Source organism: Streptomyces erythrochromogenes (assembly GCF_036170895.1).
Lineage (GTDB): Bacteria > Actinomycetota > Actinomycetes > Streptomycetales > Streptomycetaceae > Streptomyces > Streptomyces erythrochromogenes.
This window is the reverse complement of record NZ_CP108036.1, coordinates 7,090,131-7,319,997: the sequence shown is the minus strand read 5'-3', so window position 1 is coordinate 7,319,997 and position 229,867 is coordinate 7,090,131. Positions and strand designations below refer to the sequence as shown.

General features: G+C 73.5%; 193 protein-coding genes and 4 pseudogenes (1 of these 197 running past the window's edge). 103 read left to right on the top strand and 94 right to left on the bottom strand.

The annotated features are described in order from the left end of the window. Positions 1–39: 39 nt before the first annotated feature. Positions 40–675, bottom strand: coding sequence for an alpha-ketoglutarate-dependent dioxygenase AlkB (locus OHA91_RS33445; RefSeq protein ID WP_328740588.1), 636 nt, complete (start codon positions 673–675; stop codon positions 40–42). Between the two features lie 58 nt (positions 676–733). Next, positions 734–1,948, bottom strand: a complete 1,215-nt coding sequence (locus OHA91_RS33440) for an MFS transporter (RefSeq protein WP_328740587.1) — start codon at positions 1,946–1,948, stop codon at positions 734–736. Between the two features lie 366 nt (positions 1,949–2,314). Between OHA91_RS33440 and OHA91_RS33435 the strand changes: the two genes are divergently transcribed. The 7 genes from OHA91_RS33435 (at position 2,315) to OHA91_RS33405 (ending at position 9,507) form a co-directional block, all read left to right on the top strand. Next, positions 2,315–2,542 (top strand): CbtB domain-containing protein, encoded by a 228-nt coding sequence (locus tag OHA91_RS33435; RefSeq protein ID WP_030759459.1) that lies wholly within the window; start codon positions 2,315–2,317, stop codon positions 2,540–2,542. Between the two features lie 12 nt (positions 2,543–2,554). Beyond that, positions 2,555–3,385, top strand: a complete 831-nt coding sequence (locus OHA91_RS33430; protein ID WP_037633758.1) for a CbtA family protein — start codon at positions 2,555–2,557, stop codon at positions 3,383–3,385. Positions 3,386–3,504: 119 nt separating this feature from the next. After that, positions 3,505–3,855 (top strand): ArsR/SmtB family transcription factor, encoded by a 351-nt coding sequence (locus OHA91_RS33425; protein ID WP_031156960.1) that lies wholly within the window; start codon positions 3,505–3,507, stop codon positions 3,853–3,855. Between the two features lie 169 nt (positions 3,856–4,024). Next, positions 4,025–5,437 (top strand): MFS transporter, encoded by a 1,413-nt coding sequence (locus OHA91_RS33420; protein WP_328740586.1) that lies wholly within the window; start codon positions 4,025–4,027, stop codon positions 5,435–5,437. Positions 5,438–5,489: 52 nt separating this feature from the next. Then, a complete protein-coding gene (locus OHA91_RS33415) occupies positions 5,490–6,914 on the top strand; it encodes a hypothetical protein (protein ID WP_328740585.1) in 1,425 nt (474 codons plus the stop codon). A gap of 98 nt (positions 6,915–7,012) precedes the next feature. Next, a complete protein-coding gene (locus OHA91_RS33410; RefSeq protein WP_031156953.1) occupies positions 7,013–8,254 on the top strand; it encodes an AAA family ATPase in 1,242 nt (413 codons plus the stop codon). After that, positions 8,251–9,507, top strand: a complete 1,257-nt coding sequence (locus OHA91_RS33405) for a vWA domain-containing protein (RefSeq protein ID WP_031156950.1) — start codon at positions 8,251–8,253, stop codon at positions 9,505–9,507. Before OHA91_RS33410 ends, OHA91_RS33405 begins: the two co-directional genes overlap by 4 nt. Positions 9,508–9,514: 7 nt before the next feature. Here the strand turns inward: OHA91_RS33405 and OHA91_RS33400 are convergent, their stop codons facing one another. Both OHA91_RS33400 and OHA91_RS33395 read right to left on the bottom strand, forming a co-directional pair. Continuing rightward, complete coding sequence (locus OHA91_RS33400) at positions 9,515–10,624, bottom strand: CPBP family intramembrane glutamic endopeptidase (RefSeq protein WP_245240268.1); 1,110 nt, start codon at positions 10,622–10,624, stop codon at positions 9,515–9,517. Positions 10,625–10,686: 62 nt separating this feature from the next. Continuing rightward, positions 10,687–12,717: a PAS domain S-box protein gene (locus OHA91_RS33395; RefSeq protein WP_078959578.1), complete on the bottom strand. Its 2,031-nt coding sequence runs from the start codon at positions 12,715–12,717 to the stop codon at positions 10,687–10,689. A 149-nt stretch (positions 12,718–12,866) separates the two neighbouring features. Between OHA91_RS33395 and dhaL the strand changes: the two genes are divergently transcribed. Continuing rightward, complete coding sequence (gene dhaL, locus OHA91_RS33390; protein WP_266503799.1) at positions 12,867–13,481, top strand: dihydroxyacetone kinase subunit DhaL; 615 nt, start codon at positions 12,867–12,869, stop codon at positions 13,479–13,481. Beyond that, positions 13,478–13,909 carry a PTS-dependent dihydroxyacetone kinase phosphotransferase subunit DhaM gene (locus OHA91_RS33385; protein ID WP_051893714.1) on the top strand — a complete coding sequence of 144 codons (432 nt, stop codon included), beginning with the start codon at positions 13,478–13,480 and terminating at the stop codon, positions 13,907–13,909. Before dhaL ends, OHA91_RS33385 begins: the two co-directional genes overlap by 4 nt. Positions 13,910–13,967: 58 nt before the next feature. Here OHA91_RS33385 and OHA91_RS33380 read toward each other — a convergent pair whose 3' ends face one another. Continuing rightward, on the bottom strand, positions 13,968–14,357 hold the full coding sequence (locus OHA91_RS33380) for an RNA-binding S4 domain-containing protein (protein WP_328740584.1): 390 nt from the start codon (positions 14,355–14,357) through the stop codon (positions 13,968–13,970). 152 nt (positions 14,358–14,509) lie between these two features. Between OHA91_RS33380 and OHA91_RS33375 the strand changes: the two genes are divergently transcribed. The 3 genes from OHA91_RS33375 (at position 14,510) to OHA91_RS33365 (ending at position 18,156) form a co-directional block, all read left to right on the top strand. Then, positions 14,510–14,905 (top strand): TOBE domain-containing protein, encoded by a 396-nt coding sequence (locus OHA91_RS33375; RefSeq protein WP_266503792.1) that lies wholly within the window; start codon positions 14,510–14,512, stop codon positions 14,903–14,905. Positions 14,906–15,121: 216 nt separating this feature from the next. Then, a complete protein-coding gene (modA, locus tag OHA91_RS33370; RefSeq protein WP_328740583.1) occupies positions 15,122–15,937 on the top strand; it encodes a molybdate ABC transporter substrate-binding protein in 816 nt (271 codons plus the stop codon). Positions 15,938–16,266: 329 nt separating this feature from the next. Next, on the top strand, positions 16,267–18,156 hold the full coding sequence (locus OHA91_RS33365; protein WP_328741195.1) for an ABC transporter permease: 1,890 nt from the start codon (positions 16,267–16,269) through the stop codon (positions 18,154–18,156). A 445-nt stretch (positions 18,157–18,601) separates the two neighbouring features. Here the strand turns inward: OHA91_RS33365 and OHA91_RS33360 are convergent, their stop codons facing one another. The 3 genes from OHA91_RS33360 to OHA91_RS33350 form a co-directional block, all read right to left on the bottom strand. Further along, positions 18,602–20,683 (bottom strand): SpoIIE family protein phosphatase, encoded by a 2,082-nt coding sequence (locus OHA91_RS33360; RefSeq protein ID WP_328740582.1) that lies wholly within the window; start codon positions 20,681–20,683, stop codon positions 18,602–18,604. Between the two features lie 119 nt (positions 20,684–20,802). Continuing rightward, a complete protein-coding gene (locus tag OHA91_RS33355; RefSeq protein WP_266503783.1) occupies positions 20,803–21,018 on the bottom strand; it encodes a hypothetical protein in 216 nt (71 codons plus the stop codon). A 409-nt stretch (positions 21,019–21,427) separates the two neighbouring features. Continuing rightward, positions 21,428–22,201 carry a maleylpyruvate isomerase family mycothiol-dependent enzyme gene (locus OHA91_RS33350; protein ID WP_266503780.1) on the bottom strand — a complete coding sequence of 258 codons (774 nt, stop codon included), beginning with the start codon at positions 22,199–22,201 and terminating at the stop codon, positions 21,428–21,430. Between the two features lie 133 nt (positions 22,202–22,334). Here OHA91_RS33350 and OHA91_RS33345 point away from each other — a divergent pair. After that, positions 22,335–22,741 (top strand): annotated as a pseudogene (locus OHA91_RS33345) (hypothetical protein); the annotation flags it as partial. A 25-nt stretch (positions 22,742–22,766) separates the two neighbouring features. Continuing rightward, positions 22,767–23,030 (top strand): hypothetical protein, encoded by a 264-nt coding sequence (locus OHA91_RS33340; RefSeq protein ID WP_031156927.1) that lies wholly within the window; start codon positions 22,767–22,769, stop codon positions 23,028–23,030. Between the two features lie 401 nt (positions 23,031–23,431). Here the strand turns inward: OHA91_RS33340 and OHA91_RS33335 are convergent. Next, positions 23,432–24,029, bottom strand: a pseudogene (locus tag OHA91_RS33335) (response regulator). Between the two features lie 85 nt (positions 24,030–24,114). Next, positions 24,115–25,284 (bottom strand): sensor histidine kinase, encoded by a 1,170-nt coding sequence (locus tag OHA91_RS33330; RefSeq protein WP_031156921.1) that lies wholly within the window; start codon positions 25,282–25,284, stop codon positions 24,115–24,117. A 126-nt stretch (positions 25,285–25,410) separates the two neighbouring features. Between OHA91_RS33330 and OHA91_RS33325 the strand changes: the two genes are divergently transcribed. Next, on the top strand, positions 25,411–25,650 hold the full coding sequence (locus OHA91_RS33325; protein WP_031156915.1) for a hypothetical protein: 240 nt from the start codon (positions 25,411–25,413) through the stop codon (positions 25,648–25,650). A gap of 671 nt (positions 25,651–26,321) precedes the next feature. Here OHA91_RS33325 and OHA91_RS33315 read toward each other — a convergent pair. Next, positions 26,322–27,599, bottom strand: a pseudogene (locus tag OHA91_RS33315) (DUF6777 domain-containing protein); the annotation flags it as partial. Between the two features lie 60 nt (positions 27,600–27,659). Here OHA91_RS33315 and OHA91_RS33310 point away from each other — a divergent pair. Next, positions 27,660–28,943, top strand: coding sequence for a streptophobe family protein (locus OHA91_RS33310; RefSeq protein ID WP_328740581.1), 1,284 nt, complete (start codon positions 27,660–27,662; stop codon positions 28,941–28,943). A 16-nt stretch (positions 28,944–28,959) separates the two neighbouring features. On the opposite strand, the gene OHA91_RS33305 is transcribed toward OHA91_RS33310, so the two are convergent. After that, positions 28,960–29,628: an SH3 domain-containing protein gene (locus tag OHA91_RS33305; protein WP_328740580.1), complete on the bottom strand. Its 669-nt coding sequence runs from the start codon at positions 29,626–29,628 to the stop codon at positions 28,960–28,962. Positions 29,629–29,633: 5 nt separating this feature from the next. Continuing rightward, positions 29,634–32,018, bottom strand: a complete 2,385-nt coding sequence (locus tag OHA91_RS33300) for an FHA domain-containing protein (RefSeq protein WP_031156905.1) — start codon at positions 32,016–32,018, stop codon at positions 29,634–29,636. A 180-nt stretch (positions 32,019–32,198) separates the two neighbouring features. On the opposite strand from OHA91_RS33300, the gene OHA91_RS33295 reads away from it, so the two are divergent. The 5 genes from OHA91_RS33295 (at position 32,199) to OHA91_RS33275 (ending at position 37,414) form a co-directional block, all read left to right on the top strand. Beyond that, on the top strand, positions 32,199–33,206 hold the full coding sequence (locus tag OHA91_RS33295) for a cation diffusion facilitator family transporter (protein WP_031156904.1): 1,008 nt from the start codon (positions 32,199–32,201) through the stop codon (positions 33,204–33,206). A 30-nt stretch (positions 33,207–33,236) separates the two neighbouring features. Then, entirely contained in the window at positions 33,237–33,719 is a 483-nt protein-coding gene (locus OHA91_RS33290; protein ID WP_031156901.1) for an NUDIX domain-containing protein, read from the top strand. Positions 33,720–33,767: 48 nt separating this feature from the next. Beyond that, entirely contained in the window at positions 33,768–35,018 is a 1,251-nt protein-coding gene (locus OHA91_RS33285; protein WP_031156898.1) for a Tm-1-like ATP-binding domain-containing protein, read from the top strand. 153 nt (positions 35,019–35,171) lie between these two features. Continuing rightward, a complete protein-coding gene (locus tag OHA91_RS33280; protein WP_031156896.1) occupies positions 35,172–36,791 on the top strand; it encodes a serine/threonine-protein kinase in 1,620 nt (539 codons plus the stop codon). Further along, complete coding sequence (locus OHA91_RS33275; protein ID WP_266503748.1) at positions 36,788–37,414, top strand: hypothetical protein; 627 nt, start codon at positions 36,788–36,790, stop codon at positions 37,412–37,414. Before OHA91_RS33280 ends, OHA91_RS33275 begins: the two co-directional genes overlap by 4 nt. Before the next feature lie 202 nt (positions 37,415–37,616). On the opposite strand, the gene OHA91_RS33270 is transcribed toward OHA91_RS33275, so the two are convergent. Further along, positions 37,617–38,906, bottom strand: a complete 1,290-nt coding sequence (locus OHA91_RS33270; RefSeq protein ID WP_031156892.1) for an ATP-binding protein — start codon at positions 38,904–38,906, stop codon at positions 37,617–37,619. A gap of 160 nt (positions 38,907–39,066) precedes the next feature. Between OHA91_RS33270 and OHA91_RS33265 the strand changes: the two genes are divergently transcribed. Both OHA91_RS33265 and OHA91_RS33260 read left to right on the top strand, forming a co-directional pair. Then, positions 39,067–40,521 carry a glycosyltransferase family 39 protein gene (locus tag OHA91_RS33265; RefSeq protein WP_266503743.1) on the top strand — a complete coding sequence of 485 codons (1,455 nt, stop codon included), beginning with the start codon at positions 39,067–39,069 and terminating at the stop codon, positions 40,519–40,521. Between the two features lie 175 nt (positions 40,522–40,696). Next, on the top strand, positions 40,697–41,461 hold the full coding sequence (locus tag OHA91_RS33260) for a trypsin-like serine peptidase (RefSeq protein WP_328740578.1): 765 nt from the start codon (positions 40,697–40,699) through the stop codon (positions 41,459–41,461). Positions 41,462–41,498: 37 nt separating this feature from the next. Here OHA91_RS33260 and OHA91_RS33255 read toward each other — a convergent pair whose 3' ends face one another. The 6 genes from OHA91_RS33255 to OHA91_RS33230 all read right to left on the bottom strand — a co-directional run bounded on the left by OHA91_RS33255 (position 41,499) and on the right by OHA91_RS33230 (position 47,378). Beyond that, positions 41,499–42,707 carry an acyltransferase family protein gene (locus OHA91_RS33255; RefSeq protein ID WP_078959577.1) on the bottom strand — a complete coding sequence of 403 codons (1,209 nt, stop codon included), beginning with the start codon at positions 42,705–42,707 and terminating at the stop codon, positions 41,499–41,501. Positions 42,708–42,827: 120 nt separating this feature from the next. After that, complete coding sequence (locus tag OHA91_RS33250) at positions 42,828–43,313, bottom strand: NUDIX hydrolase (protein ID WP_031156888.1); 486 nt, start codon at positions 43,311–43,313, stop codon at positions 42,828–42,830. A 35-nt stretch (positions 43,314–43,348) separates the two neighbouring features. Further along, positions 43,349–44,992 carry an apolipoprotein N-acyltransferase gene (gene lnt, locus OHA91_RS33245; protein WP_328740577.1) on the bottom strand — a complete coding sequence of 548 codons (1,644 nt, stop codon included), beginning with the start codon at positions 44,990–44,992 and terminating at the stop codon, positions 43,349–43,351. 61 nt (positions 44,993–45,053) lie between these two features. Beyond that, positions 45,054–45,569, bottom strand: a complete 516-nt coding sequence (locus tag OHA91_RS33240; protein WP_031156886.1) for a hypothetical protein — start codon at positions 45,567–45,569, stop codon at positions 45,054–45,056. 68 nt (positions 45,570–45,637) lie between these two features. Further along, on the bottom strand, positions 45,638–46,201 hold the full coding sequence (locus OHA91_RS33235; protein ID WP_266503734.1) for a dihydrofolate reductase family protein: 564 nt from the start codon (positions 46,199–46,201) through the stop codon (positions 45,638–45,640). An 88-nt stretch (positions 46,202–46,289) separates the two neighbouring features. Next, positions 46,290–47,378 (bottom strand): FAD-dependent oxidoreductase, encoded by a 1,089-nt coding sequence (locus OHA91_RS33230; RefSeq protein ID WP_051893713.1) that lies wholly within the window; start codon positions 47,376–47,378, stop codon positions 46,290–46,292. A gap of 86 nt (positions 47,379–47,464) precedes the next feature. Between OHA91_RS33230 and OHA91_RS33225 the strand changes: the two genes are divergently transcribed. Both OHA91_RS33225 and OHA91_RS33220 read left to right on the top strand, forming a co-directional pair. Next, entirely contained in the window at positions 47,465–48,055 is a 591-nt protein-coding gene (locus OHA91_RS33225) for a TetR/AcrR family transcriptional regulator (RefSeq protein ID WP_031156878.1), read from the top strand. Then, the gene (locus OHA91_RS33220; protein WP_266503730.1) at positions 48,052–48,984 is read left to right on the top strand and encodes an ADP-ribosylglycohydrolase family protein; all 933 of its coding nucleotides are present in this window, start codon (positions 48,052–48,054) and stop codon (positions 48,982–48,984) included. Before OHA91_RS33225 ends, OHA91_RS33220 begins: the two co-directional genes overlap by 4 nt. On the opposite strand, the gene OHA91_RS33215 is transcribed toward OHA91_RS33220, so the two are convergent. Both OHA91_RS33215 and OHA91_RS33210 read right to left on the bottom strand, forming a co-directional pair. Next, positions 48,954–50,633, bottom strand: coding sequence for an ABC-F family ATP-binding cassette domain-containing protein (locus OHA91_RS33215; RefSeq protein WP_408059204.1), 1,680 nt, complete (start codon positions 50,631–50,633; stop codon positions 48,954–48,956). The two genes, OHA91_RS33220 and OHA91_RS33215, sit on opposite strands and share 31 nt — an antisense overlap. A gap of 254 nt (positions 50,634–50,887) precedes the next feature. Then, entirely contained in the window at positions 50,888–51,679 is a 792-nt protein-coding gene (locus OHA91_RS33210) for a glutamate racemase (protein WP_031156871.1), read from the bottom strand. A gap of 629 nt (positions 51,680–52,308) precedes the next feature. On the opposite strand from OHA91_RS33210, the gene OHA91_RS33205 reads away from it, so the two are divergent. From OHA91_RS33205 to OHA91_RS33185, 5 genes are all read left to right on the top strand, one after another. Then, positions 52,309–53,481 (top strand): glycosyltransferase, encoded by a 1,173-nt coding sequence (locus tag OHA91_RS33205; RefSeq protein WP_328740574.1) that lies wholly within the window; start codon positions 52,309–52,311, stop codon positions 53,479–53,481. A 247-nt stretch (positions 53,482–53,728) separates the two neighbouring features. Next, on the top strand, positions 53,729–54,232 hold the full coding sequence (locus OHA91_RS33200) for a DUF6643 family protein (protein ID WP_031156867.1): 504 nt from the start codon (positions 53,729–53,731) through the stop codon (positions 54,230–54,232). 52 nt (positions 54,233–54,284) lie between these two features. After that, positions 54,285–55,109, top strand: coding sequence for an MOSC domain-containing protein (locus tag OHA91_RS33195; RefSeq protein WP_031156864.1), 825 nt, complete (start codon positions 54,285–54,287; stop codon positions 55,107–55,109). A gap of 259 nt (positions 55,110–55,368) precedes the next feature. Beyond that, positions 55,369–55,980 carry an Rv1733c family protein gene (locus OHA91_RS33190; protein ID WP_031156862.1) on the top strand — a complete coding sequence of 204 codons (612 nt, stop codon included), beginning with the start codon at positions 55,369–55,371 and terminating at the stop codon, positions 55,978–55,980. A gap of 146 nt (positions 55,981–56,126) precedes the next feature. Then, positions 56,127–58,586 (top strand): right-handed parallel beta-helix repeat-containing protein, encoded by a 2,460-nt coding sequence (locus OHA91_RS33185; RefSeq protein ID WP_328740573.1) that lies wholly within the window; start codon positions 56,127–56,129, stop codon positions 58,584–58,586. Here OHA91_RS33185 and OHA91_RS33180 read toward each other — a convergent pair. Then, positions 58,537–60,939 carry a hypothetical protein gene (locus tag OHA91_RS33180; protein ID WP_328740572.1) on the bottom strand — a complete coding sequence of 801 codons (2,403 nt, stop codon included), beginning with the start codon at positions 60,937–60,939 and terminating at the stop codon, positions 58,537–58,539. The two genes, OHA91_RS33185 and OHA91_RS33180, sit on opposite strands and share 50 nt — an antisense overlap. A gap of 232 nt (positions 60,940–61,171) precedes the next feature. Between OHA91_RS33180 and OHA91_RS33175 the strand changes: the two genes are divergently transcribed. Continuing rightward, complete coding sequence (locus tag OHA91_RS33175; RefSeq protein ID WP_266503715.1) at positions 61,172–61,660, top strand: SRPBCC family protein; 489 nt, start codon at positions 61,172–61,174, stop codon at positions 61,658–61,660. Positions 61,661–61,672: 12 nt separating this feature from the next. After that, positions 61,673–61,807 (top strand): annotated as a pseudogene (locus OHA91_RS33170) (winged helix-turn-helix transcriptional regulator); the annotation flags it as partial. Between the two features lie 19 nt (positions 61,808–61,826). On the opposite strand, the gene cds1 reads toward OHA91_RS33170, so the two are convergent. Then, on the bottom strand, positions 61,827–62,990 hold the full coding sequence (gene cds1, locus OHA91_RS33165; protein WP_031156853.1) for an L-cysteine desulfhydrase Cds1: 1,164 nt from the start codon (positions 62,988–62,990) through the stop codon (positions 61,827–61,829). Positions 62,991–63,188: 198 nt separating this feature from the next. Between cds1 and OHA91_RS33160 the strand changes: the two genes are divergently transcribed. Next, positions 63,189–63,737, top strand: coding sequence for an ATP-binding protein (locus OHA91_RS33160; RefSeq protein ID WP_328740571.1), 549 nt, complete (start codon positions 63,189–63,191; stop codon positions 63,735–63,737). Between the two features lie 4 nt (positions 63,738–63,741). Here OHA91_RS33160 and OHA91_RS33155 read toward each other — a convergent pair whose 3' ends face one another. Together OHA91_RS33155 and OHA91_RS33150 are read right to left on the bottom strand one after the other, a co-directional pair. Then, a complete protein-coding gene (locus OHA91_RS33155) occupies positions 63,742–65,019 on the bottom strand; it encodes an ROK family protein (protein WP_031156849.1) in 1,278 nt (425 codons plus the stop codon). 43 nt (positions 65,020–65,062) lie between these two features. Beyond that, the gene (locus tag OHA91_RS33150) at positions 65,063–65,719 is read right to left on the bottom strand and encodes an alpha-ketoglutarate-dependent dioxygenase AlkB family protein (RefSeq protein ID WP_031156847.1); all 657 of its coding nucleotides are present in this window, start codon (positions 65,717–65,719) and stop codon (positions 65,063–65,065) included. Positions 65,720–65,757: 38 nt separating this feature from the next. Between OHA91_RS33150 and OHA91_RS33145 the strand changes: the two genes are divergently transcribed. From OHA91_RS33145 to OHA91_RS33135, 3 genes are all read left to right on the top strand, one after another. Then, positions 65,758–66,501, top strand: coding sequence for a maleylpyruvate isomerase family mycothiol-dependent enzyme (locus OHA91_RS33145; protein WP_031156845.1), 744 nt, complete (start codon positions 65,758–65,760; stop codon positions 66,499–66,501). 151 nt (positions 66,502–66,652) lie between these two features. Beyond that, positions 66,653–67,198, top strand: a complete 546-nt coding sequence (locus OHA91_RS33140; RefSeq protein WP_328740570.1) for a hypothetical protein — start codon at positions 66,653–66,655, stop codon at positions 67,196–67,198. 44 nt (positions 67,199–67,242) lie between these two features. Further along, positions 67,243–67,710 carry an Mth938-like domain-containing protein gene (locus OHA91_RS33135; protein ID WP_245240265.1) on the top strand — a complete coding sequence of 156 codons (468 nt, stop codon included), beginning with the start codon at positions 67,243–67,245 and terminating at the stop codon, positions 67,708–67,710. A 12-nt stretch (positions 67,711–67,722) separates the two neighbouring features. Here OHA91_RS33135 and OHA91_RS33130 read toward each other — a convergent pair whose 3' ends face one another. From OHA91_RS33130 to OHA91_RS33120, 3 genes are all read right to left on the bottom strand, one after another. Next, the gene (locus tag OHA91_RS33130; protein ID WP_031156839.1) at positions 67,723–68,187 is read right to left on the bottom strand and encodes a hypothetical protein; all 465 of its coding nucleotides are present in this window, start codon (positions 68,185–68,187) and stop codon (positions 67,723–67,725) included. Between the two features lie 98 nt (positions 68,188–68,285). Then, positions 68,286–69,242 carry a spherulation-specific family 4 protein gene (locus OHA91_RS33125; RefSeq protein ID WP_328740569.1) on the bottom strand — a complete coding sequence of 319 codons (957 nt, stop codon included), beginning with the start codon at positions 69,240–69,242 and terminating at the stop codon, positions 68,286–68,288. A 167-nt stretch (positions 69,243–69,409) separates the two neighbouring features. After that, positions 69,410–70,108, bottom strand: coding sequence for a TetR/AcrR family transcriptional regulator (locus tag OHA91_RS33120; protein ID WP_031156835.1), 699 nt, complete (start codon positions 70,106–70,108; stop codon positions 69,410–69,412). A 171-nt stretch (positions 70,109–70,279) separates the two neighbouring features. Between OHA91_RS33120 and OHA91_RS33115 the strand changes: the two genes are divergently transcribed. Further along, on the top strand, positions 70,280–70,741 hold the full coding sequence (locus tag OHA91_RS33115) for a nitroreductase/quinone reductase family protein (RefSeq protein ID WP_031156832.1): 462 nt from the start codon (positions 70,280–70,282) through the stop codon (positions 70,739–70,741). 126 nt (positions 70,742–70,867) lie between these two features. Here the strand turns inward: OHA91_RS33115 and OHA91_RS33110 are convergent, their stop codons facing one another. Then, a complete protein-coding gene (locus tag OHA91_RS33110; RefSeq protein ID WP_051893831.1) occupies positions 70,868–72,076 on the bottom strand; it encodes a geranylgeranyl reductase family protein in 1,209 nt (402 codons plus the stop codon). A 325-nt stretch (positions 72,077–72,401) separates the two neighbouring features. On the opposite strand from OHA91_RS33110, the gene OHA91_RS33105 reads away from it, so the two are divergent. Together OHA91_RS33105 and OHA91_RS33100 are read left to right on the top strand one after the other, a co-directional pair. Next, positions 72,402–73,766 (top strand): dipeptidase, encoded by a 1,365-nt coding sequence (locus OHA91_RS33105; RefSeq protein ID WP_031156827.1) that lies wholly within the window; start codon positions 72,402–72,404, stop codon positions 73,764–73,766. Between the two features lie 114 nt (positions 73,767–73,880). Further along, positions 73,881–74,576 carry an MBL fold metallo-hydrolase gene (locus OHA91_RS33100; protein WP_328740568.1) on the top strand — a complete coding sequence of 232 codons (696 nt, stop codon included), beginning with the start codon at positions 73,881–73,883 and terminating at the stop codon, positions 74,574–74,576. A gap of 44 nt (positions 74,577–74,620) precedes the next feature. Here the strand turns inward: OHA91_RS33100 and OHA91_RS33095 are convergent, their stop codons facing one another. Then, a complete protein-coding gene (locus tag OHA91_RS33095; protein ID WP_031156822.1) occupies positions 74,621–75,658 on the bottom strand; it encodes an NUDIX hydrolase in 1,038 nt (345 codons plus the stop codon). 197 nt (positions 75,659–75,855) lie between these two features. On the opposite strand from OHA91_RS33095, the gene OHA91_RS33090 reads away from it, so the two are divergent. Continuing rightward, positions 75,856–76,842 (top strand): LacI family DNA-binding transcriptional regulator, encoded by a 987-nt coding sequence (locus OHA91_RS33090; RefSeq protein WP_245240289.1) that lies wholly within the window; start codon positions 75,856–75,858, stop codon positions 76,840–76,842. Positions 76,843–76,932: 90 nt separating this feature from the next. Here the strand turns inward: OHA91_RS33090 and OHA91_RS33085 are convergent, their stop codons facing one another. From OHA91_RS33085 to OHA91_RS33065, 5 genes are all read right to left on the bottom strand, one after another. Next, positions 76,933–78,231, bottom strand: a complete 1,299-nt coding sequence (locus OHA91_RS33085; protein WP_031156818.1) for a DUF6986 family protein — start codon at positions 78,229–78,231, stop codon at positions 76,933–76,935. 182 nt (positions 78,232–78,413) lie between these two features. Further along, complete coding sequence (locus OHA91_RS33080) at positions 78,414–79,376, bottom strand: electron transfer flavoprotein subunit alpha/FixB family protein (protein ID WP_031156816.1); 963 nt, start codon at positions 79,374–79,376, stop codon at positions 78,414–78,416. Positions 79,377–79,435: 59 nt separating this feature from the next. Next, a complete protein-coding gene (locus tag OHA91_RS33075; protein WP_031156814.1) occupies positions 79,436–80,224 on the bottom strand; it encodes an electron transfer flavoprotein subunit beta/FixA family protein in 789 nt (262 codons plus the stop codon). A 200-nt stretch (positions 80,225–80,424) separates the two neighbouring features. After that, positions 80,425–80,964, bottom strand: coding sequence for a flavin reductase family protein (locus tag OHA91_RS33070; RefSeq protein WP_266503699.1), 540 nt, complete (start codon positions 80,962–80,964; stop codon positions 80,425–80,427). A 283-nt stretch (positions 80,965–81,247) separates the two neighbouring features. Further along, complete coding sequence (locus tag OHA91_RS33065) at positions 81,248–81,547, bottom strand: TlpA family protein disulfide reductase (RefSeq protein ID WP_266504308.1); 300 nt, start codon at positions 81,545–81,547, stop codon at positions 81,248–81,250. A gap of 301 nt (positions 81,548–81,848) precedes the next feature. On the opposite strand from OHA91_RS33065, the gene OHA91_RS33060 reads away from it, so the two are divergent. Continuing rightward, positions 81,849–82,571 (top strand): lysophospholipid acyltransferase family protein, encoded by a 723-nt coding sequence (locus OHA91_RS33060; protein ID WP_053632438.1) that lies wholly within the window; start codon positions 81,849–81,851, stop codon positions 82,569–82,571. A gap of 55 nt (positions 82,572–82,626) precedes the next feature. On the opposite strand, the gene OHA91_RS33055 is transcribed toward OHA91_RS33060, so the two are convergent. The 7 genes from OHA91_RS33055 to OHA91_RS33025 form a co-directional block, all read right to left on the bottom strand. Next, positions 82,627–83,031, bottom strand: coding sequence for a hypothetical protein (locus OHA91_RS33055; protein ID WP_266503694.1), 405 nt, complete (start codon positions 83,029–83,031; stop codon positions 82,627–82,629). Positions 83,032–83,319: 288 nt separating this feature from the next. Next, positions 83,320–83,919 carry a transglutaminase-like domain-containing protein gene (locus tag OHA91_RS33050; protein WP_031156805.1) on the bottom strand — a complete coding sequence of 200 codons (600 nt, stop codon included), beginning with the start codon at positions 83,917–83,919 and terminating at the stop codon, positions 83,320–83,322. Between the two features lie 89 nt (positions 83,920–84,008). Then, positions 84,009–85,070: a threonine aldolase family protein gene (locus tag OHA91_RS33045; RefSeq protein WP_031156804.1), complete on the bottom strand. Its 1,062-nt coding sequence runs from the start codon at positions 85,068–85,070 to the stop codon at positions 84,009–84,011. Continuing rightward, a complete protein-coding gene (locus OHA91_RS33040; protein ID WP_031156803.1) occupies positions 85,067–85,828 on the bottom strand; it encodes an SDR family NAD(P)-dependent oxidoreductase in 762 nt (253 codons plus the stop codon). The genes OHA91_RS33045 and OHA91_RS33040 overlap by 4 nt, the downstream gene beginning before the upstream one ends. Before the next feature lie 26 nt (positions 85,829–85,854). Further along, complete coding sequence (locus OHA91_RS33035) at positions 85,855–87,261, bottom strand: DUF6421 family protein (protein ID WP_031156802.1); 1,407 nt, start codon at positions 87,259–87,261, stop codon at positions 85,855–85,857. A gap of 81 nt (positions 87,262–87,342) precedes the next feature. Continuing rightward, complete coding sequence (locus OHA91_RS33030) at positions 87,343–88,407, bottom strand: alpha/beta hydrolase (RefSeq protein WP_328740567.1); 1,065 nt, start codon at positions 88,405–88,407, stop codon at positions 87,343–87,345. Continuing rightward, complete coding sequence (locus OHA91_RS33025) at positions 88,407–89,528, bottom strand: LLM class flavin-dependent oxidoreductase (RefSeq protein WP_328740566.1); 1,122 nt, start codon at positions 89,526–89,528, stop codon at positions 88,407–88,409. Before OHA91_RS33025 ends, OHA91_RS33030 begins: the two co-directional genes overlap by 1 nt. Before the next feature lie 82 nt (positions 89,529–89,610). Between OHA91_RS33025 and OHA91_RS33020 the strand changes: the two genes are divergently transcribed. Further along, positions 89,611–90,216, top strand: coding sequence for a PadR family transcriptional regulator (locus OHA91_RS33020; RefSeq protein WP_328740565.1), 606 nt, complete (start codon positions 89,611–89,613; stop codon positions 90,214–90,216). A 191-nt stretch (positions 90,217–90,407) separates the two neighbouring features. Beyond that, positions 90,408–91,100 carry a glycerophosphodiester phosphodiesterase gene (locus OHA91_RS33015; RefSeq protein ID WP_328740564.1) on the top strand — a complete coding sequence of 231 codons (693 nt, stop codon included), beginning with the start codon at positions 90,408–90,410 and terminating at the stop codon, positions 91,098–91,100. A 21-nt stretch (positions 91,101–91,121) separates the two neighbouring features. On the opposite strand, the gene OHA91_RS33010 is transcribed toward OHA91_RS33015, so the two are convergent. Beyond that, entirely contained in the window at positions 91,122–91,667 is a 546-nt protein-coding gene (locus tag OHA91_RS33010; RefSeq protein WP_031156797.1) for a GNAT family N-acetyltransferase, read from the bottom strand. Positions 91,668–91,797: 130 nt separating this feature from the next. Here OHA91_RS33010 and OHA91_RS33005 point away from each other — a divergent pair, with 130 nt between their 5' ends. From OHA91_RS33005 to OHA91_RS32985, 5 genes are all read left to right on the top strand, one after another. Next, positions 91,798–92,367, top strand: coding sequence for a DUF5134 domain-containing protein (locus tag OHA91_RS33005; protein WP_408059203.1), 570 nt, complete (start codon positions 91,798–91,800; stop codon positions 92,365–92,367). A gap of 82 nt (positions 92,368–92,449) precedes the next feature. Further along, entirely contained in the window at positions 92,450–93,388 is a 939-nt protein-coding gene (locus OHA91_RS33000) for a M56 family metallopeptidase (RefSeq protein WP_031156794.1), read from the top strand. Positions 93,389–93,458: 70 nt separating this feature from the next. Continuing rightward, the gene (locus tag OHA91_RS32995) at positions 93,459–94,085 is read left to right on the top strand and encodes a phosphatase PAP2 family protein (protein WP_245240263.1); all 627 of its coding nucleotides are present in this window, start codon (positions 93,459–93,461) and stop codon (positions 94,083–94,085) included. 263 nt (positions 94,086–94,348) lie between these two features. After that, positions 94,349–95,404, top strand: coding sequence for a hypothetical protein (locus OHA91_RS32990; RefSeq protein ID WP_031156789.1), 1,056 nt, complete (start codon positions 94,349–94,351; stop codon positions 95,402–95,404). A gap of 155 nt (positions 95,405–95,559) precedes the next feature. Next, the gene (locus OHA91_RS32985) at positions 95,560–96,192 is read left to right on the top strand and encodes a TetR/AcrR family transcriptional regulator (RefSeq protein WP_031157654.1); all 633 of its coding nucleotides are present in this window, start codon (positions 95,560–95,562) and stop codon (positions 96,190–96,192) included. 11 nt (positions 96,193–96,203) lie between these two features. Here the strand turns inward: OHA91_RS32985 and OHA91_RS32980 are convergent, their stop codons facing one another. Then, complete coding sequence (locus OHA91_RS32980) at positions 96,204–97,700, bottom strand: LVIVD repeat-containing protein (protein ID WP_051893704.1); 1,497 nt, start codon at positions 97,698–97,700, stop codon at positions 96,204–96,206. Positions 97,701–97,763: 63 nt separating this feature from the next. On the opposite strand from OHA91_RS32980, the gene OHA91_RS32975 reads away from it, so the two are divergent. The 3 genes from OHA91_RS32975 (at position 97,764) to OHA91_RS32965 (ending at position 101,134) form a co-directional block, all read left to right on the top strand. Next, the gene (locus OHA91_RS32975; RefSeq protein WP_245240262.1) at positions 97,764–98,465 is read left to right on the top strand and encodes a DUF305 domain-containing protein; all 702 of its coding nucleotides are present in this window, start codon (positions 97,764–97,766) and stop codon (positions 98,463–98,465) included. 52 nt (positions 98,466–98,517) lie between these two features. Next, complete coding sequence (locus OHA91_RS32970) at positions 98,518–99,882, top strand: FAD-dependent oxidoreductase (RefSeq protein WP_031156783.1); 1,365 nt, start codon at positions 98,518–98,520, stop codon at positions 99,880–99,882. Between the two features lie 574 nt (positions 99,883–100,456). Then, positions 100,457–101,134 (top strand): MSCRAMM family protein, encoded by a 678-nt coding sequence (locus OHA91_RS32965; protein WP_328740562.1) that lies wholly within the window; start codon positions 100,457–100,459, stop codon positions 101,132–101,134. A 30-nt stretch (positions 101,135–101,164) separates the two neighbouring features. Here the strand turns inward: OHA91_RS32965 and OHA91_RS32960 are convergent, their stop codons facing one another. From OHA91_RS32960 to OHA91_RS32950, 3 genes are all read right to left on the bottom strand, one after another. Then, positions 101,165–101,512 (bottom strand): ArsR/SmtB family transcription factor, encoded by a 348-nt coding sequence (locus OHA91_RS32960; RefSeq protein WP_031156779.1) that lies wholly within the window; start codon positions 101,510–101,512, stop codon positions 101,165–101,167. A 131-nt stretch (positions 101,513–101,643) separates the two neighbouring features. Further along, positions 101,644–102,753, bottom strand: coding sequence for an NADH:flavin oxidoreductase/NADH oxidase (locus OHA91_RS32955; RefSeq protein ID WP_031156776.1), 1,110 nt, complete (start codon positions 102,751–102,753; stop codon positions 101,644–101,646). 79 nt (positions 102,754–102,832) lie between these two features. After that, positions 102,833–104,176 (bottom strand): wax ester/triacylglycerol synthase family O-acyltransferase, encoded by a 1,344-nt coding sequence (locus OHA91_RS32950; protein WP_031156773.1) that lies wholly within the window; start codon positions 104,174–104,176, stop codon positions 102,833–102,835. A gap of 226 nt (positions 104,177–104,402) precedes the next feature. Here OHA91_RS32950 and OHA91_RS32945 point away from each other — a divergent pair, with 226 nt between their 5' ends. The 3 genes from OHA91_RS32945 to OHA91_RS32935 all read left to right on the top strand — a co-directional run bounded on the left by OHA91_RS32945 (position 104,403) and on the right by OHA91_RS32935 (position 107,203). Beyond that, positions 104,403–105,494, top strand: coding sequence for a WD40/YVTN/BNR-like repeat-containing protein (locus OHA91_RS32945; protein ID WP_031156770.1), 1,092 nt, complete (start codon positions 104,403–104,405; stop codon positions 105,492–105,494). A gap of 11 nt (positions 105,495–105,505) precedes the next feature. Beyond that, positions 105,506–106,192 (top strand): uracil-DNA glycosylase, encoded by a 687-nt coding sequence (locus tag OHA91_RS32940; RefSeq protein ID WP_031156768.1) that lies wholly within the window; start codon positions 105,506–105,508, stop codon positions 106,190–106,192. A gap of 96 nt (positions 106,193–106,288) precedes the next feature. Beyond that, complete coding sequence (locus tag OHA91_RS32935; RefSeq protein ID WP_078959572.1) at positions 106,289–107,203, top strand: sirohydrochlorin chelatase; 915 nt, start codon at positions 106,289–106,291, stop codon at positions 107,201–107,203. A 67-nt stretch (positions 107,204–107,270) separates the two neighbouring features. On the opposite strand, the gene OHA91_RS32930 is transcribed toward OHA91_RS32935, so the two are convergent. The 3 genes from OHA91_RS32930 to OHA91_RS32920 all read right to left on the bottom strand — a co-directional run bounded on the left by OHA91_RS32930 (position 107,271) and on the right by OHA91_RS32920 (position 110,394). After that, positions 107,271–108,344 (bottom strand): lactonase family protein, encoded by a 1,074-nt coding sequence (locus OHA91_RS32930; RefSeq protein WP_031156764.1) that lies wholly within the window; start codon positions 108,342–108,344, stop codon positions 107,271–107,273. A gap of 55 nt (positions 108,345–108,399) precedes the next feature. Further along, positions 108,400–109,536 (bottom strand): nitric oxide synthase oxygenase, encoded by a 1,137-nt coding sequence (locus OHA91_RS32925; RefSeq protein WP_031156762.1) that lies wholly within the window; start codon positions 109,534–109,536, stop codon positions 108,400–108,402. 270 nt (positions 109,537–109,806) lie between these two features. Next, positions 109,807–110,394, bottom strand: a complete 588-nt coding sequence (locus OHA91_RS32920) for a GNAT family N-acetyltransferase (RefSeq protein ID WP_031156760.1) — start codon at positions 110,392–110,394, stop codon at positions 109,807–109,809. 93 nt (positions 110,395–110,487) lie between these two features. On the opposite strand from OHA91_RS32920, the gene OHA91_RS32915 reads away from it, so the two are divergent. Then, positions 110,488–112,833 carry a HelD family protein gene (locus OHA91_RS32915; RefSeq protein WP_408059202.1) on the top strand — a complete coding sequence of 782 codons (2,346 nt, stop codon included), beginning with the start codon at positions 110,488–110,490 and terminating at the stop codon, positions 112,831–112,833. Here the strand turns inward: OHA91_RS32915 and OHA91_RS32910 are convergent. After that, a complete protein-coding gene (locus OHA91_RS32910) occupies positions 112,823–114,325 on the bottom strand; it encodes an FUSC family protein (protein WP_328740561.1) in 1,503 nt (500 codons plus the stop codon). The two genes, OHA91_RS32915 and OHA91_RS32910, sit on opposite strands and share 11 nt — an antisense overlap. Positions 114,326–114,695: 370 nt before the next feature. Here OHA91_RS32910 and OHA91_RS32905 point away from each other — a divergent pair, with 370 nt between their 5' ends. Beyond that, the gene (locus OHA91_RS32905; RefSeq protein ID WP_031156754.1) at positions 114,696–115,166 is read left to right on the top strand and encodes a MarR family winged helix-turn-helix transcriptional regulator; all 471 of its coding nucleotides are present in this window, start codon (positions 114,696–114,698) and stop codon (positions 115,164–115,166) included. 141 nt (positions 115,167–115,307) lie between these two features. Next, positions 115,308–118,352, top strand: coding sequence for an AfsR/SARP family transcriptional regulator (locus OHA91_RS32900; RefSeq protein WP_078959570.1), 3,045 nt, complete (start codon positions 115,308–115,310; stop codon positions 118,350–118,352). A 147-nt stretch (positions 118,353–118,499) separates the two neighbouring features. Here OHA91_RS32900 and OHA91_RS32895 read toward each other — a convergent pair whose 3' ends face one another. Next, positions 118,500–118,706, bottom strand: coding sequence for a hypothetical protein (locus OHA91_RS32895; protein WP_031156750.1), 207 nt, complete (start codon positions 118,704–118,706; stop codon positions 118,500–118,502). A 201-nt stretch (positions 118,707–118,907) separates the two neighbouring features. On the opposite strand from OHA91_RS32895, the gene OHA91_RS32890 reads away from it, so the two are divergent. The 6 genes from OHA91_RS32890 (at position 118,908) to OHA91_RS32865 (ending at position 127,979) form a co-directional block, all read left to right on the top strand. Continuing rightward, positions 118,908–120,782: an AfsR/SARP family transcriptional regulator gene (locus OHA91_RS32890; protein WP_328740560.1), complete on the top strand. Its 1,875-nt coding sequence runs from the start codon at positions 118,908–118,910 to the stop codon at positions 120,780–120,782. Between the two features lie 90 nt (positions 120,783–120,872). Continuing rightward, positions 120,873–124,163, top strand: coding sequence for a non-ribosomal peptide synthetase (locus OHA91_RS32885; RefSeq protein ID WP_328740559.1), 3,291 nt, complete (start codon positions 120,873–120,875; stop codon positions 124,161–124,163). Between the two features lie 54 nt (positions 124,164–124,217). Continuing rightward, positions 124,218–125,618, top strand: coding sequence for a serine hydroxymethyltransferase (locus OHA91_RS32880; protein ID WP_328740558.1), 1,401 nt, complete (start codon positions 124,218–124,220; stop codon positions 125,616–125,618). Then, the gene (locus tag OHA91_RS32875; RefSeq protein ID WP_266503659.1) at positions 125,615–126,304 is read left to right on the top strand and encodes a DUF2461 domain-containing protein; all 690 of its coding nucleotides are present in this window, start codon (positions 125,615–125,617) and stop codon (positions 126,302–126,304) included. Before OHA91_RS32880 ends, OHA91_RS32875 begins: the two co-directional genes overlap by 4 nt. Beyond that, positions 126,301–127,371 carry a threonine aldolase family protein gene (locus OHA91_RS32870; RefSeq protein ID WP_245240260.1) on the top strand — a complete coding sequence of 357 codons (1,071 nt, stop codon included), beginning with the start codon at positions 126,301–126,303 and terminating at the stop codon, positions 127,369–127,371. Before OHA91_RS32875 ends, OHA91_RS32870 begins: the two co-directional genes overlap by 4 nt. Positions 127,372–127,397: 26 nt before the next feature. After that, positions 127,398–127,979 (top strand): GNAT family N-acetyltransferase, encoded by a 582-nt coding sequence (locus tag OHA91_RS32865; RefSeq protein WP_030657532.1) that lies wholly within the window; start codon positions 127,398–127,400, stop codon positions 127,977–127,979. A 67-nt stretch (positions 127,980–128,046) separates the two neighbouring features. Here the strand turns inward: OHA91_RS32865 and OHA91_RS32860 are convergent, their stop codons facing one another. The 15 genes from OHA91_RS32860 to OHA91_RS32790 all read right to left on the bottom strand — a co-directional run bounded on the left by OHA91_RS32860 (position 128,047) and on the right by OHA91_RS32790 (position 153,171). Further along, positions 128,047–129,192, bottom strand: coding sequence for an acyl-CoA dehydrogenase family protein (locus OHA91_RS32860; RefSeq protein WP_031156734.1), 1,146 nt, complete (start codon positions 129,190–129,192; stop codon positions 128,047–128,049). Beyond that, positions 129,189–130,379 carry an acyl-CoA dehydrogenase family protein gene (locus tag OHA91_RS32855; protein ID WP_051893692.1) on the bottom strand — a complete coding sequence of 397 codons (1,191 nt, stop codon included), beginning with the start codon at positions 130,377–130,379 and terminating at the stop codon, positions 129,189–129,191. The genes OHA91_RS32860 and OHA91_RS32855 overlap by 4 nt, the downstream gene beginning before the upstream one ends. Positions 130,380–130,458: 79 nt before the next feature. Continuing rightward, positions 130,459–131,865, bottom strand: a complete 1,407-nt coding sequence (locus OHA91_RS32850) for a condensation domain-containing protein (protein ID WP_328740556.1) — start codon at positions 131,863–131,865, stop codon at positions 130,459–130,461. Next, entirely contained in the window at positions 131,865–135,221 is a 3,357-nt protein-coding gene (locus tag OHA91_RS32845) for a non-ribosomal peptide synthetase (RefSeq protein ID WP_266503651.1), read from the bottom strand. Before OHA91_RS32845 ends, OHA91_RS32850 begins: the two co-directional genes overlap by 1 nt. Then, positions 135,214–139,299, bottom strand: a complete 4,086-nt coding sequence (locus OHA91_RS32840) for a non-ribosomal peptide synthetase (protein ID WP_328740555.1) — start codon at positions 139,297–139,299, stop codon at positions 135,214–135,216. Before OHA91_RS32840 ends, OHA91_RS32845 begins: the two co-directional genes overlap by 8 nt. A 177-nt stretch (positions 139,300–139,476) precedes the next feature. Beyond that, the gene (locus OHA91_RS32835) at positions 139,477–140,754 is read right to left on the bottom strand and encodes an MFS transporter (RefSeq protein ID WP_051893683.1); all 1,278 of its coding nucleotides are present in this window, start codon (positions 140,752–140,754) and stop codon (positions 139,477–139,479) included. A gap of 119 nt (positions 140,755–140,873) precedes the next feature. Next, complete coding sequence (locus tag OHA91_RS32830; protein WP_031156720.1) at positions 140,874–141,905, bottom strand: winged helix DNA-binding domain-containing protein; 1,032 nt, start codon at positions 141,903–141,905, stop codon at positions 140,874–140,876. Between the two features lie 12 nt (positions 141,906–141,917). Then, on the bottom strand, positions 141,918–142,565 hold the full coding sequence (locus OHA91_RS32825; protein WP_328740554.1) for a 4'-phosphopantetheinyl transferase family protein: 648 nt from the start codon (positions 142,563–142,565) through the stop codon (positions 141,918–141,920). Then, positions 142,565–146,503, bottom strand: a complete 3,939-nt coding sequence (locus tag OHA91_RS32820; protein WP_328740553.1) for an amino acid adenylation domain-containing protein — start codon at positions 146,501–146,503, stop codon at positions 142,565–142,567. The genes OHA91_RS32825 and OHA91_RS32820 overlap by 1 nt, the downstream gene beginning before the upstream one ends. Before the next feature lie 15 nt (positions 146,504–146,518). Further along, positions 146,519–147,733 carry a cytochrome P450 gene (locus tag OHA91_RS32815; RefSeq protein ID WP_031156712.1) on the bottom strand — a complete coding sequence of 405 codons (1,215 nt, stop codon included), beginning with the start codon at positions 147,731–147,733 and terminating at the stop codon, positions 146,519–146,521. Position 147,734: 1 nt separating this feature from the next. After that, the gene (locus OHA91_RS32810; protein WP_076043097.1) at positions 147,735–147,938 is read right to left on the bottom strand and encodes an MbtH family protein; all 204 of its coding nucleotides are present in this window, start codon (positions 147,936–147,938) and stop codon (positions 147,735–147,737) included. Between the two features lie 16 nt (positions 147,939–147,954). Next, positions 147,955–148,701, bottom strand: coding sequence for a thioesterase II family protein (locus tag OHA91_RS32805; protein WP_051893677.1), 747 nt, complete (start codon positions 148,699–148,701; stop codon positions 147,955–147,957). A gap of 3 nt (positions 148,702–148,704) precedes the next feature. Continuing rightward, positions 148,705–150,537, bottom strand: a complete 1,833-nt coding sequence (locus OHA91_RS32800) for a non-ribosomal peptide synthetase (protein ID WP_328740552.1) — start codon at positions 150,535–150,537, stop codon at positions 148,705–148,707. Next, positions 150,534–152,045: an aldehyde dehydrogenase family protein gene (locus OHA91_RS32795; RefSeq protein WP_328741194.1), complete on the bottom strand. Its 1,512-nt coding sequence runs from the start codon at positions 152,043–152,045 to the stop codon at positions 150,534–150,536. The genes OHA91_RS32800 and OHA91_RS32795 overlap by 4 nt, the downstream gene beginning before the upstream one ends. A 127-nt stretch (positions 152,046–152,172) precedes the next feature. Further along, the gene (locus tag OHA91_RS32790; protein ID WP_051893676.1) at positions 152,173–153,171 is read right to left on the bottom strand and encodes an AfsR/SARP family transcriptional regulator; all 999 of its coding nucleotides are present in this window, start codon (positions 153,169–153,171) and stop codon (positions 152,173–152,175) included. Between the two features lie 175 nt (positions 153,172–153,346). Here OHA91_RS32790 and OHA91_RS32785 point away from each other — a divergent pair, with 175 nt between their 5' ends. From OHA91_RS32785 to OHA91_RS32775, 3 genes are all read left to right on the top strand, one after another. After that, positions 153,347–154,948 carry a tryptophan halogenase family protein gene (locus OHA91_RS32785; RefSeq protein WP_031156696.1) on the top strand — a complete coding sequence of 534 codons (1,602 nt, stop codon included), beginning with the start codon at positions 153,347–153,349 and terminating at the stop codon, positions 154,946–154,948. Positions 154,949–155,032: 84 nt separating this feature from the next. Continuing rightward, the gene (locus OHA91_RS32780; RefSeq protein WP_063835641.1) at positions 155,033–155,653 is read left to right on the top strand and encodes a flavin reductase family protein; all 621 of its coding nucleotides are present in this window, start codon (positions 155,033–155,035) and stop codon (positions 155,651–155,653) included. Then, positions 155,640–156,917: a cation:proton antiporter domain-containing protein gene (locus tag OHA91_RS32775; RefSeq protein ID WP_328740551.1), complete on the top strand. Its 1,278-nt coding sequence runs from the start codon at positions 155,640–155,642 to the stop codon at positions 156,915–156,917. The genes OHA91_RS32780 and OHA91_RS32775 overlap by 14 nt, the downstream gene beginning before the upstream one ends. Before the next feature lie 35 nt (positions 156,918–156,952). Here OHA91_RS32775 and OHA91_RS32770 read toward each other — a convergent pair whose 3' ends face one another. The 4 genes from OHA91_RS32770 to OHA91_RS32755 all read right to left on the bottom strand — a co-directional run bounded on the left by OHA91_RS32770 (position 156,953) and on the right by OHA91_RS32755 (position 160,147). Further along, positions 156,953–157,462, bottom strand: coding sequence for a GNAT family N-acetyltransferase (locus OHA91_RS32770; protein ID WP_031156688.1), 510 nt, complete (start codon positions 157,460–157,462; stop codon positions 156,953–156,955). A gap of 38 nt (positions 157,463–157,500) precedes the next feature. After that, positions 157,501–157,926, bottom strand: coding sequence for a universal stress protein (locus tag OHA91_RS32765; RefSeq protein ID WP_031156686.1), 426 nt, complete (start codon positions 157,924–157,926; stop codon positions 157,501–157,503). A 9-nt stretch (positions 157,927–157,935) separates the two neighbouring features. After that, entirely contained in the window at positions 157,936–159,444 is a 1,509-nt protein-coding gene (locus OHA91_RS32760) for an APC family permease (protein ID WP_031156684.1), read from the bottom strand. A 109-nt stretch (positions 159,445–159,553) separates the two neighbouring features. After that, entirely contained in the window at positions 159,554–160,147 is a 594-nt protein-coding gene (locus OHA91_RS32755; protein ID WP_031156682.1) for a histidine phosphatase family protein, read from the bottom strand. A 24-nt stretch (positions 160,148–160,171) separates the two neighbouring features. Between OHA91_RS32755 and OHA91_RS32750 the strand changes: the two genes are divergently transcribed. From OHA91_RS32750 to OHA91_RS32730, 5 genes are all read left to right on the top strand, one after another. Then, the gene (locus OHA91_RS32750) at positions 160,172–160,975 is read left to right on the top strand and encodes a YoaK family protein (protein ID WP_328740550.1); all 804 of its coding nucleotides are present in this window, start codon (positions 160,172–160,174) and stop codon (positions 160,973–160,975) included. 25 nt (positions 160,976–161,000) lie between these two features. Next, positions 161,001–161,480 (top strand): Lrp/AsnC family transcriptional regulator, encoded by a 480-nt coding sequence (locus OHA91_RS32745; RefSeq protein WP_031156677.1) that lies wholly within the window; start codon positions 161,001–161,003, stop codon positions 161,478–161,480. 54 nt (positions 161,481–161,534) lie between these two features. Continuing rightward, positions 161,535–162,221, top strand: coding sequence for an HAD family hydrolase (locus OHA91_RS32740; protein WP_031156675.1), 687 nt, complete (start codon positions 161,535–161,537; stop codon positions 162,219–162,221). A 77-nt stretch (positions 162,222–162,298) separates the two neighbouring features. Further along, a complete protein-coding gene (locus tag OHA91_RS32735; RefSeq protein ID WP_328740549.1) occupies positions 162,299–163,672 on the top strand; it encodes a cytochrome P450 in 1,374 nt (457 codons plus the stop codon). 40 nt (positions 163,673–163,712) lie between these two features. After that, positions 163,713–164,813, top strand: a complete 1,101-nt coding sequence (locus tag OHA91_RS32730) for an FAD-dependent oxidoreductase (RefSeq protein WP_328740548.1) — start codon at positions 163,713–163,715, stop codon at positions 164,811–164,813. 204 nt (positions 164,814–165,017) lie between these two features. On the opposite strand, the gene mltG is transcribed toward OHA91_RS32730, so the two are convergent. Then, positions 165,018–165,863: an endolytic transglycosylase MltG gene (gene mltG, locus OHA91_RS32725; RefSeq protein WP_031156668.1), complete on the bottom strand. Its 846-nt coding sequence runs from the start codon at positions 165,861–165,863 to the stop codon at positions 165,018–165,020. A gap of 64 nt (positions 165,864–165,927) precedes the next feature. After that, positions 165,928–167,790, bottom strand: a complete 1,863-nt coding sequence (locus tag OHA91_RS32720; RefSeq protein ID WP_051893673.1) for an ABC transporter ATP-binding protein — start codon at positions 167,788–167,790, stop codon at positions 165,928–165,930. 133 nt (positions 167,791–167,923) lie between these two features. On the opposite strand from OHA91_RS32720, the gene OHA91_RS32715 reads away from it, so the two are divergent. The 4 genes from OHA91_RS32715 to OHA91_RS32700 all read left to right on the top strand — a co-directional run bounded on the left by OHA91_RS32715 (position 167,924) and on the right by OHA91_RS32700 (position 175,186). Continuing rightward, positions 167,924–168,376, top strand: a complete 453-nt coding sequence (locus OHA91_RS32715) for a MarR family winged helix-turn-helix transcriptional regulator (protein ID WP_030963570.1) — start codon at positions 167,924–167,926, stop codon at positions 168,374–168,376. Positions 168,377–168,416: 40 nt separating this feature from the next. Continuing rightward, positions 168,417–171,353, top strand: a complete 2,937-nt coding sequence (locus OHA91_RS32710; protein ID WP_031156664.1) for an FAD-binding and (Fe-S)-binding domain-containing protein — start codon at positions 168,417–168,419, stop codon at positions 171,351–171,353. A 159-nt stretch (positions 171,354–171,512) separates the two neighbouring features. Continuing rightward, complete coding sequence (locus tag OHA91_RS32705; RefSeq protein ID WP_031156661.1) at positions 171,513–173,408, top strand: ABC transporter transmembrane domain-containing protein; 1,896 nt, start codon at positions 171,513–171,515, stop codon at positions 173,406–173,408. Then, positions 173,405–175,186 carry an ABC transporter ATP-binding protein gene (locus tag OHA91_RS32700; protein WP_031156659.1) on the top strand — a complete coding sequence of 594 codons (1,782 nt, stop codon included), beginning with the start codon at positions 173,405–173,407 and terminating at the stop codon, positions 175,184–175,186. Before OHA91_RS32705 ends, OHA91_RS32700 begins: the two co-directional genes overlap by 4 nt. Positions 175,187–175,205: 19 nt before the next feature. Here the strand turns inward: OHA91_RS32700 and OHA91_RS32695 are convergent, their stop codons facing one another. Together OHA91_RS32695 and OHA91_RS32690 are read right to left on the bottom strand one after the other, a co-directional pair. Then, positions 175,206–175,991 (bottom strand): hypothetical protein, encoded by a 786-nt coding sequence (locus tag OHA91_RS32695; protein WP_328740547.1) that lies wholly within the window; start codon positions 175,989–175,991, stop codon positions 175,206–175,208. A gap of 65 nt (positions 175,992–176,056) precedes the next feature. Beyond that, positions 176,057–176,848: a metal-dependent hydrolase gene (locus OHA91_RS32690; RefSeq protein ID WP_328740545.1), complete on the bottom strand. Its 792-nt coding sequence runs from the start codon at positions 176,846–176,848 to the stop codon at positions 176,057–176,059. A 142-nt stretch (positions 176,849–176,990) separates the two neighbouring features. Between OHA91_RS32690 and OHA91_RS32685 the strand changes: the two genes are divergently transcribed. Genes OHA91_RS32685 through OHA91_RS32675 form a run of 3 tightly spaced genes read left to right on the top strand, consistent with a single transcriptional unit; the run spans position 176,991 to position 180,899 of the window. After that, the gene (locus OHA91_RS32685) at positions 176,991–179,513 is read left to right on the top strand and encodes a DEAD/DEAH box helicase (RefSeq protein ID WP_328740544.1); all 2,523 of its coding nucleotides are present in this window, start codon (positions 176,991–176,993) and stop codon (positions 179,511–179,513) included. Positions 179,514–179,565: 52 nt separating this feature from the next. Further along, positions 179,566–180,489 carry an acyl-CoA thioesterase gene (locus tag OHA91_RS32680; protein WP_266503606.1) on the top strand — a complete coding sequence of 308 codons (924 nt, stop codon included), beginning with the start codon at positions 179,566–179,568 and terminating at the stop codon, positions 180,487–180,489. A gap of 8 nt (positions 180,490–180,497) precedes the next feature. Further along, entirely contained in the window at positions 180,498–180,899 is a 402-nt protein-coding gene (locus OHA91_RS32675; protein WP_031156647.1) for a YchJ family protein, read from the top strand. On the opposite strand, the gene OHA91_RS32670 is transcribed toward OHA91_RS32675, so the two are convergent. Both OHA91_RS32670 and OHA91_RS32665 read right to left on the bottom strand, forming a co-directional pair. Continuing rightward, entirely contained in the window at positions 180,863–181,711 is an 849-nt protein-coding gene (locus OHA91_RS32670) for a DUF6397 family protein (protein ID WP_051893672.1), read from the bottom strand. The genes OHA91_RS32675 and OHA91_RS32670 overlap by 37 nt on opposite strands. Before the next feature lie 140 nt (positions 181,712–181,851). Next, on the bottom strand, positions 181,852–182,250 hold the full coding sequence (locus OHA91_RS32665; protein ID WP_030657457.1) for a roadblock/LC7 domain-containing protein: 399 nt from the start codon (positions 182,248–182,250) through the stop codon (positions 181,852–181,854). 106 nt (positions 182,251–182,356) lie between these two features. Between OHA91_RS32665 and OHA91_RS32660 the strand changes: the two genes are divergently transcribed. Continuing rightward, entirely contained in the window at positions 182,357–182,794 is a 438-nt protein-coding gene (locus OHA91_RS32660; RefSeq protein ID WP_266503596.1) for a PPOX class F420-dependent oxidoreductase, read from the top strand. 23 nt (positions 182,795–182,817) lie between these two features. Here the strand turns inward: OHA91_RS32660 and OHA91_RS32655 are convergent, their stop codons facing one another. The 5 genes from OHA91_RS32655 to OHA91_RS32635 all read right to left on the bottom strand — a co-directional run bounded on the left by OHA91_RS32655 (position 182,818) and on the right by OHA91_RS32635 (position 187,969). Then, positions 182,818–183,531, bottom strand: coding sequence for a GTP-binding protein (locus OHA91_RS32655; protein WP_245240258.1), 714 nt, complete (start codon positions 183,529–183,531; stop codon positions 182,818–182,820). Further along, positions 183,531–183,914, bottom strand: coding sequence for a DUF742 domain-containing protein (locus OHA91_RS32650; RefSeq protein ID WP_031156636.1), 384 nt, complete (start codon positions 183,912–183,914; stop codon positions 183,531–183,533). Before OHA91_RS32650 ends, OHA91_RS32655 begins: the two co-directional genes overlap by 1 nt. Positions 183,915–183,931: 17 nt before the next feature. Then, complete coding sequence (locus tag OHA91_RS32645; protein WP_031156633.1) at positions 183,932–184,375, bottom strand: roadblock/LC7 domain-containing protein; 444 nt, start codon at positions 184,373–184,375, stop codon at positions 183,932–183,934. Beyond that, on the bottom strand, positions 184,375–187,032 hold the full coding sequence (locus OHA91_RS32640; protein WP_328740543.1) for a sensor histidine kinase: 2,658 nt from the start codon (positions 187,030–187,032) through the stop codon (positions 184,375–184,377). The genes OHA91_RS32645 and OHA91_RS32640 overlap by 1 nt, the downstream gene beginning before the upstream one ends. Before the next feature lie 157 nt (positions 187,033–187,189). Beyond that, positions 187,190–187,969: an MHYT domain-containing protein gene (locus OHA91_RS32635; protein ID WP_031156628.1), complete on the bottom strand. Its 780-nt coding sequence runs from the start codon at positions 187,967–187,969 to the stop codon at positions 187,190–187,192. 177 nt (positions 187,970–188,146) lie between these two features. Between OHA91_RS32635 and OHA91_RS32630 the strand changes: the two genes are divergently transcribed. After that, positions 188,147–188,746: a class I SAM-dependent methyltransferase gene (locus OHA91_RS32630; RefSeq protein WP_031156626.1), complete on the top strand. Its 600-nt coding sequence runs from the start codon at positions 188,147–188,149 to the stop codon at positions 188,744–188,746. 49 nt (positions 188,747–188,795) lie between these two features. On the opposite strand, the gene OHA91_RS32625 is transcribed toward OHA91_RS32630, so the two are convergent. Further along, the gene (locus tag OHA91_RS32625) at positions 188,796–189,710 is read right to left on the bottom strand and encodes an oxygenase MpaB family protein (RefSeq protein ID WP_328740541.1); all 915 of its coding nucleotides are present in this window, start codon (positions 189,708–189,710) and stop codon (positions 188,796–188,798) included. A gap of 135 nt (positions 189,711–189,845) precedes the next feature. Here OHA91_RS32625 and OHA91_RS32620 point away from each other — a divergent pair, with 135 nt between their 5' ends. From OHA91_RS32620 to OHA91_RS32610, 3 genes are all read left to right on the top strand, one after another. Further along, positions 189,846–190,625, top strand: coding sequence for a hypothetical protein (locus OHA91_RS32620; RefSeq protein ID WP_031156621.1), 780 nt, complete (start codon positions 189,846–189,848; stop codon positions 190,623–190,625). A 92-nt stretch (positions 190,626–190,717) separates the two neighbouring features. Next, positions 190,718–191,173, top strand: coding sequence for an SAM-dependent methyltransferase (locus OHA91_RS32615; protein WP_328741193.1), 456 nt, complete (start codon positions 190,718–190,720; stop codon positions 191,171–191,173). A gap of 192 nt (positions 191,174–191,365) precedes the next feature. Further along, a complete protein-coding gene (locus OHA91_RS32610; protein WP_031156617.1) occupies positions 191,366–192,364 on the top strand; it encodes a polyprenyl synthetase family protein in 999 nt (332 codons plus the stop codon). 133 nt (positions 192,365–192,497) lie between these two features. Here OHA91_RS32610 and OHA91_RS32605 read toward each other — a convergent pair whose 3' ends face one another. Next, on the bottom strand, positions 192,498–192,680 hold the full coding sequence (locus tag OHA91_RS32605) for a hypothetical protein (RefSeq protein WP_031156614.1): 183 nt from the start codon (positions 192,678–192,680) through the stop codon (positions 192,498–192,500). Positions 192,681–192,807: 127 nt separating this feature from the next. Between OHA91_RS32605 and OHA91_RS32600 the strand changes: the two genes are divergently transcribed. The 4 genes from OHA91_RS32600 to exaC all read left to right on the top strand — a co-directional run bounded on the left by OHA91_RS32600 (position 192,808) and on the right by exaC (position 200,159). Continuing rightward, positions 192,808–195,789 (top strand): DEAD/DEAH box helicase, encoded by a 2,982-nt coding sequence (locus OHA91_RS32600; protein ID WP_328740540.1) that lies wholly within the window; start codon positions 192,808–192,810, stop codon positions 195,787–195,789. Beyond that, on the top strand, positions 195,786–197,105 hold the full coding sequence (locus OHA91_RS32595) for an SWF or SNF family helicase (RefSeq protein WP_328740539.1): 1,320 nt from the start codon (positions 195,786–195,788) through the stop codon (positions 197,103–197,105). Before OHA91_RS32600 ends, OHA91_RS32595 begins: the two co-directional genes overlap by 4 nt. Positions 197,106–197,270: 165 nt before the next feature. Further along, positions 197,271–198,581: a GAF domain-containing protein gene (locus OHA91_RS32590; RefSeq protein ID WP_328740538.1), complete on the top strand. Its 1,311-nt coding sequence runs from the start codon at positions 197,271–197,273 to the stop codon at positions 198,579–198,581. A 54-nt stretch (positions 198,582–198,635) separates the two neighbouring features. Continuing rightward, positions 198,636–200,159, top strand: a complete 1,524-nt coding sequence (exaC, locus tag OHA91_RS32585; protein WP_328740537.1) for an acetaldehyde dehydrogenase ExaC — start codon at positions 198,636–198,638, stop codon at positions 200,157–200,159. A gap of 160 nt (positions 200,160–200,319) precedes the next feature. On the opposite strand, the gene OHA91_RS32580 is transcribed toward exaC, so the two are convergent. Beyond that, positions 200,320–200,856: a hypothetical protein gene (locus OHA91_RS32580; protein WP_328740535.1), complete on the bottom strand. Its 537-nt coding sequence runs from the start codon at positions 200,854–200,856 to the stop codon at positions 200,320–200,322. 127 nt (positions 200,857–200,983) lie between these two features. After that, complete coding sequence (locus OHA91_RS32575) at positions 200,984–201,484, bottom strand: carboxymuconolactone decarboxylase family protein (RefSeq protein WP_266503573.1); 501 nt, start codon at positions 201,482–201,484, stop codon at positions 200,984–200,986. 99 nt (positions 201,485–201,583) lie between these two features. Between OHA91_RS32575 and OHA91_RS32570 the strand changes: the two genes are divergently transcribed. Continuing rightward, complete coding sequence (locus OHA91_RS32570) at positions 201,584–202,549, top strand: pirin family protein (protein ID WP_328740534.1); 966 nt, start codon at positions 201,584–201,586, stop codon at positions 202,547–202,549. A gap of 35 nt (positions 202,550–202,584) precedes the next feature. After that, positions 202,585–202,953: a GNAT family N-acetyltransferase gene (locus OHA91_RS32565; protein ID WP_266503571.1), complete on the top strand. Its 369-nt coding sequence runs from the start codon at positions 202,585–202,587 to the stop codon at positions 202,951–202,953. Positions 202,954–203,107: 154 nt separating this feature from the next. On the opposite strand, the gene OHA91_RS32560 is transcribed toward OHA91_RS32565, so the two are convergent. Beyond that, complete coding sequence (locus OHA91_RS32560) at positions 203,108–204,427, bottom strand: hypothetical protein (protein WP_266503570.1); 1,320 nt, start codon at positions 204,425–204,427, stop codon at positions 203,108–203,110. 374 nt (positions 204,428–204,801) lie between these two features. Here OHA91_RS32560 and OHA91_RS32555 point away from each other — a divergent pair, with 374 nt between their 5' ends. Then, entirely contained in the window at positions 204,802–205,560 is a 759-nt protein-coding gene (locus OHA91_RS32555; protein ID WP_266503568.1) for a response regulator transcription factor, read from the top strand. Between the two features lie 66 nt (positions 205,561–205,626). Here OHA91_RS32555 and OHA91_RS32550 read toward each other — a convergent pair whose 3' ends face one another. Then, a complete protein-coding gene (locus OHA91_RS32550; protein WP_328740533.1) occupies positions 205,627–209,106 on the bottom strand; it encodes a BTAD domain-containing putative transcriptional regulator in 3,480 nt (1,159 codons plus the stop codon). A 233-nt stretch (positions 209,107–209,339) separates the two neighbouring features. Here OHA91_RS32550 and OHA91_RS32545 point away from each other — a divergent pair, with 233 nt between their 5' ends. The 7 genes from OHA91_RS32545 to OHA91_RS32515 all read left to right on the top strand — a co-directional run bounded on the left by OHA91_RS32545 (position 209,340) and on the right by OHA91_RS32515 (position 218,500). Beyond that, complete coding sequence (locus tag OHA91_RS32545; RefSeq protein WP_266503564.1) at positions 209,340–210,560, top strand: ROK family transcriptional regulator; 1,221 nt, start codon at positions 209,340–209,342, stop codon at positions 210,558–210,560. Between the two features lie 12 nt (positions 210,561–210,572). Continuing rightward, complete coding sequence (locus OHA91_RS32540; RefSeq protein ID WP_328740532.1) at positions 210,573–210,671, top strand: putative leader peptide; 99 nt, start codon at positions 210,573–210,575, stop codon at positions 210,669–210,671. 241 nt (positions 210,672–210,912) lie between these two features. Continuing rightward, positions 210,913–212,475, top strand: a complete 1,563-nt coding sequence (locus tag OHA91_RS32535) for an ABC transporter substrate-binding protein (protein ID WP_266503562.1) — start codon at positions 210,913–210,915, stop codon at positions 212,473–212,475. A gap of 4 nt (positions 212,476–212,479) precedes the next feature. Continuing rightward, positions 212,480–213,424, top strand: coding sequence for an ABC transporter permease (locus OHA91_RS32530; RefSeq protein WP_328740531.1), 945 nt, complete (start codon positions 212,480–212,482; stop codon positions 213,422–213,424). A 2-nt stretch (positions 213,425–213,426) separates the two neighbouring features. Beyond that, positions 213,427–214,272 (top strand): ABC transporter permease, encoded by an 846-nt coding sequence (locus OHA91_RS32525; RefSeq protein ID WP_266503559.1) that lies wholly within the window; start codon positions 213,427–213,429, stop codon positions 214,270–214,272. Further along, positions 214,269–216,164 (top strand): ABC transporter ATP-binding protein, encoded by a 1,896-nt coding sequence (locus OHA91_RS32520; protein WP_381701186.1) that lies wholly within the window; start codon positions 214,269–214,271, stop codon positions 216,162–216,164. Before OHA91_RS32525 ends, OHA91_RS32520 begins: the two co-directional genes overlap by 4 nt. Next, entirely contained in the window at positions 216,161–218,500 is a 2,340-nt protein-coding gene (locus tag OHA91_RS32515; RefSeq protein ID WP_328740530.1) for an arylsulfatase, read from the top strand. The genes OHA91_RS32520 and OHA91_RS32515 overlap by 4 nt, the downstream gene beginning before the upstream one ends. 262 nt (positions 218,501–218,762) lie before the next feature. On the opposite strand, the gene OHA91_RS32510 is transcribed toward OHA91_RS32515, so the two are convergent. After that, positions 218,763–220,028 (bottom strand): hypothetical protein, encoded by a 1,266-nt coding sequence (locus OHA91_RS32510; RefSeq protein ID WP_328740529.1) that lies wholly within the window; start codon positions 220,026–220,028, stop codon positions 218,763–218,765. Between the two features lie 214 nt (positions 220,029–220,242). After that, a complete protein-coding gene (locus OHA91_RS32505) occupies positions 220,243–221,151 on the bottom strand; it encodes a LysR family transcriptional regulator (RefSeq protein WP_031156599.1) in 909 nt (302 codons plus the stop codon). A gap of 246 nt (positions 221,152–221,397) precedes the next feature. On the opposite strand from OHA91_RS32505, the gene OHA91_RS32500 reads away from it, so the two are divergent. From OHA91_RS32500 to aspA, 5 genes are all read left to right on the top strand, one after another. Further along, the gene (locus OHA91_RS32500; RefSeq protein WP_031156597.1) at positions 221,398–222,189 is read left to right on the top strand and encodes a gamma-glutamyl-gamma-aminobutyrate hydrolase family protein; all 792 of its coding nucleotides are present in this window, start codon (positions 221,398–221,400) and stop codon (positions 222,187–222,189) included. 31 nt (positions 222,190–222,220) lie between these two features. Further along, positions 222,221–222,952 carry a FadR/GntR family transcriptional regulator gene (locus OHA91_RS32495; protein ID WP_078959562.1) on the top strand — a complete coding sequence of 244 codons (732 nt, stop codon included), beginning with the start codon at positions 222,221–222,223 and terminating at the stop codon, positions 222,950–222,952. After that, positions 222,949–224,388, top strand: a complete 1,440-nt coding sequence (locus OHA91_RS32490; RefSeq protein ID WP_031156592.1) for an amino acid permease — start codon at positions 222,949–222,951, stop codon at positions 224,386–224,388. The genes OHA91_RS32495 and OHA91_RS32490 overlap by 4 nt, the downstream gene beginning before the upstream one ends. Before the next feature lie 90 nt (positions 224,389–224,478). Continuing rightward, positions 224,479–225,501, top strand: coding sequence for an asparaginase (locus OHA91_RS32485; protein WP_037633741.1), 1,023 nt, complete (start codon positions 224,479–224,481; stop codon positions 225,499–225,501). A 71-nt stretch (positions 225,502–225,572) separates the two neighbouring features. Then, positions 225,573–226,982: an aspartate ammonia-lyase gene (gene aspA, locus OHA91_RS32480; protein WP_031156587.1), complete on the top strand. Its 1,410-nt coding sequence runs from the start codon at positions 225,573–225,575 to the stop codon at positions 226,980–226,982. Between the two features lie 27 nt (positions 226,983–227,009). On the opposite strand, the gene OHA91_RS32475 is transcribed toward aspA, so the two are convergent. Together OHA91_RS32475 and OHA91_RS32470 are read right to left on the bottom strand one after the other, a co-directional pair. Then, positions 227,010–227,438 (bottom strand): nucleoside deaminase, encoded by a 429-nt coding sequence (locus OHA91_RS32475; protein ID WP_031156585.1) that lies wholly within the window; start codon positions 227,436–227,438, stop codon positions 227,010–227,012. Then, positions 227,435–228,298, bottom strand: coding sequence for a TIGR03619 family F420-dependent LLM class oxidoreductase (locus tag OHA91_RS32470; protein ID WP_031156583.1), 864 nt, complete (start codon positions 228,296–228,298; stop codon positions 227,435–227,437). The genes OHA91_RS32475 and OHA91_RS32470 overlap by 4 nt, the downstream gene beginning before the upstream one ends. A gap of 94 nt (positions 228,299–228,392) precedes the next feature. Between OHA91_RS32470 and OHA91_RS32465 the strand changes: the two genes are divergently transcribed. Next, positions 228,393–228,860, top strand: a complete 468-nt coding sequence (locus OHA91_RS32465) for an Lrp/AsnC family transcriptional regulator (RefSeq protein ID WP_031156581.1) — start codon at positions 228,393–228,395, stop codon at positions 228,858–228,860. Between the two features lie 640 nt (positions 228,861–229,500). Here OHA91_RS32465 and OHA91_RS32460 read toward each other — a convergent pair. Next, on the bottom strand, positions 229,501–229,867 hold the 3' portion of the coding sequence (locus tag OHA91_RS32460) for a DNA glycosylase AlkZ-like family protein (protein ID WP_408059201.1). Its footprint extends 17 nt past the window's final position; 367 of the gene's 384 nt are visible here — the last part of the coding sequence; its start codon lies off the right edge, out of view; its stop codon occupies positions 229,501–229,503.

Sequence of the window (229,867 nt, the reverse complement as noted above, 5' to 3'; positions counted from 1 at the left end):
CGCAACCGCCGGTACGGGAGCGGGGTGCCGGACCGCGGGTCAGCGCACGCCCCGGGGCCGGAACTGGACGCTGATGCGGGGCCCGACGGCCCGCGCCGACTTCGGTACCGCGTGTTCCATCGTGCGCTGGCAGGAGCCGCCCATGACCACGAGGTCGCCGTGGCCCAGCGGCAGCCGCAGCAGGGTGGGCCCGCCGTCGCGGGGGCGGAAGGCCAGGTCGCGGGGGTCGCCGACGGAGACGATGGCGACCATGGTGTCCTCGGTCGAGGAACGGCCGGTCCTGTCACCGTGCCAGGCGACGCTGTCCCGCCCGTCGCGGTACAGGCACAGCCCGGCGGTGGTGAACGGCTCGCCCAGCTCGACCGCGTAGTGGGCGCTCAGCGCATCGCGGGCCTCGACGAGCGAGGCGTCCGGCAGGACCTCGTCCTCGCCGTAGAAGGCGAGCAGCCGGGGCACCTCGACCTCCCGCTCGTACATCTGCCGCCGCTCGGCACGCCAGGGCACGTCGGCGGCCAGCCGCTCGAAGAGCGCGTCGGCGCCGCGCAGCCAGCCGGGCAGGTGGTCGACCCAGGCCCCGGCGCCGAGCTCGGTCCGGCGCAGCCCGGCGAGGGGGCCGAGACCGATCTCGTCGCCCTGGTCGAAGAGGGAGCCCTGTAGACCCTGGACAGCACGCATGGATCCAGCCTAGACCCATAACCGAACACGTGCACGAATAAGTGCGATGCGACCGTCATCACGGCCGGTCGCCGCTCGCGGTGCGCAGCGGCCGGTTGAGGAGGGTGACGGCGAGGGAGGCCGCGGCGGCGAGGGCGATCGCCGCGCCCGCGCCGAGGTACTGGGCGAGGCCGCCGGCGATCGCGGCGCCCAGGCCCTGCCAGGTCATGCGTCCCGCCGATTCGACCCCTTGGACCTGCCCGCGGATCGCCTCGGGGGTCAGTTCCAGGAGCCGTTCCTGGAGCGGCAGGGTGGCCGCGAACCCGGCACTGGCGAGGAACACCGCGACCGCCAGAACGGGAGCCGGCGGGTGGACCGCGAAGAGCAGGAAGGGGGCGGCGAGCAACAGCCGCAGGGCCAAGGCGTGGCGGCGGCGCCGTCCGGCGGTGAGCAGCCTGCCGACGACCAGGTCGCCGAGAAGCATGCCGGCGGATCCGGCGGCCAGGAAGGTCCCGGCGTGAGGGGGGTCGTAGGAGATGAAGAGGGCCTCGCAGCCGACGATCAGACCGCCCGGGACCCACAGGGCGAGCAGCAGGGCCCGCCGGCCGGGGTGGGCGAACAGTTCGGCGTTCGTCCGCCATGTCTGCCGCAGGCCCGGACGGCGGGTGAGCCGGACCGAGTGCTCCCGGACGGTGGCCGCCACCACGGCCGCGCCGAGGGCCGTGAGGCAGGCGGCGACGGCGAAGACCCCCTGGGGGCCCGCGTACCGCAGCAGTACGGCGCCGCCGGCGTAGCCGAGAATCGCCGTGCCGCCCGCGGTGATGTTCATCAGCGAACGGGCAGGCGCGTAGTCGGCGGCCGGCACGACCTCGGCGAGCAGCCCGAGCCGCGCGCCGGTCCCCAGGGACTGGAAGAAGCCCAGGAAGAGGAGGAGGGCGAAGCGGGCAGCGAGCGGCAGTCCGGGGACGGCCTGGGCGCAGACGCCCGCGAGCGAGGCGAGTTGGAGCAGGAGGAGGGTGCGGCGGGGCCGTTTCCCGTCCGCGACCGACATCAGCGTCAGCGCGCCGAGGACCGTCGCGAAGGTGGCTCCGTACATGCTCACGGCGGTCAGGAACGGCGAACCGGTCTGCCGGTCGACCAGTGTGCCGAGCGCGATGCCGGAGAGGGAGCTCGCGGCGGCGGTGAGGCTGAAGCTGACGTACAGACCGCCGAACTCAGTGGTGCGGAGCAGCTTCCGGTAGCCGGCGGAGGGGGTCGGGGTGGGGTCAGGGCTGGTGGTCGGGTGCGAAGGCATGAAAAAAGCCTCCGGACGTGTGCACGGAGCACGTACGCCGAAGGCCAACGACGGGGATTCTAGCAGTACTCACGGCCCGCTCGCCGGGCATCCCCGCTCCCCGAAACGGTCCGGAACGGCATTACCGCAGCGTAGCTGTGTGATCAGGGACTCACGGTCTTGGCCGCGGGCCCGCCGCACGGTAGCGTCACCGCGACATTTCCACATAGCGACGACGGCGAGACGGAAGCCCGGTGTGAATCCGGCATGGTCGCGCCACTGTGTGCTGCGGTGGCCTCCCCCGGGGGGCGTCGCGGCGAGTCAGACCCGAGGACCGTCGTCCTGCACCACCGTATGGGACGCGTTGTTCCCCAAGGAGGTTCCATCATGGCCGAGGCTGTCGCTTCCGCTGCCGTATCCACCCCCGCCGTCTCGCCGTCGGCTCCGCTGCCCGTGCGCGCGGTCCTGCCCTGGGCGGTCTTCGTCGGTCTCCTGATGCTCGTGGCCCTCTACTTCGTCGGTGCCGAGCAGGGCGCCACCGCCGTGTTCGCCGGCGAGGGCGTGCACGAGTGGGTGCACGACGGTCGCCACCTGCTCGGCTTCCCCTGCCACTGAGAGGCCACGCACATGTACGCCTCTACTGTCAGAGGTCTGCTGGTCCGCGGCATGCTCGCGGGCCTGATCGCCGGGCTGTTCGCCTTCGCCGTCGCCTACGTGGTGGGTGAGCCGCCGGTACGGGGTTCCATCGCCGTGGAGGAGGCCGCCGCCGCGAAGGACGCCGCGAGCGCCCCGAGCGGTCACGCCGGGCACGGTGGTGACGCCGCGTCGGGCGAGGCCGCCGAGGAGGAGGAAGAGCTCGTCAGCCGTCCGGTCCAGTCGACCGTCGGCCTGGCCACCGGCGTCCTGGTCTACGGGGTCGCGCTGGGCGGCATCGCCTCGCTCGCGTTCTCGTTCGCCCTCGGCCGCGTCGGCGGGTTCAGCCCGCGGGCCACGGCCGCGCTCACCGGGGCGGGCGCGTTCGCCCTGGTCTACCTGGTGCCGTTCCTCAAGTACCCGGCCACCCCGCCGGCGGTCGGCAACCCGGACACGATCGGGCAGCGCACCACGCTGTTCTTCCTGATGATCCTGCTGAGCGTGCTGCTCGGCGTCGGCGCGATCATCCTCGGGCGACGGCTGGCACCGCGCCTGGGCAACTGGAACGCGACGCTGGCCGCAGCCGGCGGCTTCATCGTCGCCACCGCACTGGCGTTCGTGTTCCTGCCGGACAACAGCGACGCGGTCCAGCCCGGTTTCCCCGCGGCCCTGCTGTGGGAGTTCCGGGTGGCCTCGCTGGCCGTCCAGCTCGTGCTGTGGACGGTGTTCGCCGTCGTCTTCGGCGTCCTGGCCCAGAAGCTCCTGGACACGCGCACCGACGGCGCGGAAGTGACGGCTCAGCAGCAGGCACCCGCCCTCGGCTGATCCCACCGCCACGTCCGTGCACGGGCCCCGCGCCCCCCAGGGGGTTGCGGGGCCCGTGCGCGTTCGCATGCGTGCGCAAAGGCGCACGCATCCCACTCCTGCCGCCCTACGATGTCCACATGAGCTCAGGCACGCGTCCGGCAGGTGCGCGGGACTCGCAGGTGCGGAGTGACCGGCTGGAGGTCGCCGCGTCCGTTCTGGCCCTGCTCGCCGACCGCACGCGCCTGGCGCTGATGGAGCGGCTCGGCCGGGGCGAGGCCGACGTCACCACGCTCACCGAGGCGTGCGGGGCGGCCCGACCCTCCGTCAGCCAGCACCTGGCCAAGCTCCGTCTCGCCGGGCTGGTCACCACGCGCAAGGACGGGCGCCGCGTCGTCTACGCCCTGCGCCACGGGCACCTGCGCCGACTGGTCGACGAGGCCATGAACGTCGCCGACCACGAGATCGGCTCGCTCCCGCCGCACGACTGAGCCCGGCCACGGGGACCCGGTTCCGGCCGGACCCGGTGCGGCCGGACCCGGCCCGGTTCCCGCTCGGATACGTGCACAGGTGCGCACATGCTGGCTACGCTGGAATCGTGTCGTCGATCCGCCGACCGGAACGGGGCCGCCCTTGCCGTCCTTGCCTTCCGCGCCTTGCGTGCCGTCCGCGCTGTCGGTTCTGCGCAACGGCACCTACCGCCGCCTGTTCACCGCCCAAGTCGTCGCCCTGGTCGGCACCGGGCTCGCCACCGTCGCGCTGAGCCTGCTCGCGTACGACCTCGCCGGCGACGGCGCCCCCGCGGTCCTCGGCACCGCGCTGGCGATCAAGATGATCGCCTACGTGACCGTCGCGCCGCTGGTCACCGCCGTCGCCGACCGGGTGCCCCGGCGCGTCCTCATGGCGGCGACCGACCTCACCCGCGCCGGTGCGGCCCTGGCTCTCCCCCTCGTCACCGAGGTGTGGCAGATCCACGTCCTGATCTTCCTGCTGCAGGCGGCTTCGGCGGCCTTCACCCCGGCCTTCCAGGCCACGATCCCCGAGGTCCTGCCCGACGAACAGGACTACACCCGGGCCCTGTCGATGAGCCGGCTCGCCTACGACCTGGAGAGCCTGTTCAGCCCGGTCCTGGCCGCGGCGCTGCTCACCGTCGTCTCCTACGACCGGCTGTTCGCCGGCACCGTCGTCGGTTTCCTCGCCTCCGCCGCGCTCGTGACCGCGACGGCGCTGCCCCGCCCAGCCCCCGTCGAGCGGACCGGCGGTATCTACGCCAAAGCCGCTTTCGGCACCCGCCTGTTCCGGGCCACTCCGCGGCTGCGGGCCCTGCTCGCCCTCGACCTGGCGGTCGCCGCCGGCGGAGCCGTCGTCTTCGTGGACACCGTCGCCGCCGTCCGCGGCCACCTCGACCGCCCGGCCGGGGCGGTCTCGGTCGCCCTCGGCGCGTACGGCGCCGGATCCGTGCTCACCGCACTCGCCCTGCCGCGGCTCCTGCTGCGTTCCACCGACCGCACCGTGATGCTCCGGGCCGCCGCCTCCCTCCCCGTGGTCCTCACCGCCGTGGCCGTGCTCACCGCGACCGCCCCCGGCTCCTGGTCCTGGCCCGCGCTCCTGGGGGCGTGGGTGGCGATCGGGGCCGCTTCCTCGGCCGTCCTGACACCCGGCGGGCGCGTGGTCCGCCGCTCCACCGCCGACGCGGACCTGCCCGCCGCCTTCGCCGCCCGGTTCTCCCTCTCCCACGGCTGCTGGCTGCTCACCTACCCGCTGGCCGGGTGGCTCGCCCCGTGGGCCGGCCTGCCGCTGACCGTCGCGGCCCTGGGGGCCGTCGCCCTGGCCGCGACCGCCGCCGCCGCGGTGACCTGGCCGGTCCGCGACCCGGACCGGCTGGACCACGTACACCCGGACCTGCCGCCCGGTCACCCGCACCTCGCCGACGCCCGTCCGGCCGGGGGCGGTTGGCTGCACGGCCACCACTACGTCATCGACCAGCACCACCACCACTGGCCCGGGCGGGACGGCACGCACCGGAAAACCCCTGGCCGGTCGCCGCAGGGGTCGCTACGATCACCGCGATGACCACTCATTCCACTCACGGATCGGAGGTCCCCACCGCGCAAGGTGAGTGCTGATGCTCACTCGGACCGCGAACAGGGACTCCCGCCTCGCCCTCTGGCTCCGCGTACGCGAGTACGCCGTGCCGGCGTCCATGATCGAGACTGCGACCGCCCGCCGCCACGCCGGCGACTGGTCCGCGGCATGCGCCGCCGCAGGCTTCGACGTCGATCTCAACCTGCGTTCCCTGGCCCGCTCGCACGGCCGCGACCTCGCGGACCGGATCCGGGCCGACCTCCGCCACCTGGCTCCCGATCTGCTGCGCTGGCACATGCCGCGCGTCGCTCCCGACGGGCTGCTGCGCCCGGGCCTGACCGTCACCCTGGCCCGCTACGACACCGCCGGTCCCGATGACACGGCGCCCCCGGTGCACCTCGTGGCCCGCACCCCGCCCGCCTGGGCGGACGGCGGGCAGCGCATCGGCCTCGCCCTGTGGGACGGTTCCCGCTCCGAGGCCGGGGTCGCGGGGGCCGATCCGCGCCGCGGGTCCCGCCCCGACCGCCGCTTCCGCCTCGACCTGCACCGCCACTTGTGGGACGCGCGCAGGACCGACGAGCTACGGGCCCGCTCCGGGGCCGACCGGCCGCCCTGCGACGACCCGCCGGGAGGAGATCCGGAACTCGCCGGAGCGCTGCCTCCGGAGCACCGCTGCGCCGTCGACCGGTGGGCCGCCGAGGCCGGGATCGTGCTCCGGGCCGAGGGACGGGACACCGGCAGCGTCACCGTCCGGCTCGGCGCCCGGCAGCGGCTGGTCCTGGACCTGGTCGCGGGCGGCGACGGGGACGGGCAGGGCGCCTGGATGCCGTCGCTCCGGATCGGGGCGGCCCCCGCGGACGGCAGCGCCCACGCGTTGCCGGTCCTGCCCGACGCGGCGGCCTGGGTGCTCCCCGACCTGGAACTCCTGCGCACCGGCTCCATCGGGGCCGACCGGCTGCACCCGCTGGTCGCCGCCGCCCTCGCACCGGACCGTGCACCGGCCGCGCCGTCGCGGACCTCGGAAGCGGAACCGGGTCCGGGTCCGGGCCAGCCGCGCTTCGTCGAATGCCGCGGATCCCGGCACCGCATCGGCCTCGTCGACGGGGTGCTGACCCCGCTGGACCACGGACCGGCCGAGGTCCGGCGCGAGGAACTGCTGGCGGCCCTGTCCGGGACTCCCCTGCCGTGCCTCCAGGCCATCGACGCGGCCCACCGCCGGCCGGACTGCCTCACCGGCGTCCGCGAACGCCTGGACCACGGAGACATCGCCGGGGCGCTGGCCGTCGTCGAGGGCCTCCTGGGCCCCGGCGCGACCCTGCGCCCGGGCCCGCTGCTGGACGAACTGGAGGCGGCCGCCCGACGGCGCATCACCTACGGGCTGTTCCGCGCGGGCCTGGCCGGGCCGGGGCCGGGCCGCCTCCCTCCGAAGCCCAGTCGCTCCCGGCACGACCGCCGGGCCGCCTGAGTCCCGGCGAACTGCCGCCGGCCGGGACCGCCCGGCCGTGCCCCCTCACCCTTCACCCCTCACCCCTGCCCCTTCACGAACCCCACAGGTGACCACACATGCCCATGGACATGCCCGCCGTCTCCCAACTCGACGTCGCCGGCGATCTGCTGGCCCTGCTCGGCGAGACCACCACCGAGCCGCGCCCCGACAACCAGCTCGAAGCCCTCACCCTGGCCGTCGCCGCGGACCTGCCCGTCCTGCTGTGGGGCGAGCCGGGGATCGGCAAGACCGCCGCCCTGACCCAGCTCGCCGCCTCCCTGGACCTGCCGCTCACCACGGTGATCGCCAGCGTGCACGAACCGTCCGACTTCTCCGGGCTGCCCGTCGTCGGCGACGACCCCGCCGAGCAGGGCGTCCCCATGGCCCCGCCGGACTGGGCGGTGCGCCTGGTACGGGCCGGACGCGGGCTGCTCTTCCTCGACGAGCTGTCCACCGCGCCCCCGGCCGTGCAGGCGGCCCTGCTGCGCCTCGTACTGGAACGGCGGATCGGTGCCCTGCAACTGCCGCCCGGGGTGCGGATCGTGGCGGCCGCCAACCCGCGGTCCTCGGCGGCCGACGGCTGGGAACTGAGCCCGCCGCTGGCGAACCGGTTCGTCCACCTCCAGTGGACCCACGACCACGATGTCGTCGTACGCGGTCTCGGCGGAACCTGGCCGCGGGCCACCCTGCCGCGCCTCGACGCGCAGGAGCTGCCCGCCGCCGTGGACTTCGCCCGGCGCGCGGTGTGCGGGTTCCTCACCACCCGGCCCCCGCTCGTACACCGCCTGCCCTCCGGTGAGACGCGGCGCGGCGGCGCCTGGCCGTCGCCCCGCAGCTGGGACATGACGCTGCGTCTGATCGCTTTCGCCACCGCGGCCGGCTCCTCCAGGGAGGTGCTGTCCATGCTGGTCAGGGGAACCGTCGGGGACGGTCCGGCGCTGGAGCTGCTCGCCGCGCTGGACCGGATGGAACTCCCGGACCCCGAGGCGCTGCTCGCCGACCCGGCCGGCGCCGACCTGCCCGAGCGGGGCGACCAGCGCCAGGCCGTCCTGGACGGGATCGTGGCCGCGGTCAACCGCCGCCCGGAGAAGTCCCGTTGGGACGCGGCGTGGACGATCATGGTCCGGGCGCTGGAGACGGGGGCTCCGGACCTGGTGGTCGTCCCCGCGACCTCGCTGGCCGCGCTGCGCCGGGAGGAGTGGGACGTGCCGGCCGCGATCGAGCGGCTCGCCGGGGTGGTGGACCTGTCCCGGCGAGCGGATCGGGCGGCGGAGCGGACCGCGGTCCGTACGGGCGTCCCCGCGGGGGCACGCCCGTGAGCGCCGGGGCGCCGGGGGCGCTGGACCTCGACAAGCTCTACACCGCCCGGCTGCACGCCGCGCGGGTCCGGCCGTACCTCGCGACGGCGCTGTTCGCCCTGCACACCGTGGAGTCGCGGCAGGTGCCGACGATGGCCGTCGACCGGTACTGGCGGGTCTACGTCTCCCCGGGGTTCGTGGACCGGACGCCGGTGGAGGAGCTGGCCGGGGTCTGGGTCCACGAGGTGTCGCACCTGCTGCGCGACCACCACGGGCGCGGTGACCGGGCCGCGCGGCTCCAGGGGCTGGAAGGCCCCGGGGCGCGACTGCGGATGAACATCGCCGCGGACTGCGAGATCAACGACGACGTCTTCGGCGACGGGCTGGTCCGGCCCGCAGGCGCCGTCACCCCGCAGCACCTCGGGCTGTCCGGGGGCGAGCTGATGGAGGACTACCTGCGGCAGTTCGGGCTCGGACCGCGGACGCAGGGCCTGGTCTGGCTGGACTGCGGCAGCGGCGCCGACGGGATGGACCGCGAGTGGGACCTCGGGCCGGACGGCGCGCACGGCCTCAGCGAGCAGGAGCAGGACGCGGTCCGGTTCCGGGTGGCGCAGGGCATCAACGGGCGCCCGGGAAACGCCCCGAAGGGATGGAAGCGGTGGGCGGAGGAGGCCTTCCACCCGCCCCAGCCGTGGCGGGAGCTGCTCGGAGCGGCGGTCCGGTCGGCGGCCTCCGGCGCGGGAGCCGGTGAGGACTACAGCTACGGCCGGCCCTCCCGGCGCTCGGCCGGGCTGCCCGGCATCGTCCTGCCGAGCCTGCGGCGCAGGCCGCCGCGGGTCTCCGTGGTGATCGACACCTCCGGGTCGGTCAGCGACGCCGAACTGGGCAGCGCGCTCCTGGAGGTCGCCGCGATCGCCCAGGCCGTGGGCGGCCGCCGCGACCTGGTCACCGTGGTGCCGTGCGACGCGGCGGCGCGGATCGTGCACCCGCTGTGCCAGGGCGAGGGCATTGCGCTGCTGGGCGGCGGCGGTACGGACCTGCGCGCGGGTTTCGCCAAGGCGCTGCGGTCGGGGCCCCGGCCCGACGTCATCGTGGTCCTGACGGACGGGCAGACGGCCTGGCCCGCCGTCCGGCCGCCCTGCCGGGTGGTGGTGGGCCGCTTCTCCCGTCCCAAGGTCCCGCGGTGGGACGAGGACGATCCGTACTACCGGCCGGACCCGACACCGCCCTGGGCCCGGGTGGTGGAGATCGGATCGGCCACCGCCGGCCGGTGAGCCGCGCCTACACGGCGGGCTCCGCACGCTCGGCCGGCTCCACCCGGCCGGTCGGCTCCGCACGCTCAGCCGGCTCTTCCGGGCTGCGGCGTCGTACGCCGTGGGCGGTGGCGAGCTTCGCGATCAGCAGGCAGTACGCCGGTGCGGCGACGAGTTCGAGGACGAGCGCCTGCCACGGGGCGTCCGCGGCGTTCCCCGATTCCGCCAGTTGCCCCAGGGCGACGGTGATGGCGTAGGCGGTCATGTTGTTCGCCACGTGCACCGCGATGACGGCCTCGAGGCCTCCGGTGCGGATGGTCAGCCATCCCCACCACAGGGCGGAGTAGAAGAGCAGGGCGAATCCCGACCACTCGCCGAAGCCGTGGGCGACGGCGAAGAGGGCGGACGCGATGACGATGCCGGGCCAGGGGGACTTGAGGAATCCGCCGAAGAACTGGGCGAGCCAGCCCCGGAAGACGAATTCCTCGGCCGCGGCCTGAAAGGGGATCAGCGCCCACAGAACGGCGAGTCCGAGCACGAACCCGGACCAGCCGGGGAAGTCGCCGGCGAGGGACTCCTCGCCCTCGCTGAGGTAGCCCCACAGCGCCAGCCCGCCCATCTGGAGCACGATCAGCGGGAAGGCGACCGCCGCACAGCGGGCCAGCCAGCCCCAGCGCAGCCGGCCCACGACGGAGGCCGCGGTGCCGCCGGGGCGGCTGCCGCACCAGCGGGCGGCGAGCAGCACGACGGGTATGCCGGTGGCTATGGAGAGCAGGCCGAGCGCCTCGTCGGCGAGCGGGTCCCCCAGGATCCGGTCGCCGCCCTCGGGTGCGAAGTCCAGCCCCAGTACGTACCAGGCGAGGGCGCCGAACGCGATGACCACCAGCGGTACGGCCAGGTTCCCGACGAGGACGAGGAGGAACTCCCCGATGCGCTGCGGGGCCTTCTGCCGTCCGTTGCGGGCCTGTTCGTGGTAGGCGCTGCCGGCCGGGGCAGTCTCGGTCCGCGGTCGCGGCGGCCCGGCGGCGAAGGGGGAACCGCCCGGGGCGGTGGGCGGCCATCCCTGCGCCGGGGCCGGCCATTGCGGAGCGCCTTCGGGCGGCGCGGCCCACACGTTCGGCGGGGGCGTATCTGACACAGCGGGACCCTTTCCGTCACGGCCGTTCACACGCCCATTCGATCACGTGGCCGCCCGGGGGCTCAGTCCGTTTTCGCGCGGGGGTCCGCCGGGGGCCCGCCGGCCGCGCACCCGGCCTGCCGGTTCGGAGGAGGGGCGGGGCGTGGGGCGGGCAGGGGCAGCGAGAACCATACGGCTTTGCCCTCGGCCGTCGGGAGGGTTCCCCAGGAGGAGGCGAGGGAGTCGACGAGGAGCAGTCCCCGGCCGGATTCGGCGTCGGGGGCGGCGAAGCGGGCCTGTGGCAGCACCGGGCTGCCGTCGCAGACCTCGACGCTGAGTTCACGGCCGGCCTGGCGCAGGCGGAGCCGGACGGGGCCGCGGCTGTGGTTCACGGCGTTGGACAGCAGCTCGGAGGTGAGCAGGCAGGCGGTGTCGCGCAGGTGCTCGTCGTCCTTGCCCCACAGGGCCAGGGTGGAGCGCAGGAACCGCCGTCCCGCGCCGACGCTGCTCGGGTCCGCGGCGAGGAGCATGCTCTGCGAGGTCACCGGCGTATCGGGGATGCGGACCAGCAGGAGGGTCACGTCGTCGGGGTTGTCGTCGGCGTCGGGCAGCAGTTCGGCCAGAAGCCGGTCGGCGGCCCCCTCCAGGCCGTCCGACGCGGCGACGGCCTTCTCCAACGCCGCCGCGAGGCCGTCCACCTGGCCCTCGATGTCGCTGTCCGGCGTTTCTACCAGGCCGTCCGTGTAGAGCGCGAGCACCGATCCGGGCTGGACGGTGTGCCGGGTCTCGTGGTGGGGCACCTCCCCCACGCCGAGCGGCACGCTCACCTCGCCGGGCAGCCGGGTGACCTCGCCGCCCGGGGCGACGAGCAGGACCGGCAGGTGTCCGGCCGAACACATGGTGATCTCGGCGGAATCCGCGTCCACGACCAGGTAGCAGCAGGTGACGAACTGGTCCGGCAGTTCGCTGACGACCGCGTCCAGGGCGCGCATGAGCTGCCAGGGCGGCATCCCGGTCTTGGCCAGGGCGTGGGAGGCGGATCTGAGCTGGCCCATGACGGCGGCGGCGTCCAGGCCGCGCCCCATCACGTCGCCGACCATCACGCCGACCCGGCCGCCTCCCAGCGGGATGAGGTCGAACCAGTCGCCGCCCACCCCGGCCCCCTGCCGGGCCGGGAAGTACCGGCTCGCCGTGGGCATCCCCGGTACGTCCGGCGGGGATCCCATGAGGCTGCGCTGGAGGGTGAGCGCGACGTGGCGCTGCTGCTCGTAGAGCTTGGCGAGCATCTCCTCGGCCGACTTGCGTTCGGTGACGTCGCGGATGGCGGCGGAGACCAGCGTGCCGTCGGGGGTGTCCAGCGGGCTCAGGCTGATCTCCACCGGGAACTCGCCGCCGTCGCGGCGCAGGCCGTACAGCTCCAGGCCCGCTCCCATGGGACGGGTCTTGCGGTTGACGAAGTAGCCGTGCCGGAAGCCGGAGTGGTGCCCGCGGAACCGTTCCGGTACGAGCACCTCCACGGGTCTTCCCAGCAGGTCCTCCCGCGCGTAGCCGAAAAGGGCCTCGGTCTGCGCGTTGACCAGCTGGATCGAGCCGCTCTCGTCGACGATCACCATCGCGTCCGGTGCCGCCTCGAGCAGTGCCCGGAAGCGTTCCTCGGCGGCTCTGCGCTCGCTCACGTCGCGCACGGCCGCCGAGATCAGCAGGCCCTCCGGGGTCTCCAGCGGGCTCAGGCTGATCTCCACCGGGAACTCGCGCCCGTCCCGGCACAGGCCGTACAGCACCAGGCCCGCGCCCATCGGGCGGACCTGGCGGCTGGCCGCGTAGCCGAGCCGGTGGCCCGGGTGCTGGCCGCGGAACCGCTCGGGGACCAGGACCTCGATGTGGCGGCCCAGGAGTTCCCGCCGGGGATGGCCGAACAGGGCCTCGGTCTGCGCGTTCACCAGCCGGATCACCCCGGCGTCGTCCACGATGACCATCGCGTCCGGTGCCGCTTCCAGCAGAGCCCTGAACGGCTCTTCAGTCGTCGCTGCCACGCTGCGCCTCGCACTCGTCGAATCCCGCAGAAGCAGACATCCGACCACGTGGCCGAATCTCGCGCTTCCGGTTGACCGCATGCGGCGCCAATTGACCGATTCTGCGCGCCCGCGGCGCTGTCGGCGTCCGCGCGGGTTGACGCGCCCGTACGGACAGCGGCGCCGCGGCGGGGACGCTGATCTATGGTGGCGGAAGGACTGGCCGGGCGGACGCGAGGCGAGGAGATCCGGTGCGTGACGCAGAGTTCTTCCGGAACTGGATGGCGGCCGCCGCGGCCGCCGTGGAGCGTGAGGCGGACCGGCTCACGGAGCTCGACTCCCCCATCGGGGACGCCGACCACGGGAGCAATCTGCTGCGGGGCTTCACGGCCGTGCGCACCGCCTTGGACGCGGAGGCCCCGGCGGCGCCGGGCGCGGTGCTCCAGCTCGCCGGGCGGACGCTGATCTCGACGGTCGGCGGTGCGTCGGGACCGCTGTACGGGATGCTGCTGCGCCGTACCGGCAAGGAGCTCGGGGAGGCGCCCGAGGTGTCCGACGAGGAGCTGCGCGAGGCCCTGGACCAGGGGGTCGGCGCGGTGGCGCAGCTGGGCGGGGCGGCGCCGGGCGACAAGACCATGTTGGACGCGCTGCTGCCGGGCGTGGCCGCGCTGGCCACGTCCTACCGGGCGGCGGCGGACGCGGCGGAGAACGGGGCGCTGGCGACCGTACCGATGCAGGCCCGCAAGGGACGGGCCAGCTACCTGGGCGAGCGCAGCATCGGGCACCAGGATCCGGGCGCGACCTCTTCGGCGCTGCTGCTGGGGGCGCTCGCGGACGTGGCCGAGCGGGCGGAGGGCGCACGGTGACGGGCGGACACGGCGACGGCGGCACGCAGCCGGCCCTGGTCGGGGTCGTGCTGGTCTCACACAGCGGGCCGGTCGCCGAGTCGGTGGCGGAGCTGGCGCGGGGCCTGGCGGCGGGCGGACCGGTGGCTCCGGTGGCCGCTGCGGGCGGCACGTCCGCCGGCGGGCTCGGCACGAGCGCGGAGCGGATCATGGCGGCCGCGCGCGAGGTGGACCGGGGTGCCGGGGTCGCGTTGCTCGCGGACCTCGGGAGCTCGGTGCTGACGGTGAAGACGCTGCTGCTGGAGGACGAACTGCCGCCGGAGTCGCGGCTGGTGGACGCGCCGTTCGTCGAGGGCGCGGTGGCGGCTGTGGTCGCCGCGTCCGCGGGCGCCCCGCTGGCACAGGTCGCGGAGGCCGCTGCCGAGGCGTACGCCTACCGCAAGGTCTGAGCGTCCGGCCCGAACCGCCGCGCGGCGGTTCGGGCCTCCCGGCCTGCCGGGAGCGGCGTCAGCGTCCGCGCAGGGACTGGATCTCGCGCCGGTCGCGCTTGGTGGGGCGGCCCGTGCCCCGGTCGCGGATGCCGACGATAGCGGCCTCCACGGGGGTCGGCGGCGGCGGGCTCTTGTCGATCAGGCACTCGGCGGCGACGGGCGCGCCCACCCGCTTGGACACGGGCCGCTTGACGACGACGATCCGCTCGCGCCCCGCGTGGAAGAGCCGTACCTCGTCGCCCGCGCGGATCGCCTGCGCCGGCTTGGCGCGCTCCCCGTTGACCTTCACATGGCCCGCCCGGCAGGCCGTCGCCGCGATCGAACGGGTCTTGGTCAGACGCACGGACCAGATCCACGCGTCGACCCGCACCGTGCCCGCTTCCGTCCCCGATACCTCATCTGCCATGCCCCGACTCTAGTGCCGTGGCGATCCGGGCCCCTCGGGACGGAACGACTTTCCCCGTCCTTTGGCAGATGCACCAATGCCCCTGGCACCTACCATGGCGATCTCCCCAAGAGAATTGCAAATGCGCCACAGGTGCCCCTACCTTGTCGCACATGCAGTCCTACACCATCGGACAGGCTGCGCGACTGCTGGGCGTCAGCCCGGACACCGCGCGGCGCTGGGCCGACGCCGGCCGGGTCGTGACCCATCGCGACGAGGTCGGCCGGCGGCTGATCAACGGCCGCGATCTGGCCGCCTTCTCCGTGGAGGTGGGCCAGGGCGCCCACACCGAGGACGGAGAGCCGTACACCTCGGCGCGCAACGCCTTTCCGGGCATCGTCACGGCCGTCAGGCTCGGCGACGTCTCCGCCCGGGTCGACATCCAGGCGGGTCCCCACCGCCTGGTCTGCCTGCTCACCCGCGAGGCCGTCGAAGAGCTCGGGCTGGAGGTCGGCACGCGGGCCACCGCCCGCGTGAAGTGCACGAGCGTGCACATCGACCGCGCCTGAACCCACGGGCGCCGCCGCCGCGCGCCGCCGCGCGCCGCCCGCGGTTGCTCCCGACCCGCCCGCGGCCCCCCGCACCACCGCTCGGCACCACCGCCCGGCACCACCGCTCAGCACCACCGAACCGTCCCCACCCGCTCCGCCCGTCACCGGCGCGGGTCACCACCGCGCGGATCCGGCACCCGGCCGGCCGCCGACCCGACCGAGGAGCCCGGGCTCATGTCCCCGACCCTGACCCGCCGCCGTACCGTCGCCGCTGCCGCCCTGTCCGCCGCCCTGTTCGCCGGGCTGACCGCCTGCGGCAGCGGCGACGACAAGCCCGCCGCCTCCGGCACCGGCTCGGCGGCGCCTTCGGCGTCCGCCGCGCCGCAGGCGAACCTCACCGTCCTGGCCGCCTCCTCCCTCACCGACGTCTTCAAGACCGCGGGCGAGGCATACCAGAAGTCCCACCCCGGCACGAAGGTCACCTTCTCCTTCGCCGGTTCGCAGGAGCTCGCGGCCCAGGTCAAGCAGGGCGCCCCGGCCGACGCGCTGGTCACCGCCGACACCAAGACCATGGACGGGCTGAAGGCCGAGACCGGCGAGGCCAAGATCATCGCGAAGAACCGCCTGGTCATCGCGGCCGGCAAGGGCAACCCGTTCAAGATCGAAGACCTCAAGGACCTCGCCGACACCAAGGTCAAGGTCGTGCTCGCCGCGCCCGAGGTGCCCGTCGGCCGCTACAGCAAGCAGATCCTCGACGCCCAGAAGGTCGAGGTGAAGCCGGTCTCCCAGGAGCCCAACGTCCGCGCCGTCCTGAGCAAGGTCGAGCTGGGTGAGGCGGACGCCGGCCTCGTCTACAAGACGGACTCCGCCAAGTCGGGCGACAAGGTCGTCACCGTGGAGATCCCCGACGACCAGAACGCCGTGGCCTCCTACCCGGCCGCCACGCTGAAGCAGTCCAAGAACGCCGGGGCCGCGGCCGCGTTCGTGGCATGGCTGAGCACCCCCGAGGCGCAGAAGATCCTCCAGGACGCGGGCTTCCAGCAGCCGTAGGCCGCGCCGCTCCCCGTAGGTGAGCCGGGGGCTGTCCGGTCCGGGGGGACAGACAGCCCCTTCGGCGTGCCCGCGCGCACCCGCGTACGCCGGCCGCCCCCGCATACGCTTCCCCCTTGCGCCCCCTGCCCTGCCCGACAGCTCCGCCCCGCCACCCGGCCACCCGGCCACCCGGCCACCCGGCCCGGCAACGCCCCGACCCGGCAACGCCCCGACCCGCCCGGCCATGCCGGCCCCAGCCAGGAAGTCCCGTGAGTAGACTCCGTACCCGCACCCGGCCCCCGGTTGCCCTGGCGCTCCCCGCGCTGCTCGCCGTCGCGTTCCTGCTGATGCCGCTGATCGGGGTCCTCGTCCGCACTCCGTGGGGCGACCTCGGAGAACACCTCGGCAGCCCGGGCGTGGTCGAGGCCCTGAAGCTCTCGCTCGTGGTGTCCCTGTGGGCGCTGGGCCTCTCGCTCGTCCTCGGCGTGCCGCTGGCCTGGCTGCTGGCCCGGGTGAGGTTCAAGGGCAAGGCCCTGGTCCGCTCGCTGGTCCTGCTCCCCATGGTGCTGCCGCCGACCGTGGGCGGTGTCGCCCTGCTCCTCGGCTTCGGCCGGCGCGGACTGCTCGGGCCCTGGCTGGAGGACTCCTTCGGGATCACCCTGCCCTTCCACACCTCGGGTGCCGTCGTCGCGGCGACCTTCGTCGCCATGCCGTTCCTGGTCATCAGCCTGGAGGGCGCCCTCGGCGGCCTCAAGCAGAGCTACGAGGAGACCGCGGCCTCGCTCGGCGCGTCGCCGGTCCGCGTCTTCTTCACGGTGACCCTGCCGATGGTGGCGCCCGGTCTGGTCGCGGGCGCCGCCCTCACCTGGGCCCGCGCACTGGGCGAGTTCGGCGCGACCATCACCTTCGCCGGGAACCTGCCCGGCACCACCCAGACCCTGCCGCTCCAGGTGTACCTGCTGCTCCAGGACCGGCCCGAGGCCGCGACCTCGGTCTCGCTGCTGCTCCTGGCGATCGCCATGGCCGTACTGATCGCACTGCGCGGCCGCTGGACGGGCACCCCGGTCGACCGCGGGGCGGTCACGGCTCCGCAGCCGGCAACGGAAGAGGCGCCCTCCCCCGTCCCCGGGCCCGTCGAGGATCCCGGCGCGGCCGGCGCCGGGCCGCCACCGGAGTCCGCGGCGCACGACGCGGAGCCGGAACACTGGCCCCTGCACGCCACCGTCACCGGCTTCAACCGCCTCACCCTGGAGGCCGAACCGGGCACCACCATCGCCGTCGTCGGCGAGAACGGCGCCGGCAAGACCACCCTGCTGCGCGCCCTGCTCGGCCTGACCCCGCGGGCCCACGCCGACCTCCGGCTCGGCGACGCCGACGTCACCGCCCTGCCGCCGCACAAGCGGCAGGTGGCCTGGGTCCCGCAGGAGGGGGCGCTGTTCCCGCACCTGAGCGCCCTGGCGAACACCGCGTACGGGCTGCGCGCCCGCGGGGTGCCGCGCGCCGACGCCCGCCGCGAGGCGCGGGCCTGGCTGGACCGGCTGGGCGTCGGCCACCTCGCGCACCGCAAGCCGTCCCAGCTCTCCGGCGGCCAGGCCCAGCGGGTCGCCCTCGCCCGGGCCCTGGCCGCCCGCCCGCGGCTGCTGCTGCTGGACGAGCCGCTCGCGGCCCTCGACCAGACCACGCGGGCCCACGTCCGGCACACCCTGCGCACGCACCTGGCCGGCTTCGGCGGGGTCTGCCTCATCGTGACCCACGACCCCGTCGAGGCGGTGTCGCTGGCCGACCGGGTCCTCGTACTGGCCGACGGCCGGGCCCTCCAGGACGCGCCGCCCGCCGAGGTGTCCCGGCACCCGCGGTCCCCGTGGGTGGCCCGCATGCTCGGGCGCAACGCCTGGCCGGGCATCGCCTCGGCGGACGGCCTCGCCCTCGCGGCGGGCGGCCGCCTGGTGGTCGCCGAGGCCCTGCCCGAGGGGGCCGAGGCCCTGGCGATCATCGCCCCGGAGGCGGTGTCGGTGCACCGGGACCGCCCGGGCGGCAGCCCCCGCAACGTGTGGCCGGGCACCGTACGGGAGATCACCGCGGTGGGCAGCCGGCTGCGCGTGCTGATCGCGTCGCCCGAGGCGCCCGACCTGGTCGCCGAGATCACCCCGGACGCGGCGGCCGAACTGGGCCTGGCCGACGGCTCCGCGGTGTGGACGAGCGTGAAGGCCACCGAGGTCACGCTGGTACGCCTGTAGGCCCCTTCCGGGGTGGGCGGCGGTGTCGGCGGCGTCCCCCGTAGCCTGCGGCCGTGACCCCCACCGAGCCCCTGGAGGGCGGCCGCGGCACCGGACTCCCACGGGTACCTCGCGCTGATCGACGAGATGCTCGTCGGGCCCTTCCCGGAGACGGACTCCCCCGGCGCCACCGGGTGGGGCGGACCGGGACACCGGGTGCGCATCCTGCGGGTCGGCCGCGATTTCCGGAACGACGAGGACGGGCGGGGCCGCGGGGCCGGGACGGGTCGTGGGCGCAGATGCAGGCCTGGCTCGACGCCCTCGTCAGCGCTCTGGTCCGCGCCGGGGCGATCCGGTCGTCGTCGATCCGGGGCCGTACCTCGTCGCCGCCTCCAACGGCGAGGACGTGCCCAAGCCGCTCGACCCGCTCAGCCGACAGACCGTCATCATGCAGGCGTGGCCCATTCTAGGTCAGCTCGTCGGTGCCCTGCGGGGCGTTCACGGCGAACTCGCACCACACGCACTTGCCGCCGCCCCGAGGCTCCACGCCCCACGCGTCCGCGAGCTGCTCCACCAGCATCAGGCCGCGCCCCGAAACCGCCCAGTCGTCCGCCTCGCGCCGACGCGGGAGGGCGCTGCTGGAGTCCTCGACCTCGACCCGGATCCGGCCCTGCGGGGTGATCCGCATGCTGATGTGGCCGCCGCCGTCCGTGTGGACCAGGGCATTCGTCATCAGCTCGTCCGCCGCCAGCTCGATCTCGTCCGCCCGGTCCCGCGCGCCCCAGGCGGACACCGCCGCCCGGATGAGGTGCCGGGCCAGGGCCGGGGCCCCGGCGTCCCCCGGGTCCAGGCGCTGGCGCAGCGGCCCGCCGCCGCGCCCGGTGGGCGTACCGCGGCGGCGCAGGACGAGCAGGGCCATGTCGTCCCCGCCGCCCGAGTCCCCGACCAGGTCGCACAGCACGTCGGCGAGTTCCTCGACGTCCGCGGGTCCGCTGTGGACCGCCGCCATCAGTTCGCGCATACCGGTGTCGGGGTCCGCTCCGGGGCGTTCGATCAGGCCGTCCGTGCACAGCACCAGGGTGTCTCCGGGGTGCAGTTCCAGGCTGGTGACGGGGTAGCCGGAGCCGGTGGCCGCGGAAGGCTCGCGGGGCGGCAGCCCGAGCGGCAGGCCGCCCGCCACCCGGATCCGGTGGCAGCTGCCGTCACCGCGCCGCACGACCGGGTCGAGGTGGCCGGCGCGGACCATCTGGAGCGTTCCACTGGTGAGGTCGATCTCGGCGTATGTGCAGGTGGCGAAGCGTTCCGTCTCCAGTTCGCGCAGGAAGGCGGAGGCCCGGGCCATTGCCGCGCCGGGCGTGTGCCCCTCGACCACGTACGCGCGCATCACGATGCGCAACTGCCCCATTACGGCGGCCGCGTCCGTATCGTGCCCTTCGACGTCGCCGATCATCACGCCGACCCGGCCGCCGCCGAGCGGGACCACGTCGTACCAGTCGCCGCCGATGTCCCGCCCCATCCGGGCGGAGCGGTACCGCACGGCGATCAGCGCGCCCGGCACTTCGGGGATCCGGCGCGGCAGCATGGCCCGCTGGAGCCCCTCGGCGAGGTCGTGCTCCTGCTCGAAGAGGATGGCGCGCTGGAGGCTCTGGGCGACGCCGCTGCCGAGCGCCATCAGGAGGTTGCGTTCCTCGGCGGTGAAGTCGCCCTCGCGTTTGTAGAGCAGCCCCAGGGCACCGACGGGCCGGCCCTGGGCGATCAGCGGCAGGTAGACCCCGCTGTGGACGGACAGCGGCTCGATGTAGGGCCACAGTTCCGGGTAGGAGTCCTGGAACTCCTGGCGGGAGACGATGAAGACCGGCTGCATGGTGCGTACGGCGACGCTCATCGGGAACCGCGCATCGATCCGGGTGTACTCGATCTCGGGTACGTACGTGCCGAGCTGGCCCTCCGCGACGAGGTGGATGCGGACGCCGTCGACGACGCCCAGCATCACGCTGACCGCGCCGAGGTGGCCGAGGGCCTGCGGGTCCTTGAGGATGTCGGTCACGTCGTTGACGGTGCGGGCGTGGGCGAGGATGGCGGTGGTCCGTTCGACGACGCCGGTCATCCGGCGGCGCCCCTCGTCCCGTTCCCCGGCGGCTCCGGGATCTCCCGGGTCGTGGGCGGCGTCGCGGAGGATGCCGATGACGCGGTACGGGCGGCCGCCCGGGTCCCGCAGGATGTGCCCCTGGATGTGGGTCCAGGCCGGTGACCCGTCGCGGCGGCGGCTGCGGACGTAGGCCCCGTAGTGGCTGCGGCCGTCCTTGATCGCCTGGGCTACCCGGGAGTCGAGCCGGGCCTCCTCGGCGGGGCCGATGCGCGCGCGGAGCCCGGCGGGCGTGCCGCTGTACTCGTCCGGGCGCAGGTCGAGGACCTCGAGGGCGGTGGGATCCAGGTGCATCCGCCCGCTGTCGAGGTCCCAGTCGAACGTGCCCATGTGGTTGAGCGCAAGGCTCGTGTCCGGCCGCGCGGGCCAGTCGACCTCGGGAACGTCTCCCCTACGGGCCATGCAGCCAGGGTCTCACTGTCCCCCGCCGGTGTCCCTGTGGGAGCGGTCGGCGGTGGGGCTGCGGGGGGGGACACGACACTGTGCGGCCCGTCGCGCGGGCCGCACAGCGTGCGGTGGTGTCAGCAGCCGCGGCCGTGGCCTCCGCCACGGTAGTCGTCGTCATCGTCGTACCAGCCGTGGTGGCCGCCCCTGTCATGGTCCCAGCCTCCGCCGCCGCTCACGTAGGAGACGGGCTGGGTGGGGGTCGCCGCCGAGGCGGTGCTTGCGGCTCCCAGGGCGCCGCCGGCCATCAGAACGCCGATGGCGGACGCCGCGAAGAGGCGCTTGACTCTCATTGCTCGCATGGTTGAGAACCCTTCTCGTTGCTATGGCACGAAAATTTGTTCTTCCTCCTCAGCAAGTGATGTCCACGGCTGTACCTGTGGCCGTACAGGTGTGTTGAGTAGCGCGCATCCCCCGTCAACGCGGCCTCGTCGGGCCACGGACCTTGTGGGCCGGTGCGATATTTCGCACGCCTCGCGCTCTGGCGTATTCACCGCGGGTCAAGGGTGTGATTCCCACAGTTGCCACAGTTACCTACGGATGATATTAGTCACCGCGCCACCGATCGGCATCTCGGGCGCACCCCGGATCCGGCCGAACGACCCGCAATTCCGGTGCATCAACCATCCATTCGGTGCGCCCGCCCGGCCACCGGAACGGGCTCGGGGGCCACAACCGACAGAGGCGTCACAAGTGCGCGGTCTACTGGTTCGGGTCCCAGTCTGCGAGCTGCTCCATCGGCTCGGTGTCGCCGATGGTTTCCAGGCCGTCGAGCGGGACGCGCGCATAGAAGTAGAGGACCAGTTCGCTCGCTGTGCCTCGCATCGCCAAGTCGCCCGGCTCCGCGCCGGCGGCGAGGTCGTCGCAGCGGACGCCGTCGGCGTCGAGGGTCAGGCGCCAGGAGCGGCCCTCGGTCGCGTGCAGGTCGATGGTCGCAGGCTTGAACGGCCAGGGGACGGTGGTCGCCGAGACGGTCGTCAGGAACTCGTCGACGCCCTCGACCGCGACGTCCGTCGGCAGCGGCTGTGCGGCCCCCTGGGTCAGCTGGACGTCGTAGGTGTGGACGGCGATCTCCTGGATCTGGTGCCGGGCCACGGCTCCGCTGGTCTCCGGGGCCTGCGAGCGGCCCCACCAGGTCCAACAGCCGCGGTCCGGGCCGGCTTCGCGCATCGCGTCGAGCATGAGCTCGGTCGACTCGGCGAGCCAGGCGTCCAGGGCTTCGCGGTCGCGGGGCGCGGTCGGGGCGCCCTTGGGGTCCGTCCTCGCCGGGGGCTCAGCGCCCGGGCCCGCCGCGACGATGGCGGCCTGGCGGCGGCGGCCGTCGCCGAGGTGCTGCGCCAGTTCGCGCAACGTCCAGTCCGGGCAGGTCGGGACCTGGACGTCAAGGTCGGGGGCGGACGCGATCGCGGCGCGGAACGCGGCCGAGCGGTCTTCGATCAGCCGCAGGACCTCGGGGAACTCCAAAATGATCTCCACCTCGGCTGTCTATCACGGTGCTCCGACCGCCGGGTAGCGAATTTGTCGGACGCACGCGTCGACGGCCGGGCGGAGCGCCGGCGCCGCAGCCGCCCACTCGCGCGGTTCAACTGATCGGTGACAGGCTGCGGTTATGGATCGAGCTGAGGTATTGCTCATCGGAGGGCGCGCCGGCGTCGGCAAGCCGACGGTGGGATGGGAGGTCTCGGCACGACTGCGTGCTGGGATGGTTGCCCACTGCGCGATCGAAGGCGACTTCATGGGGCAGGCCCATCCCGCTCCGGAGGGGGACCCGCGCCGCAGGAAGATCGCCGAGCGCAACCTGCCGGCGCTCTGGTCGAACTATGCCGAGCTCGGGTATCACCGTTTGATCTACACGCACACGGTGAGCGTTCTGGCTGAGAACGAGGGCATGCTCCGGCGCGCCATGGGTGCGAACGTAGGATCGTCCGGGTGGTGCTCACCGCGTCCGATGCCACCGCTCGTGAGCGGCTGACCGGTCGGGAACTGGGGTCGGAGCTGGAGCACGAGTTGGAGGGTGGACGTTCGCGCTTACCGTAGGCGTGTGAACGGCATCAACACCGAAACCCTTGGGTGGCACCTCATCGGCTGGGACGGCGACGAGCAAGCCTCACATATCACCGATCTCAACCGAGTTGAGATTCTGAGGATCAGAGACCTGTTCCCCGGCCGGGACGATGACTTCCTTGAGACCGCGGTCTACGAGGTGCCGCCCGCGCTGTACTCGGCGATGCAGAGTGCCATCCCGCACCTGGAGTTCCGTGAGGGGCTGGAATACCAGATCGGTGGATTCCTCCTATCAGTCTGAGCTTGCCGGCCGCCAATGCGTCGGGGCTTAGCGCCGACCTTGTGGTGTGCGGGTCGGGTGCAGGACTCGCCGGTTGCGAGGGGTGAGTCTGTTCGGTTCGGCCGACCGCTCCCAAGGCAGACGGAGGTCCCGTGCGAGCGGGTGGGCGAGGCGGAGCTGAGCGTGGGCTGCCAGGACGAGCCACTTCCAGCGATCGGCGGCCCGCGAGTCCCGCATCTTTGGCCGGGTCCAGCCGAGGGTCTGCTTGAGCAGCCGGAAGGTCTGCTCCACGTCGAAGCGGTGAAGGAACGCCTGCCAGCACCGGTCAACGCCGTCCGTGGCAGCGCCGGTGCCCGACCGGCACAGCCAGACGGGCTTGTTCACCCCGCCGCTGGGCAGCCTCTCGACCGTCGGGCGGACGGTCAGACCGGTTCGTCCGCGTCGTGGACCAACAGGGCGATCTGGACGCGGTTGTTGAGGTCGAGGCGGGTCAGGATCCTGGACACGTGGGTCTTCACCGTGGGCAGTGCCAGGTGGAGTTCCCGTCCGATCTCCGCATTGGACAGGCCCCGCCCGACCGCCGTCGCCACCTCCCGTTCGCGCCCGGCCAGCAGTGCCAGCCGGGCGCGCGGTGGCCGCCCGCGATCCCTGGCCGGTACCGCCCGCCACCTGGTCGATGAGCCGGCGGGTGACGGCCGGTGAGAGCACGGGGTCGCCCGCGGCCACCGTGCGGATCGCCGTCACGATCTCCTGCGGCGGGGTGTCCTTGAGGAGGAACCCGGCCGCGCCGGCGCGCAGTGCCCGCAGGACGTGCTCGTCGGTGTGGAAGGTGGTCAGGACGAGCACCTCCGGGGCTCCCGGCCGGGCGCGGAGCGCCTCGGTGGCGGCGAGCCCGTCGACACCGGGCATCCGGACGTCCATCAGCACCAGGTCGGGCCCGTGCGCGGCGACCAGCGCCGGCACCTCGGATCCGTCCGCGCCCTCGGCGACGAGCTCGATGTCCGGGGCGCCGCCCAGCATCAGCCGCAGTCCGGCGCGGACGATCGCGTCGTCGTCGACCAGCAGTACGCGGATCACCCGGCCCTCTCCCCTCCGCCCGTTCCGATCAGCTCTGCCAGGGTAGCCAGGCGTGCACCCGGAAGCCTCCGTCGGCCGGGAGGACGGTGAGTTCCCCGCCGGCCAGCCGGGCGCGCTCCGCCAAGCCGATCAAGCCCTGCCCGCCGCCGGGTTCCGGGCCCGTACCGCCGTCGGCGGGGGCTGCGTCCGGTCCGGGCGGCCGGGCATTGCGGACGTCCACCGTCAGTCCGTCCCCCGGGCCGCCGGCCACCCGTACGTCGACGGCCGCGCCGGGCGCGTGCCTGCGTACGTTGGTCAGCGCCTCCTGCACGATCCGGTACGCCGTGCGCCCCACCAGGGCCGGCGGCGCGGCGCCCCCGGGCGGGCCGGTGAGCTCGATCCGCCCGCCCGCGGCCCGTGCCTCCGCGACCAGCCGGTCGAGGTCCGCGAGCTCCGGCTGCGGCCGCTCGCCCTCCTCGGGCCCGGAGCCCGAGCGCAGTACGCCGATCACCTCGCGCAGGTCGCGCAGTGCCAGGCCGGCGCTCTCGCGCATCACCCCGGCGGCCCGCTCGACCTCCTCCGGCGGGGCGCCGGGGTTGAACTCCAGGGCGCCCGCGTGCACGCTCAGCAGCGTCAGCCGGTGGCCGAGCACGTCGTGCATCTCGCGGGCGATCTCCTCCCGCACCTCCATCCGGGCCCGCTCGGCCCGTGACTCCGCGTCCGCCTCGGCGAGTTCGGCGCGCGCCCGCAGCGAGGCGATCAGCTGTGCGCGCGAGCGCCGGAACAGCCCCCAGCCGATGGCCCCGGCGATGAGGGCGAAGTAGGTCAGGGCCGAACCCGCCCGGTCCTCGGGCAGGTCCGGCAGCTGCCACAGGAAGACGGGCAGCGGGGCGAAGACCAGCGCCGCCACCCAGGCCGTGGCCCGCCACGGCCTGGTCGCGGCCACCGTGAAGACCGCCACCATCGCCGGACCGGTCATGTAGTGGGTCTGGCTGCCGGCCAGGATCAGGGCCACGGCCAGGGGCACGGGCCGGCGCCGTCGCAGGAGGAGCGCGGCGCAGCCCAGCCCGCCGGCCACCTGGTCGGCGGTCCGCCACCCCTGGCCCAGGTCCTCCGGCACCGGGATGGACTGCGAGCTGACTGCGGCGAAGCAGGCCGCGAAGAGGACCAGGGCGAGGTCCACGGCCCAGTCCCGGCCGGTGCGGTGAATACGGCGCATGTCCGGGAAATCTACGCGGGCCCGCACGTCGCCGGGCGTCCGCGGCAGTCATCGGATACTTAAGTACGACCCCGGGCAGCCTTCGGACGGATCCGCCGCCGCGCGCCGCGCGCCTACCGTCGGACCATGACCTCCACCCCTGCGAAATCCCCGCTGGCAGCCGTTTCGGGGCTGCTCTGCTTCGTCCTGGTCGTCGGCGGCGCGAGCGGCCTGCTGCACGAGTGGCTCGGCTGGATCCACTTCATGGGCTTCGTCCGCTTCCTCGTTCCCGAGGGCTACGAGATCTACGGCTACGTCGTCATGGTCGCCCTCGGCGCGGCGGTGGGCGCGGCGGGCGACTCGCTCGCCCGCCGCGCCCGGAGCTGACCGGCTCGGCTCTCCGCGGCCGGCTACTGGTTGCCGCCGTCGCCACCGTTCCCGCCGTCGCCACCGTTCCCGCCGTCTCCGCCGTCTCCGCCGTTCCCGCCGCCGTCCTCGCGGGGCTGCTCCGCCGGCGGCGGAGCCTCGGGCTGCGGTTCGATGGCCGTACGGGCCGGTTCCGGTTCCGGCTCCGGCGCCACCGGTGACTGGGGAGCCGGCGGCCTGCTCGGCAGCGACGGCGTGCGGTCGGTCGGCGGCGGGGTCCGCGACGGCAGCGAGGGCGTGCGGTCCGTCGGGGGCGGCGTCCGCGACGGCAGCGGGGGCGTGCGGTCGGTCGGCTGGGGCGAACGCGCCTCAGAGGGCGACGGTGACGGCCTGGACGAGGGCGATGCCGCCGGGGACCCCGAGGGGGAACCCGACGGCGAGGGCGGTCCCGACGGTGATCCCGAAGGGGGCTTGGACGGGGTCGGCGGCGACACCGAGGCCGTCGGTGTCGGCGAGCCCGGCGCCGACGGCGTCGGCGAGGACTTCGGCGAGACCGACGGGGTTCCGGACGGGGTTCCGGACGGAGTTCCCGACGGCGGCTTCGACGGGGTCGGCGACCCGGACGGGGGCTTCGACGGGGACGGCGTGCCCGAGGGCGGCGTGGACGGGGACTCCGACTTCGAGGGCGACTTCGACGGCGACTTGGTCGGCGACTTCGACGGCGACTTGGTCGGTGATTCGGAGCCGGACGGCTTCGGAGAGGTCGTGGGCGACTTCGACCCCGACTGCGTGGGCGACTTCGACCCCGACTGCGTGGGCGACTTCGACGGCGACTTCGTCGGCGGCTTCGTCGGCGGCTTCGAGCCCGTGTGCGTGGGCGACTTCGACGGCGGTCCCGTCGGCTTCGGCCCGGTGTGCGTCGGCGTGACCCACGGGCTCGGCGTGGTCGGCGGCGTCGGGATCACCGGCGGCGGGATCGGCCGGTCGGGCTTCCGCTCCTGGCGGGGGCCCTTGTCGCGCTCGAACCAGTGCCGGTTCTGGTGGTCGTAGATCACTATCTTCTTCACGGGCTCCACGGCCGGCGCGATGACGACCACCTTCGCCGGCTGGTACGAGGGCCACGTCTGCCCGTAGCGCTTCGGCGCGGCCTTGAGCGGCACCGGCGGACCGAGCGGGTTGCCGCAGGCGCAGCGCACCCGCGGCACGCCCCGGTCGTCCACGAGCACGGCCGTCCCGGCCTGGAGCACGGCCTGGTAGCTGGTGACCTTTCCGTTCTGGAAGCCGTGGTTCGTGACCCGGGTGTCCAGCCGCAGCTGCACCGGGGTCAGCGAGCGCAGGTACGCGGGCACGGCCGCCGGCCGGATGCCGAGCGTCGCCGCGAAGGCGTCGTTCTTGGCGGGCTCCGCGGCAAGCACCTTGATCTGCTTCTCGACGTCGCAGCTCGCCACGTCCTGGGTGCCCCCGTACACGCCCGGGGCGGAGCCGTTGACGCTCCTGGTGCCCGTGGCGGTGCCCTGGGTGGTGGGGGCGGCGCCGGTCCCGGTGGGGGACGGCGCCGGGCTCTCGGGCGGCGGCGCGTCCTCCTTCACCACGGTGGACTCGGTGAAGGGGTCGGGGCCGGCCGCGGCGGCCGGCTGGAGGAACACCTCGGCCCCGGCGCTCGGTGCGCCGTCGGGCCGGGTCAGCACCACCACCAGGGCCACGGCCGCCACCACCGCGACGAGCGCGGTGGCGAGCCGTGGAACGGACCGCCACCAAGGACCCTTGCCCGGTCCCGGACCGCCGGGACCGGGCGGACCGCCGGGACCGGCCGGACCGCCGGGCGGCCCGGTCGGCGGCGGGGGAGGAGGCACCTGCTGCCCGCCCGACAGCGGCCCGGAAGGCGGCCCGGTGGGTCGCTCTGACGACGGCTGCCTACCGGAGGGATGTGTGCTCACGGGCTCTTCTTCCCAGGAGGAGGGAGTTCCCATCGGACCATTGTGTGCGCCATCCGGGTGGTGCCCGCAAGCCGGGAGTGCCACGGTTGCAGGGTGAGCCAGACACCGAGATCGGCATCGCCCGGGGGCTCCGCAAGGGCTTGGCGCGACGCCCTCGTCGCCGTCGTCGCCGGCTTCGCGGCGATGATCGCGGTCGCCGCGGCCGGCCTCGCGTGCGCGGGCGCGGGCGACCTTCCGGAAGGGGCGTTCCCCCACGTGCTCGCCGCGGTCGTCGTGATGGCGGCCGGCGGTACGGTGGAGGTGTCCGGCGACGCCGGCCTGCTGGCCGGCGCGGACGCGAGCCTGTCGGTGCTTCCGCTCTCGGTGAGCCTGGCGGGCGCCCTCGCGGCCGGCTACTGCTTCCTGCGCCCGCTGCACAACCGGGCCGTCGCCGGGCCCCGGGAACTCCTCGGCCGGGCCGTCCCGTTGGTCGTGCTGTGGCTGCTCGCCCTGATGGGCGCCGCGGCCCTGGCCCGGCAGGACTTCGGCATCTCCACCGGCGATTCCCCGCTCGGGGTGATCGGCGAACTCCTCGACTCCGCGCCGAAGGTGGGCTTCCGCGCCGACGTGCCCGCCACGCTCCTGTTCGGACTGGTGTGGATCCTCGGCCTGTTGCTGATCGCCCTGCTGGTGTCCCGGCGAGCGCCGCTCCCGGCCGGACTGGTCCGCTTCCACACCGCGGTGCGTCCGGCCGCCTTCGCCACGACGCTGCTGCTCCTCGCGTACGTCGCGATCGGCGTCGTCGTCGGCCTGGTGGTGGCCGCCACCCAGGGAGACGCCGGCCGGACCCTCGCCGTGGTCCTGCTCGGGCTGCCGAACCTCGTCTGGATCGCGCTCACCCTGGGCTTCGGCGGCGCCTGGGAGGCCCGGGTCGAAGGAGCCTTCGGGCTGCCCATGCCGCAGCTGCTGGACGAGGTGCTGCGCGATGCCGACGGGGCTCCGGTGGACGTGGCGTCGTTCGCCGCGCGGGACCCGCGGGCGTGGTGGCTGGTGGTGGTGGCCGCCGTGCTGCTGCTGGGCACGGGCGTACTGGCGGCCGTACGGTCCCCCGCGCACGTCCGGCCCTGGCAGCACGCCCTCCATCTGGGCGCGGCCCTCGCCCTGGCCACCCTCGCGGTCTGCCTGCTGTCCCGGGTCCAGGCGCAGTACGGGCTGTCCCTGCTGGGCATCGGCGAGGTGGACGCCCTCGGCGGGGAGGTCCTGCTGGACCCCGTGCTGTGGCGCACGGTCGGCCTGGGCCTGCTCTGGGGGGCGGTGGCGGGCTTCCTCGGCGGCGTCATGGCCCGCCCGCTGCACCGCCGCGGGCGGGTCGAGGAGCCCGCCGCGACGCGCGGCTGAACCGGCACCCTCCGACTCACTCCAGTTCGGGGTCGTGCGTGTCCACGATGCGGGTCGGAGTGGCGCCGTCGGTCCCGCCCGCCTCCGGGCCGGCGGGCGGCGCGGCCGGCCCCGCGCCGGCCCCGCCGGCGTCCACCGGATCCACCTCCGCGGACCCCTGCCCGGGCGCGGTCCCCAGCCCCTCGATCACCGCGTAGGTCGCGAGGCGGGTCCCGTCGCCGTACATCCACCGTCCGGAGGTGTCGTCGTAGAGCCAGACCGACTCCCCGTCGACGACCACGCCCACCCGCAGCCCGCGCAGGGAACGCCGGAAGGCGTCGGTGTCGACCCGGCCGGAGGCGAGCTCGTCCACGGCGTGCCGGTAGCGCTCCAGGGCGTCGGCGCCGCGCTCCAGCAGCGGTCGCGGGTCCTCGGCGCGTACCGACGGCCGCTCCCCCGTGGTCGGCGGCGGCTGCGGGACCGAGACGAGGAGCCGTCCGTCGACCCAGGCGCTCCATCCGTTGGCGCACAGGATCTCTCCCCACTCCCCGCGCCGGGACAGCAGCTGCACGGGCAGGAAGGCGTCCAGGGCCGCGGTCGGCCGGGAGACGTCGGGGGCCTCCCAGGCGGAGAGCCCCGGCGGCGGCACCACATGGGTGGGCCGGAAGTCCGCCACGGCGAGGCCGGGATCCATCGAGCTGCTCATGAGGCCTACTTCCGCATGATCACGGGCTCGTGCCGGCGCAGCAGCCGCGCGACCAGCACCCCGCACAGGACGGACAGGACCACCAGCATGCCCAGATTGAGCAGCCACACCGCGGGGCTGTGCGCGAACAGCGGGTCGTCGGTGAGGGTGCCGGGCACGATCGCTCCGAGGTCGATGGTGCCCGCCATGGCCCCGAGGGCCCAGCGTGAGGGGACCAGCCAGGCCAGCTGCGCGATGACGGGCACGCCGTCCAGCTCCAGGAGCGCGCCGCAGAAGACCACCTGCACGATGGCGAGGAGGACCAGCAGCGGCATGGTGACCTCCTCCTTGCGGACCAGCGCGGAGACCAGCAGCCCGAGCATCATCGCGCTGAACGCCAGCAGCGCCACCGCAATGGTGATCTCGACGAGGGGTCCCAGGAGCACGCCGTGGCCGCCCGGGGCGTTCAGGTCCACGCCGTAGAGGGCCACCAGGGTCAGCACCACGGCCTGGGCGACGGTGACGGCGCCCAGCACCACGACCTTGGACATCAGGTAGGCGGAGCGGGAGAGCCCCACCGCCCGTTCCCGCCGGTAGATGACGCGTTCCTTGACCAGTTCGCGCACGGCGTTGGCGGCGCCGGTCAGGACGCCGCCGACGGCCAGGATGAGCAGGGCGTTGATCGCAGTCTCCTGGGTGAGCCTGCTGCCGGCCAGCGCGCGGGCCATGGCGCCCATGACGAACGGCAGCGCGATCATGATGGCGAGGAAGGTCCGGTCCGCGGCGAGCGCTGCCGCGTACCGCCGTACGAGGGTGGACAGCTGGGAGCCCCAGCTCTGCGCCTTGGGCGGCGGCGGGGGGACGGCGTCGGCCGGGGAGGCGGCCTCGGCGGCCGCCCCGTACGCGCCGCCGTACCACGGCTGGCGGGCCGCACCGAGGACGTACTTGCGGTGGGCGGTCGAGGCGGCGTACTCCCCCGCCCAGTCGCGGCCGCGCTGGTTCTCGAAGGCTTCGAAGGCCTCGGGCCACTGGGAGAAGCCGAAGTAGCCGAGGGTTTCCCCGGGCGGCCCGTAGTAGGCGATGCGCCCGCCCGGGGCCAGGACCAGCAGCCGGTCGCAGACGTCGAGGCTGAGGACGCTGTGGGTGACCACGATGACGGTGCGGCCGTCGTCGGCGAGGCCGCGCAGCATGTGCATCACCGAGCGGTCCATGCCCGGGTCGAGGCCGGAGGTGGGCTCGTCCAGGAAGAGCAGGGAGGGTTTGGTGAGGAGCTCCAGGGCGACGGACACCCGTTTGCGCTGGCCGCCGGAGAGGCTGTGGATGGGCTGGGCGGCGCGCTGGTCGAGGCCGAGTTCGCCGATCACCTCGTCCACCCGCCGCCGGCGTTCGGCCTTCGCGGTGTCCTGCGGGAAGCGCAGTTCGGCGGCGTACACGAGGGCGCGCCGGACGGTGAGCTGGGAGTGGAGGATGTCGTCCTGCGGCACGAGCCCGATGCGGCTGCGCAGTTCGGCGTAGTCGCGGTAGAGGTCGCGGCCGTCGTAGAGGACGGCCCCCCGGTCGGCGGGGCGCAGGCCGGTGAGGGCGCCGAGCAGGGTGGACTTGCCGGCTCCGCTGGGGCCGATGACGGCGAGCAGGCATTTGGCGCCCACGGGGAAGGACACCTCGTCGAGGAGGGTCTTGCGGCCGCGGTCGACGGCGACGGTGAGGCCCTGGACGTCGAGGGTGACCTCGCCCGTGTCCTCGTACTCCTGGAGCCGGTCGCCGACGAGGCAGAAGGCCAGGTGGCCGATGCCGACGATGTCGCCCTCGGTGAGGGGGACCGCGCCCGTGACGGGGGCGCCGTTGAGGTAGGTGCCGTTGTGGCTGCCGAGGTCGGCGATCTCGTAGCTGCCGTCGGCGAGGGCCCGCAGTTCGGCGTGCCGGCGCGATACGTCGAGCTCGTCGATCACGAGGTCGTTGTCGACGGCGCGGCCGATGCGCACGGCGGTGCGGGCGGGCAGCGGGAGGACGGCGCTGGGCTGCCGGAAGGTGGTGGTCATCGACGGGTTGGAGACCCGGGCCGGCCGGGCTCCGGCCGCCGCGGGCCCGGGCCCCGGAGCGGTGAGGACGGCCCGCGGGCCGTCCTGCGCGTCGCCGAAGCGCAGTTCGCTGCCGGCGCCGACGCTCCACTCGTGGACGCGGTGGCCGTCGGCCCAGGTGCCGTTGGTGCTGTCCTCGTCCTCGACCGTCCAGTGGTCGCCGTCGGGGCGCAGGACCGCGTGGTGCCAGGAGACGCGGGCGTCCTCGAAGCAGATCTCGCAGTGGGGGTCCCTGCCGACGTGGTACGTCCGGCCCGGGCTCATCGGTGTGGAGCCCGTCGCTGTTTCCAGGACGAGCTCTGGCGCGGTCGGCACACCGGGGCGCTGGACCATGAACAGATTTTCCCACGATCACACCAGCCCGGCAGCGGCCCGACAAAACCGCAGGTCAGTGGCCTCTTATAGGGAATGACAACGGTCCCCGTTGCAGCCTTTGCCCATCTCGCCGGGGTGCGCTTCACTTCACGCGACGGGAACCGAACAAACGGCTGCCGCGACGAGACGGGGGATGCCATGACCGGGCACGACCACGGGCACGACGACCACGGCCACGGGCCCGGAGGCCACAGCCACGGTGTGGCCGCCGACGCCGACCGCCGCTGGCTGGCCATCGCGCTCGGCCTGATCGGCGGGTTCATGGCCGTCGAGGTGGTCATCGGCGTCATGGCGCACTCGCTGGCCCTGATCTCCGACGCGGCCCACATGCTGACGGACGCCGTCTCGATCGTCCTCGCGCTGATCGCCATGCGGCTGGCGGCCCGCCCGGCCCGCGGCGGTTTCACGTACGGCCTCAAGCGGGCGGAGATACTCTCCGCCCAGGCCAACGGCCTGACGCTGCTCCTGCTGGCCGCGTGGCTGGCGTACGAGGCGGTGCGCAGGCTGATGGACCCGCCGCCGGTGGAGGGCGGGCTGGTCCTGGTGACGGCGCTCGCCGGCATCGTCGTCAATGTGGCCGCGGCCTGGTGCATATCGCGGGCGAACCGGTCCTCGCTGGCGGTCGAGGGCGCCTACCAGCACGTGCTGAACGACCTGTTCGCCTTCATCGGAACGGCCGTCGCCGGTCTGGTCGTCATGACGACCGGGTTCCGGCAGGCCGACGCGATCGCCACGCTCGTGGTCGTGGTGCTGATGGTCAGGGCGGGCTACGGTCTGGTCCGCGACTCCGGGCGGATCTTCCTGGAGGCCGCGCCCGCCCACGTGGACCCGGACGCGGTCGGCGACCGGCTCGTCGGGCACCCGCCGGTCACCGAGGTGCACGATCTGCACATCTGGACGATCACCTCGGGGCAGGCCGCGCTCTCCGCGCACGTGCTGGTCGAGCCGGCGGGCGACTGCCACGCCGTGCGCCGGGAGCTGGAGCAGCTGCTGGACAAGGAGTACGGGATCACGCACACCACCCTCCAGGTGGACCACACGCAGGACTCCCTCCTCTCCGTCGGCCGGCGCGGCGAGGCCTCGTACGACCCGCACTGCGCGGACGCGCACGGACCGGTCCACCGGGAGGGCCCGCACGACCACTGACCGGCGCCGGTGCGGGGCATGTATGGGCCCATGACGTACAAGCGCAGCGCCGGACTGCTCCTCTTCCGGCGGACGGACGGCTCACGGACGGAGCCCGGGGTCGAAGTCCTGCTCGGGCACATGGGCGGCCCGTTGTGGTCGGGGAAGATCTCCGGGGACTGGGCCATCCCCAAGGGCGAGTACGGGCCGGAGGAGACTCCGCGCGACGCGGCCCGCCGGGAGTTCACCGAGGAGATCGGCCTGCCCCCGCCGGAGGGCGAGTACCTGCCGCTGGGCGAGGTACGGCTCTCCAGCGGGAAGCTGGTCACCATCTGGGCGGTGGAGGCGGACCTCGATCCGGCGCTCATGGTGCCGGGGACCTTCACCCTGGAGTGGCCCCCGCATTCGGGGAACGTACAGGAGTTCCCGGAGCTGGACCGGGTGGCCTGGTGCACCCCCGAGATGGCTCAAAGCATGCTGATGCCCTCACAACTCCCCTTCCTGGAGCGGCTGTTGGTGCTGCTGAAGGCTTAACCAGAGCTCGTACTTGCCAACATCCGCGCCTGCCCGGACATTGCACGTATGACGAACGTCGTGCTGGTGGGAACCCTGGACACCAAGGGTGTGGAGTACGGCTGGCTGCGCGAGAGGCTGCTGCGCGCCGGCGTCGAAGTGGTACTGGTCGACACAGGAATCATGGGTGAACCCCGGGTGGCCGCGGACGTGTCGCGCGCCGCGGTGGCCCGGGCCGCGGGAACCGAACTGTCCCTCCTGCGATCGGCCGCCGACCGTGGCGCGGCCGTGACCACGATGGCCCGGGGCGCCGAGGCGACCCTGGTCCGCCTGCACGCCGAGGGCCGGCTGCACGGGGTGCTCGCGATCGGCGGCAGCGGCGGCACCTCCATCGCCACCCGGGCGATGCGCGCCCTGCCGCTGGGCGTGCCCAAGCTGATGGTCTCGTCCATGGCGTCCGGGGACACCGCCCCGTACGTGGGCTCCTCGGACATCACGATGATGTACAGCGTCGTGGACATCGCGGGGATCAACAGCGTCTCCGCGCCGATCCTGGCGAACGCCGTGGCGGCCATCGCCGGGATGGCCGGATCCTTCGCCCGCGCCTCGGCGGAGCGCCCGCCGCGGCTGGGGACGGGCCCCCGTCCGCTGGTCGCGGCGAGCATGGCGGGCGTGACCACGTCCGGCGTGGACGCGGCGCGCGAGCGGCTGACCGAGCTCGGCTACGAGGTCCTCGTCTTCCACGTCAGCGGTACCGGCGGCCGCACGCTGGAGACCCTGGCCGCCCAGGGGATCTTCGCCGGGGTCCTCGACCTGACGCTCAGCGAGCTCGCCGACGACCTGTGCGGGGGCATCCTGACCGCGGGTCCCGACCGGCTCAGCGCGGCCGGGCGGGCGGGCGTGCCGCAGGTGGTGAGCCTGGGCGCACTGGACATGGTGAAGTTCGGCCCGCTGGAGTCCCTGCCCCAACGGGTCCTGGACCGGGGTGTCCACGTGCACAACCCGTCGATCACGGTGATCCGGACGAGCGAGGCCGAGTGCGCGGAGCTCGGCCGCCGGGTCGCCGCCAAACTCCGCGCGGCGACCGGGCCCACGGCCGTCTGCGTCCCGCTCCGTGGACTGTCCACGCTCGGCGCGCCGGGCGGCCCGTACCATGACCCCCGCGCGGACCGGGCACTGTTCTCGGCACTGCGCGAGGGCTTGCGGGGCAGCGCCGCGCGGCTCTACGACTACGACACGCACATCAACGACCCGGCCTTCGGGCGGGCGGCCGCGGACCGGCTGCACGCCATGATCGGCGCGGTGTCTGCCGCGGCCTGAGACACCGGGCGCGGTTGGGAACCAGCCGTGGCGCGAACCACGTCCCATGGGGAGTCCGGTCCGGGCCGGCCGGTGAGCGGCCGGCCCCGGACCGGCCTCCGACATGGACGGATCCGGCGCCGCACGGCAGGCAGCAGGCAGGGGGCAGGAACGATGGACGACACTCGGGCGGCATGGTCGGTCCCCGGTTACACGGAGGTCCGTGAGCTCGGCTCCGGCGGCAGCGGCCGGGTGGTGCTCGCCGTCCACGACGCCACGGGCACGGCGGTCGCCGTCAAGTACCTCAGCGACCGGCTGCGCGAGGACCCCGCCTTCGTCGGGGAGTTCCGGGCCGAGGCCCGGCTCCTCGGCGGGTTGGAGTCCCCGTACGTGGTGCGCCTGTACGAGTACGTGGAGGCGCCCGGCGGCGCGGCCATCGTGATGGAACTGGTCGACGGCATCTCCCTGCGCTCGCTGCTGAAGCAGTCCGGGCGGGCCGACGCCGAGGCGGCGCTGGTGGTCCTGAAGGGGTCCCTGCTGGGGCTGGCGTCGGCGCACCGTGCGGGCGTCGTCCACCGGGACTACAAGCCGGAGAACGTGCTGGTCGCGGCCGACGGCTCGTCGAAGCTGGTGGACTTCGGGATCGCGGCGAACCGCGGCAGCACGCCCGGTGTCGCCGGCACCCCCGCCTACATGGCGCCCGAGCAGTGGCAGGGCCGGCCGGCGTCGCCCGCCGCCGACGTGTACGCGGCGACGGCGACCTTCTTCGAGTGCCTCACCGGGCGCAAGCCGTACGACGGGGAGAACTTCGCGGAGCTCGCGGTCCAGCACATCGAGGCCCCGGTGCCGGAGACCGAGGCCCCGGAGCCCGTGCGTCCGCTGATCCGGCGCGGCCTCGCCAAGGCGCCCGAGCAGCGGCCGGAGAACGCCGAGGCGTTCGTGGCCGAGCTGGAGGACGTGGCGCTGGCCGCGTACGGGCCGGAGTGGGAGGAGCGCGGGCAGCGCAGGCTGGCGGCGCTGGCCGCGCTGCTGCCGCTGCTGTTCCCGTCGGCGGGCGCGCCGGCGGCGGGCACCACCGCGGTGGCCACGACGAAGCTGGACGGCGGCTCGGGCTGGGCACCAGGCAAGCGCGGCTGGATCGCGGCGGGGACGGCCCTGGTCCTGGGGGCGGTGCTGGTGTTCACGACGGACGCGATCGGCGCCGCTCCGGGCGGGGCGTCGGCGCTCAGCGCCTTCGCCACGACGAGCGCTGCCCCTCCCGGGTCGGCCTCCCCCACCCCTGGTGCGTCCGCTTCCGCTTCGCCGTCGCCCAGCCCGAGCGCCTCGGCCTCGCCGAGCCCTTCGCCGTCCGCGTCCGCGTCCGCTTCCCCGTCCGCGTCGGCCTGGCCTTCGCTGTCACCGAGTCCCACCACCCCGAAGCCGACGGTGAGCTGGTCTCCGACGCCGAGCCCCACGCCGACGCCCACCCTGCGGGTCACGAACGTCGCCGTGTCCCTCAAGACCGGCGTGTACCGGGGCGATGCGGCCATCACGGTCTCCTCCCAGGGCACCGGGCCGGTGACCGTGGTGGTGGAGTGGTTCCTGGGCGGTGCGCAGGGCTCGTTGTCCGTCCCCGACGGCAGCGAGTCGTTCACGGTCCAGGCCGGTTCGACCGTCACCACGAACAAGGTGCACACCTTCAGCCGTGACCGCGGCTGCTACGGCGGGGTCCGGGTGACCACCAAGCCGGCCGCCGGCAACAAGTCCGCGTCGGCCTCGCAGTACCTGCCGCGCTGCGTGGAGGTACCACGATGAGCGATCCCCGCGCCCCCGAGGGCGACGACTACAGCGCGACCGTCCTCGGGAGCCACTGGTTCAGCGGGCCGCCCGCGCCGGCGGAGCCGGTGGCGCCCGACCGCGTCGAGGGGTCCGTGCTCCGCTTCGGGCCCGGGGTCACCGCCGCCATGCCCGCGCCGTTCCCGCTGGACGCCGCCGTGGCCGTGGCGGCCGCGCCCCGGCGGCGTCGGGGTGCCGGGCTGCGCCGGTACGCGCTCGCCGCGGTCGTGCTGGCCGCGGTCCTCGCGTACCTCGGATGGCAGCGGTTCGGTCCGGGGATCCAGGTCGGCGACGTGGCCGTGAGCACCGATCCGGCCGGTCCGGCGTGCGACGCGACCGCCGACGTGGTGGCCGTCGTGGCCACCGACGGCCGACCGGGGACGCTCACCTACCGCTGGGTCCGCAGCGACGGCACCAAGTCCGAGGAGCTGACCGAGCGGGTTCCGCGCGGGCAGCGCGAGGCCCGGCTGCACCTGCTGTGGACGTTCCAGGGGACGGGCGACTACCAGGCGAAGGCCGAGCTCCAACTGCTGTCGCCGGCGCAGCGCACGGCTTCCGTGAACTTCACGTACCACTGCTCCCGCCAGCCGGGAGCCGGATGACGGCCCGTCCGCCGTCGAGGTGGGCCATCGCGGTCAGCAGCAGAGCGAGGCCGGGGAGGGTCGTGAAGATGACGAAGCCCATGCCCCGGCGGTAGCCGACCCGGCCCGCCCGGCCCCCTGACGGGGGCCGGGCACCGGCGTTGGTCCCGTCCCCCGCCGCAACCGGGGGACGGAGTTCAGAAGCGCGGTTCAGAAGCTCGGTTCAAAAGCGCGCGTGCGCGGTGATGTCCGCCTCGAACTCGCCGGTCATCGCCGGGGTCACCGTCGGCCTGCACTGCCGGACGGCCTCCAGGTAGTCCCGCGTGGTCGCGCCGAGCTGCGCGGCCGCCGCGCCGCGCGCGCCCACCGCCTCCAGGTCCCGTTCGAAGGACACCTGTGCCGCGATCCGCGCCGCGTGCTCGATGTCGGCCGGGGTGAACAGTTCGGTCGCCCCGACCAGGGCGCTGACGTCGACGTCGGCGCGGCCCGCCGTGTAGCGGGCCCAGATCGCGGCGCGGGCCCCGGCGTCAGGGGTGCCGATCGGGATGAGGTAGTCGAAGCGCCCGGGCCGCAGGAAGGCCGGGTCCAGGGAGCGGATGGAGTTGGTGGCGCACACGAGGAGCCGTTCGTCGCCCTCCCGGAAGCCCGGTATCAGCTTCAGCAGCTCGTTCGTGACGCCGTGGATGCCGCCGGGCTGCGCGGGCTCGGTGCGCACCGGGGCGATCTCCTCCACCTCGTCGATGAAGACGAGGACGCGCTCCAGTTCCGCGATCCGGGCGAAGGCGTCGCGCAGCGCCGCGGCCAGGTTGCCCTCGTCGGCGAGCCGTGAGGGCAGCAGTTCCACGAAGGGCCAGCCGAGCCGGGAGGCGATGGCCCGGGCGAAGGTGGTCTTCCCGGTACCGGGCGGGCCGAAGAGGGTGATGGCGCGCGGCGGCCGCACTCCGTGCGAGGCGGCGCGCTCGGGCTCGGCGAGCGGCAGCACCACGCGCCGCTCGATGAGGTCCTTCTCCTTCTCCATGCCGGCGACCTTCGACCACAGGTCGTTCGGCAGGAAGCGGCCGCCGAGGTCGTCGAGGAGGCCGGCGGCCGGTCCGTGGAGCGGCTCGGTCTTCTCGAAGTAGGCGACGGCGGGCTGCCGGGTGTAGCCGGCGTTGAGGAGGCCTTCGCCGAGCAGGTCCTCCTCGGGCAGGACGTAGGCGATGCGGCCGACGCGGGCGGCGATGAGCCGCCGTTCCAGCTCGACGAGGAGGGCGCTGGCGAGTCCCCGGCCGCGCCAGCCGGCGGCGATCGCGATGCGCATGACCCAGGCGCGCTCGCCGGTGACGCAGGCGAGGGCCGCGCCGATCGGGACGCCCTGGTGGACGGCGACGACGCAGGGCTGCCGGCCGGTGAGCGCGCTGATGCACTCGGCGAGCGAGAACACGGACTCCTGGCCGAGTTCGGCCGTGGTGTCGATCAGGTGGACCACCGCTGCGAGATCGCTCTCGCGGTAGTCGTGGATGAGCCAGTTCACCGGGTACCGCCCCTCGTTCGTGCTCCTTGCGGCGAGGCTAGGTGCGGGCGGGCCCGGCGATCTCGCTCCGCGGTGCACAACAGGCGGTCCGGAAACCCTCCGTGGCGTCCATAGACTGTGGTTTCCGCCCGAACGCCAGACCGAGGATCCCAGCACTTTCATGCGTTGCCACATACCCGCGGCCCGACGCGGGCCGCTCCTCTGTCTCGTCCCCTTCCTCTGGACCCTGGCGCTCGGTCTGTGGGGGCTCTCCCGGCAGGACAGCGTGTGGCGCGACGAGGCGGCGACCTGGCAGGTGGCCGGGCGGTCGGCGGGCGAGATCTGGCGGATGCTCGGGAACGTCGACGCCGTCCACGGGTTCTACTACCTTTTGATGCACGGCCTCTTCGAGGTGTTCGGGGCGAGTACGACGACCCTGCGGCTGCCCTCCGTGCTGGCGGTGGCGTGCGCCGCGGTGTGCGTGGCCGTCATCGGGCGGCGCCTGGCGGGCTGCTGGGCGGGGCTCGGGGGCGGGCTGGCGCTCGGGCTGCTGCCGGCCGTCCAGTTCTACCTCCAGGAGGGCAGGCCGTACGCGCTGGTCGCGGCGGGGGCCGGGCTGTCGGCCCTGCTGCTGGTGTCGCTGCTGGAGGACCGGCCCGGGCGGCGGACGTGGCCGCGCTGGGCGGCGTACGGGGCGGTCGTGCTGGTGTGCGCGCTGCTGAACTGGCTGTCGCTGCTGGCCCTGCCCGCGCACGCGGCGACCCTGTGGTGGGTGCGGGCGCGGCGCGGGGTGTGGCTGCGCTGGGCGGCGTACGGATCCGGGGCGGCGGCGGGGGCACTGCCGCTGGTCCTGTTCAGCCGGGGCCAGTCCGACCAGGTGTCCTGGATACCGCCGCTGACCTGGCACATGCTGATCGGCCCGGGGATCCTGCTGGCGATCGGCGCGCTGGGGGCGTGGGCGGACCGGCCGGACCGGTCGCGGCTCTCGGCGGCGGCGGTGGGGCTGCCGCTGCTGGCGGTGCCTCAGCTCGGGCTGATCGCGCTGTCCCTGGTCCAGCCGCTGTTCCTGGACCGGTACGTGCTGTTCGCCATGGTGGGTCTGGCGCTGCTGATCGGCGCGGCCCTCGGGGCTGCCGTACGGGCCTGCGCGCCCCGGTTCCCGAAGGCGTCGGCCCTGCTGGTGCCGGGGGTGGTCGCCGTCTCGGTGCTGGCCCTGCTGCCGGTGGAGCTGGGCAGGCGTGCCCCGGCCAGCCGGGTCGACGACGTGCTGGCGGTGGCCGGAGAGGTGGCCCTGCTGAAGCGGGACGGTGACGCCGTGCTGTTCGTACCGGCCGCGCGGCGGGACACGGCGCTGGTCTCCCCCGGCGCCTTCACGGGCCTGACCGACCTGGCGCTGGCCGAGAGCCCGGTGGCCTCGGCCACCCTCAAGGGCGAGGAGGCGCAGCCGGCGCGGATCCGGGAGGCGCTGCTGGAGCAGCGGCGGGTGCTGCTGGTGACGGACTCGGCGGAGGTCGCGAAGGCTCCTTCGGCGGAACGGGACAAGGCGAAGACGGCGGTGCTGCGGGAGCGGTTCGCGGTGGTGGAGGACCGGCAGGTGCGGGGGCGCCGGGTGACGGTGTACGAGCGCCGCGACTGATCCCGCGGCGGTGCGCGGCACGGGCGTCTCGTCCGGGGCTGTGTCGTTCGGAACCGTCTCGTCCGGTCATGGCCGGGGTTTCACGACGCCTTCACGCGATTCACAGGAGATTCATACGGAACTCCGCCCTCCGGTCATAGGTTCGGCGGGCAGGGTGGAAATCATGATCCACGACATGCTCCCCCGAACGGCCCGGCGCTCCCGTGCGCGGCGGGCATCACGGATCCTGCTCGCGCTGACCGCGATGGCCGCGCTGATCGGTGTGGACCTGCCCGATGCCGCCTCCGGCCCGCCTCTGGGCATCACTGCGTGGGCTCGGCCCGGCGCCGAGGCAGACCGGGTGGGCGCGCTCTTCGCCGGCGGCCTCGACGGCGGGCACTTCTGCACCGCCGCGGTGGTGCGCAGCGACGACCGGGACGTGATCGCCACGGCGGCCCACTGCGTGGAGAGGACGGACACCACCGTCTTCGCACCGGGGTACCGGGACGGGAGCGCCCCGTACGGCCTGTGGAAGATCACCGGCGTGTTCGTGGCGCCGGAGTGGACGGCCGGGCAGGACCCGGACGCCGACATCGCCTTCGCGACGGTGGCCCCGGTGGACGGCGGGCAGACCCGCCGCGTCGAGGACCTCGTGGGCGGCTTCCCGGTCGCGGCCGAGCAGCCCGCCGGGGCGAGGGTGACGGTCATCGGCTACCCGAGGACGATGGAGGCCCCGCTGCGCTGCGCCAACAGCACCGGCCTGCTCTCCCCGACCCAGCGCCGGATCGGCTGCCCCGATCTCAGCGGCGGCACCAGCGGCAGCCCCTGGCTGGTGGACGGTGCCCTGGCCGGGGTGCTCGGGGGCTACGAGGGCGGAGGAACCGTACCGGAGATCTCGTACAGCGCGGTGATGGGCGATCAGGCGGTGGAGCTGTACCGGGAGGCCGCGGTCGACGGCTGACCGGCCTACGCCCGACGCGGGCGGCACGAGGAGTGCTTCAGCGGCGTCCCGCCGGGATGCGTTCCGCCTCGGGCGCGGAGGGCTGTACGGGCAGCCGCCCGAGCGGCGCCGGCCGCGGGGTCCCCGAGCGGATGTCCTGCACCCCGCGCCGCAGGCCGTCGCGCAGTACGCGGCCCAGCGGGCGTTCCACGAGCCGGTGGACGAGCCAGGCGAGCACCACCATGAGGGCGGTCACGCCGATGGCCAGCGGGACGGGCGCGACATCGCGGCGGAAGTGGTGGATGAAGGTCAGCCCGGCCATCATGTGGATCAGGTAGAGCGGGTAGGTGACCGCTCCGGCGTGCGGGAGCCAGCCCCACCGGACGCGGTCGAGGACGCCGAGCGCGATGGCCGCCATGAGGGCGAAGCCGAGCAGGATGATCACGTGGGCCGGCCAGGCGGGCGTCTGCTCGGTGGCCCTGCGGCCCAGGCTGGAGACCATGCGGGCGTGCACGTGGTGCTGGGCGAGGAGGAACTGCACGCCGACCACGGCCCACAGGACGGCGTTCGGCCGGAAGCGGCGCATCAGGTAGAAGGCGATGCCGGCGATGAAGTACGGGGACGCCGACGACACCGCGAAGAAGGAGAGCAGGCCGTTGTCCACGGCCGGGGCCACGGCGCCGGCGAGGGTCCAGATCCCGCAGAAGAGGACGCAGTTGCGGTAGGTCACGCCGCGCATGACGACGACCGCGAACAGTACGTAGAACTTGAGCTCGACGAAGAGCGTCCAGTACGCGTCGTCCACGTGGGGGACGCCGATCCCTGCCTGGAGCATCGAGAGATTCACCACGACGTCGCTGACCGACCCGACCTTGCGCATCTCGGGCCAGGCGAACAGCACGAGGGAGGTGAAGGCCACCGCCGCCCAGTAGGCGGGGAAGAGCCGGGAGACCCGGGAGACCGCGAAGTCGCCCACGGTGCGGCCCCAGGCGCTCATGCAGATGACGAAGCCGCTGACCAGGAAGAAAATCTCGACGCCGAGCCAGCCGTAGACGGCCAGTGCGTGCGCGCCGGGGAAGACGTCCTCGGCCGGCTCGCCCCAGGCGCTGTCGAGGGCCGCGTAGTGGTAGAAGAGCACGGAGAGCGCGGCGAGCACCCGGACGGCGTCGAGGGCCGCGAGGCGCGGGCCCGGTGTTCCTGCGGGCGGCGCCGCGGTGTCTGCGCGCCCGCCCGCCCGCGGTATTCCGGCCGCTCCGCCTGCGCTCATGCCTCGACCGCCCCCTGAAGTAGATGACGGTCCGATTGACGCCGTCGGGTCAGCGGAACCCTACAGCTCACCCGCGGCAGGTCCAGTCGGCCGGACCGATCATGATCGACAAGGCTCGCCCTACTCCGCGATCGCGGCGGGGACCTCGAACCAGGTGGGTTCCTCGCGCAGGGCCCGGTGGATCCGGTCCAGGGCGAAGGACTCCAGCGGGGGCAGCGCGTCCACGTCGAACCAGGCCACTTCGAGGGACTCGTGGTCGTTGGCCCGCGCCTCGCCGCCGGTGGCGCGGCAGCGGAAGGTGATGTCCTGGAACTGGCAGACGTCGCCGTTGGGGTAGGTGATCGGGGCGAGCATCTGGACGAGGACCACCCGCTCGGGCACGCAGCGCACGGCCGTCTCCTCGTACACCTCGCGCACGGCGGTATCGGCCGGCTGCTCGCCCGGCTCGGCGATGCCGCCGACCACGGACCACCGCCCGGTGTCGGAGCGCCGGCCGAGCAGCACCCTGCCCAGGTCGTCGAGGACGATGGCCGTGACCCCGGGCAGGAGGAGCAGCTGGTGCCCGGCGGACTCGCGGATCCGCCGGATGAAGTCAGGTGTGGTCATCCCCCGACCCTACGAGGCCGGGGGCCGGTCCCGTCTCAGGCGGCGCGGCGGGCGCGGATCCGGCGGGCGGCGAGTACGCCGAACCCTCCCGCGGCGAGCAGCAGCAGGGCGTACTCGGGCAGCGGCCCGAGCACGGTGGCCGGGGTGCGGCCGGAGCGCAGCGGGATCTCGGCGACGAGCGCGTCCGCGGTGAACATCTTCGTCTCCGAGACGATCCGGCCGTCGGGGCGGATGACGGCACTGACGCCGCTGGTGACGGGGACGAGTACGGTGCGGCTGTGCTCGACGGCGCGGACCCGGTCCATGGCGAGCTGCTGGTAGGTCATCTGCGTGCGGCCGAAGGTGGCGTTGTTGCTCGGTACGGCGATCACCTGGGCGCCGTCCTGGACGGTGGAGCGGACGGCGTCGTCGAAGGCGGCCTCGAAACAGGTGACCATGCCGACGCCGGTGCCGGCCATGTCGAAGACGCCGGGGTCCTTGCCGGGGCCGAAGTCGCGGCGCACCCGGTCCACGTCGGAGCTGAAGAGCCGGACGAAGGAGCGCATCGGGATGCGCTCGCCGAAGGGCTGGATCTTGCGCTTGTCGTAGGTCTCGGTGGGGCCCGCGACGGGGTCCCAGAGGATCATCGTGTTGCGCAGCGGGCCCGTCTCGGGGGCGACGACCGCGCCGATGGCCACGGGCACGCCGATGGCCTTGACCGCCTTGTCGATGACGGCGTGGGCGTCGGGTTCGGCGTACGGGTCGAGGTCGGAGGAGTTCTCGGGCCAGACGACGAAGTCGGGCTTGGGCGCCCGGCCGGCCTTGACGTCCTCGGCGAGCTGGACCGTGCGCTTGACGTGGTTGTCGAGGACGGCACGGCGCTGGGAGTTGAAGTCGAGGCCGAGGCGGGGCACGTTGCCCTGGATGACGGCGGCCACGACGGTGCCGTCCTCGGGGGCGTCGGAGACCAGGGGGCGGGCGGCGAGGGCGGCGCCGATGGGGGCGGCGACGGTCAGCGCGGTCAGCGCGGCGGTGGTGCGGCCGGGGTGGCGGCGGGCGATGCGGAGGGCTTGGTAGAGGCCGAATCCGCAGAGGGCCACGCCGAAGGAGAGCAGCGGTGTGCCGCCGAGGGCGGCGAGCGGGGTGAAGACGCCGTCGGCCTGTCCGAAGGCGAGCTTGCCCCAGGGGAACCCGCCGAACGGTGCCCGGGCGCGCAGGGCCTCGCCCGCGACCCAGACGGCGGCGGCGAGCACCGGCCAGGCCGGGAGCCGGCTGACGAGGGCGATGCCGAGGCCGGTCAGGCCGATGAAGAGGGCTTCGAGGGAAGCAAGCGCCAGCCAGGGCACCGGGCCGACCTCCTCACCGGTCCACACCAGGAGCGGCAGCAGGTAGCCGAGGCCCGCGAGGGTGCCGAGTCCGAAGCCCGCCCGCGGACGACGGCCGTGGAGGCAGCCGGCGAGGAGGGCGAGGGCGAGCGGGGCCAGCCACCACAGGGGGCGGGGCGGGAAGCTGAGGTAGAGCAGCACGCCGGACAGCGCGGCGAGCACGGGCCGGACCAGCCGGGCGCCCCTGCGCAGCGGCGCGGCCGTCGCGGCGGGGGTGGCGGGGGGCGTCGCGGAGGGGATCCTGGGCTCGGCCGGTCCGTCGGCGGGCCGCGGGGGCTCGTTCGAGGAGGCCTCGCGCGTCACACTGCTGCTCATCTGGCGGAGTGTACGTCCCCGCGCCCTCGGATCCGGTAAGCGCCTCGGTCCGCCGGCCGTCTCAGCCTGCGAGGGTGCGCAGGTGGGCGCGGATGACGCGGACGGCGTTCTCGGCGTCGTCGACGGTCACCGTGAAGAGGTTGCCGTCGACCAGCCTCAGCTCGAAGCCCTCGCCGCGCCGGACGATCACCGCGGTGCCCTTCTCGGGGCGCCAGCGGCAGCCCCAGCCGCCCCAGTGCTGCGGGGTGATCCGGGGGAGGAACTCGGCCGAGGCCACGTCCGCGAGCTCGATCCTGCGGCGCGGGAGGCCTATGTGGCCGCAGCGCACCACGAGGGCCTGGGCGTCGATGGTGACGGCGACGTACACGAAGGCGATCGTGCCGTAGACCATGAGCAGTCCGGCGGCGAGGCAGCCGGTCACCGCCATGAGGAGCGGGACGAAGCCTGAGGTCCACGCGTTGTCGACGGCCAGCTCGATGCCGAGCGCCACGCAGGCCGCGCCGGCCGCCGCGAGCAGCCACTGCAAGGGGTTGGAGGCCCGGCCCGTCCAGAGCGGACCAGGGGGGTGACCCGTCATACGTAGCAGCGTACCCACGTTCCGGAAGGACACCACCGTCGCGCGCCCGAACGCCCGGCGGAGAGGGCCTAGCGCTTCACGCGGTAGCGGAGGTGGACGATCTTCGAGGCGAAGGTGCGGGTCCCGACGAGTTCGAGATCGACCCGGCGCCCCTCCTGGGGGAAGAACGCAATGCCGCCGCCGACGAGCACCGGGTAGACCATGACCCGGTACTCGTCGATCAGGTCCAGCGCGGCCGCCTCGGCGGCGAGGGTCGCGCCGCCGATCGCGATGTCGCCGTCCCCCGGCTGCGCGCGCAGCCGCTCGATCTCCTCCGCCAGGCCGCCGGAGGCCAGGCGGGCGTTGCCCTGCACCGCCGACAGGGTGCTGGAGAACACCACCTTCGGGAGCGGGTTCCAGACCGAGATCCATTCGAGTGAGGCGGCGTCGAGCGACGGGTCCTGGTCGGCGGTCTCCCAGTACAGCATCGTCTCGTAGAGCCGCCGCCCCAACAGGTGGACGCCGAGGTCCCGGGTCTCCTCGATCCAGAAGCGGAAGACTTCTTCCTCGGGCGCCGTCCAGTTGAAGTCGCCGTCCAGCCCGACGATGTAGCCGTCGAGCGAGGCGCTCATCGCATAGGTGACGCGTCGCATCAGGAGTCCTCCTCGGTGAGGATTCGACCCTACGGCCGCCGGTCGCCGCGGAGCCCGTCGCGACGCGCGCGAACCCCGCCCGAGGGTGTCAGCCGGGGAGCATCCGCAGGAGCGCGTCGCGCAGGGCCGGGCGGCGGGCGGTCATGAAGCGGTGCAGGTTCCGGGAGCCGAAGGCGACGCGCTGGGCGCTGCGGCGGCGCTCGGCGTCGTACGCGCGAAGGGCGCCGGGCAGCCCGTCCGGGCCGCCGGCGGCGACGGCGCGGGTCAGGGCCTCGGCGTCGAGCAGGGCGGTGCAGGCGCCCTGGCCGAGGTTGGGCGTCATGGCGTGGGCGGCGTCGCCGACGAGGGCGACCCGGCCGTCGGCGACGAAGCGGGGCAGCGCGGGGTGGAGGTGGCGCATCTCGTACCGGATCCAGGTTTCGGGGTCGGTCGCGGCCAGGACGCGCGGGATCGGGTCGTGCCAGTCGGCGAAGGCGTCCCGCACTTCGCGCGCGGTGGTGGCCGCGGGCACGGTGGCGTACCAGTTGGTGCGGCCGGGCTCGACGGGGGTCATTCCGAAGAAGCGGCCCCCGCCCCAGGTTTCGCCGTACAGCCCGGTCTCGAATCCGGCGATGCCGATCCAGGCGACCGTGCCGATCGGGCGGGGGCCGCTGCGGCTGCCGAAGTACGCCGTGCGCACCACGCTGTTGATGCCGTCCGCGCCGACGACCAGGTCGGCGCCGAGTGCGCCCGGGTCGGTCAGGGGCTGCCCGTACGCGATCCGCGTGCCGCCGAGCCGGTCGAGCTCGGCCAGCAGGGCGTCGATCAGGTGCGGCCTGGCCACGAGCAGTTCCGGCCGTCCCGCCTTGCGCTCGATCCGTTCCAGCGGTAGGGCGGCCAGGACCGTGCCGTCGGGGCGCCGGATGCGGGCGTCCCGGTACGGGACCGCGCGCGCCCGCAGCGCGTCACCCAGGCCGAGGCGGTCGAGCGCGGTCTGCGCGGTCGGGTGGATGCCCAAGGCGGTTCCGTAGCGTTCGGGGGCGGCCCGCCGCTCCAGGACGGTCACCGTCCAGCCCGCGCGGCTCAGGCCGACGGCGGCGGCGAGGCCGCCGATCCCGGCCCCGGCGACAACGGCCCTGCCGGCCTCCCGCCCGCTCGGCGTACCGGTTCCGTTCACGATCACGCTCTCGCCGTTCATGGCTCACCCCTCCGCCCGCACCGACCACAACCACCACAGCCGTGGTACTACATCTGTGGTACCACGACTGTGGTTATGCTGGCAACGTGAATCAGGACCGGAGGGACCGGCTGCGGGACGCGGCCGTCGCCGTACTGGCGGAATCGGGCGGGCGCGGGCTGACCCACCGGGCCGTCGACGCGGCCGCCGACGTGCCGACGGGCACGGCCAAGAACTACTTCCCCACGCGTGACGCGCTGCTGCGGGCGGTGGCCGAGCGCTGCCTGGAGCAGTACCGGGCGCTGGCCGCCTCCCTGGCGGGGGCCGGGCCCGGGCCCGCCGACGCGGAGCAGCTCGCGGCACTGCTCGCCGGGCTGCTGCGGGACGTGGCGGGGCCCGGGCGCCCCCGCGTCCTGGCCTATCTGGAACTCCAGACCGAGGGGACGCGGCGGCCGTGGCTGGCCGCGCTGCTGGACCCGATCGCGGCGGGGGACTTCGCCGCGCACGCGCACCTGCTGCGCACGGCCGGGCTGCCGGCCGGACCGGAGCGGGCCCGGGCTCTGACCCTCGCCCTGCACGGCACCATCCCCCACCTGCTCACCGGCGCCCCGGCCACCCTGGCCGCCGCCGGCCTGGACGACCTGGACCGGTTCGCCCGCGGACTGCTGGCCGCCGTATGCGCCGAGGAGGCGCGGTGACCGCGCCCACCCGGCTCGACCGGGCGGTGGGCGCCGTGCTCGGGTCGGCTGCCGGTGATGCACTCGGCGCCCCGTACGAGTTCGGGCCGGCCGGGCAGTTGAGCGCGCGGGGCGCGGAGATGCGCGGGGGCGGCGGCTGGGATCCGGGCGAGGCGACGGACGACACGCAGATGGCCGTCCTGGTCGCCGAGTCGCTGCTGGAGCGGGACGGCCTCGAACTCCCCGACATCTTCGGCCGGTTCCAGCGGTGGGCGGCCGGGCACCCGAAGGACATCGGCCTGCAGACGGAGGACGTGCTCACCAACGGCGAGCCCTGGGATCTCGCGGCGGCCGTGCACTTCCAGATCAACGCCCGGGCGGCCGGCAACGGTTCCCTGATGCGGGCCGCCACCTCGGCCGTGTACTTCTCCGCCGCCGGGCGGGAGGCCACCATGGACGCCGCGCGGCGGATCGCGGCGCTGACCCACGGCGACCGGGCCGCATGGGAGGGGACCGCGATCCTGCACGAGCTCGTCCGCGTCGCCCTGGACGGCGCCGATCCGCTCGCGGCCCTCCCGGCCGCGCTCGACGCGGTGCACCCGGACCACCGCGAGCGGTACGGCCGGGTGCTCGCCCCCGACTGGCACCCCGACCTGGCCACCGAGTTCAACGGGGCGGTGTGGCCCTGCCTCGGCTCGGCGGTGTGGGCGCTGCGGACCACCACCGGGTTCGCCGAGGCCGTACGGGCCGCCGTGGACCTGGGCGGGGACACGGACACGGTGGCCGCGGTGACGGGCGCCCTGGCCGGCGCGCGGTACGGGCAGGGCGCGGTGCCCGCGCACTGGACGGCCCCGCTCCACGTGCCGCTGCCCGGATTCGGCGAGCGGGTCCTGGACGCGGACGACCTGCGTGCGCTGGCTCAGCGGCTCGTGGCGGCCGGCTCCCGCTGAAGTTCCAGGCGGCGGCCCCGGAACCCCGCACGCAGCCGCCGGTCGTGGGTGACCACGACGAGGGTCCCGCCGAAGTGGGCCAGGGCCGCCTCCAGTTCCTCCACCACGGCCGGGGCCAGGTGGTTCGTCGGCTCGTCCAGCAGGAGCAGGCCCAGGGGGCGCGCCACCAGCCGGGCCAGCTCCAGCTTCCGGCGCTGGCCGGCCGAGAGGGTGCGCACCGGCCGGGTCAGGTCGGCCGGGGCCAGCAGGCCGATCCCGGCGACGAACCGGTCGGCGTGCTCCTGCCCGAACAGCTCGACGGCAGAGCGGGGTTCGCCAGCCCAGGGGTCGTCCTGCCGCAGCAGCCCCACGCGCGCGGGCGTCCGTACGAGGCCCTGGGCGGGCTCCAGTTCGCCGGCCAGCAGGTGCAACAGGGTCGACTTGCCGGCCCCGTTGGGTCCGGTGACCAGCAGCCGCTCCCCCGGTGCGAGTTCCAGCGTGACCGGTTCGAGCCGTCCCGGCACCGCCGCGTCGGCCAGTTCCACGGCTCCGGCGGCGGCGCCTTCGGTGAACCGCCCGGTGAAGGTGAGCGGCCGCGGGGGCGGCGGGACGGGGTTCCCGGTCAACCGGTGCAGGCGCTCGCGGGCGGTGCGGATGCGGCTCGCGGCGCCGTGGGTGCGCGACCGGGCCCGAAAGGCGCCGGCTCCGCTGAAGCCGCGGGGCAGCTTGCGCGGGATCGCGGCGATCCGCCCGGTGTTGGCGTCGGCGAGCCGCTCGGCGCTGCGCACCTCCTCGCGCCACTCCTCGTACTCCCTTTCCCGGCGGGCCCGTTCGGCGGCGCGGCCGGCCAGGAACCCGCCGTAGCCGTTGCCGAAGCGGCGTACCGTCCGGCGGTCCGCGTCGACCTCCAGGACGGCGGTCGTGACCCGGTCGAGGAAGAGCCGGTCGTGGGTGACGGCCACGAGGGTTCCGCGGCGGGCCCGCAGGTGCTCCTCCAGCCAGGCGACGGCCTCGTCGTCGAGGTCGTTGGTCGGCTCGTCGAGCAGCAGCAGTTCCGGCTCGGCGGCCAGGGTGGCGGCGAGGGCGAGCCGGGAGCGCCGGCCGCCGGACAGGGTGCCGAGCCGACGGTCGGGGTCGAGGTCGGCGCGTTCGCCGAGGCGGCGCAGGGTGGTCGCGACCCGCCGGCGGGCGTCGCGGCCGCCGCGCGCCTCGTAAGCGGCGAGGAGTTCCCCGTAGGCGGTGAGCTCCTCGGGGCCGGCCCGGTGCAGGAGGGCTTCGGCGGCGCGGATACGGCGTTCGAGGGCCCGCAGGTCGGCGAGCGCGAGGTCGACGGCCTCGCCGACGCGGGCGTCCGGGGGGAGGTCGAGGGTCTGGGCGAGGTGCCCGGTGCCGCCGGGGGCGGTGACGGTGACCTCGCCGTGATCGGGGCGTTCCCGTCCGGCGAGGAGCCGGAGCAGGGTGGACTTGCCGGAGCCGTTGTCGCCGACGACGCCGACCCGCTCGCCGGGCCGGACCGTGCAGCTGACCCGGTCCAGGACGACGCGGGTGTCGTAGCTCTTGGTGACCTCGGACAGGACGATCTGGGTGGAGGCGAGTGGAGCGCGCAAGGGCGGTTCCTTCCGAAGGACCAGAGGAGACGAGACGGACCGTCTCGTTCCAGTGGGAAACATAGCCCATGTCCGAGTGCCGCACAAGACGGTTCGTCTCGCGATGGGTGGGGACGTTGCCCGCCCGGACTCCGGGCCCTGATCCTGCACGTCGGACGGGCGCCATGACCGGCGACGGCACCGGCGGAGCGCGACACGCCGGTCTCCCCCGTCCCGGCTGAGCAGTGCGGCGACGCGTGGGCACGACGACCTGCATCGCACGGGCCGCGGCCGCTGCCGCGGTGCGCGCGGCGGCCGGGACGACGCCGCAGCAGGCGTCAGCCGACGGGCGCGCCCTGGCCCGACAGCACTCGGCCCTCCGCGTACGCGAACGCGGCGGCGGGCAGGGCCGCCTCGCGGCCGCTGTGCAGGACGGTCAGCCCGCCCGTACGGGGCAGGCCGGGCTCGGCGGTGACGCCGAGGCGGCGCAGCGCCTGGAGGGCGACGGGCTCGGCGGAACCGTAGTAGACCAGGTCCGCTCCCCCGGTGCGCGCGGCGAGGGCGGCCCGGATGGGGGCCCCGGTCAGCTCGTAGTGGGTGCACCCGAGCACCACGTCGGTGACGTCGGCCGGGGTCAGCGCGGCGGCCGCGGCGACGGCCGCGGTCACGGCGGCGTCGTCGGCCGCCTCCACGGCATCGGCGAGTCCGGGGCAGGGCACTTCGGTGACCCGGGCGCCGGTGGCGAAGTCGCGGATCAGCCCGCGCTGGTAGGGGCTGCCGGTGGTGGCGGGGGTGGCCCAGATGGCCATCCGGCCGCCGGCCGCCGCGGCGGGCTTGATCGCCGGTACGGTCCCGATGACCGGGATGGCCGGCTCCAGCTCCGCCCGTACGGCGTCCAGGGCGTGCACGGTGGCGGTGTTGCAGGCAACGATCAGCGCGTCGGGGCGGTGCGCGGCGGCGGCCCGGGCCACGGCCAGCGCCCGCCCGGTGAGGTCGTCGGGGGTCCGCGGTCCCCAGGGCATCCCGTCGGGGTCGGAGGAGAGGACCAGATCCGCGTCCGGCCGCAGCCGCCGCACCGCCGCGGCCGCCGCGAGGAGGCCGATTCCGGAGTCCATGAGCGCGATCTTCACCCGGCCACCTTAGTCGACCCCGGCTCCGGCCGGACCCGGCACCGGCCCCGTCCCACCCCCACGCGCCGCCGGCCGGGCGCCCCGCCCGGCCGGCGGCGCACAGCCACGACGGCCCGCGCCCCGCCCCTCCCCCCGCCCGCCTGCGCCCCCGGGGCGGACGGGCACGGCCGCAGGCCCGCGTCCGCCGCGAACCGGGAAGCCGCGTACCGCCGCGCTCGCCGGCCCCGGTGAACTCGCAAGCCTGAGGCGGCTCCGCCCGCCTGCACCCCCGTGGGCCGCGCACCATCTGCCCGCCCACGCCACGGCCCCCGCGCGCCGCCGAGCCCGCGGACCGCCTTGTCCACCTGAGACCACCTACACCCCCCACGTCCGCCCCCGGCCGGGAGCCGCGTACCGCCTACTGCCCCGCGCGCACCCGCACCCCCTCGCGCCATCGTGCCCGCCCGCACCCCGGGGCGGACGGGCACGGCCGCGGGCCCGCTCGCGCACCGGCCCCTGCTGGCCGCCGGGTCCGCCCGGACCGCCACGGGGTCACCGCGACTCCCGTATCCGTCTGCCCCCGGGAAGGGCGCCGCACCGGGAGCAGACGGGTACGCGACACGGCACCCGCGGCCGGGCACACTGCCGCCATGGGCCTCCTCACCGCCGCGTCCTTCGCCTCCCTCGCCGCCTGGCTCTGGCTCACCCTCGCCCAGGGCATGTTCTGGCGCACCGACGTCCGGCTCCCCGCGCGCACCGCCCCCGCCCACTGGCCGTCCGTGGCGATCGTCGTACCCGCTCGGGACGAGGCCGAGGTGCTGCCCCTGAGCCTGCCCTCGCTCATCGCCCAGGACTATCCCGGCGAGGCCGAGGTCGTCCTCGTCGACGACGGCAGCACGGACGGCACCGGCGCCCTCGCCCTGCGCATCGCCGCCGAGCAGCCGGGGCTCCCGCTCACCGTCGCCTCCCCCGGCGACCCCGCCCCCGGCTGGACCGGCAAGCTGTGGGCGCTGCGCCACGGCATCTCCCTGGCCCGTACCACGCACGCCACCGAACCCGACTTCCTCCTGCTCACCGACGCCGACATCGCGCACGAACCGGACAGTCTGCGCGAACTGGTCTCCGCCGCGACCTCCGCCGACCTCGACCTCGTCTCGCAGATGGCCCGGCTGCGCGTCGCCGGCCCGTGGGAGCGGCTCGTCGTACCGGCCTTCGTGTACTTCTTCGCCCAGCTCTACCCCTTCCGCCGGATCAACCGGCCCTCCGCACGGACCGCCGCGGCCGCGGGCGGCTGCGTACTGCTGCGCACCAGCGCCGCCGTCCGGGCGGGGGTCCCCGACCGGATCCGCCAGGCCGTCATCGACGACGTCTCCCTGGCCCGCGCCGTCCAGGACTCCGGCGGCCGGATCTGGCTGGGGCTCGCGGAGCGGGTGGACAGCATCCGCCCCTACCCGGCGCTCGCGGACCTGTGGCGGATGGTCTCGCGCAGCGCGTACGCCCAACTGCGCCACCAGCCCCTGCTGCTGGCCGGGACGGTCGCCGGGCTGGCGCTCGTCTACCTGGTGCCCCCGGCAGCCCTCCTGGCGGGCCTCGCCACCGGGCACCCCGCCGCCGCCTGGGCCGGCGGCCTCGCCTGGCTGCTGATGGCCGGCACGTACCTGCCGATGCTGCGGCACTACCGCCAGCCCGCGACGCTCGCCCCGCTGCTTCCGTTCACGGCGCTGCTGTACCTCCTGATGACCGTCGATTCGGCCGTCCAGCACTACCGCGGGCGGGGAGCGTCGTGGAAGGGCCGCACCTATGCCCGCCCGAGCGACGCCTGAAACGACGAACCACCGCCCGGACCCGCGTCATCCGAGGTCACCGCATTGTGACGCTGCGTCAGCAAGAAGTCGGTGCAACGCGCAACCGGTAGGTACGAGTTGGGCCAAGGTGGGATGGAAGTGGCGAAATCGTGCACGTGAACGCCAAGTGAAAGCTGTGGCTCTGACCTGCGAATATGCAGGTCAGCGCGGTGTTGACGGCACCTTGCTATGGACCCGGTGAATTCGTGGGCTTAACTTATGTCTCATGACCTCCCCCCGCTCCACTTATGGCGGCGGTTACTACTCCGCGCCCTCCTTCCCGGACACCCCCATCTACGACTCCCTCGTCGCCGAACGCGGCACTCCGCAGATCGCCCCGATCCGCGTCCCGGCCGCCTACGAGTCCCCGAGCGCGGGTTATTCGAGCGGTGGGTACCTGCCGGCCCTCCCGTCGGCCCTGCCCGCACTGCCCCCTGCCACCCCTCAGCAGCAGGCTCCGGCGTACGGGTACCCGTACCAGCAGCAGGCTCCGCAGCCGATGCCGCTGCAGAACGCGCCCGCTCCCTACATTCCGCAGCAGCAGCCGGTAGCGGCCCGCACCGGGTACATGCCGCAGCCCCAGCCGCAGCAGCCGCGCCCGGCGGCCATGGCCACCGGCTACGAGGCGATGCGTCCCGCCGCGCCGCGCCCCATGCAGGTGCCGGCTCCGGTGGCGGGCGCCTCGTACGAGGATCCCTACGGCCGCCCCTACCAGGGACGCGGCTACTGACCGGGCCCCTCACGCGCGCCGGGACGGCGGAGCGGGCTGGCAGTATGCCCCCATGTCGAAGTTGCACGTTCAGGCGCTCCACGTCCACCCCGTCAAGTCGGTAGCGGGGACCGCTCCCGACGAGGTGGCCGTGGAGCCCTGGGGCCTGTCCGGGGACCGGCGGTGGGCCCTGATCGATCCCGAGGGCACGGTCCTCACCCAACGCCGCCATGCCCGCATGGCCTTGGCTTCGGCGCGCCCGCTGGGCGGCGACCGGATCGCGGTGACCGCTCCCGACATGGCGGAGCTGGTCGTGGAGGTGCCCGATCCGGGTCCGCTGGAGCCGGTGTCGCTGTTCGGAAAGAAGGTCGAGACCGTGGTCGCGGCGAGGGCCGCGGCCGACTGGTTCAGCACGTTCCTCGGGGTTCCGGTTCGACTGGTGCACCTGGACGACCCGGCCGTACGTCGTCCGGTGGACCCCGACTACGCACTGCCGGGCGAGACGGTCAGCCTGGCCGACGGCTATCCGGTGCTGCTCACCACGCTGGCCTCGCTGGACGCGCTCAACTCGCTGATCGCGCAGGGGGACCATCCCGAGGAGGGTCCGCTGCCCATGAACCGTTTCCGTCCCAACGTGGTGGTCTCGGGGGCCGAGGCCTGGGCGGAGGACGGCTGGCAGCGCATCGCGATCGGCGACGCCCTCTTCCGCGGCGCGAAGGAATGCGGCCGGTGCGTCGTCACCACCACCGACCAGCGGACGGCCCAGCGGGGCAGGGAACCGCTGAAGACCCTGGCCCGGCACCGGCGGATCGGCAGGTCGCTGGCCTTCGGGCGGCTGCTGGTGCCCCTGCGGCCGGGCACCCTGCACGTCGGCGACGAGGTCCGCATCCTCGCATGACGGGTCGCCCCCGAGTGGCGACCGGACCACCGGAATGACACCTTCGGGGGGCTCCGTCCCCCAGCTGGAACCAACCGGCGTGACCAGGCCGTTGGAGCAGTCAGAACAGGTGGGTACCCGCACGGGCAGTGACACCGGACGACCGGTTCCGGATCGGGTGGCACATGTCTCGTGCGCCCCGGAACGCGTCCCCCGGGGCATGCGGAAGGCGTGGGCGCGCAGACAGACGGAGACTGGCGCAAGTAGGGGGAGCCGGACCGTGCGGACAGCAATGGGTGTGTGGCGCTGGCGGCGCAATCCGCTGCGCCGGCCGACCGATCTCTTCGAGGCGTGGGTGGCGTTCGCCGCGCTGGTGTGCGTCGTGGTGGTGGCTCCGGCCGTCGGCTGGGTCGCGGGCCTGCGCGTGGACGGCACGCTTCAGCAGGCCGCGTACGAACAGCGGCAGGAGCGGCACCTCGTCCCGGCCGTGGTGGTCCGGCCCGCCCCGGCCCCGGCCGAGGAGGTGTCCGCCGACCCTTCGGCACAGCGGACGGCCCCCCGGCGCACGCAGATCGTGGCCTCGTGGACCGCGCCCGACGGCAGCAGCCACGAGGGCACCGTGCCGGCCGCGGAGGAACCGCCGCACCCCGGCGACCGGTTCCGCCTGTGGACCGACGCACGGGGGCGTCTGGTGGGCCGGCCGCTCGACCCGTCGGCCGCCTCCTTCCACGCGGGGACGGCGGGCCTGGCCGCCGCGGCCGGGGTGGCCGTCATGGCCGTGACGGTCCGCCGCCTGGTCGTACGACGGCTCATGCATCGTCGGTACATACGTCTGGACCGGGCGTGGGCGGCGGCCGGGCCGGACTGGGGCCGGGCGGACGCCGGTGGCTGACCTGGCAGCTCATCCGCTCCGCGCGCGCTACGGTGGAGCCGCCGGACCGGTCGCTCCTGTGGCAGCAGCCTCTCGAGTGGCCTCGGACATCAGCGGCTCCGGCCGCATCGGCAGCGCGAGCACGAGGGTGGGGGCACGACAGCACCATGGTTCAGGGCACGGTCCAGGTGACGCACGGCGGATCTTCGCGGTGGCGGCGCCGCTCCGGTGAATATCCGACGCTGACCGCCGCGCTCGCCGTCGCGGGCGACGGAGACGTGCTGTCCATCGCCCCGGGCACCTACCGGGAGAACCTGGTGCTGCACCACGCCGTCACCCTGCGCGGGCCCGAGGACGGCTCGGGCTCGGTGCGGATCGCGCCGCTCGACGGCGTCGCGCTGACCCTGCGCGCCTCGGCCGTGGTGCAGGACCTCCACCTGGAGGGCCAGGACCGGGCGGCGCCGGCGCTGCTGGTGGAGGACGGCTCCCCCGAGCTCACCGACCTGCGCGTGAGCACCCACTCGGCGGCCGGCATCGAGGTGCGCGGCCCCGGCGCCCGGCCCCTGGTGCGCCGCTGCACCGTGGAGAACCCGGCCGGCGTCGGCATCGCCGTACTGGACGGCGGCGGCGGGGTGTTCGAGGAGTGCGAGGTCGTGGCCTCGGGACAGACCGGGTTCTCGGTCCGCGGCGGCGGCCGCCCCCGGCTGGAGCGCTGCCGCATCCACCACTCCACGGGTGCGGGCATCGCGGTCACCGGCGAGGGCTCGGGCCTGGAGGCCCTGGGCTGCGAGGTGTACGAGGTCAGGGGCGCCGGAGTGCAGATCGCCGCGCGCGCCGCAGCCCGCCTCACCGACTGCGCGGTGCACCGCACCACGGCCGACGGGGTCACGCTCGACACCGACGCCGTGCTCACCCTGGCCGGGTGCGACATCCACGACATCCCGGAGAACGCGGTCGACCTGAGGTCGCGTTCGGTGCTCACCCTCAGCCGCACCTCGGTGCGCCGGTTCGGGCGCAACGGCCTGTCCGTGTGGGACCCGGGCACCCGGGTGGACGCCGAGTCCTGCGAGATCCACGACAGCACGGGCGACTATCCGGCGGTGTGGGTCAGCGACGGGGCCACCGCCTCCCTGGACTCCTGCCGGGTGCACGACGTGCCCGACGCGCTCTTCGTGCTGGACCGGGGGTCGGCCGTCGAGGTCACCGACAGCGACCTGTCCCAGGTCCGCAACACCGCGGTCTCGGTGAGCGACGGGGCCACCGCGCGCCTCGACGACTGCCGCATCCGCGAGGCGGGCACCGGGGCCTGGTTCCGCGACCACGGCAGCGGCGGCACCCTCGCCGGCTGCACCATCGACGCCGTGCAGACCGGTGTGATCGTCACCAAGGGCGCCGACCCCGCCCTGGAGCAATGCACGGTCACCTCCCCCGCCGAGGCCGGCTTCTACGTGTCGGCGGGCGGCCGCGGCACCTTCACGGCCTGCCGGGTGACGGACAGTTCCGGTTTCGGCTTCCACGTCCTCGACGGCTGCCGCACCACGCTGACCCGCTGCCACACGGAGCGCTGCGCCCGCGGCGGCTACGAGTTCCCGGAGGACGGCCCCGTCGTCGAGGAGTGCACCGGCGACGGGTCGGGCCCGCGGCAGGCGGCCCAGCCCGCCCCGGGCGGCGGCTTCACCGGCGCGCAGAGCGGGGTCCGTACGGTCACCGCGGCCCGGAGCCCCGTGGCGCAGCCGGCCCCGGCCGCCCGGGCGTCCGTACCGCGGCCCGCGGATCCGGCGGACGCCGGAGCTGCCGCGGCGGCCGCGCGGGAGTCGGGGGCGGTGCTGGGGCAGCTCGACGGGCTCGTGGGCCTCGACAGCGTCAAGCGCGAGGTGCGGGCTCTCACCGACATGATCGAGGTGGGCCGGCGGCGGCAGCAGGCGGGCCTCAAGGCCGCCTCGGTGCGCCGCCACCTGGTCTTCACCGGCTCCCCCGGTACGGGCAAGACGACGGTCGCCCGGCTGTACGGCGAGATCCTCGCCTCCCTCGGGGTGCTGGAGCGCGGGCACCTGGTCGAGGTGTCCCGCGTGGACCTGGTGGGCGAGCACATCGGGTCCACGGCGATCCGCACGCAGGAGGCCTTCGAGCGGGCGCGCGGCGGGGTGCTGTTCATCGACGAGGCGTACGCGCTGGCCCCGGAGGACTCGGGCCGGGACTTCGGGCGCGAGGCGATCGACACGCTGGTGAAGCTGATGGAGGACCACCGGGACGCGGTGGTGGTGATCGTCGCCGGATATACGGCCGAGATGGAGCGCTTCCTGACCGTCAACCCGGGTGTGGCCTCACGGTTCTCCCGGACCATCGCCTTCGGCGACTACGACCCCGGGGAACTGCTGCGCATCGTGGAGCAGCAGGCGGAGGAGCACGAGTACCGCCTCGGGGAGGGCACCCCCGAGGCCCTGCTGACGTACTTCACCGAGCTGCCCAAGGGTCCCGGCTTCGGCAACGGCCGCACCGCGCGCCAGACCTTCGAGTCGATGGTGGAGCGGCACGCGGGGCGGGTGGCCCAGCTGTCGGAGCCGAGCACGGACGAGCTCACCCTGCTGTTCCCGGCGGATCTGCCGACGCTGCCCACCCCTTGCTGACGCCGGGGCGCTGAGCCGGTACTTCCCCGGCTACCGCCGGACCGGGCCCCCCGACCCGTGCGGCCCGATCCAGTCGGGCGAGCAGGGCGGCACGTTCGGCGGCGAAGGCGGGGTCCGCCTGGTAGTCGGCGTGGCCGAGGATCGGCGCGGGCAGCGGGTGGCGGGCGCTGCGCCCGTAGGCGAGCGGGTCGGCGAGCGGGCCGCGGTCCACCTCCGGTGAGTCGGGGCCGGGGAGTGCGGGTCCGCCGATGGGGTCGGTGGCCCGCCAGAGGTTGCGCCAGCAGTCGACGTCGCGGTGCAGGGCGCTGAGCGGTCCGGGGCCGAAGTAGGCGGGGAACCAGCGGCCGTAGAGGCGGGCGAGCGGGGATCCGTACGTGAGCAGCGCGACGCGGCGGCGGACGGGCGGCGGCAGTTGCCAGACGGCCGCCGCGGCGAGCACGCTGCCCTGCGAGTGGCCGGAGATCACCAGCCGGCCGCCGGTGCGGCCGGTCCAGCCGGCCATCCGCCAGGTCAGGTCCGGGACGGCGCGCTCGGCGTAGCAGGGCGGTGCGAAGGGGTGGGCGGCGCGCGGCCAGAAGGTGCCGACGTCCCAGAGGATCCCTATGGTCCGCCGGGCGGCCGGGTCCCGGTAGGCGCGGCGGCCCCAGGCGACGAAGAGGGCGATGCCGAGGCCGATGAGCCAGGAACCGGCGTCCTGGGCGGCGCGGGCGGCGGCCTCCAGCAGCGGCGGGGCCCCGCGGGCGGCCTCGCCCGGGACCTGTCCGCTGAGCCAGGCCCCGGCCAGTGCGCCCGCGCCGAGCACCAGGGTGATCCCGGAGACGGCCGCGACGAACCAGGGCGCTGAGTCGGTGAGCGCGGCGGCCGTCCGCGCCCCGGCGATTCGGCGGCTGCGCGCCCGGTCCGGGCTCTCACCCGGGTATTCGGCGGCGACGGCCGTGGCGAGGCGGCGCCGGGTCCGGGCCGCGCGCACCGCGAACCAGGCGGCGAGCAGAGCCAGTACGAGGAGCAGCGGGGGCAGGACGGCGGCCTGCCAGGACAGCAGGACGGGCGGCCCGGGCATCGGTGAGCCCGCCATCCCGGGGGTGGCTCCGCCGTCCATCCAGTCGGCGACGCGCTGGGCGACCCCGCCCGACATCACGCCGCCGAGGGCGCAGCCGAGCATGGCGACGGCGGGGCCGCCGAGGCCGCGCAGGGCGGCCGCCGGATCGGGGGCCCTGCGGTGCAGATGGCGGGCGACGACGGCGAGGGCGAGCACGCAGATGCCCTGGCCGAGCATGATCACACCGAAGGCGAAGTCGCCGGGGAGCCGCCCGGTGGAGGTCCAGCCCGGTCGTGACCAGCAGGCGTGCAGGAGGACGGCGGCGAGCAGGGCGAGGGCGGCGCCGGGCAGCAGGTTGACCGCGGCCCGGTCGAGGCGGTGGTCGGGGCGGTCCTCGCTGCGGCCGCGCCGGCAGACGACCCAGGCCACGGTGACGGCCCCGGCGGCGAGGAGGGCCTGGGTGATCCAGCCGAGGACTTCGAGGGCGGGGGCGGCCGCCGCGGTCCGGCGGTCGTGGGCGGCGGTCGGCGCGGAGACGGCCACCGCGACGGTGAGCAGCCCGGCCGCGGTGTGCGCGGCCCGAAGCCGGGCCACGATGCGGCGCCCGTACCAGAATCCGGGGCGGCCGAGCGCGGGCGCGGTGTCGGAGGCGGTGTCTGGGTCGGCGGCTCCGGCGGGCGGCGGCTGGGCTTCGTAGGCGCTCCAGGTGCGGTTCGACAGGTACCAGAGCAGCCCGGTCAGCGCGGTGGGGACGAGTGCGCCGAGGACGAGGCGGCGCCCGGGCTGGGACCACCAGCCGCCGCCGTCGGGCGCGAGGAAGCCGAGCCGGGAGCCGGTGGCGGTGCAGGTCGCGTGGCCCGCGCACTGCCAGGCGACGAGGTCGAGCGCGACCTCGCAGGCGGCCGCGATCAGCAGGACGGTCAGGCTGAGCGCGAGGATCCGTACGAGGACCCCGTACGTGCGCACCGCGCGCGGCGCCGGGTCGGCGGCGTGCCCGGTGGGGGCGGCCGGCCGGGCCCAGTGGGCGAGGTTGGCCACCATGAAGGGCAGGAGCAGCAGCCACAGGGCGCGGGCGCCGTTGCCGGAGGTGAGCCGGGACCAGCAGTAGGCCTCGGGGACGGGCAGTCCCGCGTACCGCTCGGGGTGGGCTTCGGCGTCGGCGTCGTCGGTGCGGCGGAACACGGCCGCGGTGGAGTCGCCGGTGACGCGGACGGTGCGCGGGTCGCCGAGCAGCTCGGCCGGGGAGGCTCCGGCGACGCCGTGGACGAGGAGTTCGAGGGCGAGGGGCGGGTCGGTGTGGGGGCGGTCGGGCACGCAGGCCTCCGCTCGCGTGGGGATCGGCGCTGCTCCAGGATCCCGCGCGGCGGCGGTACTGCCCAGGCCCCGTACGGGGGAACCGCCGGCGGAAACCGGGGCGTACGGCGCACGAGCCGGCGTAGGCGACGTCCGGCGGGGAAAACACGGGCGGATCGCAGCGGACATCTCGCGGGCGCACGGCTATGGTGACGCGCACGTCCGTCCGGTTCACCGCCCAGGAGGTACCGCCATGGCTCGCCGACTCCGCCCGGTGGGGCTGGACTTCATCGACGACGCGCCCGTCCGGCTGGTGTTCGCCGCCGAGGCCGCGGCGCCGCCCGAGGCCGTGTACCAGGCGCTCGCCGAGGAAGTGGAGGGCTGGCCCGGCTGGTTCAGGGCGGTGACGCTGGCCCGCCCCACGTACGGCGGGGGCGGTCGCGAGATCAAGCTGCTGGGCGGGGTGCGCATGGAGGAGACGATCATGGCCGCGGATCCCGAGAAGCGTTACGCGTACCGGGTCGACACCACCAACGCCCCCGGGGTGCGGGCCCTGCTGGAGGAGTGGCGGCTGACTCCGGCCGGCTCGGGTACGCACGTCCGCTGGACCTTCGCCGCGGACGGCCCGGCCGCGTTCCGCCTGGCCCTGACCGTGGCCCGCCCGGGCCTGGGCCACTCCTTCCGCACGGCGGTCCGCACCTTGGACGCCCGCCTCAGCGCCCGCCGCGCCACGGGGCGTTGACCTCGGCGAGGCGTGCGTACTGCCCAGTGGACCCGGGCGGGCGTCATCGAGCGCCACCGCACCCCCGCCTGGCCGCCCCGGGTCCGCTACGTCCTCACCGGCCGGGGCCGCGCCCTGGAACCGGTGGTGCACGGCATGTGGGAGTGGGGCAGCGCCCAGGGGTGTCTCAGGCGGTCGGTTCGCGCCAGACGCCGGTCGTCAGCAGCGTGTCGAGGGTCTTCGCGTACGGGGCGAGGTCGAGCCCCTGCGCCGCCACCCACTCGTCGGAGTAGTACTTGTCCAGGTAGCGGTCGCCCGGGTCGCACAGCAGGGTGACGACACTTCCGGTCCGGCCCTCCGCCACCATCTCCGAGACGATCTTCAGGGCGCTCCACAGGCCGGTGCCGGTCGAGCCGCCCGCCTTGCGCCCTATGGCCGTCTCCAGCGCGCGGCAGGCGGCGACGCTCGCCGCGTCCGGGACCTTCATCATCCGGTCGATGGCGCCGGGCACGAAGCTCGGTTCCATCCGCGGGCGGCCGATGCCCTCGATGCGCGAGCCGCAATCGCTGCTCGCGTCCGGGTCGTTGCGGGTCCAGCCCTCGAAGAAGCAGGAGTTCTCCGGGTCCGGCACGCAGATGCGGGTGTCGTGCTGCATGTAGTGCACGTAGCGCGCGATGGTCGCCGAGGTGCCGCCGGTCCCGGCGGTCGCCACGATCCAGGCGGGCTCGGGGAAACGTTCCAGCTTGAGCTGCTGGTACATCGACTCCGCGATGTTGTTGTTGCCGCGCCAGTCGGTGGCCCGCTCCGCGTACGTGAACTGGTCCATGTAGTGCCCGCCGGTGCGGGCGGCGAGCTCCGCCGACTCCTCGTACATCTTCATCGGGTCGTCCACGAAGTGGCATTCGCCGCCGTGGAATTCGATCAGCCGACACTTCTCCGGGCTGGTCGTGCGCGGCATGACGGCGATGAACGGGACACCGATCAGCTTGGCGAAGTACGCCTCGGAGACGGCGGTCGAGCCGGACGAGGCCTCGATGACGGGGCGGCCCGGCCGGACCCAGCCGTTGCAGAGCGCGTAGAGGAACAGCGAGCGCGCGAGGCGGTGCTTGAGGGAGCCCGTCGGGTGCGTGGACTCGTCCTTGAGGTAGAGGTCGATGCCCCACGCCTCGGGGAGCGGGAACTTCAGCAGGTGCGTGTCCGCCGAGCGGTTCGCGTCGGCCTGGACCTTGCGCACGGCCTCTTTCAGCCAGGCGCGGTAGTCCGCGTCGCTGCGGTCGACATCGACGGTCGTGGCGGTCGTACCGGTGGTGGTTCCGGTGCCGGTGATGCCGGTAGTGCCGGTGGTGCTCATGCGCCGCGCTCCTTCATGTGTCTTTTTCGCCCCTCCTTTCGCAATGTACCCCTCCCACCTGCACAAACAGTCACTTTGGGTATCCATATGGATCGCTTTCGATCGCGTTCGGTTGCACTGCGGCGCACCGTGGGTGACCCTGGTGGAGGATTACCGAGGGTGCAGCACCCGTAACACTCATGTCGGGGAGTCGCAGCCGTGATCAGTCATTCCCGCAGGCACTGCGTCGTCGAACTGCAGGCCTTGCCGTCGCGGATCGGCCAAATCCGCAGAATCGTCTCGGCCCAGCTGCGCCACTGGCAGCTCGATCCGCTCATAGACCGGGCTGCGCTCGGCGTGACGGAGCTGCTGGGCAACGTCCACCGCCACGCGCAGCCGGACAAGACCTGCGTCGTCGAGATCGAGCTGCGGCTCGGGCGACTGACGGTCTCGGTCATCGACAGCGATCCGCGGCTTCCGGTGCTGCGCCCGGCACAGGCCGGGCCTCTGGAGACCAGCGGACGCGGGCTCGCCCTCGTGGAGGCCCTCAGCGAGGCCTGGGGGGTGCGCGAACGGTCCGACGGACCCGGCAAGGCCGTCTGGTTCTCCCTGACGGCGGCACCCGCGCCGGTGGCGCCGACGCTCCCGGTCTCGATCGCGGCCAGGCCCGTACCGGAACCCGCGCGCACGGTCGTCGTGGCCGTCGATCCGGGCACCGTCCCGGCCGCGCTGCCCGCGCCCTCGCCGGTCGCCGTCCGCCCCGGCTGACGGCTCAGGCGAGGGCTCCCAGCGGGTCGTCGAGCACCGGCTGCCAGGCCAGTTCCGCCGCGCCGACCAGGCTGTTGTGGTCCAGGGTGCACGGCAGGATCGGCACGCCGCCGCTGCGTCCCCACAGGCTGCGGTCCGCGACGACCGCCCGGAGCCGCTCCGGGTCCGCGTACAGCAGTTCCCGGTGCAGCCCGCCCAGGATGATCCGGTCCGGGTTCAGGATGTTCACCAGGCCCGCGAGGCCCAGGCCGAGCCGGTCGATCAGCTCCTCCGTGGCCGCCCGTACGGCCGGCTCCTCCGGTTCCTCGCGCAGCAGGTCACGGGCCTGCTGCAGCAGCGACACCTCGGGGCCGGGGCTGCGGCCCGCCGCGGTGAGGAAGGCCAGCGGGTCCGCCTCCACGTCCAGGCAGCCGCGGCCGCCGCAGTGGCAGGCCCGCCCCTCGGGGTTCACGGTGAGGTGGCCGACCTCCAGGGCCAGGCCCGAACTGCCGCTGTGCAGGCGGCCGTCCAGCACCAGGGCCCCGCCGACCCCGCGGTGCCCGGTGGCCACGCACAGCAGGTGCTGCGCGCTGCGCCCGGCCCCGTGCCGGTGCTCGGCGAGCGCCGCCAGGTTGACGTCGTTCCCGGTCAGGGCCGGGCCGTCGATCCCGGCGTCCTTCACGCACTCGGCGAAGATGTCCCGTACGGGTGAACCGGCCGGCCAGGCCAGGTGCAGCGGGTTCAGCGCCGTGCCGTCCGGCTCGGCGACCGCCGACGGGACCGCGAGCCCGGCTCCGACGCAGCGGCGGCCGCTGTCCGCGAGCAGTTCCGCGCCCGCCCGCACGACCGCGCCGAGCACCTGGGCCGGATCGGCGGAGACGGTGACCTTGCCGGGGGCGGTGGCCACGATCCGGCCGCCGAGGCCCACCAGGGCGGCCCGGAAGCCGTCCGAGTGCACCTGGGCGGCGAGCGCCACCGGCCCGTCCTCGGCCACCGAGAGGCGGTGCGACGGGCGGCCCTGGCCTCCGCCGGTGCCGCCGGCACCGCCCGAGGCTCCGGGGCGGGAGTCGACCCGGATCAGCCCGAGCGCCTCCAGCTCGGCCGCGACCGCGCCGGCGGTGGCGCGGGTGACCCCCAGCTCGGCCGTCAGGACCGCACGGGTCGGGGCGCGGCCGGTGTGGACGAGCTCCAGCGCCGGCCCGAGCGCGCCGCGACCCCGTTCCAGTTTGGTCCGCGCGCCCGTGCTCGACACCGATGGCGTGGTCGCATCCCCCACCCGCGGCGGGGCCCCGTTGCCGTTCATGGCATCGATCCTCGCATGATCGGAGGGTGTCGTACGCCTCCCCTCAGCCCAGCCCGCCGACCCGCAGCGTGATGTTGAGCCGCCCGGTCAGCCCGAGTGCCCGCGGACCCGTGCCCGGCAGGACCTTCGGCACCCCGTGGTAGGCCGACCGGCTGGGGCCGCCGAAGACGAAGAGGTCCCCGCTGCGCAGCTCGACGTCCCGGTACGGGCGCCCGCGGGAGTCGGTGTTCCCGAAGCGGAAGAGGCAGCTGTCGCCGAGGCTGAGCGAGACCACCGGCGCCGGGGACTTCTCCTCCGCGTCGCGGTGCATGCCCATGCGGGAGTCCCCGCCGTAGAAGTTGATCAGCGCGATGTCGTAGGCGGCCGCACCGGGATCGGGGGGCACCCCGTAGGCGGCGGCCACCGCCTCCCGCCCCAGCTCGGCGAGCCAGTCCGGCATCGGCTTGACCGGTTCCCCGTCCCCGTCGACGGCGGTGCGGGCGTAACCGTACGGGTACCAGTGCAGGCCCAGGCACACCTGCCGGGCGGTCATCACCCCGCCGCCCGGGGTGCGGACGGTGCGCAGGCCGGCCGGCGGTCGGGCCCACTCGCGGCAGGCCGCCAGCAACTCGCCCTGCCGGCGGGCCCCGAGCCAGTCGGGCACGTGCACCGCGCCGGGGGCGATCACGGTCCGCTCGCGCGCGAAGAGTTCCCCGTCCATCCCTCCATTGTCGGCGCCGGGGCTGCAAGACTCCCGATATGGAGATCACTGAGTACGTGAAGACCCTCGCCCGGGAGGGCGAGCTGCTCGCGGAGGTGGCGGAACGGTCCGGTACGGACGCCTTCGTCCCCTCCTGTCCGGGCTGGCACGTCACCGACCTGCTGCGGCACACCGGGTCGGTGCACCGCTGGGCCGCCGGGTACGTCGGGGAGCGGCAGCTGGACCCGACGGGCTTCCCGGAGGCGCCCGAGCTGGTCGGCGGCGAGCTCCTGGCATGGTTCCGGGAGGGCCACGCGGACCTGGTGCGGACGCTGACCGAGGCTCCGGCCGACGTGCAGTGCTGGACCTTCCTCCCGACCGCCCCGCCGTCGCCGCTGGCGTTCTGGGCCCGGCGCCAGGCCCACGAGACCACCGTGCACCGGATGGACGCGGAGGGCGCGCTGGGCGTCGCCTTCTCCCCGTTGGCGCCGGAGTTCGCGGAGGACGGGGTGGACGAACTGCTCACCGGCTTCCACGCGCGGCCGCGCAGCCGGGTGCGGACCCCGGAGCCGCGGACGATGCGGATCCGCGCCGCCGACACGGGCGCGGCCTGGACCGTACACCTGTCGCCGGCACCGGCGCGCACGGTACTGGGCGACACGGGCGACCCGGTCGACTGCGAGGTGACGGGCGAGGCGGCCTGGCTGTACGCGGCGCTGTGGAACCGGCTGCCGCTGGCGGGTCCGGGAGTGACGGGCGACCTGTCGCTGGCCGCACTGTGGACGGAGACGGCCGGAATCTGACCCCGTCGGCGGGGGCGGGCGCCGACGGACGTCCCGCACGGCTCGCCCGCCCTGGCCACCCGCCCCTGGCCACCCGCCGCGCACCCCCGGCCGCGGACCTGCGCTGACGAGCGGTTATGGTCACATCTTCAAACGATCACGGGGGTGGCACATGTTCGGTTCCACGGTGCGCGGCACGGCGGTGGCCGCGGTGTTCCTGGCGGGGTTCGCGGTCTCCTGCGACGCGGAACCGGCCACGCCTGCCGCCGCACCCGCGGCCTCCTCCGCGGCAGCCGCGGAGTCCGCGACCGCGGCGCCGTCCGCGTCCTCGCCGCCGGGCTCGTCGACTCCGGGCCCGGCGGCGCCCGCGGCGAGCGGCGGACCGGGCGCCTCCGCCCTCCCCGGCTCCCCGCCGGAGAAGGTCCGGGACGCCTTCGCCGGACTTCAGGCGACGCTGGACGGCTCGTGCACGCCTTCCGAATGCGCCTATTTCCTCGGGCGCGTCTACGACGAACTGCACGGCCTGGACGCGGCGATGAAGGCGGACCCGAAGGGCCCCGGGCACTTCCCCGAACCGATCGCGCTGATCGCGAAGCTCGACGCGGAGCTCGGCGGCGACCGGAGCTTCAAGAACCTCAAGGCGCACCAGACCCTGCTGATCGGCACCCGCGACAAGATCAACACCTGGATGCAGGGCCACCCGGACGACTACCGCTGACCCGGACGGCCGGGGCGGTCCCACTCCGCGAGAAGCCCGCCCGCGTGATCATCGAGGCTGCGATGCTGGGCCGCATGACCACCACCGATCCCGACACCGCCGACGACGCCTCCGGCCCGGCCGGGGGCACCGAGCCGTCGGACGCGGTCGCGTCGCCGAGGGTCCGCCGCCTGGAATGGGGCCTGATGGAGATCGAAGGCCTCGCTCCCGGCAAGGACTTCGTCCTGTATCCGGGCGGCGGCCACCTGTGGAACTGGGCCACGCACGGCACCCGCCACTCCCCCGGGATCCAGCCCGGGGACGTCCGCGAGCTGCTGGAGCGCGGCGCGGCGGTCGTCGTCCTCGGCCTCGGCATGGAGGAGCGGCTCGGGATCGCACCGCCGACCCTGGAGCTGCTCCGGCAGGCGGGCGTGGAAGTGCACATGAAGGAGACCCGGGCGGCCGCCGCGCTGTACAACACCCTGGCGGCCGCGGGCCGGCCCGTGGGCGGCCTCTTCCACTCGACCTGCTGACCCCCGGTACTCCTAGAGGCTGCCGCGGGCGGTCACGACGAAGGCGTCGATCAGCTCCCGGGTCGCGTCCCGCCGGGTGGCGAGCCCGGGAAGGTCCTGCGCGCGGTCTATCGCACCGACCGCGGTGAAGGCGTCGGCCGCGGCGGCGCCGAGACCGGTGTCGTCGGTGATCAGCTGGAGCCGGAACAGGGCCTGCTGCGCGCTGGAGCGGGTCTCGAACGAACGCCCGCGCAGGGCGACTTCGTCCTCGGCGTCGCGGCCCTGGTGCACGCAGAACCAGTGGTGCAGCATGGCCTGGCGGAACTCCACGAGCAGGCCCGCGTACGCGCCGTAGGCGTCGAGGCGTTCCTGACGGCGCTGCGCATCGAGGGCGTTGCGCTCCGTGCGCCGCGCGGAGCGCTGCTGGAACGCATGCGTCACCACCGAGCCGAGCAGCGTACCGAGCACGGCGACGAGGCTGGTGATCATGGCGGTCATGGGGCCATGCAAGCAGACCCTCCCCGGTGCCCGCTGCCGCATTCCGCATTCCCGGCCCCCGGCTTCACCGCCGGGTTCGCGGCGCTGGACCCGCCGCCCTAGCCGAGCGTGGCCGCGTACCTGGTCTGGGAGGTGTACTTCCATGTCGGGCCCGTGTTCCAGGGGTTGGGCATGACCGTGTCGGTGGCGTAGGCGTAGCCCGCGCCCCGGTCGAAGGCCGTGCGGAGGGTGGCGCGCATCGCCGTGTCGTCGGGGACGTCGTGGACCAGGTGCCAGAAGGCCGTTCCGCTCGGGTCGAGTTCGGTGCCGGGCCGGTAGCCGGAGTCGTGGTCGAAGACGTTGCCCCCGAGCCAGCCGGCTCCGGTGTACGCGGCGTAGGTGTCCTCGTAGGTGACGAAGACGTCCGCGGTGCGCCGGCCGGGCTCCAGGTAGCAGTCGGCTATCGCGGTGCCGGGGTTGTTGACGACGAGGTCGGGAGCGGCGGGGTCCACGGCGTTCATGGTGTCCTGGACGTAGCGGCGCAGCTCGGCGTAGTGGTCGCGGGTGGCGTCGGCGGGGCCGCAGTCGCGGCTGACGACGTCGAAGAAGATGCCGTCGACGTGGAGGCGGCCGTCAGCGGTCTTGAGGTAGTTGTCGACGGAGGCCTTGACGGCGGCGATGTCGCGGTTGCCGTGGTCGGTGTGGACGTAACCGAGCACCTTGGTCCGCTCGCCGGTGGAGGTGGTTCGGGCGCGGAGCGCGTCGGCGCGGGCCCGCCAGGGGGCGCCGAAGGGGGCGTCTCCGTTGCCGGGGTTCAGTACGACCACGGAGGGGGCAGGACCGGTGGCGGTGAGGTCGGTCAGCATGCGGTCGTTCGCCATCACGTACGCGGGGACGCCGATCTCCAGGCCCCGTACGCCGGGCATCCGGGGGGTGGGGGGCGGGTCGGGCGCCGGGGCGGCGGCCGGAGCGGGCCCGGTGGGCGCTTCGCGCGGCGGCGTGCCGGCGGACGGCGCCGGCGCGGCCAGTAAGACGGTGGCCAGGACGGCGTACAAGGCCTTCTCGGCGCGAGGCATGAACGTTTCCTCCTCCGGTGGAGGCGGGGCGGGGGACCCGAGGAACACTAGACGGACGGCCCGTCGTTCAAGGCTGGACCTCCCGTATTGGTATGAGGAACAGACGAGCGAGCCATCGCCCCATCATGTGAATTCCCGGAGGGACGCACCCCGCCCCCGCCCTCCTGTCATACGGCGGGCAGACCGACCCCGTGCGCCAACTGCCCCGCCGCGTGCGTGAAGAAGGCGGACCGTTCCTCGACGACGCCCTTGAACTGGCCGAACAGTTCGAAGGAGACGAGCCCGGCCAGCTGCGCCCAGGCAGCGACGAGGGCGGCGACGACCGCCGGGGGCAGGCCTTCGGCGAAGTCGGCGGCCATCCGGCCGGCTTCGGGGCCGAGGGCGGGCGGCAGCGGCGGGAGGGCGAGGCCGCGCCCCTCGTAGGCGGCGCGGACGACGCCGATGAGGACGTTGCCGACCCGGGAGGCGGGGCCGATGGTGTCGGCGGGGGCGCTGTAGCCGGGGACGGGGGAGCCGTAGACGAGGGCGTACTCGTGCGGGTGCTCCAGCGCCCACGTGCGGACGGCCTCGCAGGCGGCGATCCAGCGGTCGCGGGGCGCGGCGCCGGCGGCGAGGGCCCGGGCGTCGGCCTCCTCGGCGGCGGCGCCGAGGCTGTCGTACGCGTCGATGATGAGCGCGGTCAGCAGCTCGTCGCGGCTCGGGAAGTAGCGGTAGAGGGCGGAGGAGACCATGCCGAGCTCGCGGGCGACGGCGCGCAGGGAGAGCTTCGCGGCGCCCTCGGCCGCGAGCCTGCGGCGCGCCTCGTCCTTGATGGCGGCGGTGACCTCGATGCGGGCCCGTTCCCTGGCCCCTCGCACGGTGTTCATGCGGGCCAGTGTGCCACGCGGGCGGAGCACTGCCCATGAAACAGACTGCCGCTCTATTTCGAGAGCACTGCTCTTGCTTTGGTGCACCGATCCGATGCACACTGGATCGAGCGAGAGCAGTGCTCTCCCGATACAGACGACGGCAACGCAGAAGACGGCCCGGAGGTCCTCGTGAACGCGCCCACCCCGTACTACGTCCAGGCCGGCCCGCTCGTCACCCGCTTCAACTCGCTCTTCGGCAAGCTGGCCCGCGCCGGCATCAGCCTGGCCGGCAGCGCCGAGCTCTCGGTGCGCGGTCGCACCTCCGGCAAGATGCAGCGCATCCCGGTCAATCCGCACACGTACGAGGGTGCCGAGTACCTCGTCTCGGCGCGCGGCCACTCCCAGTGGGTGCGCAACATGCGGGTCGCGGGCGGCGGCGAGCTGCGCGTGGGACGCAAGGTGCGCGCGTTCACCGTCGACGAGATCACCGACCCGGTCGAGAAGGCCGCGATCCTGCGCGCCTACCTGGAGAAGTGGGGCTGGGAGGTCAACCAGTTCTTCCGGGGCGTCGACGCGAAGGCCTCCGACACGGAGATCCAGGCGATCGCCGGCGACCACCCCGTGTTCCGGATCGTCCCGGCGTCGAGCTGACACCGCCCCGACCCGGCGGCGGCGCCGGATCGGGGTGGTCGAGCGGACCCGCCGGACCCGCTCCCCGTGGAGCCCGGGCCCGGCGTCGTCCGGGTCCTCCCGCGCGGCTCGCCGCCGCGGCAGGCCCTACGCCCCGTCCCCGGCGCCGTTGCGGGCGGCCGCCGCCTGCCGCGCGTCCAGCACGTGCAGCGCCTTGCGCGCCAGCGGGTACGTGCGCACCATGTCGGCCAGGGTCGTCGCGCCCCGCGTGATGCGGGCGAAGGCCCGCCAGGCCGGACGGAACCCGGTGATCGCCGCGTGCAGCAGCCCCGGCCGGGCCTCGAAGACGGTCAGCATCCGCTTGCCGACCCCCATCTCCACACCCAGCCCGGCCTTCACCGCGAAGGCGTAGTTGAGGGCCTGGCGGCGCGCGTCCACCGCGTCCTGCGCTTCGGCGATCTTCACCGCCCACTCCCCCGCGAGCCGCCCCGAGCGCAGCGCGAAGGAGATGCCCTCCCGCGTCCACGGCTCCAGCAGTCCGGCCGCGTCGCCCGCGACCAGGACCCGGCCGCGGGAGAGCGGCGAATCGGGCTTGCGACACCGGGTCAGGTGCCCGGAGGAGACGGCCGGTTCGAAGCCGGCGAGTCCGAGCCGGGCGATGAAGTCGTCCAGGTACCGCTTGGTCGCGGCTCCTTCGCCCTTGGCCGAGATCACCCCGACCGTGAGGGTGTCGCCCTTGGGGAAGACCCAGCCGTAACTGCCGGGCAGCGGGCCCCAGTCGATCAGCACCCGCCCCTTCCAGTCCTCCGCCACCGTCGCTGGGACGGGGATCTCCGCCTCCAGGCCGAGGTCCACCTGGTCCATCTCGACACCCACGTGCGCGCCGATCCGGCTCGCGCTGCCGTCCGCGCCGACCACCGCGCGCGCCAGGACGGTCTCCCCGCCGGCCAGCACCACGGCCACGGTCCGCCGGTCGGGCACGGCCGCGCCGTGCTGTTCCACGCGGGTCACGGCGGTGCCCGTACGGACGGTGGCGCCGGCCTTCTCCGCCTCCGCGACCAGGCCGGCGTCGAACTCGGGCCGGTTGATGAGCCCGAAGAGCATGTGCTTCGAGCGCCGGGTGCGGGTCAGCTTGCCGTCCATCGAGAAGGTGACCGCGTGGATGCGGTCCTTGAGGGGCAGGACGAAGCCCGGCGGGAGCGCGTCGCGCGAGGGGCCGATGATGCCGCCTCCGCACGTCTTGTACCGGGGCAGTTCGGCCTTCTCCAGCAGCAGGACGCGGCGCCCCGCCGTGGCCGCCGCGTGCGCGGCCGAGGAACCGGCCGGCCCGGCTCCGACCACGACCACGTCCCACACTTCGCCGGATCCCCCGGCCACCTCGTCGCCCGCCCCCTGCTCGGCCGGGCCCGCGCCCGTGCCCACGCCTGCGTCTGCGTCGGCACCCATGCCTTCGCCTGCATCCGCACCTGCGTCGCGTACGTCGTCGTCGCTGCTCACGATGTGTTGCTGCTCCTGATCACCCGGTTGCTCCGATGCCGGGGAAATCCTACGGCGAGACACCGCCCCACCCTCGCTGTGCGAGGATCAAGACTGTCTTTTGCCGTACCCGGCATACGCACGCCCCGCACATGCGCGGGGTCGCGTACACGGATACAACGTCGCACCCAAAAGGAGCGTGCCCATGTCCCAGAATCCGATCGCCGAGACCATCGCCTCGCTGATGCCCCGCGCCAAGCAGGAGCTGACCGAGCTGGTGGCCTTCCAGTCGGTGGCGGACTGGGCGCAATTCCCGCAGAGCGAGAGCGAGGCCGCGGCGAACTGGGTGGCCGACGCCCTGCGCGCCGAGGGCTTCCAGGACGTGGCACTGCTCGACACCCCCGACGGCACCCAGTCGGTGTACGGCTTCCTGCCCGGCCCCGAGGGCGCGCCGACCGTCCTGCTCTACGCGCACTACGACGTGCAGCCGCCGCTGGACGACGACGCCTGGATCTCCCCGGCCTTCGAGCTGACCGAGCGCGACGGCCGCTGGTACGGGCGCGGTGCGGCCGACTGCAAGGGCGGGTTCATCATGCACCTGCTGGCGCTGCGCGCGCTGAAGGCCAACGGCGGTGTGCCGGTCAGCGTGAAGGTCATCGTCGAGGGCTCCGAGGAGCAGGGCACGGGCGGCCTCCAGCAGTACGCGGAGGCGCACCCGGAGCTGCTGGCCGCCGACACCATCGTCATCGGCGACGCCGGCAACTTCCGTCTCGGCCTGCCCACCGTGACCGCCACCCTGCGCGGCATGTGCCTGCTGAAGCTCAAGATCGACACTCTGGGCGGCAACCTGCACTCCGGCGTGTTCGGCGGTGCCGCGCCCGACGCGCTGGCCGCGCTGATCCGCGTACTCGACTCGCTGCGCGCCGCGGACGGTTCGACGACCGTGGACGGGCTCGCGTCGGACGCGGTGTGGGAAGGCCTGCAGTACCCGGAGGCGGACTTCCGCTCCGACGCGAAGGTCCTGGACGGGGTCGAGCTGATCGGCGAGGGCACCATCGCCGACCGGCTGTGGGCGCGTCCGGCCGTCACCGTGCTCGGCATCGACTGCCCGCCGGTGGTCGGCGCCACGCCGTCGGTGCACGCGAGCGCGGGCGCGCTGATCAGCCTGCGCGTGCCGCCGGGCGTGGACACCGGCCAGGCCGTCAAGCTGCTGCAGGCCCACCTGGAGGCGCACACGCCGTGGAAGGCGCGCCTCGAACTGGAGGTCGTCGGCCAGGGCCAGCCTTTCCGGGCGGACACCGACAGCCCGGCGTACGCGTCGATGCGCACTGCCCTGGAGGCCGCCTACCCGGGCCAGGAGATGCAGATCACCGGCATGGGCGGGTCGATCCCGCTGTGCAACACGCTGACGTCGCTCTACCCGCAGGCGGAGATGCTGCTGATCGGGCTGAGCGAGCCGGAGGCGCAGATCCACGCGGTCAACGAGAGCGTGTCGCCCGAGGAGCTGGAGCGCCTGTCGGTGGCCGAGGCCCTGTTCCTCGTCGGCTACGCGGAGTCCAAGCGCGCCTGACCCGGGCCGGCGCCGGCCGCTCCGTTTACGCCCAGGGCGCAGTGCGCCCTGGGCGTACTGCGCTCACGGTGAAGTCACGCGCCCGGGGCGGCGGGCCGTCCGTACGTTCACCGTATGGATCTTGTCGAAGTACTCCCGAACCGGCTCCACATGCTCCGCTTCCCCATCGGCCAGGCCTACCTCTGGCAGGACGGCGAAGCCCTCACCCTCGTCGACGCGGGCAACGTCGAATCCGCCGCGGAGATCGAAGGGGCGATACGTTCCCTCGGGCTGCTGCCCGAGCGGCTGGAGCGGATCGTCCTCACGCACTGCCACCGCGACCACGTGGGCGCGGCCGGTGAACTCGCCGCCCGCTGGGGGGCACGGGTGCTCGCGCACCGGCTGGACGCGCCGGTGATCCGGGGCGAGCGGCCCGTCCCCGAACCGGTGCTCCTGGACTGGGAGATCCCGCTGTACGCGCACGGCCTGACCGTCCCCGAGGCCCCGCCCACCCGGGTCGACCGGGAGCTGGAGGACGGGAACGCGCTGGGCTTCGGGGACGGGGCGTACGTCGTCCACGCCCCGGGCCACACGGACGGCAGCATCGGCATCCATCTCCCGCAGCACGGCGTGCTGTTCACGGGGGACTGCATCGCCGCCGTCGGCCCGCTGATGCTGGGCGTCTTCAACGTCGACCGCGGCCGGGCGGTCGCGTCCTTCCGGCGGCTGGCCGCACTCGCACCGTCGGTCGCCTGCTTCGGCCACGGCGACCCCCTGGTGGTGGACACCGCTCCCGCCCTGGCCAAGGCCGCCGCCGAAACGCCCGCCTGACCTCGCGGGCGAGCAAGCCGAGCCCCGAAAAGAAGGGATCCGCTTCAGCCGGTGGGGACGCCCGCCTCCAGGTAGAGGGGGCGGGCGCGTTCGCGGGCGCGCAGGGCCCAGCGCAGGCGTTCGTACCGGTGCTGCGGCAGCAGTTCGGCTGCCTCGGCCTCCGTCACGAAGCGCCAGGCCCGCAGCTCGGGGCCGGGCAGCCGGAGGCGGGCCGCTGCCTCTTCGGTGAGGCGGCCGCCGTCGAAGAGCAGGCGCAGCCCTCCGTAGCCGGGGTGCAGCGGGCGTTCCCAGTCGACCACGAGGAGCCCCGGCATCCGGTCCAGTACGAGGCCGAGTTCCTCCGCGACCTCCCGTACGCCGGCGCAGGCGGGCGCCTCGCCCGCTTCGACGACGCCCCCCGGGAACTCCCAGCCCGCCTTGTACGTCGGGTCCACGAGCAGCACCCGGTCCTGCTCGTCGAAGAGCAGTACCCCGGCCGCCACCGTCTCCCGCGTGGGCTCCGGGGTCTGCACGATGTCGCAGATCCGGGCGGTCTCCGAGCGGACGGCTTCGGCGATCCGCTCGGCGGTCTCCCGTACGGTCAGGAGCCCGTTGTCGATGACGTGCGCGTCGCCGGTGAGCCAGCCGAGGGCCTCCTGGTAGGCGGGGATGTGGTCGTAGGCCCACTGTCGGACGCGCACGTCCACGTCCTCGGGCGCCCCGGGCTCCGTACGGGTCGCGATCCGCTCCCGAAGGATCGTTTCCGCAGGGGCGAGCAGCACGTGCCGCACCGGGATCCGCCGCGCCGCCAGCCCGCCGAAGATCTCGTCCCGGTACTCCTGGCGCAGCAGCGTCATCGGGACGACGAGCACCCCGCCCACCTCGGCGAGCATCGCCGCGGCCGTGTCCACGACCAGCCGCCGCCAACTCGGCAGGTCCTGGTAGTCGGCGACCTCGGCCAGCCGTTCGGGCGGCAGCAGCACCCGCAGCGCGTCGCCGATGAACTCCGGGTCGAACAGGGTGCTGTCCGGGAGGATTCCGGTCAGTTCACGGGCCGTGCTGGTCTTCCCGGCGCTGAACGTGCCGTTGATCCAGACAATCACGTCTACCCCTCTCCCCATGGCTCGTCCGGAGCCCCCAGTGGCCTGCCCGCCCCACCCTGCCACGAAAACCTCACTATCGGCCGAGTGCTTATCCTCAAGGTCACGAGCCCGCACGCTCGCCCGAGTACTAGGGAGGATTCACGACCGTGCCCCACAACCACCGCCCGTCCGACCCCCGCTACGGCAACCGGCCGACCATGAAGGACGTGGCGGCCCGGGCGGGGGTCGGCCTGAAGACGGTGTCCCGGGTGGTCAACGGCGAGCCGGGTGTCACCCCCGAGACGGAGAAGCGGGTCCAGGAGGCCATCGAGGCCCTGGGTTTCCGCCGCAACGACAGCGCGCGGGTGCTGCGCAAGGGCCGTACGGCCACCGTCGGCCTGGTCCTGGAGGACCTCGCCGACCCCTTCTACGGTCCGCTGAACCGGGCGGTGGAGGAGGTGGCCCGCGCGCACGGGGCCCTGCTCATCAACGGCTCCAGCGCGCAGGACCCGGACCGGGAGCGGGAGTTGGCGCTCGCGCTGTGCGCCCGCCGGGTGGACGGCCTGATCGTGATCCCGGCCGGGAACGACCACCGCTACCTGGAGCCGGAGATGCGGGCGGGCGTGGCCACGGTGTTCGTGGACCGGCCGGCCGGCGGGATCGACGCCGACGTGGTGTTGTCGGACAACTTCGGCGGGGCCCGCGGCGGTGTCGCGCACCTGATCGCGGGCGGCCACCGCCGGGTCGGCTTCATCGGGGACCACCCCCGCATCCACACGGCGACGGAACGTCTGCGCGGCTACCGCGCGGCCATGGCGGAGGCGGGCCTCCCCGTGGCCGGATCCTGGGTCTCGCTCGGCTCGACGGAGCCCGGCCGGGTCGCGGCGGCGGCACGGTCGATGCTCGCGGGCCCGGAGCCGGTGACCGCCGTCTTCGCCGGCAACAACCGCGTGACGGTCACGGTGGTACGCGTCCTGGCCTCCCTGGAACGCCCGGTGGCCCTGGTGGGCTTCGACGACTTCGAGCTGGCGGACCTGCTGCGCCCGGGCGTCACGGTGGTCGCCCAGGACCCGGCGGCACTGGGCCGGGTGGCCACGGACCGCCTCTTCCAACGCCTGTCGGGCACCAACCTCCCCCCGACCCGCACCGAACTCCCCACCCGCCTCATCCCCCGCGGCTCGGGCGAACTCCCGCCGACGGGCTGACCCACCGGATGGGCCCGCGCCGTCCGGGCACCGACACGGCGGCGGCCCGGCCCCGGTGGAACGGGGTCGGGCCGCCGCCGTGCGATCGGGTCAGGCGGTGGCCGTCAGGGTGGCCGAGCGGCGCGGGATGGCGAAGGCGTCGAGTTCGGCGCGGGTCAGGCCGGTCAGGGCGGTGACCTCGTCGGCGCCCACCGCGCCGCAGTCGAGGCCGCGGACCAGGTAGCCGGCCAGGGCCTTGGCGGTCGCGGGCTCGTCCATCACGTCGCCCTCGATCTTGGCCACGTACGCCTTCAGGCGTGCGGCGGCGGCCTCCAGACCCTCGCGGTAGAAGGTGAAGACGGCGGCGTAACGGGTCGGCAGGTGCGCCGGGTGCATGTCCCAGCCCTGGTAGTAGGCGCGGGCCAGGGCGCGGCGGGTCAGGCCGTAGTGGAGCTTCCAGCCCTCGTGGACCTTCTCGGTGGTGCCGATCGGCAGCACATTGGTGGAGCCGTCCGAGACGCGTACGCCGGTGCCGGCGGCCGCGACCTGCATGATCGCCTTCGCGTGGTCGGCGGCGGGGTGGTCGCTGGCCTGGTACGCGGCGGAGACGCCGACGCAGGCGCTGTAGTCGAAGGTGCCGTAGTGCAGGCCGGTCGCGCGGCCCTTGGAGGCCTCGATCATCCGGGCGACGGTGGCGGTGCCGTCGGAGGCCAGGATGGACTGGCTGGTCTCGATCTGGATCTCGAAGCCGATCCGGCCCGGGCGCAGGCCGCGGGTGGTCTCGAAGGCCTCCAGCAGCTTGACGAAGGCGCTGACCTGCTCGGCGTAGGTGACCTTCGGGAGCGTCAGGACCAGGCCCTCGGGCAGGCCGCCGTGCTCCAGCAGACCGGAGAGGAAGATGTCGGTGGTGCGGATGCCGCGGTCGCGGACGTTGGATTCCATGCACTTCATGCGGATGCCCATGTACGGCGCGTTGGTGCCGTTGGAGAAGGCTTCCGAGACGAGGCGGGCGGCGCGGGCCGCGGCCTGGTCCTCCTCCTCGTCGGAGCGGACGCCGAAGCCGTCCTCGAAGTCGACGCGGAGGTCCTCGACGGGCTCGCGCCGGAGCTTGGCCCGGACGCGGTCGTAGACCGGTACGGCCAGCTCGTCGGAGATGCCGAGGACCTTGGCGAAGGTGGCGGCGTCCGGGGCGTGCTCGTCGAGCGCGGCCAGGGCCTGGTCGCCCCAGGAGCGGATGGTGTCGGCGGCGAAGACGTCACCGGGCACGTAGACCGTGTGGATGGGCTGCCGGGTGCCGGGGTCGCCCGGGTAGTGGCGCGCGAGCTCCGCGTCCACCGGCGCGAGGGAGGCGCTGATGCCCTCGCTGACCGCGCCTGCGAGGCTCGTCGCCACCTTCTCCTGCTGACCCATCGTGCACTCTCCTCTTTTCCGCTTCACGGAAGCTTAGATCCGCATAGCAGAATTTAGTCACGGGGTTCCGCTCCGTCAATGGTCCCTCGGCCGTCCCGGGCAAACGACTCGGGGCCGCGCGGTGAGAATCACCACACGGCCCCGAAGAAGCAATGCTACGAAGAGAAGCGCAGGTCAGGCGGTCAGCCCTTGCGCGCCTTGATCTCCTCGGTCAGCTGCGGGACGACCGCGAAGAGGTCGCCGACCACGCCGTAGTCGACGAGGTCGAAGATCGGGGCCTCGGAGTCCTTGTTGATGGCCACGATGGTCTTCGAGGTCTGCATGCCGGCCCGGTGCTGGATCGCGCCGGAGATGCCGGAGGCGATGTAGAGCTGCGGGGAGACCGACTTGCCGGTCTGGCCGACCTGGTTGGTGTGCGGGTACCAGCCGGCGTCGACGGCGGCGCGCGAGGCGCCGACGGCCGCGCCGAGGGAGTCCGCGAGCTCCTCGATGATGCCGAAGTTCTCGGCACCGTTGACGCCACGGCCGCCGGAGACGACGATCGCGGCCTCGGTCAGCTCGGGACGGCCGGTCGACTCGCGCGGGGTGCGGCCGGTGACCTTGGTGCCGGTGGCCAGGGCGCCGAAGGTGACGGCCAGCGCCTCGACGGCGCCGGCGGCCGGAGCGGCCTCGACCGGGGCCGAGTTCGGCTTCACGGTGATGACCGGGGTGCCCTTGGAGACGCGGGACTTGGTGGTGAACGACGCGGCGAAGGCCGACTGCGTCGCGACCGGACCCTCGTCACCCGCCTCCAGGTCGACGGCGTCGGTGATGATGCCGGAGCCGATGCGCACGGCCAGGCGGGCGGCGATCTCCTTGCCCTCGGCGGAGGACGGGACGAGCACGGCGGCCGGGGACACGGCCTCGTACGCGGCCTGGAGCGCGTCCACCTTCGGCACCACGAGGTACTCGGTGAACTCGGGGGCGTCGGCAGTGAGGACCTTGACCGCGCCGTGCTCGGCGAGCACCGCGGCGGTGGCGTCGGCACCGGCGCCCAGGGCGACGGCGACGGGCTCGCCGATGCGGCGGGCCAGCGTCAGCAGCTCGAGGGTGGGCTTGCGGACGGCGCCGTCCACGTGGTCGACGTAGACGAGAACTTCAGCCATGGGACTGCTCTCCTGCGATTGCGAAGTGTCTGGGGGCTACTGAGGGGTGGCCGAAGTTCTTAGATGAACTTCTGGCCGGCCAGGAACTCGGCCAGCTGCTTGCCGCCCTCGCCCTCGTCCTTGACGATCGTGCCGGCAGTGCGGGCCGGGCGCTGCGCCGCGGAGTCGACCGCGGTCCAGGAGCCTTCCAGACCGACCTCGTCGGCCTCGATCTCCAGGTCCTCCAGGTCCCAGGACTCGACCGGCTTCTTCTTCGCGGCCATGATGCCCTTGAAGGACGGGTAGCGGGCCTCGCCCGACTGGTCCGTCACCGAGACGAGCGCGGGGAGGGAGGCCGCCAGCTGCTCGCTGGCGGTGTCGCCGTCACGGCGGCCGGTCACGGTGCCGTCCTCGACCTTGACCTCGGAGAGCAGGGTGGCCTGCGGGACGCCCAGGCGCTCGGCCAGGATCGCCGGGAGGACGCCCATGGTGCCGTCGGTCGACGCCATGCCCGTGATGACCAGGTCGTAGCCGGCCTTCTCGATGGCCTTGGCGAGCACCAGCGAGGTGCCCATGACGTCCGTGCCGTGCAGGTCGTCGTCCTCGACGTGGATGGCCTTGTCGGCGCCCATCGACAGCGCCTTGCGCAGCGCGTCCTTGGCGTCCTCGGGGCCCACCGTCAGAACGGTGATCTCGACGTCGTCGTCCGAGTTCTCGGAGATCTGCAGCGCCTGCTCGACGGCGTACTCGTCGAGCTCCGACAGCAGGCCGTCGACGTCGTCACGGTTGACGGTCAAGTCCTCGGTGAACTGCCGGTCGCCAGTGGCGTCGGGCACGTACTTCACACAGACAACGATCCTCAGGCTCACGCCGGCTCTCCTACCGCATCGTCTTTTCGTGTACCGCCTTATGCAGGCAGCATAGGCGCCTTGTCGGGCGGATCCCGATCGGGGCGGCCCGCGCCCCGAAGGGAATGTTACTCGTCAGTACACCGTGGGTCCCACCAAGTCGCAAGGTCGGCGAACTGTGATCTGCCCAACGCGGCCCGGCCCGCCCCAGCAGGGACGATTCAGTCGCGCAGCGCGTTGAAGCGCCCCTGGTGGTACAGCAGCGGACGGCCTTCTCCGGCCGGATCCCCCACGACCGCCTGGGCGATGATCACACGGTGCTCCCCGGCGGGCACCCTCGCCACCACCCGGCAGACCAGCCACGCCAGTACGCCGTCCAGCACCGGAATCCCGTGCGGGCCGACGGCCCAGCCGGTGTCCGGCCCGAAACGGTCGGCTCCGCTCCGCGCGAACAGGCCGGCCAGCTCCCGCTGGTGCTCGCCGAGTATGTGGACGCCGAGGAACTCGCTGTCGCGCACCGCGGGCCAGCTGGAGGCCCCGGTGCCGATCGTGAAGGACAGCAGCGGCGGATCGGCGGAGACGGAGTTCAGCGAGGTGGCGGTGAAGCCCACCGGCCGGCCGCCGTCCTGGGCGGTGATCACGGCGACCCCGGCGGCGTGCTGCCGGAAGACGGAGCGCAGGAGGTCGGGCGAGCCGGGACGGCCGGCACCGGAAAGAGGGGAAGCGGCCGTCGGGACCGTCGGGGCCGTCGGAGCACTCATCAGGGTTCTGCCTTCTGCCGCAGGACACGCGGGCACAGTCGGGATCAGGGACGGGGCGTTCAGTGATCCGGACAGCGCGCGCTCGCGTGGCGGACGAGGTCCACATGGAACCGTCCGTAGAGCAGGAGTTCATACCGCATACCGTCAGCCTGGCGATCTCCCGTGGACCCAGTCAAGCGGGATCGGGCAGATGTCAGGCGCGTCACGCGGTGTGCGGGCGTAAGCACCGGCGCGTCCGGTCCCCCGGACCCGGGCCCGCCCCCGCCTTCGGTCGCACCCCTCGTCATACGGCGGCGCCGAGCGCGGCTATCACGTCGACCTTGCGCGGCATGCCGGCCGCCCGCCGCACGATGCGGCCCGTGGCGTCCAGTACGAGCACGGTCGGGGTCTTCTCGATCCCCAGGGCCCGCACCAGGTCGAGCCGCTCCTCGGCGTCGATCTCGACGTGCGCGACGCCCTCGACCATCGCCGCGACCTCGGCGAGGATCCGCCGCGTGGCCCGGCAGGGCTGGCAGAAGGCGCTGGAGAACTGCACCAGGCTGGCCCGGCGCCCCGGCTCCGCACCCAGCTCCGCGGCGCCCAGGCGCGCCGGCCCGCCGCCGGTCCGGTCGTCGAACCCGTCGTCCCGCCCGTCTTCCCGCCCGAGCACCCGCACTCCCGTCACACCATCGCCTTCGTCTACGCACATGATCGTCGTACGCTCGTACGTGGATGGGACACCCGGCGGGCCCACGGCATTCCCGGCGTGACGAGAATCTCCCCGGGCACGGGCGTCTGGACTGGCCAGCGGCCCTCGTTTGGGGCACCATCCCCAATGGTCGCGTACCTACGCTTCCGTAACTTCCGGCCGGGAGCACCTCCCCAGGCAGAAAGCGGGTCTCCCCATGGCTGAGCTCGTCTACCCTCCGGTGATCGGCGCCGCGCACGGGCTGTTCCGCGCGCTCGACATCCGCATCGACATGAAGGGCACCGAGAACATCCCCCGCAAGGGCGGTGCGGTCCTGGTGTCGAACCACATCGGATACCTCGACTTCATCTTCGCCGGCCTGACGGCGCGGCCGCAGAAGCGCCTGGTGCGCTTCATGGCGAAGGAGTCGGTGTTCCGGCACAAGGTGTCCGGCCCGCTGATGCGCGCGATGAAGCACATCCCGGTGGACCGCAAGCAGGGTGAGACGGCGTACCAGCACGCGCTGGAGTCGCTGCGTTCCGGTGAGATCATCGGTGTCTTCCCCGAGGCGACGATCTCCCAGTCCTTCACCCTGAAGAGCTTCAAGTCGGGTGCGGCCCGCATGGCGCAGGAGGCCGGCGTCCCGCTGATCCCGGTGGCGCTGTGGGGCACGCAGCGGCTGTGGACCAAGGGCCGTCCGAAGAACCTCAAGCGCAGCCACATCCCCGTGACGATGCGGGTGGGCGAGCCGATCGAGGCTCCCACCGACCAGTACGCCGGGGCGATCACGCGGCGGCTGCGCGAGCGTGTGCAGGAGCTGCTGGACGCGGCCCAGCGCGCCTACCCGGAGAAGCCGCGGGGCGCCGAGGACTCCTGGTGGCTGCCGGCCCACCTGGGCGGTACGGCGCCGACCGCGGCCCAGGTGCGCGAAGCGGGCTGAGCCCCTCCCCGCAGCATGGTGCGGCTCCGCCCCCGAAGGGGAGCGGAGCCACGGCTCAGCCGGGATGGGTCCGGCCGTCCTCCGTGGTGGTGCGGGGCGGACCGCAAGGGGCGGTGATGCACTGCCACTCCGGGTCCTTCGGGACGTGCACCCCGTCGTCGGAGCCGCCCTTGCCCGGGCGCTTCTTGCCCCACTTGTCACCCTTCTTCCACGTGCCGTCGCTCCCCTTGCCCGACCGGTCCTTATCGGGGCCGATCTTGATGCGGCCGTCGCCGCTGGGCGAGGTCCACAGCAGGGTGGAGTCACCGCTCCGGTCACCGCTCCCGCCGTCCGTCAGGACCGCGTGCGGGGCGGCCGGGGTGGCGGCGAATGCGGTCGTCGGCACCACCACGGCTCCGGCGGCCAGGGCGCCCGCGGCCGCGAACAGGACCAGGCGGCGCGTTCGAAAGGGGTGGGTCATGGCGGTTCTCCTCCGGCGAGAGAGCGGAATGGACATCTCCAGTACGCCCCGCCCCTCGCCGCCCGTCACGCCCCTGCATCTCGTGGCTTGACAGCCCGTCGTGGCGTACCCGCTCGCCGCCCTCTGCTCGTACGAGGCCTTCCAGGGGCTGCCGGACGGCCTGCACCTGCGTACGGGTACGCACGGGGCCTTCCGGTTCGAGGGGTTCCGGTAGCCGGTAGGTAGGTAAGTAGCCATGCATATGCCAAGCCGACCAAGAGGTCTGACAAGAAGGTTTCCCATCAGCCCCTAGAGCTCGGTCGGCAGCCTCCGCCACAGCTCCTGCCGGTCGGCGGATTCGCGGAGGGCCGTGAGCACGGCCGGGTGCGGGGCCGCGTGCAGCCCGGGGTAGTCGGCCTCGCCCAGCTCCGGCCGGACGGGGAAGGCCAGGCGCTCTTCGGCGAGATCGAACCGCGCGTCCACCCCGGGCTTGTTGCCGCGCGGGTCGAGCCGGCTCCAGCGGTCCCCGCCGGGCAGGCGCAGGGCGATCAGTCCGTGGACGAGGGGGTTCGAGCCGTCGTCGTCGGCGAGGCGCTGGTAGCACAGCCCGGCCGGGATCCCCTGGGCGCGCAGCAGGGCGACGAGGGCGTGGGACTTGGCGTGGCAGATGCCGTTGCGCGTGTCCAGTACGTCGGAGGCGCGCCAGGAGACCCGCGGGTCCCCGGAGTCGGCCGAGTGCGGGACGGTGTCGCGAACGAACTCGAATGCCGCTTCGGCGTATGAGTATGCATCGCCGGTGGTGGACCAGAGGGCGTCCGCGGTTTCCTGCACGAGGGGATGCCAGTGGTCTATGGCTTCGTCCGAGGCCAAGTACGCGAAGACGTCAGGGTTTTGCCGGATCAGCTGCATGGTCCGGAGCATAGGCTTGCCACCCACCATTGATCAATAGATTTACGATGGGTGGCATAGCTATGCAATTGCGTGGGGAGGTCGACCGACTAGCGGGCGAGCTCCTCCTTGAGGGCCTGGAGGAAGCCGTCCACGTCCTCCTCCTGGGTGTCGAAGCCGCACATCCAGCGGACGTCGCCCGCGGCCTCGTCCCAGAAGTAGAAGCGGTAACGCTTCTGCAGGCGCCGCGACACCTCGTGCGGCAGCCGTGCGAACACCGCGTTCGCCTGCACCGGGTAGAGGATCTCCACGCCGTCGGTCTCGCGGACACCGGCGGCCAGCCGCTGCGCCATGTCGTTGGCGTGGCGGGCGTTGCGCAGCCACAGGTCCTTGGCGAGCAGCGCTTCCAGCTGCACCGACACGAAGCGCATCTTCGACGCGAGCTGCATCGACATCTTGCGGATGTGCTTCATCTGCCGGACCGCGTCCGGGTTGAGCACGACGATGGCCTCGCCGAACATCATGCCGTTCTTGGTGCCGCCGTAGGACAGCACGTCGACGCCGACCGTGTTCGTGAAGGTGCGCATCGGCACGTCGAGCGAGGCCGCCGCGTTGGCTATCCGGGCGCCGTCGAGGTGGACCTTCATGCCGAGCCCGTGGGCGTGGTCGCAGATGGCCTTGATCTCGTCCGGCGTGTAGACCGTGCCGAGCTCGGTGTTCTGGGTGATCGAGACGACCTGCGGCATCGCGCGGTGCTCGTCCTCGAAGCCCCAGGCCTCCTGGTCGATCAGCTCGGGCGTGAGCTTGCCGTCCGGGGTGGGCACGGCGAGCAGCTTGAGCCCGGCCATCCGCTCCGGCGCGCCGCCCTCGTCCACGTTGATGTGGGCGCTCTTGGCGCAGATCACGGCGCCCCAGCGGTCGGTCATCGCCTGGAGGGCGGTGACGTTCGCGCCGGTGCCGTTGAAGACCGGGAAGGCCTCCGCGTACGGGCCGAAGTGGCTGCGGATGATCTTCTGCAGGTATTCGGTGTACTCGTCCTCGCCGTAGGAGATCTGGTGACCTTCGTTGGCGAGGGCGAGGGCCTCCAGGATCTCCGGATGGACCCCCGCGTAGTTGTCGCTGGCGAAGCCGCGCACTGCCGGATCGTGGTGCCGGCGGGCATCGGTCTTCACGGTTGCGGAGTGAGCCACAGACGCTGTCCGTTCACATCGATGGCGGGCCGCTCCCACACGCCGGCGATGGCCTCGGCCAGCTCCTTCACGTCGGTGAAGCCCGCGAACTTCGCATTGGGACGCTCGGCGCGCATCGCGTCGTGCACCAGTGCCTTGATGACCAGGATCGCAGCTGCCGCGCCGGGACCCTCGTCACCCCCCGCCTTGCGGAAGGAGTCCGCCATGGCGAGGGTCCAGGCCTCGGCGGCCGCCTTGCCCGCGTTGTACGCGGCGTTGTTCGCGACCGGCTTGTGCGCGCCGGACTGGCTCACCAGGACGTAGCGCCCGCGGTCGCTGCGCAGCAGCCCGTCGTGGAAGGCCAGCGAGGTGTGCTGGACCGTGCGGATGAGGAGCTTCTCCAGGAAGGCCCAGTCGGCGAGGTCGACGTCGGTGAACGTCTTGCTGCCGCGCCAGCCGCCGACGAGGTGGACCAGCCCGTCGATCCGCCCGAACTCCTTCTCGGTGTGCTCGGCCCAGGCCTTGGTGGCGTCCAGGTCGAGCAGGTCCACGGTGTCACCGGTGATGGTGGCGCCGCCGTGGGCGTAGCGTGCCGCGTCCACGGCTTCCGCGAGCCGCGCCGGATCGGCGTCGGACGCGACGACCACCGCACCCGCCTCGGCGAGGCGGAGCAGGGCGGCGCGGCCGGCGGGCCCGCCGGCCCCGGCCACCGCCACCACCGCTCCGTGCAGCTTTCCGTTGCCGTTCCCGGAGCCGTTCATCTGTGCAGCCTCCTGAGGGCGAGTGCTCACGCGGCGACCCGCTCGGCGTGCTCGGCGTTCAGAGCGGTGATGCCCTTGGTCGAGGCGATGGTGCCCTTGAGCTTCTTGGCGAGCGCCTCAAAGAACATGCTGAGCGGAAACTCGTCCGGAAGCACGTCGTCGACGAGCTTGCGCGGCGGCTGCGTCAGGTCGAGCGCGTCGGCGCCCTTGGCCCACTTGGAACCCGGGTGCGGGGCGAGGTACGTCGAGACGAGCTCGTAGGCCTTGAACCAGTGGACCAGCTTCGGGCGGTCGATGCCGGCCCGGTAGAGGTCCTCGATCTCGGCGCAGAGCTGGTTGGTGACCTGCGGGGCACGCATCCAGTCGATCTTCAGCTTGTTGTCCGTCCAGCGCACGACGTCGTGCTTGTGGAGGTAGGCGAAGAGCAGCTGGCCGCCGAGGCCGTCGTAGTTGCGGTTGCGGTCGCCGGAGACCGGGAAGCGGAACATCCGGTCGAAGAGGACGGCGTACTGCACGTCACGGCCGTGCTCGTTGCCCTCGGACTCCAGCTTCACGGCCTCCTTGAAGGCGGTGAGGTCGCAGCGCAGCTCCTCCAGGCCGTACATCCAGAACGGCTGGCGCTGCTTGATCATGAAGGGGTCGAACGGCAGGTCGCCGTGGCTGTGGGTGCGGTCGTGGACCATGTCCCACAGGACGAAGGCCTTCTCGCAGCGCTCCTGGTCGTCGACCATGCGCGCGATGTCCTCGGGCAGGTCGATGCCCAGGATGTCGACGGCGGCCGCGGTCACCTTGCGGTAGCGGGCGGCCTCGCGGTCGCAGAAGATTCCGCCCCAGGTGAAGCGCTCGGGGGCCTCGCGCACGGCGATGGTCTCCGGGAACAGCACGGCGGAGTGCGTGTCGTAGCCGGGGGTGAAGTCCTCGAAGGTGATGCCGAGGAAGAGCGGGTTGTCGTAGCGGGTGCGCTCCAGCTCGGAGAGCCACTCGGGCCACACCATCTTCAGCACGACGGCCTCGAGGTTGCGGTCCGGGTTGCCGTTCTGCGTGTACATCGGGAAGACGACGAGGTGCTGCAGGCCGTCGGCGCGCTCGGCGGCCGGGTGGAAGGCCATCAGCGAGTCGAGGAAGTCCGGCACGCGGAAGTCGTCCGCGGCCCACTTGCGCAGGTCGGCGATGAGCGCCCGGTGGTACGCGGTGGCGTGCGGGAGCAGCGGGGACAGCGCCTCGACGGCGCCGATCACGCGCTCGACCGCGGCCAGGACGGTGGCGCGGGCGTGCGCGCCCTCCGCCTCGAAGTCGATGGAACCGTCGGTGGCCTGCCAGGGGCGGATCTCCTCCACGGCGGCCTTGAGCTCGGGCCACGCAGGGTGGTCTACCACCCGCGCCCCAGCGGATATCACGGCACCGCCGACGCCCGGCACAAGAGTTTCCGTCATGTCACTTCCTCCACAGGAGAACCTCACGTCCGCACAGCGTATGCGCGCGAGGCTCTCCTACTCAAGAGGCGATTCGGGAAATTATCCTGCGTCACCCCCCGCTTCACCGAAAGTCTTCCCGTTCGCCAGGGTGGAACTGATAGCTCCGCCCAGTCGCGCCAAGGCTTCACATGCCTGTGGCAGTACCCCGGCCAGCCCCAGGAAGCCGTGGAACATGCCGGGGTGACTGTCCAGAACCGAGCGGATCCCGGCCCGCGCCAGCCGGCGGTGGTACGCGCGGCCGTCGTCCCGCAACGGATCGCACCCGGCGACCACCAGGTGGGCGGGCGGCATACCGGTGAGGTCCGCACGCAGCGGGGAGGCCAGCGGGTGCCGGCCGTCGCCGCCGGGGCCGAGGTACTGCTCCCAGAACCAGCGCATGTGCGCGGCGGTCAGGAAGCAGCCCTCGGCGGCGGTCCGGTACGACGCCCGGTCCTGGGCCGCGTCCAGCGCGGGATAGACCAGCGCCTGGAGCGCGACGGCCGGCCCGCCGCGCTCCCGGGCGAGCAGCAGCGAGGCGGCGGCCAGGTTGCCGCCCGAGCTGTCCCCGGCCACGACCAGAGCGCCCGGATCGCCGCCCAGCTCGTCCAGGTGGTCGCCGGCCCAGCACAGCGCCGCGTGGGCGTCCTCCGCCGCCGCCGGGAAGCGGTGCTCGGGGGCCCGCCGGTACTCAACGGAGACCACGGCGGCGCCGGCCGCGCGCGACAGGTGGCGGGCGGTGGTGTCGTGGGTGTCCAGGTCGCACAGGACCCACCCGCCGCCGTGGATGAAGACGACGGTCGGACGGGGCCCGGGCCGGCGCTCGGGGTCGGGCAGGTAGATCCGCACGGGTACGGGCGGGGCCCCGGGCGGACCGGGGACGGTCCGGTCCCGGGTGGCTCCGACGCGCGGCCGGCCGACGGGCGGGCGGGCGGCGGCCGCCAGGATCCGCCGGGCCTCGTCGGCGCTGGTGACGCCGCGGCCGAGGTCGGGGAACGCGGCGGTGAGGGCGTCGACGTAGGGCACGGCGGCCGGGTCGAGGCGGTCCCGGGCCCGGCCCTGGCCCCTGCGCCCGCGCCGGCCCCGGTCCCGGGCGGTGGTCGCGGCAGGCTCCGGAGGCTCGGCCATCACCGGCTCCGGAAGTGCGGGATGACCTTCTCGCCCCACTGGCGCAGGGTCTCCATACAGGCTTCCTGCTCGACCGTGCCCATCTGGACCAGGCACATGATCTCGTCGGCCCCGGCATCCCGGAGCCGTTCCACGTAGGCGATGGCGTCGTCGGCGGTCCCGTAGGCGTGGTCGGCGTTGAAGGTGGCCGTCGAGGTCGGCCGGACCGGGATGTCCAGCTCGTGCAGCCGCGCCACCACCTGCTCGGCGGCCCTGCGCATCTCCCCCGCCTCGTCGGCGCCCGCGACCACGGCCTCGTCCGGGACGCCGGCGCCGCCGTACCAGTGGCCGATGGACTGGGCGAAGAAGCGCTGGCCCCGGATGCCGATCCGCCGCGCCTGTTCGCCGTCGTCGAGCACGATGGTCGGGCAGAGCACGGAGAAGTGGTCGTTCACCGCCGTCGACACGAACCGGCTCCCGTCCCGCCCGGCGATCGCCGCGTCGTAGACGGACCTCATCTGCGCGATCGAACCGGGCCCGGCGAAGCCCATCACCAGTGCCCCGATGCCCAGCTCGGCCGCCCGGACCAGGGTCTCGCCGCGGCTGCACGCCAGGAACAGCGGCGGGTGCGGGGTCTGCCGCGGCCGCGGCAGGATGGGGTGCGGATCGATGTCGATCAGTTCGCCGTGGTACTCCAGCTCCTCCTCCTGCCAGGCCCGGCCGATGATCCGCAGGGCCTCCTCGACCTCCGCCGCGGTCCGCTCCTTGTCCACGCCGCACAGCGAGGTCTCCTGCTCGGTGCCGCCGCGCCCGGCGCCGAGGTCGAGGCGGCCGCCGGAGAGCAGGTCGAGCATCGCGGCCCGCTCGGCGACCCGCACCGGGTGGTTGAAGTTGAAGGGCATGCACACCACGCCGTGCCCGATGCGTATGGTGTTCGTCCTGGCCGCGACCCACGTCAGGAAGACCTCCGGAGCGCTCATGTGGGCGTACCACTTCAAGGAGTGGTGCTCAACGGCCCAGATCCGGTCGAATCCCATGCGTTCGGCGAAGACGGCCTGCTCGACGCAGTCGCGGATGAGGCGGTGCTCCCGCTCCACCGTCGGGTCGGCCAGCTGGGCCTCGAAGATCACGGAGAATTTCACGGTGCCTCCAGGGTTGCCTCGCGTGCCCGGTGCTACTTCAATTCGGAATATGACTAGTAGTCATACGTCGAAGAAGCAAGAGATGAAGCAGGGCCTTCCGGCGACCGCGTGGGCCGTTCTCGGCCTGCTGTCCTTCCCCGGCGAGCGGACCGGCTACGAGCTGAAGAAGTGGGCGGACTCCTCGCTGCGCTTCTTCTACTGGTCGCCGGCCATCAGCCAGATCTACGCGGAGCTGCGCCGTCTGGAGGAACTCGGGTACGCGTCCTCCGCGCGCTCGGGGCCGGAGGAGCCGCGGGCCAAGCGCCGGTACGCCATCACCGGGGCCGGGCGCGAGGCCCTGTCCGGCTGGGCCGCCGACACCGCGGAGGCCGGCCCCCCGGTGCTCAAGCACGGGCTGCTGCTGCGGATCTGGCTCGGCCACCTGGCCGAACCGGCGCGGCTGCGCGCGATGGTAGGCGAGCACCTGGAGCGCACCCGGGGCGAACTGGCCGCCGTACGGGAGGCCGTCGCGCAGGCGGCCGATGTACCGGAATGGACCTTCCCGCGCCTCGCGCTGCGCTGGAGCGAGCGGCAGCACCTGGCCGAACTGGAGCTGGGGGAGGCCTTGTTGGCCGACCTGGAGGAACTCTCCCCGCAGCACGGGGCGGTCGGGCGTCAAGCCGGCGGGGACGCGCCCACGCCCGGGTGACGCGGCACGGCCGCGGGAGGCCTCCCGGGGGCGCACAACCCTGGCGGGAAGCGGTCGGTGGCGCTTCCGCGGGGCCGTGCACGGACGGTCCCTATCCACGGGCGGCGCACTAGCATGCGACCTCATCGCGCGCGGCCGGTAGGGACACCGCGACCGCGCGGGGAGCCGCCGTCGACGGAAGCGAGAGAACCTTGACTTTCCTCACCATCGGTCACCGCGGGGTCATGGGCGTCGAACCGGAGAACACCCTCCGGTCGTTCGTCCGAGCGGAACGTTCCGGCATGGACGCCATCGCCCTGGACCTCCGGCTGAGCAAGGACGGCGCCCTCGTCGCCGTGCACGACCCCGAGGTGGACCGGACCACCGACGGCTCGGGGGCCGTCGCCGACCTGACCCTGGCCGAGCTGCGCGGGCTGGACGCCGGCCAGGGCGAGCGCGTCCCGGTGTTCGAGGAGGTGCTGGACGCGGTCCGGTCACCGCTCCACGCGTTCGTCGGGGACCGGGCCGCGGTCGGCGTGCTCGCGGAGCTGATCCTGCGCCGCGACCTGGTCCCGCGGGTGGAGATCGCCTCGGCGCACGAGGCGGTGCTCACCGAGGCCGCCCGCCGGGTGCCGGGCGTGCGGACCACCCTGTTCGTGCGGTCCCCCGACGGCGACACCGAGGCGGTCGTGGGCCGGGCGGTGGCCGCGGGTGCGGCGGCGATCGCCCTGGACGTCCGCCGGATCGCGCTGGAGACGGTGGAGGCGGCGCACACGGCGGGCCTGCGGGTGACGGGCCTCGCGGTCAACACCCTCGACCAGCTGCGGCTGGCGCGGGCGCTCGGGCTGGACGGCGTGGCCACGGACTTCCCGGAGATCCGCAGCACGGGCCGCTTCACCGCCTGAGCGGACCAACGGGCGGGCGGCTCACGGCTGGAGCGGCTTGACCAGCAGTTCGAAGGCGAGGTCGTCGCGGAGCGGGATGCCGAAGCGCTCGTCGCCGTACGGGAAGGGGCTCAGCTCGCCGGTGCGCCGGTAGCCGCGGCGCACGTAGTAGGCGATGAGCTCCTCCCGCACGTTCACCACCGTCATCCGCATCTCCCGGGCACCCCACGTCTCGCGGGCGCGGCGCTCCGCCTCGGCGAGGATCTCCTTGCCGAGGCCGCCGCCCTGGAGCCCCGGACGGACGGCGAACATGCCGAAGTAGGCGTGGTCGCCGCGGTGTTCGATGTGGCAGCAGGCGACGAGCTCGCCCGAGCGCTCGACGACGAGCAGGACCCCGTCCTCGCTGTCGATGACGGCGCGGACCCCGTCCGGGTCGGTGCGCTGTCCGTCCAGGTAGTCCGCCTCGGTGGTCCAGCCGGCCCGACTGGCGTCCCCGCGGTACGCGGACTCCACGAGCACCACCAGTTCCGGTACGTCCGCCTCGACGGCGCTGCGGAAGCTGAGGGCTGCGGGCTGGGCGGTCGACATGGGCGCTCCGTTCGATGCGGCGGCATATGACAAGCCTGGGACGGCAGGGAGAGCCTATCCCGGAGCCGAGTGGGGGCCGCGTGAGAAGGGCATCTCTCCCCGTGACGCCGACGAACCGGGAGGTTCCGCCGTGCACGGATCCGCCTCGCCCCTCTCCGCCTCCGTCTCCTCCTGGCTGCTAATGATCCTGTGTGCGGTGAGCGGTGCGTACTGCCTGCGGCGGGCGCGCGGACGGGGCGGGGCCGCCGCCGGGGAGGCGGTGATGGGGTTCGGCATGGCGCTGATGGCGGTGCCCCTCGGGGACGGCGGCGCGTGGCGGCCGCCCGTGCTGGGCGCGGTCTTCTGCGCCGCGGCCGTGCACGCCCTGTGGCTGCTGCGGGGCGGGGCGCACCACGCGCACCACCTGGTGGGTTCGCTGACGATGGTCTACATGGCAGCCGCAGCGGGTCCCGGCGGCGGGCACGGACACGGGCAGGGCGCGGGGCTGCCGCTGCTGACCGGGGCGCTCCTGCTCTACTACGCCGGCTACGTGGTGCTCGGCGGCACTCGGCTGATCACCGCGGGCGGTGCGGTCCCCGCGCCCTCGTCCGCCCTCCCGTCCGTGCCGCCCGCGCCCGTGCACGTCATGTCCACGGAGCTCGTCAGGGCCTGCCGACTCGCCATGGGAATGGGGATGTTGGCGATGCTGCTGTCGATGTGACCGCCTCCGGCAAACGTGTCCTGCGTCACCAATGCCCCCGTCTCATACCCGCAGGTAGGCCGGCGCTCATAGGCTGGTGGCCATGATGGTCCCCGCCGCCCTCCTTGTGCTCGGCGCCCTGACCGCGGTGCTCGCCCCCCGCCTGCTGGCCCGGGCCCAGTGGCCCGAACGAGAACCGGTCGTGGCCCTGTGGGTGTGGCAGTGCGTCGTCGGCGCGGTGCTGCTGTGCTTCGGGCTGTCCATGCTGCTGAGCGCCGCCGCGGCCTGGCAGGCGGTCCGGGGCCGGCTCTTCGCCGCCGCCCCGCACGGGGTGGTCGACGCGTACGCGCTGGGCGCTTCCGGCGGCCCGTGGGCCGCCGCCACCGCGCTCGCCCTCGCGGGCGGCGGCCTGTGGACCGGGGCGATGCTGACCGGGGAGGTGCTGCGGGCCCGGGCCCGGCGGCGTGCGCAGGGCAGCGAACTGCTGGAGCGGGCCCCGCTGCTGCCCGGGGAGGACCCGGTGGGCGCGCGGCTCGTCGTACTGGAGGGTCCGCGACCGGAAGCCTGGTGGCTGCCGGGTGCGGCCCCGCAGCTGGTGGTCACGACGGCGGCGCTGGGCCGGCTCAAGGGCAGCCAGCTGGATGCCGTGATGGCGCACGAGCAGGGGCACGCGACGGCCCGCCACGACTGGCTGCTGCACTGTTCGCGGGCGCTGGCCCGGGGGTTCCCTCAGGTGCCGGTCTTCGCGGCCTTCGAGGCGGAGATGCACCGGCTGGTGGAGCTGGCCGCCGACGACATGGCCTCGCGGCGGTTCGGGCGGCTGACGGTCGCGCTGGCGCTCGTCGGACTCAACGAGGACCGCGGGGTGTTCGCGGCCTCCTCGGCGCCGGAGGCGCACGTCCCGCAGCGAGTGCGCAGGCTGCTGTCGGCCGCGCCCCGGCTCTCCCCCGGCCGCCGGCTGCGGCTGACCGCGCTGGCCACGCTGGTACCGGCGATCCCCCTGCTGGTGGCCTTCGTACCGGGACTGAGCGCGCTCACGTAGCGCGAGCCCGGCTCCGCCCGGCCGCCGCCGGTGCGAGGATCCCCTTATGCGGAACGATCTATTTCGGTGGATGGGGATCGGCTGCGCGCTGCTCGGGGCGGTGCTGACCGCCCTGGTGGTCGCGGGCTGGCAGCCCCTGCTCGCCTGGGACGAACGGGTCGCGCGGGACCTGCACGCCCATGCCGTCGCCCACTCCGGGGTCACGCAGTCCATGCGGGTGCTGTCCGACTGGGTCTGGGACCCGTGGACGATGAGGGTGCTGGCGACCGCGGCCTGCTTCCTGCTGTGGTGGCGGGGCGACCGGGAGCGGGCACTGCGGGTGGCGCTCGCCGCGGTGGTGGCCACGCTGGTGCAGCAGGGGCTGAAGGCGGCGGTGGGGCGGGAGCGCCCGGTGTGGTCGGACCCGGTGGACTCGGCGCACTACGCGGCCTACCCGTCGGGCCACGCCCTGACGGCGACGGTGGTGTGCGGGATGCTGCTGTGGCTGATCCCCGGCCCGGCTCCGAAGTGGGCCCCGGCCGCCTGGGCCGCGGCGGCCGTGACGGTCCTCGGCGTCGGCTTCACCCGGCTCTACCTCGGCGTGCACTGGTTCTCGGACGTCCTGGCGGGCTGGCTCCTGGGCGCGGCCCTGGTGGTCCTCGCGGCATCGGTCTCCGTCGGCGGCCGCAGACCTGCCCCGCGCCCGCAGGAGCGGTGAGGGGTCGTCCGGGGGGGGCGGCCGCCCGGGGGCCGATCGGCGTAGTTGCCACATCGTTTCTCCGGTGAACCTCGTCGGCCGGCCGAGCGAGTTGCCGTGCAGGCGCGCCCGGCTCCTGCCGACCCTCGTCGTGCAGCCGTGACGTGAGCGAGGGAGGCCCGATGGCGGACGCGAAGGATGGGCCACCGGTCGACAAGGGGTGGCTGAGGCAGACGAAAGGGTGGCTCCGCGTCCGGTTGCCGTTCAGCGCCTCCCGCGGAGAGATGGGCCCGTGGGAGCAGAAGGAGGGGCTGCACGCGAGGATCTCCGAGCTGGAGGCCATCCTGGACGCCCTGTTGACACGGGCGCTGGCCGACCCGGAGCGACGCGACCTGGCACCGGCCTACGCCGAGAAGGCCGTCGAGGGGCTCCGGCAGGCCCGGTCCGTGCTGGAACACCACTCGCATCCGCGCGTACGGCGGGCAGCGCACCTCGGGGTCGCCCAGTCACACGTCGACACGACCTTGAACCTCATGGTCTGGATGGCCTCCGGCGAGGACATCAAGGCCCTGCTCCCCCAGATGCTGGCGCTGATCGACGAGCACTTCGCCGCCGACGACCCGCGTCGCATCCGTGCGGCGGAGCTCGCGCGCAAGATCCAGCACGACGAGCTCGATCCGGGCGCGACCGCCGTCAGCCTCACGCCGAGCGAGCGTGCCTTCCTCGCCGAGACGGTCAGCCATGCCAGACGACTCCTGCGGAGGGAGACCCTCCGCGTCCGCAGCTTCGTGTGGATCGTCGCCTCCGTGACCGGAGCCCTGTTCCTGGCCGCGGTCCTGGTCGCGGTCCTGACCTTCGCGTGGAAGAACGCGATTCCGCTGTGTTTCACCCCGGAGAGCGGCGGCGAGTACGAGGTGGTGTGCCCGTCGAACAGCAGGGACACCGGGACGACTCCACCGACCACCGCCATGCTCGCCGCGACCGCTCAGAAGTACGACTACATCGTCGTCGAGACCGTGGGTGTCGTGGCCGCGGCCATTGCGTCCGCTGCGACCCTGCGGCGGATCAGGGGGACCGCACTGCCCTACAACGTGCCGGTCGTCCTGGCCCTCCTGAAGCTGCCGACGGGCGCCCTCACGGCTCCGCTGGGGCTGCTCCTCATGCGCGGCGGCTTCGTGCCCGGCCTCAGCGCTCTCGACTCCACGGCTCAGATCATCGCGTGGGCGGTCATCTTCGGGTACTCCCAGCAGCTGTTCACCAAGTTCGTGGACAGCCAGGGGCAGGCCGTCCTGGACGCCGTCCGCGGGCCGAACGGTATGCCGGCGACTCCCCAACCCTGACACCGGGCCTGATGCGCGACGCCCTGCCGAGCCCCTGGAACCGAGGCCGGCCGCGAGTGGCGTGGCCTGCCCTGGATGATCCCCCGTGTCACCCAGAGCAGGCGACCCCGTGCGCTGAGTATATTGGCTGTGAGCCAGTCAACGCAGGAGTAAGCATGTCCCCGCGCAGCGCATCGGTCAATGAAGAATTGCGCAGACGTTCCCGGGAGCGGCTGCTGCAGTCCACGGTGGAGCTCGTCGCCGAGCGCGGCTACGAGGCCACGACCCTCGGCGACATCGCCGACCGGGCGGGCGCTGCGCGCGGCCTGGTCTCGTACTACTTCCCGGGCAAACGCCAGTTGCTGCAGTCGGCCGTGCACCGGCTGATGCACCTCACCCTGGGCGCCGCGCTGGAGCGGGAGCCCCGCAGCGAGGACGGGCGGGAGCTGCTGGCGCGCGCCATCGACGCGATCCTGGGGCTCGCCCGGGACGAACCGCTGCTGATGCGGACGCACATGGCCGGCATCCTCACCGCCGACGGGTTCGTGCAGTGCCCGGAGCAGCGGCGGCTGGCCGAGCTGCTGCGGGACACCGTCGCCCGGTACGGCTCGGCGGACGTGGACGCGGACTACCCGCTGCTGCGCGCCCTGCTGATGGGCGCGGTCGTGGCGGTGCTGCTGCCCGGGGCCCCGATGCCGGCCGTGCGGCTGCGGGCGGAGCTGTTCCAGCGCTACGGGCTGGACTGGGAGCTCGGTGTTCCGCCGGACGGCGGGCTGCCGCCCGGCGGAACGTTTCCCTCACACCCCTGACCTCACTCGGTTCAGCGGTACTCGGGCTGGGTCTGTACGTTGAGCCGGTCCATGCGGACCCGCTTGGCGCTGTCCGTCCGCCGGTCGTCGAGCCGCAGCACGTCGAGGCCCTTGGCGATGTCGTTCGAGTAGATGTGCCCGTTGTAGTAGTACGCCGACCAGGAACCGCCGAGGCCCAGCCGGTCCGTCGTCAGCGGTCCGCGCTCGAAGTAGGCGATCTCCCTGGGCCGGGCCGAGTCGGTGAACTCCCACACCGAGACGCCGCCCTGGTACCAGGCCTGCACCATGATGTCGCGGCCGCCGCCGACCGGGACCAGCGAGCCGTTGTGCGCCACGCAGTTCTCGGTGTCGGCCTGGTGGCGCGGGATCTTGAAGTAGCTGCGGAAGGCGAGTTTGCGCTGGTCCCCGCGGCCGGTGATGTCGTAGATCCCGTCGGCGCCCCGGTTGGGGCCGGTGGCCTCGTTGCAGGTGGCGCCGCCACCGCCGCCGAGTTCGTCGGTGAACACCACCTTGTTCGCGCGCTCGTTGAAGGTGGCCGAGTGCCAGAACGCGAAGTTCACGTTGTCCTGCACCCGGTCGATGACGCGCGGCTGCTCGGGCCTGCTGATGTCGAAGAGGATGCCGTCGCCCATGCAGGCTCCGGCGGCCAGGTCCTTCGACGGCAGCACGGTGATGTCGTGGCAGCCCGTGGTCTTGGAGACGCCGGGGTTGGTGGGCGCGCCCGGGTTGCCGCCGTCGGGGAAGAGCACCGGGAAGGCCACGACCGCGGCATTCGTCGGGCTCTTCTTCGGGACCTTCACCACGGAGATGCCGTCGTGCGGCGGCTTGCAGTCGGGGAAGGCCTCGTTCGGGGAGTAGGAGGAGACGTAGAGGTAGATGTCCTTGCGGCCCGGGACCAGGGTGTGGGTGTGGGAGCCGCAGGCCGTCTCGACGGACTTGATGTACCGGGGGTTCTTCTTGTCCTTGATGTCGAAGATCTTGATGCCCTCCCACGAGGACTTCTCCGTCGCGGGCTGCGAGACGCTGTTGCAGGAGTCGTCGCTGCGGGAGGAGTCGGTGGAGAGGAAGAGCAGGTCGCCGTCGACGGAGATGTCGTTCTGCCCGCCGGGGCAGAGCACCTCGGTGACCTTCTTCGGAGCCTTGGGGTTGGCTATGTCGTAGATCGTGAAGCCGTTGTAGTTGCCCGCGTAGGCGTACCTGCCCTGGAACGCGAGGTCCGAGTTGATCACTGTGGGGTCGGTGGAGGGGATGTTGGCCAGGGGTTTGATGTTGGCGCTGTGCACGATCTCGTCCTGGCCGGGGATGGTGCCCGGGGCGAGTTCACCGCCCTCCAGGATGCCCGCGCTCTGATGGTTGCCGTGGCCGGGCGTCAGGTCGCCCGGGTCGGGGGTGGCCGCGGCCGGTCCGGCCGCGAGGAGGGTCGTGAGGAGTCCGGCCGCCGCGACGACCACCCCCACCCTCCTGTTGCCCGCTCTCCTGGTGTGTAGCGAGGTCACTGTGCCTCCCATGGGAGCCCGATCGGTTCCGTCCGCAGGGGAACGGAACCAGGACCCCGGCAGTATCTTCCCTTCATGGACATGGCAAAAGACCTCCGGGGCCGCAAGGCCTTGACCGCGCGGCCCCTCCGGCTCGCCGCGGCGACGGCCACCGCCGGCCTCCTGCTGACGCTCGCCGCCTGCCAGGACGGCGGTGCGGACCGGGCCGACGACGGGCAGGCCTCGATCGTCGCGCCGGGCAGGCCGGGCGAGAAGTCCCGCACGCTCACCCCCGAACAGGCCGCCAAGGCCAAACCCGACGACAGCCCGAACGCCGCCGACCAGTCCTACGTGCAGCGGATGATCGAACACCACCGGCAGGCGCTGACGATGAGCGCCTTGGCTCCCGAGCGCGCGGCGGCGGACCCGGTCAAACGGCTCGCGGAGCGGATCTCGGCCGCCCAGAAGCCCGAGATCGGCGCGATGCAGAAGTGGCTGGCCCTCCATCCGGCGCCGACGGCGGGCTCCGGCACGACCGCCCCCGGGCACGGACACGACCACGACCACGGATCGATGCCGGGCATGGCGACCGAGCAGCAGCTCAAGGAGCTGGCCGACGCCAGGGGCGCCGACTTCGACCGGCTCTTCCTGAAGCTGATGACCGCCCACCACGAGGGGGCTCTGACGATGGCGGGCGAGGCGCTGGCCGGCGGGAACAACCCGGCCGTCGAGGAGATGGCCAACGAGGTGGTGGCCACGCAGAGCGCCGAGATCCACCGGATGCGCGCGATGGGCTGACTCCGCAAGGAGCCGGTGTCATGCTGGGACCACCTGCGGGAGGAGCTCCGCCGTGCTTCGTGTCGCCGTCGTCGGATCGGGCCCCAGCGGGGTCTACGCGGCCCAGACGCTGGTCCAGCAGCGCGAGGTGCCCGGGGTGCGGGTCGACGTACTGGACCGGCTGCCCGCCCCCTACGGGCTCGTGCGCTACGGGGTCGCACCGGACCACGAGAAGATCAAGTCGCTGCAGGGCAGTCTGCGCACCGTGCTGGAGGACGAGCGGATCCGCTTCCTCGGGAACGTCGAGGTCGGCGGGGCGGCCCTGCCGGCGCAACGGCTGCTGGAGCTGTACCACGCGGTCGTGTACTGCGTGGGCGCGGCGCGGGACCGGCTGCTGGGGATCCCCGGCGAGGAACTGCCCGGGGTGCACTCCGCGACGGCCTTCGTGTCCTGGTACAGCGGGCACCCGGATGCCGCCGCCGAGGTCTTCGACCTGCCCGGGGTCGATTCGGCGGTGGTGGTCGGGGCGGGCAACGTCGCGGTGGACGTGACCCGGATCCTGGCCCGCGGCACGGCCGAGCTGGCACCGACGGACATGCCGCAGCCGGCGCTCGGCGCGCTCGCGGACAGCGGGGTGCGCAGGGTGTCGATGGTGGCCCGACGCGGCCCCTCCCAGGGCAAGTTCACCACCAAGGAGCTACGGGAGCTGGGCACGCTGCCGGGTGTGGACGCCTGGGCGGACCCGGCCGAGCTGGCGCTGGACCCCCTGTACACCGATCCGGGCGCGGCCGCCGCGCTGCCGGCGGTGGCGCGGCGCAACCTGGAGGTCCTGCGCGGCTGGGCCGGTGAGGCCCCGGGCGCCGGGCCGCGCCGGATCGCGCTGCGGTTCTACCTGCGCCCGGTGGAGGTCCTGGGCGGGCCCGACGGCCGGGTCGCCGGGATGCGCTTCGAGCGGACCGCTCCGGACGGCCTCGGCGGGGTCACCGGGACGGGCGTCCACGAGGACGTCGAGGCGCAGCTGGTGCTGCGCTCGGTCGGGTACATGGGCGTGCCCCTGGCCGGGCTGCCCTTCGACCCGGCGAAGGGCACGGTTCCGCACGCGGCGGGACGGGTGCTGCGCGCGGGCCGGGCCTCGGTCGGCGAGTACGTGGCGGGCTGGATCAAGCGGGGCCCGACCGGGGTGATCGGCACGAACCGGCCGTGCGCCAAGGAGACCGCGTCCTCGCTGCTCCAGGACGCGGGGGCGCTGGCCCGGCGCGAACTGCCCGGCGATCCGCTGGACGCCCTGCGGGCGGCGGGCCTGCACCCGGTGGAGTGGCCGGGCTGGCTGGCCATCGAGTCGGCCGAGGCGGACCTGGGACGCTCCCTGGGCCGACGCTCCGTCAAGATCCCGGATTGGACGGGCCTGTTGGGCGCGGCGGACGTGGGGCAGGCGTAGCCGGCCCGCTTCGGCGCGGGACGGATCCGGGCCGGGCACTGGCAGGCGCGGGCCGGTGCCCGACGGTGCGCACGGCCGCCCTGTGCGCGTCCACCGGCCTCGCGGCGGCCGTCCCGCCCGGTGGGCGAGCGGTGCCCTCCAGGAAACACGGATGCAGCCCTTCGCACCCGTACCCGCTCGCGCCGGCCGTGGCGCTTCCGGGTGGTCGTCCCGGCGGACCGCCCCCGTGCGGGAGTGTCGCCGCTCCGGGCCGCGTACGCGGCCCGATCATGTGGCGGGAGCGGAACCCCGGAGCGGCAGCGGATGGAGCGGCATGGCACCGAACGAATTGCGCCGGTCACGGGCCGGCTGGCGGCCCTGGGTCCTCGGGACGGCGACCACGGCGCTGGTGCTCTCGGTACCCGCGGTCGCCGCGGGGGCCGAGGCGGGCGCTGTCGTCCGCGACCGGCCGGCCGTCGCTGAGCAGGCCGCCGGGAGCGCCGCCCCATGCCCGGACCACGCCGTGGCCGCCGGGTGGGAATGGTGCCCGCCGCCCCGCTGCGACACGGGACCTCCTGGGTGCGAGGGGCCCGGTGTGCCCCTCGGTGACGCCCGGGTGGTCAAGGAGGACGCGGCGACGGGCAACCTCCTCGGCGGAGCCGTCTTCCAGCTCTGGGAGGAGACCAACGGCATCCCGGGACTCCAGAACACCGGCAGCGACCCCGACACCCGGATCGGCGACACCTGCACCACCGCGGCCGACGGCACCTGCACCCGCACCCTGCCGACCGGCGTCTACTACTGGCAGGAGACCCAGGCCCCGCCGGGCTACGACCTGCCCTTGAACCCCGTGTTCGGCCCCCTGGTCCTGACCGAGGAGAACATCACCGAGGGCGTGACCGTGACCGCCGAGAACACACCCACGCCCCCCGCCACCGGGGACGTCACCGTGGTCAAGCAGGACGGGCCGACCGGTGCGCCACTGGAGGGCGCCGTCTTCCAGCCCTGGGAGGAGACCAACGGCATCCCCGGGCTCCAGACCACCAGTGGCAACCCGGACACCCCGATCGGCGGCCCCTGCACCACCGCGAACGACGGGACGTGCACCCGCACCCTGCCGACCGGCGTCTACTACTGGCAGGAGACCCAGGCCCCGCCCGGCTACGACCTGCCCTCGAACCCCGTGTTCGGCCCCCTGGTCCTGACCGAGGAGAACATCACCGAGGGCGTGACCGTGACCGCCGAGAACACACCCGCGCCCGTCTCCCCGTAGTCCGACGGGGGCGCCGGCGGCTGGAGCGGCTCAGGACGTGAGGCGGGCCGCCTCGGCCGCGGCCGCCCTCAGGACGCTGTCGAGCAGGCCCGGGAACAGGGCCTCCAGGTCGTCGCGGCGCAGGGCGTTGAGCTTGGTGGTGCCGCGGTAGGCCTGGCGTACGACACCGCTCTCGCGCAGGACGCGGAAGTGGTGCGTGGTCGTGGACTTGGTGACCGGCAGGTCGAAGTGCGAGCAGGCCAGGTCGTCCGCCGAGCCGGCCAGGTCCAGGACGATGGAGAGCCGCACCGGGTCGGAGAGGGCGTGCAGCACGCCCTCCAGGCGGATCTCGGCCGTCTCCGGGTGGGCCAGGGTGCGGGAGGTGTCCCGATCCGTCATGTCCCTGCTCCGCTCACTCGGCTTGGTCCGGGCCCCCATGGTACGAGAGTCGTCGAAGGAGGCGTGGGGGTCGCCGGCATCGGCGGGGACGGGGGTGCGGCCGCGGCCCGGTGGCCGCGGCCGCACCGCCGTCACCAGGACCGGTGGTACTGCTCGGGCGTCCGGATCGACGCGCCCAGCTCGTCGGCCGCGCGGCGGGCCCAGAACGGGTCGCGCAGCAGCTCGCGGCCCAGCAGGACCGCGTCGGCCTCCCCGTTGGCCAGGATCTTCTCGGCCTGCTCCGGCTCGGTGATCAGGCCGACCGCGGCCACGGGGAGGGTCGTCTCGGCCTTCACCCGGGCGGCGAACGGCACCTGGTAGCCGGGGCCGACCGGGATCGTCACGCCGGGCGCGAGGCCTCCGGTGGAGACGTCGAGGAGGTCCACGCCGTGCTCCTGGAGGAGTTGGGCGAGGCGCACGGTCTCGTCGGCGGTCCAGCCCTCCTCCTCCAGCCAGTCGGTGGCGGAGATCCGGAAGAGGAGCGGGAGCTCCTCGGGCCACGCCGCCCGTACGGCGTCGACGACCTCCAGGGCGAAGCGGGTCCGGTTCTCGAAGGATCCGCCGTAGGCGTCGGTGCGCTTGTTGCTGTGCGGGGAGAGGAACTCCCCGATGAGGTAGCCGTGGGCGCCGTGGATCTCGACGACCTCGTAGCCCGCCGCGAGCGCCCGCCCGGCCGCGGCCGCGAACTGGCCGGTGATCTCGGCGATCTCATCGGCCGTCAGCTCGTGCGGCACCGGGTGGCCCTCGGCGAACGGCACGGCGCTGGGCGCGACCGGCTGCCAGCCGTGCGCGTCGGCGCCGACCGGTCCGCCGCCGTTCCAGGTCCGGTCGGTGGACGCCTTGCGGCCGGCGTGGGCGATCTGGATGCCGGGGACGGTCCCCCGGGCCTTGAGGAAGCCGGTGATCCGGCGCAGGGCCTCGACTTGGGTGTCGTTCCAGATGCCGAGGTCGTACGGGGAGATCCGGCCCTCCGGGGAGACCGCGGTGGCCTCCTGGACGATCAGGCCGGTGCCGCCGGTCGCGCGGGCGGCGTAGTGGGCGAAGTGCCAGTCGGTGGCCACGCCCGCGTTCGGACCGAAGGCCTCGGCGCTGTACTGGCACATCGCGGCCATCCAGACGCGGTTCGGGACGGTGACCGATCGCAGGGTGTACGGCTCGAACAGGGCGGCGAAGGCGGCGGGTACGGCGGGGGCAGCACTCATCGGGGCTCTCCAGAGGTCACCGGGCGCGCCGGGATCGGCGGCTAAGTACGAGAATCACCATACTACGAATCTCCTCGTACTACGAGACTTCTCGTACAAGTGCGTCGAGCTCCGCGCGCAGCGCCCCGGCCAGTGCCGCCAGGTCCGGGACGGCGGCCCCGTCGGCGACCAGGCCGTAGTGGACCGTCCCCTTGTAGGTGGAGACGGCGACGGCCAGCGACTGGCCGCGGGCCAGCGGGGCGAGCGGGTAGACCTCGTGGACCCGGCTGCCGCCGAGGGAGAAGGTCAGACCGGGCAGCGGGACGCTGGTGACGAGGATGTCGTAGAGCAGCCGGGCCGCCTGGGCGACGAGGGGGCCGCCGAGCCGGTGGCCGAGCGGGTGGACGTGGTCCGCGAGCAGGGCCACGGCCCCCGCGCCGCGGGCGGGCCCGGCGTCCTTGTTGCGGTCCATGCCGGCGCGTACGCGGTCCAGCCGGCGCAGCGGATCGGGCTCGGCGAGCGGCAGCCGGAGCAGGTAGCCCGAGAGCCGGTTCCCGGCGCCTTCGCCGCCCCGGGGCCCGCGGCGGCGGGACACGGGGATCAGGGCCCGCGGACCGGCGCCCAGGGGCTCGGGGTCGCCGCGCTCGGCCAGCCAGCGCCGCAGCGCGCCCGCGACCAGGGTGATCAGCACGTCGTTGACGGTGCCGCCGGCCCCCTTGCGGATCAGGTTGACCTCGTCCAGGTCGAGCGCGAGACCGGCGACAGTACGGCCGCCCGCGCCGGCCGGACCGGCCGTGAGCGCGGCCGGAACCCCGAGCGGCAGCCCGCCGCGGGCCACGGCGGCACCGATCTCCAGGGCTTGGCCGACACCCTGGACCCGGGCGGCCAGGGCTCCCGGGAGCCGGCTCAGGACGGTGCCGGCCCGCTGGCCCGGGACCGGGCGCACGGGGGCCCGCGGACCCGGGACCTCGTCGAAGAGCGCGGCCGCGAGGGCGAGGGCGCCCAGGCCGTCGGCGAGGGCGTGGTGGAACTTGAAGAGCACGGCGAAGGAGTCCGGGTCCGGGCCGGCCAGGACGTGCGCCTCCCAGGGCGGCAGCTCCCGGTCCAGGGGGCGGGCCATCAGCGGCCCGGCGGCGTCGAACACGCAGGTGCGGTCCGTGCGGACGAGGAAGACGTGCCGCGCCGGGTCGAAGCCGGGGTCCGTCGACCAGGCGGCGGCACCGAGGGGCAGCAGCACGTCCCGGATCCGGCGGCGCAGGCCCGGCACGGACGCGCAGCGCGCGGTGAGGAGGGCGGCGGCGCGCTCGGCCGCGTGCCCGTCGCCGGAGCCGCGGGGTGCGGCGGCGGCGCGGAAGACGGCGAGGGCACCGAGGTGCATGGGGTGGTCGGCGGTTTCCATCCGCCAGAAAGCGAGGTCGAGCGGAGACAGGTGCTCGGTGGCCACATACGTCCTCTCACGTGCGGCAAGCAGTGGCTTGAAGTCAACCCACTGCGAACACCCCCATGCAAGGCGCAATCATTTCCGGGCGGTAAATGATCGGTATAGATCATCCGATGTGAGGTGCGCGGCGCCCACCGGGCCCCTGTCGGTGGTGGGGTGCAGACTGGCCGGAAAGACGCTCTGCAAGGAACGAACCGCGCAAGGACGACGAGGTCCGGAGGTGCCGGCCATGGCCGACGTACTGCTGCTCGTGGGAACCCGCAAGGGACTGTTCATCGGCCGCCGCCGGGGGGACGGGCCGTGGGAGTTCAGCGAGCCCCACTTCAACGCCCAGGCCGTCTACGCCGTCGCCGTGGACCGGCGCGGACCGGCTCCCCGGCTGCTGGTCGGCGGGGACAGTACCCACTGGGGGCCGTCCGTCTTCAGCTCCGACGATCTGGGAGCCACCTGGCGGGAACCGGCCCGGGCCGCCGTGAAGTTCCCCCAGGACACCGGCGCCTCGCTGGAACGGGTCTGGCAGCTGCAGCCGGCCGGGCCGGAGGCCCCGGACGTGGTCTACGCCGGGACGGAGCCGGCCGCGCTCTTCCGCTCGACGGACCGGGGCGAGTCCTTCGAACTGGTCCGGCCCCTGTGGGAGCACCCGACCCGCGGGAAATGGGTCCCCGGCGGAGGCGGCGAGGGCCTGCACACGGTGCTCACCGATCCCCGCGACCCGGACACGGTGACGGTGGCCGTCTCCACCGCCGGGGTGTTCCGGACCGAGGACGGCGGCGCGAGCTGGAAGCCGTCCAACCACGGCGTCTCGGCGGTGTTCCTGCCCGACCCGAACCCCGAGTTCGGCCAGTGCGTCCACAAGATCGCCCGGGACGCCGGGGACACGGACCGGCTGTACCTGCAGAACCACTGGGGCGTCTACCGCAGCGACGACGCGGGAGGCCGCTGGACCGACATCGGCGGCGGGCTGCCCTCCGACTTCGGCTTCGCGGTGGCGGCCCATCCGCACCGGCCGGACACCGCCTACGTCTTCCCGCTGAACGCCGACTCCGACCGGGTCCCTGCCGAGCACCGGTGCCGGGTCTTCCGCACCGAGGACGCGGGCGCCACCTGGGAGCCCCTGACGCACGGACTGCCCGACTCCGACCACTACGGCACGGTGCTCCGGGACGCACTCTGCACGGACGACGCGGACCCGGCGGGGATCTACTTCGGCAACCGCAACGGCGAGCTGTACGCCAGCCACGACGACGGCGACAGCTGGCAGTTGCTGGCCGAGCACCTGCCGGACGTCCTCTGCGTGCGGGCGGCGACGATCGGCCAGTAGAGTGATCCACCGTGGCAGCACGACCGTTGAACGAGATCGTCGAGCCGGGCTGGGCCCGTGCTCTGGAGCCGGTGGCGACGCAGATCGCCGCGATGGGCGACTTCCTGCGAGCCGAGATCGCGGCGGGGAGGACGTACGTCCCCGCCGGGGCCAATGTGCTGCGCGCATTCCAGCAGCCCTTCGACGAGGTCAAGGTCCTCATCGTGGGGCAGGACCCGTACCCCACCCCGGGACACGCGGTGGGCCTGTCCTTCTCGGTGGCCCCCGACGTACAGCCGGTGCCGCCGAGCCTGGACAACATCTTCCTGGAGATGCACCGGGACATAGGGACCGGCCGGCCCGCGAACGGCGACCTGACCCCGTGGACCCGGCAGGGCGTGCTGTTGCTCAACCGCTCGCTCACGACCGCGCCCCGCCGGTCGAACGCGCACCAGGGCAAGGGCTGGGAGGCCGTCACCGACCAGGCCATCCGTGCGCTGGCCGCCCGCGGCAAGCCGCTGGTCTCCATCCTGTGGGGCCGCGCGGCGCGGAACCTGCGGCCGCTGCTCGGCGACCTGCCCGTGGTGGAGTCCTCACACCCCTCTCCCAAGTCGGCCGATTACGGATTCTTCGGGTCCCGGCCGTTCAGCAGGACGAACGAGCTGCTGGTGGGCCAGGGTTCACAGCCTGTGGACTGGCGCTTGCCGTCAGTCAGTTGAGCGTATCTGCAATTCACCGGATAAATACGGACAGATGCGGCACCAGAAGGCCCTGCCCGAACACCTTGTTCCGATAAGCCAGTAGCATGCGGCGCCATGAGCTCCCCCACTGGCCCCGCAAATGGCCTGCCCGTACGAATGCCGCGACCCCGCCCGACCGGACGGCACCGCCGGCCCGAGCCCGCGGCTGCGCCCGAGGGCGCGCCCGCGCTGGTACTCGCCGTGCCCGGTGCGCCGTCGGCCGCCTCGCGGGGGCTCGCGGAAGAGATCATCAGCATCGGCCGCTCCGAGCTGCCGGGCCTCGACGCCCGCATCGGCTTCCTCGAGGGTGACGACGCCACGGAGTTCCCGTCCCTGTCGGGCGTGCTGAGCGCCGTCGCGGCCGACCGGACCGCGCGCGCGGAGTTCGCCCGCGCCGCCGGCCACGAGGTGCCCGAGCAGTCCGGCCCGGACGCCGTTGTCGTCCCGCTGCTGGCCGGCCCGGACAGCGACCTGCTGCGCCGGATGCGCCAGGCGCTGATGGACTCCTCCGCCGCCGCCGAGCTGGCCGACGTCCTCGGCCCGCACCCGCTGCTGGCCGAGGGCCTGCACGTGCGCCTCTCCGAGGCCGGCCTGGCCCGCGCCGACCGCGCCCGCCTCTTCACCGTGACCACCGCCGCCGACGGCATCGTCCTGGCGACCACCGGTGGCGAGGAGGCCGTGCAGGCCGCCGGGATCACGGGCATGCTGCTCGCCGCCCGCCTCGCCGTGCCCGTCCAGGCCGCCGCGCTGGACCAGGAGGGCTCGGTGGCCGCGGTCGCCGAGCAGCTGCGCCGCGAGGGTTCCACTCAGCTCGCGCTCGCCCCGTACCTGATCGGCCCGGAGGCCGCCGACGGGCTGCTGGACACCGCCTGCAAGGAAGCCGACTGCGCCACCGCCGAGGTGCTCGGCGCCTACCCGGCACTCGGCAAGCTGGCCGTCGCGCAGTACACCGCGGCCCTGGGGATCCCCCAGGGCTCGCCCGCGCACTGACCCGCCCGACACGTCACGAAGGCCCCCGCCGCACCGGTGCTGCCCGCCGGCGGGGGCCTTCGCGCGGTTACGGCTGCCGGCCGAGGACCACGCAGGTGGCGGCGGGCACGGCCAGCGAACCCGCCCTGTGCGGCTGCCCGGTCAGCGGGTCCACGTCGAACCAGGTGACGTCGCCCGAGTGCTCGTTGGCCGCGTAGAGGCGGCTCCCGGCGGCGGCCAGGGCGAGGTCCCGCGGCCAGGCTCCGCCGCAGTCGACGGTGCCGGTGAGCCGCGGCCTGCCCGGTCCGTCGGCGAGCGACAGCGTGACCAGGACGTCGGCCCCGCGGACGGCCGCCCAGACGAACCGTCCGTCGGGTGAGGCCACGACCGCCGAGGGGTACGCCCGTACGGCCCCTGAAGCCCCCGCGGAGGCCACCGGAACCTCGCCGACCGGTTCCAGGTGTCCGGAAGTGCCGTTCCAGCGGCAGACGGTCACCTGCGGCTCCAGCTCGTGCAGGACGTAGACCGTGCCGCCCTCAGGGTGGAAGACCAGGTGGCGGGGTCCGGTCCCGGCGCGCAGCGCCGTCTCGGCGTGCACCCGCAGCTCCCCCGTGACCGGGTCGGGGGCGCAGACCCGTACCGAGTCGGTGCCGAGGTCCACGCTGAGCACCCAGCGGCCGGTCGGGTCGGGCAGCACCTGGTGGGCGTGCGGACCCTCCTGCCGGGCGGTGTCGGGTCCGGAGCCGCGGTGTGCGAGCACGCGGGCGGGGCCGTGCGGGCGGCCGTCGGCGGCCAGCGCGAGGCTGCTGACGCTGCCCGAGGTGTAGTTGGCGGTGAACAGGCGGCGTCCGGCCACGCTGACGTGGGTGGGGCCGGAGCCCCCGACGCGCACGGGTGCACCGAGCGGGGCGAGGCCGCCGGCGGTGGGCCGGAAGGCCGCCACCCCGCCCCGCTCGGTCTCGCTCACCGCGTAGAGGACGCCGGCGTCCCGGGCGAGGGCGAGGTACGACGGATCCTCGGCGGTGGCGACCGAGAGCGGGGTCAGCGCCCCGGTCTTCGGATCCACGGCCGCGATGGTCACACCGCGGCCGCCCCCCGAGGTGAAGGAGCCGATGTAGGCCCGGTGTTCGCCGCTTCGGTCCGTGCTGTCCGCGCCGCCCACAGGAAACCCCTCTCACCGCTGTCGGATCCGTCCGGAGCCGACGGTAACAGAAGGTCTAGACCAAATCCCGTCCCTGGGCCCGTTCCTGCGCGCCGGGGTGGTGGACGTAGGCCGTGCTGCTGGGGCGGTCCTCGTAGGTGCGGTGGAAGACCGGGGTCGCGGCGCCGGAGATCGGCGGCACGATCCAGGACCAGTCCGCGCCGACCTCGCGGCCCTTGCGCTCCTCCCGTTCCATGTGGGAGAGGAAGCGCCGGGACTCGCTGTGGTGGTCGGCGATCGTGACCCCGGCACGGTCGAAGGAGTGCAGGACCGCCCGGTTGAGCTCGACGAGAGCACGGTCCTTCCACAGGGAGCGGTCGCTGGAGGTGTCCAGGCCCAGGCGGCGGGCGACGGCCGGCAGGAGGTTGTAGCGGTCGGTGTCGGCGAGGTTGCGGGCTCCTATCTCGGTGCCCATGTACCAGCCGTTGAAGGGCGCGGCCGGGTAGTGGATGCCGCCGATCTCCAGACACATGTTGGAGATGGCGGGTACGGCGTGCCAGCGCAGGCCCCAGTCCGCCCAGCCGTCGCCGTCGGGGTGGCCGATCGGCACCTCCAGGACGGCGTCCGCGGGTGTGTCGAACCACCGGGGTTTGTCGTCGACGCCCTGGACCACCAGCGGGAGGAGGTCGAAGGGGGTGCCGGCGCCGCCGGACCAGCCGAGCCGGAGCAGGGCCTCGGTCAGCGGGGCGTTGCGGGAGTCGCCGACCGTTATCGAGGGGTGGTCGCCGTAGCCGGCGTACCGGACGAGCTGCTCGCTCCAGATCACCGGCCCCGGGCGGTCCGGGGCCTCCGGGGCGAACACCGTGATGGTGGGCCTGACCCGGCCGCCGTTCGTCGCCTCGCGCAGGTGGTCGAAGCACTCGGCGGCGATGGTGTCCGCGTCGGTGAGTCCGCGGCGGTCGCGGACCCGCAGCGAGTTCCAGTAGAGCCTGCCTATGCAGCGGTTGCTGTTGCGCCAGGCGACGCGCGCCCCGTGGACCAGCTCCTCCTGCGTGTGCACATAGGTACCGGTGTCCGCGAGTTCCGCCCTCACGGCGGCGAGCCGGGCGCGCGGATCACCCGCGCCGGCGTTCTCCCTGTGGAAGAGTCGGATGAACTCCTCGGCCGCCTGCCACACCTGAGCGGTGGTGGAGCGCTGTTGAAGAATTTCCATTCCGGCGGGTTACCCCCTGTCCGACCAGATCCACCCTGTACGTGCCGGATGAATGTGCAGTAAACAATTACCCGTTGTACCTGCCGCAGGTCAGCGGCGTGTGGCATGAGCTCCCGGAACACTCCTCCGGGTGATCCTCATGGATCGGGCTGCGGACGGGGGGCGCGCAGGCGTAAAATCCGGCACACCGGGCGACTTGACGGCCCGTCAGAAGCTTTTCGCGCGCCGGCGCGCGCGGGTCCTGCGAGACGGCCGGCGGGTCGAGACGGGTCAGCGGCAGGGCCGGCTCATGAAGAGCGCCCGCTCGCCCGCGGAGGGAGTGCCCCCGTAGAGGGCGGTGTCGAGGCCGCAGAAGCCGAACCCCATGCGCCGGTAGGCGTGCACGGCGGGGGCGTTGACCGAGCTGACCTCCAGCCAGAGGTGGTCCGCGCCCCGTTCGCGGGCGAACTCCGCGGCGCGCTCCATCAGGGCGCTGCCGATCCCGCGGCCCCGGTGGCCGGGCGCGACCTCGATGTCCTCGATCGTCAACCGCCGGTTCCACGCGGCGTAGCCGACGGCGGCGAACCCGCAGAGCTCGCCGCCGTCGAGGGCCACGAAGGTGCGCGCGTCCGCGTCCACATCGGGGCCCCTGGAGCCGGCGAACCCCTGCTCGTCGTGCTCCTCGGGCGGGAACGCCTTGTATACGGGCGGGTCCACGGGGACCTCGCGGAGCAGGAAGCCGAAGCCGTCGGCGGAGGCGGCCACCTCGAAGACGGTGGGGGTGGTGAAGGAGCTGTCCAGGGCCTCGATGGCGCCAGCGTCCTCGGGGCGGGCGAGGCGGTAGACGATTCCGTCGGCGGGGCCGTGTGCGGTGGTCATGGGATCCACCGTACGCAAAAAATCCCCCGGCCGAATTCGGCTCCGAGGGAGGAGAAGGCGTATATTAAATATTTCGCGACTTCACCTTGAGTGATGACGCAAGAAAGCTTACGAGGACACTGTAGCGCGGCAGGAGTGCAATTGTCAACCGAGGAATTCCGGAAAGAGCAGCAATTCGTCACCGATCTCTATCGGCGCCTCGACGACCTGCGCGACCAGGCCGAACAGGCGGTCGAAGGGGCATTGCGCGACGTCGGAACCGGATTTCAGGCGCGCCTGGAGCGCGACGTCCTGGTGGCCGAGCAGTCCGGTCTGCTCTCCGCCCTGAATGCCGGTGAGAACGGCCTCTGTTTCGGGCGTCTGGAGTTCTCCGACGGCCGCGACCACCACATCGGCCGCATCGGGATCCGCGCCGACGACGCGGAACGCACTCCCCTGGTCCTGGACTGGCGGGCCGAGGTCGCCCGCCCCTTCTACCTCGCCACCGGGCACACCCCGATGGGGCTGCGCCGCCGCCGGCACATCAGCAGCCGGGGCCGGGTCGTCACCGCCCTGCACGACGAGATCCTCGACCTGACCGACGCGGAGCGCACCGGCCACGAGGGCGCCGACGCGGACGCCGTGCTGCTGGCGGCGCTCGACGCCGCCCGGACCGGCCGCATGCACGACATCGTGCGGACCATCCAGGCCGAGCAGGACCGGGTCATCCGCTCCACGCACCGGGGGGTGCTGGTCGTCGAGGGCGGACCCGGCACCGGCAAGACCGCGGTGGCCCTGCACCGCGCCGCCTACCTGCTGTACGCCCACCGCGAGCTGCTCGCCAAGCGCGGGGTGCTGATCGTCGGACCGGGTCCGGCCTTCCTGGGCTACATCGGCGGGGTGCTCCCCGCGCTCGGGGAGACGGGCGTACTGCTGTCCACCCCGGGCGAGCTGTTCCCCGGGGTCCACGCCACCGGGACCGACCGCCCCGGAGCCGCCGCCGTGAAGGGCCGCGCCGCGATGGCGCAGGTCCTCGCCCGGGTGGTGGCCGACCGGCAGTCCCTGCCGGAACACGTGCCGACGGGCACCGGAGAGGAGTACGACACCGTCCCCGAACCCGCGCTGGAGATCGACCACGACGACTACGGGACCCTGCTGCTGGACCGCACGATGGCCCACGAGGCGCGCGACCGCGCCCGGGCCACCGGGCTGCCGCACAACCAGGCGCGGCCGACGTTCGCCTTCCGGATCATCGACGCGCTCACCGCGCAGCTCGCCGACCGCCTGGGCGCCGATCCGTACGGCGGGCCGAACCTGCTCGGCCCCGACGACGTCGCCCAGCTCGGCAAGGAGATCGCGACGAGCCGCGCCGTGCACGCGGCGATCGACTCGCTGTGGCCCTCGCTCACCCCGCAGCGGCTGGTCGCCGACTTCCTGGCCGAACCCACGCACCTGCCCGCGGACGAGGCCCGGCTCATCCGGCGGGCGCCGTCGGCCCGGCCCGACTGGACCCCGGCCGACGTGCCGCTCCTGGACGAGGCGGCGGAGCTGCTCGGGGAGGACGACAGTGCGCTGCGCGCCGCCGAGGAGCGGCAGCGGCAGCGGCGCATCGCGTACGCGCAGGGCGTGCTGGACGTGTCCGCGGGTTCGCAGTCGTACGAGTTCGAGGACGAGGAGAACGAGTACCTCGCGGCGCACGACATCATCGACGCCGAGCGGATGGCGGAGCGCCACGAGGAGGCCGACCACCGCAGCGCCGCCGAGCGCGCCGCGGCCGACCGCACGTGGGCCTTCGGGCACGTCATCGTGGACGAGGCGCAGGAGCTGTCGGAGATGGCGTGGCGGCTGCTGATGCGGCGTTGCCCGACCCGCTCGATGACGCTGGTCGGCGATCCGGCGCAGACCGGTGACGAGGCGGGCTGCGGGTCCTGGGAGCGGATCCTCTCGCCGTACGTCGGCGAGCGCTGGGAGCTGGTCCGGCTCGGGGTCAACTACCGTACGCCGGCCGAGATCATGGAGGTGGCGGCGGCCGTGCTGCGCGAGCGCGATCCCGGTTTCGAACCGCCGCGGTCGGTACGGGCCACCGGGGTACGGCCGTGGGCGCGGGCGTCCGACGACCTCGCCGGGGCGGTCGCGGAGGCCGTGGAGCGGGAGCGGCCGGCCGAGGGGCGGCTCGCGGTGATCGCGCCCCGGGATCTGCACGGGGCGCTGGCCGGCGTACTGCCGGGGGTGCGGGAGGGCGCCGAGCCCGATCTGACGCGGGAGGTCGTCCTGCTGGATCCGCGCCAGGCCAAGGGGCTGGAGTTCGACACGGTGATCGTGGTGGAACCGGCCGACTTCGAGCCCAGCGACCTGTACGTGGCGCTGACCCGGGCCACCCAGGCCCTGGGGGTCGTGCACTCCCCCGGCCGGCCGCCCTCGGGGCGGGCGCCGGCCTGGGGCGGGCTGCTCAGGCGCTGATGACGAACGGCGCCTTCGGGTCGCTGCCGAGCGGGGTGGCCAGTTCGGCGAGGGCCCGCTCCAGGCCCTGGAGGTGGGCGAGCGCGGGCTCGGCGGTGGCGGCGGGCGACGCGGTGGCGCCCGCCGCGGCGGGCTCTTCGAGCTCCCGCTCGCCGGCGGTCAGCGCCTGCACCGCCGCCTCGACGCGCCAGCATGCGGCGGCGAGGCGGGCGTCGTGTCCGGCGTCCGGGTCGGCGGCGACGGTCACCAGTCCGCGCACCTCGCGGGCGCAGTCGTCCAGCAGGGCGATGACCTGGCCGGCGCGGGCCTTGCGGGCGCGGAACGGGCTGAGCGGGTGGACCAGCGGCGCGAGCGCCATCCGGACCCGGGCCAGCAGGGTCTCCAGCTCGGCGGCGTGCGGGGCGGGGTCGGCCGTCGGGGAGCCGGCGAGGCGGGCGGTGGCCTGGGCGGTGGCGGCGTGCACGCAGCGCAGGGCGCGCTGGATCCAGGCGTCGTTCGTGGCGTGGGTGGTGACCGGCAGGACGAGCACCACGGCCAGCGCGGCGCACACGGCCCCGACGGCCGTCTCCTCCAGGCGGAGCACGAGCAGGCCGGGGTCCAGCACGCCGAGGAGGCCGTAGAGCAGCCCCGCCATCAGCGTGACCGCGAGGATCATCCAGCTGTACGAGACGGCGGCCGTGTAGAAGATCCCGAAGACGCAGACCGCGACCAGGAGGGCGGTGGGTACGGGCGCGCCGTCCAGCGGGATGGCGATCAGTACGCCGGCGGCCACGCCGACGACGGTGCCGAGCACCCGGCGGAAGCCGCGGACGAGCGTTTCGCCGCGGGAGGCGGTGTTGACGAAGATCCACCAGGCGGTGCCGACGGCCCAGTACCAGCGGTCCTCGGAGAGCACTTGGCCGACGGAGAGGGCGACGGCGCACGCGGCGGTCGCCTGGAAGGCCTGGCGGGTCGTGTGCCGGGCCAGGCCGCGGCCGGGCAGCGGCGCGGGGGCGGCGGACGGCGGGGTGCGCCGCTCGATGGGCCACAGCAGGAAGCGCACGGCCGCGGCGGCGCCGAGGGCGAGGCCCACGGCGGCGTACAGCTCGGGGAGCTGGGCGGGGAGGGCGTGCAGGAACTGCGTGATGAAGAAGTTCATGAACGCGAAGATCCCGAGCGCGTGCCCGCGGGGGCCCCAGCGGCGGGCGTAGACCCCGCAGAAGACGACGAGGACGAAGGCGGCGTCCCGGAGCGGGGTCACGCCGTGCAGGGCCGTGGCGAGGGCCAGGACCGGGAATCCGGCGGCGGGCAGCAGGGCGGTGGTGACGGCCTGGCGGCGCACGGTCGGGTCGGTGACGGTGAAGAGCGCGAGCAGGGCCGCGAGTCCGCCGGTGATGGAGGCGGTCAGGGAGAGACCGCACATTTCGGCGAGGGCGACGGCGGCGCCGACGCCGATCACGGCGCGGGCCGAGGTCCTGAGCCTCAGACGCCCCGGATCCGGAGCTACGAACATCCTCTTCACAGCGGTGTGCCGCCCCCCTGCAGTGGTGCGCGCCGGCCCGGCGCCGCCCGGGGGTGGTGGGCTGCGGACGGGCACAGCGAAGGCGCCGCGCTCCGGAACCGGCCTCGTTGCCGTCCGGCGCTGCGCGGCGCCGTAAGTACATGGATACGACACAGATAAGCACCTGGGGGCCCACTGGCTCAACTCGCGCGCGGTGGGCAGGGCCATTGGCAGGGTTACCCATGGGTTCTGTCGGCCACAGGGCTGCCAACGGACCAGTCACGGCCGAGTGCCTCCGCCCCGGGCGTGCACGGCTCTCGTCCGTGCGACCACGCGCTGTTATCGTGCAGCGACCCGGAAGACGTACGGAAGGGGACCGGCGTTGACGCGTACAGCGGAGTCCGGGGAGGCCGAGGCGTTCAGCCGGGCCGCCGTGGCGGTCTTCCGGCTGAACGGGCGGTTCACCGCCGCCGTCGACAGGCTGGCGCTGTCGTTCGGGCTCAGTGCGGCACGCTGGCAGATCCTCAGCACGGTGACGGGCGAGTCCCTGTCGGTCTCCGAGGTGGCCCGGCGGGTGGGGACCACCCGGCAGAGCGTGCAGCGCATAGCGGACCTGCTCGTGTCCCAGGGGCTCGCGGTCTACCTGGACAATCCGGCGCACCGGCGGGCGAAACTGCTCGCCGCCACCGAGCGGGGCGCGGCGGTGAAACGGGAGATCGACTCCTGTCTGGCCGAGCTGGCCCGGCACCTGTGCGAGAGCCTGGGCGGCGAGGAGGAGGTGCACCGAACGGCCGAGATGCTTCGGGGACTGTCGGGCGCGCTGTCCTCGGTCGGCACCGGCGACTCTCCGTGAGGACCCCGCTCGCCCCTCTACCGCTATACGGACAAGGTGGCCTGAAACAGCCGCTGCTTTTCCCAAAGGTTGACTGCACCGAGGAATCTTCTTTGCGGTACCGTTCGCGCCTGACGCGGGGTTTCAAAGGCGGGGGACCTGTTGAATCGGTTTGTCTTCAGACTGCTGGGGCCACTGCTCGTCCAGGCCGAGGACGGCCCCTTGCGCATCAACGGCCGGCGCCAGGCGACGGTCCTCGCGATGTTGGTGCTCTATGCCGACCGCGTCGTCTCGGTGGACACCCTGGTGGACGCCGTGTGGCCGGATTCGCCTCCTGCGACGGCACGGAACCAGATCGCGATCTGCGTGGCCACCCTGCGCAAGACCTTCAAGCAGGCCGGGGTGACCGATCTGCTGATCACCTCTCCCCCGGGCTACCTGCTGGCCAAGGGTGAGCACCGCGTCGACGTCCAGGAGTTCCTGGAGCGCGCCGACCAGGGCCGCGACGCCGCCCGGCACGGCCGCACCGAGGAAGCCTGCACGCTGTTCGAGGAGGCGCTGAGCATCTGGCGGGGCGCGGCGCTCGAGGAGACGCCCGGTTCCCGGCTGGAGGCCGAGGCGACGCGGCTGGAGCAGATGAGGCTCACGCTCATCGAGGAGCGCGCGGGGCTGATGCTCCAGCTGGGCCGCCACCGCGCGCTCATCGGCGAGCTCACCGAGCTGGTGGCACGGCACCCGCTGCGCGAGCAGTGCCGCGAGCACCTCATGCTGGCCCTGTACCGGTCGGGCCAGCGGGCCGAGGCCCTCGACGTGTTCCTGCACGGCCGCCGGTTACTGACCGAGCAGCTCGGGATCGAACCCGGTCCGGGGCTGCGGCAGTTGCACGACCTGATCCTGCGGGACTCGCCGGAACTGACCCGGCCCCCGGCCGTGGTGGCCCCCGCGCCGGCCTCCGTGCACACGATCCCGGCGCAACTCCCCGCGGGGGTCATGGCGTTCACCGGTCGGCAGCGCGAGATGGCCTCGCTGGACCGGCTGCTGAAGGAACCGTACAACCCCCACACCCCCGCACTGGCGACGATCGTCGGCGTGGGCGGGGTGGGCAAGACGGCACTGGCGGTGCACTGGGCGAGCCAGGTCGCCGACCAGTTCCCCGACGGCCAGCTCTTCGCCGATCTGCGGGGCTACGACGAGGAGCAGGCGCCGGTGTCCCCCGCCGCCGTGCTCGACCGCTTCCTGCGCGCCCTCGGGATCGCCGCACCCCAGGTGCCGGCCGACCCCGACGAGCGGGCCTCGCTGCTGCGGAGCCTGCTCCGCACCCGCAAGACGCTGATCGTCCTGGACAACGTACGCTCCTTCCACCAGCTCAGACCCCTGCTGCCCGGCGGCGGGCGGAGCGTGGTGCTGGCCACCAGCCGGGAGAACCTGGGCGACCTGACCGGCGACTACACGGCGCTCAGCATCCGGCTGCGGATGCTGGAGCCGACCGAGGCGACGGCCCTGCTGATCAAACTGGCCGGGGCGGACCGGTTCGGCAGCGACCCGGTGGCCGTGGAGCAGCTCGGCGCGCTGTGCGACTGCCTGCCGCTGGCGCTGCGGATCGCCGGGGCACGGCTGGCGGCCAAGCCCAACCTGAGCGTGCGGAGCCTCGTGGAGCGGCTGCGCGACCACCGGTCCCGGCTCGACGTGCTGAGCCCGGGCGAGGGCGGGGTCCGGGCGGGCTTCCGGCTCACCTACCGGGACCTGCCGCCGGAGGCGGCCCGGATGTACCGGCGCCTCGGGCTGCTGCGCACGGCGGACTTCGCCGCCTGGGCGGGGGCGGCCGTACTGGACACCAGCGTGTGGCACGCGGAGGAGCTGATCGACCACCTGGTCGACGCCCAGCTGCTGGAGGTGGCGGAGGCGGCGCCGGGCCGGGCTGCCCGCTACCGGTTCCAGGACCTGCTGCGGCTGTTCGCCCGGGAGCGGGCGGAGTCGGACGAGCCGGAGGGGGAGACGGACGCGGCGCTGGAGCGTGCCTTCGGCGCCTGGCTGTGGCTGGCCGAGGAGGCGCACCGGCGGATCGACGGGCGGGAGTTCCCGGTGGGCCGTCCGGCGGCGGCCGCCCCCGGCTTCCTGGGCGAGCTCGCCGACGAGCTGCTGGGCTCGCCGATGGACTGGTTCGAGTCGGAGCGCACCGCGGTGACCGACGTGGTGGCCCAGGCGGCGGAGACGGGCCGGGCCGGTTACGCCTGGATGCTGACCGAGAGCGCGGTGCCGCACTTCGAGACGAAGAACTACCTGGAGGACTGGCAGCGCAGCGCCGAACAGGCCCTGGCCTCGGCCCGGCGGGCCGGCGACGAGCCGGGCGAGGCGACGATGCTGCGGCTGCTGGGGTCGCTGGCGATCTACCAGCGGCGCTACGAGCAGGCCGAGGGCTGGAACATGGCCGCGCTGCGGCTGCTGCGCACCACCGGCGATCTGGGCGGGGCGGCGCTCGCGCAGCGGAACCTGGCCATGTGCGCGCGGTTCCAGGGCGACTGGGAGCGGGCGCTGGAGTACTGCGAGGCGGCGCTCAGCGGTTTCCACGACTCCGGGGACATCGGGAACGAGGCCCATCTGCTGGGTTTCCAGGCGCAGATCGAGCTGGACCGGGGCAACGTGGGCGGCGCGCTGCCGCTCGCCGAGCAGGCGGTGGCGCTCAGCCGGCGCACCGGATCGGTACGGGCCGAGGCACAGAGCGTGTACCGGCTGGCCGAGGTGCGGCTGCGCGCGGGGGACCTCGGGGAGGCCGCCGAGGCGTTCGGCGCCGTACTGCGGCTGACCCGCGGTGAGGGCGACCGGGTCGGCGAGGCGCACGCGCTGCGGGGCCTCGGCCAGACGCAGTGGAGCCAGGGCCTGCTGCAGGCGGCGGGGGACACGCTGCAGCAGGCCCTGGAGATCACTGATGAACTGGCGGACCGGTTCCTGTACGCCCGGGTGGAGACGGACCTCGGGTGCGTGGACGCGCTCGGGGGCCGCTGTGCGGAGGCGGCGGAGAGGTTCCGGCGGGCCTGTGCCGGCTTCGGCGAGGTCGGCGCGCAGCCCTGGCGGGCGCAGGCGGGCCGGCTGCTGGCGGCCGTGCAGGATGCGGGGGGTGAGCCGGGCGGTGGGGGGCCCGGAGGGCTGCCGCATCGTTCCTTCACTCCGGAGGAACTGACGGCCCTGTTGGCGCATCCGGCGAACTGACGCCCGTCCGTAGGACTCGGGCCGCGGCGGCGGCATGCGCGCAAGTGCGGTGGTGCGGTTTCACGTGGTGCGGTTTCGCGGGTCGTTGCGGGGTGCGAGATCGCGGTGGTGCGGGGCGCGGCCCGCAGGAGGGGCACCGCGAGGCGGTCAGCCCCAGGGCATGTCGCCGTTCGTGCCGGCGGAGCCCGGGTGCGAGGGGTGCAGCGGCTTGACGACCCCCCAGGGCATGTCGTCCGCCTGGACGCTGGTGCCCGCCTGCGCCGTGCCGGCCGAGGCGGCCCCGCTGCCCACGAACATCCCCGCAAGAACGACCAGGCAAGCGGCCGTCGTCTTCGCCGTCCGGGTGCTGCGCATCTCGGATTCCCCTCTCGGTGGATCATCTCTGCGCCGCTCGCTGCGGCACGAATGGAACAGTAGGGACGTCTCCTTTCTCTTCCGTGTTCCATCGATTTCGCGACCCGAGCCCCCCGCGAAATCGACACGATATCGAGGGGACAACGCCCTCCTCTAGCTTCGTTCGAAGATTCTTCTCAGGAATCACGGATGGGGCGGTACATGGAATTCCGAGTGCTCGGGCCAGTAGAGGTACGGCGGGACGGCCACCGGGTCGCGTTCTCCGGGGCGAAGCTGCACACCGTGCTCGCGGCGCTCCTCCTGGCCCGCGAAGAGGTCGTGTCGGACGAGCGGCTGTGCCGGCTGCTGTGGGGCTGGGCGCCCCCGGCCACCGTCAGCGCACAGCTCTACACCTATATTTCGCGCCTGCGCAAGATTCTCGGCGACGAAGTCGTGATCGATCGCAGACCGCCGGGATATGCCATGAGCATCGGTAATGCGACCGTGGACCTGAACGAATTCGAGAAGCTGGCGCTCGGCGGCCGCGAGGCATTGATCAAAGAGGACTTCGAGCGCGCCGGTGAGCTGCTGCGCGACGCCCTCGCGCGGTGGAACGGGCAGCCCTTCGCGAACGCCACGGAATACCTGGCCGACGCCGAGGCCCCGCGGCTGGCGGAGGCACGCGCCGTGACCCTGGAGCACCGCATCGCCGCGGACCTCGCCCTCGGTCGGCACGAGCAGATCACCGGTGAGCTCACCGGGCTCGTCGCCGAGTTCCCGTTGCGCGAGCGCATCCGGTGCCAGCTGATGACCGCCCTGTGCCGGTCCGGGCGGCAGGCGGACGCCATCCACCTCTACCACCACGGCCGGGCGGTGCTCGCGGACGAGCTCGGGGTCAATCCCGGCGAGGAGCTCCAGGCCACCTACCGGGCGCTGCTCGACGGCACGCTCGACCGGTGGCCGGGAGCCGCCCCCGCCGTACGCGCGGGCGCCCGGCCGCGGCCTTCCGGCCCGTCGGCCGCGGCTCCGGCGATGCTGCCCCCGGACACCGTCGACTTCACGGGCAGGGGCCCCGAACTGGATCTGGTGTGCCGCGCCCTGACCCCCGACGGCCAGGGTGCCGGGCGGCCCCGCCGGGTCCTGGTCACCGGGATGGCGGGGCTGGGGAAGACCGCCCTGGCCGTGCACGCGGCCCACCGCTGCCAGCGGCACTTCCCCGACGGGCAGTTGTACGCCGACCTGCGCGCCGCGGACGGCACCCCGCGGCACCCGGCCCGGGTGCTGCGCCGTCTGCTGCGGGCGCTGGGCCCGATGGACGACGTACCGGCCGCCGACGACCAGGACCAGCTGGTGCGCCTCTACCGGGAGCGGACCCGGGGCAGGCAGCTGCTCATCGTGCTGGACAACGCCTCGGGGGCCGCCCAGTTGGGGCCGCTGCTGCCCAACACCCCGGAGCCGGCGGTGCTGGTGACCGGGCGTACGGCCCTGCCCACCGTGGCCGGGGCGCACACCGTGGCCCTCGCCCCCCTGGAGCCGCGGGACTCGCTGGAGCTGCTCGCCGCGGCGGCCGGCCCCGCCCGGGTGGCGGCCGCGCCCTGCGCCGCGTCCGCGATCGTCGAGCACTGCGCCGGTCTGCCGCTGGCGCTGCGGATCGTCGGCACCCGGATCGCGGCCCGGCCGCACTGCACCCCGGACCGGCTCGCCCGCAGACTGGCCGATCCCGCCACCCGGCTGCGGGAGCTGCACTCGGGCGACCTGGACGTGCACACCTCCCTGCTGCCGTCCTGGCGTGCGCTGGAGCCCGAGGTGCGGGCGGTGTTCCCGGCGCTGGCGGCGCTGGGGGCGCAGCCGTTCCCGGCCGCCGAGGCGGCGACGGCGCTGGACCTGCCGGAGGCCGAGGCCGAGCGGCTGCTGGAGGCGCTCGCCGACGCGGCCCTGCTGGAGGTCAGCGGCGCGGACGAGTGGGGCCAGCCCTGCTACCTGTTCCACCCGCTCGTACGGCTCTTCGCGCTCTCCCTGGAGGAGGGGCGGGCGCCGGTGCCCGGCGGCCCGGTCGGCCGAACGGAGCATAACCGGCGGCTAACTCACCGCCCCTAGCCTCGCCCTGCCCCGCAGCAGGGCGTCCCGGCCCGGATCCACCCGTGCACGCAACAGCCAACGGCCCGTAACACCGAATGGAGTTGGACCATGACCGAGCTCCTGCCCGCTCGCGCGGACAGTGCCGCGTCCTTCCCGATGACCGAGACGCAGCAGGCACTGATGATCGGGCGAGGCGAAGCCGTCGAGATGGGCGGCATCGGCTGCTACGGATACTTCGAGTGGGAGCGCGCGGACCTCGACCCGGAGCGGTTCGCCACCGCCTGGCGCAAGGTGGTCGCCCGTCACGACATGCTCCGCGCGATCGGCAGCACCGACGGCACCCAGTGGGTGCCGTCCGACCCGCTGCCGTTCGGCATACCGGTCGTGGACCTGCGCGACCTGTCCGCCGACGCCGCCCGGGAGCACCTCGCCGCGCTGCGCGAGGAGATGAGCCACGTGGTCTTCCCGGTGGGCAGCTGGCCGCTGTTCGACCTGCGGATCATCCGGCTGGGCGGTCCGGAGGACCTCGGCCGGGTCCACCTGGGGATCGACCTGCAGGTGCTGGACGCCTCCAGCGCCTTCCAGGTCCTCTTCCCCGAGCTGGTCGACCTGTACGAGAACCCGGACGCGGAGCTCCCGGAGCCGGGCATCGGCTTCGCCGAGTACGCCCGCTGGCGCGCCGAAGCCCTGCCGCACACCGAGGCCTTCCGCACCGCCCGCGACTACTGGGTGCAGCGCGTGCCCACCCTGCCGCCGGCCCCGTCGCTGCCCACGGGCGGCTCCGGCGGAGACGCCGGCGAGGTCCGCTTCGACCGGCGCGAGCACCGCCTCTCCCCCACCGACTGGCAGCGGTTCACGGAGCGGGCGCACGGGGCGGGCCTGACCCCGTCGGTGCTGCTCACCGCGGCGTTCGCCGAGGTGGTCCGGGCGTGGGCGGAGGAGTCGGACTTCACGATCAACTACCCGGTCTTCCAGCGCCCGGCGGTGCACCCGGACATCACCGGCGTGCTCGGTGACTTCACCAACGCCGTGATGCTCGCCGCCGACGGCTCGGGCGCGACCTTCCTCGACCGTGCGCACGCCCTGCGCGACCAGCTCGCCCGCGACATGGAGCACGGCTCCTTCAACGGCGTGCGCGTCCTGCGCGAGCTGACGCGCCTGCACGGTGTGGGCGCACAGGCCGGGATGCCCGTGGTCGTCACCAGCCTGCTCGACTATCCGGTGCGCCGGCCCGTCACGGACCTGGGCCGGGAGGTGTACTCGATCTCGCAGACCCCGCAGGTGACGCTCGACGTGCAGCTGCGCGAGCTGGCCGGCGAGCTGCGCGTCATCTGGGACTTCGTCGACGGGGCGTTCGCGCCCGGTTTCGTCGACGCGGCCTTCGGCGTGTACGTGGACCTCCTGGAGAAGCTCACCGACGACCCGGACAGCCTGCACACCGCCCGCTTCGACCTGGTACCGCCGGCCGAGCGGGAGCTGCGCCGGCAGGTCAACGACACCGCCGGGCAGATCCCGTACACCACCCTGCACGAGCTGTTCGCCCGGCAGGCCGAGCTCACGCCCGACGCCGAGGCCGTGGTGGACGCCTCCGGGCGGCGGCTCAGCTACGCCGAACTGGCTTCGTACGCTTGGCGGATCGGACACACGCTGCGCGAGCACGGGGCGGCCCCGGGCGAGCTGGTCGCCGTCGTGATGGAGAAGGGCTGGGAGCAGTACGCCGCGGTCTACGGGATCCTCGCCTCCGGTGCGGCCTACCTGCCGCTGGACGCGTCCGTTCCGCCGGAGCGGCTGCGCAGGCTGCTGGCCGAGGCCAAGGTCGACCGGATCCTCACGCAGTCCTCGCTGGAGTCCCGGATCAGCTGGCCGCCCACGGCCCGCCGCTACCGGGTGGACAAGGACTTCGAGACCGGCACGGCCACCCGGCCCGACACCGCGCAGACCCCCGCGGACCTCGCGTACACGATCTTCACCTCGGGCTCCACGGGCGAACCGAAGGGCGTGATGGTCGACCACATCGGCGTGGTCAACCTGATCCGCGACGTCGCGGCACGCTTCGAGGTCGGTGCGCGGGACCGGCTGCTGGCCATCTCGGGACTCCACTTCGACGCCTCGATCTACGACGTCTTCGGGGTGCTCACGCAGGGCGGGACCGTGGTGGTGCCGCCGCCGTTCGAGCACGCCGAGCCCGATGTCTGGGCCGATCTGGTGCAGGCGGAACGGGTCACGCTGTGGAACTCGGTGCCGGTCCTGATGGAGCTGCTCGTCGGCGAGGCCGAGGTGCGCGAGCGGCGCGGCGGCGGCCGGCCGCTGGAGTCGCTGCGGCTGTCGGTGCTCTCCGGCGACTGGATCCCGCTGACCCTGCCGGACCGGCTGCGGGCCCAGAGCCCGAAGATCCAGGTGGTGGGCTCGGGCGGTCCCACCGAGACGATCTGCTGGTCGCTGTTCCAGCCGATCGGCGAGGTCGACCCGTCCTGGACGAGCATCCCGTACGGCAAGCCGATCACCAACCAGCGCTACTACATCGTCGACGGAGCGGCGTACGAGCGCCCGCTCGGCGTCGTCGGCGAGATGGCCGTGGCCAGCGACGTCGGTCTCGCGCTCGGCTACTGGAACGACGCCGAGCGCACCGAGAGCCGCTTCGTGCGCCTGCCGGAGACCGGCGAACGCGCCTATCTGACCGGTGACCTGGGCCGGTACCTGCCGGACGGCAGCATCGAGATCCTGGGCCGGGACGACTTCCAGGTGAAGATCCAGGGGCACCGGATCGAGCTGGGCGAGATCGAGGCCGTGCTGCGCCAGGACGACGAGGTCGAGGCGGCCGTGGTGGTGGCCCCCGCCAGCGCCCACGGGGTGCGGAGACTGCACGCCTTCGTGGTGGCCGGTGCCGGCTGCGACGCCGGCGCGGCCGACCGGGTGCTGGGGCGGCTCGCCGCGCAGCTTCCCGGCTACATGGTGCCGGCCGCGCTGACCGCGCTGGACGAGCTGCCGCTGACCCGCAACGGCAAGGTCGACCGGCTGCTGCTGGCCTCCTCCGCCGGGAGCCGGCAGTCCGCCGACGACGCGGCCGTGCGCGACGGCGGGGACGGGACGGGCAGCGCGCTGGAGCTCGTGCTGTGCGCGGCGGTCGCCGACATCCTCGGCCTGGACGGGGTGGCGCCCGGCGACAACTTCTTCACCCTGGGCGGCGATTCGCTCAGCGGGACCCGGCTCGCGGGGCTGCTCAAGGAGCTGCTCGGGGTGCCGGTGCCGGTCAAGACCGTGTTCCAGAACCCGGTCGTCTCCGAGCTCGCCGCGAAGATCGCCGCGGACGAGCAGCACGGCGCGGAGGCCGTCGCGGCCGCCGAGGCCTTCGGCGAGCTGGAGGCCGACGAGACGGACACCGCCGATGCGGCCGGCTGAGGACACGAGCCGGTTCAGCACGGCCATCACGGACGATTCCGAGAGGGGACAGTCATGAGCCTCACCCTGCCCGCGCCCGTCACCGATCCGCTGGACGAGGACGGGCTCCGGGGCGGCGCGCCACAGGCGCCCGCGCCCGACCTGGTCGATTTCGCCGCGCACGCCAACAACCGCCTGAGAGAGCGAGATTCCGTCCTGTACGACCTGCTGTCCCGGGAGTCGGCGCGCCAGCGCGACACCCTGATGATGGTCGCGGCGTCCAGCGTCGCGGACCCGTCCGTGCTGGCCTGCGAGGGCAGCACGCTCGGGAACCTGACCGCCGAGGGCTTTCCCGGCAACCGCTACCATGCGGGCTGCGGCGTCGCCGACGAGATCGAGCGCCTCGCGATCGAGCGGGCGTGCGCGGCCTTCGGCGCGCAGGACGCGATCGTGCAGCCGCACTCGGGGTCGTCCGCGAACCTCGCCGTGATCACCGCACTGCTGAGCCCGGGCGACTCCCTGCTGGGTCTCGACCTGGACTGCGGCGGCCACCTCACCCACGGCTCCCCCGCCTCGGTGACCGGCCGGTACTACCGCGCCCACGGCTACCGGGTGACGCCGGAGGGGCTGCTCGACTACGACCAGATCCGCGAACTGGCCCTGGAGCACCGGCCGAAGCTCATCGTGTGCGGTGCGAGCGCGTACCCCCGCAGCATCGACTTCGCCCGGTTCCGGGAGATCGCGGACGAGGCCAACGCCTATCTCCTGGCCGACATCTCGCACATCGCGGGACTGGTCGCGGCCGGCCTCCACCAGAGCCCCGTCGACCACGCCCACGTGACCACCACCAGCACCTACAAGCAGCTCTACGGTCCGCGCGGCGGGCTGATCCTGCTGGGCCGCGAGGCCCGCAGGGCCGGGCCGGAGCGGGGAACCCTGGCCGCAACCCTGCGCCGCGCCGTGTTCCCCTTCACCCAGGGCACCCCCGACCTGGCGTCCGTGGCGGCCAAGGCGCGCGCGCTGGACTTCGTGGCGAGCCCGGACTTCGCGGAGGTCGCCAAGCGGCTGGCGGACGGCGCGCAAGCGATCGCCGAGCGGCTCCTGGACCGGGGCTTCCGCCTGGTCACGGGTGGTACGGACACCCACATGGTGCTGCTCGACCTGCGCGGCACCGGTGTCACCGGGGACGTGGCCGAGGAGGCCCTGGAGTCCTGCGGGATCGTCGTCAACCGCAACCGGGTCCCCGGGGACACCACCCCGGTCCGGGTGACGGGGGGCTTGCGGCTGGGCACCAACACGCTGGCCGCGCGCGGGATGGACCGGACGGTGGCCGCCGAGTGCGCCGACCTGGTCGCGGACGTCCTGACGGCGCTCGCCGCACCCGGCGGAGTCCTGCCGGACGCGCTGCGCGACCGGGTCCGCACCCGGGTCTCCCAGCTGTGCGCCGCCCACCCCCTTCCGGGGTACCTGCCGTGACCTTCAGCGGCTTCCCGCCCTCGGCACTGCGCCTGTACGAGGACCTCGCGGCCGACAACAGCAAGGAGGCGTGGCGGCTGCGCCACCGCGAGCGGTACGAGCGTGACGTGCGTGCGCCGATGGACGAGCTGGCCGCTGAACTGGGCACGTTCTTCGAGGAGTGGGCCGGGCCGGGCGGAGTGCAGGTGCTCGGCCCGGTCCGGGACACCCGGATGTCCCACGACAAGTCCCCGTACAAGACCTACCAGGGCGCCTACCTGGACCTGCTGCCCTGCCTGGGCCTGTGGGTGCACCTGGACCGGGACGGGCTGTACGCCTCCGGCCGCTGGTACCCGTACGCCGGGGCCGAGGTCGCCCGCTACCGTGCCGCCGTCGAGGAGGAGGACGGCGGCGCGGAGCTGGCGGCGATCACCGGCCGGCTGGCGGAGCAGGGCTTCGTCCTCGGCGGGGACCGGCTCAAGTCCCGGCCGCGGGGGGTGCCCGCGGACCACCCGCGGCTGGACCTGCTGCGCCATCGCAAGATCGACGCGGGGCGCCGCCACGGTCCGGCCGCGGGCCTGCACACGGCGCGCGCCGGGGAACTCGTACGGGAGACCTGGCTGCTGGTACGGCCGCTGCTGGACTGGATGGCGGCGCGCGAACTCACCCCGAAGCCCCGCGAACGAGGAGTTGACGACCCGTCATGACCATGGGCTTTTCCGGCACCGCCGATCTGCGCAGCGACACGGTGACCCGGCCGGGTCCCGGGATGCGGGCCGCGATGGCCGGCGCGGAGGTCGGCGACGACCTCTTCGGGGAGGATCCGACGGTCCGCGCCCTGGAGGAGCGCCTGGCCGGGCTCTTCGGCTTCCCGGCGGCCCTGTTCACGCCGTCGGGGGTGATGGCCAACCAGATCGCGCTGCAGCTCCTCGTCGCCCCCGGCGAGGAGCTGGTGTGCGACGCCGAGGCGCACGTCCTGGCCCACGAGGAGGCCTCCCCGGCCCGTTACGGCGGGATCCAGACGCGTACGGTGGCGGCGGAGCGCGGGGTGGTCACCGCGGCGCTGCTGGCCGGCGCGGTCCGGCGGGGGAACGCGTACACCCTGGGCACGCGGGCGGTGGAGGTGGAGCAGACCCACACCCGGGCCGGCGGTACGGTCCACCCGCTGGACACGCTGCGGGAGGTGCGCGAGCTGACGTCCGGCGCGGGCGTGGCGGTCCACATGGACGGCGCCCGGATCTGGAACGCGATGGCCGCGACCGGGACTTCGGCGGCGCAGTACGGGGAGACGGCCGATTCGCTGTCCGTGTGCCTGTCGAAGGGGCTGGGCGCGCCGGTCGGTTCGGTGCTCCTGCTCCGGTCCGAACACCTGCCCAGGGCGAGGAAGTTGCGGCACGGCCTGGGCGGGAGCATGCGGCAGTCGGGCATCCTGGCGGCTGCGGGGCTGTACGCCCTGGACCACCACGTGGAGCGGATCGCCGAGGACCACGACCACGCCCGGCTGCTGGCGGCGGGGCTGCGGGACGCGGGTTTCACCGTGCGCCCGCCCGAGACCAACATCGTCCTCGTCGCGGTGCCGGGCGCCGGCGAGGTCGTCGCACGGGCCGCGCAGGAAGGAGTGCTGGTGACCGCACCGGACCCGGACACCGTCCGGCTGGTCACCCATCTGGACGTAGGACACAAGGCGTGTCGGCACGCCCTCGGGGTGCTGACCGCCGTGATGACCGATGTCGTCGCCGGGGCGCGGAAGACCGTGCCCGCGGGACGCTCGTAAGAAGCGGAAGAGAGCGAAGTAGCAGCATGAGTTTAGAAGTCCGGCCCGCCACGGCGGATCTGTGGGACGACGTCCGCCAGGTGCTCCAGCCGAAGAAGAGCGCGCACACGTGCTGGTGCATGGCGTGGCGGCTGACCACCGGCGACTACGGGCGGATGACCGCGGAGGAGCGGGGCGAGCACCTGCGCACCCTCACGGAGAAGGCGGACCCGCCGCCCGGGGTCCTCGGGTTCCTGGACGGCGAGGTGGCCGGCTGGTGCAACGTGGCGCCGCGCCGCCAGCTCGACCGGCTGACCTCCTCGAAGACGATCACGCCGGTGGACGACGTGCCCGTGTGGTCGGTGACCTGTTTCGTCGTGCGCAAGGAGTTCCGCGGCAAGGGGGTCGCCTCGGGCCTGCTGGAGGGGGCCGTCGAGCACGCGCGGGCGAACGGCGCGCCCGCCGTCGAGGGATATCCGGTCGACCCGGAGGGCGGCCGGGTGAACCCGACCCTCGCCTATGTCGGGACGATGGACATGTTCGAGCGGGCCGGCTTCCGCCGGATCCAGCGCACCGAGGCGAAGAGCGACAAGCGGCACCGCTGGATCGTGCGCCGCGACCTGGTCTGAGGGTCGGTACGGCGGTACAGGGGAAGGGGCTCCCGCAGTGCGGGGGCCCCTTCCTCGCGCCGGCCGGTCAGGGGGTGTGCGCCGCGGTGTCCCACAGGTGGGCGGGGCGTCCGCAGCGCAGGGCCTCCCAGGCCGCGCGCCGGTAGCAGCCGGCCACGAGGCCGTCCCGTACGAGACCGGAGGCGCCGTGCAGGTGCACGGCGTCACGTGTCACATCCAGGGTGGTCTCGGCCGTGAGCGCGATGAGCCCGGCGGCCTCCCCCGGGGTGAGCCGGCCCTCGTCGAGGTCGCGGGCCGCGTCGCCGACGGCCCAGCGCACGGCGTCGAGCCGGGCCAGGAGCCCGGCCACCCGCAGCCGGGGTCCCTGGTGCTTGACCAGGGCCTGGCCGAACTGCTGCCGTCCGCGGATCCGGGAGACGACCGCGGTCAGGGCCGCCGCGGTGATGCCGGCCAGCAGGGACGCCTGGTGGACGGCGGCGCGCAGGCCGACGCGGGCGAGGGCCTGTTCGGCGGCGAGCCCTCGCAGCAGTACCGACCCGGCCGGGATCCGTGCCTCGTCGAAGACGGCGCCGGCGACCGCGCCCCCGCCGTGGTCGCGCAGCGGGCGTACGGTCACACCCGCCGCGGGCAGGTCGACGAGGGCGACGCAGGGGCCGTCGGGGCCGCTCGCGAGGACCAGCAGGCCGTCCGGCCCGACGCCGGCGGCGAACGGGCCGCCGGTGCCGGTGAGGAGGACGCCCGCGCCGTCGCCGTCCGGTTTCCAGGCGATGCCCGGCGGTACGGTGCCGCGCGGGTCGGGCAGCCGGCCCGGGACGGCGAGCTGGAGTTCCCCTGCACGCACCCGGTCCAGCAGGTCGTCGGTGCCCTCGGGCGCGAGGGGGCCGAGGGCGGAGAGCACGTCGAGCGCGAGGAGGGTGTCGGCGAGCGGGACGGGCTGCATCGCGTTGCCGGCCTCCTCGCAGACCATGGCGAGCACGGCCTGGCCGAGGTCGAGGCCCTCCTTCTCGATGGGGAGGGCGAACTCCCAGGCCCCGACCTGGGTCAGCGCCTCCCAGGCGCCCGCGGGAGTGTCCCCGTCGACCTCCAGTCCCTGCCGCACGGTGAGCCTGAGCTGCCGGAAGAGCGAGTCCTCGTCCTCCCGCTCCCGCCACCGCTCGGGCGCCTGGCCGGCCGCCCCTTCCGTACCGCTCCCGTTGACCGCCTGGGTCGTCACGGCCGTACCTCCGCCCCTGAGTCGAGACGCAGCCGGGCCAGCGTCTCCAGCATCATTTCGGCGGTGCCGCCGGATATCCGCATCCCCGGGGCTTCGCGCATCGCCGAATCGAGTGGGTGTGCCACCCCGTCGACCTCCGGGTCGTCGAGGGTCATGCTCGTGTCGCCGTCGAGTTCGGCGGCCCACCAGGCCACCTCCGCGGCGAGTTCGGTGGTGTACCACTTCGCGGCGGCGGCCTCGTCCTCGTTGAGCTCGCCCCGGTCGAGGCGGGTGAGGACGCGGCGGACCAGGGTGCCGGCCGCGAGCAGCCGGGCGTTGAGCTTGGCCAGGCCGATCTGGTCGTGCTGGCCGGCCTCCAGCCGGTCGGTGTGGGCCTCCAGCCGTTCGACGGCGGCCCGGTACCAGCGCAGCGCCTTGACGTAGTAGTCGAGGCCGGTGCGTTCGAAGGCCAGGGTCTTGACGACGATCGCCCAGCCCTGGCCGATGGTGCCGACGACATCGTCGGCGGTGACGGACACTCCGTCGAGGGCGACCTCGTGGAAGGCGTCGTCGCCGATGCCCGGGATCTGCCGGATGGTGACGCCGGGCTGGGCCAGGGGCACGAGGAAGAGGCTGAAGGCGTCGTCCTCGCCGCGGGCCAGGCACAGGCCGTAGTCGGCGAAGCGGGCGAAGAGCGAGTGGACCTTGGTGCCGTAGAGCTTGTAGCCGCCCTTGCCGTCGGAGACGGCGCGGGTGGAGAGGATGTTGAGGTCGGAGCCGGCCTGCGGTTCGCTGAAGAGCACGCAGCCGAAGGAGGTGCCGGCGGCGAAGCCGGGCAGGTGGCGCGCCTTCATCTGCGGGCTCGCGACGTTGAGCAGGGTGGAGCCGACGATCTGCACGGTGAGCGTGTGCAGCAGGTCGGGGACGTCGTGCATGGCCAGTTCCTCGACCAGCACGGCCGCCGCGACCTGGCTGACGCCGCGGCCCCCGTACTCCTCGGGCCACTGGGGTGCGAGCAGGCCCTTCTCGCCGAGGGCCCGGTGGATGGGCCGGGGGTCCCGGGTGCGCCGGGCCTCGGCGACGGGGGCGGACACCAGGATGTCGTGGATGTCCTCGCGCAGGGCCCGCATGGGGGTGCGGGGCACGTCGGCCCCGCTCCGTACGAGCCCGCAGTCCGCGGGCGCGCGGTAGAACTCGGTGGTGAGCACGGGCAACTCCCTAGGCGGGTCTGGGTGGGTCCGGTGGGGGATCGAGCGGGGGGGCCGGGGCCGCGGGCCCCGGCCCCGCTCAGTGCCGGGTGGTGGTGAGTGGGGAGGCGGGCGCGGCGACGGCCCGGTCCAGCACCTCCTCGATGCCGGTGAGCAGGCCCCGCACGTCCTCGGGCGTGGCCGCGTGCCGGTTGTACTCGGCGGTGCCGCCGATCTCGCCGTCCCGCTCCACCAGGCCGACGCAGGCCAGGGCCGCGGCCGGGTCGGGGCTGTAGAGCTCCAGGTGGCGGGCGGGCGGCCCGGGCAGCTGGCCGACCTCGATGCCGGGCAGGTCCAGCGGTACGGCCGGGTAGTTGTGGAGGGCGAACAGGACGTTGTACGGCGGTGGCGTGCCGTCGCCGAACAGCACGTCCACGGGCAGGCGTTGGTGGGCCAGGGCGTCGGCCACCGCGGTGCGGGTGCGGTGCAGGAGCTCGCGGAAGGCGGGCCCGCCCGCGAGGTCGAGCCGGATCGACACGACGGTGGTGTACTGCCCGACCGCACCCTCCAGCGGTGCGGCGAACCGGCCGGCGGCCGGGGTGCCGATCACCACGGAGGTGCGGCCGTCCCTGCGGGCCAGTACGACGGCGAGCGCGGCGAGCAGGGTCATGAACGGGGTGGCCCCCTCGGCCGCGCCCAGCTCCAGCCCGGCGTCGACGGGACCGCGGGCCAGCCGTACGGGCAGGTGTCCGCGCTCGAAGCCGCCGGGGGCCCGGGGGGCGGGCGGGTCGGCGGCGAACACGGCCCGGCGGCGGGTGAGTTCGGCGGTGCCGTCCGGCCCGGCGAGCCAGCGGTGCTGCCAGTCGGCGTAGTCGGGGAACTGGAGTTCGGGCGGGGTCAGGCTCTCGGGGCCCTCGCGGTAGCCGGCGGCGAGGTCCGCGAGGAAGACCCCGGAGGACCAGCCGTCGAAGACCGCGAGGTGGGAGGCGAGGATCAGGACGTGCTCGTCGGGGCCGGTCCGCAGCAGCCGGAACGCGCTGGTGCGGCCGCTCTCCAGGTCCAGGACGGTGGAGGCGCTCTCGGTGAGCTGCAGGGCGGTCCGCTCGGCCGCGGCCTGCGGGGTGAAGCCCGACAGGTCGGCCCGGGTGAGCCGCAGGACCGGTTCCTCGTCCACGTGCAGCCGCGGCTGGTCCGCGGTGGAGCGCACCAGCCGGGTGCGCAGTGCCTCGTGGCGGCGCAGCACCCCGGTGAGGGCCTCGTTCAGCCGCTGCGGGTCGAGGGGGCCGGTCAGCCGGAGGGCGTGCGAGCCGGTGGCGACGGCCGGGTGGGTGCGCTCCCGACGCCACAGCCGGGTCTGGAGTGCGGTCGGCGGGACGGGCCCCGCGCCGGAGCGCGGGGCCGGGTGTGCGGGTACGGGCCGGCGGGCGGCCAGCATCAGGCGGGCGAGCTCGCGCTTGGCCTCGGGGAGCGCGGCGAGCGCTCCCTCCAGCCCGGCCGGTCCGGCCATCAGGGCCCCTCCGGCTGCTGGAGGGAGCCGAGGAGGGCCGCGGCCTCTTCGTCGCTCATGTTCTCGATCTGCTCGAAGACCGCGAGCAGCCGGTCCTGTTCGCCGGCGGCCTCGGCCTTCGCCGCGCGGACGAGTTCGGCCAGGCCCGAGACGGTCGGGCGGCCGAAGAAGTCGGCGAGGGCGATGTCGATGCCGAAGAGGGCCCGGACCCGGGAGACCACGATGGTGGCCTGGAGGGAGCTGCCGCCCAGGGCGAAGAAGTCGCCCTCCACGTCCGGGTTCTGCCATTCCAGGAGCGGGGTGAGGATGTCGCGGCAGATCTGCTCCTCGACGGCGTCGCGCGGCGGGGTCCCGCCCTGTGCCGACTGCTCGGTGGGCAGCGGCAGGGCGGCGGTGTCGACCTTCCCGTGCGGGGTCAGCGGCAGCTCGTCCAGGACGACGACGACCGGGACCATGTAGCCGGGGAGCCGGACGGCCGTGTAGGCGCGCAGTCCCTCGGCGTCGGCGACCTCCGAGGCGTACGAGCCGACCTGCTCGACGGTGACGTAGGCGGCCAGCATGCGCTCGCCGCCCGCGGCGGGCTGGGCCACCACGACGGCCTGCTGCACGGAGGGGTGCCCGGTCAGGACGGCCTCGACCTCGCCCGGCTCGATCCGGTGGCCGCGCACCTTGAGCTGGCGGTCGGTGCGGCCGAGGAAGTCGAGGTTGCCGCCGGGCAGCCAGCGGACGAGGTCGCCGGTGCGGTAGAGGCGCGCGGTCTCGGGGCCGTCGGCGTAGGGGTTGTCCGCGAAGCGTTCGGCGGTGAGGTCGGGGCGGCCCAGGTAGCCGCGGGCCACGCCCGGGCCGGCCACGCACAGTTCGCCGGGGACGCCGGGCGGGACCGGCCGCAGCCGCTCGTCGAGCACGAAGGCCTGGTGGCCCGGCATGGGGCGGCCGATGGGCGGGTTGCGGTCGTAGCTGCCGGTGCAGTCCATCAGCGTCACCGCGACGGTGGCCTCGGTCGGGCCGTAGCCGTTGACGAACCGGCGCTCCCCCGCGGTCCATTCGGCGACCAGCCTGCCGGGGAAGGCCTCGCCGCCGACCGAGACCAGGCGCAGGTCCGGCAGGGCCGCCTGGTCGAGCAGCGGCAGGAGTGCGGGCGGGAGTTCGGCGACGGTCACCGCGTCCTCGCGCATCCGGGCCTGGAGCAGGGCGGGGTCGCGGCGTTCGTCGTCGGTGGCGATGACGAGCGAGCCGCCCGCGAGCAGGGTGGTGAAGATCTCGAAGACGGAGACGTCGAAGGTGAGGGGGGCGAAGTGCAGGACCCGGTCCTCGGCCTTGATCTCGTAGGCCTTGGCGATGGTGCGGGAGAAGTGGGTGACCGAGCGGTGCTCGATCATGACCCCCTTCGGGGTTCCGCTGCTGCCGGAGGTGTAGAGCACGTAGGCCAGGTCGGCGGGGGTGGAGCTGAGGGCGAGGGAGGGGACCTCGCGGACGGGGGCCGCGGTCCCGGTGTTCACGAGCTCCAGCGGTACGGGCAGCTGCGCGCTCTCGTCGACGAGGGCGTGGCGGACCTTGGCGTCGGCCAGGACGGTGCGGGTGCGCTCGGCCGGGGCGGCCGGGTCGACGGGGATGTAGTGGGCGCCCGCCTTGAGGACGCCGAGCACTCCGGCGACGGCGGCCGGGCCGCGGGCCACGCACAGGGCGACCGGGTCGCCGTGTCCGACGCCGCGGTCGCGCAGCCGGTGGGCGATGGCCTCGGACCAGCGGTCGAGGGCGGCGTAGTCCAGCCGTGTGGCGCCGTGGCGGACGGCGACGGCGTCGGGGTGGATGGTGGCCCGCTCGCGGAAGGCGCGGTCGAGGGTGGTGGTCCAGGCGCTCTCGTCGACCGGGCCGCCGCGGGACAGCTCGCGGGCGTGCCGGGAGGCGGCCGGCTCCTCGACCAGGCTGATGTCGCCGACCCGGAGGTCGGGGTTCTCGGCGACCTGCTCCAGGACCTGCTTGAAGGCGGTGAGGAGGGCGCTGGCCGTGCCGTGCCGGTAGAGGGAGGTGTTGTATTCGAGGGAGAGTTCCAGGCCGTCGTTCTCGCCGACGAGGAAGCTCATGTCGAACTTGGCTGCGCCGTCGTGCAGTTGGTCCATGGTGAACTCGACGTCCGCGGCCTGCGCCCGGTGGGTGCCCCAGCGGCCGAGCGAGGTGAACTCGATCTGGAAGAGCGGGTGGCGCAGTGGGTCGCGGACCGGCCGGACGGCCTCCACTACCTGCTCGAAGGGCAGTTCGCTGCTGGTGAAGGAGTCCATCACGGAGGCGGCGGTGCGGGTGACGAGCTCGCGGAAGGTGAGTGCGTCGGTGACCTCGGTCCGCAGGGTGATCATCTGGACGAAGCAGCCGATGACCTGTTCCAGGTCGGGGTGCGGGCGGGAGGCGCTGGCCGTGCCGACGACGACGTCCTCGGTCCGGGTCCAGTGCCGCAGCAGCGCGTTGAAGGCGGCCAGCAGGGTGGTGAAGACGGTGGTGCTGCCCGCGTCGGCGAGCTCGGTGAGCCGGTCCAGCAGCTTCTGGTCGAGGGTCAGTTTCAGGCCGCGTCCGTCGCCGCGGGTCTCGGGACCGCGCGGATGGTCGGGCATGACCTCGGTGGCGACGGCGCCGGCGAGGATCTGGCGCCATTTGGCGGCGAGCGCCCGGCCGTGCTCGTCGTTCTCCAGCTTGGCCCGCTGCCAGGCCGCGAAGTCGGCGTACTCGACGGCGAGTCTGGGGGCTTCGGGTCGCTTGCCCGCGGCGGCCGCGGCGTAGCTGGCGGTCAGTTCCTCGGTGAAGATCCGGGTCGAGCCGGGGTCCCAGGCGATGTGGTGGACGACCCAGAGCAGGACGTGCCGGTCCTCGGCGAGGCGTACGAGGTGGGCGCGCACGGGCGGGGCGGCGGCCAGGTCGAAGGGGGCCGCCGCGCAGGTGGTGGTGAGCTCGGCGAGTTCGCGGTCGGCGTCCTCGCTGCCCGACAGGTCGGTGCTCTGGACGCCGAGCACGAAGGAGGGGACGGGCTCCTGCCAGGGGACTCCGTCGATCTCGACGAGTTTGCTGTGGAGCACCTGGTGGCGGGTGACCACGGCGTTGAGGGCCTCGTGCAGGGCGGCCCGGTCCAGGGGACCGCCCAGGGCTATGGAGAGGGCTATGTTGTTGCGGGCCTTGCCGGCGCCGAGCTTGTCGACGAACCACATCTGCTCCTGCTGGAAGGAGGAGCGGGAGCGCGGTCCGTGGTCGGCGCGCCCCAGTTCGACGCGGCGGCCCACGCCGGCCGTCATCTGGTTGCGCATCCTGCCCAGCAGCCGGGAGCGCTGTCCCTGGGGCAGGCGGCCGAGCCGTTCGGCGAGATCAGACATGGTTTCCTCCGTTGCGGTGCAGGTCTGCGAGCAGGGCGGCGAGCCGGTCGGGCAGGTGCTTGGCGAAGTAGTGGCGGCCACCGGGGATCACGGCGAGCGACACGTCGGCGGCGTACCGGCCCCAGGCGCGGTAGCCGTCCTCGTAGCCCTCGGTGGCGTCGTCGGCGTCGCCGATGATGCAGGTGAGCGGGGTGGTCAGGGGCTGTTCGTAGCCGGCGGGGGTACGGGCGAAGAAGCGGGCGGCCTCGGTCATGTCGTGCCGCACCATCCGCAGGACGGCGGTGAGGTCGCGGTCGTCGAGGACGCCGTCGAAGCCGTCCATGGTGGTCAGGTAGGCGACGAGGTCGTCGTCGCCGGAGACGCGCTCCATCTCCAGTGCGTACTCGGGGTCCTCCTCGGGGAGGGCGGCGGCGAGGTCCAGGGCGATCGGCCGCTGTCCCATGCGTTCGAGGACGTGGGTGGTCTCCAGCGCGGTGACGACTCCGGCGCAGTGGCCGTAGACCGCGTACGGGCCCTGCACGGTGCGGGCGATCTCCTGGGCGGCGAGTTCTGCGAACTCGGGGACCGGCAGCATCGGGCCGGGGCGCAGCGGGTCGTGACCGGGCGGGGAGACGGCCAGGAGCTCGATGTGCGGCGGGAGCTGGGCCGCGAGGGGCTGGTAGGCGATGGCGTCGCCGCCGCCGTGCGGGAAGCAGACCAGGGTCAGGGCGGTGGTACCGGCGGGGCGTTCGGGGGTGAGCCGGTGCAGCAGGCGGTGCGCCTGTGTCCCGCTGCCGCCGAGTTCGGCGCTGCGGGCGGCGAGGCCGGCCGGGGTCGGGTTGCTGAAGAGGTCGACGACGCGCAGGGCGGCGGCCCCGGCGTCCGGCAGGGCGGCGGCGACGGCCCGTACGGCGCGCACGGCGGCGAAGGAGTCCCCGCCGAGGGCGAAGAAGTCGTCGCCGGGGGCCACTTCGGCCACGCCGAGGACCTCGGCCCAGACGGCGGCGATCCGCAGTGCGACGGGATCACCGCCGGCCGGTGCGGCGGCGGGCCGGTCCGGGGCGGGGGCGGCGGGGCGCGGGTCGGGCAGGGCGCCCCGGTCCACCTTGCCGTTGGGGCTCAGCGGCAGCCGTTCCAGCAGCACCAGTTCCGCGGGGACGCAGTGCGGGGGCAGGACCGCGCCGAGCGCGGTCCGCAGGGCGGCGGTGTCGAGGTCGGCGCCGTCCTCGGGGACGACGTAGCCGACGAGGCGGTCGGAGCCGGCGGCGGAGCGGCGGGCGGCGACGACGGCTTCGCGGACGCCGGGGCGGTCGCGCAGCGCGCTCTCCACCTCGCCGGGCTCGATGCGGAGCCCGTTCAGCTTGATCCGGAAGTCGGTGCGGCCGAGGAGCTCGATGGTGCCGTCCGTGCCGTAGCGGGCCAGGTCGCCGGTGCGGTAGAGGCGTTCGGTGCGGCCGGGTGCCAGCTCGACGTGGACGAACTTCTCCTCGGTGAGCTCGGGCCGGTTGAGGTAGCCGCGGGCCAGTCCGACCCCGCCGAGGTGGAGTTCGCCGGGGACACCGACGGGGACGAGGCGGTCGTGCGGGTCGAGGATGTAGGTGAGCTGGTTGGCCATGGGTCGTCCGTACGGGAGCTTCGTCCACTGCGGATCGACCCGGCCGACGCGGAACTCCACCGAGTGGATGGAGGCCTCGGTCGCCCCGCCGAGTGCCGCGAAGGACAGCTCCGGCGCGAAGGCGCGGATCCGGTCGGGCTGGGTGACGGGGATCCAGTCGCCGCCGAGGAACGCCGTGCGCAGTTTGGGCAGTCGGGGGCCGCCGGCGTGTTCGAGCTGGTCGACGAGGAGGCCGAGGAGGGCGGGAGCGGAGTTCCAGACGGTGACGCCGTGCCGCTCGACGAGGTCGGCCCAGTGCGCCGGGTCCTTGGCGGCGGCGGGGTCGGGCAGGACGAGCGTGCCGCCCGCCGCCAGGATGCCGAGGGTCTCGTAGACGCTCATGTCGAAGCTGGGCGAGGACAGGGCGAGTACGGAGTCGGCGGGGCCGATGCCGTAGGAGCGGTTGAGGTCGAGGAGGTTGTTGACGACGCCGCGGTGTTCCAGGGCGATGCCCTTGGGGGTGCCCGTGGAGCCCGAGGTGAAGATGACGTAGGCGAGGTCCCGGGCGGTGACGGGGACCTCGGGCCGGGTCGCGGGCAGCTCGGCGAGGGCGGCGCGGTCGGTGTCCAGGAGCACCCGTGCGGTGCCGTCGGGGACGGGCAGCCGGCCGATGAGTTCGGCGTCGGAGACGACGATGGGCGGCGCGGAGTCCTTCAGCAGCAGGGCCAGGCGTTCGGCGGGGTAGTCCGGGTCGAGGGGTACGTAGGCCCCGCCGGCCTTGAGGACGGCGAGGATCGCGGTGACCAGTCCGGGGCCGCGGCGCAGGCACAGGGCCGTGGTCCGGCCGGGGCCCGCACCCGACTCGACGAGCCGGTGGGCGAGCCGGTTGGCGCGCTCCTCCAGCTCGCGGTAGGTGACGCTCCAGCCGCCGACTCCGCCGAGGACCACGGCCGGCGCGTCGGGCCGGCGGTCGGCGTGCTGCTCGAAGAGGTGGTGCAGGCAGGCGTCCTGGGGGAAGGGGGCGCGGGTGGCGTTCCACTCGTCCAGGGCGGCCGTCCGCTCGGCGTCGGTGAGCAGCGGCAGGGCGGACAGCGGGGCGTCCGGGCGGTCGACGGCGCCTTCGAGGGTGGTGAGGAAGTGGCCGAGCAGCCGGTCCACGGTCGAGGCGTCGAACAGGTCGGTGGGGTACTCCACGAGGGCGCGGACCGCGGTGCCGGTGTCGTGGACGCTGATCATGAGGTCGTACTTGGTGGCGTGCGAGGAGAAGTCGATGGGCTCGGTGGCGAGGCCGGCCAGGCCGGGGGCGGTGTCCGGGGTCTCGTCGAGGAGGAACATCACGGAGGTCAGCGGCGGCCGGCTCGGGTCGCGGGGCAGTCCGAGCGCGTCGACGATGAGGTCGAAGGGCAGTTCCTGGTGCGCGTACGCCTGGAGGGTGGTGTGGCGGGTGGCCCGGACCAGTTCGGCGAACCCGGGGTCCCCGCCGGTTCTGATGCGCAGCGGCAGGGTGTTGACGAAGAAGCCGATGAGCTCGCTGAAGGCCGGGTGGTCGCGGCCGGAGACGGAGGTGCCGACGACGATGTCCTCCTGGCCGGTCCAGCGGCGCAGGGTGGCGGCGAAACCGGCCAGCATCGTCATGTAGAGGGTGGCGCCCTCGGACTTGCCGAACTCCCTGAGCCGGCCGATGAGCCGGGGCGGGAGGTCGATGTAGCGGGAGGCTCCGGCGTGCCCGAAGACGGGGGGCCGGGGCCGGTCGGTGGGCAGGTCCACGGGTGCGGCCCCGCCGAGCTCCTCCTGCCAGAAGGAGGTGAGCGCCTCCAGCCGGTCGCCGCTGACGCGGCGGCGCTGCCAGGTGGCGAAGTCGGCGTACTGGAGGTTGAGCGGGGCGTTCGCGTCGGCCGGGGCGCCGGTGCGGGCCGCGTAGGCGCGCTCCAGTTCGGTGTAGAGGATCCGCATCGACCAGCCGTCGGTGACGATGTGGTGGAGGTTGAGCACGAGGACGTGGTCCTCGGCGCCGAGGCGGCCGAGCCGGGCCCGCAGCGGGACGGCGCCGGCCAGGTCGAAGGGGGCGCCGGCGTCCGCGTCGTAGAACGGCCGGACGGATTCCTCGTCGGGCAGCTCGGTCAGCGGCAGGGGCAGCCGGAAGCCGTCCACCACGCGGGGCAGGGCCTCGGAGGCGCCCTCCTGGTACGTGTAGACGGTGCGCAGGACCTCGTGGCGGTCGACGATGTCCTGGAGCGCCGCGTGCAGGGCGGGGACGTCGAGCGGGCCGCGGATGCGGGTGGCCACCGGCACGTTGTAGGCGGGGCTGCCGGGCTGGAGCTGGTCGATGAACCAGAGCCGGCGCTGCGCGAAGGAGAGCACCGGCGGGTCGGCGGGGTCACGGGGTGCCGGCTCAGGGTCCTCCCGTACGGCGGCGCGCCCGCCGTTGCGGCCCGTCAGGGCCTGGAACAGTGCCCTGCGGGACTTCGGCAGTGCGGCTATGCGTTCGGCGAGGGACTCGCTCACCTTGAGCCTCCGTGCGTCTTCGGGAGAGGGAGTACGGCAGGGCGCGCCGCGGGAGCGCGGCGCGGGCGTGCGGGTACGAGGTGCGGGCGTGCGGGTACGAGGTGCGGGCGTGGGTGCGGGTGTCGGGAGCGGGTGCCGCTGGGCGGGCACCCGCTCCCGTGGGGCCGGGCCGGACCGTCAGGCGGTGATCTTGGCCTCGTCCGCGGCCGGAGATCCCTCCTCGGCGGTGTCGTCGCCGCCGGGCATTTCCTTGATCTTGGCGACCGGCCCGCTGAGCAGGGTCAGGCCGCCGATGATGGTGACGGCGCCGGCCACCGCGAGGCCGCCGGTCAGGCCGATCGCCTCGCCGAGCGCACCGCCGGCGAAGTAGCCGAGGGACAGGGCGCCGTACACCGCGGAGAGCGCGGTGCCGCTGACGCGGCCCATCTGCTCGTTCGGGGTGACACCCTGCACGAGGCTGAGGACGTGGATGTCGAACATCGGGGAGACGAAGCCGATGATGGCCTGGACCACGATCAGTCCGACGAAGCCGCCGACCGCGCCGCCCGTCGGGACGAGGATGTAGCCGGCGCCGAGCACGACCGCGGTGATCACGAGCAGGCGGCCCACCGAGAGGCTCTTGGAGACGACCTCGGAGAGCACGGCGCCGACGATGACGAAGACCGACATGACGGCGAAGGCGGCACCGACCTGGCCGGGGCTGAGGTTCAGCTCCTTGTACGCGTAGACGATCAGGATGGCGTCACCCATCGCGGCACCGAGGTTGACCACGACGTTGGCGGTGAACAGGCCGCGCAGGACCGGGTTGCCGAAGAGGGTCTTCATGCCCTCCTTCATCTCCGCCTTCGCGGAGGCCTTCCGCTCCTCGGTCCGCTCGCGCACGTCCCGGTGACGGATGATCAGCAGGGCGATGAGCGAGACGAGGAAGGTGAACGCGTCGGCGGTGATGGCGCGTGCGGCGCCGAGCAGCTGGATGAGTGCGCCACCGGCGCCGGCGCCGACCGCCTCGGCGACGCTGCGGCTGATCTGCAGCTTGGTATTGCCTTCGATGAGGTTCTCGGTGCCGATGAGCTGGGGCAGCCAGGACTGGTACGAGACCTCGAAGAAGGTGGTGAGGCAGCCGGTGACGCCGGCGACGATGAAGATGTGCGTCATGGTGACGGAGTCGAGCGCGAACGCCAGCGGGATCGTGGCCAGGGCCAGGAAGCGGCCCAGGTCGGCGACGATCATGACGGTGCGCCTCGAGACCCGGTCGGCCACCAGCCCTGCGATGGGGGCGAGCAGCAGGAAGGGGAGGAAGCGCAGCGCGCCGAGCACGCCGACCTCCAAGGCTCCGCCGTCCAGCACCACGACCGCGAGGGTCGGCAGCGCGAGAAGGGAGATCTTGTCGCCGAAGTTGCTGACGGTCTGCCCGAACCACAGGCGATTGAAATCGGAATGCCGACCGAGTGCCATGTCGACGCCCTTTTCTGATTGGGTACGGAATTGTCGGACGGCACTGACGCTATGGACCGCGAGTTAGACCCCGGTTATGAATTCCGGGACTATAGAACGCTTGTAGACATGCGATGAGTTCAGCTGGAGAAGCGTGCGATGTCGGCGCTCTCGCGGGCGATTCCGGCGGCCACGGCGGGGCTCGGCGGCTCGGTCCCGGGGAAGGGCTCGACCTTGACCGGCGCCCCGCGGCGGCCGCCCGACCAGGTGCCGACGGCCAGGCCGTCGACGACCACGGTGGCCCGGATCTGCCCGCCGCCCGGCCACACCCGCCGTTCGTGCTCGGCGGGCACCGACAGGTCCCGGCTGCGGTAGCCGACGAGGTAGTTGTCGTAGGCCGGCAGCAGCCGTACGTCGGGTTCGCCGGGGGCGGCCGGGGCCTCGGGAGCGGTGTCCCGTACGGCAGCCCAGGCATTCTTTCCCGTCGTGGTCTTCAGCCCCGACCAGTGGACGAAGTCCAGTGCGTCGGAGGGCCCGTGGGCCGCGCGGTAGCGCCGCGCGAGCTCCCTTACGGCCGCTTCCCCGGTGTACGGCAGGGGTCCGGTTGCGGGCAGCCAGTCGTCGAGGAGGACGTAGGTTGCGTCGCCGCCCTGCTGCGGCCCGTGGCAGATGAGGCCGGCCAGGGCCGCGCGGCGGATGAGGTGGAAGGCGGACTGCCCCTTCGGCTCGACGCCGAGGGTGGTGAGCCGGTCGGTGAGCCGGGCGCGGGTCAGGGGGCCCTCCGCGGCGATCGCGTCGGTGATGAGGCGCTCCGAGCGCGTGCACAGGGCCTCGTCCAGGCCGAGTTCGCGCAGGCGCCGGGCGGCGAGCGCGAGGTAGACGGGGCCGAAGAGGTTCAGCAGCCAGCGGGCGTCGGCGGCGGGCACCAGTTGGAGGGTGCCGCGCATGAACCAGCCGCGGACGGCGGTGCGTTCGGTGTCGGTGGCCCTGCGCACCGCTTCCTGGGTCAGTCCGCGGGCCCGTACCCGCAGCCCGAGCTCCGCCGCGGGCAGGTCCTGGGCCTGGACGGCCAGCACCCGGTCCAGGACTGCGGCGACGGAGTCCTCCCGGACCCCGCCCCCGATCGCCTGTGCGCGCGCCCTGAGCAGCCGTTCGGTCGTACGTCGTTCCACGTGTCCAGTCTTTCAGCCGAGCAGCCGCAGCCGCATCTCCTCGCGGGCCGCCACACATCCGACGGCCTGCGCACCGCCCCAGTCCAGCAGCCGCCAGCCGTGCCAGCGCGGCGGCTCCTGCCCGTACACGGGAACGTCGAGGCGGGCCGGCTCGTCGAGCGTGCCCGCCCCGACCTTGACCAGGGACTCCTTTCGTACCCACTGGCGCAGGAAGGCGCGCCGCGGGTGGGTGTCCGACCGCAGGGCGGCCAGTTCCTCCTCCGTGCAGACGGCCTCGGCGGTCCGCCAGTCCACGTCTGCGTCGTCGACGGCCTCCACGTCCACGCCGACGGGACCGTCGGCCGCGGCGGCGGCCGCGACCCAGCCCCGGGCGTGCGCGAGGCTGACGCCGGTGCCGGGCGCCTCGACGAGCCGCGGCCTGCCGTGCGGCCGGTCGCAGGAGCCGCAGCGCTGAACGACGGTGAGGCTCTGCGCCGGGCGGCCCAGGAGCCGCCCGGCGCAGAGCCGGACCAGTGCGTGCGCGGCCAGGAAGTCGTCCCGGTCGGCGGCCGACCGGAGGGCGCCGGCGCGGTCCAGTTCGGTACGGGTCAGCAGCTCCCGTACGTCCCCGGCCGCGGCCAGCACCGCTCCGGTCGGCCCGGCCAGTGCGAGACCGGGCATCAGCGCCTGCGGCGCAGCACCGCGTAGTAGCCGGGCAGCCGCAGCGCGTCGGAGTCCGACTGGGGGTCGATGGCGTGCAGTTCTATCGCCTCGTCCTCGACGATCTCCCAGCCGTCCGCGCCGAAGGCCTCGGCCAGTTCGGGCCGGGTGAAGCGGTGCGAGTGCCGGACGCCGGCCGCCTCCAGCGGGCCGACCAGGTCCTCGGCGCGGCCGCGCTTGCCGCCCACGAAGCCCAGGTAGCCGAAGGAGTTGCTGGAGTAGTCGGGCTCGTGCACGATCAGCGTGCCCTCGTCGCCCAGCAGCCGGTCGGCGACCGCGGCGAGCCGGGCCCGTGCCTCGGTGTCCAGGACGTGGAAGACACCGCGTACGAAGATGTTGTAGGGCCCCTCCCCCAGGACCGCGGCCTGTTCGGCGTCGGTCATGTCGATGGCCAGGTAGTCGACGTTCGCCACGCCCTCGGCCTCGCGCTTGGCGTGGTCGATGGCGCTGACGGAGACGTCGACGCCGATGACCGACGGGTAGTGCGGGGCGAGTTCGCGGCTGTAGCGGCCGTTGCCGCAGCCGAGGTCGATGAGCGGCAGTTCGCTGCGGAAGTGGCGCTGCGCCTGGTCGAGGAGCCACTGGAACTCCTCGCCGCTGTCGGCGTCCCAGATGACGTCGCCGCCGCGGCCGGTCCGCTGGATACCGGCCCAGTAGCGCTCCCAGGCGTCGCCCGTGTCGCGCTCCTCGGCCTTGCCCGCGTCGGCGCCCTCCTCGCCGGGCGGCGGGGAGTATCGCTCCCAGACCCCGTCCTCGCCGAGGGCCTCCAGCAGGGCGGTGAACTCGTCGAACATGGAGTCGATGAGGCCGTCCGGGTAGACGGCGGGCAGGAAGTCCCAGTTGAAGGTGAGTCCTTCGGGCTTCTCGAAGACCTGGAAGTCGAGGGAGACCTGGGGGGTCTGGGAGATGCCGTAGACCGGGGCGCCCAGTTCGGTCTCCTCGTACTGCGGCGGGTGGCCGGCCAGGCTGGTCATCACCACGGGCATGGCAGGGGCGAGGGAGCCGCGCAACTTGGTCAGCTCGCGCAGGACCTGCACGCCGCTGAAGTAGCGGTGCTCCAGGTCGGCCCAGAGGCGGCGCTGGACGGCCTGCGCGCGTCCGGCGAAGGTGGAGTCCTGCTGCTCGACGGCGAGCAGCAGGGTGGTGGTGGTGTCCGCGAGCAGGGCGTTGACCTGCGGGTGCAGCGGAAGCCGGTTGAAGAGCGGGAAGTTGATGGTGAAGCGGGCCTGACCGGAGGCCCTGCCGAGGATCTCGGCGTAGGCGGCGGCCAGCACGCCGGAGGGGGTCACCTCGCGGGCGTGCGCCCGCTCCTGGATGCGTGTCCACAGCTCCGGGGAGACGACGTGGCTGCGCCGCTCGAACCGGACCGGCAGCTCGGGGGCGTCGGCCGGGCGCGCGGGCAGTTCGGGGGCGGGCGGGAGGGTGGCGAGGCGGTCGCGCCAGTACCACTCGGAGCGCCGGTAGACCTCGCTGTCGCGCAGCGAGTTCCCGACGGCGAGCACGTAGTCGCGGAAGGTCAGCTCCAGCGGGGCGAGTTCGGCGTCCGGTTCCACGTAGTAGGTGACCAGGTCGGGGATGAGGACCTGGAAGTAGCTCCAGGCGTCGGCGACGAGGAAGTCCAACGAGAGGTGGATCCGGGCCCGCCCGCCGCCGAGCAGGCTGATCCGCACGTCGAACAGCGGCCAGGCGTCGGCGTCGAGCACCTGGTGGGACAGCCGCTCACGCAGGTCGGCCAGTTCGGCCGCGCGGCTCTCCTCGTCGAGGCCGCCGAAGTCGGTGACGGGGATCTCGTACGCCGGGATCTCCTCGAAGACCTGCTGGGTGCCGTCGGGCAGGACCCGGGTGCGCAGCGCGTCGTGGCGTTCGACGAGGCGGCGCCAGGCGCCCTCGAAGCGCGGTACGTCGAGCTTCTCGCTCTCCCACTCGAAGTAGCCGTGGCAGCCGACGTTGCCGAGTTCGACGAGCCCGCCGCGGCCGATCCACAGCGCCTGCTGGCTCTCGGTCAGCGGGAAGGGCTCGAAGCGGGCGGCCGGGTCGGGGACGATCGCCGGGAGTCCGCCGAAGGAGCCGCGGCCGCCCGCGCGTTCGGTGGTGACCAGGGTGGCGAGCTCGGCGACGGTGGGGCAGGTGGACAGGTCGGAGAGGCTCAGCTCGACGCCGTAGCGGCGGCGGATCTCGTCGATGAGCTGGAAGGCGAGCAGCGAATGGCCGCCCAGCTCGAAGAAGTTGTCGTGGATGCCGACGCCGTCGGTGCGGAACGCGTCGGCCCACAGCCGGCTCAGGCCGTCCTCGACCTCATTGCGCGGTGCCTCGTAGCCGGCGCCGACGCCGTCGCGGCCCTCGGGGGGCTCGGGCAGGCTGCGGCGGTCGACCTTGCCGTTGGGCAGCCGCGGGAGGGAGGGCAGCACGACGACGGCCGCGGGAACCATGTAGTAGGGCAGGGTCCGGGCGACCTCGGCGCGCACGGCGGCCGAGTCGGGTTCGGCCCCGCCGGCCGGGGACACGTAGGCGATGAGCCGCTTGTCGCCGGGGCCGCGCTCCTGGGTGACGACGACCGCCTCGGCGATGTCGTCGAGGCGTGCGATGTGCGTCTCGACCTCGCCGAGCTCGACGCGGAAGCCGCGGATCTTGACCTGGGAGTCGGAGCGGCCGAGGAGCTCGACGGCGCCGTCCTCGCGGCGGCGGGCGAGGTCGCCGGTGTCGTAGAGCACCGGGTGCGGGTCGTCGGGCAGGAAGTTGGGGTGGAACTTGGCGGCGGTGAGCTCGGGGCGGCCGTGGTAGCCGGCGGCGACCCCGGCCCCGGAGACGTGCAGCCGTCCGACCTCGCCCTCGGGGACCGGGCGGCCTTCCTCGTCCAGGAGGTGGACGCGGAGGTTGGCGATGGGCACGCCGACCGGGACCTGGCGGGTGGCGCGGACCTCCTCGGAGGTGGCCTGGCTGGTGAAGTCGGTGCCGGCGCCGAGGTCGAGGCAGGACAGGACGTTGGTGGTCTCGGTGGTGCCGTACGTCATCACCACGCGGAAGGGGGTGTCGACGGGCGGCCAGCTGTGGACGCGCTCGGCCGTGGTCACCAGGATCCGCAGCGCCGTGTCCGCCGGCCACGTCAGACCCCACACGGGCTCGGCCAGCGCGGCCACCAGCATGGTGTGGGTGATGCCCTCGCCGGCCAGCCAGTCGCGGATCTGCTCGGGGGTCTGGGCCTGGCCCGCCTCGGGGATGTGGATCGCGGCGCCGGCCGGGAGGTAGGCGAGCCACTCCATGATCTGGACGGCGAAGCCGGGGGTGGACATCCAGGAGGCGCGGTCGCCGGGCCGGACCCCGTAGGCGCGCGCGGTCCAGTGGACCAGGTTGGTCAGCGCGCCGTGCCGCTCCAGTACGGCCTTGGGGGTGCCGGTGGAGCCGGAGGTGTAGATGAGGTGGCTGACGGTGTCGGGCCCGGTCACGGACGCGGGCGCGGTGTCCGGAAGGCCCTGGCCGGCGGTGGCGACCTCGGCCCGCGGGACGTCCTGCGGTATCCGGCGAGCGAGTTCGGCCGGGGTGACCACGAGCAGCGGGTCGGCGTCGGCGATCATCGCGGCGAGCCGGTCGTCGGGGTTGACCGGGTCGAGGGCGACGATCGCGGCGCCCGTCTTGAGGATCGCCAGGGAGCCGAGGACGTACTCGGCGCTGCGCGGGTAGCAGAGGCCGATCCTGGTCCCGGGACCGGCGCCGCGGGCGATCAGCGCGTGCGCCAGGCGGTTGGTGGCGGCCTGGAGTTCGGCGTAGGTCCAGGTGCGGTCGCCCTGCGCGAGGGCCGTGGCCGTGGGGGTGCGGGCGGCCTGTCCGGCGAGGAGTTCCGGGTACCCGGTCGTGGGGAACGCGGCGTCCGAACGGTTGAAGTCGACGAGTGCGGTGGTCACAGTACGGGCCCTTTCTTACTTCGCGAAGGCTCGGCTGCGCAGCAGCCGCACGGGGAGACTGTTGATCCCCCAGGTGAAGTTGGACGAGTTGAAGGTGGCGGGACCGGTCAGTTCGAACCCGTCCAGTACGGCGAGCATCTCGGTGAGCAGGGCGCCGAGTTCGAAGCGGGCGAGGCGGGCGCCGAGGCAGAGGTGGCGGCCGTGCCCGAAGGCGACGTGCCGGTTGGGGCGGCGGTCGACCCGGAAGGAGTGCGGGTCGGCGAAGACGTCCTCGTCCCTGTTGGCCGAGACGTTCCACAGCGTCACCCGGGCGCCCGCGGCGACGGGGATCCCGTTGATCTCGGTGTCGCGGGCCGCGGTGCGCAGGGCGTGCACCCCGGGCGTGGTCCAGCGCAGGATCTCCTCGACCGCCGGGGCGATGCCGTCCTGGCCGAGGGCCCGCAGCAGCCGCCACTGGTCGGGGTGCTCGGCGAACATGTGGACCGCGCCGGCCGCCGAGTAGCGGGTGGTCTCGTTGGCGCCGGACAGGACGCCGTTGAGGTTGAAGACGATCTCGTGGTCGCTGAGCGGCCGTTCGCTGCCGTCGCCCTCGTCCACGAGGGTGTCGTGGGCGATCTGGCTGACCAGGTCGTCGCCGGGGCGCGCCCGGCGCTCGGCGAGCAGCTCGATGAAGTAGAGGAAGATCTCCGAGTGGGCGCTGCTGCGCACCGCTTCGTCCGGGGAGTCGAAGGCGTCGGTGGTCAGGGCGCCGATCCAGGCCCAGTCGGCGCGCGGGATGCCCAGGATGGCGCAGACCACCCGGTTGGGCAGTTGTTTGGCGAGGTCGATGAAGTCCAGTTCGTCGCGTTCGGCGGCCTCGGTGACCAGGTCGGCGACGACCTGCTCGACGAGGGCTTCCAGACGCGGCATCTGCTGGGGGCCGAAGGCCTGTCCGAGGGCCCGCTTGAGGCGGGTGTGGTGCGGGACGTCGGAGACGATGAGCATGCGCTGGGCGACCGCGGCGACGGCGGCGGGGTCGCTGCCCAGCCGCATCCCGCGGGCCGACAGGAAGGTGTCGCTGTCGGCGTAGACCTTCATGATGTCGCGGTGCCGGCTGAGCGCCCAGAAGCCGCCGTCGTCGCTGCCGGGCTCGGGGTGCCAGTGGACCGGCGAGTTGGCGCGCAGCCAGGTGAACGTCGGCCAGAAGTCGTTGCGGCCGAAGGGGCCCGGGTCGAGCAGGTCGATCTCCATCTCAGGCTCCTCGCAGGCTGAGCGGGCGGATGTCGGGCCAGTGGGCGTCGACGAAGGCGGCGCATTCGTCCTCGGTGCCGTCGAAGCCGGCCGGCGTCCAGCCGTCGGGCGTCTCGCGCGTGGCGGGATACAGCGCGTACTGCCCCTCGTGGTTCACGAGGACCTGGTGGGTGGTGGGCACGGTGTCCTCCGGGCTCGGGCCGATGGGTGCGGGCGGACTGTCAGGCGGTCGGGGTGAGGGACGCTCCCTCGCCCCGCAGCAGGGCGCTCAGGTGGTCCAGTACGGGCTGCGGGCGGCGCAGCACGGCGTGGTGTCCGCCGGTGGTGGTGTGCCGGGCGAAGCCGGCGGTGGTGACCGCCGCCCAGCCGTCCAGGTCGGCCGCGCTGACGGTCTCGTCGCCGTCGGCGCCCCAGGCGTGCACGGGTACGGAGAGGCGGGTGCCCGGCTTGTGGACGTAGCTCAGGGACAGCTGGGCGTCCTTGCGGAGCATCCCGACCATCAGGGCCCGGGTGTCCTCGTCGAGCAGGCGGGGGTCGAGGTCGGCCGTGTCGAAGAGCTTGTCCAGTTCCTCTCCGTCGTCGACGATGCCGCGGCCGGCTCCGGTCCAGTGGCCGGGGGCCCGGCAGCCGCTGACCACGAGGGCGCGCGGGGTGACCCGGCGGGAGACCTCGTAGCCGAGGAGGCCGCCGAAGCTGTGGCCGAAGACGATCAGCGGCCGGTTCCCGACGGTGGACACCAGTTCGGCCGCGATGGCCTCGACGGCCTCATCGAAGGTGTCCGGCATGGGCTCGCGCCAGCGGTTCTCCCGGCCCGGCAGCTGTACGCCGTACACCTGCGCGGTGCCTTCCAGCGCGGGCTGCCAGGCGCGGAACTGCTGGCAGCCGGCCCCCGCCGGGGGGAGGCACAGCAGCACGGGCAGGGCCGGTTCGGCGGGGTCCGCCGTCCAGGTGGAGATCCAGGTGCCCATGGCCTACGCCCCTTCGGCGGCGCCGGCCGCGTCGGCTGCGGGCGCGCCCTGTTCGGCCGCGAGCCGGTCGATCTCGGCGGCCACGTCGGCGACCGTCGGCCGGGCCAGCAGCGCGCCCAGGCCGACGCGCAGTCCGGTGGTGCGGCGCAGCTCCGAGACCACGCGGGCGGCGGCCAGGGAGTGACCGCCCAGGTCGAAGAAGTCCGACTCGGGGCCGGGGACCTCGGTGGCGAGCACCTCCGCCCACACGGTCATCACGGTGCGCTCGCTCGCGCTCACCGCGCCGCCCCCGGCCGCGCCGGGTCCGTCGCCGCGTTCCGGCTCCTCCAGGGCCCGGGCCAGCGCCGCGCGGTCGGCCTTTCCGGTGGTCAGGGTCGGGATCCGGTCCAGTACCCGCACGGTGCCCGGTACCGCCGCGGCGGGGAGCTGCTTGCGGCAGCGCTCCACGACCCGGGTGGCGAGCCCGGCCGGGTCGGCGACGCCGGGCGCCGCGACGACCGCGAGGCCGAGGGTCTGGCCCGGGGCCAGCGGACAGCAGGCGGCGGCGACGACCTCGGGGAGTTCGGCGGCGACGCGCTCCACCTCGCCGAGCTCGATGCGGTGGCCGCGGATCTTCACCTGGTCGTCCCGGCGGCCCCGGTACTCCAGTTCGCCGCCGTCGCGGCGGATCACCACGTCGCCGGTGCGGTACATCCGGGTGCCGCCGCCCTGGAACGGGTCGGGCAGGAAGCGGCTCGCGGTGAGTCCGGGGCGGCCCCGGTAGCCGCGGGCGACGGCGGGCCCGCCGAGGTAGAGCTCGCCCTCGGTGCCCGCGGCCACCGGCCGCAGCTCCTCGTCCAGCACGTACGCCCGGTAGCCGGGCAGCGGTCGTCCGATGCTGGTCACGTCGTCCCCTCGTCGGCTGTCGGCCCAGGTGGCGGCGATGGTCACCTCCGTCGGCCCGTACACGTTGAGCAGCCGCCGGCCCTGGGCGAACCGCTCGGCCAGGGCGGCCGGGCAGGCCTCCCCGGCGACGACGACCACCTCGGCGGAGTCGAGTCCCGCGCCGTGGGCGGCGAGGAGCGACGGCGTGAGGGAGACCGTGCGCAGTCCGGCGGGCAGCGGCTCGCGGCCCTCCGCGGCGGCCTGGCGCAGTCCGTCGAGGGAGAGGTCGGTGAGGGCCACTCCCTGGCCGTGGACGAGGTAGAGCAGGGTGCACCAGAGCCACCCGTCGAAGGCCGGCGAGACGGCGTTGAGTCCGAGTCCGCCGGCGGGCAGGCCGAGTCCGCGGAGGGCCTCGACGAAGGTGTCCAGGCCGCGGTAGGTGACCTCGACGCCCTTGGGGCGGCCGGTGGTTCCGGAGGTGTAGATGAGGTAGGCGCAGCTGTCGGGGGCGGGCGGGGACACGGCGAGCGCCCCGGGGGCGCCGCGGCGGACCTCGCGGGGGGTCAGGAGGACGGTCCCGCCCGCTTCCAGGCCGGCGGGCACCGCGGTGGCGACGAGGACGGCGGCCCCGGCGTCGCGCAGGATGCCGCCGAGGCGTTCCACGGGGTGCCCGGGGTCCAGCGGTACGGCGGTCCCGCCCAGGCTCCAGACGGCGAGCAGGGCGGGCACGCTCTCCCGGGACCTGCCCAGCAGGAGCCCGACCGAGGTCTCCGGGCCGACTCCGGCGCGGGCGAGGGCGGCTGCGTACCGGGCGGTGCGGGCGGTCAGCGCCGCGTAGGTGAGGTTGCCGTCCACGGCCTTGACCGCGGTCTCGTTCGGCTGTTCGCGGGTCCACCGTTCCAGGCGGGCGAACAGCGGCGGGAGCCCGCCCGGGGCGTCCGCCCCGGCCGGCCCGGCATGGGGCTCGGTCATCCGTCGTTCCTCTCGGTGTCCGCGGGGCGGGCTGCCTCGGTGGCCCGCAGCCGCGGGCCGACCACCTGGCCCCCCGCGCCCTGCGGGAGCTGCATCGACTTGGTCTCCAGGAAGGCCTCCAGCCCGGCCGTGCCGCACTCGCGCCCGATCCCGGACTGCTTGAACCCGCCGAACGGCGCGGCCGGGTTGAACTGGCCGCCGTTCACGTCGACCAGGCCGGAGCGGAAGCGGCGCGCCGCCTTCTCGGCGCGGGCGTCGTCGCCCGACCAGACCGCGCCGTGCAGCCCGTAGCGGGTGCCGTTGACGATCCGGACGGCGTGCTCCTCGTCGTCGTAGGGGATGACGGACAGCACCGGTCCGAAGATCTCCTCCTGGGCGATCGTGGTGAGCGGGTCGACGTCGGCGAAGACCGTCGGCCGGACGTAGTAGCCGGTGTCCAGGCCGGCGGGCCGGTCGGGGCCGCCGTGGACCAGGCGGGCTCCGCCCTCCTCGACGCCGCGGCGGACGTATCCCGTGACGCGGGCGTGCGCGGCCGCGGACACCAGCGGGCCGAGGTCGGTCGCGGGATCGCGCGGATCCCCGGTGACGTAGCCCTCCATGGCCCGGACGGCGAGGTCCACGGCCTCGTCCTGGCGCTCGCGCGGCACCAGCAGCCGGCTCCACTGCAGGCATGTCTGGCCGGTGTTGAAGAGCATCTGGTCGACGGTGGCGGCGACGGCCGGGGCCAGGTCGGCGTCGTCGAGGACGAGACTGGCGTTCTTGCCGCCGAGTTCGAGGTGGACGCGCTTGACGCGGTCGGCGCCGAGCGCGGAAACGTCGCGTCCGGCCCGGGTGGAGCCGGTCAGGGAGACCACGTCGACCAGCGGGTGGGTGACCAGTGCCGTGCCGACGGTGTCGCCGGTGCCGACGACCATGTTGAAGACGCCGGGCGGCAGGTCGGCCTCGGCGATCGCCTCGGCGAGCAGCCGGGCGTGCAGCGGGGTGATCTCGCTCGGCTTGTGCACGACGGTGCAGCCGGCCGCGAGCGCCGGGAGGATCTTCTGCACGGTGAGCAGCAGCGGGGTGTTCCACGGGGTGATGCAGGCGGCCACTCCGGCGGCCTCGCGCACGACGAGCGAGTGGCCCACCCGCTCCTCGAAGGCGTAGGAGGCGGCGGTCTCGACGCAGTGCGCGGCCATGCCGAGGGACAGTCCGACGTGGGTGTGGCGGGCCATCCGGGCGGGCGCGCCGACCTCGGCGGTGATCACCTCGGCGAAGCGTTCGGCCCGGACCTCCATGGCCTCGACGACCCTGCGCAGCAGAGCGGCCCGTTCGCGCAGCGGGGTGGCCGCCCAGCCCTCGAAGGCCGCTGCGGCGGCACGGGCCGCGAGGTCGGCGTCCCGGGCGGTGCCGGCGGGCACGGTGGCCAGGGCGAGCTCGGTGGAGGGGTCGGTCACGACGAGGCGGCCCTCGGCCTCGGAGGCGACCCAGGCGCCGCCGATCCACTGGTCGGTGTAACGGGGCGGCAGGGGGGCCGCGTTCGGTTCGCCGCCGGGCGGTCTTGAGTCCTGCGGCGCGGTCGGCACGGTCAGCACGGTCACGGTGGGTTCCTCACTCGGTCACGGGGTTCACGGGCTCGCTGAACAGCTGCGTCGGTCACGCGGTCGCGGGGTCGGCGGTGCGGGCCAGGACGGCCGGGGCCCGGTTGTCGGGCCTGGCCCTGCGGACGGGGCGGGCCAGGGCGGGGTTGCGGACCTCCGCGCTCCACGGAGGTGTTCCGGGCTGGCGTCCGGCGGGCCGCAGCGCGCGGACCGCGGCGGGGGCGCCGCCGACGGAGGCCGGGGCCTGAGCGGGAGCGGCGCCTCGGGCGGCGGCCGGGATCAGGGTGCGCAGCAGCCGCTGGGTCTCGTGGCCGGGCGCCACGGCCAGCTCCTCGCGCATCCGGCGGGCGCACAGCTCGTACCAGCGGCGTACGCAGGCCAGTTCGCCGCGGCGGCCGTGTGCGGCCATCAGCGCGCGGTAGGTCTCCTCGTGGTGGCGGTCGATCTCCAGCGTGCGCTTGCAGAGCTCGATCAGCTCCACGAAGTCCTCGCGGTCCTCGGCGTCGGCGCGCAGCACGCCCAGGGCCCGCAGGACCAGCGCCCTGAGGTACTCGCGCTGTTCGACGACCCAGTCGGCGCTCTCGCCGCGCAGGAACTCGCCGCCGTACAGGGCGATCGCCGCCCGCAGCCGGGTCCGGGCGAGCGCGGTATCGCCGGCGGTGGCGGCCCGCAGGCCGGCGTGCACGAGCTCCTGGAAGCGGTCGAGGTCGGACCACAGGCCGGCGACGTGCAGGACGTAGCCGAAGTCGCGGTAGACCAGCTGGATCCCGGAGTCCCCGGGGCGGTCGGGGTGGGCGTCGAGCACCCGGCGCAGGGCGTGGGCGGCGACCTTGAGCGAGCTGCCCGCGGTGCTGTCGGTGCCGGGCCACAGGGACTCGTAGAGCCGGTCTCGGGTGAGCATCTGGCCGCGGTGGACCACGAGGTACTGGAAGAGGCCGCGGGCCTTGCCGGCCCGCCAGCGGCGTACGGGGGTGCCGTTCACGGTCAGCTCGAAATCGCCCAGGAAGCGGACGCGTACCGCCGGCCCCGCTGTCTCGGTCGCTGCGGTGGTCATCGCGTCCTCCCGGTCGTCGTCCCGCCTGCCGCTCTGCCTGCGAAGAGTGTGTTCGGGGGGCCTATATCGGGCCTACAACGGCCGGATCTTTGCGGTGTAGGGCGGTGATAGGGCGTTTTTCGACACTGATGAGCACGACCACCCGAACCGCCGACTCCGAAATGAGGGCTGTTTCATGACCAGCACCGACACCCGGCTTCAGAAGGTCGTCATCCTGGGAGGCGGCACGGCCGGCTGGATGACGGCCGCGTATCTCGGCAAGGCGCTCCAGGGAACGGTCGACATCACCGTGCTCGAGGCGCCGACGATCCCCCGCATCGGGGTCGGCGAGGCCACCGTGCCCAATCTCCAGCGTTCGTTCTTCGACTACCTGGGGATCGCCGAGGACGAGTGGATGCGGGAGTGCAACGCCAGCTTCAAGATGGCCGTGCGCTTCGTGAACTGGCGCACCGACGGGCAGGGCGAGTCGACGGCCCGGGAGCTCCCGGGCGGCGGCCCGGACCACTTCTACCACCCCTTCGGGCTGCTGCCGGACTACGACCAGACGCCGCTGTCGCACTACTGGTTCAAGCGCAAGTACGAGGGCCGCACCACCGAGCCGTTCGACTACGCCTGCTTCCGCGAGCCCCCCGTGATGGACGCGATGAAGGCCCCGCGCTGGCTCGACGGCCGCCCGGCGACCCGGTACGCCTGGCACTTCGACGCCCAGCTGGTGGCCGACTTCCTGCGCCGCTTCGCCACCGAGAAGCAGGGCGTGGGCCACGTGCAGGACGAGATGGTCCGGGTCGAGCAGGACTCCCGCGGGTACGTCACGACGCTGCACACCAAGGGCGGGCTGGCGCTGGACGCCGACCTGTTCGTGGACTGCTCGGGCTTCCGCGGGCTGCTGATCAACCAGGCGATGCAGGAGCCGTTCATCGACATGAGCGACCACCTGCTGTGCGACAGCGCGGTGGCCACGGCCGTCCCGCACGACGACGAGGCGGGCGGGGTGGAGCCGTACACCTCGGCGATCGCCATGTCGTCGGGCTGGGCCTGGAAGATCCCCATGCTGGGCCGCTTCGGCACCGGCTACGTGTACTCCAGCAAGTTCACCGACCAGGACACCGCCACCCGCGAGTTCGCGGACATGTGGGGCCTGGACGTGGAGGAGACGAAGTTCAACCACATTCGCTTCCGCGTCGGCCGCAACCGCCGCGCGTGGGTGAAGAATGTCGTCAGCATCGGCCTGTCGTCCTGCTTCCTGGAGCCGCTGGAGTCGACCGGCATCTACTTCATCACGGCCGCGATCTACCAGTTGGCCAAGCACTTCCCGGACAAGACCTTCAACGAGGGTCTGGTCGACAGCTTCAACCACGAGATCGAGGTGATGTTCGACGACACCCGCGACTTCATCCAGGCGCACTTCTTCTACGCGCCGCGCAACGACACCCCGTTCTGGCAGGCCAACAAGAAGCTGGTCCTCCCCGACAACATCAAGCAGAAGATCTCCGCCTACAAGGCCGGCCTGCCCATCAACTCCCCGATCACCGACGAGTCCACGTACTACGGCAACTTCGAGGCGGAGTTCCGCAACTTCTGGACCAACGGCAGCTACTACTGCATCTTCGCCGGCCTCGGTCTGGAGCCGGACGCCCCGCTGCCCACCCTCGCGCACCGGCCCGAATCGGTGGCCGGCGCCGAACCCCTCTTCGACACCGTCAAGCGCCAGCAGCAGAACCTGCTGGAGACCCTCCCCAGCGCGTACGACTACCTGCGCCAACTGCACGGCGCGTAAGGCACTCCGCGACCGCGGCCCGGCAGCACGGCACTCCGCCGGCTGCCGGGCCGCAGTCGCTTCCAGCCACCTCAGGAGTCAGACATGCCCCACCGCTCCGCGCACCATCCCGCCGCGCCGGACGAGTCGGCAAGAGACCGCCGCGCGGACCTCCGGCCCTTCATGGCCGCCTTCCCCAGCGGGGTGTCCATCGTCACCACCCTGGATTCGGACACCGTGCCCCATGGCCTGACATGCAGTTCCGTCGCGAGCGTCGCACTCGATCCGCCCACGCTGGTGGTGTGCGTACGGGCGGCGAGCCCGACGCTCGCGGTGATCCTCGACCAGGGGGCCTTCGCCCTCAACCTGCTGCACGAGCGGGCCCGCGGCGCCTCCGACCTGTTCGCCTCCGGCGCGCCCGACCGCTTCGAACGCGTCGAGTGGCGGCTGCCGCTGGGAGCGGGCGGGCCGCACCTGACCGCGGACGCGCACGCCGTCGCGGACTGCGCCGTGGTCAGGACCGTCGGCTTCGGGGACCACACGGCCGTGTTCGCCGAGGTCCACCGGGTGACCGTACGGGAGGATCCGCAGCCCCTGCTGTACGGCCTGCGCCGTTACGCCCAGTGGTCGCAGGCGGCCGCCGTCCCGCCGCCGGCCGCCCACCTCGACCCGTCCGCCGCCCTGCGCCCCGGAGCCCCCGAAGGAGACGCCCGTGTCGTCCGCTGATCCGCTGCCCGCCCTGCTGGTCGCCGTCCCGGCGGTGATCCTCGCCTGCCAGGTCGGCGCCTCCGTCTGCCGCCGGTTCGGTCAGCCCCCGGTGGTGGGCGAGATCGCCACCGGCATCCTGCTGGGCCCGTCGCTGCTGGGCTGGATCTGGCCAGAGGCCCAGCACGCGCTGTTCCCGGCGTCCGTCCTGCCGTACACCTCGGTACTCGGACAACTCGGCCTGCTCGCCTTCATGTTCCTGGTCGGTCTGGAGCTCGACCTGAAGAACCTGCGCGGCCACACCCGCGTCGCCGTCGCGGTGAGCCAGGCCGGGATGCTCCTGCCGCTGGCCCTGGGCGCGCTCCTCGCGATAGCCATGTACGACGGCTTCGCCCCGGACGGCGTGGGCCGGACGCCGTTCATCCTGTTCATGGCGGTGGCCATGAGCATCACGGCTTTCCCGGTGCTGGCCCGGATCCTCATCGACCGGGGCCTGTACGGGACCCCGCTCGGGGCGCTCGCCATGGCCTGTGCGGCCGTGGACGACGTCGTGGCGTGGTGCCTGCTGGCCCTGGTGGTGGCCCTGTCCTCGGCCGGGTCCCCGATGGAGGCGGCCACCACGGCCGGGCTCGCCGTGGCCTTCACGCTGTTCATGCTGTACGCGGTACGGCCGCTGCTGGCCCGCTGGGCGGCCCGCGCCGACCGGGCCGGGGACGCGGCGGTCCTGGTGGCGCTCTTCAGCGGGCTGAGCGTGTCCGCGCTGGCCACCGACCTGATCGGCGTGCACGCGCTGTTCGGCGCGTTCCTGTTCGGCGTGATCACCCCGCGCACCGGAGGGCGCATCGAGGTCTCGGCGGCCCGGCTGCGCGCCTTCACCGTGCCCGTGCTGCTGCCGCTGTTCTTCGTGCACACGGGCCTGCGCACCGACATCGGGGGCCTGACGGCCTCGCCCGAGCTGTGGCTCTGGACGGCCGCGATCCTGGCGGTCGCCTTCCTCGGCAAGTGGGGCGGCGCCTCGGGCGCGGCGCGCGCCTGCGGAAGACCGTGGCGGGAGGCCCTGTCGATCGGCGCCCTGATGAACTGCCGGGGGCTGACCGAGCTGGTGGTGCTCAACGTCGGACTGGAACTGGGCGTCATCGGGCCGCAGTTGTTCACCATGCTCGTGCTGATGGCACTGGTGACGACGGCGATCACCAGCCCGGCGCTGACCCGGCTGCGCGCCAAGGAGGTGCCTGGGCCGGACGGGGCGCTGGCCCCGCCCGAGGGCGCGCTCTCCCGCCCCTGACGACCGGACCCGGCCGGCGGGTGCCTGACGGATGTTCAGGCACCCGCCGGCTGCTGCCGTACCGCCGCCAGGTCCCGTTCGTAGCGGATCGCGGGACGGCCGTCCAGGACGGTCTCCCCCACCGGCAGGAACCCGGTGCGCAGCAGGACCGTGCGCGATCCGGTGTTGTCGACGGTGGCCGCGGCGCGCAGGGTCCGCAGCCCGTACGTGTCCGCGGCGAGCACCAGGACCTGCCGGACGGCGCTGGTGGCCAGGCCCCGGCCGGCGGCCTCCTTCGCGACGCGGAAGCCCAGTTCGGCCGAGCCGTCCTCGACGTCGATCAGGTTGATCCGCCCCAGCACCTCCCCGTCGCCGCCGATGATCAGGTGGAGGTGGTCACGGCCGGCCGCCTGCCCGGCGAGGAGTTCGCCGTGGCGGGTGTCGAAGTCGGCGAAGTACGCGTCCCCGCGGTCGGGCACCGACTGCGCGAAGTAGGCGCGGTTGGCGCACTCGAACGCGAGCAGGGCCGGGGCGTGTTCGGCTCGGAGCCGCTGGAGTTCCGTCATCGAAGCATCCTAGGCAGGTCGCGGCCCGCCCGCCCGCTTCATCGCGGCGTGCTCTCCGTCGGTACGCACAGCACGGGGATCGGCGAGAGGTGCAGGAGCTTGTGCGGGGTGGAGCCGAGCAGGGCGCCGCGCATCGGGCTGTCGCCCCAGCTGCCGACGATGATGACGCGGGCGTCGTGGCGGCGGGCGGCGTCGAGCAGAGCCTGGGCCGGCTTCTCGTCGGCCACCTCGACCGTCGAGGGCACGCCGGCGGCGTCGGCCTCCTGGACGGCGTGCGCGAGGGCGCTGCGGCCCGCCTGGCGGACGGCTTCCCGGTGGGCGCGGGACTCCTCGCCGGTGGGGCCCGGGGCGGCCGCCCCGTAGACGAGGACGAGGGGTTCGCCGAAGGCGGTGGCCACCTCCAGCGCGACCTGCAGGGCCCGCTCGGCACCGGGGGATTCGTCGTATCCGAGGACCACGGACATCGGGACTCCTCAGCGCTTCCGGGTGTGGACGAGGGCGGGGTCGACCACTCCGCGGCGCTCCTGCCAGAACCGGCCGTCCCGTACCCGCCAGAAGCACATGACGAGCACGCCGACGAGGGCGATCGCGAGCCCGATGACGAGCGGCGGGCCGAGTCCGAACCAGGAGACGCCGCTCGCCGAGTTCTCCGGGTTCGACATGTCGCCGATCGACTCGATCAGCAGCCAGATCAGCAGACCGGCGCCGACCACCGGGCCGACGCCGATGAGCAGGAGGTTGTGCGGGCTCTCCATCAGGTGGCGGCGGTAGTAGACGGCGCAGGCCAGGCCGGTGAGCGCGTAGTAGAAGGCGATGAGCAGGGACAGCGCGGTGAGCGAGTCCAGGAGCGCGTTCTCGCTGATCTGGTTGACGACGAGGTACCAGCCGATGGCGATGCCGGCCACCCACCAGGTGCTCACGTCCGGGGTCCGGAACCGCGGGTGGATGTGCGCGAGGTGCGGGGGCAGCGCGTGGCGGCGGGCCATGGACAGGGCGGTGCGGGAGGCCGGGATGATCGTGGTCTGGGTGGAGGCGAGTGCGGAGGTGCAGACGGCGAGGAGCACCACCCAGTCCCAGCCGCCCATGACCTCGTGGGCGAGGACGGCGAAGATGGCCTCCTCCTCGGCGGCGTTCTCGGCGAGGAAGACGGTGCCGGCGTAGCCGACGACCGCGAAGCCCACGGACAGGTAGGTGACCAGGAGGATCACCGTGGACCAGATCCCGGCCTTGCCGGGTGCCGTCGCGGAGTTCTCGACCTCCTCGGTGAGGTTGACCGCGGACTCCCAGCCCCAGTACATGAACACGCCGAGCAGCAGTCCGCCGGTGAGGGCGGCGCCGCCGGCGCCGAAGGGGTTGAGCCAGCTGAGGCTCGGCTCGATCTCCTCCAGGGTGCTGGTGCCGGCGTAGATGCGGTAGAGGGCGACCACCGCGAAGGCCAGGAGGAAGAAGACCTGGGCGAGGATGAGGATGTCCTGGAGGTGGGCCGACAGCTCGGTGCCGATGACGCAGATCGCGGTCATGGCCAGGATCACCGCGACGGTGAGGCCCTGCCGGATCCAGGCGTTGGCGGCCCAGTCGTCCAGTCCGAAGGCGAGCAGGCCGAAGTTGACGGCGACGTCCGCGAGCGAGCCGATGACCAGCACGCCCGTCATGGCGATCGCCCAGCCGCCGAGCCAGCCCGCCCACGGGCCCATGGCCCGGGTCACCCAGGAGAAGGTCGTCCCGCAGTCCTGGTCGACCTTGTTCAGGTAGTAGAAGGCGGCCGCGATGAGCAGCATCGGCACGAAGGAGGCCAGCATGACGCCCGGCGCGTAGATCCCGACCAGGGCCACGATCGGCCCGAGGACGGCGGCGAGGGAGTAGGCGGGCGAGGTCGAGTTCAGGCCGATCACGAGCGCGTCGAGGAAGCCGATCGCGTTGGCCTTGAGCCCCGCTTCCTGGGTGGGCGTACCGGGGCCGTCGCCCGCACCGTCATGGCTCATGTACGAATGGTCACGCAGGCGGCCCCGGTGCGCGAGGCGAGCGGGGGCCGCCCGACGCGGTCGGGTACGGGCGTCCGGAACCGCGTCGGGGACCGGGTCGGGGACGGGGTCAGGAGCGGGCGTTCCAACCCGCGATCACCGGGAGTCCGCGCTCCGTCGAGAGCGTGCTGACGGTGCCCGTACGCAGCAGGAAGAGCCGGCCGTACTCCGGCTCCAGGCGCAGGTAGCGGGCGGTCAGGACGCGCAGGAAGTGGCCGTGGGCGACGAGCACCACGTCGCCGCCGTCCCCGCGGAGCACGGGGGCGACCCGGGCCAGGACCCGGTCCGCCCGGGCGCCCACCTGGGCGGCGCTCTCGCCGGGGTGGTCCGCGTCGCCGGGCGGGACGCCGTGCGTCCAGAGGGACCAGTCGGGCGTGGTCCGGTGGATCTCCGCGGTGGTGATGCCCTCGTAGCCGCCGTAGTCCCACTCGTACAGGTCGGAGTCGATGCCGGCGCCGGGGAGCCCGGCGAGCTCGGCGGTGGCGACGGCCCGGCGCAGCGGGCTGGTCAGCACCAGGGCCGGTCGCCGGTCCCGGAAGTAGGGGGCCAGGCAGATGGCCTCCTCCACCCCGCGTGCGGTCAGCGGGATGTCGGTGCGCCCGGTGTGCCGCCCATTGGCGCTCCAGGCGGTCTCACCGTGCCGCACCAGCAAAAGATCACTCACCCTCCGGACCCTACGCCTTCCGGCATGTCGGCGCCGGAGGGGCCGGCGGGCATGTCACTGTCGGGCGTCATGGACGAGGACCGGAAGGCCGCGCGGACGGCCGGTTCGCAGCTCCCGCCGCACATGCCTGCGCTGATGGTCGCCCTGACCGCGGTGACCGGGGTGATCGAGGCGGTGAGCCTGCTGGCGCTCGGGCCCGCCTTCACGGCGATGCAGACCGGCAACGTGCTGTTCCTGGCCTTCGGCGTCGCGCAGGCGCCCGACCTGCCGACCCTGCCCGCCGGGATCTCGCTGGCCGCGTTCGTCCTCGGGGTGTTCTGCGGCTCCCACCTGGAGTCCGTGACGGAGGCCCGCGGGCGCCGCTGGTTCGTCATGGGCCTCATCGTCGAGGCCGGGCTGATCCTGGCCGCAGCCGCGGCGGCGTGGGGACTGGTGCCGCAGTACGGGTCGCCGACCCCGCGGCACCTGGCGGTGACGGCGGTCCTGGCGCTGGCGATGGGCATGCGCAACACCACGATCATGCGGGCGAACGTGCCGGGGGTGCCGACGACGCTGGTCACCCGGTCCATGACGGCCTTCCTCGGCGGCTCCGCCATGGGGCGCGACGCCGTCTACGGATACGGGTCGGCCGGCTGGAAACTGCGCGGCCTGTCCGTCCTCGCCATGTTCGCCGGCGGGGTCCTGGGGGCGCTGCTGATCCGGGCCGGCTGGACGGTCGGCTGGCTGCTGCTCCCGCCCGCCGCCGCGGTGCTGGTGGTGGGCCTGGCCTACCGCAAGCAGCCCCCACTGCACACCGGGCAGGCTCCTGGCCGGGAACGATCGCGGTGAACTATGCCGTTGGTAAAGTCCCAGCATGGCGGTGGACGAGCTCGACACCAGAATCCTGCGCCTGCTGATCGAGCAGCCGCGCACCAGCGTCCGTGAGTACGCCCGGATCCTCGGTGTCGCGCGCGGCACCCTCCAGGCCCGGCTGGACCGGCTGGAGCGGACGGGCGTGATCACCGGGACGGGACCGGTGCTCTCCCCCGCGGCGCTGGGCCACCCGGTGCTGGCCTTCGTGCACATCGAGGTCACCCAGGGCCATCTGGACGACGTGGGCGACGCGCTGGCCGCCGTGCCGGAGATCATCGAGGCCTTCTCCATCACCGGTGGCGGGGACCTGCTGACCCGGGTGGCCGCCCGGGACAACGGGCATCTGGAGGACGTGATCCAGCGGCTGATCCAGCTCCCCGGCGTGGTCCGCACGCGGACGGAGGTGGCGCTGCGCGAGCGGGTGCCCCACCGGCTGCTGCCACTGGTCGAAGCAGTGGGGAGGAATGCCCGCAAACCCTGACAGTATGGCCGGTACGGGATGGGGCAGGACGTGACAGGCAGGACGGCACAGCGGATGATCTCCGTCATATTCGATCTCGACGGCACCCTCGTGGACAGCGAGCCGAACTACTACGAGTCCGGGCGCCGCACGCTGGAGCGGCACGGCGTCCCCGATTTCACGTGGGAGCAGCACTCCCGCTTCATCGGCATCGGCACGCTGGAGACCCTGGAGATCCTCAAGGACCGCTACGGGATCCCGGCACCGGTCGAGCAGCTCCTCGCCGAGCAGAACGCCGCCTATCTGGAGCTCGCGCGCACCCGGACCGAGGTCTTCCCGCAGATGCGGGGGCTCGTCGAAAGGCTGCGCGCCGAGGGGGCGGCGATGGCCGTGGCCTCCGGTTCCTCGCGTGAGGCGATCGACGCCGTACTGGCGGGCACCGGCCTGGACGCGCTGCTGACCACGGTCGTGTCCGCGGAGGAGGTCGCCCAGGGCAAGCCCGCCCCGGACGTGTTCCTGGAGGCGGCCCGCCGGCTGGGCGCCGAGCCGGGCGACTGCGTGGTGGTGGAGGACGCGGCGCCGGGGGCGCGGGCCGCCCACGCCGCGGGCATGGGGTGCATCGTGGTCCCGTACGCGGCGGAGATCGCGGGCGACCCGGCCTTCGCGTCCGCCGGGCTCCTCTTCCGGGGCGGGCAGCCGGAGTTCAGTGCGGACGCCGCGTACGAGTGGCTGCGCGCGCGGTCGGCGGGCAGGACCGTCTGACGGAGCGGCGGTGAGAACCGCCGGGCGGAGCGTTGCGGCCTCTGGTGCCCTGGGGGCGCGGCTGTCACCATGCGTGCGTGACCGCGACCCTGCACCCGGGCACCCGCGCCGGCGGCCCGCGCCGGTGGCCCCTGCTCGGGAACCTGCCCGCCTTCGCCCGCGATCCGCTGGCCTTCTTCGAGTCCCTGCGCGACGACTACGGGGACTGGGTGCCCTGGTCCCTCGGCCCGAAGCGCAACGTGCTGGTCTCCCTGCCCGAGCACGCCGGTGAACTGCTCGGCGCCGTCGAATCCACCTTCAGGCCGACGGAACTGGGCTGGGCCTTCCACCAGTTGCTGGGTGACGGGGTGGTCGTCGCGACCGGGGACGACTGGCGGCGCAAGCGGGCCCTGGTCCAGCCGGCCGTTCGGCCGCGCCAGGTGCGCTCGTACGCCGCCACGATGGTGGAGTGCGCGAACGCGCTGGCCGGCGGCTGGCGCGAGGGCGCGCGGATCGACGTGCACCGGGAGATGGCCGGCCTCACCCAGCGGATCGCCGTTCGCACGCTGTTCGGCAGCGACGCCGCGGGCCGGGAGGCGCCCATCAGCGCCGCCATGGCCACGGCGCAGCGCGAACTGGGGGCGGAGTTCCGCGGGCTGACGCTGTTCCTGCCGCCGTGGGTGCGCACTCCCGGACGGCGCCGCATGCACGAGGCCGTGGCGGTCCTCGACCGGGAGATCGAGCACGTCATACGCGAGCACGAGAGGGCGTCGGCGGCCGGTGCGGAGCGCGACGACCTGCTCAGCCGGCTGCTGGCGGCGCGCGACGAGCACGGCGGTCCGCTGTCGCGCAAGGAGCTGCGGGACGAGTCGATCACCCTCTACATCGGCGGACACGAGACCACCTCGACCACCCTGACCTGGGCCTGGCAGCTGCTGTCGGGGGCGCCCGAGGCGCGGGCCCGGCTGACGGAGGAGCTGGACCGCGTACTCGGCGGGCGCCTGCCGACATACGACGACTACGCACTGTTGCCGTGGACCCGGCAGGTGGTCAAGGAGACGCTGCGCATCTACCCGCCGATCTGGCTGATCTCGGCGGTGGCCACCGAGGGCGCGACCCTCGGCGGGCGGCCGGTGCCGGCGGGGACGTCGGTGTGGACCAGCCCCTGGTCGGTCCACCGCGACCGGCGGTGGTTCCCGGACCCGGAGGCCTTCCGCCCCGAACGGTGGGACGACGACGCCCCGCACCGGGTGCCCGAGCACGCCTGGTTCCCCTTCGGCGGCGGACCGCGGGCCTGCCTGGGCGCACGGTTCGCGCTGGTGGAAGCCGCGCTCGTGCTGGCCGTGCTGGGACAGCGGTTCCACCTGGACAGCGGGAGCGAGCGGGCCGAGGTCTTCCCCGGCCTCACGCTCCAGCCGGACCGGCCGGTCCTGGCCACGCTGCGCCGACCCGCCGGCACCCCGGAGGTGTAGGGGCGGGAAGATCCCGCGACCGCCACGAGTTGGTAGAACCGTGAACTATCTGAGGCGGGACGCGGGCGCGGGCACGGATGTGGACGTGGACGTGGTGGTCATCGGGGCCGGGCAGGCGGGCCTGTCCAGCGCGTACCACCTGAAGCGCGCGGGGCTCGACCACGTGGTCCTCGACCACGCGCCCCGCCCGGGCGGGGCCTGGCAGTACCGCTGGCCGTCGCTCACCTACGGCAAGGTCCACGGCATGCACGCCCTGCCCGGCATGGAACTGACCGGCGCCGATCCGCAGCGGCCCTCGTCGGAGGTGGTCGGGGAGTATTTCGCCGCCTACGAGGACCGGTTCGGCCTGCGCGTACGGCGGCCCGTGGACGTGTCGGCCGTGCGCGAGGGGGACGGCGGACGGCTGCGCGTGGAGACCTCGGCAGGTGTCTGGTCGGCGCGGGCCCTGATCAACGCGACCGGCACCTGGGACCGGCCGTTCTGGCCGCGCTACCCGGGCCAGGAGACGTTCCGCGGCCGCCAGCTGCACACCGCGAACTACCCCGGGCCGCAGGAGTTCGCCGGTGCGCGGGTGATCGTCGTGGGGGGCGGCACGTCGGCGGTCCAGCACCTGCTGGAGATCTCCGAGGTGGCGGAGCGGACCACCTGGGTGACCCGGCGGCCCCCGGTCTTCCGCGACGGGAGCTTCGGCGAGGCCGAGGGCCGGGCCGCGGTGGCCCTGGTGGACGAGCGGGTACGCCGGGGGCTGCCGCCGCAGAGCGTGGTCAGTGTGACGGGCCTCCCGCTGAACGAGGCCGTCGGGGCCGGCCTGGCCTCGGGCGTCCTGAACCGCCTGCCCGTGTTCGACCGGATCACCGCCGAAGGCGCCGCCTGGGCCGACGGCAGCCGCGTGGACGCGGACGTCATCCTGTGGGCCACCGGGTTCCGCGCGGCCGTCGACCACTTGGCGCCGCTGCGCCTGCGCGAGCCGGGCGGCGGCATCCGCGTCGAGGGGACCCGGGCCGTCCGCGACGAACGGATCCACCTGGTCGGCTACGGCCCGTCGGCGTCGACCATCGGCGCCAACCGCGCGGGCGGCGCGGCGGTCCGCGAGATCCGCAGCCTGCTGACCCGCGAACCGGCGGCCACGCCCGCGCCCTGATCCGTCAGAACGGTTCGGAGCTCGGCTCGACCGGACCGATCCCGCCGAGCGCTGCCAGTTCGCCCAGGTCTTCCGGTTCAAGGAGGTCCACGGAGTCCGGGCCCGTCCCGTCGTGCGGGTCCACGTCGCACAGGCGCTCGGGTCTCGACCTCGGCCCGGTCTTCGGGGGGACGGGGCCCGGACCGGCGGCGCGCCGAAGAGGCGTCAGCCGGTGCGCGGGCCCGCGTGGGCGGCGCGGCGCCTGTTGAAATCCGCCACGTGCTTCCGGTGCTCCGCGTACGTCACCGAGAAGCGGGTGTCGCCCGGCTTGACGGTGACGAAGTACAGCCAGTCGCCCGGTGTCGGCGCGACCGCCGCCGCCATCGCCTCCAGGCCCGGGCTGTCGATCGGCGTGGGCGGCAGGCCCTGGCGTTCGTAGGTGTTGAAGGGGCTGTCGATCCGGGTGTCGCTCAGCGTCGTGTCGACGGTGTTGCGGTTCAGCGCGTAGTTGAGGGTGGAGTCCATCTGGAGCGGCATCGACTTCGCGAGCCGGTTGTGCACCACCCGGGCGACCTTGCCCATGTCGGCGCGGCTCTCGGCCTCCGCCTCGATGACGCTGGCCATCGTCGCCGTCTGGTACGGGGTCATCCCGTGGGCCTTGCCGCCGTCGGCCACCGCCTTGGTGGCGAGCTTCTCGTTGGCCGTGCGCACCATGTGGGCGAGGAGTGCGGCCGGGGTGGTCTTCGAAGTCACCGGGTACGTCGCCGGGAAGAGGTACCCCTCCGGGTTGCCCTTGGCCTCCGCGGGCAGGGCCGGTGCGACCGTGGGCACCGCCGACTTGGCGGATCCCGGCGGCAGCTTCAGTTCGCGGTCGACCGCGGCGTACACCTGGGCCGCGCGCCAGCCCTCGGGGATCGTCAACCGGCGCGGTCTCTCTAGCTCCTGGACACCCCGCAGGACCGGGATCAGGACCACCGCACCGACCGCGAGCAGCACGCCGAGGAAGAGGGCCAGTCGGCCCCGGCGGGTGAGCCGGGATCGGCGCCGGGGCGGCCGGTACTCATGACTCATGCAGGAACGCTAACCCGCAGATCGCCACTTTTCCGACATCCGGCCCCGTGTGCCGGTCATACGGTCATACATTCACTGGAGCCAGCTGCGCTTCCTTCGGCGGCTCGGGGGCGAGCGCGGCGTCCCGGTCCCGGCGGACCAGGGCCGCGTACCGGCCGTCCGCCGCGATGAGTTCCTCGTGGGTGCCGCGCTCGGCTATGCGGCCGCCGTCGAGGACCACGATCTGGTCGGCGTCGCGCACGGTGGACAGGCGGTGCGCGATGGTGATGGTGGTGCGGCCCGCGGACAGCTGGTCGATGGCCTGCTGGACGGCGTGCTCGGTACGGGTGTCGAGGGCGCTGGTGGCCTCGTCGAGGATGAGCACCGGAGGGTCCCTGAGGATGGTGCGGGCGATGGCGAGGCGCTGCTTCTCGCCGCCCGAGAAGCGGTAGCCGCGCTCGCCGACCAGGGTGTCGTAACCGTCGGGCAGGGACGCGATGTGGTCGTGGATCTGGGCGGCGCGGGCGGCCTCGGCGATCTCCTCGTCGGTGGCGTCCGGCTTGGCGAAGCGCAGGTTGTCCGCGACCGAGGCGTGGAAGAGGTAGGTCTCCTGGGAGACCACGCCGATGGAGCGGGCCAGCGAGTCGAAGTCGAGGTCTCGCACGTCCACCCCGTCGATGGCGACCCGCCCGCCGGTGACGTCGTAGAGCCGTGGCACGAGGTAGCTGAGGGTGCTCTTCCCGGAGCCCGTCGGGCCGACCACGGCGAGGGAGCCGCCGGCCGGGACGGTGATGTCGATCCCGGAGAGGGTGGGGCCGTTCTCGGCGTCGTAGGCGAAGTGCACGCCCTCCAGGGCGACCTCGCCCTTGGCCCGGTCCAGCCGGACCGGGTCCGCGCGCTCCGTGATGTCCACCGGCAGGTCGAGGTACTCGAAGATGCGGGCGAACAGCGCCAGCGAGGTCTGTATCTGCACACCGGTCGACAGCAGGCTCACGGCGGGCCGGAAGAGTCCCTGCTGGAGGGTGACGAAGGCGACGAGGGTACCGACCGAGAGCGAGGGGGCACCGGTCTGGAGGGCGATGCCGGCGGCCCAGTAGATGAGCGCGGGCATGGCGGCCATGACGATGCCGATGGTGGACATCCGCCAGCGCCCGGCCATGCTGGAGCGCACCTCGAGGTCGACGAGCTTCTCCGACTCCGCGGAGAAGGCGGCGGTGAGCGAATCGGAGCGCCCCATGGTGCGGCCGAGCAGGATGCCGCTCACCGAGAGCGACTCGGTGACCGTCGCGGCCATCGCGGCCATCTGCTTCTGCCGCTTCGTCGTGATCCTCTTGCGCTCGTTCCCGACCCGGCGGCTGATCCACACGAAGACGGGCAGCAGGAGCAGCGAGACCAGGGTGAGCCGCCAGTCGAGCGCGAGCATGGCGACCACGGTGGCGATGACGGCCGTCAGGTTGGAGACGAGCGAGGTCGCGGTGGAGGTGACGGTGGCCTGCATGCCGCCGATGTCGTTGGCGATGCGGGACTGCACCTCTCCGGTGCGGGTCCGGGTGAAGAAGGCGAGCGGCATCCGCTGGAGCTGCTCGTAGACGGCGGTGCGCAGGTCGTGCATGACGCGCTGGCCCACCGTGGTGGATATCAGCGTCTGGAGCACGCCGAAGACGCTCGTGACGACGGCGGTGGCGATCATGCCGAGCGCGAGCAGGCTGAGCAGTCCGGTGCGGCCCTGCGGGATCGCGACGTCGAGGATCTCCTTCAGCAGGAACGGCGAGGCGACGCCGACCAGTGAGGAGGCGCCGACGAGCAGGCCGACGACGGCGAGCCGGCCGCGGTAGGGCCGGAACAGCGCAACGATCCGGCGCAGCTCGCGGGGCTGTTCGGCCGGGGCGGGTCGGGTCGGATCGAGGGGGTCTTTCGATGGGGTCCACTTCGGTTCGTCGTGTGGCATGGGCACCCTCTCGGGGTCAGGGGACGGGGATCGAAGGCTTTCGCGGTGCCGGCTCGGGCGGAGCCGGCACCATTGGAGCATAGGTCATTGTTACCTATGCTCACAATGAACGGGGTCCTGATATCGTTCCCCCATGAGCTCCGCCTCCGACACCGATCGCCTCCTCGCCGAACAGCTCCTGCGCCTGACGCGCAGGCTCCACCGGATCCAGAAGCGCCACATGGTGCCGCTCGGGATCACTCCCGCCCAGAGTCGGCTGCTGCGGCTCGTCTCGCATTACGAGGGCGAGCAGCCGCCCCGGATGGCGGACCTCGCCGCCCGGCTCGAGGTCGTCCCCCGCGCGGTGACCACCCTCGTCGACGGCCTGGAGGCGGCCGAGTGCGTGCGGCGCGTGCCCGACCCGGCGAACCGCCGCGTCATCAGGATCGAGCTCACCGACACCGGCCGCGCCACGCTGCGCCGTCTGCGCAACGCGCGGACCGACGCGGCGGAGGAGATCCTGGCTCCGTTGACCGCCGACCAGCGCGAGGTGCTCGGCGGTCTGCTGAACGCCCTGTCGGACGCCCCGGCGGAGCGCACCTGCTGACTGGGCCACCCGAGGGCCGTGCCGAGGCGAGGGGTCGCACATGCCGCTGCTGGAACCGAAGCCGGGGGCCCTGCGGCCGCGCAGCGTCAGCGGCCCCTCCCCCGACCGGGTGCCCCCGCACCGGTCCGGGGGCACCCCGGAGCCCCTGCGCACCGAGCTGACCGAGCTGCTGGGCGCCGGGAAGGTGCTGTGGAAGGTCTCCGACCTGGTCCGCTACGCCTCCGACGCCTCCCCCTACCGCTTCGTGCCCCAGGTCGTGGTGGTCGCCGAGGACATCGACGACGTCTCCGCGGTCCTCTCGTACGCCCGCGGCCGGCAGCGCGAGGTGGTCTTCCGCGCCGCCGGGACCTCGCTCAACGGCCAGGCCCAGGGCGAGGACATCCTGGTCGACGTACGCCGCCACTGGGCCGGCATCGAGGTGCTGGAGGAGGGCCGGCGGGCCCGCATCCGGCCCGGCACCACCGTGCTGCGGGCCAATGCCGCGCTGGCCCGCCACGGCCGGATCCTCGGCCCCGACCCGGCCAGCGCCATCGCCTGCACCGTCGGCGGGGTCGTCGCCAACAACGCCTCCGGGATGACGGCGGGCACCACGAGGAACTCCTACCGCACGCTGTCCTCCCTCACCTTCGTCCTGCCCGGCGGCACCGTCGTGGACACGGCCGATCCGCTGGCCGACGAGGAACTGGCGCGCGCCGAACCCGCCCTGTGCCGGGGGCTGATGGCGATCAAGCGGGAGATCGAGGCCGATCCCGCACTGACCGCCCGGATCCGGGCCAAGTACGAGATCAAGAACACCACCGGCTACCGGCTCGACGCCTACCTGGACGGCAACACCCCCGTCGAGATCCTGCGGGGGCTGATGGTCGGCTCGGAGGGCACCCTCGGCTTCCTCTCCGAGGTCGTCTTCGACACCCTGCCGCTGGACCGCGAACTGTGCACCGCCCTGCTCTTCTTCCCCTCGCTGCCCGCCGCGGCCGCGGCCGTTCCCCGCTTCAACGAGGCGGGTGCCCTCGCCGTCGAGCTGATGGACGCGAACACCCTGCGGGCCTCGGTCAGCGTCGAGGGGGTGCCCGCCGACTGGGCCGGGCTGCCGGGGACGACCACGGCCCTGCTCGTGGAGTTCCGGGCTCCGGACGCGGCCGGCCGCGAGGACTGCGCGCGCCGCGCGGCGGCGGCCCTCGAAGGGCTCGAACTGGTCGCCCCGGTGCCCTCGATCACCAACCGCTTCACCAGCGACCCGGGGGCCATCAGCGGCTACTGGAAGGCCCGCAAGGCCTTCGTCACCGCCGTCGGCGGCGCCCGCGCCCGCGGCACCACCCTGATCACCGAGGACTTCGCGGTGCCGCCGTCCCGGCTGGCCGAGGCGTGCGCGGCCCTCCTCGAACTCCAGGCGGAGCACGGCTTCGACGCGGCGGTCGCCGGCCACGCCGCCCACGGGAACCTGCACTTCCTGCTCGCCTTCGACGCCGCCGACCCGGCCGACGTCGCGCGGTACGCGGCCTTCATGGAGGCCTTCTGCCGGCTCACCGTGGAACGCTTCGACGGCTCCCTGAAGGCCGAGCACTCGACCGGCCGCAACATGGCCCCCTTCCTGGAACTGGAATGGGGTCCCGAGGCCGCCGGCCTGATGTGGCGCACCAAACGGCTCGTCGACCCGGACGGTGTGCTCGCCCCGCGGATCCTCCTCGACCGCGACCCGCAGGCCCATCTGCGCGGCCTGAAGACGATTCCGCAGGTGGAGGCGGTGGCGGACCCGTGCATCGAGTGCGGGTTCTGCGAACCGACCTGCCCGAGCGAGGGCCTGACGACCACTCCGCGCCAGCGCATCGTGCTGCGCCGCGAAATGGTCCGCCAGCAGCCGGGCTCGCCCCTGCTGGACGGGCTGCTCAGCGCCTACGGCTACGACGCGGTGGACACCTGCGCGGGCGATTCCACCTGCCGGCTCGCCTGCCCGGTCGGGATCGACACCGGCGCGCTGATGAAGGACTTCCGCCACCGCCGCCACGGTGCGCGCGAGGAGGCCGCCGCCGCGCTGGCCGCCCGGCACTTCCGGACCGTCGAGGCCGCTGCCCGGGCGGCCGTCGCCACCGCCGGCCGGATCCCCGACCGGGTCGGGGACCGGCTGCTGGAGGCGGTCACCGGGGCCGCGCGCATGGCCGTACGACCGGACCTGGTGCCGCGGTGGCTGCCGCAGATCCCGGGCGCCGCCGCCAGGGAACTGCCCGTCACACGGCGCTCGGGCGCCGCGGCCGTCTACTACCCGGCCTGCGTCAACCGGATCTTCGGCGGCCCGGAGGGCCGGCCCGGTCCGTCGCTGCCGCAGGCCCTGGTGGCCGTGTCGGAACGGGCCGGCAAGCCGGTCTGGGTCCCCCGCGACGTGACCGGCACCTGCTGCGCGACGATCTGGCACTCCAAGGGCTACGAGGAGGGGAACCGGGTGATGGCCAACCGGATCGTCGAGGCGGCCTGGGGCTGGACGGCCGGCGGACGGCTGCCGCTGGTCGTCGACGCCTCCTCCTGCACCCTGGGCATCGCACGGGAGGTGGTCCCCCACCTGACGCCGGACAACCGCTCGCTGCACGAGGAGTTGCAGATCGTCGACTCCGTCGTGTGGGCCGCGCAGGAGCTGCTGCCTCATCTGGAGGTCCGGCGCACGGTGGGCTCGGCCGTCCTGCACCCCACCTGCTCGATGCGGCACCTGGGCGACGAGCCGCAGCTGCGGGCGGTCGCCGAAGCCTGCGCCGACGAGGTGGTGGTCCCCGACGACGCCGGATGCTGCGCCTTCGCGGGCGACCGGGGCATGCTGCACCCGGAGCTGACGGCCGCGGCGACTGCGCGGGAAGCCGCGGAGGTGACCGCGCGGTCCTTCGACGCCCATCTGTCGGCGAACCGGATGTGCGAGGTGGGCATGGACCGGGCCACCGGCCGGAGTTACCACTCGGTCCTCGTCGAACTGGAGCGCGCCACCCGCCCGTGAGCGCCGGTGTGCGCGGCCCCCGCGACCAGGCACCGGACGGGTACCGCGTACGAAAACCTCTTTCCCCCGGCTCCGGAAGGACGGAAAATCAATTGCCCGCCCCCGGTCCGGAAGGCGAACCTTGCACGGTTTGGACCACTCGACCAGTCATGGGGCGTCATGCAGATCAGCGATCTTCCGTATCCGGATCCGGGAGTGCCAGACGCTCGTTCCGGGCCCCGTTTCCTCCTGTGGCTGGGGCGTGGTCAGCTCGGCGGACAGCTCAAGAGCCTGTGCTGGGGCATGCTGCACTTCGGCGGCGTCGCCGGACTGCCGTACGCCGTGGGCCTGGGCATCGACGCGGTCGTGGACCGCGAGGCGAACCGCCTGCTGCTCGTCGGCGGACTGCTCGTCCTGATCGGCGTCGCCATCTCGGTCGGCGACGCCATGCTCCACCGCACCGCCGTCACCAACTGGATCACCGCCGCCGCCCGCGTGCAGCAGCTTCTCGCCCGCAAGACCGCCGAGCTGGGCTCCGCCCTGACCCGCCGGGTCGCCGCGGGCGAGGTGGTCGCCGTGTCCACCGGCGACGTGGAGAAGATCGGATGGTTCGTGGAGGCGGTCTCCCGCTTCCTCGCCGCCGTCTTCTCCATCGTCCTGGTCTGCGTGGGCCTGATGTTCTACGCACCCGAACTGGGCGTGGTCGTGTCCATCGGCGTGCCGGTGGTCGCCCTGGCCTCGCTGCCCCTGCTGCCGCGGGCCACCCGGCGCGCCGACATCCAGCGGGAGAAGGCGGGCAAGGCGACCGAGCTGGCCTCGGACACCGTCGCGGGCCTGCGCGTGCTGCGCGGCATCGGCGGCGAGGAGCTGTTCCTCGGCCGGTACCGCGAGGCTTCGCAGGAGGTCCGCAAGGCCGCCGTGCGCAGTGCCCGGATGTGGGCGCTGATCTCCGCGATCCAGGTGGTGCTCCCGGGCCTGCTGCTGATCACGGTCGTCTGGTACGGCGCCTCGCTGGCCCTGGACGGGCGCATCGCGGTGGGTGAACTCGTCGCGGCGTTCAGCGCGGTGGCGACGCTCCTCTACCCCCTGCGCCACTTCGAGGAGATCGCCATGGCCTACTCCTTCTCGCGTCCCTCCGCCCAGCGGGCCGCCCGGGTGCTGTCGCTGACCCGGACGGACGCCGCGGAGCGTCCCGCGCAGTCCGGGCCGGTGGAGGAGCCGGCAGCGGGCGGGGACCTGTACGACCCGCGGACCGGGCTGCTGGCACCCGCCGGCCGCTTCACCGCCGTCGTCTGCGGGGACCCGGACCTCGCGGGCCGGCTGGCGGAACGCCTCGGCGGCCATGCCATGGAGGAGCAGGACGCGGACCGGGAGGGCGACGGGGACCGGAACGGCGAGCGGGACCGGGACGGCGAGCGGGAGGCGAAGGACGGTCCTTCGGTGCTCCTCGGCGGGGTCGCGCTGGACGACCTCGAACTGGACACCGCCCGCAGGCTGGTCCTCGTACAGGACAAGGACCCGGTGCTGCTGTCGGGAACGCTGCGCGAGCTGTTCGGCGTACCGGCCTCCGGGGCGGTCGACTCGGGCGCCGCTCTCGCCGCCGCCCAGTGCGCGGACGTACTGGACGCGCTGCTGCAGTCGGCGCCGGACGGTGTCGACGACCCGATGGACGCCCGGATCACCGAGCGCGGCCGGTCGCTGTCCGGCGGCCAGCGCCAGCGTCTCGCGCTGGCCCGGTCCCTGGTCACCGACCCGGAGGTGCTCGTGCTCGACGAGCCGACCTCCGCGGTCGACTCGCACACCGAGGCACGGATCGCGGACGGGATCGCGAGCCTGCGCGCCGGACGGACCACAGTCGTACTGGCGTCCTCGCCGCTGCTCCTGGACCGCGCGGAACGGGTCGTGCTCATCGACGACGGCACCGTGGCGGCCGTCGGGACCCACCGCGAGCTGCTGCACCGCGAGCCGCTCTACCGGGCGGTCGTCACCCGCGAGACGGACGAGGAGCAGCGGCTCGCCGGACTCGGAATGACAGAGCTGGAAGAAGCACTCACAGAGATCGAGGAATCCGCATGATCGGCGTGGCGCCACCGGAGTACGATCCGGCGGCCCCCGAGACGGCCGCGACCCTGCCCGTGGGCACGCCGGCGACCGTACGGGGCTATGTGCGCGACCTGTTCCGACGCCACCGGCGGGCCTTCCTGGTGCTGGTGGGCGTCAACGCGGTCGCGGTGATCGCCTCCATGGTCGGCCCGTACCTGCTGGGCCGGGTCGTGGACGACCTCGCGGCGGGGGCGCGGGAGCTGCAACTGGAGCGGATGGCGCTGATGTTCGCGCTGGCGCTCGCCGTGCAGACCTGCTTCGTGCGGCTGGTACGCCTGCGCGGGGCGATGCTGGGCGAGGAGATGCTCGCCGATCTGCGCGAGGACTTCCTGGTGCGGTCGGTGGGGCTGCCGCCGGGCGTGCTGGAACGGGCCGGTACCGGTGACCTGCTGTCGCGGATCACCACCGACATCGACCGGCTGGCCAACGCGATGCGCGAGGCCGTGCCGCAGCTGGCCATCGGCGTGGTCTGGGCGGGGCTGCTGTTCGGCGCCCTCGCGGTGACCGCGCCGCCGCTGGCGCTGGCCGCGCTCGTCGCGCTGCCGGTCCTGGTGATCGGCTGCCGCTGGTACTTCCGACGGGCGCCTTCGGCGTACCGCTCGGAAGCGGCGGGCTACGCCGCGGTCGCGGCCGTGCTCACCGAGACGGTGGACGCGGGCCGCACGGTCGAGGCGCACCGGCTGGGGCCGGAGCGGATCGCCAAGTCCGAGCGGCGGATCAGGGAGTGGACGGCGTGGGAGCGGTACACGCTGTTCCTGCGGACCGTCCTCTTCCCCGTCATCAACGTCACCTTCGTGACGATCCTCGGCTCGGTGCTGCTGATCGGCGGCTACTGCGTGCTGCAGGGCTGGATGTCGGTGGGTCAGCTGACCACGGGCGCGCTGCTGGCACAGATGCTGATCGATCCGATCGGGCTGATCCTGCGCTGGTACGACGAGCTGCAGGTCGCCCAGGTGTCGCTGGGCCGCCTGGTGGGCGTGCGGGAGATCGAACCGGACGCGGGCGACGCGAAGGTGGCGCCCGACGGCCGGGACGTCCGGGCGGACGAGGTCCGCTTCGGCTACAAGGAGGGCGTGGACGTCCTGCACCAGGTGTCGCTGTCGGTGCCGCCGGGCACCAGGATGGCGCTCGTCGGCCCCTCGGGCGCCGGCAAGTCCACCCTGGGACGGCTGCTCGCGGGCATCTACGGGCCCCGCACCGGCGAGGTCACCCTCGGCGGGGCCCGGCTGTCGCGGATGCCTGCGGAGCGGGTGCGTGAGCACGTGGCCCTGGTCAACCAGGAGCACCACGTGTTCGTGGGCTCGCTGCGCGACAACCTCCGACTCGCGCGGACGGGTGCCGAGGACGCCGAGCTGTGGGCGGCGCTGGGCGCGGTGGACGCGGACGGCTGGGCCCGGGCCCTGGCGGACGGCCTGGACACCGAGGTCGGCTCCGGCGCCACGGCGCTCACCCCGGCGCAGGCGCAGCAGGTGGCGCTGGCCCGGCTGGTGCTGGCGGACCCGCACACACTGGTGCTGGACGAGGCCACCTCGCTGCTGGACCCGCGGGCCGCGCGGCATCTGGAGCGCTCGCTGGCCCGGGTGCTGGACGGCCGCACGGTCATCGCCATCGCCCACCGGCTCCACACGGCCCACGACGCGGATGTGATCGCGGTGGTCGAGGCCGGCCGGATCAGCGAACTCGGCTCGCACGACGAGCTGGTCTCGGCGGACGGGGCGTACGCGGCCCTGTGGCGCTCCTGGCACGGCTGATCCCGCGACGGAGGGCCCGTCAGCTGGTCCAGGGAAGTCGTACGGCCTCGATCACCGGGTCACGGAGCAGTGCTTCGACCAGGTGCTCGGGGCCGACGACCTTGGTGGCCCACAGGTCGTAGTCGGTGCACAGGATCCACGAGCGGTCCTCGGGCCACAGGTTGGACGGGCTGAAGTCCGCGTCCGGGTTGTCGTAGAGGGCGTGGGCGTCGCCCAGCAGACCGGTGCGGACGTGGAGGTTGTCGAAGTCGACCGCGGGCAGCATCAGCGGGTTGTAGTAGGCGAGGACCCGGGTGCTCGGGCCTTCCGTGCTGTGTGCCGCGAGCACGTCGACGAGCCGGTCCCATGTCGGGCGGTCGAGGCTGCCCTCCGTGGGCGGCTCGATGCCGACGGGCCAGCTGTCGTCCGGCCGCACGGAGGGGAAGCACCGCAGGGACGGGTACTTCCCTTCGGGGACCGTCGGGTCCCCGCAGCGGGCGGAGAGTTCGGCCCACCGCAGCCGGCGGTAGGCCGGTCCCGGATGCTCGGCGCGTCCGAGACCGCCTCCGGTGGCGGTGCCGCATTCGAGGTCGATGTTCCCGAGGCGGGCGGGCTCGATGGCACCGGCGGCGAGGGCCGCCTGGCGCAGTTCGTGGTGGGAGAGGCCGCCGGGTCCGCTCTCGTGCTCGTACATGGCGTGCAGCACCCAGACCGCATCGGGACGCCGGGGCGGCTCGAAGCCGGTCGTGCCGTCACCGCACAGTTCGGTCAGCCAGTCGGTCTCGGAGGACGGAGCCTGCGGCCAAAGGCGGTATGTCTCAGGCATCGGCCCAGGCTACGGGCGGCCTCGTCCGGTCGGGAGACCGGACCACCGTGATCGGTGAGACACCCCTAGATGAAGCCGAGGGCCGAGGCGCCTCCGAAGCCGCCCAGCAGGATGAAGACCGGCATGAGGACCTTCAGCTCCACCCAGCTGCCGGCACGGAAGCGCAGGGCCTTCGGCGGGCCGATCGGGTACCAGCGCTTCCCGGCGATCGGGAGGGGCCACAGCACCGGGCAGCCGGAGACCGTCAGCGCGTCGCCGATGTCGTGGACGAGGGCCCCGAGCACGATGGGCAGGCCGAGCCAGAGGTACTCCTGCCCCGGCTCGGGGAACAGCCAGTTCGCACCGTTTCCGGGCTGGTCGAGCACTCCGGCCATGATCCACGCGCTGGTCGCGCCGAGCAGCCACACCAGGACGTCGCTGGACATCCGGGCGGCCCGCCACAGGAGGCCCTCGACAGCGAGCACCAGGTGCACGAAGAGCAGCGCGAGCACGCCCCAGCGGTCGGCGGTCACGGCGAGCGCGGAGGCTCCGCCGCCGATCAGCACGGCCCAGAGCCAGGTGTGCGTCAGAGTGCGGTGGCCTCCGGAGCGGCGGGCGTCCTTCGTGGAGCGGGTGGCCTTGTAGACGGCGTAGGAGATCTTGTCGACCACCTCGCACAGACCCTTGGACAGCGGACCGAAGGCTCGGGAGATCGTCGCCGACTTGTGGTCGAGGTCCGGGGCGAGGGCGGCGCCGGCGCAGATCAGAGCGCCGACGACGAGGACCGGCCAGGGCATGGGGTGGCCGGCGGCGGCGGTGGCCGCGCCCACCCCCAGCCAGGCCGCCGCCCCGGACAGTGAGTGCGCAGGACCCATCATGGTCGTTCCCCGCCCCGCTGGTGTGTGTCGGGCCCCGTTGACCGGTTCGTTCGGGCCGCATCGACGGCACAGCGTACAGTCGGTGATCTTCCTTCCGTCCTCCGGTTCCCTGATCCGGGGGGAAGCCAGGCAAGATGGGGGCGTGACCCTCATTGATCAGCTCCCGCCGACCGCCGACCCCGACGCCCTCTTCGAGGCTTTCTCCTCGTGGGCGGAGGACCAGGGCATCACCCTGTACCCGGCTCAGGAGGAGGCGCTGATCGAGGTCGTCTCCGGGGCGAACGTGGTCCTGTCCACTCCGACGGGCTCCGGCAAGAGCCTGGTCGCGGCCGGTGCGCACTTCACCGCGCTGGCCCAGGACAAGGTGACCTTCTACACCGCCCCGATCAAGGCGCTGGTGTCGGAGAAGTTCTTCGACCTGTGCAAGCTCTTCGGCACCGAGAACGTCGGCATGCTGACCGGCGACGCCTCGGTGAACGCGGACGCGCCGGTGATCTGCTGCACCGCCGAGGTGCTGGCCTCCATCGCCCTGCGTGACGGCAAGCACGCCGACATCGGCCAGGTCGTGATGGACGAGTTCCACTTCTATGCCGAGCCGGACCGCGGCTGGGCCTGGCAGATCCCGCTGCTGGAGCTGCCGCAGGCACAGTTCGTCCTGATGTCGGCGACGCTCGGCGACGTGAAGCGATTCGAGGACGACCTGACCCGGCGCACCGGCCGGCCCACCTCGGTGGTCCGCTCCGCGACCCGGCCCGTCCCGCTGTCCTACGAGTACGTCACCACGCCGATCACCGACACGATCACCGAGCTGCTGGAGACCCGGCAGGCTCCCGTCTACATCGTGCACTTCACGCAGGCCCAGGCGGTCGAGCGGGCGCAGTCGCTGATGAGCATCAACATGTGCACCCGCGAGGAGAAGGACAAGATCCAGGAGCTGATCGGCAACTTCCGCTTCACCACGAAGTTCGGTCAGAACCTCTCGCGCTATGTGCGGCACGGCATCGGCGTGCACCACGCCGGCATGCTGCCCAAGTACCGGCGTCTGGTGGAGAAGCTCGCGCAGGCCGGTCTGCTGAAGGTCATCTGCGGTACGGACACGCTCGGGGTCGGCGTCAACGTCCCGATCCGCACGGTGCTGTTCACGGCGCTCACCAAGTACGACGGCAACCGGGTCCGCACGCTGCGCGCCCGCGAGTTCCACCAGATCGCCGGACGGGCCGGCCGGGCCGGCTTCGACACGGCGGGCTTCGTGGTCGCCCAGGCGCCCGAGCACGTCATCGAGAACGAGAAGGCGCTCGCGAAGGCGGGCGACGACCCGAAGAAGCGCCGCAAGGTGGTCCGCAAGAAGGCGCCCGAGGGCTTCGTCGCCTGGTCGGACACGACCTTCGAGAAGCTCATCGCCGCCGACCCGGAGCCGCTGACCTCGCGGTTCAAGGTCACCAACATCATGCTGCTGTCGGTGATCGCCCGGCCCGGGGACGCCTTCCAGGCGATGCGCCACCTCCTCGAGGACAACCACGAGCCGCGCAAGGCCCAGCTGCGGCACATCCGGCGGGCCATCGCGATCTACCGCTCGCTGCTGGACGGCGGCGTCGTGGAGAAGCTCGACACCCCGGACGCGGAGGGCCGCACCATCCGGCTCACCGTCGACCTCCAGCAGGACTTCGCGCTCAACCAGCCGCTGTCCACCTTCGCGCTGGCCTCCTTCGACCTGCTGGACCCGGAGTCCCCCTCGTACGCGCTGGACATGGTGTCCGTCGTGGAGTCCACCCTCGACGACCCGCGCCAGATCCTGGCCGCCCAGCAGAACAAGGAGCGCGGCATCGCGGTCGGCCAGATGAAGGCCGACGGGATCGAGTACGAGGAGCGGATGGAGCGGCTCCAGGACGTCACCTATCCCAAGCCGCTGGAAGAGCTCCTCTCCCACGCCTACGACGTGTACGCGAAGAGCCACCCGTGGGTGCGCGACCACCCCGTCTCCCCGAAGTCGATCATCCGCGACATGTACGAACGCGCGATGACCTTCACCGAGTTCACCTCCTTCTACGAACTGGCCCGCACCGAGGGCATCGTGCTGCGCTACCTGGCCAGTGCGTTCAAGGCGCTGGACCACACCATTCCCGACGACCTCAAGTCCGAGGACCTCGAGGACCTGATCGCCTGGCTGGGCGAGCTGGTCCGCCAGGTCGACTCGAGCCTGCTCGACGAGTGGGAGCAGCTGGCGAACCCGGAGGTGGAGACGGCGGAGCAGGCCCAGGAGAAGGCCGACCAGGTCAAGCCGGTCACCGCGAACGCGCGCGCCTTCCGCGTCCTGGTCCGCAACGCCATGTTCCGCCGGGTGGAGCTGGCCGCCCTCGACAACGTCGACGCGCTGGGCGAGCTGGACGCCGAGTCGGGCTGGGACGCCGACGCCTGGGGCGAGGCCATGGACGCGTACTGGGACGAGTACGACGACCTGGGCACCGGCCCCGACGCCCGCGGCCCGAAGCTCCTCCAGATCGAGGAGGACCCCGCGCACGGCCTGTGGCGCGTCCGCCAGACCTTCGCCGACCCGGGGGGCGACCATGGCTGGGGCATCAGCGCCGAGGTCGATCTGGCCGCCTCCGACGAGGAGGGCCGGGCGGTCGTCCGGGTCACCTCGGTCGGCGAGCTCGGCGCCCTGTGACCTGATCCGGCACGCCGCCGGACCGCCCGGACCCGACAGTGGAGATCCTCTAATGACGAACCCCGCCGAGAGACTGGTCGATCTGCTCGATCTGGAGCAGATCGAGGTCAACATCTTCCGCGGCGCCAGCCCGCAGGAGTCCCTCCAGCGCGTCTTCGGCGGCCAGGTCGCCGGCCAGGCGCTGGTGGCCGCGGGCCGCACCGTCGAGAGCGACCGCCCGGTCCACTCGCTGCACGCGTACTTCCTGCGCCCCGGCATCCCCGGGGTGCCGATCGTGTACCAGGTGGAGCGGGTGCGCGACGGGCGGTCCTTCACCACGCGCCGGGTCACCGCGGTCCAGCAGGGCAAGACGATCTTCAATCTCACCGCCTCCTTCCATCATCCGGAGGACGGCAGCATCGAGCACCAGCTGCCTCCCCACCACTACCCCCATCCCGACACGCTCCCCAAGGTCGCGGACGAGATCCGCGAGCACCTCGGGGCGCTGCCGGAGGCGCTGGAGCGGATGGCCCGCCGCCAGCCCTTCGACATCCGCTACGTGAACCGGCTCCGCTGGACTCCCGAGGAGCTCAAGGGAGCCGATCCGCGCAGCGCGGTGTGGATGCGCGCCGTCGGCCCGCTGGGCGACGACCCGCTCGTGCACACCTGCGCCCTCACCTACGCCAGCGACATGACCCTCCTCGACGCCGTGCGCATCCCCGTGGAACCCCTGTGGGGGATGCGCGGTTTCGACATGGCCTCGCTCGACCACGCCATGTGGTTCCACCGGCCGTTCCGGGCGGACGAGTGGTTCCTGTACGACCAGGAGTCCCCCATCGCGCACGGCGGCCGCGGCCTGGCCCGGGGCCGCATCTACGACCTGGAGGGCAGGCTGCTGGTCTCCGTGGTCCAGGAAGGCCTCTTCCGCCCGTACCCCGCCAAGCCGCCGCGCCCGGACCAGTCGGGTCGGCCGTCCGATCCCGCACCGAAGAACTGAGCAGACCCATGCCCACCCCCGCCATGCCGTGCCCCTGCGGGCTGCCCGCCGCCTATCCGCAGTGCTGCGGCCGCTTCCACTCCGGTGAACGGCAGGCACCCACGGCCGAGCTGCTGATGCGCTCCCGCTTCAGTGCCTTCGCCGTCGGTGACACCGCCTACCTGCTGCGCTCCTGGGACCCCTCGACGCGCCCGGCCGTCCTCGACCTGGATCCCGGGCAGCGCTGGGAGCGGCTGGAGATCCTCGCCACGGAACGCGGCGGGATGTTCGAGACGGAGGGCTCGGTGGAGTTCCGCGCGCACTACCGCGAGGGCCGGCACACCGGCTCGCTGCACGAGCACAGCAGCTTCGCCCGCGAGGCCGGTGCCTGGGTCTACGTCGGCCCCCTCTCCCCCGTCGACTTCGACTGACCCCGGGCACCCGTCAGGGCGAACTCCAGGCTGGTGCGGTACCAGTGGATTTCGTCCGGCGGGCCGGCCCGCAGCAGCCCCTCCGCCACCGCCGCGGCGGCGGGGACCTGCGGATGCCCGTACGGCGGGGGCGGGGCGAGCGCGGCCAGCACGATCCGCTCCGCCGGATCGGGCACGGCCGCGCGCAGCTCGTCCTCGGGGAGTACGCCGGCCAGTACGGCCGCGCGCGCCCAGGGATCGGCGGTCCGTCTCAGCAGGAGCCCCACGTGCCGTCCGCGCCAGGTGCGTGGGCGCAGGTCCCCCTTGGCCGCCAGCACTTCCCTGTCCTCGGCGGGCGCCGTCCCGCGCAGCATCCCCGGCTCCCGGTCGGCGAACTCCCCCAGCTCCGCGGTCAGATAGAGCCACACGACGGCGCGGTAGCGGTTGATCCGGTAGCCGACGGGGGTGAGGTGTCCGCAGCGCGCGAGCCGGGTGAACCGGCTCGGGCCGACCCCCAGCACCTCGGCCGCCGCCTGGGCCCCGGCCACCGTCTCGACCTGTCGGCGCAGCGCGTCCGGCAGGCCGGCGGTCGCGGCCCGCACCCGCGCCAGCTCCGCCCGCGCGAAGCGCGAGGCCCCGCCGGCCGTCGGCGGTCCGGCTCGTACGATCCCCAGCTGGACTGCCCTGGCCAACTCACCCCGGGTCAAGCCCAGTTCCCCGGCGGCTTGCGCACTGCCCATCAGCGCCTCTACGGCGCCGTCGGCACGTACGACCGCCTTCTCCCCCTCGCGCGCGGCCTTGTCCTGCGGCGGCGCGGTCACCATCTGCGTCATCACGGTCCTCCCCCACGAGCAGCGATTACTCTGCGTGAAGACCGTAACTCTCTGCAACGACACTCGCGAGGCCTGTGGACAACCTCCACGCCACCGCCCCGCCCGAGCGCGCCCCGGGCCCGCCCCGCGCTGCTGCCGGCTCAGCCGCCGGTGATGCGTCGCTCCGCCACTCCAAGGTGCTCGCCCACCCGGTTGACCAGCAGCGTCATCTCGTACGCGACCTGGCCGATGTCCGCCTCGGCCGCACTCAGCACGCACAGGGAGCTGCCCGCACCCGCCGCCATGACGAAGAGCGCCCCGTCGTCGTACTCGACCATCGTCTGCCGGACCTCGCCGGCCCTGAAGTGCCGCCCCGAGCCCTTCGCCAGGCTCTGCAGTCCGGCCGCGACGGCCGCCAGGTGTTCCGCGTCCTCCCTCGGCAGCCCCGCGCTCGCCCCCGTCACCAGGCCGTCATTGGACAGGACCACCGCGTGCCGCACCTGCGGAACCCTGCGAGTCAGGTCGTCCAGCAGCCAGTCCAGTTGCTTGTCCAGTGCCATTCCAAGCCCCTCCCCGTTGACGCGGCCCGTTCGGCCGCGCCCCACCCCGCATACTCGTGCCGCAAGCCTTCCCCACCAGCGCCTTTCGGGCAAGGAGGATGTGCCCATGGCGAAGAAGATGACTCAAGAGGAATGGCGGGCATTCGTCTCCCATTCCACCCGCACCGGCAAGCTCTCCACCGTCCGCGAGGACGGAAGTCCGCACGTCGCCCCCGTCTGGTTCGTACTCGACGGGGACTCCTTCGTCTTCAACACCGGGAAGGACACAGTCAAGGGGCGCAATCTGGCCAGGGACGGCCGCGTCGCGCTCTGCGTGGACGATGACCGTCCGCCCTTCTCCTACGTCGTCCTCCAGGGCCGCGCGGAGATCAGCGAATACGCCGACGCCGCGGACGAGATGCTCGCCTGGGCGACCCGCATCGCCGCCCGCTACATGGGCGAGGCGGAGGCCGAGGCGTTCGGCCGCCGCAACGCCGTGCCCAGCGAGCTGCTGGTCCGCGTCCCGATCGACAAGGTGATCTCCGTCGCCGGGGTGTCCGACTGACCCACCCCCGCGGCAGGTCCGGTTCACACGGAACCGGCCTGCGGCCCCACCGAGTCCAGCAGCCGGGCGGTGTGCACCCGCCCGGCGTACTCGACCAGCCTGATCAGCACTTCCTTCCCCGAGTCCTTGTCCCGTGCGTCGCACAGCACCACCGGCGTCCCCTGCTCCAGGTCGAGCGCGCGCGAGACGTCGTGCGCCCCGTACCGCCGCGCCTCCGTGAAGCAGTTCACGGCGACCACGAACGGGATGCGCCGGTGCTCGAAGTAGTCGACCGCCGGGAAGCAGTCCTCCAGCCGCCGCGTGTCGGCGAGCACCACCGCACCCAGCGCCCCCGTGGACAGCTCGTCCCACAGGAACCAGAACCGGTCCTGCCCCGGCGTGCCGAACAGGTAGAGGGACAGCCCGGACCGGATGGTGATCCGCCCGAAGTCCATGGCCACGGTCGTGGTCGTCTTCTGGGCGACGCCGCCCGTGTCGTCGACCCGTTCACCCGCCTCGCTCAGCTGCTCCTCGGTGCGCAGCGGCCGGATCTCGCTCACCGCCCCGACCAGCGTGGTCTTGCCCACCCCGAAGCCACCCGCCACGAGGATCTTCAGTGCGAGCGCGGCCAGTTCGCCGTCCTCCTCCACCGATCCCGGTTCCGTGTCCGGAGCGTCGGCTTCCACGTCGGTGTCGGCGTCGCCGGCCCGTCCGGAGGAACCGGAGGATCCGAAGGTTCGGTTGTCGTGCTGTCCCATCAAAGCGCTCTCAATCCCTCGATGACTTCACGCAGAATCCGCTCGTCCGGCAATTGGGCGGGCGGCACCGGGCGGCTGACCTTGACGTGCCCGCCCTCCAGCAGGTCCCCGAGGAGCACCCGCACGACTCCAACGGGCAGGTCGGCGTCGGCGGCGAGTTCCGCCACCGACTGGGTCTCGGACCGGCAGAGCCCCAGCAGTGCCCGGTGTTCGGGGCCGAGCAGGGACTCGGCCGCCTCGTCCGCGCCGCCCTGCGGATCCACCGCGACCAGGGCGATCAGGTCGAAGCGGACCCCGTGCGGTCCCGGCTTGGTACGCCCCCCGGTCATGGCGTACGGGCGGACGAGCGGGCCCGCTTCGGCGTCGTACCACTGGCCGTTCATGTGCCGGACCGCCGCCCTCAGCCGGCGGCCGGCGGCCGGGCCGCGAACCGGGGCGGGGTGTAGAGGTGTTCGCCGACCCGCTTCACCAGCCGGGCCATCTCGTAGGCGATCAGGCCGATGTCGGCGCCGGCGGCGCTGAGCACGGCCAGGCAGGAGCCGTCGCCGGCCGCCGCGACGAAGAGGAAGCCCTCGTCCATCTCGACCAGCGTCTGGCGCACGCCCCCGGCGTGGAAGTGCCGGCCCGCGCCCTTGGCCAGGCTGTGGAAGCCGGAGGCCACCGCCGCCAGGTGCTCGGCGTCCTCCCGGCTGAGCGCGCTGGAGGCGCCGACCGCCAGGCCGTCGTTGGAGAGGACCACGGCGTGCCGGACCTCGACGACCCGGTGCACCAGGTCGTCCAGGAGCCAGTCGAGCTCCCCCGACCTGCGGATGCCGTCGTGGCCGACCTTCTGGTGTTCGATCATCACACTTCTCCTTCGCTGCCTGCGTGGGGGGAGTTCTCCTCGGCGCCGCGGACCCATCCCGCCCGGTAGGCCGCCAGCCGGTCCCGGGCCTCCTCCGGGCTGCGGCCCGGAGGGTCCTCGGGCAGTCGGACACCGGCCGGCTCCTTGGGCGTGGGGGCCTCCCGGAGCTGCGGAACGAGGCTGGCCTGGCGCACCCGGCGCGGCAGTTCCGTCACCGAGGCCGAGGCGGAGGCCGCCACCGGGGCCGAGGCGGGTGCGGCGGCCTCCGTACGGATGCCCGCGCCACCGGCGGCGCGCGGCCGCAGGGGCGCCACCGGTGCCGGACGCGGCTCCTGGGCCGCCGCGGGGGCGGCGGCGTCCCGGGCCGGGATGCCGCGCGCGTCGTCCCGTACGGCGGCCGGGCCGCGCGCGTCGTCCCGTACGACCGCCACGGCGGGGGGATGCTGCGCGGCCGCGGCCGGTTGCCGCTGCGGCACGGGCGACGAAGGAGCCGACCGGACCGGACCGGCCGGCCGCTCCTCCCGGTGCCCGGGGCCCGAACCCGCCTCGGCGGGTCCGGCGGCCGGGTCCCCGACGGTGATGGCGCCCTGGAGCATGGAGTGGGGCAGGAGCACCACGGCGGTGGTGCCGCCGTAGGGCGACGTGCGCAGGTGCACCTTCACGCCGTGGCGGGCCGAGAGGCGGCTGACCACGAACAGGCCGAGGCGGTCGCTGTCGAAGAGGTCGAGGTCCTCGGACTGCTCGATGCGCCGGTTGGCGTCGCCCAGGGCTTCGCGGCCCATCCCCAGCCCGCGGTCCTCGACCTCCAGGACGTAGCCGGTGCCGACCGGTTCGCCGCTGACCCTGACCTTGGTGTGCGGGGGCGAGAACTGGGCGGCGTTCTCGATGAGTTCCGCGAGGAGGTGGGTGAGGTCGGCGACGGCTCCGCCGACCACCGCGGCCTCGGCGAGCTGGCGTACCTCGACGCGCGGGTAGTCCTCGATCTCCGAGACGGCGGCCCGGACGACGTTGGTGAGGGGGACCGGCATCCGCCAGGCCCGGCCGGGGGCCGCACCCGAGAGGATGATCAGGCTCTCCGCGTGCCGGCGCATCCGGGTGGTCAGGTGGTCGAGGCGGAAGAGGTCGCCGAGCTCGTTCGGGTCGTCGGCGCGCCGCTCCATGGAGTCGAGCAGGGTGAGCTGCTTGTGCACGAGGACCTGGCTGCGGCGGGCGAGGTTGACGAAGACGCCGGAGACTCCGCTGGCGAGTTCCGCCCGCTCGACGGCGGCGCTCAGCGCGGCCCGGTGTACGGTGCACAGCGCCTCGCCGACCTGGGTGATCTCGTCGTCGGCAGGCGGGCCGACCGGGGTCTCGGCGGCGACGTCGATCTCCTCGCCGGCGCGCAGCCGCTCCATCGCGCCCGGGAGCTTGCGGTGGGCGATCTCCAGGGCGGTGTTGCGCAGCGAGACCAGTTCGACGACCAGGACCCGGCCGATCCGGACGGAGATGACGAGGGAGGCGGCGACGGCTGCCAGGCCCAGCAGGACGGCGGCCCCCGCGGGGCTGAACGCCCCTTCGGCGACGGGGTCGGCGCGGTCTGCGGCCGCGGTGTGCGCGGCCTCCTCGATCTCGCGCATCGAGGTGCTGATCCGACTGTGGGCGGTTTCCCATCCGGCGGGCGCGCCGCGGGCGTCCTTGGAGGTGCCGGCGGCCAGTGCGCGGTCCTCGGCACCGGTGAGGTCGGCGTAGGCGGCGCTCTTGGCGACGGACTGCCAGGCGTCCTGCTGGGCGGCGGGCAGGTCGCGGGCCGCGGTCTCGGTGAGCGCCCGGCGGGACTCGACGGCGCCGGTCAGCTGCCGAATGGTTTCGGCGCTGCGCTGGCCCGGCAGGGCGAGCAGGGCGTCCTCGCGCGACAGGAGTTCCGCGGCTCGGGCGAATTCGAGCAGGACCCGCGCGTCGGGGCCGAGTTCGGCGTTCTCGCCCCCCGAGAGGGAGCCGCCCACGGCGAATGCGGCGTCGACCACCCGGGTGTAGATCGCGAGAGCGGCCTCGGGGGTGGCGCGGCGGTCGGTGATGTCCTTCCGGGCCGATCCCAGCGCCTCGGCGGCGACGACGAAGGCGTCCAGCCGGACCACGGTGTCCGAGCGGTAGTCGCCGGAGTCGGCGACGGTGTGGCGGTCGCCGAGCCGCAGGCTGCGGACGGCGCTGTCGGTGCGGCGGGCCTGCTGGTCGAGGGCGCCCGCGTCGGCGGCGGGGTCGGCCAGGAGGCGGACGGCTGCGCGCCGTTCGGCCTGGAGCTCGGTCACGGCGGCGGCAATGGGGGCGCGTATCTCGGAGTCGACCTGCTGGACCCGCCCCAGCCGGGCTATGTCCTGGGCGGTGTTGACGGTGGCGAAGGCCCAGAGCGCGAGGAGCGAGACGACCGGCACCATCAGCAGGGAGACGATCTTCGCGCGGACGGTGGCGGGGCGCAGCCGCAGCCGGGGGCCGCGCTCGCGCGGGACGGCAGGGCCGGGCGGGCCGGGCGGGCCGGCGCCGTCCGCCCGGTGCGGCTGCTGCCGGGCGCGGTCCTGCGCCCGTTCCTCGGCCGGCGGCCCGGCGTGGGCCCGGCGGCCGCGTGCCGGGGGCGCGGACAGCCGCGGCGCCGCTGCTTCCGGTCTTTTGCGGGGTGTTCGCATGGGCTCCTCGTTCCGGGCGGTGCCTACGGGCGCGGTCGGTCGATGGGTGGATCGGCGGATGGTGGGGGTCGTCCGACGGCGGGGGTGGATCGTCGGACGGCGGGCGGGCCGTGCGATGGGACGTGCGCGGCCCACCGCACGGGGCGGGCGGAACGGGTCAGTGCGCGGCCGCGGTGTGCTCCCCCAGGTGACGGGCGGAGGCGGAGGCGGCGCGCTCGTCGGCTGTCGGGGACAGCGCGACGAAGGCGGCGGTGATGAACAGGTAGGAGCCCAGTCCGACGGCGAGCGGGAAGATGAACTGCATCGCGGTGGCTCCGGGCAGGGCCGCGTCCGAGGGGCTGACGCTGACGGCGACCGCCGTCATCCCCGTGTAGTGCATGCTGCTGACGGCCGCGCCCATGACCAGGGAGGCGGCGGCAACGGCCACGGGCGACTTGATGTTGAGCGCGGCCCACAGGGCGGCGGTGGCAGCGACCACGGCGATGACGACGGAGAGCCCGACGAGGAGCGGGTCGTAGGAGACCTCGCCGTGCAGGCGCAGGGCCGCCATGCCCAGGTAGTGCATGCTGGCGACGCCGAGGCCGGTGGTGAGGCCGCCCAGTACGAGGGAACGGCCGCGCGCCTTGCCGAAGCCGACGGCGAAGACTCCGGCGCCGACGACCAGCATGGCGACGAGCAGGCTCAGGATGGTGAGCGGCACGTTGTAGTGGATCTCCGTGCCGGTGACCTCGAAGCCGAGCATCGCGACGAAGTGCATGGTCCAGATGCCGGTTCCGATGGCGGAGGCCGCGGTGAGGAGCCAGTTGCGGCGGACGGCTCCGGTCGCGGCGAGGGCGCGGACGGTGCAGCGCAGCCCGAGGGCGGCGCCGATCGATGCCATCACGTATGACAGCACGGGTGTCAGCCAGCCGTAGGCGGCGTGGTCCAGATGTCCCAGGTGTCCCATGGCCAACGGACGCTAGTCCGGGTGAGGGCGCGAACAGGGGGCGCATTTCGAAAGCAGCTGGAAGTGCTGGAATATGACAGAGCTACGTTCACCTTCGATCACCCCGCGTGCCACCTTGCGCACGGTCCTTGGACAGCCGGGCGGGCGGGGGTGGGGGATCATGGGCCCATGAGCGAAGACCACACGCACGTGCAGGAGTTCTTCGGGGCGCGGGCCGCCGACTGGGACCGCAAGTTCCCGCAGGACGGACCCGCCTTCGCCGCCGCCGTGAGGGAGTTCGGGCTGCGGCCCGGGGACCGCGTGCTCGACGCGGGCTGCGGCACCGGGCGGGCCCTGGGCGCACTGCGGGCCGCCGTCGGACCCGAGGGGACCGTGCTGGGCGTGGACCTCACCCCTCAGATGCTGGCCGCCGCACGGCGGGCCGGACGCGCCGCCGAGGGTGCGCTGCTGCTCGCCGACGTGGCCCGGCTGCCCCTGCGCGACGAGGCCCTGGACGCGGTGTTCGCCTCCGGGCTCGTCGCGCACCTGCCCGATCCGGCGGCGAACCTGCGCGAGCTGTCGCGGGTGGTCCGCCCCGGCGGCCGACTGGCGCTCTTCCACCCGATCGGGCGGGCGGCGCTCGCCGCACGCCAGGGCCGCGAGCTGACCCCGCAGGACCTGCGGGCCGAACACAACCTCGGCCCGCTCCTGTCCGCCGCAGGCTGGGACATGACCTCGTACGCCGACGAGGACCACCGCTTCCTGGCGCTGGCCCTGCGCCGGCCCTGACACACCTGTACGACGGCACCGCGCCCGGCGCCCGCGGAGGTGCCCGGGATCAGGCCGGGGGCTGGGCCTCGGCCCCGGCGGGCCGGCGCGGATGCGGCACGGGGCAGGCGCCCGAACCGGGCACGGGGAACGTGCCGAGCTCGCCCACGTCGTAGCCACCCGGGTAGCCCTTGATCTCCGGGTTCTGGCGGGCGTAGTGCGGGGCCCTGCGCGGGGGCAGCAGCCGGACCGCACGGCCCCGCAGCCGCAGCGCGCCCTGCACCAGCTTCCGCACACCGGCGTGGGGGGCCTCGTACCGGAAGGCGTCGATCAGCGCATCGTCGAGAAGGGCGATCCCCCCTCGGCGCACGGCGGGTGCGAGCGGCGCCGGGTACCAGGACGCCATCAGGTCGAGGGTGGAGTCGGCGACCTTGCGGGCCCCTTCGTCCCAGCCGAAGTGGGCCGCTTCGTAGGCGACGAGGGTGGCTTCGAACTCCTCGTAGGAGTCCGGGATGTCCGTGATGCCCAGGTGTCGGCCGAGCGTGGCGTAGTAGTTGGCGCTCGCCCGGCGCTCGTGGTAGGTCATCGGACGCCAGCCGTAGGCGTCCAGCCAGCGTGCCGGAATCACCACGAACGTGCACAGCACGTAGCGCATGTCGTCGTTGGAGATGTCGTAGCTGCGGTGCATCTGGTTGACGCGGCGGATGGCCGTGCGCGCGGTGTCGCTGTCGAAGCCGTGCTCGACGACCGCGTCGAGGAGCAGCGCGGTGTCGTCGTAGCGCTTCTGGGCCCGGTCGGTGAACTCGGCGGTCTCGGCCAGCAGGCCGCCGATTCGGGGGACGGCGTACGTCCGGAACAGCGCGAGCTCCAGGGCGCGGGTGAAGTCCCAGGGGAACTCGTAGGTGGCGGTGAGCCGGTAGATGGCGAGGAAGTCCTTGTCCGGGTCGAGCCGGAGGATCTCCTTCAGCCGGTCGTAACGCTGCACCGGGTGTCCCTTTCTGTGGCGGGTCCCCAACTCTACGTGCAGGTAGCAGCCTTGGAAATCGTGGCCCGCAAGCTCTCGACGCGCGGGTTACCCGCTGGTTAAGGTGCGCCGACGAGAGAGCAAGCTGGAGGCCAGGTGTCCGACGACGAGGGTGGCGGCTCGCTGTACGTGCTGACCGCCGTACTCCTGACCCCCGCGCAGTTCCCCAGCTTCCTGGGTGACGACTTCCCCGAGGCCTGCTCCCTGCTGGGCGTGGCGCCCAACCGGGAGGGGTACGGGCTGGTGCTGGGCCAGGACGAGGAGGGGGCGCGCTGGACGGTCGTCGTCGACGACGTCTCGCTCGTGGCCGCTGCCATCGCCTCCTGGGACTGCGGCATGGAATACGACCTGTCGCCAGACGAGCGGACGATCGTGGTCTCGCTGGCGGGCTGGCCGGTGGAGTTGTCGGTGGCCGCGTCGGGGATCCCGGAGCCGCACGATCCGGAGCAGGGTGCGGACGGTACGGGGCGGGTGCCCCTGGCGCCGCCCTCGGCGGAGGCGTGGGGCCCGGTGCAGCGCCGACTGGGCGCGGACCAGATCGCACGGGAATGGGCCGACTGGCGCGAGCGCGTGGCGACGGACGGCGGAGCCGCGGCCGCGGCGCATCCCGGACTCAAGCGTGCTCTGGAGCAGGCGCTGGAGTACACGCGAACGCCGCCGCCGCCCGGCCGCGTGCGGTCCTCCTTCGCCGGCGAGGGGGCCCGGACCCTGCGCGTGGACGGGCCCGGCTGGTCGCTGGTGGCCCGCACCGGCGAGGCGGCCTTCGTCCTCCTGGACGAAGAACCGGGCGAGGTGCTCACGGTCCCCCGGAAGGGGGATCCCGACCTGACGGACCTGCTGGCGGCGCTCGACGGCGTCGCGGTCCGGCCGGCGTGACCCTCGGCCGGACCGGGCCGCGGGAGAGGGACGAACAGCGGCGCGCGGACGAACGGCGTACGCGCGGGCGACGGCACGAGGGGGACACGGTGGTGGAGTCGGAGCCGGTGGGTGTGGTCGTGGGTGGTCGCGCCGAAGTCGCGGACGACGACTGGGGGCGGGAGACGGCCGTGATCCGGTTGGACGGCGACCGGTTCGGCCCGGAAGCCCTGTACGGGCTGGAGGAGTTCTCGCACGTCGAGGTCGTCTACCACTTCGACCGGGTGCCGGCGGAGAAGGTCGAGACGGGTGCGCGGCACCCGCGTAACAACCCGGACTGGCCGCTGGTCGGCATCTTCGCGCAGCGCGGCAAGAACAGGCCCAACCGGCTGGGCGTCTCGCGGTGCCGGGTGGTGAAGGTGGAGGGACTGGACGTCCACGTGGAGGGGCTCGACGCCGTGGACGGCACACCGGTCCTCGACCTGAAGCCCTACATGGTCGAATTCGGGCCGCGCGGTGAACTGCGGCAGCCCGACTGGGCGACCACCTTGATGGATGGCTACTACTGATCGATTCACTGGCGGAAAATCATTGTTACCGCCGGTAGTTTAACGCCTCAACTAATGGGATTCGGCCAGGGCGACTGAAAATCGCTCTGGATCCCCCTCCTCCGGAATGATCGAATCGGCCAGTCACACGGCTCAAAGGGTGCGCACCTCACCCCCACGCTCATTCCATGATGGAGGCCACTCTTGAATTCCATGTCGTACCTGGACCTGCACCGCAAGGTCGCACAGGACATCGATGCGGAGATCGAAACCGCTCTGGACCGGCTCGGCCCGGTCGCGGCGACCACCAGGAACTCCGTGGCCAAGCTCTTGGAGCAGCGCAAACTGAGACATCCCCTGTCGGTGCTCCCGTTGCTCACGCACGCGATAGAGACGGGGAATCCCGGGCCGGCCCTTCCCCTGTCGGCGGTGCACCTGCTGTGGTGGACCTCGGCCTGCTATCTCGACGACCTGGCCGACGCCAACGGCGCGTCGATCTCCGGCGAGCTCACCGAGGACGAAGCACTACTCGCCTCCGTCATCACCGGAAATGCGCTACCCATTCAGATCATCCTGGCGCAAGATCTTCCGGAGGCGGCGCACGGCGCTCTGATAACCGAGATCCTGAACGGCTGGATCATAGGCGTCGACGGCCAGATAGACGACATGCGCGGAGACATCTGCAGCGCCTCCCGCAAATCGGTGGTGGAGACGTACCGCGGCAAATCCGGTGCACCCTTCGGCATGATCACGGCAATGGCCGCCATATTCTCGGGCACCACGGACGAGAAGGTCGAATTGTGGCGCGAATTCGGCTACGTCTTCGGAATCCTGTGGCAGATCTTCAACGATCAGGAAGACATCCTGTCCGGCCGCGACGAGGACCTGCTCAACGGCACGGTGACCTATCTGCTCGCCTCCGTGCTCGAGGACGCGTCGCCGCTTTCCCGGGAACACATCCTGGGGCTGTGCGCCGCCGCGAGCCGGTCACATCAGGCCAGGGCGGAACTCGCGAGCCTCCTTCGGGCGCCCGTCGCCCTCGACCGCTACCGCGCGGAGATCGACGGCTTCCGCGCCGAGGCCTACCGGATCCTGGACGAGCTGGGCGGTGACGAGGCCTACCAGCCGGTGCTGCGCAACCTCGTGGACCACGCGTCCCAGATGCTGCTCGAAGCCGACCTCCCGCCCGTGGTCGTGAGCGGCGCGGCCTGAGCCGGCCGCTCCGGGCGGACCGCGCCGAACACCTGCCCCGCGGCCACGTCCGCCGGGCTCCGCCCGCCAACCGGAGCCCGGTCTCTCCTCTCCTCGGAACGACCTTCGCCGCGCGGCTCGCGCCGCGCCGCCGTCAGCGGCCGATCTGCTTGCTGGACAGACCGCGCACCCGACGCCGCTGGGACGAGTCCAGCAGGAGGTAGGCCGCGGCCGGCACCCCGATCAGGACCAGCAGGCCCGCCCAGAAACCCACCGCCCAGAACAACACGATGGCTGCCACCACTCCGGCAACCGCGACCTTTCCGCTGTTGGACATCTGCGGACACCTTCCTTGTGACGTCGACCACTACCCCCTCAACGCGCCGCCACGACCGCGCGTTCCCGGGGCACGGGTTGAGGTACCCTCGGCCACCCCGACTCTGGTAGTCAAATTTGAGGAATGCGTGCTCCCCGAGATCTCCGACCTCATCAACCGCTCCGCCGTCTTCCTTCCCGGCGACCCGGCCCGCGGCGGCCGGATCGCCCTCTGGCAGGCGGACGGAACAGGCACGGGTGCGCGCCCGTGGACGGGCGCGGGCAGCTTCGAGGAGCTGACCGTCGTCACTCCCGACCTGCGGCGGACCCCCGTGCGCGCACTCGTGCTGACCATCGACGAGGCCCTCCCCGTGCTGACCCGCGCTCGCACCCGGGCCGAAACCGCGGCCGACAGCGGCAGCACCGCCTTCTGGGGCGCCGCCGCGCTGCTGGCCCTGCGGTTCGCCGCGCAGGGCAAACTACTGCCGGGCGTCAGCCCCGCCGGCCACGACGCCTGGCGGATCGGGCCACTGGAAGCGGTCGACCTCGACGAAGTGCGCGCCCTGGCCGCCGCCATGCCGCCCGCCGCCCGTTGCGTACCGATCGATCCGGAGGGGGCGCTCGATCTGCAGGGGCCGCCCCGGCTGCCCGCCGCGGAGCCGCTGCTGCGCGCCTTCCTCGACGCGGTCGCCGACACCCTGCCGCGCTCCCCCGCGGCGCCCGCGGCCGCCGGTGGGCCCGCCTTCGCGGCGCGCCCGGCCGAGCGACGCCCCGACCTGCGCGAGTGGGCCGCGGAGGTGGCCGCCGGTCACGATGCCGGCGCGCGCCTTTCCCTCCGGATCGAGCTCACCCGGGAACCCGGCCGGGCACCCCAAGCCGCCGGGGCCGCCGGGGCTCGCGCCGCGGCCGAGGCGGACGGGGCCACCACCGCCTCCGAAGCCGCCGGGCGCGCCGGGGGCTTTCGCGCCGTCCTCCAGATGCACAGCCCGGCCGATGCCGCGCTGGTCGCCGACGCCGCCGACGTCTGGGCCGGTTCCGGAGCCGCCGCTGCCGCCTTCCCGCCCGGCGCCCGGCTGGACGCCCTGCGGGCCCTGCGCCGGGCCGCCCGGCTGTGGCCACCACTCGCCCCGCTGCTGGGCGCTGCCGTCCCGGACTCCGTCGAGCTCGCCGACGAGGAGGTCACGGAGCTGCTCGGCGAAGCCGCCGCCGCGCTCGCCGCCGACGGGGTGCAGGTGCACTGGCCGCGCGGGCTCGTCCGCGGGCTGACCCCGCGCGCCGTCGTCGGCCCCCCGTCCCCGACACGTCCCGGCTCCCCGGACACGCAGGACACCGCCGGGAGCTCCCTTCCCTCCGGTCTGCTCTCGCCCGGCGCCCTGCTCTCCTTCAGCTGGCGCCACGCCCTCGGCGACCGGGGCGACCTCACCCCCGCCGAGCTGGACCGCCTCGCCGAGGCGAACCGCCCCCTGGTGCGGCTGCGCGACCAGTGGGTGCTGATCGACCCCGCCGAGGCCCGCCGGGCCCGCGCGCTCCAGGACCGTACGGTCGCCGCCGTGGACGCGCTGGCCGCCGTACTCACCGGATCCGCGAAGATCGACGGCGAGCGGGTCGCCGTGGAGGCCTCCGGCGCGGTGGAACGCCTGCGCGCACGGCTCACCGGCGACGCGCGGGAAGACGAGGGGATCGCTGCCCCGCCCGGGCTCCGGGCCAGCCTGCGCGACTACCAGCTGCGCGGCCTGCGCTGGCTGGCCCGGATGACCTCGCTCGGCCTCGGGGCCTGCCTCGCCGACGACATGGGCCTGGGCAAGACCGTCACCCTCATCGCGCTCCACCTGCACCGCAACCGCCCGGGCGCGGCCACCGCCGGCCCCACCCTGGTGGTGTGCCCGGCCTCGCTGCTGGGCAACTGGGAGCGGGAGATCGAGAAGTTCGCGCCCGGCACCCCCGTGCGCCGCTTCCACGGGCCGGCCCGCAGCCTGGCCGGCCCCACGCCCGGCGCCGGGGAGTTCGTGCTCACCACGTACGGCACGATGCGTCTGGACGCGCCCGCGCTCGCCGCCACCGACTGGGGCCTGGTCGTCGCCGACGAGGCGCAGCACGTCAAGAACCCGCACTCCTCCACCGCCAAGGCCCTGCGGACCGTCCCGGCGCGGGCCCGCGTGGCGTTGACCGGCACTCCGGTGGAGAACGACCTCTCCGAGCTGTGGGCCGTCCTCGACTGGACGACGCCGGGGATCCTGGGCCGCCTCGGTACCTTCCGCGCCCGCTACGCCGAACCGGTCGAGAGCGGCCGCGACCCGCAGGCGGCGGTCCGCCTGGCCGCGCTGGTACGGCCGTTCCTGTTGCGGCGCAAGAAGTCCGACCCCGGTATCGCGCCCGAGCTGCCGCCGAAGACGGAGACCGACCACGCGGTGTCCCTCACCGGCGAACAGACCGCGCTCTACGAGGCCGTCGTACGCGAGACCCTCGCGGCGATCGCGGAGGCGGACGGGATGGAGCGGCGCGGCCTGGTGGTCAAGCTGCTGACCTCGCTCAAGCAGATCTGCAACCACCCCGCCCAGTACCTGAAGGAGGAGCAGCCCCGGCTGCCGCACCGCTCGGGCAAGCTCGCCCTGCTGGACGAGCTGCTGGACACGATCGTTGCCGAGGGCGGTTCGGTGCTGGTCTTCACGCAGTACGTGACGATGGCCCGGCTGATCGAGCGGCACCTGTCGGCCCGGGGGATCGCCTCGCAGCTCCTGCACGGCGGCACCCCGGTCGCACGCCGCGAGGAGCTCGTGGACCGCTTCCAGGCCGGTGAGGTCCCCGTCTTCCTGCTGTCCCTCAAGGCCGCCGGCACCGGCCTGAACCTCACCCGCGCCGGCCACGTCGTCCACTTCGACCGTTGGTGGAACCCGGCCGTCGAGGAACAGGCCACCGACCGCGCCTACCGCATCGGCCAGACCCAGCCCGTACAGGTCCACCACATCATTGCCGAGGGCACCGTCGAGGACCGCATCGCACGCCTCCTCGAACGCAAACGGGCGCTGGCCGACGCCGTCCTCGCGGGCGGCGAGAGCGCGCTGACCGAACTGACCGATGCCGAACTGGCCGAACTCGTGGCGCTGCGCCCGGCCGCGGGGAGTGGGCGATGAACCAGACCGGGGACCCGTACGAGAAGACCTTCGCGGCGCTCCCGCCCGCGCCCGGGCGCCACTTCGCCCGGACCTGGTGGGGCCATGCCTGGCTGCGCGCCCTGGAGGACAGCGCGCTCGACGGCGAGCAGGTCCGCCAGGGCCGCCGGGTCGCGCGCTCGGGCGCGGTGGGGGCGGTCTCGGTGCGTCCGGGCGGGCTCACGGCGGTCGTGCGCGACCGGGACGGGACGGCGCACCGGACGGACGTGCTGGTGCAGGAGTTCTCGCAGGCAGAGTGGGACCGGCTGCTGGGGCTCGCGGCCGCGGAGTCGGGGTACATCGCGGCGCTGCTGGACCGGGAGGTTCCGCCGGAGCTCGCGCAGGACGCGGCGGCGGCCGGGGTGGAACTGCTGCCCGGTATAGGGGACTTCGATCCGCGCTGCGACTGCGGCGAGTGGGACCACTGCCCGCACACGGCCGCGCTCTGCTACCAGGTGGCCCGGCTGCTGGACCAGGACCCCTTCGTCCTGCTGCTCCTTCGCGGCCGCGGCGAACGGCAGCTGCTGGACGGGCTGGAGGCGCGCAGCACCGCGAACGCCCGGGCCCAGGGCCGGAACCAGGCGCGGACCCGGGCCCGGGACGCGCGCGGGACGGCTGCCGACGCGGGTGTTGCGGCGGAGCAGGCGTACGCGGCGGCGCGGGCGGGGTCGCCGCCGCTGCCCCCGCTGCCGGACCTGCCGCGGGCTCCGGGGCAGCCGCCGGCCCTGGACACGGAGGACGAGCCGGACGGGCTCGACGTGCACGCGGTGGAGTTCCTCGCGCAGGCAGCCGCGGCCGAGGCGTTCCGGCTGCTGGCGGAGGCGGTCGCTCCGGACCACGCCGACCGCCCCGCGCCGGCCCCGCTCACGGAGGCGGAAGACGCCGTACGACTCACGCGCGAGGCCGGTGACGTCCGGGTCCGCTCCCGCCTGGCGGCGGCTACCGGGCGCAGCCGGGCCGACATGGAACTGGCCGTGCTCGCCTGGGGCTTCGGCGCGGCCCCGGGCCTGGCCGCGCTGGAGGACGACTGGATGCCGGACCGGGCCACGCTGGCCCGCGCCCGGGCGGCACTGGCCGCGGCCTGGGCGGACGAGGAGGCCGGCGACGGGGCCGACGAAGAGGCTCCGGTGCTGCGCAGGGTCCGGGCGCGCTGGACGCAGGCGGGGGCGGGCCGCCAGATCCGGCTGGGCCGGGAGGGCCGCTGGTGGCCGTACCGCCGCGAGGAGGGCCGGTGGATCCCGTCGGGCCCGTCGGCGCCGGACCCCGCGTCGGCGCTGGAGGCCGACCCGGCGGGCTGATGCCGCGGGCGCCGGGCCGGCTCCCGCCACGCGCGTTCCGGCCCGAACCGGCCCGAACCGGCCGGAGCCCGGCCCGCGCCGTGGCCGACGTACCGCTTGCCGGGGCCGCGGTGCCGCGAGGACGATGGGGGCGCTCCGGGTACCGCGGCACCACGGGAGGGTGACATGGGCGACCGGGATCCGTCGGTGGCACTGCCGGACGGGGCCGATCCGGCGGCCCGCTCGCGCGAACTGCGCCGGGCGCACGCCTCGTTCACCCGGGACGGGCGGGTGGAGACCCCGGTGCGGGCGGTCATCGCGCGGTCCTGGCGGCGGTGCGCGCGGGCCCGGCTGAGCCCGGAGTGCGCGCCGCGGGTGGAGCTGGCGGACGCGGAGCTGCGTCCGTACCGGGAGGAGCACCCGCTGGCCCGGGTGATGCCGCTGTTCCGGGATCTCGTCGGCGCGTTCGCCGCCCACGGGGCGCACCTGCTGGCGGTGTGCGACGCGCGGGGCAGCCTGCTGTGGGTGGAGGGCGAACCGGCCACCCTGCGGCGGGCCGAGGGCCTGGGCTTCGTCCCGGGCACGCGCTGGGCGGAGGGCGCGATGGGGACCAACGCCCCCGGTACGGCTGTGGCGGTGGGCGAGCCCGTGCAGGTCTTCGGGGCCGAGCACTTCAGCCGTCGGGTGCACCCGTGGACCTGCGCGGCGGCGCCGGTGCGTGATCCGCGTACGGGCAGGCTGCTGGGCGCGGTGGACATCACCGGCGGCGACGGCCTCGCGCACCCGCACTCCCTGGCGTTCGTACGGGCGGTGGCCCGGGCGGCGGAGGCCCAGCTGGCCCTGCTCGACGAGGGGCCGCCGGCCCCGCGGGACTGCCTCACGGCCCTCGGCAGGGACGAAGCGCTGCTGGTGAGCGGGGGCCGGCGGGTGCGGCTGGGCCGCCGGCACAGCGAGATCATGGCCCTGCTCGCGCATCACCCCGAGGGCCTGTCGGGCGAGGAGCTGTCGATCGCCCTCTACGAGGACGAGTCGGTGTCTCCGGTGACGCTGCGCGCCGAGATGTCCCGGCTGCGCGCGCTGCTGGGGACCTCGGCACCGCTGTCGCGTCCCTATCGCACGGCCGGTCCGCTGGACGCGGACTTCACCGCCCTGACGCGGCAGTTGGCGGCGGGAGCGGTCTCCGCGGCCCTCCACCCCTATCCGGGCCCGCTGCTGCCGGCCTCGACGGCGCCCGGGGTGGTCCGGCTGCGCCGGCGGATCGAGGACCAGGCGCGGGCGGCCCTGATCGCGCGGGCGGACGCGGGGCTGCTGGCCGACTGGGTGTGCAGTGCGTGGGGCGCTGACGACCCGGAGGCGTGGCGGGCGCTGGCGGCGGCGCTGCCGCCCGAGGGCAGGCCGGCCGCGCTGGCCCGGGTACGCGCCCTGGACCGCGAGCTGGGGGCCCGGCCGGGCCGGCGCGGGCGGCCTGCAACGTATCCGCAACCCGCCCGCTCCTAGCCTCCACCCGAGCGCTGTCCGACGGCGGCCGGCGCCCGGCAAGGGGAGGACTCCATGGCCCGTTACGCTGCGCCCGGTACCGACGGGGCGCTCATGTCGTACGCGTCGCGCTACGACCACTTCATCGGCGGCGAGTACGTCGCGCCCGCCCGCGGGCGGTACTTCGCGAACCCCTCCCCCGTCAACGGCCAGACCTTCACGGAGGTCGCCCGGGGCACCGCCGAGGACGTGGAACGGGCGCTGGACGCGGCGCACGCGGCGGCGCCCGCCTGGGGCCGGACCTCGGTCGCCGACCGGTCGTCGATCCTGCTGCGCATCGCGGACCGGACGGAGCAGAACCTGGAGGCCCTCGCGGTCGCGGAGACCTGGGAGAACGGCAAGCCGGTGCGCGAGACCCTGGCGGCCGACCTGCCCCTGGCCATCGACCAGTTCCGGTACTTCGCGGGCGCGCTGCGGGCCCAGGAGGGCGCGCTCAGCCAGATCGACGACGACACGGTCGCCTACCACTTCCACGAACCGCTGGGCGTGGTCGGGCAGATCATCCCGTGGAACTTCCCGATCCTGATGGCCGTGTGGAAGCTGGCTCCGGCGCTGGCCGCGGGCAACACCGTGGTCCTCAAGCCGGCCGAGCAGACCCCGGCCTCCGTCCACTACTGGCTGGGCCTGGTCGCGGACCTGCTGCCGCCGGGCGTGGTGAACATCGTCAACGGCTTCGGCGAGGAGGCCGGCAAGCCGCTCGCGTCGAGCCCGCGCGTGGCGAAGGTCGCCTTCACCGGGGAGACGGCGACGGGGCGGCTGATCATGCAGTACGCGGCCGAGCACCTGAAGCCGGTCACGCTGGAACTCGGCGGCAAGAGCCCGAACCTGTTCTTCGACGACATCTGGTCGCAGGACGACGACCTGCGCGACAAGGCCCTGGAGGGCTTCACCATGTTCGCGCTCAACCAGGGCGAGGTGTGCACGAACCCCTCGCGGGCCCTGATCGAGCGGGGCCGGTACGGGGATTTCCTGGACGCGGCCGTGGCCCGCACCGAACTGATCGTGCCGGGGCACCCGTTGGACACGGACACGATGATCGGGGCCCAGGCGTCGCAGGAGCAGCTGAAGAAGGTCCTGTCGTACGTGGAGATCGGCCGGCGGGAGGGCGCGAAGCTCCTCACGGGCGGCCGTCGCCAGGAACTGGAGGGTGACCTCGCGGGCGGCTTCTACGTCCAGCCGACCATCTTCGAGGGCGACAACCGCATGCGGATCTTCCAGGAGGAGATCTTCGGCCCGGTGGTGTCGGTGACCGCCTTCCAGGACTTCGAGGACGCCGTGCGCATCGCCAACGACACGGCGTACGGCTTGGGCGCGGGCGTCTGGACCCGGGACATCAACACGGCCTACCGCGCCGGCCGGGCGATCCAGGCGGGCCGCGTCTGGACGAACTGTTACCACGCCTACCCCGCCCACGCCGCCTTCGGCGGCTACAAGCAGTCGGGCATCGGCCGCGAGACCCACAAGATGATGCTGCAGCACTACCAGCAGACGAAGAATCTCCTCGTCTCGTACTCGCCGAAGAAGCTCGGCTTCTTCTAGGAGCACGAGAAACGGCGCCTGACCTGGGGTTTTGCCCGTCAGGCGCCGTTGGCGCGACCCACTCGACGCGGATATCAGGTTTTCCTGTTCCTCCCAGTTTCTCCCGCGCCTCCCCCACTCCAGACCGGCTGTTCCGGACCAGTCACGGACCAAACCGGGCTCACCGGGTGGGTGGCACGCCCTTGCTGACGCGGTCCCACTCCTCCGTGGACTGCTCGATGAGACGGTTGGCCTGCTCCTGAACGCCATCGAGGAACTTGGCGTAGTACTTGAACAGGACGTGGATGCTGTGACCGGCCCGCCGAGCACACTCAGCAGGGTCGACACCCGAGTGGAGCCAGAACGAGATCCCGGCATGCCGGAGGTCATAGGGCCGCTTCGCCAGACCGGCCGCGAGCTCCGTGCGGGTCAGGACGTACTCCCGCGCCCTCGACCACGTGATCCCGTACGCCGCCGCCTCCACGTAGTTGCCTGCCTGGTTCCGGAACAGCCGCCCGTCCGGGGCGACAGCGAAGCGCTCCACGTGGGCACGCAGGACACGGACGAACTGCGGCGGAATGGGTACAGGTCGGGTCGCCGTCGCGGCACGGCGCTTGAGCGAGTGGACTTCGTAGACCTCACCGTCGTCCGTCCAGACCTTGCCCGCCGTGACGACGCCACCCGTCAGGTTGAGCAAACCCCAGCCCGTCTCGGGCAAGTGGCACTGCTCGAGACGGAGGTGGATCACTTCAAGGCGCCGAGGCACTCGGGGCACTCCTGGTCGTGCTCCTCGACCTCGCGATGGGCCTGGCGGTCCGGCCCGGCGCCCCGGCCCGGCCGGCGGGTCAGCGGGCGGGAGCCTCCCGTACCGGGTGTTTGCTCAGGATGGAGACCCGGTTGAAGGCGTTGATCGCGATCGCCACCCAGACCACGGCGGAGATCTCGTCGTCGTCCAGCACCTCCCCCGCCTGCGCGTACGCCCGCTCCTGGGCGAGGGCGTCGGCGGGGTGGGTGGCGGCCTCGGCCAGGGCGAGAGCGGCGCGCTCGCGGGCGGAGAAGAGCTCGGTGTCCCGCCAGGCGGCGAGCACGCCGAGGCGACGAGTGGTCTCCCCGGCGCGCAGGGCCGCCCGGGTGTGGACGTCGAGGCAGAACGCGCAACCGTTGAGCTGGGACACGCGGAGGTTGACCAGCTCTACCATGATCCGGTCCAGACCGGCGTCGGCAGCCGTCGCGCGCACGGCGTCGGCGGTCCCGACCAGCGCCTGGTACGCGGCGGGGCTCTGCTTGTCGAGGTAGATCCGACCGGTGGCCCGGGGGGCCTGCGCGGCATGTGCCGTCTCGATCACCCTGTGCTCCTTCGCCTGTTGTCGCGGGTTGCCTTCGGGACTTATGATCACCGATAGTTGTTGAAAACGAAACTACTTTGGTGGGAGAGGGGCCGGGAGATGGATCACACCGAGGTCCAGACCGCGAGCGAGACCGCGACCGCGACAGAGGTCGGCATCGAGGTCCTCACCGCCCGGGACGTCCCACTGGGCGGGCCGCGGGCGATGACCGTACGCCGCACCCTGCCCCAGCGGTCCCGGACGCTCATCGGGGCCTGGTGCTTCGCCGACCACTACGGCCCCGACCGGGTCGCGGATTCCGGCGGCATGGACGTCGCCCCGCACCCGCACACCGGGCTCCAGACGGTGAGCTGGCTGTTCAGCGGGGAGATCGAGCACCGCGACAGCCTGGGCACGCACGCCTTCGTACGGCCCGGCGAGATCAACCTCATGACCGGGGGCCACGGCATCAGCCACACGGAAGTCTCCACCCCCGGCACCACCGTCCTGCACGGCGTCCAGCTCTGGGTGGCCCTCCCCGCCGAACACCGCCACGCGCCGAGGGAGTTCCAGCATCACGCACCTGCGCCGTTCCGCGTCCACGGCGCGCAGCTGCGGGTCTTCCTGGGCACCCTCGCCGGCGACACCTCCCCCGTACGCACCTTCACCCCGCTCCTCGGCGCCGAAGTCCTGATCGACGCCGGCGCCACGGTCACCCTCGACGTCGACCCCGGCTTCGAACACGGCCTCCTCGTCGACGAGGGCGACGTCCGCCTCGGCGGAACTCCCCTGCGCCCCGCGGAACTCGGCTACGCCGCCCCCGGCCGCACCACCCTCACCCTCACCAACGACTCCGACCACCCGGCTCGGACGGTCCTCCTCGGCGGCCCGCCCTTCGAGGAGGAGATCGTGATGTGGTGGAACTTCATCGGCCGCGCCCACCAGGACATCGTCCAGGCGAGGGAGGACTGGGAGCGCGCCTCCGACCGCTTCGGCACCGTCGACGGCTACCCCGGCGAGCGACTGCCCGCCCCGGCCCTGCCCAACGCCGTCATCGCCCCCCGCACAAACCCCTCCCGCCACTGAGCCCCCTCCCCGCCCCGCACCGAAAGGCCTTCGCCATGAGCGAGCAGAACACCGAAGCCTCCGACTCCGCCACCCCCGCGGCCCCCGTCGTCCGCCGCGTCGACGCCCGCCACCGCTACGAGATCCTCGTCGACGAGCAGCGGGCCGGCCTGACCGCCTACCGCGACCGCGACGACCAGCGGGTCTTCTTCCACACCGAGATCGACGACGCGTACGCCGGCCGGGGGCTCGCGGCGGTCCTCGTCGAGCAGGCCCTCACCGACGTCCGCGCCGCTGGGAAGCGGATCGTCCCCGTCTGCCCCTACGTCGCCAAGTACCTCACCAAGCACCAGGAGTTCCGCGACATCACCGACCCCGTCACGCCCGAGGTCCTCACCTGGCTCGACGCCCAACTGGGACGCTGAGCCCCGCCGCAACAACGCGTCGACCCGGGCTGCGAAGCCGACTTTGTTCCCGCCGATCCGGCAGTCCACGGGAAGCGGGGCCGCACCCAGGGTGCGGGCATCGCGCCGGCGCGCATGAGGAGCACGGCGTCCCCGCAGCACACCGGCCTCCGGCTCAGCCGGTGGGCAGGCTTTCGGCCGTCGGGCGGCGGCGGACGCCGTCCGCGGTGAGCTGTACGAGTTCGCGGCGGACGGTGTCGTGGTGGGTGGGGTGGAAGTCGGGGACGGAACCGATGCGGGCGCCGGAGGTGGGGTCCCAGATCTCCAAGCCGGTTCCGCCTGCCGAGTACAGCAGGCCGTCGGCGGCGAAGAACCGGCCTTCGGGGCCTCCGAACGTCGCCGTCTCGTCGGGCCGCGAGCCGTCGACTCCGAGGTCGACCATGCGGGTGACGTCGAAGACGCGGGCGCCGGGGACCACTGCCTCGTCGTCGTCTCCGAGCCCGCCGAGGACGATCCGCGCCTCGTCCAGCCAGACCATGGGCCGGTTCCAGTGGTACTCGCAGGGAGGCAGCAGCCGGAATTCGACGGCGGGCTGCTCGCCGTTCCAGGCGGACTTCCCCTCGGCGAACCACCGGGCGAGGTCCCAGGTGACGGGCTGGCCCAGCGGGTGCCACACCCAGGTGTCCGAAGCCAGGCGGGTGGCGCCCGGACTGAGGTGGAGCGCGCCGTGGAAGCTGTGCGCCCAGGCGGCCTCCTTCTCGGACTCCGGCATCAGGAGGACGGGCTCGCCGGTCGCCGGGTCCGTGCCCGCGATCCGGTTCCACCGGGTGCGGTGCAGGACGACGTCGCGGCCGGCGTGCTCGGTGAACAGGAGGGAGTAGGGGACGGTCTCGCTGTGGTACCCGTCGTTCTCCAGGGCGGTGGTGACCGTTCCGGTGGTCAGGTCGATCACCTCGCCGGTGCGGCCGAAGTCGACGACGACGGCGGCGAACCGGCCGTTGCGGGAGGCGTGCAGCCGCAGGGCCTTGTCGTGCCCGCTCCACGGTTTCGCGTCGGCCGGCACGGTGACGCCGGTGGTGGCCAGGTGCGTGCAGGAGCCCGCCTCGGCGTCCCACAGCAGGATCCGCCCGTCGGCCGCGAGCAGCAGCAGTCCCCGCTCGGTGGGAGCGAGGTCCAGGACGGTACCCGTTTCCGCGGGGAACGGGACCAGAGGTCCGGCGCCCGGGACGGGGCGGGAGGCGTCGATGATCTCGGGGCGCCCGACGGAGTCGACCACGCTCCCGTACGAGGTGTCCGAACAGTCCTCGCAGATGCGGCCGGCGGCGACCGGCCGGCCGTGCTCGGCTTCTTCGCGGCACAGGGCGCATATCCGCTGCTGTTCGTGGCCCTGCCCGGTGTAGTGGATGGAGAAGTCGACCTCGTTGGTCGCGGTCCGGATGTGCTCGCAGACCGGGAGGCCGTAGGCGGGGGCGTCGTGGCCACAGGCGAGTGCCATGGTGGTGTCTCCTCGAAGTGGTGTTCCGGGCCGGTGGCCGCCTGGTCGGCCGCCGGTCGTCCCATTCCATCCGACGGAATCCTCGATTCCGGTCCGGTGCGGCGTGCGGCGGCCTGATCGGACGCCCTCCCGTGTCCGTTCGGGCAGGGCCGGGCGCGGGTGGGAACCGCGTGCTGGGACCGGGCAGTTCCCGTCGCGGCAGACAGACGGCAAGCGGATGCCAAGCCGATGCCAGGTGGCACGGGGCAGGGTGGAAGAGACCGCGGCGGCGGCCGTGGTGCTTTGCCGCGCAGACCGGCCGCGGCCGCGACGACCCCTCCCGCGGGCCCCGGTTCCGGCCGCCGGCCCGGACACCAGATCGGCGGTGCACCCACGTGCTCCTCACCCTCCCCGTCCCGGCTCCGGCCGCCTCGTCCGTTCCCGCCGACGGGGTACGAGCGGCAGTGCCTCCGCGCAGCGGCAGGTCGGCGCCCGGCGGTTCCCGGCACGGCAGCCCCCGGTCCGGGCCGGTGGGCGTGTCGGTGACCGCCGAGGACGCCTTGACGGCGGAGGGCGCGCGGGCGCGGCTGCGCGACTACGCCGGGCTGCGGCCCCTTCCCTCGGCAGAGCGGCACCGGGCCGATGTGCACCTCGTCTTCGCGGACCGGTTCACCGGCGCCACCTTGGATCTGCTGCGCTCGCTGGCCGCCGGCGCGCACGATCCGGAAGCCGGCGCCGTGCTGGTGACCGGCGAGGTCCCCGACCGGTACGTCCTGCCCGCCGTGCAGTACGGGCTGCGCGGCGTGGTGGCACGCACCTCGGCGGGATTCGACGCGGTGGCCGAGGCCGTCCGGGAGACGGCCCGGGGCAACGCCGTGCTGCCGTCCGCGCTCCAAGGAAGACTCGTCGACCAGGTGCTCGGCCTGCGCAGCAGCGTGCTGGAACCCGCCGGGCTGACGTTCTCGGGACTGGGGACCAGAGAGGTGGAGGTACTGCGGCTGCTCGCGGAGGGCCTGGACACCGCGGACATCGGGCGCCGGCTGAACTACTCCGAGCGCACGATCAAGCAGGTGATCAGCGGGGTGACGGGTCGGCTGGGCCTGCGCAACCGCACCGAGGCGGTGGCCTACGCCTTCCGGCACGGCGCCCTGTGACGCGGCGGCGCCCGCCGGTCGGGGGGCTCGCCGGCAGTCTCCGGTCTTGCCAGGGTGAGGGCCTCGTCAGCCGGCCGGCGCGCGCTCGGCCTCTTCGGCAGCGGCCAGCGCGTGGGGGGAGTCCCACTTGCGTGCGACGTCCGCGGCCTGCCGGAAGGCGTCCCGCGCGGCTGCCGTGTCGCCCAGCAGCGCGTACACCTCGCCCAGCGCGAGGGCGAGCGGGCGGGTGCAGAAGGCGGTGGTGGCGGCGGATCCGAACTGTTGCCGCAGGGGCAGGAGCAGCGGCACGAGGGCGGCCGCCGCCGCGGTGTCGCCCAGCAGGCGGGCCAGTCGGGCACGCGCGCCGAGCCGTACGCCGTAGAAGTGGTCCGGTACGGGCAAGGTGTCGAACCGGACGGCGCGCGCCTCCTCGGTACGGCCCTGGAGCGCCAGAACCAGGGCCAGGGCCTCGCCGCCGCGGGTGCCCCACGCCGCATGCAGGGCGCGCGCCGGGGCTTCGACCTCCGCGATCCGGCCCTGGCTCAGTCTGATGGTGATGATCCCCCGGGCATGGAGGTCGGCGGCGCGGGGCGCGTTGTGTCGTACCAGGCGTTCGCGCACCTGCTCGTACAGGTGCTCGGCTTCCGTGAAGTGGCCGCGGGCGTGGGCGAGCATCGCGAGGGTGGACAGGCTCGCCGCCTCCGCCTCGGGCATCCGGTAGCGACGGGCCAGGGCCAGGCCTTCGTGGGCGTGGCGATCGACCTGTTCGGCGTCGTTGCCGATCGCGGCGATCATCGCGTCCGCCTGTTCGCACACCCATCGGTAGGCGGGCAGATCGTGGCGCCGGGTCAGTTCGCGGAGTTCGGCGACGACGGGTGCGCAGCCGGAGGCCTGGTGCTCGTGCGGCAGCAGCTTGGTCATGGTGGTGAGCGCCGCCGCGAGCAGGGCCGGGTCGCCGGTGGAGCGCGCGAGGGCCAGCTGCCGCTCGGCGAGCCCGGCCGCCCGTTCTCCCGTGTCGTCGGGCAGCTCCTCCACCAGCGTCTGCAGGAGCCGCGCGCGGTCGGCGGGCGCCAGCCCGGGGCGGGCGGTCAGCTGCTCCAGGGTGTCGACGACGTACGTGTCGACCGTGCTCTGGTTGCGGGTGAGCCACGGTGTGGGCTCGGTCCACGCCGTGAAGGCCGCGACGGCGAGATCGGCGCGGCCGGCGTACTGGGCGCAGTCCAGGGCCCGGCGGCGGGTGCGTGCGGCGGCGTCCCCCGAGCCGGCCCGGATCTGGGCGCGCGTGAGCGCGCCGAGCAGGCCGACGGTCCGCTCGGCCCGCGCGTCGGCAGTCTCGGGTATCAGCTCGGCCGCGTCGAGGGCCTGGCGGAGCAGGTCGGCGCTCACGTCGTGGGCGTACCGGTGCTCGGCGAGGGCGGCGGCGCGCACGGAGTGGTCCACGGCCTGGGCGGCGTGGCGGGGGTCTCCGGAGCGGGTGAAGTGCAGGGCGAGGGCGGACAGGTCGTCGGGCCGGAGCCGGGCCAGGGCCTCGGCCACCCGGCCGTGCAGAAGGCCTCGGCGCAAGCCCGTGAGATCGCCGTACACGGTGTCGCGCAGCAGCGGGTGGGTGAAACGGACCCGCCCCGGGCCCGGTTCGGTGAGCAGGCCCGCGGTGACGCAGGCCTCCAGCGCCTCGATGACGGCGGCGGCCGGGGCGGCGGCCGAGAGCACCGCGACGTGCGTCTCGGTGCCCGCGACGGCGGCGAGCCGCAGGATGTCGGCGGCCCCGGCGGGCAGCCGGGCCAGGCGTTCGCGCACCACGTCGCGGATTCCGTCGGGCACCCCTGCCGCGGCTGCCTGCGCCTGCCCGCTCGCCAGCAGGCGGGCGCTTTCGGTGACGTAGAAGGGGTTTCCGCCGGTCCGGTCCGCGAGGACGGTGACCACGCGGTCGTCCACGTCCGCGCCGCACACGGCCCGGACGAGCGCCGCGACCTCGGTCCTGTCCAGGCCGTCGAGGGCGACCCGGAAGGGCTGGCGGCGCGCCAGTGCGGCGAGCAGCGGGGCGAGACGGGCGTCGGCGTGGCCCGGGCGGAACGCCGCCACGACGAGGAGCGGGGCGCCGTCGATACCGGCGGCGCTGCCCAGCAGGGCCAACGTCTCCGCGTCGGCCTCGTGCAGGTCGTCGATGAACACGGCGAGCGGCCGGTGCACGGCTGCGGCCGTCAGCCACTGGTTGAAGGCGGAGTGGAGGTGGAAGCGGCCCGCGGTGGCATCGCCGGCCGCGCTGTGAGCCACCGGCCTGCCGGGGGTGATCAACGCAGCGAGCGGACCGACCGGCTCCGGGGGCAGCACCGATGCCAGCCTGCCCAGAGCCTGCGCCCACGCCCAGGCTGCGGGGGCACCCTCGTCGTCCGGGCAGCGCCCCTCCACGACGGTCCATCCCTGCGCCCGCAGCCCGGCGGAGAAACATTCCAGCAGGGAGGACTTGCCCGCACCCGCCTCGCCGGAGACCAGGGCGACCGCACCGCTTCGGAGTGCCGCGCCGGCAGCGGCGGCCAGCGAACCGAGCTCGCGCTCCCGCCCCACGAAGACCCGGCCGCTACTGCGGCGCCCCGTGAGCCCGGGCCTGCCGGAGGCCTCGGCGGGCCGGGCGTCTCCGGCGCTGCTGCGGTCCGCGGTACGCACTGCTGCGGCCGGAGGGGGTCCGTCGGAGCCGACGGGGGGACGCAGCGGATCCGCTCCGCCCTGGACCTGCACCGCCGGCTCCCGCCGGTGGTCGGCATCCGTCAAGGAAGCCCCCGTCCCGCGGATCGCGGCCGCGGGCACCGCGGCGTGCAGGACCTCGGTGCGGCGGGTGAGGATCGCCTGCTCCAACTCCAGCAGAGCGGGCCCGGAATCCAGACCGAGTTCCTCCGCGCACACGGCGGCCGCCCGGCGCAGGGCCGCTAGGGCGTCGCCCTGGCGGCCGGTCGCCCACAACCCGAGGGCGAGCAGCCGCCAGCCCTCCTCGCGGAGCGGATGGCTGCGTACGTGGGCCTCGGCAGTCGACAGCACCTCCTGTGCGCACCCGGCTCCCAGCCCGGCCGCCATCGCCATCTCCTGAGCGGTCAGGCGGAGTTCGGTCAGGCGTGCCGTTTCGGCCACGGCCCAGGGCTCGCCGTCCCAGTCGGCGTACGCCTCGCCCCGCCAAAGCCGTAGCGCGCCCTCGAGGAGCCGGACCGCCTCCGCCGGAGGTGCGCTGCGTGCGCGGTGCACGGCCGATTCGAAGGCCCAGGCGTCCACGGCGTCGTCGGGAAGGCGAAGGGCGTACCCCTGCGGACTGCTGACGAGCAGGCTGGACGCCCCACGCGAAGGCCGGCCGGGCTCCAGGAGCCCGCGCAGGTTGGAGATGTAGACGTGCAGGGAACTGCGCGGCTTGGCCGGCGGCTGCTCCTCCCACACCGCCGCGACGATACGGTCGACCGGCACGGCCGACCCCCGCGCTGCCAGCAGCCGTCCCAGAACGGTCCGCTGGTGCCGCCTCCCGGCCGGCACGGACTGCCCGCCGACCACCAGCTCCAGCGGGCCCAGCACTTTCACACGCACCATGATCGAGCCAATGTAGCAACCCCGTTGAAACGAAGGGACCGACCACCAAGCGGGCCTGCGCGTGTACCTCTGGAGCAGCCGACCGCGCTGTCGCCGCCATGGCCGAGCTGGACATCGGCATCTCCGCCCACGACGGCGGCAGCCTACGATCAGCACCGGGACCCCGGCTCCCCGCGCGGTCCGTACGCGCGACCTCCCCGCCGGAATCACGTGCCCGAGTGAGGACCCCACAGATGCCCGCCCCGCTGAACAGCCCCTACCAACAGCTCCGCGGCGGCGACGGCCGACGGGAGGCGAACACCTCCGCGGTGCTGCGTACCGTGCTCGACCACGGTCCGGTGGCGCGCAGGCGGATCGCCGCCCTCACTGGGCTCAGCCCGGCGGCGGTCTCACGGCAGGTGCTCGACCTCGCCCGGCTCGGGCTGGTGCGGGAGCGCCCCGAACTGGTCGCCGCGGCGGGCGTCGGCCGCCCGCAGGTTCCGGTGGACATCGACTCCGGGCGGGTCGCGGTGGCCGGTGTGCACATCGGAGTGCCGGGCGCGACGCTGTCGCTGATCGACCTGCGCGGACGCATCCTGGCCCGGGAGGACGTGAGCAGTCGGGGGCCCGGCCGGACCGCGATCCTGGAACGGGTGACCGGGCGGCTTCCGGCCTTCCTCGCCGCGCACAAGGGCGCCCTCAGCATCGCGGGTGTGGGCGCGGTGCTGGGGGGAAGAGTGGATCCGGAGCGGGGGATCGCGGTGCGGCATGAGCCGCTCGGGTGGTACGACGTACCGCTGCGCGCCGCACTGGAACGAGCCACCGGACTGCCGGTGTACGTCGACAATCACGCGCGCGCCCTCGCCCAGTCGGAGATCCTCTTCGGCCACCCCGACGCCCAGCACAGCATCGTGGCGATCTTCGTGGGCCATGTGGTCGACGCGGCTCTGGGCAGTGGCGGCCGGGTGCACCTCGGCCCGCGCGCGGCCACCAGTGACCTGGCCCATCAGCCCGTCCCCGGCAGCCGGGTGAAGTGTCCCTGCGGGCGGACCGGCTGCTTCGAGGCCGTCGTCTCCGACACCGCCCTGTTCGAGGAGGCCACTGAGCTGGGCATCATCGCCGAACCCGACCGCGCGCTGCTCTCCGAGGCCGTGGCGGCGGGACATCCCGGCGCCGACCGTCTGGTGCGGCGCCGGGCACGGCTGATCGGCCGGGCGGTCGCGCTGCTGGCCGACCTGGTCAACCCGGACGTGGTGGTCGTGCACGAGACGTTCTCAGGAGCCCATCCGAGGTACCTCGACGCGATCCGCACGGAGGCGGTCGGGCGCTCGCACCTGTGCGACGACCCGGAGCGGATCGTCGCGCCGGGTACCGGGGAGCGGGCTCTGGACGTCGCGGCCGGCACGGCTGTTCTGGCCAACATCTACGGTGATCCACTGCGAACAGTGGCGTTTGACCAATCACCGGGTGTCTGACAACCTGCGCGCATGACCCCGACCGTGCGGCTCGTTTCCCGCAGGCATGTCGACCTTTGTCGGCACGCCAGCGCGATCTGTGCCGTGCCGTCGCCGGGCTGTCCTCGCTGACTTCTGCGGTTTCAGCCTGCCTCCGGGCCGCCCCGGCTCCGTTCCCGCCCGACGGGACCACCGGTGAGACGCGGCCGGCCACACCCTCGTACCGCACCCCGCGCCCCGCGCTCCCGACCGGACCGCCGCGCCGCCACCGCCTGCGATGGACCGCACCGGGTCCCACCTGCAGGTAATTAGTTCCGCTCAGATCGCAATTAACTTCTCTTCTCGATTTCCCCATCGCCAAGGCGGTTCCATCATGACCACGCTCCCCCACCTCTCCCGCCGGGGCCTGTTGCGCGCCCTGGGCGCCGGCTCCGTCCTCATGACGCTGGGCGCCTGCCGCTCCGCGGTCGACGACAGCGCACCCGCCGCCTCGGCGAGCCCCCGCAGGGGCGGCACCCTGACGGTCGCGCACGGTGTCGACTTCACTCCGGCCCTGCTCTTCGCGGTGAGCGCGATGACGCTCGTCCCACGCCTGGTGTTCAACACCCTCACCCGCTACGACGACAAGCTGCGGCCGCAGCCGGAGCTGGCGAAGTCCTGGCAGGTGGCCCCGGACGGCAAGAGCATCACCTTCGTGCTCCGCGACGACGTCACCTTCCACAACGGCCGCAAGTTCACGGCGGACGACGTCATCTTCGCGGTGCAGAACCTCCAGAACCCCGTGCGCGCCGCCCAGTTGAGATCCACGGCGGCCGCGGTCACCTCGTTCGAGAAGCGGGGCGACCACGAGATCACCCTCGGTCTCGCGCATCCCGTCAGCAACCTGTTCGACCTCTTCGAGTTCATGTTCATCGCCGACAAGGACTCGGTCGAGGACGCGGTCGCCGGCAAGCAGCTCATCGGCACCGGGCCCTACACCTTCACCGGCCGCAGCCCCGGCTCTTCCCTCAGCTTCGCGCGCAACGAGCGCTACTGGCAGCCCGGCCGTCCCTACCTCGACAAGGTCGAGATACGCATCATCCCGCAGCCCGATTCGCTGCTCTCCTCGCTGCGCACCGCCCAGTCACAGCTCTCGTTCGACGTCCGGGGCCAGGACGTGGCGCAGCTGAAGGACGACAAGCAGTTCCGTATCAGGGGCTACGACACCGGCGCCGGCGCCCTCTACCTCGGCGTCAACGTCACGGAGCAGTACACCAGCGACAAGCGCGTACGCCAGGCGCTCGCCTGGGCCGTGGACCGCGAGCGCATCGTCAAGCAGGTCCTCGGCGGCTACGGCCAGGCGAGCGCCGCCCCGTGGCCGAAGTCCTCCCCCGCGTACAGCGACGCCAACGCCACCCACTACACGCACGATCCGGTCAAGGCGCGGGCCCTGCTGAAGGAGGCCGGCCACGACACCCTGTCCCTGCCGCTGGCCCACGCCGCGGTGCCCAGGGTCACGGCCATCGCCCAGATCATCCAGTACGACCTGAAGCAGATCGGCATCACCACCGAGCTCCAGCCCTACGACTCGGCGACCATGCAGAAGAAGCTGATCGCCCAGCAGATGCCGGCCCTGTGGACCATGGGCCACGGCTTCGCCCAGGTCCACCCGTCCACCCTGGCCGTCAGCGCCTACCCCTTCAACGAGGCAAAGAACACGTCCCGGTTCAGCTCGCCCGCCTACACCGAAGCGGTACGGGAGGCGTGGGTGCGGAGCGACGCGGAGAGCCCCGAGGCGCTGGCGGCCTACCAGCGGGTCAGCGACCAGCTCCTCGACGAGGCCTTCATCATCGACCTCGCGGTGGAGGCTTCGGTGGAGGTCGCCACGGCCAAGGTCCACGGAGCGGACCTCAACAAGTTCGGCTACCTCATCCTCGACGACGCCTACCTGGTGTGACGCCGTGCGCTCCTACCTGTTGAAGAGGGTTCCGTCCGCGCTGCTCGTCCTGGCGCTCGCCTCGTTCGTCATCTTCGTCATCCTGCGCCTCATCCCCGGCGACCCCGCCACCACCCTGGCGGGACCGGACGCCGGACCCGCTGCCATCGAGGCGATCCGCGGCCGACTCGGCCTGGACCGCCCGCTGCCCAGCCAGTACGTCACCTGGCTCGGCGATCTCGTGCACGGCGACCTCGGCCCCTCGTACGCCATCGGCGGCGAGGTCTCCGAGCTGATCGGTCAGGGGCTGGGCCGGACGGTGGAGCTGACGCTCGGCGCGCTGGTGCTGGTGGTCGTGCTCGGCCTCGCCCTCGGGCTGCTGGGGGCGACCGGGCGCGGCCGCGGGGTGCGCGCCGCAGCGCAGGCGGTCACCACCGCCTCGCTGGCCGTGCCGCCGTTCGTGACCGGGATCGTGCTGGTGCTGGTGTTCGCGGTGGGCATGCGCCTGCTGCCCCCCGGCGGATACCGGTCGGTGCTCGACGCCCCCGACATCGGCCTGCAGTACCTGCTGCTGCCGGCGCTGTGTCTCGCCCTGCCGAGCGCCGCCGTCCTCGGCCGCTACCTCAAGGACGGCCTCGAGCGCGCCCTGGCCGAGGACTACGTACGCACCGCCACGGCCCTGGGCGTCAGCCGTCGGCGCATCGTCTGGCGCCACGCACTGCCGGGCGCCCTGCCGCCCGTGGTCACCGTACTCGGCATGCAGGTCGGACAGTTGCTCAGCGGGGCGGTGCTGGTGGAGGCCGTCTTCGCCTGGCCGGGGCTCGGCATGCTCGCCGAACAGGGTGTGATCCGCCGCGACTACCCCGTGGTCCAGGCACTGCTCCTGCTGCTGGTCGCGGTGTTCGTCGCCGTGCAGCTGCTCACCGACCTCGTCTACGCCTGGCTGGACCCCCGGATCAGGTGGGCGTGACCATGACCATCACGGCCACGTCCTCCTCGCTGCGCGCCCGCAACCGCTACCTCGCCGGACTGCTCAGTGCCCGCGGCATCGCCGGCCTCGCGCTGGTGTCCGCGGTCGCACTGGCCGGACTGCTGGCTCCGCTGCTCACGTCCGCCGATCCACTGGCACAGAGCGGTGACGCACTGGCCGGTCCGTCGACGGGGCATCCGTTCGGCACCGACGACCTCGGGCGCGACCTGTTCAGCCGGGTGCTCCACGGCATCCGCGCCGACCTCGCCATCGGCCTCGTGGCCGTGCCCGTCGCCGCCGCGGCGGGTTGCGCCCTCGCGCTGCTCTCCGTCTCCTCGCGGGCCGCCGATGTCGCCGTCCAGCGGGCCTTCGACCTGGTGCTGGCCTTCCCCGGCCTGATCCTCGCCCTGACCATCACCGCCATCTGGGGGCCGGGACGACTGCCGGTCGTGGTCGTGATCGCGCTGGCGGAGGCGCCCGCCTTCGGGCGGCTGCTGCGGGGCGCCGTCCTCGTACAGCGCGAGCGCGAGTACGCCGTCGCCGCACGGGTGGGCGGCGCGGGGCGGCTGCGCGTCCTGGTCCGCCACGTGCTGCCCAACGCGATCGACCCCGTCGTGGTGCAGATCGCCACCGCCCTGTCGATCGCCGTGTTCATCGAGGGCGCCATGAGCTTCATCGGCGTCGGCATCCGGCCGCCGGAGCCCTCCCTCGGCAGCATCCTCAGCCAGTCCACGTCCTACGTGGGCACCCATGCCACTTTCGCCGTGGCGCCGCTGATCGCGGTGACCGCACTCGTCGTCGGCTTCACCCTCGTCGCGGAAGCCCTGAACCGGGGGATCCGACAGTGAGCCCAGCCACGACCCACTCCGCCACCGGCACCATCACCGCTGCCGGACGCGCCGCTGCGCTGCTCGACGTACGCGGCCTGCACGTCGCATTCCCCCTCGGTGCCGGTACCGTGCGGGCTGTCCGGGGCGTCGACTTCTCCCTCGGCGCGGGCGAGACGCTGGGCATCGTGGGCGAGTCCGGCTCGGGCAAATCCACCCTGGCCCTCTCGCTCACGCGCATGCTGCCGGGTGGCGGCCGCGTCACCGGCGGCTCCGTCCTGCTCGACGGGGAAGACCTCGTCGCGGCCGGTGAGGAGGCGCTGCGCCGCGTCCGGGGGAGCCGGGTCGCAATGGTCTTCCAGGACCCGATGGCCTCCCTCAACCCGGTGCTCTCCATCGGACAGCACCTGGACGAGGCGATGCGCGCCCACGGGCGCGGCGACCGGCGTTCGCGTCGGGCCCGCGCGCTCGAACTCCTGGGCCTGGTCGGCATTCCCGATCCCGCACGGCGGATCGACGACCACCCGCACCAGTTCTCCGGCGGCATGCGCCAGCGCGTGATGATCTCCCTCGCGCTCGCCAACGAACCCGACGTACTGATCGCCGACGAACCGACCACCGCGCTCGACGCCACCGTCCAGGACCAGATCCTGCAACTGCTGGAACGGCTGAACCGGGAAACCGGCACCGCTCTCGTCCTCGTCACCCACGACATCGGAGTCGTCGCGCGCGTCTGCCGCCGGGTGATGGTGATGTACGGAGGAACGGTCGTCGAGGACGGACCCACCGAGCGTGTGCTCACCCTCCCCCGACACCCTTACACCGCCGGACTGCTGGCGGCCGTGCCGCGCCTGGAATCCCCTTCGGGCACCCGCCTGCTCGGCATTCCCGGCAGCCCGCCCGACCCCGCCGCCCCCGCCGAGGGGTGCGGCTTCACACCCCGGTGCCCGCTGGCCGAGGACCGTTGCCGCGAGCAGGCGCCCCCGCTGACCGCAAGCGCGGATGGCGTCCGCTCCGCGTGCTGGGTCACCGGCCCGAAGGACTTCACCGTCGGCCGGGAACCCGCCGACGACCGCGGAGCCCAGCCGTCCGCCGACCCGTCCGCCACGCCGCTGCTGGAGGTCACCGCGCTGCGCAAGACCTTCCCCGGCCGGGGCCGGGCCGGACGACGCGATCCGGTGGTCGCCCTGGACGGAGTCGACCTCGTCCTGCACCCCGGTGAGACGCTGGGGATCGTGGGCGAGTCGGGATCGGGGAAGTCCACGCTCGCGCGCACCCTCGTCCAGGTGTACGAACCGACCTCCGGAGGCATCCGCTTCCGGGGGCGGGAGCTTTCCGCCGCGTCCCCCGAGACGGCCAAGGCGCTGCGCCGTGAGGTCCAGATGGTCTTCCAGGACCCCTTCTCCTCCCTCAACCCCCGGATGACCGTGGGCCAGATCATCGCCGAGCCGCTGATCGCGCACGGCCTCGGCGACCGCGCGGAACGGGCGGAGCGGGTGGCCGCTCTGCTACGGCAGGTCGGCCTCGATCCGGACGTCGCCGGGCGCCATCCGCACGCGTTCTCCGGCGGTCAACGCCAGCGCATCGGCATCGCCCGCGCGCTGGCCCCCGAGCCGTCGGTCCTCATCTGCGACGAGCCCGTCTCCGCCCTCGACGTCTCCGTCCAGGCCCAGGTCGTCAACCTCCTGACCGACGTGCAACGCGACCTCGGACTCGCCCTGTTGTTCATCGCCCACGATCTCGCGGTGGTGCGGCAGATCAGTCATCGCATCGCCGTGATGCACCGCGGGCAGGTCGTCGAGACCGGCGCGGCCGACCAGGTCTGCACACGTCCCGCCCACCCCTACACCCGCACCCTGCTCGGGGCCGTTCCCCGGACCGCCCCGTCCTCTCCGAAGGAGCTCCGCCCATGACCAACCCGCGTACTCCCGGCACCCCGAACCGCCGCGATCCCTACGACGGTTTCGCCGGAAAGGTGGGCCGTACCTTCGCCGAGTCCGAGCCCTCCTGGCAGCCGCCGCGCCGGCCCGGCGGCCGCGCCCCGAACATCGTCGTGGTCCTCGTGGACGACATGGGCTACAGCGACATCGGCCCGTTCGGCTCCGAGGTCCCCACCCCCGTACTCGACGGACTGGCCGAGGACGGTCTGCGGCTGGCCAACTACCACACCATGCCCCTGTGCTCCCCCGCCCGCGCCGCGCTGCTCACGGGTCTCAACCCGCACCGGGTCGGGTACTCGACCGTCGCCAACTTCGACCCCGGTTTCCCCGGCTACGGCATGGAGGTCGGCGAAGACGTCCCCACCCTGGCCGAGGTCCTGCACGACGCGGGCTACGCCACGTACGCCGTCGGCAAGTGGCACCTGACCCGCGACTCGGCGTCCAACGCCGCCGACGACCGGCGCAACTGGCCGCTACAGAAGGGCTTCGACCGGTACTACGGCGTACTGGAGGGCCTGACCAGCCTGTTCCACCCGCACCAGCTGGTCCGCGACAACAGCCCGCTGGACATCGACGAACTGCCCGACGGCTACTACTACACGGACGACATCACCGACGAGGCCATCTCCATGGTGAAGTCGCTCCGCGCGCACGACCCCGACAAGCCGTTCTTCCTGTACGTCGCCCACAACGCCGTCCACGGCCCCCTCCAGGCCAAGCCCGCCGACATCGAACGCCAGCGCGGGCGCTACGACGGCGGCTGGGACGCCCTGCGCACCACCCGCTTCGCCCGCCAGATCGCCGACGGCCTCTTCCCCGAGGGAACCGCCCTGCCGGGACGCAACTCCGAGACGGGCCACGACGTGGGCCCCTGGGAGGAGCTGGCCCCCGAGCAACAGCGACGCTACGCCCGCTACATGGAGGTCTACGCGGCGATGGTCGACAACATCGACCAGAACCTCGGGCGGCTCACCGGCACTCTGCGCGCACTCGGCGAACTCGACAACACCATCGTCGTCTTCACCTCCGACAACGGCGGAACCGGCGAAGGCGGCGCCGAGGGCACGCGCAGCTACTTCAGCCGCTTCGTCCACCAGCCCGTCCCGGACGACTGGAACGAGGACGTGGACCGGGACACCGACCTCATCGGCGGCCCGCAGAGCCTGGTGCACTACCCGCGCGGCTGGGGCATGGCCTCCAACACCCCCTTCCGGCTCTACAAGGGCCAGACCTACGCCGGCGGCGTGCGCGTGCCGTTCGTCATCTCCTGGCCCGAGGGACTCCGGCGGGCCACCGACGACTCCGGGATCCGGCAGCAGTACCAGTACGTCACCGACATCACCCCCACGCTCCTGGAACTCGCGGGCGTGCGGCGCCCGGAACGGTGGCTCTCGCGGCCCGCGCAGGAGCTGGACGGCGTCAGCTTCGCCCCCGTCCTGCGCGACGTGCGGACACCCAGCGCCCACACCGAGCAATACTGCGAGATGTCGGGCAACCGCAGCTACTACCGGGACGGCTGGAAGCTGGTCACGCTCCACCGTCCCGGCACACCGTACGACGACGGTGAATGGGCCCTGTACGACCTGCGCACCGACCCGACCGAAACCACCGACGTCGCCGAGGACCACCCGGAGGTGGTGAAGGAACTGGCCGCGGCCTGGGAGGCGGCGGCCTGGCGCGACGGTGTCTTCCCGCTCGCCGACGGCAGCGGCGCGCTGGCCCGCCGCAACCCCGCCGAGGAGCGGTTTCACCGTCCCCTCACCCTGCTGGCGGGCACACCCGAGCTGGAGCGGTACCGCTCCTCCCGGCTCATCTCCTTCCGTTCCTTCGACGTCACGGTCGATCTCGACGAGCACGCCGTCTCGGACCAGGGCGTGCTGGTCTCGCACGGCGACCAGGGCGGCGGCTACAGCCTGTACGTGGAAGACGGGCGGCTGCGGTTCGCCTACAACGAGTACGGCGAGCTGCACGAGACCGATGCCGGCCCGCTGCCGGCGGGCCGGCGCAGCGTCACGCTCTCGGCCACCGCGGAGGAGGGTCTACGCTGGGAGTTCCGCATCCTGATCGACGGTGTGGAGACCGGCCGCTCGGACAGCGTCCACCAGCTCATCGGCATGGCGCCACTGCAGGGCATCAGCGTGGGCGTGGACCGCAAGTCCCCGGTCTCCTGGCCGGTCTACGAACGACACGGCAGCTTCCGCTACACCGGCCACCTGCGCTCGGTGACCTACAACCCCGGAGCGCAGGCGCCCTACGACCCGGCGGTCGTGGCCCACGCGCTGAAGGAGGCAGCCGCCGCCTTCGAATGACGGGAAACGCGCACGGGGCCGGCGCTCCACCGCCTGCGGGAATCCCCACTGCTTCCTGCCCCCCTGCAGGGGCGGCCGCGACCCCGGCAGCGTCACCGCTGTCCAGGGCCGTACCGGAGCCGCCACCCGGCGGTCCGCGGACATCCCGTACCTCGCCCAGGTGCCCCGGGCCGCCGAACACGCCGGGTTCCACTCGCTGTTCTTCGACGTCCACGACAAGCGCAAGGCCGGGGCCCGACGCTCTGGCAGTGGCCGCGCGTCTTCACGGTCCGGAGGGCGTGGTGGTCTCTTCGTCGGTGAGGCGGGCCCTCCAGTCACTGACGTATGCGTCGGGCATGGAGGCCAGGCGGGCGATCTCCGCGTCCCCGCGTCCGTCGGACCAGGCCAGGATCCGCGTCACGGTGCGGTTGCGTGCGGCGCGGAAGTCCTTGAGCACGTTTTCGAGGCGTTCGACTTCCTCGCCCTCGTGGACGAGTTGCCGGTCGACGGCGGAGCGTTCCGCGCCGCGCAGCCGCCGGAGATGGGCGGTCAGGCCCGTCAGGGCCAGCCCGTGTTCGTGCGCGGCGTTCTGGAACGTTTCGGCCAGGGACGCCAGCACGCAGTCGGGGACGTCGGCGAGGGTGGCTCCGAGGGGCTTGGCCGCTTCCCAGGTGTCCCGCCCGGCCTCCGTCGTCTCGAGCCAGGCGCGGGCGTCTGTCGGAGTACGGTCACCGCAGGCCCGTGCCCGGTAGGCGTACAGGGCGGCGCGGTGGCCGTAGAAGGTGAAGCCGTCCTCTATCTGCTGGTCGGCGTCGCGGCAGATCCGGCCCGGTACGCCGCCATAGCCGTTCGGGGGGCTGTAGTCGGCGTAGGTGTCGAGTTCCGCGTCCGTGGCCAGGTCCCAGGAGGGGTCGCACAGCCCGGGGTTGGCGGCCAGGAAGGCGCCGACCTCGACGCGCCAGGCCGGGACCGGTGTGGTGCGCGGTCTGGTCCAGTGGAGTTTCCCGGAGGGGTCGAAGGCGGGGGTCGCGGCCTGTTCGATGTCGTCCCATGCGGTGGCCGCCTCGGCCGACCACTCGAGCTCGCCTCCGGGCCCGATCCGGTGGATCGAGTCCACGAGCCGCTGCACGGCGGGCAGGACGCGCACCGCGAGCGCGTGCAGTTCCCCGGCGTCGAAGAAGCGCCATGTGCAGCCGCGTTGTTCGTCGTGGCTCAGGTGGCCGAGCAGCTGCACCATGATGCCGGGGTCGGGGACGATCCCGTCGCCGAGTGCCCTGCGGGGGATGCCCGGGAGCCTGCTGCCAGCGGACTCCTGCGGGGCCCGCCAGTCGGTGTCGCCGAACCAGACGGCGCCGTCGCGAGCGTCCACCGCCAGCCACTGCTGGTAGCCGACTCCCGGGCCGTAACGCTGGTCCTGCTGTTCGGCGTTCTCGTCGTGCCATACGTACTCGGCCGGGGGCGGGTCCAGCTCTGCGGCCATGAAGCCGTCCTCGGGGCGGTAGCCGGTGAGGACGTGCGCCGTTCCCGGCGCGCTGTCGGCTGCGGTCATGAGGGGATTCCTCTCGGTGGAACGTCAACCGCGGCAAACGTAGTGGGCCCGTCACACAATAGTTTAACTTTCAGCCACAGTGTCCGGTAGTCGGACACGGCGGGAAGTCGGGCGCGCCGGTGAGGTCTACGCGCGTGCGACGGCCGTCAAGTTGGCCGCTTTTCACGTTCCCCCACGATCCGTTCACCCGCGCGACCCCGGGACGTCGTGCGCCTTACGCGAGCGCGGCCAGCGCTTGGGCGGCGAGCATCTCCTCCAGGTCCAGGACGACGCGCGGGGCGTGCCGGGTGTCGATGCGGACGGCGTAGATGAAGCGCGTCAGCTGCGGCTCGGCCAAGGGGCGGGCCACCACCTGGGTGTGCGTGCGGGGCAGGGCGAGTCGCGGCATGACGGCCACGCACAGGCCCGCGGCCACGAACCCCAGCACCGTGTTGAAGTCGTCCCCCTCGTATTGCAGACGAGCCTGGAAGCCGGGCGTGTTGGCCATCTGCGAGAGCAGTTCCAGGCGCAGTGCGGCCTCCGGAGCGGCGATCCACGTCTCGGAGGCGAGGCTGGCCAGGTCGATGACCTCCCGGTCGGCCAGGCGGTGGCGCGCCGGGACGACGGCCACCACCGGATCCCGTGCGACCAGCGTCCGGCGCAGCATCCGCGGCGGCGGGACGGGGATGAAGTCGTAGTCGTAGCTGAGCGCCAGGTCCATGTCCCCCCGCTTGAGCCGGTTGTAGCCGGCTTCGGGCTCCAGCTGGCTGAGGCTGACCTGCACGTGGGGGTAGGCCGCGTGGAGTCGGGCCAGCGCCTGCGGAACGATGCCCGTGGCGGCCGAGGCAAAGGCGCCGAGCCGGATCCGTCCGGCCGTCCCGGCGCGCATGGCGCCGAGTTCGACCGACGCCGCCGCCAGCGTGCTGCGGACGCCCTGCTCCGCGCCGAGGAGGACTTCGCCGGCCGGTGTGACGCGAACGGGACGCCGCTCCAGCACCCTGAGGCCGGCCCGGCGTTCGAGTTCGGCGATCTGCTGGGAGACGGCGGGCGCGCTGTAGCCGAGTTCGCGTGCGGCGGCGCTGAAGGAGCCGTGCCGCACGACGGCTTCGAGGGTGGCGAGCAGGCGGGGGTCGAGTCCGTGCACGGAGTTAAGGCTCACTTATCTGTCGCGAAGATGTGTTTTCTTGTGATTGGAGATGAACGCCAGCAGGATTCTTACTCGCGGCGAGAAAACGCAAGCCTGCGCTCCTGGACCGCGAACACCCCTCCCCCGCCGTCACGGTGGCCTCCGCCCTTACCCCTCGCCACCCGCCGCCGCCTGCCGTGGCGGTGGCGGCCGGTTCGGCTGCGGCTGTCGACGGCCACCCCTCATGCCCCGAAAGGAAGTGGTATGCCCCAGCCACCGCTCATCGGACTCACCACCTACCTCGCCCACGCACAGTGGGGCGAGTGGGACCTGCCCGCCGCAGTGCTGCCCGCGGCCTACGCGGACTGCGTCCGGGAAGCCGGCGGCCGCGCCGTACTGCTGCCGCCGGACGCGCCGGAGGCCGCGGCCGACGTGGTCGGGCGTCTGGACGCGATCCTCCTGGCGGGAGGCGAGGATCTGGATCCCGCCCTGTACGGAGCCGTGCCTCATCCGCGTACCGGGCCGCCGGTGCGCGAGCGCGACGCGTGGGAGTGGGCCGTACTGGCCGCCGGCCTCGCCCGCGACATACCCGTGCTCGGGGTGTGCCGGGGGATGCAGCTGCTGAACGTACACGAGGGCGGCACCCTGATCCAGCACCTGCCCGACCGGGTGGGCCACGACGGCCACAACCCCTACCGGGGCCACTTCTGCTCCCACGCCGTGACCACCGCGCCCGGGACACGGGTCGGCGCCCTGCTGCCGGGGACGCACCAGGTCGCCACGCACCATCATCAGGCGGTGGACCGCCTCGGCGCGGGACTGGTCGTCGCCGCCCGTGCGGCGGACGGCACCGTCGAGGCGATCGAGAGCACCCGGCACCGCTTCGCCGTGGGTGTCCAGTGGCACCCGGAGATGGGCGCCGACGCGCCGGTCGTGCGGGCTCTGGTGGCTGCCGCGGGTTCTGCCGGAGGTACCGCTCCTGCCCTGACGGCCGGACGGAACGCGCGCACGGTACGAAACGCGCCGGGCCGGACTTTCCCGGTACAGGTGCCTTGACACCCCGGGGCGGACCCCCCAGGATCACACCGTGAACCTGTCAGACAGCCAGACAGGTGGCCCCCTTCCCCGGCGCGTCAGTGCCATGGAAGCGGTCTTCGGCCACCTGCGCAGCGCCATCGAGCGCGGTGAGTACGCGGTGGGCGACAAGCTCCCCTCCGAAGCCGAGTTGTGCCGCACCCTGGAGGTCAGCCGGCCCGTACTGCGGGAGGCGCTCCGGGCCCTGCAGGCCATGGGGTTGACCGTGTCCAAGAGCGGCAAGGGCACGTTCGTCCTGGCGAACACGGTCGAGGACCCCACCTTCGGCGACTACGCCGCCAGCGACCTGCTGGAAGTGCGCCGACACGTCGAGATCCCGGTCGCCGGGTACGCCGCACTGCGCCGCACCCCCGAGGACCTGGACCACCTGGGCCATCTGCTGGACCGGATGGAGCAGGAGACCGACACCACCGCATGGGTGGCGATGGACACCGTGTTCCACCTGGCCGTGGCCGAGGCCTCCCGCAACCCCGTCTTCCGCCGCGTCATCGAGGAGATCCGCGACGCACTGGCGCGTCAGTCGACCTTCCTCAACGAACTGGGCGGCCGGCGCGAGCAGTCCAACTGCGAGCACCGGGCCATCCTGGAGGCGCTGGTAGACGGCAGCGAGCACGACGCGGTGGAGGCCATGTCCCACCACCTGCGACGGGTCGAGACGACCCTCACCGACATCGTGCGCTCCCAGCGCACCACCGCCCCTACGGAAGGCAGACCCGAGGCGTGAGCGAGCAGTTCCTCAAAGACGAGAAGCGCCCCACGACCCGTCACGTCGACGCCGGTGACACCGGCTACAGCAAGACCTTGAAACCCCGCCACGTCAACATGATCGCCATCGGGGGCGCGATCGGCACCGGGCTCTTCCTCGGCGCGGGCGGACGCCTCGCCGACGCCGGCCCCTCCCTGTTCATCGCCTACGCCGTCTGCGGGATCTTCGCGTTCCTCGTCGTGCGCGCGCTCGGCGAGCTGGTCCTGTACCGGCCGTCCTCCGGCGCCTTCGTCTCCTACGCCCGTGAGTTCATGGGGGAGAAGGGCGCGTACACCGCGGGCTGGATGTACTTCCTCAACTGGGCGACCACCGGCATCGCCGACATCACCGCCGTCGCCACGTACACCCACTACTGGCACCTGTTCTCCGACGTCCCCCAGTGGGTGATCGCCCTCATAGCCCTGGCCGTCGTCCTCACCGTGAACCTCATCTCGGTGCGGATCTTCGGCGAACTGGAGTTCTGGTTCGCCATCGTCAAGGTCGGCGCCCTGGTCGTCTTCATGGGCATCGCGATCTTCCTCCTGGCGACCCGGCACCCCGTCGACGGCGCCGTCCCCGGCCCCGCCCTGATCACCGACAACGGCGGGATCTTCCCCAACGGCCTGCTCCCCATGCTGCTGATCATCCAGGGCGTCGTCTTCGCCTACGCCTCCGTCGAACTGGTCGGCGTCACGGCCGGCGAGACCGAGAAGCCCGAGGAGATCATGCCGAAGGCGATCAACTCGATCATGTGGCGCGTGGGCCTCTTCTACGTCGGCTCGGTCGTCCTGCTGTCGATGCTGATGCCCTGGAGCAGCTACAGCGCGGGCCAGAGCCCGTTCGTGACCGTGCTCTCCCACATCGGCGTCCCGGCGGCCGCCGACGTGATGAACCTGGTCGTCCTCACCGCGGCCATGTCCTCGCTCAACTCCGGCCTCTACTCCACCGGACGCATCCTGCGCTCGATGGCCGTCAACGGCTCCGCCCCGGAGTTCACCGCACGGCTCAGCCGCACCCAGGTCCCCTACGGCGGCATCCTCCTCACCAGCGGCATGTGCGTCCTGGGCGTCGGGCTCAACTTCGTGGTCCCCGCGGACGCGTTCGAGATCGTCCTCAACCTCGCCGCGATCGGCATCCTCGCCACCTGGGGCATGATCATGGTCTGCCACCTCCTCTTCTGGCGGAAGACCCGCGACGGCGAACTCACCCGCCCCTCCTACCGACTGCCCGGCTCCCCCTGGACCGAACTCGTGACGCTGGCCTTCCTCGCCTCCGTCCTGGTCCTCATGTACGCCGACGGAGGCGCGGGGCGCACCACCGTGCTGTGCGTACCGCTGATCGCCGCGGCGCTGGTCGCCGGCTGGTACGCGGTCCGCGGTCGCGTGGCGCGCGCCGCCGCCCGGAGCGACGGCTGAGCCGTACGCCCGCCCGCCCCGTCCGCCCGCGCCCGGGGGTGGCGGTCGCCGCCCCCGGTCAGCAGCGACCCACCACAGAACGAGGCAGTGATGCGCAGCAGTTTCCTCGCGGACGCGCCCGCGATCCGCGAGCCCCGGCACTCCCCCGTCGCCCACGTCATGCGGGGCGGCATGATCGAGGGGGTCCACTACGGTTCCGTCGCCGTCCTCGACGGCGAGGGCGCGGTCCGGACGAGCATCGGGGACATCGAGGCCGCCTGCTATCCGCGCTCGGCGCTCAAGCCGGTCCAGGCCGTCGCCATGGTGCGGGCCGGCCTGCCGCTCGACGGAGCCCTGCTCGCCCTCGCGATGGGCAGTCACTCCGGCGAGGAGCGCCACCTCGCGGGTGTCCGGCTGGTCCTGGAGCTGGCCGGTCTCACGGAGGCCGACCTGCGCAACGTCCCCGACCTGCCCTACGGCCCGGCCGTCCGGGACGCCTGGCTGCGCGAGGGCCGTGGGCCGTCCCGGCTCGCCCAGAACTGTTCCGGCAAGCACGCGGCGATGCTGTACCTGTGCAAGCTGTCCGGGTGGCCCCTGGAGAGCTACCTCGACGCGGACCACCCGCTCCAGAGGGCGATCGCCGAGGTCGTCGAGGAGCTCACCGGCCGGCACATCGCGAACGTCACCGTCGACGGCTGTGGATCCCCGCTGTTCGCGGTGTCCCTGCACGGCCTGGCCCGCGCCGCCGCCCGCATCGCCACGGCCGCCCCGGACACCGCCGAGCACCGCGTGGCGAACGCACTGCGCCTCCACCCGGAGATGGCCTCCGGTACCGGGCGGGACACCGCCGCGCTGATGCGCGCGGTGCCCGGGCTGCTGGCCAAGGACGGCTTCGAGGGCGTCCAGGTGGCCGCGCTGCCCGACGGCCGGGCCGTCGCCGTGAAGGTCGCCGACGGAGCCGACCGTGCGCGTACGGCCGTGACGGCCGCCGCTCTCGCACGTGCGGGAGTCGAGCCCCGGCTGCTCGCCGGGTTCACGGGCGAGCCCGTGACCGGTGGCGGCCGGACCGTCGGCGGCATCCGGCCGGTAGCGGCCCTGGACCCGCCCGGCGCCCGCGTCACCGCAACCGCCTGACACTCGCCTGCCCCTGTCCCCACCGTTGATCCGCCCACCTCAGGAAGAGGATCCGCACACCCGTGACCGCCTTGACCGCCTCCAGCCGCACCGAACACGACCTGCTCGGAGACCGCGACGTTCCCGCCGACGCCTACTGGGGCGTCCACACCCTGCGCGCCACCGAGAACTTCCCCATCACCGGCACGCCGATCTCCACCTACCCGCACCTGATCGACGCCCTCGCCGCCGTCAAAGAGGCCGCGGCCCTCGCCAACGGGGAACTCGGCCTGCTGGAGCCCGCGAAGGCGGCCGTCATCGTCGCGGCCTGCCAGGAGATCCGCAGCGGCGAGCTCCACGACCAGTTCGTCGTCGACGTCATCCAGGGCGGTGCGGGCACCTCGACCAACATGAACGCCAACGAGGTCATCGCCAACCGGGCGCTGGAGTTGCTGGGCCACTCCAGGGGCGAGTACGGGCACCTGCACCCCAACGAGGACGTCAACCTCGGCCAGTCCACCAACGACGTCTACCCGACCGCCGTGCGGATCGCGACCGTCTTCGCCGTGCGCGGTCTCCTCGACGCCATGGCCGTCCTGCAGAACGCCTTCGCCCGCAAGGCCGCCGAGTTCCACGATGTCCTGAAGATGGGCCGCACCCAGCTCCAGGACGCCGTGCCGATGACGCTCGGACAGGAGTTCTCCGCCTTCGCCGTCATGCTGGGCGAGGACCGCAGCCGGCTCGCGGAAGCCGTCGGACTCATCCACGAGATCAACCTCGGCGCCACCGCCATCGGCACCGGTCTCAACGCCCCGGCCGGATACGCCGAGGCCGCCCGCCGCCACCTCGCCGGCATCACGGGCCTGCCCCTGGTCACCGCTCCCGACCTGGTCGAGGCCACCCAGGACTGCGGCGCGTTCGTCCAGATGTCCGGCGTCCTCAAGCGCATCGCCGTCAAGCTGTCCAAGACCTGCAACGACCTGCGCCTGCTGTCCTCCGGGCCCCGCGCCGGACTCGGCGAGATCAACCTGCCGCCGGTCCAGGCCGGTTCCAGCATCATGCCGGGAAAGGTCAACCCGGTGATCCCCGAGGTCGTCAACCAGGTCGCCTTCGAGGTCATCGGCAACGACATCACCATCACCATGGCCGCCGAAGCCGGACAGCTCCAGCTCAACGCCTTCGAGCCGGTCATCCTGCACTCGTTGTCCAAGTCCGTCACCCACCTGCGCGCGGCCTGCCTCACCCTCGCGGAACGCTGCGTGAGCGGCATCACCGCCAACACCGAGATGCTGCGCGCCACCGTCGAGAACTCCATCGGCCTGGTGACCGCCCTGAACCCGCACATCGGATACACCGCCGCCACCGACATCGCCAAGGAGGCCCTGGCCACCGGCCGGGGGGTGGCCGAGCTGGTCCTGGAACGGGGGCTGCTGCCGGCCGAGCGGCTCAGCTCCCTGCTGCGCCCCGAGGTGCTCGCGGGAACCCGCCCGGCCCGTCCCTGACCGGGAGAGGGCGGCTGTGGCAGACGCTCAGCGGTAGTACCCCTCGACCACGGGCCGCACCTCGTCGAGCAACGCCGGGCCGTCCTGGGGCACCGGCTGCCGCCCGCTGCCCGGCCTGATGTCCAGGAGTTGTTCGTTGGACAGGGCGAACACCACCCTGCGCAGCCCCGCCTGTTGGATGACCGCTGCGCACATCCCACACGGTTGGCAGCTGGTGTACATCGTGGTTTCCGCCGCGGTGGCCACGTCCAGCTCCCTGGCGGCCCACCTCGCCAGCTTCAGCTCCGGGTGCGCGGTGATGTCCCTGTCGGTGAGGGTCGTGTTGTGCGCCTCTGCCAGGACCGTCCCGTCCGGCGCCGCCAACAGCGACCCGAACGGCGGGTCACCGCCCTCGCGCGCCTTGGCCGCGAGGGCGATGGCCCGCCGGAGGAAGGTGTGGTCGTCGGAAGTGGTCATGACGGTTCCGTTCCGGTGCGAGGAGAGTGGAGGTGGGCGGCCACCGTGGCGAGCGCCTGCCAGGCCTCCTGTGGCCGGCAGGTCTGGCGGGGGTCGCCGCTGTAGGTGTCGAGGACGACGGTCTCGGCGCCCAGCAGCCGCAGTTGGTCGAGGTCGTCCATGACCTGGTCGATCGTTCCCTCCCCTGCGAGCCGTTGCGGTCCGGTGACCGGCGCCTGGGTGAGCTTGAGAGCGATCCGGGGGGCCAGCGCGGGTACGGGGAGATCCAGCTCGTCCGCAGCCCCCTTCAGCCTGACCGCAGCTTCGCGCAGCCACGGCAGGGTGCAGCGCAGTGGATGCCATGCGTCGCCGAGCCGCACGGCACGGCGCAGCCCCGCGTCACTGTTGCCGCCGACCCACACCGGGATCCGGCCGCTCCCGTAGGAAGCGGTGTTCGCCCAGGCCGCCCGGATGTCCCGCAAGTGATCGTCGGTCAGCCGTCCCCGGCGTTCGAACGGGATCCCGAGGGCGGCGAACTCCTGCCGTGCCCAGCCCACCCCCACGCCGAGGACCAGCCGGCCGCGGCTCAACTCGTCCAGGTTGGCCGCCATGCGGGCGGTGAGCAGCGGGTGCCGATAGGGAGCGATCAGGACCGTCGTGCCGAGCCGGATCCGAGTGGTGAGACCTGCGAGCCAGGACAAGGTGGTGAACGGCTCGTAGAAGGGTGCCGGATAGCGCTCGGCCACGTCGGGGGTGATGGCGACGTGGTCCGAGACCATCAGCAGGTCGAAGCCCAGGCCCTCCAGGGTCTGGGCCCAGCTCCGCAGCATTCCCGGGTCGGTGCCGGGGCCGAAATTGGGGACGTTGATTCCGATCTTCACGGAACCCAGGCTAGTCAGGGAACAGGCGCCGGCAGAAGGGATTCGTGCCTGTTCAGGCCCGGTTCCCCAGTGGATCCACCGGTAATCTGAGCGGATGACCGAGAATCTTGACGCGACCGACTGGGCGATCCTGGATGAGCTCCAGCGGGACGCCAGGATCGCGTTCACAGAGCTGGCACGGCGGGTGAACCTGAGCGCGTCGGCGACGACGGAGCGGGTGCGGCGGCTGGAGGCGGCCGGGGTGATAACGGGGTACCGCGCGGAGGTGGACCTCGAGCGGACCGGATACATGGCACTGGCAGTGGTTCGGCTGAAGTATCCGGGCACCCGGCACGAGCCCTTGCGTCAACTGCTCGCGGAGCGCTCGGAGATCCTGGAGTGCCTGCGTACCACTGGAGAGGACTGCTACGTCCTGAAAGTGGCAGCCACGTCGATGGCCCAGCTGGAGGAGATCGTCGACGCGCTGGCCCGGTTCGGGAGCACGACCACCAACCTGGTCCTCAGTCCCACGCTGCCGTTCCGCGGCCCACGAAAGCCCGAGGCCGCTCCCCGGTCGCTCTGAGGGGACCGCCTCGACTCACTCGGCCACGGCAGCCGCCCGGCCGTCTTCGGGCAGCCCCCGTCCTGCCATAGTGCGGTTCGTCGAGTACTACCTCGAACCGACCCCGGCCGACCTGGCCGGCTTCACCGACCTCGTGGACGGCTCGTACCCGACACGCCGTACGTCGGCAGGACGACCGGGGCGCGCCACTCGCCTGGGTCCATGCGGCATCCCCGCCGCGGCCCAGAGCAGCCACCCGTTCGGCGACTGCGAACGGCTCAGGCAGCCAGGCCGCATCCAGGAGCGGGGCCTCTCCCCGGACGCCGACCAAGATCCGGTCCAGTTCCGGACCAGCCCGCCACGCATACCTGAGGGCAGTCCTGTTCCTGCTGGTCAGCTACTCCCCCAAGACGCTCGGGTTCTTCCAGAGCATGAAGTCCAGCTCCTGGAGGGCAAATTGCCTTCCAGGAACCTCTTCCGATTCGACACGGATCGGACGGGTTGCCCGCCAGTGTCATTCGAGTCGATCGTTGATGCTCGATTGCCGACGAGGGCTCGACGCCCTCACGCCGCGGCGGCCCAGCCCCTCCGATCCCCGCATCTTCCAGAGCCGGCATCTAGGGCGCCGGCCACCGGTTTGACCGCCGCCCCCCTCTGGTCATCAGGCGGGCCATGCGGAGAAGTCGCGCTCGAGGGGCGTGCGGTAGCAAGGGGGTGATGCGGTCACAGGGGCAGACTCGCGGTCGCGGACGGCGCGTGTCTCATGGCCCGGGTCCGCGACGAGGTGGTGGTTGATGCTGCCGTCCAGACGCTGGGCCCACGCGCCGATGACGCGGCCGTGCGCCCACACTGTGGGGCCGATAGTTCCGTTGCGGTCGAACAGCGCCAGCGTGTGGCAAGAATCGAGGTACCTGTAGCGCCAGCGCCATCCCATGGGGGTGGGTTCGAGGCCGGGCAGCAGCGTCACCCAGGGTTCGGGGTCGCGGTCCGGTTCGAGGTCCTCCGCCGGCGGCACCCGCCTCCTTTGT

Excerpts from the sequence above, each read along its gene's own strand:
- OHA91_RS33185 (WP_328740573.1), top strand. The coding sequence starts at position 56,127 with ATGGTTCAGGGCACGGTCCAGGTGACGCACGGCGGATCTTCGCGGTGG.
- OHA91_RS32880 (WP_328740558.1), top strand. The coding sequence starts at position 124,218 with ATGAGCCTCACCCTGCCCGCGCCCGTCACCGATCCGCTGGACGAGGAC.
- OHA91_RS33175 (WP_266503715.1), top strand. The coding sequence starts at position 61,172 with ATGGCTCGCCGACTCCGCCCGGTGGGGCTGGACTTCATCGACGACGCG.
- OHA91_RS32655 (WP_245240258.1), bottom strand. The coding sequence starts at position 183,531 with ATGGGACAGCACGACAACCGAACCTTCGGATCCTCCGGTTCCTCCGGA.
- OHA91_RS32695 (WP_328740547.1), bottom strand. The coding sequence starts at position 175,991 with ATGCCTGAGACATACCGCCTTTGGCCGCAGGCTCCGTCCTCCGAGACC.
- OHA91_RS32640 (WP_328740543.1), bottom strand. The coding sequence starts at position 187,032 with ATGCGAACACCCCGCAAAAGACCGGAAGCAGCGGCGCCGCGGCTGTCC.
- OHA91_RS33085 (WP_031156818.1), bottom strand. The coding sequence starts at position 78,231 with ATGGGTCAGCAGGAGAAGGTGGCGACGAGCCTCGCAGGCGCGGTCAGC.
- OHA91_RS33105 (WP_031156827.1), top strand. The coding sequence starts at position 72,402 with ATGTCCCAGAATCCGATCGCCGAGACCATCGCCTCGCTGATGCCCCGC.
- OHA91_RS33300 (WP_031156905.1), bottom strand. The coding sequence starts at position 32,018 with ATGGTCCAGCGCCCCGGTGTGCCGACCGCGCCAGAGCTCGTCCTGGAA.
- OHA91_RS32895 (WP_031156750.1), bottom strand. The coding sequence starts at position 118,706 with ATGCGCAGCACCCGGACGGCGAAGACGACGGCCGCTTGCCTGGTCGTT.
- OHA91_RS32980 (WP_051893704.1), bottom strand. The coding sequence starts at position 97,700 with ATGGGAGGCACAGTGACCTCGCTACACACCAGGAGAGCGGGCAACAGG.
- OHA91_RS33205 (WP_328740574.1), top strand. The coding sequence starts at position 52,309 with ATGGGCCTCCTCACCGCCGCGTCCTTCGCCTCCCTCGCCGCCTGGCTC.
- OHA91_RS32590 (WP_328740538.1), top strand. The coding sequence starts at position 197,271 with ATGGGCGACCGGGATCCGTCGGTGGCACTGCCGGACGGGGCCGATCCG.
- OHA91_RS32630 (WP_031156626.1), top strand. The coding sequence starts at position 188,147 with ATGAGCGAAGACCACACGCACGTGCAGGAGTTCTTCGGGGCGCGGGCC.
- OHA91_RS32525 (WP_266503559.1), top strand. The coding sequence starts at position 213,427 with ATGACCATCACGGCCACGTCCTCCTCGCTGCGCGCCCGCAACCGCTAC.
- OHA91_RS33200 (WP_031156867.1), top strand. The coding sequence starts at position 53,729 with ATGACCTCCCCCCGCTCCACTTATGGCGGCGGTTACTACTCCGCGCCC.
- OHA91_RS33195 (WP_031156864.1), top strand. The coding sequence starts at position 54,285 with ATGTCGAAGTTGCACGTTCAGGCGCTCCACGTCCACCCCGTCAAGTCG.
- OHA91_RS32805 (WP_051893677.1), bottom strand. The coding sequence starts at position 148,701 with ATGGGCACCTGGATCTCCACCTGGACGGCGGACCCCGCCGAACCGGCC.
- OHA91_RS33010 (WP_031156797.1), bottom strand. The coding sequence starts at position 91,667 with ATGTCGACCGCCCAGCCCGCAGCCCTCAGCTTCCGCAGCGCCGTCGAG.
- OHA91_RS32845 (WP_266503651.1), bottom strand. The coding sequence starts at position 135,221 with ATGTCTGATCTCGCCGAACGGCTCGGCCGCCTGCCCCAGGGACAGCGC.
- OHA91_RS33235 (WP_266503734.1), bottom strand. The coding sequence starts at position 46,201 with ATGCGACGCGTCACCTATGCGATGAGCGCCTCGCTCGACGGCTACATC.
- OHA91_RS33430 (WP_037633758.1), top strand. The coding sequence starts at position 2,555 with ATGTACGCCTCTACTGTCAGAGGTCTGCTGGTCCGCGGCATGCTCGCG.
- OHA91_RS33030 (WP_328740567.1), bottom strand. The coding sequence starts at position 88,407 with ATGGCCGAGCCTCCGGAGCCTGCCGCGACCACCGCCCGGGACCGGGGC.
- OHA91_RS32565 (WP_266503571.1), top strand. The coding sequence starts at position 202,585 with ATGAGCGAGCAGAACACCGAAGCCTCCGACTCCGCCACCCCCGCGGCC.
- OHA91_RS33150 (WP_031156847.1), bottom strand. The coding sequence starts at position 65,719 with ATGGACGGGGAACTCTTCGCGCGCGAGCGGACCGTGATCGCCCCCGGC.
- OHA91_RS32915 (WP_408059202.1), top strand. The coding sequence starts at position 110,488 with ATGACGCAAGAAAGCTTACGAGGACACTGTAGCGCGGCAGGAGTGCAA.
- OHA91_RS33125 (WP_328740569.1), bottom strand. The coding sequence starts at position 69,242 with ATGCCTCGCGCCGAGAAGGCCTTGTACGCCGTCCTGGCCACCGTCTTA.
- OHA91_RS32675 (WP_031156647.1), top strand. The coding sequence starts at position 180,498 with ATGCCCACCCCCGCCATGCCGTGCCCCTGCGGGCTGCCCGCCGCCTAT.
- OHA91_RS32955 (WP_031156776.1), bottom strand. The coding sequence starts at position 102,753 with ATGAGTGCTGCCCCCGCCGTACCCGCCGCCTTCGCCGCCCTGTTCGAG.
- OHA91_RS33325 (WP_031156915.1), top strand. The coding sequence starts at position 25,411 with ATGACCTCCACCCCTGCGAAATCCCCGCTGGCAGCCGTTTCGGGGCTG.
- OHA91_RS33070 (WP_266503699.1), bottom strand. The coding sequence starts at position 80,964 with ATGAGTGCTCCGACGGCCCCGACGGTCCCGACGGCCGCTTCCCCTCTT.
- OHA91_RS32995 (WP_245240263.1), top strand. The coding sequence starts at position 93,459 with ATGGGGATCGGCTGCGCGCTGCTCGGGGCGGTGCTGACCGCCCTGGTG.
- cds1 (WP_031156853.1), bottom strand. The coding sequence starts at position 62,990 with ATGAGCACCACCGGCACTACCGGCATCACCGGCACCGGAACCACCACC.
- OHA91_RS33100 (WP_328740568.1), top strand. The coding sequence starts at position 73,881 with ATGGATCTTGTCGAAGTACTCCCGAACCGGCTCCACATGCTCCGCTTC.
- OHA91_RS32865 (WP_030657532.1), top strand. The coding sequence starts at position 127,398 with ATGAGTTTAGAAGTCCGGCCCGCCACGGCGGATCTGTGGGACGACGTC.
- OHA91_RS33050 (WP_031156805.1), bottom strand. The coding sequence starts at position 83,919 with ATGCAGCTGATCCGGCAAAACCCTGACGTCTTCGCGTACTTGGCCTCG.
- OHA91_RS33275 (WP_266503748.1), top strand. The coding sequence starts at position 36,788 with ATGAGCGATCCCCGCGCCCCCGAGGGCGACGACTACAGCGCGACCGTC.
- OHA91_RS32510 (WP_328740529.1), bottom strand. The coding sequence starts at position 220,028 with ATGACCGCAGCCGACAGCGCGCCGGGAACGGCGCACGTCCTCACCGGC.
- OHA91_RS32650 (WP_031156636.1), bottom strand. The coding sequence starts at position 183,914 with ATGAACGGCCAGTGGTACGACGCCGAAGCGGGCCCGCTCGTCCGCCCG.
- OHA91_RS32985 (WP_031157654.1), top strand. The coding sequence starts at position 95,560 with ATGTCCCCGCGCAGCGCATCGGTCAATGAAGAATTGCGCAGACGTTCC.
- OHA91_RS33290 (WP_031156901.1), top strand. The coding sequence starts at position 33,237 with ATGACGTACAAGCGCAGCGCCGGACTGCTCCTCTTCCGGCGGACGGAC.
- OHA91_RS32975 (WP_245240262.1), top strand. The coding sequence starts at position 97,764 with ATGGACATGGCAAAAGACCTCCGGGGCCGCAAGGCCTTGACCGCGCGG.
- OHA91_RS32560 (WP_266503570.1), bottom strand. The coding sequence starts at position 204,427 with ATGGCACTCGCCTGTGGCCACGACGCCCCCGCCTACGGCCTCCCGGTC.
- OHA91_RS32690 (WP_328740545.1), bottom strand. The coding sequence starts at position 176,848 with ATGATGGGTCCTGCGCACTCACTGTCCGGGGCGGCGGCCTGGCTGGGG.
- OHA91_RS32790 (WP_051893676.1), bottom strand. The coding sequence starts at position 153,171 with ATGACCACCGCAGCGACCGAGACAGCGGGGCCGGCGGTACGCGTCCGC.
- OHA91_RS32960 (WP_031156779.1), bottom strand. The coding sequence starts at position 101,512 with ATGACGGATCGGGACACCTCCCGCACCCTGGCCCACCCGGAGACGGCC.
- OHA91_RS32750 (WP_328740550.1), top strand. The coding sequence starts at position 160,172 with ATGTCGGCGCCGGAGGGGCCGGCGGGCATGTCACTGTCGGGCGTCATG.
- OHA91_RS33035 (WP_031156802.1), bottom strand. The coding sequence starts at position 87,261 with ATGACGGAAACTCTTGTGCCGGGCGTCGGCGGTGCCGTGATATCCGCT.
- OHA91_RS32605 (WP_031156614.1), bottom strand. The coding sequence starts at position 192,680 with ATGTCCAACAGCGGAAAGGTCGCGGTTGCCGGAGTGGTGGCAGCCATC.
- OHA91_RS33080 (WP_031156816.1), bottom strand. The coding sequence starts at position 79,376 with ATGGCTGAAGTTCTCGTCTACGTCGACCACGTGGACGGCGCCGTCCGC.
- OHA91_RS32660 (WP_266503596.1), top strand. The coding sequence starts at position 182,357 with ATGGCGAAGAAGATGACTCAAGAGGAATGGCGGGCATTCGTCTCCCAT.
- OHA91_RS32550 (WP_328740533.1), bottom strand. The coding sequence starts at position 209,106 with ATGGTGCGTGTGAAAGTGCTGGGCCCGCTGGAGCTGGTGGTCGGCGGG.
- mltG (WP_031156668.1), bottom strand. The coding sequence starts at position 165,863 with ATGAGTCATGAGTACCGGCCGCCCCGGCGCCGATCCCGGCTCACCCGC.
- OHA91_RS33330 (WP_031156921.1), bottom strand. The coding sequence starts at position 25,284 with ATGCGCCGTATTCACCGCACCGGCCGGGACTGGGCCGTGGACCTCGCC.
- OHA91_RS33375 (WP_266503792.1), top strand. The coding sequence starts at position 14,510 with ATGCAGTCCTACACCATCGGACAGGCTGCGCGACTGCTGGGCGTCAGC.
- OHA91_RS33410 (WP_031156953.1), top strand. The coding sequence starts at position 7,013 with ATGCCCATGGACATGCCCGCCGTCTCCCAACTCGACGTCGCCGGCGAT.
- OHA91_RS32465 (WP_031156581.1), top strand. The coding sequence starts at position 228,393 with ATGACCGAGAATCTTGACGCGACCGACTGGGCGATCCTGGATGAGCTC.
- exaC (WP_328740537.1), top strand. The coding sequence starts at position 198,636 with ATGGCCCGTTACGCTGCGCCCGGTACCGACGGGGCGCTCATGTCGTAC.
- OHA91_RS32885 (WP_328740559.1), top strand. The coding sequence starts at position 120,873 with ATGACCGAGCTCCTGCCCGCTCGCGCGGACAGTGCCGCGTCCTTCCCG.
- OHA91_RS33280 (WP_031156896.1), top strand. The coding sequence starts at position 35,172 with ATGGACGACACTCGGGCGGCATGGTCGGTCCCCGGTTACACGGAGGTC.
- OHA91_RS32870 (WP_245240260.1), top strand. The coding sequence starts at position 126,301 with ATGACCATGGGCTTTTCCGGCACCGCCGATCTGCGCAGCGACACGGTG.
- OHA91_RS32990 (WP_031156789.1), top strand. The coding sequence starts at position 94,349 with ATGGGCCCGTGGGAGCAGAAGGAGGGGCTGCACGCGAGGATCTCCGAG.
- OHA91_RS33140 (WP_328740570.1), top strand. The coding sequence starts at position 66,653 with ATGTTCGGTTCCACGGTGCGCGGCACGGCGGTGGCCGCGGTGTTCCTG.
- OHA91_RS33155 (WP_031156849.1), bottom strand. The coding sequence starts at position 65,019 with ATGAACGGCAACGGGGCCCCGCCGCGGGTGGGGGATGCGACCACGCCA.
- OHA91_RS33440 (WP_328740587.1), bottom strand. The coding sequence starts at position 1,948 with ATGCCTTCGCACCCGACCACCAGCCCTGACCCCACCCCGACCCCCTCC.
- OHA91_RS32890 (WP_328740560.1), top strand. The coding sequence starts at position 118,908 with ATGGAATTCCGAGTGCTCGGGCCAGTAGAGGTACGGCGGGACGGCCAC.
- OHA91_RS33250 (WP_031156888.1), bottom strand. The coding sequence starts at position 43,313 with ATGACCACACCTGACTTCATCCGGCGGATCCGCGAGTCCGCCGGGCAC.
- OHA91_RS33380 (WP_328740584.1), bottom strand. The coding sequence starts at position 14,357 with ATGGCAGATGAGGTATCGGGGACGGAAGCGGGCACGGTGCGGGTCGAC.
- OHA91_RS33365 (WP_328741195.1), top strand. The coding sequence starts at position 16,267 with ATGCCGCTGATCGGGGTCCTCGTCCGCACTCCGTGGGGCGACCTCGGA.
- OHA91_RS33090 (WP_245240289.1), top strand. The coding sequence starts at position 75,856 with ATGAAGGACGTGGCGGCCCGGGCGGGGGTCGGCCTGAAGACGGTGTCC.
- OHA91_RS32710 (WP_031156664.1), top strand. The coding sequence starts at position 168,417 with ATGCCGCTGCTGGAACCGAAGCCGGGGGCCCTGCGGCCGCGCAGCGTC.
- OHA91_RS32720 (WP_051893673.1), bottom strand. The coding sequence starts at position 167,790 with ATGCCACACGACGAACCGAAGTGGACCCCATCGAAAGACCCCCTCGAT.
- OHA91_RS32925 (WP_031156762.1), bottom strand. The coding sequence starts at position 109,536 with ATGGAAATTCTTCAACAGCGCTCCACCACCGCTCAGGTGTGGCAGGCG.
- OHA91_RS32770 (WP_031156688.1), bottom strand. The coding sequence starts at position 157,462 with ATGACGGAACTCCAGCGGCTCCGAGCCGAACACGCCCCGGCCCTGCTC.
- OHA91_RS32740 (WP_031156675.1), top strand. The coding sequence starts at position 161,535 with ATGATCTCCGTCATATTCGATCTCGACGGCACCCTCGTGGACAGCGAG.
- OHA91_RS32545 (WP_266503564.1), top strand. The coding sequence starts at position 209,340 with ATGCCCGCCCCGCTGAACAGCCCCTACCAACAGCTCCGCGGCGGCGAC.
- OHA91_RS33260 (WP_328740578.1), top strand. The coding sequence starts at position 40,697 with ATGCTCCCCCGAACGGCCCGGCGCTCCCGTGCGCGGCGGGCATCACGG.
- OHA91_RS32745 (WP_031156677.1), top strand. The coding sequence starts at position 161,001 with ATGGCGGTGGACGAGCTCGACACCAGAATCCTGCGCCTGCTGATCGAG.
- OHA91_RS33265 (WP_266503743.1), top strand. The coding sequence starts at position 39,067 with ATGCGTTGCCACATACCCGCGGCCCGACGCGGGCCGCTCCTCTGTCTC.
- OHA91_RS33060 (WP_053632438.1), top strand. The coding sequence starts at position 81,849 with ATGGCTGAGCTCGTCTACCCTCCGGTGATCGGCGCCGCGCACGGGCTG.
- OHA91_RS32815 (WP_031156712.1), bottom strand. The coding sequence starts at position 147,733 with ATGGAGATCGACCTGCTCGACCCGGGCCCCTTCGGCCGCAACGACTTC.
- OHA91_RS32935 (WP_078959572.1), top strand. The coding sequence starts at position 106,289 with ATGAGCTCCCCCACTGGCCCCGCAAATGGCCTGCCCGTACGAATGCCG.
- OHA91_RS33215 (WP_408059204.1), bottom strand. The coding sequence starts at position 50,633 with ATGTTTCCCACTGGAACGAGACGGTCCGTCTCGTCTCCTCTGGTCCTT.
- OHA91_RS33355 (WP_266503783.1), bottom strand. The coding sequence starts at position 21,018 with ATGAGAGTCAAGCGCCTCTTCGCGGCGTCCGCCATCGGCGTTCTGATG.
- OHA91_RS33240 (WP_031156886.1), bottom strand. The coding sequence starts at position 45,569 with ATGACGGGTCACCCCCCTGGTCCGCTCTGGACGGGCCGGGCCTCCAAC.
- OHA91_RS32570 (WP_328740534.1), top strand. The coding sequence starts at position 201,584 with ATGGATCACACCGAGGTCCAGACCGCGAGCGAGACCGCGACCGCGACA.
- OHA91_RS32485 (WP_037633741.1), top strand. The coding sequence starts at position 224,479 with ATGCGCAGCAGTTTCCTCGCGGACGCGCCCGCGATCCGCGAGCCCCGG.
- OHA91_RS33285 (WP_031156898.1), top strand. The coding sequence starts at position 33,768 with ATGACGAACGTCGTGCTGGTGGGAACCCTGGACACCAAGGGTGTGGAG.
- OHA91_RS33360 (WP_328740582.1), bottom strand. The coding sequence starts at position 20,683 with ATGGCCCGTAGGGGAGACGTTCCCGAGGTCGACTGGCCCGCGCGGCCG.
- OHA91_RS33020 (WP_328740565.1), top strand. The coding sequence starts at position 89,611 with ATGAAGCAGGGCCTTCCGGCGACCGCGTGGGCCGTTCTCGGCCTGCTG.
- OHA91_RS33295 (WP_031156904.1), top strand. The coding sequence starts at position 32,199 with ATGACCGGGCACGACCACGGGCACGACGACCACGGCCACGGGCCCGGA.
- OHA91_RS32850 (WP_328740556.1), bottom strand. The coding sequence starts at position 131,865 with ATGGCCGGACCGGCCGGGCTGGAGGGAGCGCTCGCCGCGCTCCCCGAG.
- OHA91_RS32835 (WP_051893683.1), bottom strand. The coding sequence starts at position 140,754 with ATGGCACTCGGTCGGCATTCCGATTTCAATCGCCTGTGGTTCGGGCAG.
- OHA91_RS32670 (WP_051893672.1), bottom strand. The coding sequence starts at position 181,711 with ATGACGCAGATGGTGACCGCGCCGCCGCAGGACAAGGCCGCGCGCGAG.
- OHA91_RS32665 (WP_030657457.1), bottom strand. The coding sequence starts at position 182,250 with ATGGCACTGGACAAGCAACTGGACTGGCTGCTGGACGACCTGACTCGC.
- OHA91_RS32645 (WP_031156633.1), bottom strand. The coding sequence starts at position 184,375 with ATGATCGAACACCAGAAGGTCGGCCACGACGGCATCCGCAGGTCGGGG.
- OHA91_RS32700 (WP_031156659.1), top strand. The coding sequence starts at position 173,405 with ATGATCGGCGTGGCGCCACCGGAGTACGATCCGGCGGCCCCCGAGACG.
- OHA91_RS33255 (WP_078959577.1), bottom strand. The coding sequence starts at position 42,707 with ATGAGCGCAGGCGGAGCGGCCGGAATACCGCGGGCGGGCGGGCGCGCA.
- OHA91_RS32825 (WP_328740554.1), bottom strand. The coding sequence starts at position 142,565 with ATGCCCGGTCTCGCACTGGCCGGGCCGACCGGAGCGGTGCTGGCCGCG.
- OHA91_RS33445 (WP_328740588.1), bottom strand. The coding sequence starts at position 675 with ATGCGTGCTGTCCAGGGTCTACAGGGCTCCCTCTTCGACCAGGGCGAC.
- OHA91_RS33435 (WP_030759459.1), top strand. The coding sequence starts at position 2,315 with ATGGCCGAGGCTGTCGCTTCCGCTGCCGTATCCACCCCCGCCGTCTCG.
- OHA91_RS33040 (WP_031156803.1), bottom strand. The coding sequence starts at position 85,828 with ATGAACGGCTCCGGGAACGGCAACGGAAAGCTGCACGGAGCGGTGGTG.
- OHA91_RS32705 (WP_031156661.1), top strand. The coding sequence starts at position 171,513 with ATGCAGATCAGCGATCTTCCGTATCCGGATCCGGGAGTGCCAGACGCT.
- OHA91_RS33415 (WP_328740585.1), top strand. The coding sequence starts at position 5,490 with ATGCTCACTCGGACCGCGAACAGGGACTCCCGCCTCGCCCTCTGGCTC.
- OHA91_RS32785 (WP_031156696.1), top strand. The coding sequence starts at position 153,347 with ATGACCAGCACCGACACCCGGCTTCAGAAGGTCGTCATCCTGGGAGGC.
- OHA91_RS32715 (WP_030963570.1), top strand. The coding sequence starts at position 167,924 with ATGAGCTCCGCCTCCGACACCGATCGCCTCCTCGCCGAACAGCTCCTG.
- OHA91_RS33130 (WP_031156839.1), bottom strand. The coding sequence starts at position 68,187 with ATGACCGCCATGATCACCAGCCTCGTCGCCGTGCTCGGTACGCTGCTC.
- OHA91_RS32680 (WP_266503606.1), top strand. The coding sequence starts at position 179,566 with ATGACGAACCCCGCCGAGAGACTGGTCGATCTGCTCGATCTGGAGCAG.
- OHA91_RS32610 (WP_031156617.1), top strand. The coding sequence starts at position 191,366 with ATGTCGTACCTGGACCTGCACCGCAAGGTCGCACAGGACATCGATGCG.
- OHA91_RS32500 (WP_031156597.1), top strand. The coding sequence starts at position 221,398 with ATGCCCCAGCCACCGCTCATCGGACTCACCACCTACCTCGCCCACGCA.
- OHA91_RS32800 (WP_328740552.1), bottom strand. The coding sequence starts at position 150,537 with ATGACCGAGCCCCATGCCGGGCCGGCCGGGGCGGACGCCCCGGGCGGG.
- OHA91_RS32535 (WP_266503562.1), top strand. The coding sequence starts at position 210,913 with ATGACCACGCTCCCCCACCTCTCCCGCCGGGGCCTGTTGCGCGCCCTG.
- OHA91_RS32765 (WP_031156686.1), bottom strand. The coding sequence starts at position 157,926 with ATGTCCGTGGTCCTCGGATACGACGAATCCCCCGGTGCCGAGCGGGCC.
- OHA91_RS32475 (WP_031156585.1), bottom strand. The coding sequence starts at position 227,438 with ATGACCACTTCCGACGACCACACCTTCCTCCGGCGGGCCATCGCCCTC.
- OHA91_RS32595 (WP_328740539.1), top strand. The coding sequence starts at position 195,786 with ATGAACCAGACCGGGGACCCGTACGAGAAGACCTTCGCGGCGCTCCCG.
- OHA91_RS33395 (WP_078959578.1), bottom strand. The coding sequence starts at position 12,717 with ATGCGGTCAACCGGAAGCGCGAGATTCGGCCACGTGGTCGGATGTCTG.
- OHA91_RS32515 (WP_328740530.1), top strand. The coding sequence starts at position 216,161 with ATGACCAACCCGCGTACTCCCGGCACCCCGAACCGCCGCGATCCCTAC.
- OHA91_RS33230 (WP_051893713.1), bottom strand. The coding sequence starts at position 47,378 with ATGAACGGCGAGAGCGTGATCGTGAACGGAACCGGTACGCCGAGCGGG.
- OHA91_RS32910 (WP_328740561.1), bottom strand. The coding sequence starts at position 114,325 with ATGTTCGTAGCTCCGGATCCGGGGCGTCTGAGGCTCAGGACCTCGGCC.
- OHA91_RS32920 (WP_031156760.1), bottom strand. The coding sequence starts at position 110,394 with ATGACCACCGCACACGGCCCCGCCGACGGAATCGTCTACCGCCTCGCC.
- OHA91_RS33425 (WP_031156960.1), top strand. The coding sequence starts at position 3,505 with ATGAGCTCAGGCACGCGTCCGGCAGGTGCGCGGGACTCGCAGGTGCGG.
- OHA91_RS32760 (WP_031156684.1), bottom strand. The coding sequence starts at position 159,444 with ATGAGCCATGACGGTGCGGGCGACGGCCCCGGTACGCCCACCCAGGAA.
- OHA91_RS33145 (WP_031156845.1), top strand. The coding sequence starts at position 65,758 with ATGGAGATCACTGAGTACGTGAAGACCCTCGCCCGGGAGGGCGAGCTG.
- modA (WP_328740583.1), top strand. The coding sequence starts at position 15,122 with ATGTCCCCGACCCTGACCCGCCGCCGTACCGTCGCCGCTGCCGCCCTG.
- OHA91_RS33055 (WP_266503694.1), bottom strand. The coding sequence starts at position 83,031 with ATGACCCACCCCTTTCGAACGCGCCGCCTGGTCCTGTTCGCGGCCGCG.
- OHA91_RS33305 (WP_328740580.1), bottom strand. The coding sequence starts at position 29,628 with ATGAGCAGCTCGATGGATCCCGGCCTCGCCGTGGCGGACTTCCGGCCC.
- lnt (WP_328740577.1), bottom strand. The coding sequence starts at position 44,992 with ATGAGCAGCAGTGTGACGCGCGAGGCCTCCTCGAACGAGCCCCCGCGG.
- OHA91_RS33000 (WP_031156794.1), top strand. The coding sequence starts at position 92,450 with ATGATGGTCCCCGCCGCCCTCCTTGTGCTCGGCGCCCTGACCGCGGTG.
- OHA91_RS32780 (WP_063835641.1), top strand. The coding sequence starts at position 155,033 with ATGCCCCACCGCTCCGCGCACCATCCCGCCGCGCCGGACGAGTCGGCA.
- OHA91_RS33120 (WP_031156835.1), bottom strand. The coding sequence starts at position 70,108 with ATGAACACCGTGCGAGGGGCCAGGGAACGGGCCCGCATCGAGGTCACC.
- OHA91_RS32945 (WP_031156770.1), top strand. The coding sequence starts at position 104,403 with ATGGCCGACGTACTGCTGCTCGTGGGAACCCGCAAGGGACTGTTCATC.
- OHA91_RS32540 (WP_328740532.1), top strand. The coding sequence starts at position 210,573 with ATGACCCCGACCGTGCGGCTCGTTTCCCGCAGGCATGTCGACCTTTGT.